Source organism: Streptomyces sp. PsTaAH-137, assembly GCF_003259365.1.
In the GTDB taxonomy this organism is placed as follows: domain Bacteria; phylum Actinomycetota; class Actinomycetes; order Streptomycetales; family Streptomycetaceae; genus Streptomyces.
On record NZ_QLLY01000016.1, the window covers coordinates 1 to 230,686 of the forward strand.

General features: G+C 70.4%; 184 protein-coding genes, 2 tRNA genes and 11 pseudogenes (1 of these 197 cut by a window edge). 79 read left to right on the forward strand and 118 right to left on the reverse strand.

All coding sequences use genetic code 11. The features are described from left to right. Window positions 1-153 precede the first annotated feature (153 nt). Window positions 154-228 (forward strand) — tRNA-Trp (locus tag K377_RS29930). Window positions 229-256: 28 nt separating this feature from the next. Here K377_RS29930 and K377_RS42440 read toward each other — a convergent pair. Further along, window positions 257-469, reverse strand: a complete 213-nt coding sequence (locus K377_RS42440) for a hypothetical protein (protein WP_111666710.1) — start codon at window positions 467-469, stop codon at window positions 257-259. Window positions 470-758: 289 nt separating this feature from the next. On the opposite strand from K377_RS42440, the gene K377_RS29940 reads away from it, so the two are divergent. Then, on the forward strand, window positions 759-1,088 hold the full coding sequence (locus K377_RS29940) for a CPCC family cysteine-rich protein (protein ID WP_111666711.1): 330 nt from the start codon (window positions 759-761) through the stop codon (window positions 1,086-1,088). A gap of 37 nt (window positions 1,089-1,125) precedes the next feature. Beyond that, window positions 1,126-1,970 (forward strand): annotated as a pseudogene (locus K377_RS29945) (IS5 family transposase). A 180-nt stretch (window positions 1,971-2,150) separates the two neighbouring features. Here the strand turns inward: K377_RS29945 and K377_RS29950 are convergent. Further along, window positions 2,151-3,056, reverse strand: coding sequence for an NADP-dependent oxidoreductase (locus tag K377_RS29950; protein ID WP_111666712.1), 906 nt, complete (start codon window positions 3,054-3,056; stop codon window positions 2,151-2,153). 114 nt (window positions 3,057-3,170) lie between these two features. Between K377_RS29950 and K377_RS29955 the strand changes: the two genes are divergently transcribed. The 3 genes and pseudogenes from K377_RS29955 (at window position 3,171) to K377_RS29965 (ending at window position 4,878) form a co-directional block, all read left to right on the forward strand. Beyond that, a complete protein-coding gene (locus tag K377_RS29955; protein WP_237551294.1) occupies window positions 3,171-3,617 on the forward strand; it encodes a MerR family transcriptional regulator in 447 nt (148 codons plus the stop codon). A gap of 241 nt (window positions 3,618-3,858) precedes the next feature. Next, a pseudogene (locus K377_RS29960) lies at window positions 3,859-3,960 on the forward strand (IS5/IS1182 family transposase); the annotation flags it as partial. A 222-nt stretch (window positions 3,961-4,182) separates the two neighbouring features. Beyond that, window positions 4,183-4,878 (forward strand): hypothetical protein, encoded by a 696-nt coding sequence (locus tag K377_RS29965; protein WP_111666713.1) that lies wholly within the window; start codon window positions 4,183-4,185, stop codon window positions 4,876-4,878. A gap of 77 nt (window positions 4,879-4,955) precedes the next feature. On the opposite strand, the gene K377_RS29970 is transcribed toward K377_RS29965, so the two are convergent. After that, window positions 4,956-5,174: a hypothetical protein gene (locus K377_RS29970; protein ID WP_111666714.1), complete on the reverse strand. Its 219-nt coding sequence runs from the start codon at window positions 5,172-5,174 to the stop codon at window positions 4,956-4,958. Between the two features lie 173 nt (window positions 5,175-5,347). Here K377_RS29970 and K377_RS29975 point away from each other — a divergent pair, with 173 nt between their 5' ends. The 4 genes from K377_RS29975 to K377_RS29990 all read left to right on the forward strand — a co-directional run bounded on the left by K377_RS29975 (window position 5,348) and on the right by K377_RS29990 (window position 6,968). Then, entirely contained in the window at window positions 5,348-5,545 is a 198-nt protein-coding gene (locus tag K377_RS29975) for a YlcI/YnfO family protein (protein ID WP_237551295.1), read from the forward strand. After that, complete coding sequence (locus K377_RS29980) at window positions 5,542-5,853, forward strand: hypothetical protein (RefSeq protein ID WP_258395164.1); 312 nt, start codon at window positions 5,542-5,544, stop codon at window positions 5,851-5,853. The genes K377_RS29975 and K377_RS29980 overlap by 4 nt, the downstream gene beginning before the upstream one ends. A gap of 71 nt (window positions 5,854-5,924) precedes the next feature. Next, window positions 5,925-6,461 (forward strand): transcriptional regulator, encoded by a 537-nt coding sequence (locus K377_RS29985; protein WP_111666715.1) that lies wholly within the window; start codon window positions 5,925-5,927, stop codon window positions 6,459-6,461. 102 nt (window positions 6,462-6,563) lie between these two features. Further along, window positions 6,564-6,968 carry a hypothetical protein gene (locus K377_RS29990; protein ID WP_237551306.1) on the forward strand — a complete coding sequence of 135 codons (405 nt, stop codon included), beginning with the start codon at window positions 6,564-6,566 and terminating at the stop codon, window positions 6,966-6,968. A 129-nt stretch (window positions 6,969-7,097) separates the two neighbouring features. On the opposite strand, the gene K377_RS29995 is transcribed toward K377_RS29990, so the two are convergent. The 3 genes from K377_RS29995 to K377_RS30005 all read right to left on the reverse strand — a co-directional run bounded on the left by K377_RS29995 (window position 7,098) and on the right by K377_RS30005 (window position 9,669). After that, entirely contained in the window at window positions 7,098-7,778 is a 681-nt protein-coding gene (locus tag K377_RS29995; RefSeq protein ID WP_258395180.1) for an ATP-dependent DNA ligase, read from the reverse strand. A gap of 324 nt (window positions 7,779-8,102) precedes the next feature. Beyond that, window positions 8,103-9,059, reverse strand: coding sequence for a hypothetical protein (locus K377_RS30000; RefSeq protein WP_111666716.1), 957 nt, complete (start codon window positions 9,057-9,059; stop codon window positions 8,103-8,105). A 1-nt stretch (window position 9,060) separates the two neighbouring features. Continuing rightward, the gene (locus K377_RS30005; protein WP_111666717.1) at window positions 9,061-9,669 is read right to left on the reverse strand and encodes a TetR family transcriptional regulator; all 609 of its coding nucleotides are present in this window, start codon (window positions 9,667-9,669) and stop codon (window positions 9,061-9,063) included. A gap of 143 nt (window positions 9,670-9,812) precedes the next feature. Here K377_RS30005 and K377_RS42755 point away from each other — a divergent pair. Beyond that, window positions 9,813-9,989 (forward strand): annotated as a pseudogene (locus K377_RS42755) (IS630 family transposase); the annotation flags it as partial. A 245-nt stretch (window positions 9,990-10,234) separates the two neighbouring features. On the opposite strand, the gene K377_RS30015 reads toward K377_RS42755, so the two are convergent. After that, the gene (locus tag K377_RS30015) at window positions 10,235-11,200 is read right to left on the reverse strand and encodes a LysR family transcriptional regulator (protein WP_111666718.1); all 966 of its coding nucleotides are present in this window, start codon (window positions 11,198-11,200) and stop codon (window positions 10,235-10,237) included. A 71-nt stretch (window positions 11,201-11,271) separates the two neighbouring features. Between K377_RS30015 and K377_RS30020 the strand changes: the two genes are divergently transcribed. The 3 genes and pseudogenes from K377_RS30020 to K377_RS30030 all read left to right on the forward strand — a co-directional run bounded on the left by K377_RS30020 (window position 11,272) and on the right by K377_RS30030 (window position 14,177). Continuing rightward, window positions 11,272-11,934 (forward strand): maleylpyruvate isomerase family mycothiol-dependent enzyme, encoded by a 663-nt coding sequence (locus K377_RS30020; RefSeq protein ID WP_111666719.1) that lies wholly within the window; start codon window positions 11,272-11,274, stop codon window positions 11,932-11,934. Beyond that, window positions 11,931-12,419: a DUF1772 domain-containing protein gene (locus K377_RS30025; RefSeq protein WP_237551296.1), complete on the forward strand. Its 489-nt coding sequence runs from the start codon at window positions 11,931-11,933 to the stop codon at window positions 12,417-12,419. Before K377_RS30020 ends, K377_RS30025 begins: the two co-directional genes overlap by 4 nt. A 643-nt stretch (window positions 12,420-13,062) precedes the next feature. Then, a pseudogene (locus tag K377_RS30030) lies at window positions 13,063-14,177 on the forward strand (IS701 family transposase). Here the strand turns inward: K377_RS30030 and K377_RS30035 are convergent. The 6 genes from K377_RS30035 to K377_RS30055 all read right to left on the reverse strand — a co-directional run bounded on the left by K377_RS30035 (window position 14,165) and on the right by K377_RS30055 (window position 17,984). Next, window positions 14,165-14,698, reverse strand: coding sequence for a hypothetical protein (locus K377_RS30035; RefSeq protein ID WP_111666868.1), 534 nt, complete (start codon window positions 14,696-14,698; stop codon window positions 14,165-14,167). The pseudogene K377_RS30030 and the gene K377_RS30035 sit on opposite strands and share 13 nt — an antisense overlap. Window positions 14,699-14,908: 210 nt before the next feature. After that, window positions 14,909-15,502: a hypothetical protein gene (locus K377_RS42445; RefSeq protein WP_237551297.1), complete on the reverse strand. Its 594-nt coding sequence runs from the start codon at window positions 15,500-15,502 to the stop codon at window positions 14,909-14,911. Between the two features lie 45 nt (window positions 15,503-15,547). After that, on the reverse strand, window positions 15,548-16,042 hold the full coding sequence (locus K377_RS42450) for a hypothetical protein (RefSeq protein ID WP_237551298.1): 495 nt from the start codon (window positions 16,040-16,042) through the stop codon (window positions 15,548-15,550). 12 nt (window positions 16,043-16,054) lie between these two features. Continuing rightward, window positions 16,055-16,912, reverse strand: coding sequence for a radical SAM/SPASM domain-containing protein (locus K377_RS30045; protein ID WP_111666721.1), 858 nt, complete (start codon window positions 16,910-16,912; stop codon window positions 16,055-16,057). Window positions 16,913-17,016: 104 nt separating this feature from the next. Continuing rightward, window positions 17,017-17,601 carry a phytanoyl-CoA dioxygenase family protein gene (locus K377_RS30050; RefSeq protein WP_111666722.1) on the reverse strand — a complete coding sequence of 195 codons (585 nt, stop codon included), beginning with the start codon at window positions 17,599-17,601 and terminating at the stop codon, window positions 17,017-17,019. Next, window positions 17,598-17,984 (reverse strand): ATP-binding protein, encoded by a 387-nt coding sequence (locus K377_RS30055; RefSeq protein WP_111666723.1) that lies wholly within the window; start codon window positions 17,982-17,984, stop codon window positions 17,598-17,600. The genes K377_RS30050 and K377_RS30055 overlap by 4 nt, the downstream gene beginning before the upstream one ends. A gap of 339 nt (window positions 17,985-18,323) precedes the next feature. Here K377_RS30055 and K377_RS30060 point away from each other — a divergent pair, with 339 nt between their 5' ends. The 6 genes from K377_RS30060 (at window position 18,324) to K377_RS30080 (ending at window position 23,738) form a co-directional block, all read left to right on the forward strand. Next, on the forward strand, window positions 18,324-19,661 hold the full coding sequence (locus K377_RS30060; protein ID WP_258395165.1) for a hypothetical protein: 1,338 nt from the start codon (window positions 18,324-18,326) through the stop codon (window positions 19,659-19,661). 10 nt (window positions 19,662-19,671) lie between these two features. Beyond that, entirely contained in the window at window positions 19,672-20,238 is a 567-nt protein-coding gene (locus tag K377_RS30065) for a GNAT family N-acetyltransferase (protein ID WP_111666724.1), read from the forward strand. Between the two features lie 759 nt (window positions 20,239-20,997). Next, entirely contained in the window at window positions 20,998-21,171 is a 174-nt protein-coding gene (locus K377_RS41790; RefSeq protein WP_181512677.1) for a hypothetical protein, read from the forward strand. A 538-nt stretch (window positions 21,172-21,709) separates the two neighbouring features. Then, the gene (locus K377_RS30070; protein WP_111666725.1) at window positions 21,710-22,003 is read left to right on the forward strand and encodes a hypothetical protein; all 294 of its coding nucleotides are present in this window, start codon (window positions 21,710-21,712) and stop codon (window positions 22,001-22,003) included. Window positions 22,004-22,138: 135 nt separating this feature from the next. Further along, entirely contained in the window at window positions 22,139-22,714 is a 576-nt protein-coding gene (locus tag K377_RS30075; RefSeq protein WP_111666726.1) for a transcriptional regulator, read from the forward strand. A gap of 73 nt (window positions 22,715-22,787) precedes the next feature. Continuing rightward, window positions 22,788-23,738 (forward strand): hypothetical protein, encoded by a 951-nt coding sequence (locus tag K377_RS30080; protein ID WP_146614773.1) that lies wholly within the window; start codon window positions 22,788-22,790, stop codon window positions 23,736-23,738. Window positions 23,739-23,760: 22 nt separating this feature from the next. Here the strand turns inward: K377_RS30080 and K377_RS30085 are convergent, their stop codons facing one another. Beyond that, a complete protein-coding gene (locus K377_RS30085) occupies window positions 23,761-24,132 on the reverse strand; it encodes a hypothetical protein (protein WP_111666728.1) in 372 nt (123 codons plus the stop codon). Here K377_RS30085 and K377_RS30090 point away from each other — a divergent pair. Beyond that, entirely contained in the window at window positions 24,040-25,065 is a 1,026-nt protein-coding gene (locus K377_RS30090; RefSeq protein ID WP_258395166.1) for an endonuclease/exonuclease/phosphatase family protein, read from the forward strand. The two genes, K377_RS30085 and K377_RS30090, sit on opposite strands and share 93 nt — an antisense overlap. 817 nt (window positions 25,066-25,882) lie before the next feature. Continuing rightward, a complete protein-coding gene (locus K377_RS30100; protein ID WP_111666730.1) occupies window positions 25,883-26,098 on the forward strand; it encodes a hypothetical protein in 216 nt (71 codons plus the stop codon). Between the two features lie 24 nt (window positions 26,099-26,122). On the opposite strand, the gene K377_RS30105 is transcribed toward K377_RS30100, so the two are convergent. Continuing rightward, entirely contained in the window at window positions 26,123-26,386 is a 264-nt protein-coding gene (locus K377_RS30105; protein ID WP_111666731.1) for a hypothetical protein, read from the reverse strand. Window positions 26,387-27,027: 641 nt separating this feature from the next. On the opposite strand from K377_RS30105, the gene K377_RS30110 reads away from it, so the two are divergent. Then, entirely contained in the window at window positions 27,028-28,086 is a 1,059-nt protein-coding gene (locus K377_RS30110) for a LuxR C-terminal-related transcriptional regulator (protein ID WP_111666732.1), read from the forward strand. A gap of 23 nt (window positions 28,087-28,109) precedes the next feature. Here K377_RS30110 and K377_RS30115 read toward each other — a convergent pair whose 3' ends face one another. The 4 genes from K377_RS30115 to K377_RS30130 all read right to left on the reverse strand — a co-directional run bounded on the left by K377_RS30115 (window position 28,110) and on the right by K377_RS30130 (window position 31,333). Further along, window positions 28,110-28,694 (reverse strand): hypothetical protein, encoded by a 585-nt coding sequence (locus K377_RS30115; protein ID WP_111666733.1) that lies wholly within the window; start codon window positions 28,692-28,694, stop codon window positions 28,110-28,112. A gap of 332 nt (window positions 28,695-29,026) precedes the next feature. Continuing rightward, window positions 29,027-29,275 carry a response regulator transcription factor gene (locus K377_RS30120; RefSeq protein ID WP_111666734.1) on the reverse strand — a complete coding sequence of 83 codons (249 nt, stop codon included), beginning with the start codon at window positions 29,273-29,275 and terminating at the stop codon, window positions 29,027-29,029. 25 nt (window positions 29,276-29,300) lie between these two features. Next, window positions 29,301-29,573, reverse strand: coding sequence for a hypothetical protein (locus tag K377_RS30125; RefSeq protein WP_111666735.1), 273 nt, complete (start codon window positions 29,571-29,573; stop codon window positions 29,301-29,303). 182 nt (window positions 29,574-29,755) lie between these two features. Next, on the reverse strand, window positions 29,756-31,333 hold the full coding sequence (locus K377_RS30130) for an amino acid adenylation domain-containing protein (RefSeq protein ID WP_258395168.1): 1,578 nt from the start codon (window positions 31,331-31,333) through the stop codon (window positions 29,756-29,758). A gap of 421 nt (window positions 31,334-31,754) precedes the next feature. Between K377_RS30130 and K377_RS30135 the strand changes: the two genes are divergently transcribed. Continuing rightward, complete coding sequence (locus K377_RS30135) at window positions 31,755-33,815, forward strand: AfsR/SARP family transcriptional regulator (RefSeq protein ID WP_111666737.1); 2,061 nt, start codon at window positions 31,755-31,757, stop codon at window positions 33,813-33,815. A 100-nt stretch (window positions 33,816-33,915) separates the two neighbouring features. Here the strand turns inward: K377_RS30135 and K377_RS30140 are convergent, their stop codons facing one another. From K377_RS30140 to K377_RS41805, 7 genes are read right to left on the reverse strand one after another with little or no spacing between them, the layout of a single operon-like run. Continuing rightward, a complete protein-coding gene (locus K377_RS30140; RefSeq protein ID WP_111666738.1) occupies window positions 33,916-35,181 on the reverse strand; it encodes an MFS transporter in 1,266 nt (421 codons plus the stop codon). After that, window positions 35,178-41,900, reverse strand: coding sequence for a non-ribosomal peptide synthetase (locus K377_RS30145; protein ID WP_146614774.1), 6,723 nt, complete (start codon window positions 41,898-41,900; stop codon window positions 35,178-35,180). Before K377_RS30145 ends, K377_RS30140 begins: the two co-directional genes overlap by 4 nt. 11 nt (window positions 41,901-41,911) lie before the next feature. Next, window positions 41,912-42,631 (reverse strand): hypothetical protein, encoded by a 720-nt coding sequence (locus tag K377_RS30150; RefSeq protein WP_146614775.1) that lies wholly within the window; start codon window positions 42,629-42,631, stop codon window positions 41,912-41,914. Next, entirely contained in the window at window positions 42,628-45,369 is a 2,742-nt protein-coding gene (locus tag K377_RS30155) for a type I polyketide synthase (protein ID WP_111666741.1), read from the reverse strand. The genes K377_RS30150 and K377_RS30155 overlap by 4 nt, the downstream gene beginning before the upstream one ends. Next, a complete protein-coding gene (locus K377_RS42460; protein WP_258395169.1) occupies window positions 45,366-49,925 on the reverse strand; it encodes a MupA/Atu3671 family FMN-dependent luciferase-like monooxygenase in 4,560 nt (1,519 codons plus the stop codon). The genes K377_RS30155 and K377_RS42460 overlap by 4 nt, the downstream gene beginning before the upstream one ends. Continuing rightward, window positions 49,922-50,695: a TylF/MycF family methyltransferase gene (locus K377_RS30165; RefSeq protein ID WP_111666743.1), complete on the reverse strand. Its 774-nt coding sequence runs from the start codon at window positions 50,693-50,695 to the stop codon at window positions 49,922-49,924. The genes K377_RS42460 and K377_RS30165 overlap by 4 nt, the downstream gene beginning before the upstream one ends. Beyond that, window positions 50,692-52,335 (reverse strand): non-ribosomal peptide synthetase, encoded by a 1,644-nt coding sequence (locus tag K377_RS41805; RefSeq protein ID WP_161194971.1) that lies wholly within the window; start codon window positions 52,333-52,335, stop codon window positions 50,692-50,694. The genes K377_RS30165 and K377_RS41805 overlap by 4 nt, the downstream gene beginning before the upstream one ends. A 488-nt stretch (window positions 52,336-52,823) precedes the next feature. Between K377_RS41805 and K377_RS30180 the strand changes: the two genes are divergently transcribed. From K377_RS30180 to K377_RS30225, 10 genes are all read left to right on the forward strand, one after another. Continuing rightward, the gene (locus tag K377_RS30180) at window positions 52,824-54,641 is read left to right on the forward strand and encodes an asparagine synthetase B (RefSeq protein WP_111666744.1); all 1,818 of its coding nucleotides are present in this window, start codon (window positions 52,824-52,826) and stop codon (window positions 54,639-54,641) included. A 70-nt stretch (window positions 54,642-54,711) separates the two neighbouring features. After that, a complete protein-coding gene (locus tag K377_RS30185; protein WP_111666745.1) occupies window positions 54,712-56,322 on the forward strand; it encodes a condensation domain-containing protein in 1,611 nt (536 codons plus the stop codon). Then, a complete protein-coding gene (locus tag K377_RS30190) occupies window positions 56,319-57,689 on the forward strand; it encodes an MFS transporter (RefSeq protein ID WP_111666746.1) in 1,371 nt (456 codons plus the stop codon). The genes K377_RS30185 and K377_RS30190 overlap by 4 nt, the downstream gene beginning before the upstream one ends. A 371-nt stretch (window positions 57,690-58,060) precedes the next feature. Then, window positions 58,061-59,299 (forward strand): condensation domain-containing protein, encoded by a 1,239-nt coding sequence (locus K377_RS30195; protein ID WP_111666747.1) that lies wholly within the window; start codon window positions 58,061-58,063, stop codon window positions 59,297-59,299. 216 nt (window positions 59,300-59,515) lie between these two features. Then, window positions 59,516-60,529, forward strand: a complete 1,014-nt coding sequence (locus K377_RS30200) for an amino acid--tRNA ligase-related protein (protein ID WP_111666748.1) — start codon at window positions 59,516-59,518, stop codon at window positions 60,527-60,529. A 54-nt stretch (window positions 60,530-60,583) separates the two neighbouring features. Beyond that, a complete protein-coding gene (locus K377_RS30205) occupies window positions 60,584-61,429 on the forward strand; it encodes a class I SAM-dependent methyltransferase (protein WP_111666749.1) in 846 nt (281 codons plus the stop codon). A gap of 70 nt (window positions 61,430-61,499) precedes the next feature. Beyond that, window positions 61,500-62,396, forward strand: a complete 897-nt coding sequence (locus K377_RS30210) for a xanthine dehydrogenase family protein subunit M (RefSeq protein ID WP_111666750.1) — start codon at window positions 61,500-61,502, stop codon at window positions 62,394-62,396. Beyond that, entirely contained in the window at window positions 62,393-65,218 is a 2,826-nt protein-coding gene (locus tag K377_RS30215) for a molybdopterin cofactor-binding domain-containing protein (RefSeq protein ID WP_111666751.1), read from the forward strand. The genes K377_RS30210 and K377_RS30215 overlap by 4 nt, the downstream gene beginning before the upstream one ends. Then, window positions 65,215-66,471 (forward strand): His/Gly/Thr/Pro-type tRNA ligase C-terminal domain-containing protein, encoded by a 1,257-nt coding sequence (locus K377_RS30220; protein WP_111666752.1) that lies wholly within the window; start codon window positions 65,215-65,217, stop codon window positions 66,469-66,471. Before K377_RS30215 ends, K377_RS30220 begins: the two co-directional genes overlap by 4 nt. Continuing rightward, window positions 66,468-67,544: an LD-carboxypeptidase gene (locus tag K377_RS30225; protein ID WP_111666753.1), complete on the forward strand. Its 1,077-nt coding sequence runs from the start codon at window positions 66,468-66,470 to the stop codon at window positions 67,542-67,544. The genes K377_RS30220 and K377_RS30225 overlap by 4 nt, the downstream gene beginning before the upstream one ends. Before the next feature lie 292 nt (window positions 67,545-67,836). Here the strand turns inward: K377_RS30225 and K377_RS30230 are convergent, their stop codons facing one another. The 5 genes from K377_RS30230 to K377_RS30250 are packed head-to-tail and all read right to left on the reverse strand — an operon-like array spanning window position 67,837 to window position 74,000. After that, window positions 67,837-69,132 (reverse strand): MFS transporter, encoded by a 1,296-nt coding sequence (locus tag K377_RS30230; RefSeq protein ID WP_258395170.1) that lies wholly within the window; start codon window positions 69,130-69,132, stop codon window positions 67,837-67,839. Beyond that, window positions 69,129-70,208 (reverse strand): GntG family PLP-dependent aldolase, encoded by a 1,080-nt coding sequence (locus tag K377_RS30235; RefSeq protein WP_111666754.1) that lies wholly within the window; start codon window positions 70,206-70,208, stop codon window positions 69,129-69,131. Before K377_RS30235 ends, K377_RS30230 begins: the two co-directional genes overlap by 4 nt. An 11-nt stretch (window positions 70,209-70,219) precedes the next feature. Next, window positions 70,220-71,695, reverse strand: a complete 1,476-nt coding sequence (locus tag K377_RS30240) for an argininosuccinate lyase (protein ID WP_111666755.1) — start codon at window positions 71,693-71,695, stop codon at window positions 70,220-70,222. Further along, window positions 71,692-72,936, reverse strand: a complete 1,245-nt coding sequence (locus K377_RS30245) for an ATP-grasp domain-containing protein (RefSeq protein WP_111666756.1) — start codon at window positions 72,934-72,936, stop codon at window positions 71,692-71,694. The genes K377_RS30240 and K377_RS30245 overlap by 4 nt, the downstream gene beginning before the upstream one ends. Continuing rightward, complete coding sequence (locus tag K377_RS30250; RefSeq protein WP_111666757.1) at window positions 72,933-74,000, reverse strand: pyridoxal-phosphate dependent enzyme; 1,068 nt, start codon at window positions 73,998-74,000, stop codon at window positions 72,933-72,935. Before K377_RS30250 ends, K377_RS30245 begins: the two co-directional genes overlap by 4 nt. Here K377_RS30250 and K377_RS41810 point away from each other — a divergent pair. Then, window positions 73,999-74,136: a hypothetical protein gene (locus tag K377_RS41810; RefSeq protein ID WP_161194972.1), complete on the forward strand. Its 138-nt coding sequence runs from the start codon at window positions 73,999-74,001 to the stop codon at window positions 74,134-74,136. The genes K377_RS30250 and K377_RS41810 overlap by 2 nt on opposite strands. On the opposite strand, the gene K377_RS30260 is transcribed toward K377_RS41810, so the two are convergent. From K377_RS30260 to K377_RS30295, 8 genes and pseudogenes are all read right to left on the reverse strand, one after another. Then, window positions 74,123-75,034, reverse strand: a complete 912-nt coding sequence (locus K377_RS30260; protein ID WP_111666872.1) for a kinase — start codon at window positions 75,032-75,034, stop codon at window positions 74,123-74,125. The two genes, K377_RS41810 and K377_RS30260, sit on opposite strands and share 14 nt — an antisense overlap. Window positions 75,035-75,081: 47 nt before the next feature. Continuing rightward, window positions 75,082-79,500, reverse strand: coding sequence for a non-ribosomal peptide synthetase (locus K377_RS30265; protein ID WP_111666759.1), 4,419 nt, complete (start codon window positions 79,498-79,500; stop codon window positions 75,082-75,084). Continuing rightward, window positions 79,497-82,748, reverse strand: a complete 3,252-nt coding sequence (locus tag K377_RS30270; RefSeq protein WP_111666760.1) for a non-ribosomal peptide synthetase — start codon at window positions 82,746-82,748, stop codon at window positions 79,497-79,499. The genes K377_RS30265 and K377_RS30270 overlap by 4 nt, the downstream gene beginning before the upstream one ends. Before the next feature lie 6 nt (window positions 82,749-82,754). Next, the gene (locus tag K377_RS30275) at window positions 82,755-84,350 is read right to left on the reverse strand and encodes an amino acid adenylation domain-containing protein (RefSeq protein ID WP_111666761.1); all 1,596 of its coding nucleotides are present in this window, start codon (window positions 84,348-84,350) and stop codon (window positions 82,755-82,757) included. Further along, window positions 84,344-96,397 carry a non-ribosomal peptide synthetase gene (locus K377_RS30280; protein ID WP_111666762.1) on the reverse strand — a complete coding sequence of 4,018 codons (12,054 nt, stop codon included), beginning with the start codon at window positions 96,395-96,397 and terminating at the stop codon, window positions 84,344-84,346. Before K377_RS30280 ends, K377_RS30275 begins: the two co-directional genes overlap by 7 nt. A 10-nt stretch (window positions 96,398-96,407) precedes the next feature. Beyond that, on the reverse strand, window positions 96,408-96,593 hold the full coding sequence (locus tag K377_RS30285; protein WP_111666763.1) for an MbtH family NRPS accessory protein: 186 nt from the start codon (window positions 96,591-96,593) through the stop codon (window positions 96,408-96,410). Window positions 96,594-96,661: 68 nt separating this feature from the next. Further along, on the reverse strand, window positions 96,662-96,928 hold the full coding sequence (locus tag K377_RS30290; RefSeq protein ID WP_111666764.1) for an acyl carrier protein: 267 nt from the start codon (window positions 96,926-96,928) through the stop codon (window positions 96,662-96,664). Window positions 96,929-97,311: 383 nt separating this feature from the next. Next, a pseudogene (locus tag K377_RS30295) lies at window positions 97,312-97,545 on the reverse strand (transposase); the annotation flags it as partial. Window positions 97,546-97,738: 193 nt separating this feature from the next. On the opposite strand from K377_RS30295, the gene K377_RS30300 reads away from it, so the two are divergent. From K377_RS30300 to K377_RS42880, 4 genes are all read left to right on the forward strand, one after another. After that, a complete protein-coding gene (locus K377_RS30300) occupies window positions 97,739-98,236 on the forward strand; it encodes a hypothetical protein (protein WP_111666765.1) in 498 nt (165 codons plus the stop codon). Then, the gene (locus tag K377_RS30305; protein WP_111666766.1) at window positions 98,233-98,565 is read left to right on the forward strand and encodes a hypothetical protein; all 333 of its coding nucleotides are present in this window, start codon (window positions 98,233-98,235) and stop codon (window positions 98,563-98,565) included. The genes K377_RS30300 and K377_RS30305 overlap by 4 nt, the downstream gene beginning before the upstream one ends. 365 nt (window positions 98,566-98,930) lie before the next feature. Then, window positions 98,931-99,221, forward strand: a complete 291-nt coding sequence (locus K377_RS30310) for a hypothetical protein (protein ID WP_111666767.1) — start codon at window positions 98,931-98,933, stop codon at window positions 99,219-99,221. Between the two features lie 35 nt (window positions 99,222-99,256). Next, window positions 99,257-99,538: a transposase gene (locus tag K377_RS42880; protein ID WP_375605973.1), complete on the forward strand. Its 282-nt coding sequence runs from the start codon at window positions 99,257-99,259 to the stop codon at window positions 99,536-99,538. A 248-nt stretch (window positions 99,539-99,786) separates the two neighbouring features. Here K377_RS42880 and K377_RS30320 read toward each other — a convergent pair whose 3' ends face one another. From K377_RS30320 to K377_RS30340, 4 genes and pseudogenes are all read right to left on the reverse strand, one after another. Next, on the reverse strand, window positions 99,787-100,056 hold the full coding sequence (locus K377_RS30320; RefSeq protein ID WP_111666769.1) for a hypothetical protein: 270 nt from the start codon (window positions 100,054-100,056) through the stop codon (window positions 99,787-99,789). A gap of 101 nt (window positions 100,057-100,157) precedes the next feature. Beyond that, a pseudogene (locus tag K377_RS30325) lies at window positions 100,158-100,457 on the reverse strand (ATP-binding protein); the annotation flags it as partial. A gap of 438 nt (window positions 100,458-100,895) precedes the next feature. Continuing rightward, complete coding sequence (gene pip / locus K377_RS30330) at window positions 100,896-101,858, reverse strand: prolyl aminopeptidase (protein ID WP_111666770.1); 963 nt, start codon at window positions 101,856-101,858, stop codon at window positions 100,896-100,898. Between the two features lie 402 nt (window positions 101,859-102,260). Next, window positions 102,261-102,521: a hypothetical protein gene (locus K377_RS30340; RefSeq protein WP_111666772.1), complete on the reverse strand. Its 261-nt coding sequence runs from the start codon at window positions 102,519-102,521 to the stop codon at window positions 102,261-102,263. Window positions 102,522-103,215: 694 nt separating this feature from the next. Between K377_RS30340 and K377_RS30345 the strand changes: the two genes are divergently transcribed. Next, entirely contained in the window at window positions 103,216-106,404 is a 3,189-nt protein-coding gene (locus tag K377_RS30345) for an RHS repeat-associated core domain-containing protein (protein ID WP_237551314.1), read from the forward strand. Window positions 106,405-106,966: 562 nt separating this feature from the next. On the opposite strand, the pseudogene K377_RS30355 reads toward K377_RS30345, so the two are convergent. Then, window positions 106,967-107,167: pseudogene (locus tag K377_RS30355) on the reverse strand (transposase); the annotation flags it as partial. A 241-nt stretch (window positions 107,168-107,408) separates the two neighbouring features. On the opposite strand from K377_RS30355, the gene K377_RS30360 reads away from it, so the two are divergent. Continuing rightward, window positions 107,409-107,837: a VOC family protein gene (locus K377_RS30360; protein WP_111666775.1), complete on the forward strand. Its 429-nt coding sequence runs from the start codon at window positions 107,409-107,411 to the stop codon at window positions 107,835-107,837. 122 nt (window positions 107,838-107,959) lie between these two features. Here K377_RS30360 and K377_RS30365 read toward each other — a convergent pair whose 3' ends face one another. After that, a complete protein-coding gene (locus K377_RS30365) occupies window positions 107,960-108,475 on the reverse strand; it encodes a DUF6924 domain-containing protein (RefSeq protein ID WP_237551299.1) in 516 nt (171 codons plus the stop codon). Between the two features lie 474 nt (window positions 108,476-108,949). Between K377_RS30365 and K377_RS30375 the strand changes: the two genes are divergently transcribed. Continuing rightward, window positions 108,950-109,393 (forward strand): hypothetical protein, encoded by a 444-nt coding sequence (locus tag K377_RS30375; RefSeq protein WP_237551300.1) that lies wholly within the window; start codon window positions 108,950-108,952, stop codon window positions 109,391-109,393. Window positions 109,394-109,605: 212 nt separating this feature from the next. Here the strand turns inward: K377_RS30375 and K377_RS30380 are convergent, their stop codons facing one another. Continuing rightward, a complete protein-coding gene (locus K377_RS30380) occupies window positions 109,606-110,319 on the reverse strand; it encodes a hypothetical protein (protein ID WP_181512678.1) in 714 nt (237 codons plus the stop codon). A gap of 270 nt (window positions 110,320-110,589) precedes the next feature. Between K377_RS30380 and K377_RS30385 the strand changes: the two genes are divergently transcribed. Further along, the gene (locus K377_RS30385) at window positions 110,590-110,949 is read left to right on the forward strand and encodes a hypothetical protein (RefSeq protein WP_111666777.1); all 360 of its coding nucleotides are present in this window, start codon (window positions 110,590-110,592) and stop codon (window positions 110,947-110,949) included. Between the two features lie 35 nt (window positions 110,950-110,984). Here K377_RS30385 and K377_RS30390 read toward each other — a convergent pair whose 3' ends face one another. Then, window positions 110,985-111,539 (reverse strand): MarR family winged helix-turn-helix transcriptional regulator, encoded by a 555-nt coding sequence (locus K377_RS30390; protein ID WP_258395171.1) that lies wholly within the window; start codon window positions 111,537-111,539, stop codon window positions 110,985-110,987. Window positions 111,540-111,607: 68 nt separating this feature from the next. On the opposite strand from K377_RS30390, the gene K377_RS30395 reads away from it, so the two are divergent. Beyond that, window positions 111,608-111,898, forward strand: coding sequence for an MFS transporter (locus K377_RS30395; protein ID WP_111666778.1), 291 nt, complete (start codon window positions 111,608-111,610; stop codon window positions 111,896-111,898). Beyond that, a complete protein-coding gene (locus K377_RS30400) occupies window positions 111,895-112,755 on the forward strand; it encodes an oxidoreductase (protein ID WP_111666779.1) in 861 nt (286 codons plus the stop codon). Before K377_RS30395 ends, K377_RS30400 begins: the two co-directional genes overlap by 4 nt. A 664-nt stretch (window positions 112,756-113,419) precedes the next feature. On the opposite strand, the gene K377_RS30405 is transcribed toward K377_RS30400, so the two are convergent. The 3 genes from K377_RS30405 to K377_RS30415 are packed head-to-tail and all read right to left on the reverse strand — an operon-like array spanning window position 113,420 to window position 115,409. Next, entirely contained in the window at window positions 113,420-114,316 is an 897-nt protein-coding gene (locus K377_RS30405) for a hypothetical protein (RefSeq protein ID WP_111666780.1), read from the reverse strand. A 14-nt stretch (window positions 114,317-114,330) separates the two neighbouring features. After that, window positions 114,331-115,203 carry a sigma-70 family RNA polymerase sigma factor gene (locus K377_RS30410; RefSeq protein ID WP_111666781.1) on the reverse strand — a complete coding sequence of 291 codons (873 nt, stop codon included), beginning with the start codon at window positions 115,201-115,203 and terminating at the stop codon, window positions 114,331-114,333. Then, the gene (locus K377_RS30415; RefSeq protein WP_181512679.1) at window positions 115,200-115,409 is read right to left on the reverse strand and encodes a hypothetical protein; all 210 of its coding nucleotides are present in this window, start codon (window positions 115,407-115,409) and stop codon (window positions 115,200-115,202) included. Before K377_RS30415 ends, K377_RS30410 begins: the two co-directional genes overlap by 4 nt. A 104-nt stretch (window positions 115,410-115,513) precedes the next feature. Between K377_RS30415 and K377_RS42465 the strand changes: the two genes are divergently transcribed. After that, complete coding sequence (locus K377_RS42465) at window positions 115,514-116,536, forward strand: hypothetical protein (RefSeq protein WP_237551301.1); 1,023 nt, start codon at window positions 115,514-115,516, stop codon at window positions 116,534-116,536. Here K377_RS42465 and K377_RS30430 read toward each other — a convergent pair. From K377_RS30430 to K377_RS30440, 3 genes are read right to left on the reverse strand one after another with little or no spacing between them, the layout of a single operon-like run. Beyond that, window positions 116,517-117,401: a helix-turn-helix transcriptional regulator gene (locus tag K377_RS30430; protein WP_111666783.1), complete on the reverse strand. Its 885-nt coding sequence runs from the start codon at window positions 117,399-117,401 to the stop codon at window positions 116,517-116,519. The genes K377_RS42465 and K377_RS30430 overlap by 20 nt on opposite strands. Window positions 117,402-117,434: 33 nt before the next feature. Next, window positions 117,435-117,893, reverse strand: a complete 459-nt coding sequence (locus tag K377_RS30435; RefSeq protein ID WP_237551317.1) for a DUF6879 family protein — start codon at window positions 117,891-117,893, stop codon at window positions 117,435-117,437. 40 nt (window positions 117,894-117,933) lie between these two features. After that, window positions 117,934-118,197 carry a hypothetical protein gene (locus K377_RS30440; protein ID WP_111666785.1) on the reverse strand — a complete coding sequence of 88 codons (264 nt, stop codon included), beginning with the start codon at window positions 118,195-118,197 and terminating at the stop codon, window positions 117,934-117,936. Between the two features lie 218 nt (window positions 118,198-118,415). Here K377_RS30440 and K377_RS30445 point away from each other — a divergent pair, with 218 nt between their 5' ends. Further along, window positions 118,416-118,766, forward strand: coding sequence for a DUF6415 family natural product biosynthesis protein (locus K377_RS30445; RefSeq protein ID WP_146614776.1), 351 nt, complete (start codon window positions 118,416-118,418; stop codon window positions 118,764-118,766). Window positions 118,767-119,118: 352 nt separating this feature from the next. Then, window positions 119,119-119,430: a hypothetical protein gene (locus K377_RS30450; protein ID WP_111666787.1), complete on the forward strand. Its 312-nt coding sequence runs from the start codon at window positions 119,119-119,121 to the stop codon at window positions 119,428-119,430. Between the two features lie 327 nt (window positions 119,431-119,757). On the opposite strand, the gene K377_RS30455 is transcribed toward K377_RS30450, so the two are convergent. From K377_RS30455 to K377_RS30465, 3 genes are all read right to left on the reverse strand, one after another. Beyond that, window positions 119,758-120,396 carry a hypothetical protein gene (locus tag K377_RS30455; RefSeq protein ID WP_111666788.1) on the reverse strand — a complete coding sequence of 213 codons (639 nt, stop codon included), beginning with the start codon at window positions 120,394-120,396 and terminating at the stop codon, window positions 119,758-119,760. 198 nt (window positions 120,397-120,594) lie between these two features. After that, window positions 120,595-120,798 carry a cold-shock protein gene (locus tag K377_RS30460; RefSeq protein ID WP_111666789.1) on the reverse strand — a complete coding sequence of 68 codons (204 nt, stop codon included), beginning with the start codon at window positions 120,796-120,798 and terminating at the stop codon, window positions 120,595-120,597. 178 nt (window positions 120,799-120,976) lie between these two features. After that, complete coding sequence (locus tag K377_RS30465) at window positions 120,977-121,216, reverse strand: hypothetical protein (protein ID WP_111666790.1); 240 nt, start codon at window positions 121,214-121,216, stop codon at window positions 120,977-120,979. A 584-nt stretch (window positions 121,217-121,800) separates the two neighbouring features. Between K377_RS30465 and K377_RS30470 the strand changes: the two genes are divergently transcribed. After that, entirely contained in the window at window positions 121,801-122,508 is a 708-nt protein-coding gene (locus K377_RS30470; RefSeq protein WP_237551302.1) for a hypothetical protein, read from the forward strand. 29 nt (window positions 122,509-122,537) lie between these two features. Here the strand turns inward: K377_RS30470 and K377_RS30475 are convergent, their stop codons facing one another. From K377_RS30475 to K377_RS30505, 7 genes are all read right to left on the reverse strand, one after another. Then, window positions 122,538-123,653, reverse strand: a complete 1,116-nt coding sequence (locus K377_RS30475; RefSeq protein WP_111666792.1) for a DNA glycosylase AlkZ-like family protein — start codon at window positions 123,651-123,653, stop codon at window positions 122,538-122,540. Continuing rightward, window positions 123,650-124,957 carry an MFS transporter gene (locus K377_RS30480; RefSeq protein ID WP_237551303.1) on the reverse strand — a complete coding sequence of 436 codons (1,308 nt, stop codon included), beginning with the start codon at window positions 124,955-124,957 and terminating at the stop codon, window positions 123,650-123,652. The genes K377_RS30475 and K377_RS30480 overlap by 4 nt, the downstream gene beginning before the upstream one ends. Continuing rightward, on the reverse strand, window positions 124,954-125,664 hold the full coding sequence (locus tag K377_RS30485; protein WP_202454593.1) for a hypothetical protein: 711 nt from the start codon (window positions 125,662-125,664) through the stop codon (window positions 124,954-124,956). The genes K377_RS30480 and K377_RS30485 overlap by 4 nt, the downstream gene beginning before the upstream one ends. Window positions 125,665-125,855: 191 nt before the next feature. After that, window positions 125,856-126,902, reverse strand: coding sequence for a YncE family protein (locus K377_RS30490; RefSeq protein ID WP_111666793.1), 1,047 nt, complete (start codon window positions 126,900-126,902; stop codon window positions 125,856-125,858). Between the two features lie 62 nt (window positions 126,903-126,964). Further along, window positions 126,965-127,588, reverse strand: coding sequence for a TIGR02466 family protein (locus K377_RS30495; RefSeq protein ID WP_111666794.1), 624 nt, complete (start codon window positions 127,586-127,588; stop codon window positions 126,965-126,967). A gap of 337 nt (window positions 127,589-127,925) precedes the next feature. Continuing rightward, a complete protein-coding gene (locus K377_RS42885) occupies window positions 127,926-128,219 on the reverse strand; it encodes a helix-turn-helix transcriptional regulator (RefSeq protein ID WP_111666795.1) in 294 nt (97 codons plus the stop codon). A 41-nt stretch (window positions 128,220-128,260) separates the two neighbouring features. Then, window positions 128,261-129,241, reverse strand: a complete 981-nt coding sequence (locus tag K377_RS30505; protein WP_161194975.1) for a YncE family protein — start codon at window positions 129,239-129,241, stop codon at window positions 128,261-128,263. Between the two features lie 217 nt (window positions 129,242-129,458). Here K377_RS30505 and K377_RS30510 point away from each other — a divergent pair, with 217 nt between their 5' ends. Together K377_RS30510 and K377_RS30515 are read left to right on the forward strand one after the other, a co-directional pair. Then, complete coding sequence (locus tag K377_RS30510; RefSeq protein WP_111666797.1) at window positions 129,459-129,881, forward strand: VOC family protein; 423 nt, start codon at window positions 129,459-129,461, stop codon at window positions 129,879-129,881. Window positions 129,882-130,725: 844 nt separating this feature from the next. Continuing rightward, a complete protein-coding gene (locus tag K377_RS30515; RefSeq protein ID WP_375605974.1) occupies window positions 130,726-131,778 on the forward strand; it encodes a serine hydrolase domain-containing protein in 1,053 nt (350 codons plus the stop codon). Between the two features lie 433 nt (window positions 131,779-132,211). On the opposite strand, the pseudogene K377_RS30520 reads toward K377_RS30515, so the two are convergent. Next, window positions 132,212-133,585 (reverse strand): annotated as a pseudogene (locus tag K377_RS30520) (ISAzo13 family transposase); the annotation flags it as partial. 314 nt (window positions 133,586-133,899) lie between these two features. On the opposite strand from K377_RS30520, the gene K377_RS30525 reads away from it, so the two are divergent. From K377_RS30525 to K377_RS30555, 7 genes are all read left to right on the forward strand, one after another. Beyond that, window positions 133,900-134,886, forward strand: a complete 987-nt coding sequence (locus K377_RS30525; protein WP_258395172.1) for a DUF3883 domain-containing protein — start codon at window positions 133,900-133,902, stop codon at window positions 134,884-134,886. A gap of 238 nt (window positions 134,887-135,124) precedes the next feature. Then, window positions 135,125-137,011, forward strand: coding sequence for a DUF2075 domain-containing protein (locus K377_RS30530; protein ID WP_111666799.1), 1,887 nt, complete (start codon window positions 135,125-135,127; stop codon window positions 137,009-137,011). A gap of 404 nt (window positions 137,012-137,415) precedes the next feature. Next, window positions 137,416-138,057: a hypothetical protein gene (locus tag K377_RS30535; RefSeq protein WP_146614777.1), complete on the forward strand. Its 642-nt coding sequence runs from the start codon at window positions 137,416-137,418 to the stop codon at window positions 138,055-138,057. A 677-nt stretch (window positions 138,058-138,734) separates the two neighbouring features. Further along, window positions 138,735-140,744 carry a caspase family protein gene (locus K377_RS30540; RefSeq protein WP_111666801.1) on the forward strand — a complete coding sequence of 670 codons (2,010 nt, stop codon included), beginning with the start codon at window positions 138,735-138,737 and terminating at the stop codon, window positions 140,742-140,744. A gap of 2 nt (window positions 140,745-140,746) precedes the next feature. After that, window positions 140,747-142,042, forward strand: a complete 1,296-nt coding sequence (locus tag K377_RS30545; protein WP_111666802.1) for a CHAT domain-containing protein — start codon at window positions 140,747-140,749, stop codon at window positions 142,040-142,042. After that, on the forward strand, window positions 142,039-143,043 hold the full coding sequence (locus K377_RS30550) for an alpha/beta hydrolase (protein ID WP_161194976.1): 1,005 nt from the start codon (window positions 142,039-142,041) through the stop codon (window positions 143,041-143,043). Before K377_RS30545 ends, K377_RS30550 begins: the two co-directional genes overlap by 4 nt. Before the next feature lie 110 nt (window positions 143,044-143,153). Continuing rightward, on the forward strand, window positions 143,154-144,008 hold the full coding sequence (locus tag K377_RS30555; protein WP_111666804.1) for a sugar nucleotide-binding protein: 855 nt from the start codon (window positions 143,154-143,156) through the stop codon (window positions 144,006-144,008). Window positions 144,009-144,051: 43 nt separating this feature from the next. Here K377_RS30555 and K377_RS30560 read toward each other — a convergent pair. Further along, window positions 144,052-144,126: transfer RNA gene (locus tag K377_RS30560), tRNA-Trp, on the reverse strand. A gap of 187 nt (window positions 144,127-144,313) precedes the next feature. Then, window positions 144,314-145,078 (reverse strand): hypothetical protein, encoded by a 765-nt coding sequence (locus tag K377_RS30565; RefSeq protein WP_146614779.1) that lies wholly within the window; start codon window positions 145,076-145,078, stop codon window positions 144,314-144,316. Window positions 145,079-145,632: 554 nt separating this feature from the next. Between K377_RS30565 and K377_RS30570 the strand changes: the two genes are divergently transcribed. After that, a complete protein-coding gene (locus K377_RS30570) occupies window positions 145,633-147,366 on the forward strand; it encodes a hypothetical protein (protein ID WP_111666806.1) in 1,734 nt (577 codons plus the stop codon). 594 nt (window positions 147,367-147,960) lie between these two features. Beyond that, complete coding sequence (locus K377_RS30580) at window positions 147,961-149,163, forward strand: helix-turn-helix domain-containing protein (RefSeq protein WP_202454595.1); 1,203 nt, start codon at window positions 147,961-147,963, stop codon at window positions 149,161-149,163. Window positions 149,164-149,393: 230 nt separating this feature from the next. Here the strand turns inward: K377_RS30580 and K377_RS30585 are convergent, their stop codons facing one another. Then, on the reverse strand, window positions 149,394-150,113 hold the full coding sequence (locus tag K377_RS30585) for a DUF3800 domain-containing protein (RefSeq protein WP_111666808.1): 720 nt from the start codon (window positions 150,111-150,113) through the stop codon (window positions 149,394-149,396). A 235-nt stretch (window positions 150,114-150,348) separates the two neighbouring features. Between K377_RS30585 and K377_RS30590 the strand changes: the two genes are divergently transcribed. From K377_RS30590 to K377_RS30605, 4 genes are all read left to right on the forward strand, one after another. Beyond that, the gene (locus K377_RS30590) at window positions 150,349-151,533 is read left to right on the forward strand and encodes a dsDNA nuclease domain-containing protein (protein WP_161194979.1); all 1,185 of its coding nucleotides are present in this window, start codon (window positions 150,349-150,351) and stop codon (window positions 151,531-151,533) included. Further along, on the forward strand, window positions 151,520-152,083 hold the full coding sequence (locus K377_RS30595) for a hypothetical protein (RefSeq protein WP_146614780.1): 564 nt from the start codon (window positions 151,520-151,522) through the stop codon (window positions 152,081-152,083). Before K377_RS30590 ends, K377_RS30595 begins: the two co-directional genes overlap by 14 nt. Beyond that, on the forward strand, window positions 152,080-153,972 hold the full coding sequence (locus K377_RS30600) for a hypothetical protein (RefSeq protein WP_111666811.1): 1,893 nt from the start codon (window positions 152,080-152,082) through the stop codon (window positions 153,970-153,972). Before K377_RS30595 ends, K377_RS30600 begins: the two co-directional genes overlap by 4 nt. A 304-nt stretch (window positions 153,973-154,276) precedes the next feature. Then, window positions 154,277-154,816: a hypothetical protein gene (locus K377_RS30605; protein WP_111666812.1), complete on the forward strand. Its 540-nt coding sequence runs from the start codon at window positions 154,277-154,279 to the stop codon at window positions 154,814-154,816. 59 nt (window positions 154,817-154,875) lie between these two features. On the opposite strand, the gene K377_RS30610 is transcribed toward K377_RS30605, so the two are convergent. The 10 genes from K377_RS30610 to K377_RS30650 all read right to left on the reverse strand — a co-directional run bounded on the left by K377_RS30610 (window position 154,876) and on the right by K377_RS30650 (window position 166,391). Then, complete coding sequence (locus K377_RS30610) at window positions 154,876-155,625, reverse strand: hypothetical protein (protein ID WP_111666813.1); 750 nt, start codon at window positions 155,623-155,625, stop codon at window positions 154,876-154,878. 382 nt (window positions 155,626-156,007) lie between these two features. After that, window positions 156,008-157,882 (reverse strand): hypothetical protein, encoded by a 1,875-nt coding sequence (locus K377_RS30615; RefSeq protein ID WP_111666814.1) that lies wholly within the window; start codon window positions 157,880-157,882, stop codon window positions 156,008-156,010. A gap of 262 nt (window positions 157,883-158,144) precedes the next feature. Beyond that, window positions 158,145-159,143: a thiopeptide-type bacteriocin biosynthesis protein gene (locus tag K377_RS30620; protein ID WP_111666815.1), complete on the reverse strand. Its 999-nt coding sequence runs from the start codon at window positions 159,141-159,143 to the stop codon at window positions 158,145-158,147. Next, window positions 159,125-160,330 (reverse strand): lanthionine synthetase C family protein, encoded by a 1,206-nt coding sequence (locus K377_RS30625; protein WP_111666816.1) that lies wholly within the window; start codon window positions 160,328-160,330, stop codon window positions 159,125-159,127. The genes K377_RS30620 and K377_RS30625 overlap by 19 nt, the downstream gene beginning before the upstream one ends. After that, window positions 160,327-163,347, reverse strand: coding sequence for a lantibiotic dehydratase (locus K377_RS30630; RefSeq protein WP_111666817.1), 3,021 nt, complete (start codon window positions 163,345-163,347; stop codon window positions 160,327-160,329). Before K377_RS30630 ends, K377_RS30625 begins: the two co-directional genes overlap by 4 nt. Before the next feature lie 92 nt (window positions 163,348-163,439). Then, window positions 163,440-163,637, reverse strand: a complete 198-nt coding sequence (gene fxlA / locus K377_RS30635) for an FxLD family lanthipeptide (RefSeq protein ID WP_111666818.1) — start codon at window positions 163,635-163,637, stop codon at window positions 163,440-163,442. Window positions 163,638-163,694: 57 nt separating this feature from the next. Then, window positions 163,695-164,918, reverse strand: a complete 1,224-nt coding sequence (fxlM, locus tag K377_RS30640; RefSeq protein WP_111666819.1) for a methyltransferase, FxLD system — start codon at window positions 164,916-164,918, stop codon at window positions 163,695-163,697. 368 nt (window positions 164,919-165,286) lie between these two features. Next, on the reverse strand, window positions 165,287-165,481 hold the full coding sequence (locus tag K377_RS41410) for a hypothetical protein (protein ID WP_146614781.1): 195 nt from the start codon (window positions 165,479-165,481) through the stop codon (window positions 165,287-165,289). Beyond that, window positions 165,478-165,876: a hypothetical protein gene (locus K377_RS30645; protein WP_111666820.1), complete on the reverse strand. Its 399-nt coding sequence runs from the start codon at window positions 165,874-165,876 to the stop codon at window positions 165,478-165,480. The genes K377_RS41410 and K377_RS30645 overlap by 4 nt, the downstream gene beginning before the upstream one ends. After that, the gene (locus tag K377_RS30650) at window positions 165,873-166,391 is read right to left on the reverse strand and encodes an ATP-binding protein (RefSeq protein ID WP_161194980.1); all 519 of its coding nucleotides are present in this window, start codon (window positions 166,389-166,391) and stop codon (window positions 165,873-165,875) included. The genes K377_RS30645 and K377_RS30650 overlap by 4 nt, the downstream gene beginning before the upstream one ends. Window positions 166,392-166,638: 247 nt before the next feature. On the opposite strand from K377_RS30650, the gene K377_RS30655 reads away from it, so the two are divergent. The 3 genes from K377_RS30655 (at window position 166,639) to K377_RS41815 (ending at window position 169,523) form a co-directional block, all read left to right on the forward strand. Next, window positions 166,639-168,069, forward strand: a complete 1,431-nt coding sequence (locus K377_RS30655; RefSeq protein ID WP_309252252.1) for a Tat pathway signal protein — start codon at window positions 166,639-166,641, stop codon at window positions 168,067-168,069. Between the two features lie 39 nt (window positions 168,070-168,108). Continuing rightward, a complete protein-coding gene (locus K377_RS30660) occupies window positions 168,109-168,576 on the forward strand; it encodes a TrmO family methyltransferase (RefSeq protein ID WP_111666879.1) in 468 nt (155 codons plus the stop codon). 503 nt (window positions 168,577-169,079) lie between these two features. Next, window positions 169,080-169,523: a hypothetical protein gene (locus K377_RS41815; RefSeq protein ID WP_181512680.1), complete on the forward strand. Its 444-nt coding sequence runs from the start codon at window positions 169,080-169,082 to the stop codon at window positions 169,521-169,523. Window positions 169,524-169,652: 129 nt separating this feature from the next. Here K377_RS41815 and K377_RS41820 read toward each other — a convergent pair whose 3' ends face one another. The 21 genes from K377_RS41820 to K377_RS30775 form a co-directional block, all read right to left on the reverse strand. Continuing rightward, entirely contained in the window at window positions 169,653-173,177 is a 3,525-nt protein-coding gene (locus K377_RS41820) for a BTAD domain-containing putative transcriptional regulator (RefSeq protein ID WP_161194981.1), read from the reverse strand. Beyond that, window positions 173,174-173,638 carry a hypothetical protein gene (locus tag K377_RS30680; RefSeq protein ID WP_111666824.1) on the reverse strand — a complete coding sequence of 155 codons (465 nt, stop codon included), beginning with the start codon at window positions 173,636-173,638 and terminating at the stop codon, window positions 173,174-173,176. Before K377_RS30680 ends, K377_RS41820 begins: the two co-directional genes overlap by 4 nt. After that, window positions 173,635-174,090 carry a TadE/TadG family type IV pilus assembly protein gene (locus K377_RS30685; RefSeq protein ID WP_111666825.1) on the reverse strand — a complete coding sequence of 152 codons (456 nt, stop codon included), beginning with the start codon at window positions 174,088-174,090 and terminating at the stop codon, window positions 173,635-173,637. The genes K377_RS30680 and K377_RS30685 overlap by 4 nt, the downstream gene beginning before the upstream one ends. After that, window positions 174,087-174,479 carry a TadE family protein gene (locus K377_RS30690; protein WP_111666826.1) on the reverse strand — a complete coding sequence of 131 codons (393 nt, stop codon included), beginning with the start codon at window positions 174,477-174,479 and terminating at the stop codon, window positions 174,087-174,089. Before K377_RS30690 ends, K377_RS30685 begins: the two co-directional genes overlap by 4 nt. A 3-nt stretch (window positions 174,480-174,482) precedes the next feature. Further along, the gene (locus K377_RS30695; RefSeq protein ID WP_111666827.1) at window positions 174,483-174,722 is read right to left on the reverse strand and encodes a hypothetical protein; all 240 of its coding nucleotides are present in this window, start codon (window positions 174,720-174,722) and stop codon (window positions 174,483-174,485) included. Between the two features lie 28 nt (window positions 174,723-174,750). Then, window positions 174,751-175,641 (reverse strand): hypothetical protein, encoded by an 891-nt coding sequence (locus K377_RS30700; RefSeq protein WP_258395173.1) that lies wholly within the window; start codon window positions 175,639-175,641, stop codon window positions 174,751-174,753. Then, complete coding sequence (locus tag K377_RS30705; protein ID WP_258395174.1) at window positions 175,638-176,555, reverse strand: type II secretion system F family protein; 918 nt, start codon at window positions 176,553-176,555, stop codon at window positions 175,638-175,640. Before K377_RS30705 ends, K377_RS30700 begins: the two co-directional genes overlap by 4 nt. Further along, window positions 176,552-178,045, reverse strand: a complete 1,494-nt coding sequence (locus K377_RS30710; protein WP_146614784.1) for a CpaF family protein — start codon at window positions 178,043-178,045, stop codon at window positions 176,552-176,554. Before K377_RS30710 ends, K377_RS30705 begins: the two co-directional genes overlap by 4 nt. After that, window positions 178,035-178,883, reverse strand: a complete 849-nt coding sequence (locus K377_RS30715) for a hypothetical protein (RefSeq protein ID WP_111666829.1) — start codon at window positions 178,881-178,883, stop codon at window positions 178,035-178,037. Before K377_RS30715 ends, K377_RS30710 begins: the two co-directional genes overlap by 11 nt. Then, a complete protein-coding gene (locus K377_RS30720; RefSeq protein WP_146614785.1) occupies window positions 178,883-179,569 on the reverse strand; it encodes an SAF domain-containing protein in 687 nt (228 codons plus the stop codon). Before K377_RS30720 ends, K377_RS30715 begins: the two co-directional genes overlap by 1 nt. A gap of 37 nt (window positions 179,570-179,606) precedes the next feature. Then, window positions 179,607-180,473, reverse strand: coding sequence for an ATP/GTP-binding protein (locus tag K377_RS42475; RefSeq protein ID WP_237551304.1), 867 nt, complete (start codon window positions 180,471-180,473; stop codon window positions 179,607-179,609). Further along, complete coding sequence (locus tag K377_RS30730; RefSeq protein ID WP_111666831.1) at window positions 180,431-180,985, reverse strand: hypothetical protein; 555 nt, start codon at window positions 180,983-180,985, stop codon at window positions 180,431-180,433. Before K377_RS30730 ends, K377_RS42475 begins: the two co-directional genes overlap by 43 nt. Window positions 180,986-181,574: 589 nt before the next feature. Continuing rightward, window positions 181,575-184,217, reverse strand: coding sequence for an ATP/GTP-binding protein (locus tag K377_RS30735; RefSeq protein ID WP_111666832.1), 2,643 nt, complete (start codon window positions 184,215-184,217; stop codon window positions 181,575-181,577). After that, entirely contained in the window at window positions 184,187-184,486 is a 300-nt protein-coding gene (locus tag K377_RS30740; protein WP_258395175.1) for a hypothetical protein, read from the reverse strand. Before K377_RS30740 ends, K377_RS30735 begins: the two co-directional genes overlap by 31 nt. Before the next feature lie 401 nt (window positions 184,487-184,887). After that, window positions 184,888-186,054: a bifunctional lysozyme/C40 family peptidase gene (locus K377_RS30745; RefSeq protein WP_220093187.1), complete on the reverse strand. Its 1,167-nt coding sequence runs from the start codon at window positions 186,052-186,054 to the stop codon at window positions 184,888-184,890. Next, window positions 186,051-188,798 carry a hypothetical protein gene (locus tag K377_RS30750; RefSeq protein ID WP_111666833.1) on the reverse strand — a complete coding sequence of 916 codons (2,748 nt, stop codon included), beginning with the start codon at window positions 188,796-188,798 and terminating at the stop codon, window positions 186,051-186,053. The genes K377_RS30745 and K377_RS30750 overlap by 4 nt, the downstream gene beginning before the upstream one ends. Then, window positions 188,798-189,163, reverse strand: a complete 366-nt coding sequence (locus K377_RS30755) for a hypothetical protein (protein WP_111666834.1) — start codon at window positions 189,161-189,163, stop codon at window positions 188,798-188,800. The genes K377_RS30750 and K377_RS30755 overlap by 1 nt, the downstream gene beginning before the upstream one ends. Next, window positions 189,160-191,886 carry an ATP-binding protein gene (locus tag K377_RS30760; RefSeq protein ID WP_111666835.1) on the reverse strand — a complete coding sequence of 909 codons (2,727 nt, stop codon included), beginning with the start codon at window positions 191,884-191,886 and terminating at the stop codon, window positions 189,160-189,162. The genes K377_RS30755 and K377_RS30760 overlap by 4 nt, the downstream gene beginning before the upstream one ends. Beyond that, window positions 191,886-192,473 carry a hypothetical protein gene (locus K377_RS30765; RefSeq protein ID WP_237551305.1) on the reverse strand — a complete coding sequence of 196 codons (588 nt, stop codon included), beginning with the start codon at window positions 192,471-192,473 and terminating at the stop codon, window positions 191,886-191,888. The genes K377_RS30760 and K377_RS30765 overlap by 1 nt, the downstream gene beginning before the upstream one ends. After that, window positions 192,470-192,814 (reverse strand): hypothetical protein, encoded by a 345-nt coding sequence (locus K377_RS30770; protein WP_181512681.1) that lies wholly within the window; start codon window positions 192,812-192,814, stop codon window positions 192,470-192,472. The genes K377_RS30765 and K377_RS30770 overlap by 4 nt, the downstream gene beginning before the upstream one ends. Further along, the gene (locus K377_RS30775; RefSeq protein WP_111666836.1) at window positions 192,811-193,713 is read right to left on the reverse strand and encodes a conjugal transfer protein; all 903 of its coding nucleotides are present in this window, start codon (window positions 193,711-193,713) and stop codon (window positions 192,811-192,813) included. Before K377_RS30775 ends, K377_RS30770 begins: the two co-directional genes overlap by 4 nt. 273 nt (window positions 193,714-193,986) lie before the next feature. Here K377_RS30775 and K377_RS30780 point away from each other — a divergent pair, with 273 nt between their 5' ends. Together K377_RS30780 and K377_RS30785 are read left to right on the forward strand one after the other, a co-directional pair. Next, complete coding sequence (locus tag K377_RS30780) at window positions 193,987-194,844, forward strand: serine protease (protein ID WP_258395176.1); 858 nt, start codon at window positions 193,987-193,989, stop codon at window positions 194,842-194,844. Window positions 194,845-195,120: 276 nt separating this feature from the next. Further along, window positions 195,121-195,810, forward strand: a complete 690-nt coding sequence (locus K377_RS30785; RefSeq protein WP_146614786.1) for a hypothetical protein — start codon at window positions 195,121-195,123, stop codon at window positions 195,808-195,810. A gap of 124 nt (window positions 195,811-195,934) precedes the next feature. Here the strand turns inward: K377_RS30785 and K377_RS30790 are convergent, their stop codons facing one another. Beyond that, a complete protein-coding gene (locus K377_RS30790) occupies window positions 195,935-196,540 on the reverse strand; it encodes a hypothetical protein (RefSeq protein WP_146614787.1) in 606 nt (201 codons plus the stop codon). An 87-nt stretch (window positions 196,541-196,627) separates the two neighbouring features. After that, window positions 196,628-198,511: a pentapeptide repeat-containing protein gene (locus K377_RS30795; RefSeq protein ID WP_258395177.1), complete on the reverse strand. Its 1,884-nt coding sequence runs from the start codon at window positions 198,509-198,511 to the stop codon at window positions 196,628-196,630. Between the two features lie 1,121 nt (window positions 198,512-199,632). Here K377_RS30795 and K377_RS30800 point away from each other — a divergent pair. Both K377_RS30800 and K377_RS30805 read left to right on the forward strand, forming a co-directional pair. Then, window positions 199,633-200,406, forward strand: coding sequence for a hypothetical protein (locus K377_RS30800; RefSeq protein ID WP_146614788.1), 774 nt, complete (start codon window positions 199,633-199,635; stop codon window positions 200,404-200,406). A gap of 58 nt (window positions 200,407-200,464) precedes the next feature. After that, window positions 200,465-200,992, forward strand: coding sequence for a hypothetical protein (locus K377_RS30805; RefSeq protein WP_146614789.1), 528 nt, complete (start codon window positions 200,465-200,467; stop codon window positions 200,990-200,992). 17 nt (window positions 200,993-201,009) lie between these two features. Here the strand turns inward: K377_RS30805 and K377_RS30810 are convergent. The 4 genes from K377_RS30810 to K377_RS30825 all read right to left on the reverse strand — a co-directional run bounded on the left by K377_RS30810 (window position 201,010) and on the right by K377_RS30825 (window position 204,469). After that, window positions 201,010-201,890 (reverse strand): IS5 family transposase gene (locus tag K377_RS30810; RefSeq protein WP_111666842.1). Its coding sequence is split into 2 segments (ribosomal slippage): window positions 201,010-201,233 and window positions 201,233-201,890, totalling 882 coding nucleotides; the frame shifts between segments, so codons are not numbered across the junction. Between the two features lie 62 nt (window positions 201,891-201,952). After that, window positions 201,953-202,243 carry a hypothetical protein gene (locus tag K377_RS30815; protein WP_111666843.1) on the reverse strand — a complete coding sequence of 97 codons (291 nt, stop codon included), beginning with the start codon at window positions 202,241-202,243 and terminating at the stop codon, window positions 201,953-201,955. A 250-nt stretch (window positions 202,244-202,493) separates the two neighbouring features. Beyond that, window positions 202,494-203,174 (reverse strand): maleylpyruvate isomerase N-terminal domain-containing protein, encoded by a 681-nt coding sequence (locus tag K377_RS30820; protein WP_111666844.1) that lies wholly within the window; start codon window positions 203,172-203,174, stop codon window positions 202,494-202,496. Window positions 203,175-203,212: 38 nt separating this feature from the next. After that, window positions 203,213-204,469 carry an IS256 family transposase gene (locus tag K377_RS30825; RefSeq protein ID WP_111666845.1) on the reverse strand — a complete coding sequence of 419 codons (1,257 nt, stop codon included), beginning with the start codon at window positions 204,467-204,469 and terminating at the stop codon, window positions 203,213-203,215. A gap of 249 nt (window positions 204,470-204,718) precedes the next feature. Between K377_RS30825 and K377_RS30830 the strand changes: the two genes are divergently transcribed. Further along, window positions 204,719-204,958: a hypothetical protein gene (locus tag K377_RS30830; protein ID WP_237551325.1), complete on the forward strand. Its 240-nt coding sequence runs from the start codon at window positions 204,719-204,721 to the stop codon at window positions 204,956-204,958. Window positions 204,959-205,039: 81 nt separating this feature from the next. Here K377_RS30830 and K377_RS30835 read toward each other — a convergent pair whose 3' ends face one another. Further along, a complete protein-coding gene (locus K377_RS30835) occupies window positions 205,040-205,624 on the reverse strand; it encodes a GNAT family N-acetyltransferase (protein WP_111666847.1) in 585 nt (194 codons plus the stop codon). 391 nt (window positions 205,625-206,015) lie between these two features. Here K377_RS30835 and K377_RS30840 point away from each other — a divergent pair, with 391 nt between their 5' ends. The 5 genes from K377_RS30840 (at window position 206,016) to K377_RS41425 (ending at window position 219,139) form a co-directional block, all read left to right on the forward strand. After that, a complete protein-coding gene (locus K377_RS30840; RefSeq protein WP_146614790.1) occupies window positions 206,016-207,092 on the forward strand; it encodes a hypothetical protein in 1,077 nt (358 codons plus the stop codon). 42 nt (window positions 207,093-207,134) lie between these two features. Continuing rightward, complete coding sequence (locus tag K377_RS30845; RefSeq protein ID WP_258395178.1) at window positions 207,135-207,869, forward strand: A24 family peptidase; 735 nt, start codon at window positions 207,135-207,137, stop codon at window positions 207,867-207,869. Window positions 207,870-208,397: 528 nt separating this feature from the next. Beyond that, entirely contained in the window at window positions 208,398-212,054 is a 3,657-nt protein-coding gene (locus K377_RS30850) for a LamG-like jellyroll fold domain-containing protein (RefSeq protein WP_111666850.1), read from the forward strand. Between the two features lie 143 nt (window positions 212,055-212,197). Continuing rightward, window positions 212,198-218,758 (forward strand): RHS repeat-associated core domain-containing protein, encoded by a 6,561-nt coding sequence (locus K377_RS30855; RefSeq protein ID WP_111666851.1) that lies wholly within the window; start codon window positions 212,198-212,200, stop codon window positions 218,756-218,758. Between the two features lie 6 nt (window positions 218,759-218,764). Continuing rightward, complete coding sequence (locus K377_RS41425; RefSeq protein WP_146614791.1) at window positions 218,765-219,139, forward strand: hypothetical protein; 375 nt, start codon at window positions 218,765-218,767, stop codon at window positions 219,137-219,139. Window positions 219,140-219,556: 417 nt separating this feature from the next. On the opposite strand, the pseudogene K377_RS30865 reads toward K377_RS41425, so the two are convergent. Together K377_RS30865 and K377_RS30870 are read right to left on the reverse strand one after the other, a co-directional pair. Further along, window positions 219,557-220,332: pseudogene (locus tag K377_RS30865) on the reverse strand (IS5 family transposase); the annotation flags it as partial. Window positions 220,333-220,503: 171 nt separating this feature from the next. Further along, the gene (locus tag K377_RS30870) at window positions 220,504-221,259 is read right to left on the reverse strand and encodes a transposase family protein (protein ID WP_111666853.1); all 756 of its coding nucleotides are present in this window, start codon (window positions 221,257-221,259) and stop codon (window positions 220,504-220,506) included. A gap of 229 nt (window positions 221,260-221,488) precedes the next feature. Here K377_RS30870 and K377_RS30875 point away from each other — a divergent pair, with 229 nt between their 5' ends. Then, window positions 221,489-222,088 carry an NUDIX hydrolase gene (locus K377_RS30875; protein ID WP_111666887.1) on the forward strand — a complete coding sequence of 200 codons (600 nt, stop codon included), beginning with the start codon at window positions 221,489-221,491 and terminating at the stop codon, window positions 222,086-222,088. Here K377_RS30875 and K377_RS30880 read toward each other — a convergent pair. From K377_RS30880 to K377_RS30900, 5 genes and pseudogenes are all read right to left on the reverse strand, one after another. Continuing rightward, window positions 222,067-222,453 (reverse strand): hypothetical protein, encoded by a 387-nt coding sequence (locus tag K377_RS30880; RefSeq protein ID WP_111666854.1) that lies wholly within the window; start codon window positions 222,451-222,453, stop codon window positions 222,067-222,069. The two genes, K377_RS30875 and K377_RS30880, sit on opposite strands and share 22 nt — an antisense overlap. A 398-nt stretch (window positions 222,454-222,851) precedes the next feature. After that, window positions 222,852-223,448, reverse strand: a complete 597-nt coding sequence (locus K377_RS30885) for a GNAT family N-acetyltransferase (RefSeq protein ID WP_111666855.1) — start codon at window positions 223,446-223,448, stop codon at window positions 222,852-222,854. Between the two features lie 74 nt (window positions 223,449-223,522). Further along, complete coding sequence (locus K377_RS30890) at window positions 223,523-224,461, reverse strand: MerR family transcriptional regulator (RefSeq protein WP_111666856.1); 939 nt, start codon at window positions 224,459-224,461, stop codon at window positions 223,523-223,525. Between the two features lie 161 nt (window positions 224,462-224,622). Beyond that, window positions 224,623-224,907: pseudogene (locus tag K377_RS30895) on the reverse strand (M15 family metallopeptidase); the annotation flags it as partial. 99 nt (window positions 224,908-225,006) lie between these two features. Next, a complete protein-coding gene (locus tag K377_RS30900; RefSeq protein WP_111666857.1) occupies window positions 225,007-225,555 on the reverse strand; it encodes a GNAT family N-acetyltransferase in 549 nt (182 codons plus the stop codon). Window positions 225,556-225,597: 42 nt separating this feature from the next. Between K377_RS30900 and K377_RS30905 the strand changes: the two are divergent. Further along, window positions 225,598-225,693, forward strand: a pseudogene (locus tag K377_RS30905) (IS5/IS1182 family transposase); the annotation flags it as partial. A 74-nt stretch (window positions 225,694-225,767) separates the two neighbouring features. On the opposite strand, the gene K377_RS30910 reads toward K377_RS30905, so the two are convergent. The 6 genes from K377_RS30910 to K377_RS30935 form a co-directional block, all read right to left on the reverse strand. Then, window positions 225,768-226,643 (reverse strand): hypothetical protein, encoded by an 876-nt coding sequence (locus K377_RS30910; RefSeq protein WP_111666858.1) that lies wholly within the window; start codon window positions 226,641-226,643, stop codon window positions 225,768-225,770. 228 nt (window positions 226,644-226,871) lie between these two features. Beyond that, window positions 226,872-227,516, reverse strand: a complete 645-nt coding sequence (locus K377_RS30915; RefSeq protein WP_111666859.1) for a hypothetical protein — start codon at window positions 227,514-227,516, stop codon at window positions 226,872-226,874. 137 nt (window positions 227,517-227,653) lie between these two features. After that, window positions 227,654-228,073 (reverse strand): hypothetical protein, encoded by a 420-nt coding sequence (locus tag K377_RS30920; protein WP_111666860.1) that lies wholly within the window; start codon window positions 228,071-228,073, stop codon window positions 227,654-227,656. Between the two features lie 76 nt (window positions 228,074-228,149). Beyond that, a complete protein-coding gene (locus tag K377_RS30925; protein ID WP_111666861.1) occupies window positions 228,150-228,902 on the reverse strand; it encodes a hypothetical protein in 753 nt (250 codons plus the stop codon). A gap of 90 nt (window positions 228,903-228,992) precedes the next feature. Continuing rightward, window positions 228,993-230,273: a DNA cytosine methyltransferase gene (locus tag K377_RS30930; RefSeq protein WP_111666888.1), complete on the reverse strand. Its 1,281-nt coding sequence runs from the start codon at window positions 230,271-230,273 to the stop codon at window positions 228,993-228,995. Window positions 230,274-230,436: 163 nt separating this feature from the next. After that, window positions 230,437-230,686: the 3' portion of a DUF3560 domain-containing protein gene (locus K377_RS30935; RefSeq protein WP_161194982.1), read on the reverse strand. It continues 329 nt past the right edge of the window; the window shows 250 of its 579 coding nt (coding positions 330-579); the start codon falls outside the window, past its right edge; the stop codon is at window positions 230,437-230,439.

The following is a 230,686-nucleotide window of genomic DNA, read 5'->3' on the forward strand; positions in this document are numbered from 1 at the left end:
GACGTTCACGAGCTGATGGGTCTGCTCGCCGACGTACGCGACGGACACGAGCCGGACGCCGAACTCGCCCGGTACCTGCTGGCGAACCTCACCGGTCGGGTGCCGTCAGCCAGCTGACACCTCTGGACGCAGCGCCTAGAGTTCGGGATGGGGCGGGGCGTAGCGCAGAGGTCGACGCGCGCGGTCTCCAGAACCGCGAGGACGCCGGTTCGAATCCGGTCGCCCCGCCCTCCCTCCGCTGCGGTCATCCCCGCAGTCAGGCCGCCTCGTAGTGGTGCGCGCGTCCACCCCGCCATAGCACCCACGCCGGATCGTCAAGCAGCGTTTCGGCATCCTCCAGCCCAGCCCGCCGCAGGAACTCGATTACGTCCGCATCGAAGTGGGCGAGGCCGAGGATCCACCCGCGTGCGGGGACCCGTCGGCCGCCGGTACCGAGCGGCGGGTAGACGACTAACGGTGCACGGCCCATGCTTCCAAGGTGAGTCGCATCCGGGGCGCTCGCATCCGGAACTACCCGCGTGGCGCAGGCGTCGAGTAGGGCATGACGAAGAGCGGCGGCGCGCGGTGAGGGATGCTCTGATGTTCGGTGAAGGACTGCTCGGCATGGCGCTGCTGGCGGTCGTTCCAACCATCGTCGGCGCGGCGATCATCTGTTCCCTTGTTGGACTGACCGTGTGGGCGACAGCTCCGATCCGTAGGCGCAGGCGTTCGGGCGACAGCTAGGCCGTTTATTGTGGATCACTCCGGGGAGCGGGACGATGGCGGCCATGGTCTCTGACGAAACGCCCGTCCATTCCGCGAACCACGCCGTGAACGACCTCATCGCGTGCCCATGCTGCTTCCAGCGAACGTTGGAGGAGCGGGCAAACTTCGAGATCTGTCCAGAGTGCGGCTGGGAGGACGACGGGCAGGATGATGCGGACGCTCACGTTGTCCGGGGTGGTCCCAACGGTCGGCTGAGCTTGGCGCAGGCCCGGTTGGACTACCTGGAAGAAGTCGCCGCGGGAACCGATGAGTCCATGACACGCGGTGGCGACGGGCTGTGGTTGTCAGAAGCACGGCGCCAGGTTCCGGACGTGGCTGATTAGGACAGCGTCCAGTGACCCTGGTTCTCGTTGTCAGATCATGCCGTTGACCGATGTGCAATGGGCGCGGATCGAACCGCTGCTTCCGGACCGGGCACCGAAACGGGGTGGCCGGTGGCGGGATCATCGTCAGGTGATCGACGCGATCGCCTTCAAGTTCCAGACCGGCATCCAGTGGGTCCACCTGCCACAGGAGTACGGCAACTGGCGAGGCGTTTATAACCGGCTACGGATGTGGGCCCTCGACGGGACCTGGGAGCGGGCGTTCACCGCGCTGGTGGCAAAGGCCGATGCCGAGGAGGACCTGAACTGGGTCGTGTCGGTGGACTCCACGATCGTACGAGCTCACCAGCATGCGGCCGGGGCCCGCAAAAAGGGGTCCCGGCCGATGAACCGGCAGATCACGCCATAGGCCGCTCCCGCGGCGGACTGACCACCAAGATTCATCTCGCGGCCGACGACCGCTGCCGGCCCCTCGTTTTCGTCCTCACCGCCGGCCAGGCCGGTGACGCACCCGCCTTCGCGGACGTCATGGCCTGTCTGCGCGTACCCCGACGGCGCGGACGACCGCGCACCCGACCGGACGTAGTCCTGGCCGACAAGGCCTACTCCTCACGCGCCATCCGCGAGCACCTACGCAGGCGCGATATCCGAGCGGTGATCCCCGTCCCAGCGGACCAGGAGGGCCATCGGCTCCGACGAGGCAGCCGGGGCGGCAGACCGCCCGCCTTCGACCGCGAGTCCTACAAACAGCGCAACACCGTCGAACGGTGTATCAACCGACTCAAGCAATGGCGTGGCGTTGCCACACGCTACGAGAAGACCGCAACCATCTACCTCGCCGAACTCCACGGCGCAGGAATCTTCCTCTGGTCGGCCCGGTGATCCAAACGAGACCGCCTAGGCGCTGCAGTCTGAGTGCTCCCATGCCGCGGCTCAGGGGCAGGGTCTCGCTGCTCTGGCGCGGCCCTGATGTCTGCGGCTGGTGTCGCACGACACAGCGGCCGGCGCCGTGTCGCGCGACACCCGAAGACGGCCACTTGATGTCAGCCCAATGCTCGTGGATCAGATGGTCACGACGATTTTCCCGCGTACGTGCCCGTACTCGGAGGCTGCGTGCGCCTTCGCGATCTCCTCCAGCGGATAGAGCTTCTCGATGCGCGGCGTATAGCGGCCTTCTGCGCCGAGGCGTGCAGCCTCGGCCAGGAGCCTGGGGTCGTTGACCGCATTGGCCACCCGGACGCCCAGACGCTGGGCGTTCATGTGGTCCGCGACTGTCACGACGCGGTCCAGACCGCCCGCGATCTCGACAAGGTCGGGCAGGGAGCCGGAGGCGGCGACGTCGAGAACCAGGTCGATCCCCTGCGGGGCCAGCTCGGCGAGGCGCTCGGACAGGCCCGCGCCGTAGGTGACGGGAATCGCTCCGAGGGAGGTGAGGTAGGCGTGGTTGCGTTCGCTGGCCGTCCCGATCACTGTGGCTCCGAGCGCGTGGGCGATCTCGACAGCCGCGCCTCCTACGCCGCCGGCCGCGCCTTCGATCAGTAGCGTGCGGCCTTCCAGGGACCCGAGCGTCTTCAGTCCGCCCAGTGCCGTCACGGATGCCAGGCCCGCGGCGGCGGCTTCGTTGTCGCTCCAGTTCGCGGGTGTGGGAGCCCATGCAGACAGCAGGGCCAGCTCGGCAGAAGCGCCCGTCACTCCGCCGAGGCCGAAGACGCGGTCCCCGATGCTGATCGAGTCGACGCCGGCACCGACCTGGTCCACCACGCCGGCAGCGTCGCGGCCAGGGATCGCGGGCAGATCGACCGGCAGGAAGTCACGCACCGACCCGTCGCGCACCTTCCAGTCGACGGGATTGACGCTGGCCGCCGTGACCCGGACGCGGATTTCTCCTGGACCGGGCGACGGGTCGGGGGCCTGCTCGATGACGAGGGTGTCCGTGCTGCCGTACTCGTGGTAGCGGGCTGCGCGCATGATGACCTGCCTTATCGGTGCGAATGGCTATGAATGCCCTGGAACCCGTTACGCTAAAACCTGACGCTGACGTGAGGTGCAAGTCCGGGCGACGACCGGGAGCAAGGGAGAGCCATGAGGATCGGCGAGGTGGCCCGGAGGTCCGGCGTGAGCGTGCGTGCGCTGCGTTACTACGAGGAGCGCGACCTGCTGCGGGCCGACCGCAGTTCAGGAGGTCAGCGTCAGTACCCGGACTCTGCGGTCGGGCAGGTTGATCTGATTCAGCAGCTGTTCGCTGCCGGGTTGCCGAGCAGGTCGGTACGGGAGGTGCTGCGCTGCGTCAATGCCGGCTCGGTGGCTCCGGGACTTCTGGATCAGTTGGAGAGCGAACGAGCACGGATCAGCGAGCGGATCGCCGGCCTCGTCACCGCGCGCGAGCGGCTCGACCAGGTGATCGCCACCACACGCAATCCTCCGCCCGAATGCCGTCACGAGCAGGCGTCGGGGCCCCGACCGACAACTATGCAGCCGATTGACGACCGAACGCCTCCCATTCCACCGCAGAGCGCCGTGGTCCGCTGATCTATGCACTTAATGGTCGGCTCCTCCCACGTCAGGACCCTTAAGAACGGCTAACACAATGAGGTGCATCGCCCCTGGTGGCCCTGCCTGACAGGGCAGTTGGACGTGGTCCGGGCCGTGGGGAATTCACCGTGGATCGTGCCGGACGACCTCTAGGCGCGGAACCGCCGCTTCTACCGAAGAAGCAGCGGCGGTTCCGCTACCCCGGACTGGCAGATCGCCCGCGCCCTTCGCAGATGCTGTGGCAGCGGTGCTGCCGGGCCGAACCCATGACCTGACGGCCGTCCGCACCCACAGGATCCTCCGAACCTGCGAGCGCAAGGGTGTCCCGGTCCTCGCCGACATGGATCAGTGTTATCTAGGTCGGAAGCTGACCTAGCTCGCGCCTACCGTCGCTGCTGGCAGACAACATCGGCATAAGGACCACGATGCCCGAGCAGACCAGCCCGCCACGTCCCGTGCCGGACAGCAATCGAATGATCCGAAAGAAACGCCCTAGTGCTGTGACCGAGAAGGTTCACCGGGTCTCTGAAGCTGTTTAGGCCTGGACCCGTAGCCTGGCCGGATGCCCGATGACATCCTTGCCGCGTGGCCCCTGGCTCCTGCCTCGGAGGCTGACTGGCTTGCCGACCTCGCCCAGGATGACGGCCTCACCGGCTACGAGGCGCCCGGACGCCCCGATGCCGCCTGGGTACTCGGCGGCATGTATGAGCGCGGGGAAGCCGCCGAGGATTCGCTCAACCACGAGCAGAGCCGGGACGAGCACCCCGGCCCGGGGTGGCAGCGGCTGCGCTGGGCGGAGCTGGCTGCTCGAATCGGTGATCCAGTCGTACCGCAGGGTCTATACCCCTGTTACCACTGCTTTCCCTCCGCGAAAGAGGCAGAAATTCGGCCCGGCTCCATCGAGTGGCCCGCCGAGGGCAGCCTCGACAGACCGACATGGGACCAGCTGATCCGCTTCCTTACGGAGCACAGCCCCCAGGGAACCGACACACCTTGTCTGGCGTACTACAACCCGATCATCGCGCGAGATTTTGAGATCGGGCGGGTTCGCTTCGGGCGCCTGGGCGACGCCCAGAGCCTCTTCGACAACCCGGAGATCTGGTACACCCCCTCCAACCTGTGGGCCGCTGACCACTCCTGGGTCGTCTGCACCGACTACGACCTCTGGGGCACCAAGGTCTGCGGCCCCCACTCGCTCGTCGAAGCGCTGCTCACGGACCCTGAGCTCGAAGCCGTCCGCCTCCCTTGGACCAGCTAGTGCATTGACCGCGAACGTTCCCGGTCACAGCACTAGCGAACATCACAGGGCTGCCCTGCGGCACCCGAGGAGGCGCTCTACTGGTTTCTCTTGCGGCGTTGTCCCACCCAGCTGCCGACGGCGAGAACGAGCACGGTGAACACCGCGAGGCCCACAACTTCGGCGACGATCAGCGGTGAGATCAACGCTCCGACGATGACGACGGCCAAGGTGATCAGGACACCGATGACCACGTGCCCATGGACGTGAATGCGACGCTGCGGCTCCTCCCACGGCCGCTGCTCGTGGAAAGTCATGACGCACCTCCTGAAATAAGGGGTCCTGCCTCCAGAGTCCGCGCGTCGGCCCGGGTTCGCGCGGTGGCTCGCGCACCGTCGACGAGAGCCATGGCGGTACCGCGCACGTCTCTGGCGATCCTGCGGTGCACCATCGCATTACGCCACCGGTTTCCGGTGTCTAAAATGGTGTCATGACGGTGACCTCGATGACACTCCGTGTTCCTGATGAGCTGGCCCCCTCGATCCGGCAGGCCGCTGCCGCGGCAGGGCTGAGCATGAACGCCTACATCGTCCGTGCCGCCCGCCGCGCAGCCACGCTGGATGCCGCTCAGCAGCTCGCGGCGCTCGGCCTGGGCCAAGACCTCGCGGGTGAGGGCGACGCCCTGTGAGTCAGGAGATCAAGCGCGGCGAGGTCTGGACCCTGACCGACGGCCGGGACGTCCTCGTCGTCACCCTCACCGGCCTCGACGAGGCCTACGGCGCGGTCCTGGCGATCGTCCTGCATCCGCCCGGCCGCTACCCCGACACCGCCATGTCGGTCGAGATCACTGCTCCGGTGCACTGCACCGCCGTCGCCGTGAACCTCCAGCAACTGGCGACCGGAACCCGCTTCAAGGGCGCCACCCACCGCGGCACCGTCGAACCGACCGTGATGGCCCGCGTGGACCAGGCGCTGCGCGCCGTCCTCGACCTCTGACCAACCACTGACCTTCTGGGGAGGGACGACAGGTACCGGATGGCAATCATGAGTTCGGGAAGTTCGGGGCGCTGAGCATCAAGGGCCATGAGGCCGTCGCGCGCCAGCTCGATGCGCTCGCCGGATTCATCGCGACGCCCATCACCGCGCGCGGTGGCCTGATGGCTCGCCTGGACTACCTCACGTTTTCCGACCGGGCCCGCCAGGCCGCGAGGGGAGCCGGCCTCACGGTCACCGACCGCACCCTGAGAGCGTGGCTGGACGGCAAGCGCACCCCCACCAGGCAGAACCTGAACCGCATCGACCGCGCCTACAAGGCGGTACGGCGGCAGAACGTCGCCCGGCATCTGTTGCAGCGCCTGAACAAGGCGGGTCGCGGCACCCGGGTCGAGTTCCACCCCCTGAATCAGTCGCAGGTGAACCGGCCGCACGTGCGCGCCATCTCCTTTCGCATGCTGAACGTCCGCAGGTGGGATGCCGTGGTGAACGCGTGGGCTGATGACGATGACGACGCGCTCGACCACGCCTGGTTCGACGACGTCGCCGCTGACCTCGGCTCCGACTACGGCTCCTACGAGTACGTGACGAACATCGGCTTCGCCGCCTGACCTCCGGGGGGTGCCTCTATGTCTTTGGCCAAGCGGGTGGGCGGCGTTGGCCCGGGGGTCGATCATCCGAGCGGGGCATGAGACTGTCTGGTCGTGGCGGAGATGATGAGTGGGTTGGAGTCGGCCTTGGCTGAGGCGTCGTCTCCGTCGTGGCCGCTGCGTGTTCGTGGCGGGCGTGACCTTGCTTCCTTCGCTGATTTTCCCGAGGCTGCGGACGCGTTGGTGGGACTGTTGCTGGACGTCGAGGACACAGCGGTGACCCGGCAGACTGCAGAGGCGCTGGCCCGAGTAGGGACGGTGGCCGCCGTAAGGCTCATTGCTCTCGCGGTTGCCGAGGCCGACGACCAGCAGGCTGACTGGCTGCAGACGGGACTGAATGACGCGCTCGTGAGGTCAGGCGGTGTGCTCGACATCGCAGCGATCTGCGGGCAGCTCGCTCAGGAGCAGGAAGAAGATGTCCGGCGGGGTGCCGCGGAGGTCTCGGTATGGATGGACGGGCCGCAGTGATCGTTCTGTCCGCCCGCCGCGCCTCCAGTTGAGACCCGGCCGGGGTGCCCTCTCGCCAGCGCAGGCGTGTCACTGTGACGGTGGGGTGCCTGGTCGTCCCGGCCTCGACTTCCGCAACCAGGCCCGCGCTCATCGTCGTGTATTCGTCTCCGTCGTCCACCCGCGAGCGCCCGCCGGTCCCGGACGTCGCGGTGTGTCGGGCCACCTCCAGGGCGACCTGCGCGGGCACGGCCCGGGACAGCACGGTGCGTCCGTCAGGCAGCCGGAGCGCGAGCCGCCGCGGCCGCGCAGCAGGGCCGACGTACCCGACCACTGCGGGTCAGTCGTCTCGCTGTGCCGCACCTTCTGAAAGACCCTGACACCGCCCCGGTACGGGCTGGCCGCGCGCTTGGCGACGATGCCCTCGATGCCCTGCGCCTGGAGCTGCTCGAACCACACGAGCGCCACGTCGCGGTCGTCCGTCGCGGGCACCGCCTGAAGCGGCGGCCCGCCGTCGAGCACGTCGAGCAGCGCCGCCCGCCTCTCCAGATACGGCAGGCCGCGAACATCCTGACCGGCCAGCATGAGGCAGTCGAACGCCGCGTAGCTGGCGGGGTGCCGGTGCACCAGGTCGGCCAGTCGCCTGCCGCGCGAGGAAGCGCGGGAGCGGACCGCTCCGAAGTCGATGCGTCCGTCCAACCAGATCACTGCCTCGCCGTCGAGGACTGTATTCGGCGGGAGGTTCATGGCGGCGGTGGCGAGGTCGAGCCACCGCTGGGTGGCGTCCCGCCCGGCCCGGGTCTGGACACGGACGGTGTCGCGCCGCCAGATGACCGCCCTATCGCCGTCGAATTTGGGTTATGCGCTGCTGAGCTGTCCGCAGAGAGTGTCCAGCTCTATGTCGAGCACAGGATGACGGGTGCACTTCACCCGCCGAGAGCCGCTGTGGCCTCGCGAAGCCACGCCCCTCATGCGCGAGTTCAGCCAGCTGTTCGCCTCACTCGAACGACGGTTGGACGACTGGTGTACGCCTGAGGGGCAGCCGCTCCTACTCACCCCTGAGGGCAACCGCGCCAAGAAACCTCTGCGTCGTTGTTGGTGTGACTGGGGGCCTTGGTGATTGAGAGCCTGTGTCGACGCTCGGGAGCGTCGCTGTCAGTCGGAGCGGCCGTCTGGTCGTTGATGTCTGGTACTCATGGCGTGGAAGATCTTCTTCGGTTCGCAGAGGGTCTCGTCGAGCATGCGCACGACGCCGTAGGAGGCGACGTCGCGATCGCCGGGCTTGTCGTAGTTGGCGAAGGAGAACCACAGTGCGGTATCCACGCCTTCTTCTTCGAAGATGTCGAGCAGTTCGTTAAAGTAGCGCACCTGCTCGTCCTCGTCCGGGATCGCTCCTTGTGGTGGCTGCCAGGCCATGCCACCGAGATCGCCCGCGCCTCGGTAGGCGCACGTGCCGTATTCGGTAATGGCGACCGGCTTGCCGTGGGAGAGGGACACGCGCAGGTCGGTGCGGAAGGTGTCGGCGTTCTGCGCGGTTCGATAGGCGTCGATGCCCACCAGGTCGAACGGAGCCCAGTCGACCGGCTCCCACGGGCCGGAGGCGTAGGTGATCCTCCCGCCGAAGTGGGCGCGAACGGTCGTGACGGCTTCGGCGAGGAAGGCGTTGAGGCGTTCGGGGACCGGCCCGAGGGAGGTCCACCATTGCATGTCGGCGGTGGCCATGGCACGGAGGCGGTCGCGGTAGGTGTTGCCAGGAAGGAAGCCGTGGGCGAAGGCGCTGAGTTCGCAGCCGGTGACGAAGACCACCTGCGCGCCGTCCTGCCGCAGGGCTTCGGCGCGCTGTGCGCAGTTGGCGAACAACGTCAGGATTGCCTCGGGGCGAAGGTCGACAGGAAACGGGGAAAACCACACTTCAAGACCGGTGTCCGCGGCATGCCGTGCGGCTGTGCCCAGTCGCTCGGGGTCGCGGCCGGAGATACGCACGGTGTCGCAGTGCAGGTCACCAGCGAGGATCGTCATTTCGCGCCCGACCTGTTCGGGGTCGAAGGTCCTTCGGGTGAGGAAGTGGCCGGGGAAACTGCCGGTGTCGTAGTTGATGCCTCGTGCGCGCACGTCAGTGGCCTTCTGTGTGGTTGATTCCGTGTTCCAGTAGGTCGAAGGCCAGCTCGACGTCCTTCGCTAGAGCACGGCTGGCGTCCTTGGGGGAAGTACCGCCCAGGAGGCTCTGGAAGTATGTCTCTTGGAGGGCGAGCATGGATGCGGCGATCTGGGCCGCCATAAGTGCGGCTGCCGTGGGGCCGTACTCGTCCGCCAGAACCTGTGTCAGTGCCTGGCGTTGCTGGTAGAGCAGACCGTTCGCCGCAGCCTGGAGTGCCGGACTGTCGTGGATCACACGAATGCGAGCGAGCAGCGCGTCCAGGTCCGCTGGCGGTAGCTGTACGTGGGCAAGCGCGCGATGGTGCGCTCGTAGCGCCTCGATGAACGTCTGCCCGGTCGTCCGCCGGGCCACAATCCCGGCCAGGTCGTCACCACTCGCACCGTGGAGGACGAGTGACTCTTTGGCCGGAAAGTATGCGAAGAGCGTCGCCTTGGCTACCTCGGCGGCCTCGGCGATCTCGTTGACCGTCACCACGTCGAAACCGCGCTCACTGAACAATCGCAACGCCACCGCGGCGATCCGCTGCCTGGTCTGTTCCTTCTTGCGTTCTCGAAGCCCTACCACGCAACCATAATAATCAGACTGAGTACAAAAACAAACTGGGTATGGTTTTGGGGTGCCCTGTCTCCGCAGATGATCAGTCGCGAGCGGTTTGACACCCGTACGCATGGTGGCCCCGGAGCAGCGGTGTCGCGAGGATGTTCGGGGTGGCAGATCGGGTGCGCGTCCGCGGGATCGATGACCGCGAGGGGCGGCGTCTGCTGCGGATCGTCCGCAGGGGCACCGGCACGGCGGTGAGCTGGCGGCGAGCCCAGACGACCCTGCTCTCCGCGCAGGGCATACCCGTGGCGCAGGCCTCGGCCTCCGCGACGAGGACGGACCGATCGGCGTGTACTCCTCGCCGTCGTCCGTCGACTTGCGCCTACCGGGCCCGAAGTCAGCGCTGTGCCGGGCCACCTCGGGGCCCGCAGAAGCTGCGACGTCCGGGCGACAGGCGGCTCAGCACTTCGCAGATCAGCGGTCCGCGTCGAGAGCGCGCAAGGCGGACGCAACACAAAGTGGGCCAGGGCCTCTGAGCGGAAGTCGTTTCGCGGTGTATTGGGGATTCGTCAGTCGCGTATCGGCATGATCAATCGCGAGGACAGTTGATGTCGCTCGCTGTTGTTCCTGCCGGCCCTTGGTGCTTGAGCGGCTTCGGGAATGCTTCACGCAAGCGGGCGAGGAGAGCCTGGGCCGCGGGGCCGGAAGGACCTCCGGTCTGCCACGCGAGAGCGATGCGGGCACGCATCTCGGGCCGGACGATCTGGAGGGTGCGAAGCTGCGCGTCGACGGGGGAGCCGTCCTCACTGGCAGGCAGCACGGCAATCCCCAGGCCTCGTGCGGCAAGCTGTGAGAGCACATGTGGGGCTGCTGCATCGAAAGCAACTCGAGGCCGGAATCCGGCCTGCGCGCAGCCCTGTTCGAGCGCCGCCCGGACCCCGCTGCCGCGGGGCAGGCAGATCAACTTGTGATCGCGTAGCTCGGCAAGCTCGATGCTCGGACCGCGGACCCGGTTGAGAAGCGGATCGCCGGGGGCGACAGCAGCAACCAGTGGCACGTCGATCACCATTTGGAAGTCCACTCCCGGAGGGGGTACGTCCTGTGCCGTTCCCAGAACGGCGATATCGAGCTCGCCGGCCAGGAGCGCGGCCTGCATCCGCTCCGTGGTGTCTTCGGTGAGGGCCACTTCCACCGAGGGATGGGAGTCGTGGAAGTCCGCGAGCAGGGCGGCTATGTCGAAGGCGTGTCCGGTGGCACCCGAGACCATCTTGATCGTCACCCGGCCGCGCAGCAGCCCCGTGTACGCGTCGACCGTCTGCGCCACCGACTCCGCTGCGGCCAGTGCGGTACGCGCGTAGGGCAGGACTGCCCGGCCCACCTCTGTCGGCGTGACCGACCGGCCGGAGCGGTCAAGCAGGGGCTGGCCCAGCTCCTTCTCCAGCTGGCGGATCTGGGCGCTGAGTCCGGGCTGCGCCAGATGCAGCCGGGCGGCGGCGCGAGTGAAACCGCCCTCCTCGACGACACAGACGAAGTACCGCAGCTGACGCAGTTCCATAACCAACGATTCTAGATCGCAGCAGAACTATCTATTGGCTTTATCGGTCCGCCGAAAGCAGGCTTGATCACATGGAGGACGCGACAGCCAACAGAGGGAACAGCGGAGATGTCAGAGGAGCCATCGCGGCGGAGCGCCGGGAACTGGCAGACTTGTTCGACACTTTGCGAACCGCTCAATGGAACGCGCCCAGCCTCTGCACCGGCTGGCGCGTCCGTGACGTGGCGGCGCACATGTCGATGGGGTTCCGGCTCTCCTGGCCCACGATGTGCGGTGAGTTGGTCAAGGCGCGCGGCAGCCTTCACCGTATGACCGACCAGGTCGCGCGCAGGGATTCCGCGGCCCATTCCACCACCGAGCTCGCGGCTTTCCTTCGGGACCATGCCCACCATCCTTGGACACCACCGGTCGGCGGGCTGACCGCGGCGCTCGGCCACGACGTAGTGCACGGGCTGGACGTCACCGTGGCCCTCGGCCTCGACCGGAGCGTCCCCGAAGCCCGGCTGCGCATCCTGCTGGACGACATCCGGCCCCGCAGCCTGAAGTTCTTCGGCGCAGAACTCGACGATGTGCGACTGTGCGCCGAGGACCTCGACTGGTCGTACGGTTCCGGCTCGCCGGTGTTCGGCGCCGCTCAGGACCTCCTGCTGCTGGCCTACGGCCGCAGACTTCCCGCGGGACGGCTCCGAGGAGAAGCAAGCAGCCGTTTCGCCCAGACCACCGCGGAGGCATGAACGCGATGCGCACTCGGCTTCTCCTCGGCCTGGCTTTGCTCTCCACCGGTCTGCTCGCCGGCGCCTTCGGCTACGGCGCCGCCAATCTCGTTCCGACCTTCAACTCGGTGCCGATCGACATGAGACTCGACTTTCACACCCAGCTGATGAAGATGAACGGGATCACCATGCAGGGGGCTATGGCTGTATCGGCTCTCAGTGCTCTCGCCCTGGCCGTCCTGACACGCGGGCGGCCCCGACTCCTCGCAGCCACAGCCGGGTTCCTGACTGTCGCCTCCTTTCTGATCACCCGTTTCGGGAACGTCCCGATCAACGGCCAGATCAAGCAGTGGGCCGCCAAGGTGCCGCCGGCCGACCACGCGAGGATCCTGCGCCGTTGGGAGCTGTTCAACGATGTCCGCACCTGCACGGCCCTCGCCGCGTTCGCCATCCTCATCTGCGTTGCCCTGCGGCGGGCGGACTTGCGAGGAGCTGAGCACCGCTGAACACACCCTGGGAAGCTCACAGTGGCTCGTCCCCGGCCAGCCGATGAACCCGGCCAGCCTCCAGGCCCACCTGCGGAAGATCGGCGTCCCGCCAAAGCGCGGCAGGACCTCCGCGATCCGCCAACTCGCCCTCCAGGCCCCAGCTCCCGTCATCACGACTGCACTCGGTTACCACGACAAGACGGCTACCCGGTTGGTCACCGGGGCCGGAGGCAGCTGGATCCGATACGTCCCTGGTGACCACTCACGATGACGCCCAGATCGCACCACCGCGGCATACGCCACTCCTCAACATGCGAGCCCGCCAGTCCCGAGGCCGATTCCCGGTCAATACGGCTGTTCACCCATGCTCGCCCGGCATCCCGGGTGGACCATGGACACCTTCAAACCCTGTCTATAACTTCGGCTCGTACCACCAGCCTTCGCCCTCGGGCAGGCGGGCGACGTTCTCGGCGAGGGCGAGGGCGACGGGATACTCCACGTCTTAGTACTCCAGCCGTAGATCGTGATCTTGCTGGCTGGGGCCGCTGCGGGAACGCGAACGGCCACCGCTGATCATCGGTGTGTGAAGACAGAAGATCATGCGGTGGCCGCAGGTCACAGCGTAGACCCTGCCCGTTGGCAGGAGGCGTTCGAGGTCCTGATGGGCCGGATCGCGGGACGGTTCGGGCGGGTCGAGCCCCGGCGTCGGGTGCGGAAGTTGGTGCTCGGGCTGCTGTCCGACCTGCCGCGCAAGAACTGCTGGACGATCGCGGAGTGGGCCGGGGAGGCGACTCCGGACGGGATGCAGCACCTGCTGGGCCGGGCCAAGTGGGATGCCGATCTGGTGCGCGATGAGGTGTGCGGCTACGTGGTGGAGCATCTGTACGACGACCAGGCGGTGCTGGTGGTCGATGAGACGGGGGACGTGAAGAAGGGCACCGGCACGGTCGGCGTCCAGCGCCAGTACACCGGCACCGCGGGCAGGATCGAGAACTCGCAGGTCGCCGTCTTCCTGGTCTACGCGGGCCGCCGCGGTCACGCGGCGGTGAACCGGGAGTTGTACGTCCCTCGCTCGTGGGCCGACCAGCCCGACCGCTGCCGGGCCGCCGGGCTCGGCGATCAGAGCGCCTTCGCCACCCAGCCGGAGCTGGCTGCCCGCATGATCGGCCGGTTCCTGGACGCCGGGCATCGGGCCCCGTGGGTCGCGGGCGACGAGATCTACGGCGGCAACCCGAAGCTGCGGGCCACGCTGGAGGAACGCAGCTGCGGCTACGTTCTCGCGATCGCACGCAACCACGAAGTCCCCACTCACGCTGGGAAGTTCCGAGCCGACGCCCTGACCAGGAAGCTGCCGAAGCGGGCCTGGCAGAAGCTGTCCGCCGGGGCCGGCGCGAAGGGGCACCGCTTCTACGACTGGGCCATCATCGACCTTGCCCACCTCGGCCCCGGCAGCCACCGGCTGCTGATCCGCCGCAACCGCAGCACGGGCGAACTCGCCTTCTACCGTTGTTACTCGCCCCGCCCGGTGCTGCTGACCGAGCTGGTGAGAGTCGCGGGGTCAAGGTGGCGGGTGGAGGAGTTCTTCCAGTCCGGCAAGGGCCTGGCTGGACTGGACGAGCACCAGGTCCGCCGCTACCCGTCATGGTCCCGATGGGTCACCCTCGCCTGCTCGCCCACGCGTTCCTCGCGGTAGTGCGCGCACGGGAGCATGCCGAGCCCGAGAGCGACGGATTGATCCCGTTGACCTGTAACGAGATCAGGGTTCACGTCCCGTAGCTAAGATCCGTGCCGCCGCTCGCCTCGATGAGCCAGGACAGGGATCCGGTCTCGAACGGCCAGCCCGTGGTGGCGACCTCGACCCATCCACTGCCCGGTTCGCTCACTCCCGCATCCCACCACCACCAACTGCGATCGTCGCCCCGTCCCTCCTCGGTCGGATCGAAGTAATAGAGCCAGTCCGAGAGCATCCATGGCCCCTGACACTCCGCCGCTTTCTGCTCGGAAGTCAGCGCGCACCACCGCCGCTCCCACGCCTCGACGTCGAAGGACGGGTCGGGAACACTCTCCGGATCGCACCGCTGGACGAACCACGCCGGCAACAACTCGGGCCAACGCTCGAACGCAGGCCAGGTGCCTACCCGTTCGATCACGGGCGCCAGAACATCACGCGCACCGCTGATGACTCGTGCCGCGTCATCAGCGGTGAACCGGACCCGCACGAGAAACGCCCGCTCCCGACGATCGCCAACTCCCAGCCCGGCCCGAAGGCGCCGCAGCTCACCCTCCACGATCTCCACAACAACGAAGTGTGCAGCACTACCGAACAGCACCTCAAAAGCGCCCCTGCCGCAGACCATAAGATCACGATCTACCGCTGGAGTACTAGCCCGAATCCACCGACGGCTGAGACGACAGGGCCTCGGCTCGGAACGTGGGGCGCACGAGCCCGATGGGAGGGTCCGCCGGTCGTACCGGCGAACCCTCCCGCCCACCAGGCGGCTTTCAGCTCACAGGGTGTGCTTCCAGTTCCCGCGCGACAGCGTCGTCTCACCGTCCGGGGAGATCTGGGCCGTGGCCCCGTACAACGGCAGTGCCCCCTCACGGTTCAACCGGTCCCGGATCCGCTCCAGCCGGGACCACAGGTGCTGCGGGCCGGCCTCGTGCACGGTCGGTGAGTCGAGGAACCCTGCCGCGCTCGCCCGTGCCCACGATCCGTCAGGGTGCAGCAGCCACACGGTGCGCAGGCCGTCGGCCTCGCCCCTGCGGTACTCGATGCCGGGGCACTGGAGCTCCATCATCGACATGACGTCCCATGCGTCCGGCGGGTACAGCAGCGGGTACCTGCTGGCGACCTGCCTGTCCCCGAGGCCGCTCTCGGCGTCCTTCCAGATGCCGTCCGGGAGCGGGGCGTAGCCGGTCCCGTGCCGGGCCCGCATGAATCCGGCGCGGTTCCACTCGATGCGGCCCCGCGCTCCGCCGTCGGCCGTCTTGTCCGCCGTGAGGATCAGCCCTGTTCCTGCGATCGTCGTCACCAGGCGGCCCTGCGGCGTCAGCGCCTCCAGCCACGAGAGGGGAATCGACGGGACGGACACTGTGGACACGATTCGGTCGAACTCGCCCGGCAGATGGGGGCCGGTGATGTCGCACTACAGCATCCGCGGCTTCATGCCGAGGGTGGCGAGGCGCTCGGCCGCGACGTCGACGAGGCGCGCGTCGATGTCGATGCTCGTGACCTGGGCGCTGCCGAGTCGGGAGCAGGCGAGCGCGGTGCCGTATCCGGTGCCCGTGGTCAGCAGGACCCGGCTGTCGTCGTCGATGGCGGCGTGCCGGTACATGTCCAGGATCAGGCTCGGCAGCGTCGACGACGAGGTCGGCGTTCCCGTGGTGAGGGCGTCGTCGTCGTGCGCATCGTCGGCGTGGTGGTCGTCGATCTGCGTCACCAGCGTGGTGTCCCGGTAGACGTCCGCCGGCTGCGCCTCCGGGCTTGCCGCGTAGGTCCGCAGCCGCCAGCCGTCGCCGTCCTGTTCCCACCACCGGGGTACGAAGACGTGCCGGGGCGTGCGGCTGACGGCGAACCGCCAGGCGGGGTGATGCCGTGCGACCCGGTTGGCCAGCGTCCGTGCTCGTGGCTCCCACAACATGCTGTTGCTCTCCTAATCGTAGGCCGGATCGCAGGCCGGGGTGTTCGCCGGGCTGCAGTCGTTGGAGTCGGCGGGCGGGCACCCGACCGCGGCGCGGGGGATGCTCGCCGCGACGTCTTTCCACGCCTGTCCGTCGAACACCGCGGCGAGACCATCGTCGCGCGCATTGCCCGTGGGCAGGAACCGGCCGAGCACGCACGGCACCACGGTGCCGTCGCCCATGACCGCAGCCCGGGCGTCCGCGCACCGGCCGCACAGGTCCGCCTGGCTCGGCGGGTGGACCTCCGCCCGCCCGACGCTGCGCACGTGGTCCAGGTTCACCCTCGCCACTCCGAGCTCCACCAGCTCCTCGCGTGCCTGCGTGATCCGCTGCCCGTCGAACACGCCGACAACGCCGACCTGCACCCGGATGTTCTTCTCCAGCGCGAGCTGGATGTTCGCCCTCGTTGCCGCGTGCGAGCCCGGCCGGCCGGTCACCCGGTCGTGCTCCTCGGCGACGTCGCTGTAGTACGACGTGCCCAGCGAGACACGCGGGTGAGCGAACCACCGCCAGTGCATGCTCGTGACGCTGTACAGGTTGGTGTACACCTGCACATCCAGGCCGACGTGGAGCGCGTGATGGATCAGCTCCTCGAAGTGGGGGTGGAGCGTCGGCTCGCCGCCGATGAACTGGACCCGCTGCACGCCGAGTTCGGCGGCCTCGCTCATCACCGACTTCCAGTCGGCGGTCGACAGAGACCCGTGGCCCTTCTTCGGGCCGGCCTTCGCGTAACACAGCTTTGGGCAGGTCAGCTGGCACTGTTCGGTGATCTCCAGCTCCAAGAACGCCGGGACCCTCTGGCCGGGCGGTGCCTGCGGGGCGATCGCCATCGTCATCTCCCTTCGACTGCAGCTGTTGATGCTGGACCCGGCGCGGGCATCCGCCCCCGCGGGGGATCGGTGTCAGACGGATTGCCCGCGCCGGGGGTATGGGTTCACCAGGACGTCCCGCTGACCGGCCGCAGGTCGGGCTGCGCGTGCTCGCGCCTCGCGACGGCGCCGGGCGCCACGTACCGCACGCTCACGGCCACGCGGGGAGCGCTTCCCTGGTGGGGCAGACAGCGGTGAACGAGCCGGGTGTCCATCAGGAGCCCGCTGCCCGCGGGCCGTTCGATGGACAAGCCCTGCGCGAGGTCCTGGCGCTGTACTGCGCCGCCGTACGGCGGGTAGTCGGCGCGCTGCGAGCCGGGGATCACGTGCAGGCCCGCCGTCGTGTCCGTGAGCGCGAGCCACAGGGACACCGACCTGCCGGCGTCCAGGACGTGGCGGTCGATGACGCCGTCCAGCTGCCACGGCACCGCGACGTCCGGGCCGAGCAGGTTCCGCACGACGTACAGCAGCCGCGGCGTGCGCACCACGCTCTGCGCCCACTCCTGTCTCACGTGCTGGTCGCGGATCACCGTCGTGCGTGCGACCTCGTGCTCGCGTATCCGCTCGGCCGCGCAGGCGCGCGCCGTCTCCGGGCGGCACCAGCCGTTGAGCAGCCGGTAGCCGCGCGCGCAGAACAGGCCGGCCGTCATCGCGCGCCCGGCAGTTGGGCGCGGACGGTCTTGCCGCCCTCGGCGCGCAGGAACCACGACAGCGTCCCGCCCAGCCCCCGGATCAGGAGCAGACCGCGCCCGCGCTCCTCGTCGTCGGCCACGGGGGCCCGTACGACGCTGAAGCCGGGGAAGGCCGGCAGCGGGTCGGACACGTCGATGAGGAGTGCCCCGTCGCCGAGCAGCGCCAGGCGCAGGACCATCGTTGCGTTCATGAGGCGGCCGTGGTGGAGCGCGTTGGTGACCAGCTCGTTGGCGACGAGCGTCGCCTCCTCGTGGTCACCCGACCAGCGCCACAGATGCAGCCGCCGCCGGACGTGGTCCCGTATCGCGGGCAGACAGCTGTAGATCATCGTGCTCTCCATGGACCACTCCCGAAGTATGGGGGCGGGGGCGGGGGCGGTCGACGACGTGGCCGTCTCGCCCGCTGACTGATGCGCTGCTCTGGTGTGTGGTGAGTCCACGCCCACGGCTCACACCCTTCTGACGGGTTTCCTTGGGCATTTCAGGCTGGCAACTGAGCACCGACGGAGCTACCCACCGACCAACGCCGGAACGGGCCGCTCACGTTGACGTTCCCCGCCGGACCGACGCCGGAATCGCGCCACAATGGTCAACTGACCCACGATTAGGGCAAGTTGGTATGTGAGGGATCTACCGTCGGCACTGCGATGTGACGGTGGTCGGCGAGAGGGGAGGCACACGTGCTGTTCTTCCGGCTGGCGCTGGAACGGCGTGGCATCAAGAGCCACGACGAGTTCATGCCGTCCTTCAGGCAAGCAGCGGCTCGCCTGCACCTGACAGGCGTGGACCCCGCCCCGAGAACCTTCGAGGGCTGGCTCTACGACGGGCGCCGCCCCCAGCGGGCCTACCGCCCCGTGCTCGTCGAAATGCTCGGCTACTCCATCGACGACCTCTGGACGGACGTGCCGGCCGGGACCGATCCCGACATCGTTCCCCTCGTCGGCACCCCGCGCATCGCACACCGCGTCGAGACCGGCGCGGAGCTCAGCGACATGAGGAGGAGCGGCACCATGGCCGTCCGACGCGCACGACAGTTCGTCTTCGACACCGACCGCGACCGGCTGGGCGAGAACACCATCCCCCTGCTGCACGCCGAGGTCGCCAGACTCGTCACCGACTACCCGCGCGTTCCGCTCTCGCAGATCTGGGACGACCTCCTCGACGCCCAGGACCAGGTCATCAGCAATCTGGAGACCGGCCGCCACAAGCCCTCGCAGCTGCGTGACCTGAACGTCGCCGCGGCGATCCTCGGGTTCCTCGTCGCCAAGGGCCTGAACGACGTGGAGGACCGCGATCAGGCCCGCACCATGAGCCTCCTCGCGGTGGCTTTCGCCCGCGACGCCGAGCACCCCGGGCTCGTCGGCCTCATCCACGGCCTGCAGTCCCTCATCGAGTACTGGGCCGACCGGCCCGGCGACGCCCTGTTCTACGCGAAGAAGGGCAGCGCGCTCACCGCCGACCTCCACGGGACCGTCGGCCTGTGGCTCCTGGGCCTCCAGGCCCGCGCGGCCGCCGTCCTCGGCGACGCCGACACCGCCCACGCCACGAACCAGGAAGCCCTGGAGCGCCGCGAGCACGTCGTCCCCGACGACCTCGACGAACTCGGCGGCCTGCTCACCTACTCCCAGGCCAAACAGAACTACTACACCGTCGAGACCGGCGCCCTCCTCGGCCAGGGCACCCCCACCCTGGCCCACCAGGCCGAGACCGCGGTCCGCGCCTTTTCCGACCCATCGGCCCCCGACTGGGCGTTCGGCGACCTCGCGGGCGCCCAGTGCAACCAGGCCCTCATCCTCCTCAACAGCGACGAACTCGACGGCGCCGCCGCGGCGATCCGCCCCGTCCTCGACCTCCCACCAGCGTTCCGCAACAACGGCGTCATCGTCTCCGCACTGCGCGTACGGCAGGCACTCCTGGCCGGACCGGCCCGCACCGCCATCACCTCCCGCGGCCTCACCGAGGAGCTCGCCGCCTACGCACCCCGACGCGCCGCCCTGCCCAGCGGAGCCCGGGGATAAGGTCACAGACATGTACCCGGTCGACCGAGCTGGCCAGCGGCTGCGCCTGCGTGAACTCCACCCCGACGACGTGGACGCGGTGTTCGCCGTCTACGGCAGCGCGGAAGCGACGCAGCACATGTCGTTCGAACCCCGATCGCGCGAGCAGGTCGGCCAGATCATCGACCGGGCCACCCAGTCGGCCACCACCGACCCCCGCACCGAGTACGCGCTCGCCGTCACCACACAGGACGACGGCGACGTGATCGGCTTCGCCCGGCTCGCCCTCGACCCCCACCAACCCCAGGGCGCCACCATCGGATTCGCGCTGCGCCCCGACACGTGGGGAGCCGGGCGCGGCCTCGAAACCGTGCACCTCCTCCTGGACCTGGGCTTCGACGGTCTCGGCCTGCACCGCATCTGGGGTGCCCGCTCGCCCCTCAACACCGCGAGCGCCCGCACCCTCACCGCGGCGGGCCTCATCGAGGAAGGTGTCATCCGCGAGCACGTCCGCAAAAACGGCCAGTGGCGGGACTCCGTCGTCCACGCCATCCTCGACCGCGAGTGGCCCAAGACGCCCCGTACGCGCACCGTGTGACCGTACGGGGCGCAAAGCACACGCCGCCGGGCGGGCCGGCCGTGAACCTCCCGCAGCCGATCACCCGTGCCGGTGGTCGCGGGCGCGGCGGCCGCGGCTGCCGCGCCCGCGAACGGGAAGCTGGCGGGATGCGCCGTCTACTCCTCGTCCTGTCCGTTGTGCTCACTGTGGGGGCCACAGGGTGTGCCACCGTGGACGGGCGGGCTGGTGACGAGCGTTCTCCCGCCGTGCACCGCCAGCTGGTGCCGGACGGCAGCAGCGAACCGGTATCTCCCATCACGACCGACCCTGTCGTCCAGGGCGCGACGAGGCAGGCCCTCGTGGACACGGCCGGAGCCACGCCGCACGCCGTGAAAAAGCGCGCCCGGAACCCAGTACCGGTGCGGTCGACGCCGGTGCCGCACCGGCCGCGCCGCCCGGCCGGTCAGGTCCACCGCCCGGCGCCGGTCATGCGTACGCCCGCCGAGCGGCACACGGACGTCCGGCCGGCCGCTCCGCACCGACGGGCGAGGGCACCCCGTCACCGCCCGGCCGTACCACGGCCCAAGCCGTTCGGCACCTACGCCGACTTGGGTGTGGTGTGCGGCTGGTCGAAGCAGGCCAGTCTGGATCCGGCGCTCACCGCAGCCTGCCGCCGGACGGCGCGCTGACTAGTGCCGTAGCAGGCAACGTTTGCCGTGCATCAGTGTTCAACCGGTGCGTCTCAGCCACGAGCCTTTGAACCTTTACCCAAAGGTTCCCGGTCACGCTAGTGTTCGAATGGTGTCGCCACAGGAGCCCGCGTTACGCCAGAGGTCAGCTGCCGAGCTGAACGCGCTGATCCGAGATCTGATCCTGCGAACAGGCGGAACCCTCAACGCCGAGGAGCAGCGCGAGTACGAGGAGCTGGTCGTGCAGTGGGCGGCGGCCGACCGACGCCAAGCGTGGCAGTGAAGCAGGAACTGCGTCGGGAACGCCAAGGCGAGGGCGGGTGAGTTCCGGCCAGTTGGACTGTTTCGGCCGTAGCGCGAGGAGGTCTTGTTGAATCCTTGTCAGGGAGTGGCAGCAGATGCTGAGGGGTGAACCGGGGATGCAGCATGGCTGAGCACAGCGAACCGCAGCAGGACGCGCTGGTCCCGTACCGCAACTACCTGCATCACGTGATGGGGTGTGCTGCCTGCGCGCATCCGCCGGTCCTGTGTCCGATCGGCAGAGGGCTGAAGTCCTTTTACCGCGAGGCGAGACGAGCGAATGCGGACGGCCTGGAGGGGGATGGGCCGGGCTCCGCCGTTCACGGGGATACGGGATCGGCGGAGCCGGCCGCCGCTGCGAGCAGCGACACTTCTTCTATGCCCCTCCCCGTGGCGCTGCAACACCGCTCTCCCTGCCCGGTAGCGCGCCAGGAGCCGCGGCCGCGATAGCTTCTCGGGGCTGACGTCCGGGCGGCCACTGCCGGATTGCTGTCGGGGGCTCCTGGCCGTAGTGATGAGTCATGACACCTCTGATCGCCGTGCCGTCCCGCATCCTCGCCGAGGTCACCGAGCTGCTGCAGTACGGCCTCACCAAGAACTGCGACCAGTCGGCCGCCGCGCTCGCCAACCTGCAAAAGCAGAGCGCGGGCTACCAGGACCTGGCTGCGGTCCCGCTCTCCGCCGACCTGCTCCAGCAGATGCACAGAACGCTCCTCGTGCTGTGCATCACAGCCGGCTCCGACTTCCCGCCGGGGGAGAAGGTCGTCCGCTTCGCCCGCAACGCCGACCACCTCCTGGACTTCGTCTCCGACTGACCGGCGGCAAGCCCCACCGCCGTCACCGTCTGAAGGTGCGCCTGATGTGCTGCCTTGCCCGACCGAGCCCAGGGGTAGGGTCGCGGGCATGCACCTGGTCCGACCAACCACTGACCTTCTGGGGAGGGGTGACGGATGCCGGACCGCAATCATGAGTTCGGGAAGTTCGGGGCGCAGGGCATCAAGGGGCATGAGGCCGTGGCGCGTCAGCTCGATGCGCTCGCCGGATTCATCGCGACGCCCATCACTGTGCGCCGTGGTCTGATGGCCCGCCTGCACTACCTCACGCGTTCCGACCGGGCCCGCGAGGCCGCGAGGGGAGCCGGCCTCACGGTCACCGACCGGACCCTGAAAGCGTGGCTGGACGGCAAGCGCACCCCCACCAGGCAGAACCTGGACCGTATCGACCGCGCCTACAGGTCGGTACGGCGGCAGAACGTCGCCCGGCATCTGCTGCAGCGCCTGAACAAGGCTGGTCGCGGCACCCGGGTTGAGTTCCACCCCCTCAATCAGTCGCAGGTGAACCGGCCGCACGTGCGCGCCATCTCCTTTCGCACGCTGAACGTCCGCAGGTGGGATGCCGTGGTGAACGCGTGGGCAGATGACGATGACACTGCGCTCGGCCACGCCTGGTTCGACGACATCGCCGCTGACCTCGGATCCGACTACGGCTCCTACGAGTACGTGACGAACATCGGCTTCGCCGCCTGACCCCCGGGGGAGAGGGGGGATCCTGGAGCGCGCGGAAGGACCGGATGCGAGCAGTGCGAGCGAGGGACACACGATGACTGACACGGCGGGGCCTGCGCCCCTGCCCGGCCCCGTCATGGACCCGGCTCTCTCACCAGACGAGCGCGAGCGGCTCCGTGAGCTGGACCAGCCGCAGGCTGCCACCAGCGCCGGCCGGGGCGTCCTCAAAGGTGCAGCGGCCGGAACAGTCGTCTTCGGACTGGGGTGGCTGATCACTCCCACAGACGACCGGGCCACGGACGACGACGCCGGCGGCGGCGAGATGATGCACGCCCTGCACCATCTCCTCACCACCGCCCACACCTACCTCGGGCTGGCCGCTGCCCTCAGCCTGGTCTTCCTCATCGTCGCCCTCACCGCGGTCATCGCGACGTCCCGGAGCAGCACCCGCAGCCACGAGAAGGGCGAACGCCAACTCACCGCACTGCGCCAGCACGTCATCGGGCACACCGATCTGTGCCCGCAGGCACAAGCTCTCCTGGTACGCACGCAGCAGGCCAAGCACGCCATCCTGAGCTCACGCGTGCACCGTCACGGACTCCTCGACCGGCAGCGCAACCTCACAGAGCTTCCCGTTCAGGAGTGGGAGATCGCTACAGACCTGTGCACCTACTCCCGCCTGCTCGACCAGACGCCCGACGCCGCCACCCGCGCCGTGGGGCAGCTCGTGAAGCAGCGCAACGAGGCGCTGGACCGGTCGTTCGAGCACCTCACCAAGCGCGTTGAGGCACTGGAGAACTACGCCCAGCACGCCGCGGAGGCCGATGCCCGCTACCAGGAGGCACAGCAGGTACAGCAGCTCACCGACGGCACCGACGAAGTCCTTGATCTGCTGGCCGGCTCGGCGCGCAGCGATCTCGCTGTCACCGAGCTGGACGCCATGGCCCAGCAGGCGGCCGCCATTACCGCAACGTTCACCACCGTTCTCGACGCGACCAAAGACGCCGCAGTGATCGCCCTGCCCGCCCGCCGCACCTCCAGTTGAGATCCGGCCGGGGTGCCCTTCGTCAGCGCAGGCGTGTCACCGTGACGGTGGCGTGCCTGGTCGTCCCGGCCTCGACTTCCGCGACCAGGCCCGCGCTCATCGTCGTGTATTCGTCTCCGTCGTCCACCCGCGCGCGCCCGCCGGTCCCGGACGTCGCCGTGTGTCGGGCCACTTCGAGCGCGACGTGCGCGGGTACCGCCCGGGACAGCACGGTGCGTCCGTCCGGCAGTCGGAGAGCGAGCCGCCGCGGCCGCGCGGCAGGGCCGACGTACCCGACCACTGCGGCGTCCGTCGTCTTGCTGTGCCGCACCTTCTGAAAGACCCTGACGCCGCCCCGGTACGGGCTGGCCGCGCGCTTGGCGCCGATGAACCGGACTCCCAGAACTGGCCCCATCCCAGATTCCTGAGCTACAACGTCTGCGGCGGAGTCTGCGCGATGTACCAGGGATCGAAGACTGCCTGGCGCGACAACATGATCCACATGATGGATTACTGGGACGCCGATCTCCTGATGACACAGGAGATGTGTTACGGCCAGTGGACCTTGCTGCGCGACGAGTTGGGCGATCGCTCATCGGGCGGCCCCGCGTACGACTCGGTGTGGGGCGCGGCGTTGGCTGAGAACCCGGGCTGCGCGAAATGGGGTGCCGACACCCGATACGGCCTGGCCACCTTCAGCAAGGGCAGAGCGGGCACCATCGATCAGAGCACACGCAGTGTCACCATCCTCCCCAATCCCGCCGGTGGGGAGCAGCGGATCCTGCTGTGCGCGAAGACCACGGTCGCAGGGCGCGGTGTCCGCGCATGCAACACCCACATTGACTACCGGGGTGACAACCCGAGGGCCCAGGTCGCGCAGGTCGCCGCTATCGGCCGCCAGTACGCGGCGCAGGGCGATCCGGTAGTGCTGGCAGGGGACTTCAACATGTTCCCCAAGGACGTGCGCATGGACCCGCTCTACGACCACGGTGGCGGCACGGGGATCTTCCAGGAGGTTGACGAGAACGACAAGTCACATTTCTCGGGCACCGACTGCCCCCAGTCGGCAGACCGGTGTCGTAGCGGCGAAGAGACGGCCGAGCCGGTGTGCTCCCCTCGCGCCGACGGGCGCGGGAAGATCGACTACATCTTCCTGAGCTACTACTGGTTCACCACGGTGCGCGGGGCGACGCTGCGGCTTGCACACCGGGCATGTCCGACCACCATCTGCTGCGGGGGGCTGCGGCATGGGAGCGGTAAAGGACACCGCCAAGAATTCCAGCCTCAAGCCCGAACTGACAGACTGAACCGATGGCCTTCTGAACGAGGAATGCGCCTCGGTGAGTGAGATGCCGGGAGGTATGTCCGGCAGCAGTACGCCGTGCGGTTCGTCGGCGCCGAGGGCGCGGTAGTGGCGTTGCCAGTTGAGCGGCCAGGGGCAGTCCCAGTCCTGGTCGATCTCAGCCAGCTGTTTCGCGCGTTCTGCGGCTCGTGTCAAGTTCTTCCCGAAGCCGCCCTTGCGTCGGAGGTTGGCGAGGTGCTGGCCGATGGCCATCATCAGCCTCGCCCTCGCCCCACATCGCGTCCTGTCGGGGTGCGAGGTGCCCGGTGGCCCTGCGGTAGGACCGTAGGGCGGCGAGCTTGCTCCCCCCATGCCTCTCACCCGACTGCCACACCATCCCAGCCTCCGGGGCATATCCGTGGCGCTGGGAGTTCAGAAACTGATCGACCCACACCCTGATCCGCAGACATACGAGGCAGCCCTCGCCGCCATCCAACTGTGGTCACGAATGGCTACCCGAGCCAGACGATGTTCAGGACCGTCAGGCTGCACAGGGGCCGGTGGATCCACTAGGTGGCAGAGACCTGGCTGACGGCCGCGTAGCGGACGTCCTCACCCTCGGCGTCGGTGTCGGTGTCGGTGTCGAACTAGTGAGTCTCCGCTCGATGGTGAGCTGGCGTCCCAACTGGTCGGCTCTGTTGGCGCCATGACTGCCAGTGTTCTCCCGCGCGCACCCGGGGCAGTGTAGTGAGACGACTACTGCTCATTGAGACTTACCCAGTGGACCTCGTGGGACCGCCGAGCCCGAGCCGTCATCACCGCCGCCAGCAGAGAGTTCCCGCTCGAGGTCACCCTGGCGCGACTCCGGGAGAATTGCACCGCCGTGGGGGAGGCGCTCAACATCCGGTTCGTGCCCGAGCTGGCCCACCGCATGATCGACCAGGGACCGTGGCTCACCGGCGGGGGCTACATCAGCCGCAAACTGCTCGCCGAGGCTGCCGAGCGCATCGATCGGTGCAACGCCCGCCCGGAGGGCGCTGCGATCGGCCGCACAGTGCGCCTGCACCGCGTCCCGACCGCCTGCACCGGGGCAGACTGATGACAGCTGCCGGACGCCGTGCACCTACGCCTCGACCGGCGTCTGGGCGAGAACGGCCCGTCGATGCCGCCGGTACACCGACACGTTGACAAGACACAGCCCCGCGCACAGCATCGCATCCAGGCCCGTCAGCCATGCCGACTTCACGCCCGACGCCTGCACCTGAGCCACGAAGTCGCTCAGTGAGAGCACTGTCAGCATGAGGAAGACCCACCGCATAGTCGCCGTCAGTTTCGCTATGCGCGGCGACAACGGGTAGGAGGAGCGCGGGCGTTGCTCATCAGTCATGCAGACCGCCTTCCCCACGGTGCTTCGGCTACAGCCGTGATGCGGTCAGTCCCTCTGCTCGCCGCCCCCGGGCGGGCCCTCACCAATGGCCCCGAAGACCCGCCAGGGGCTCACCTGCGAACCCAGACTCCGGGTATTCCTGCCGCCGCAGCATAAACAGGCAAGTCGGCCGAACCGCCGCGCGCGGCAAGTCCAGCTGTCCCCGGTGCCACTGCTCGACCCGCTCGTTGCAAGAAGGGGCGCCCGCGTCCGGTCTGTCCGTGCCGTACACCGCGTGATGCCCGCGATGCGCCCACGCATGCCCGTTCGGGGGTGCTGGCGTGCCCGTCGGGCCTCCGCATCGATTCGGCGCTGTGGTATTTCTCGCCCTGCCACGCGCGGGCCATGTCTTGGGGCATCATCGGTAGAAATCGGCGCCATGCGGCGGATTCGACGGAGCTACCCACGGCTCCGTCCAACGGGTGGGAGAGGCGAAGGAGCGAGAAATCCTCGTGGGCTCAGTGCGGTGGACCCCCTCGTCACCCCACCCCCGACCGGTGCGTATTCACAGGAGAGAGGACCCTCAGGTCTGTGAAGAATCGATTCCCCATTCCGGAGACGAGAGTCTCCCGCCTCCCCAGGTCGTTCGGCTTAGGCGGGGGATGGCTGTGAGGCAGCAGGCTGAAGGCCCCACGCTCGGCGCCGGCCACACGTTGGGCACCGAGGAAGTGGCTGTCTACCGATGGCTCGCCCTGCACCGGCGGTTCGATCCGGCCCGGATGGCGGCGGAACTGGAGCTGAGGGAGGCGCAGGTGACCGACGCCGTCGACCGACTCTGCGAACTGGGCCTTCTACAACGAGGCACGGGCGGCGACGGGTCTCTGAGGGCAGTCGACCCGCATCTGGCCGCAGCGGTCGCATCGGCGCCGGTGGAGCGGGCCATCCGGGAGCAGGAAATATCCTTAAGGGCGCTGCGCGACCAGTTCGCGCAGCTCTCCTCGCACTACGAAGAGGGGCTACGCGGCGCCCCGGCCACCCTGGAGACCATTCCCGCCCTGAGCGAGGTTCGCGCCGCCCTCGACCGTGCCGCCGAGATGTGCCGCGAGGAGATGATCACCGTCCAGCCTGGTGGCACGCGCGCCCCCGAGGTACTCAAGGACGCCCTTGCCAGGGATAGTGACATCCTCGGTCGCGGGGTGCGAATACGCACCCTTTACCACCATACGGCGCGCTTCAACAGCCCCAGTCAGGCGTACGTGGCCCTGGCCAGCGCCCTCGGTGCCGAGTACCGCACCGCCCACCAACTCTGCGGCCGAATGATCGTCTTCGACCGCTCCCTGGCCTTCCTGCCCGACCACCGGGGGACGTGGGGGGCCGTCGCCATCCGTGAGCCGTCGGTCGTGCACTTCCTGTGCGAGCTGTTCGAGCAGGCATGGACGGAGGCGCAACCGTTCTCCGACGCCGCCACCGATGGGCTGGAAGCCGTGGCCAAGGACCTGGACCGGACCATCCTGCGGCTGTTGGCCACCGGGCGTAAGGACGAGACGATCGCCCGCCGCCTCGGTATGTCGCTGCGGACCACGCGCAAGCACATCGCGGACATCATGCAGATGCTGGGAGCGGAGAGCCGATTCCAGGCTGGGTTCGCCGTGGCCGCCCGGGGTTTGCTCCGTGACGACGAGCCGGAGGGTGACGACGTCGACACTCGGGAATCGACGTGATCGGGTGTCAGTAGGGGCACAGGTCAGCCTGGGTCGCCCAGCACCAGCTCCATGAGGACGGTCGGGGTGTGCACATCGAGGAGGTCGTAGGCGTGGTTGCGGGGCACGAAAAGTGTTCCGCCTCCCCGCAGGCGTAGATCCACGGCACCCCTGCCCGGCCCGGCCGAGGCGTTGCCGTCGCGCGTGACGCGGCACCGACACGCGCCGTTCAGCACTGTCACGACGTACTCGGCCGCGCCTGACGCCTGCCGCGCGCCGATCGCTGCCGACGGCAGAAACCGGTAGGACGCCCGCACCGGAAGCCCCAGGACGTCGCCGATCGTGGCCGCGAGCAGCTCGGCCTTCGGGCCGATCGTCGCGGACTGAGGGAGCAGCCCTTTCACGCGGGCGGGTCCGGTCCCGGCCGCCCGGAAGCCGGGGTTTCCCACAGCGGCGGGCCAGCCGTCGGGCGGGCAGACGGAACGGGCGAGGCGTTGCAGTTCGGGCAGGGTGTCGGAGTTCTCGGGCCAGAACAGAGCCGGTCCCTTGTCCCCGTTGGTCGCGACGCACAGCGCGATCTCCCGGACGAACGAATCGAGCGGCTCCTCCAGCCGTTGCGGCTCCGGCACAGCTCTCCGATCTCTCGTCTGCCCGCCCCGGCCGGGGCACGTGGGCTTTGTCGAGTCGACTGCCGCTTCGGTCGCTCCCCACCAGAGTTCCCCCCGTCCCGGCACCGTCCGACGGCGGCCTGAAAGGCATTGTGGCGCCCGGAAGTCCGCCTTAGAAGTCCCGAGATCCCGGGACACGGCGCGGGCGCGTCCGGACAGCACAACCGCCCGGCGCGGCCGATGGGCGGCCTCGCCGGACTTGATCATGCGTATGGGGCTTGAGGGCGCCCTGCCTCGACTGAGGCCGCCGAGAGACCGCCCCGTGTGTGTGGGGGCGACGCGTCCCAGGGCCCCTACGACGTGGTTTCCCCCAGGGAACGGGGCGACTCCTCGTGCGTCTCGGAGAGGGCGAGGGCGAGGCGCAGCAGATGGATGCGGTTCCTGGCTCCTGTCTTCTCGCGGATTCTGCGCAGATAGGTGTCGACGGTGTGCGGACTCAGGTTCATCCGGCGCGCGATCGACGCGTGAGTGAGACCCTCGGCCAGGTGCCCGAGTGTCTCGCGTTCACGGTTGCTCAGCGCAACCGGGGCGGAGGAAGCCATCGGTCCGTGGCGGCGGACGGTGTCCTCAGCCCCAGCCGCTGTCGTCACCCGGAGCGGCGGTCAGCCCCGGGGCGATGGACTTCGGGGGTTCCACGCTGCCCCAGCCACTGTCGGCCGGTGAGACGACGGTGCGCGTCTCGCCCGAGGCCACGGGCGGCTCCACGCTGCCCCAGCCGCTGTCGTCCGTGTTCGCCGCGATGACAGCGGAGTGCAGAGGCGTTCCCTCTACGGCGGACGCGGCGCCGAGGGCGAGCAGGGCGGCGGCGATCAGTGTGGCGAGGGGGCGTCTGGCGTTCACGGGGACTCCTGTCGTGAAGTGATGGGAAGGAGGCGGGCGGGGCTTCCGGACCGGAACCCCGCTGACTCAAGGTTCTCCGGTGCGTGACCCCGCCGCCATGGAATCCGGGGCTCACCAACCTGTCCGGCAGCAAAGACGAACGGGCCGCAAAAGGCGCGGAGTTGAACAAAACGGTCCGCTTCTCACCTTGCTCGACCGCTGGATGTCGCCACGGCGGCCGGGCCCGAGCCGGGGCGGCGACGCCGGACCAGCTCCTCCAGGCGGCCGCGGTCCAGCTTGCCGCTGAGAGTCAGGGGCAGCGAGGGCAGCGCCACGAAGCGGGCGGGCACCATGTGTGACGGCAAGAACTCCCTCATCCGCAAGGGGAGTTCTCGCGCGAGCGCGTCGTCCGCAGCGCTCTCGGGGACGAAGCACCCGACGAGCATCGCTTCCCCGCGCGGGCCGGTCACCGCCACGACGGCACCGGAGGCCACGCCGGCGCATGCGAGCAACCTGCTTTCGACCTCGCCCAGTTCCACGCGCATCCCGCGCACCTTCACCTGACGGTCCGCGCGGCCCAGGCAGCGCAGGGCGCCGTCGGCATCCCGCACGGCGAGGTCACCGGTGCGGTACCAGACCCTGCCGTCCGGGTCACGGACGAACGCCCGCGCGGTCAGCTCGGGCCGGTCCAGGTAGCAGTCCGCGATGCCCCCGGACAGCAGGATCTCACCAACCTCCCCGTCCTCCACCACCCCTCCCTCTGACCGTAGTTGGACCTCGACATGGGGAAGCGCCCGGCCGATGGGCGTACCCGGCGCGTCCCACCGGGCCAGCTCACCGGGTGTGAGCTGCTGCCACGTCGCGTAGACCGTGCCCTCGGTCGGACCGTACAGATTGTGGTACGTCGCACCGGGCGAGATGCCGAGGTCCGCCCAGCGGGCCACGACAGCCGGTTCCACCGCCTCGCCGGCGAGCAGCACCCGGCGCAGCTCCGGGAAGGCCGCGCCGGTCCGCTCGGCGGCGTCGAGCAGATAACGGAAGACGGTCGGCACCTGACTCAGGACCGTCGCCCGCTCCTCGATCAGCAGGTCGACGAGGCTGCGTGGGTGCCGCAGCGTCTGGTCGGAGACGGCGATCAGCCGGGCGCCGGTCACCAGCGGGACCCACGCCTCGGCGAGGCTCACGTCGAAGCAGGGGGAGGTGGACTGCGCCCAGACCTCCCCGGCGCCGAACCCGAGGGACGTCACGAACCCGCGGACGAACGCGGCGAGGCTCCGGTGGGAAACCACCACCCCTTTCGGGCGGCCGGTGGAGCCCGACGTGTGCAGCACGTACGCGGTGCCCTCCGGCGTGCGCCGCCCAGAGGTCTCCGCGACCGGCGCGTCACTGAGGACGAAGCCGCCGTCGGGGCCGGGCTCCACGACCGTGTGGACCCCGGCGTCGGCGAGCACGAAGTCCTGGCGCGGGCGGGGATAGGACGGGTCCACCGGTACGTATCCGCAGCCGTGCCGCCAGATGCCGAGTACGGCGGCGTACACCCGCCACCCGCGTGGCATCCGCATCCCCACGAGGTCGCCGTGACTCACGCCCGCTCCGGCCAGCAGTTCGCGTACGGTCTCGGCCGCCGCGCCCAGTTGGCCGTACGTGACTTCGCGGGAGGCGTCGGAGACGGCGATCCTCTCCGGATGGCTGGTGATGCTCTTCTGGACCCACTCATCGACCCGGTCGTCCATGGTGCCGAACCGCCCCTCGCTGTGCGCTGTCGGTGGTGCGCGAAGCACCGTCCGCGGGACGCTAGGCAGCACCTGGGGGCGGGTCAAGGCGTTCCCGGCCGGTTCTGGGCCGGTGGCCGGCGCGCCCGCGGTCGGGCGTTCCGGCCGAGGACCAGGGGTTTTGGGCGGTCGGGTGTGCGGGGCCGCCCGCCGGCGAGGGGGAGCGCGGCGCGCTGTCGGAACCGGGGCGGAACCGGCGGCGCACCCGTACATGACCCGGCGGCGGCCGCGTCGAGGCCCAACACCACGCCGATAGGCGACACTTGCGGCTTTCGTGCGGTTCGCAACCCCCTGGCTTTGCTGTCGTGCAGGTCGGTGAGGTGGCCGGGGCGTGTCCCGCAGGGGGTGTCATGGCGATCGTAGAGGACGAGGACAGCCATCCCGCCCACGGCGAGGACCGCCGCGGACGCAGCAGAAGCCGGAGATGTGAATGGCCCAGCGCGAACTCCCGAAACCGGACCCCGAGATCGCGCGCGGCGCGGTGTTCAAGGTGCTGGGCCCCTTGGAGGTGTGGGAGGGGGGTCGCCGGATCAACCCCGGCGGGGCCAGGCAGCGCCATGTCCTGGCCACGCTCCTGATCTACGCCGACAAGGTGGTCCCCGTGACCCGCCTGATCCGCGCGGTCTGGGACGAGGACGCGCCGAGCACGGCGGGCAACCAAGTCCGCAAGATGATCTGGAACCTGCGGCGCAGGCTGCCCGACACCGTGCGCATCCTGACCGAACCCCCCGGCTACCGCCTTGTCCTGAGTGACGGTCAGCTCGACTCCCGCACCTTCGAGACTCTGCTGGCCCGGGCCGGATCAGCGGCCGCCGAGGAGCGCACCGAGGCCGCGGTGGAGCACCTCTCGGCGGCGCTGAGGCTGTGGCGGGGACGGGCCCTCAGCGGTCTGAGCGGCTCCGTCGTCGCCGCCGGGGGCCGGGACCTCGACGAGCGGCGCCTGGTCGCCACCGAACGGCTGATCGATCTGCGGCTGCTGCGGGGGGAGGCCCGCGCCGTGGTCCCCGACCTGTACTCCCTGGTCGCCGCCCACCCCTTGCACGAGGCGCTGCGGGAGCGGCTCATGCTCGCCCTGTACCGGATGGGCCGGCGCGCCGACGCCTTGCAGGTGATGGCGCAGGGGCGCACGGAGCTGGTCGAACTGGGCATCGAGCCGGGGACCGGCCTCCGGCGGCTCCAAGAGCGCATCCTGAACGACGATCCCGGACTCACCCTGCCCGAACCGGAGCCCGAACCGGAGCCCGAACCGGAGCCCGAACCGGAGCCCGAACCGGAGCACGCACCTGAGCCTGAGCCGGAACCCGCACGGGAACCCGCCCCCGAGCCCTTCGAGACGCCGGAGCGGGAAGGCGGACCCGGGCGCGCGCCCGGCGCGACGTCCCCCGGCAGCGGCGGGGAGCGCGGAAGCCTGCCGTACGACCTGCCCGACTTCACCGGACGCCGGACCGAACTCGACCTCCTCCTCGGTTTGGGCGCCGCCGTCGACGACCGGGCGCCCACCATCGTGACCCTCACGGGCATGCCCGGCGTCGGCAAGACCGCGCTCGCCGTGCACGCCGCGCACCAGCTGACCGCCGCATTCCCCGACGGTTGCCTCCACCTCGGCCTCCAGGGCCTCGCCCCGCACAGCGGACCGCCCACCCTGGCCGAGGCCCTGCGGCACCTGCTGCTGACCCTCGGCACGGCTGCGCCGGACGTTCCCGACGACCTCGACGGGCGGCTCGTGGCGTGGCGGCGAGCCGTCGCCGGACGCCGCATCCTGATGATCCTGGACGGTGTCGCGGACGCCTCGGCCGTCCGGCCTCTGCTGCCCAGCACCGGCGGTTGCCTGGTCCTGGTGACCAGCCGGACCGTCATCGGCACCCTCGACGGGGCCGTGCCCCTCCAGCTCGGCCCGCTGACGGAGGACGAGAGCGTAGACCTCCTCGGCCGTGTGATCGGCGCCGGCCGGGTCGACGGCGACACCGCGTCGGCCCGCGACCTGGCCGCCGCGTGCGGTCGGCTCCCGCTGGCGCTGCGCATCATCGGCACCCGGCTCAACAACCGCCCCGCTCGCACTCTCGCCGACGCCGCCCGGCGGATGCGCCGCCACGATCTGCGGCTGCGCGAACTGGCCTTCGCCGACCGCAGCGTGGCCGCCGGCATCGGGCAGTGCTACCGGCGGCTCAGCCCAGCCCAGCAGCGCATGCTCCTCGCCCTCGGCCACGCGCCGGCCGGGCGGCTCGACGAGCCCACCGCCGCGCGCCTTGCGGGAGTCGGCGAGGCCGAGGCCGAGGACGCGCTCGAAGGACTCGCCGACGCCTGTCTGGTGCAGCTCCTTCCGGAACCCGGCGGCTACACCCTGCCCGAACTGGTCCGCAGCTTCGCCGTCCAAGAGGCCGCCGAGCCCCGCCCGGCATCCGTCCACCTTCCGATCCTGCTCCCCGCCCGCCCTCGCCCGACGGAACCCACCGTGCTCGCGCCCCGGGACCGTGCCCTCATCACCGGGTGAGCCGCCCTTCCGCGACGCCGGCCGGCGCGAGCGGTGACGCCCCGGGCACGCGCCCGGCTCCGCGCGCCCGCGCCACCCGCACGACCGCGCCCTGACGACGTCACCGCCCCGCCTTCGCCGACACCCGCACTATCCCGCCCTCCGGCAGCCCCCTCCTCAGCGGGAGCAGGAACGCGCACGCGCACGTCATCCCCACCGCCCCGACCAGCAGCACCGCCTGCGCGCTCGTCCGGTGGGTCAGCCAGCCGCCCAGCAGGCCGCCCGACGACGCGACGCCCAGGACGAGGGTGCGGATCGAGGCGTTGACCCGGCCGTACAGCTCCGGCGGAGTCAGCGTGGCCCGCACCGCGCGCTGGGTGACGTTGAAGACGATGACGAGGGCGCTCGTGACGAAGTGGGACCCGGCGATCACGGCCGCCGCCCCGGCGCCCGGCACCTGGACCGCCGCCGGGACCGCGAGACCCGCCGCGCCCGCCGCGCCCAGCGAACCCCACAAGGTGGCTCGCGCCCCGAACCGGCGGGCCACCCCGCTCGCCACCAGTGCCCCCGCGCCCGCCCCGGCGCCGGAGGCGGCGAACACCGCCCCGATCCACGACCCGGGCAGGGCGAGGGTGCGGGTGAGGAAGAGCAGCAGGGCGGGCTCGCACACGAACAGGAACAGGTTGAAGACCGTGGTGGCGCCGGTCACCGCGCGCAGCGGAGGGCTGCCGACGACGTACGCCGCCCCGGCCCGCATCTCCCGCCACACGTCCGTCCCCGCCGACCCCGCCGCCCGCGGCGCGCGCGGTCGGTCCTCCCGGGGCAGCCGCCAGGTGAACGCGGCGGAGACCAGATACGCGACCGCGTTGCCCAGCAGCGCCCACGGCCCGGTGAGCAGCTGGACGGCCGCGCCGCCCGCCGAACTGCCCAGGACCGTCGCGCCCGACGCCGACAGCTCGAACCGCGCGTTGGCGCGGACCAGGTCCTCGCGCGCCACCAGCGTCGGCAGCAGCGCGCTGTACCCGACGTCCGACACCGCGCCCTGGGCCCCGATCAGCAGCGCGAGCACCACCAGCAGGGGCAGCGACAGCACCTGGCACACCGCGGCGACGGGAACCGCCAACAGCAGGGCCGCGCGCGCGAGATCGGCGCCCACCAGCAGCGCGCGCCGGGAGTGCCGGTCCACCCACACGCCGGCGAATGGGCTGACCAGCAGGTGCGGCAGGGTGCCCGCCGCCGTCAGCAGCCCCAGCCGCAGCCCGTCCGCGTGCAGCGTCACCGCGGCGACCAGCGGCAGCGCCACCACGGTGACGTTCGCCCCGAACTGGGAGACGCCCTGCGCCGCCCACAGGTCCCGGAAGGCCGGACCCAGCGTCCGACCCCTCATGAGCGGCCCGCCCCCTGGGCGAGAGCGGCGAGATCCGCGAGCACTCGCGGATGGCGCACCAGTCCCTCATGGTCGGTGTCGACCTCCCGCAGATCGAAGCCGTCCGGCACCCGGTCCCGCCAGCGGAGCACGTCCGCGTCCGGCACGTCCCGGCTGCGGTGGAACACGACACCGCCCGCGTAGCGCGGCGGCCGGTACCGGCTCAGGGCCCGCAGGTGGGCCCGGAAGACGGCGGGGTCGGCGTCCGGGGCCTCCCGCCGGTGCCGGTATCGCACCTCGTCGTCCGACGGCGGGCGCCCGCCCGGGTAGGCGCTGTCGAGGACGGCCAGCAGCGCCACCTCCTCGCCCCGAGCCCGCAGCCGCGCCGCCAGTTCGAAGGCGACCACCCCGCCGAAGGACCAGCCGCCCAGCCGGTACGGTCCGTGCGGCCGGACCCGCAGGATCTCCGCCAGATGGAGGCGGGCCACCTCCTCCACGGAGTCCAGCGGGCGCGAGACGCCGAGCGCGTGGACCGGGACCCCCGACACCGCCAGGTCGCGATAGCACAGGACGGTCCCGGCGACCGGGTGCACCATGAACAGCGGATCGGGGCAGCTCGTCCCGCCGTCCAGGAGGGCCGCCTGGCGGGCCGGGGTGGCATGGTTCAGGACCGCGCCGACCGGCAGCCGCTCGCCGAACTCCGCGTGCAGCATCCCGATCAGCCGCAGCGCCGCCAGCGAGTGCCCGCCCACCGTCAGGAAGTCGTCGTGCACCCCGATCGGCGCGCGGCCCAGCGCCCGCTCCCACACGGCGGCGACCCGCGCCTCGGTGAGCGTCCGGGGCGCCGTCCACGCGGTGTCCGCGCCGGGCCGGGGCAGCGCCGCGAGGTCGGTCTTGCCGTGCCGGGTCAGCGGCAGCCGGTCCAGGGGGACGACCACCGACGGGACCTGGTGCGCGGGCAGCAGCGTCCGGGCGAACCGGATCAGCTCGTCGCCGGCGGGCGGCCCGCCGGCCACGCCCGCGTGCCCCGACACATGGGCGACCAGCCGGTCTCCGTCGGCGGTCACCGCGCACTGGCGGACGCCGGGGTGGCGGGCCAGCGCGGCCTCCGTCTCGGCGGGCTCAACCCGGAAACCGCGGATCTTGACCTGGCGATCGGCGCGGCCGGTGAACTCCAGCTCACCACCCGGCAGCCGACGGACCAGGTCCCCGGTGCGGTAGACCCTGCGGGTGGTGCCGTCGGGCAGCGGGATCGTCGGGAAACCGCGGGCGGTCGCGGCGGCGTCGCCGTGGTACCCGAGCGCCAGCGCGACGCCCGAGATGTGCAGCTCGCCCGGGACGCCGACCGGCACCTCCCGGCCGTGCCGGTCCAGTACGTGCAGCTCGACGCCGTCGACGGGCCTCCCGATGGGCACGGAGTCGCCGTCGGCGCCGGGAACACAGCGCCACCAGGCGACCTCCACCGCGGCCTCCGTCGGCCCGTACAGGTTGAACAGCGCCGCGTCCGGCAGCGTGGCCGCGCACCGGTCCTGGAGGGCGAGCGGCAGCGCCTCGCCGGTGCACAGCACACGGGTGAGGCCGGTGCGGGGCGCCTCCGGGTCGTCGAGGAACGCCTCCAGCGCGGACGGCACGAAGACCGCGGTGGTGACCCGCTCGGTGCGCAGCAGCCGCGCCAGTGCGCCCGGTGTACGAGGCGCGTCCGGTCCGGCGACCACCACCGTGCCGCCCGAGGCCAGCGGCCAGAACAGCTCCATGACCGCGACGTCGAAGGTGCAGGCGGCCTGGTGCAGCACCCGTTCGCCGGGAGCCGTCGCGAAGGCGTTCCGCATCCAGCGCAGCAGGTTGCACACCGCGCGGTGCGGTACGACGACGCCCTTGGGCTCACCGGTCGAGCCGGAGGTGTGGATCAGGTAGGCCGCGTCCTCGGCGGCCACTTGCGGCAGCGCCACCGGCTCGCTGCGCCCGGCCTCTACCGTCTCGGACGCCTCCAGCGCCCGTACGTCCGCCTCTGTCAGCGTCAGGTGCGCGCCCGCCCGCGCGACGAGCGCGTCCCGCCGGCCCGGCGGGTCGTCCGGGTCGAGCGGCAGCTGCGCGGCACCGGCCTTGAGCACCGCGAGGAAGGTGACGGCCTGGAGCGCCGAGCGCCGCAGCACCAGGGCGACGAACCGGCCCGGACCGCAGCCCCGGCGCACCAGCGCGGCGGCCAGCCGGTCCGAACGGGCGTCGAGCTGCCGGTAGGTGAGCGTGCGCCCCGCCTCTCGCACGGCGGCCAGGTCCGGGGTGCGCCGGGCCTGCTCGGTGACGAGCCGGTGCAGCAGGGCGGTCGCGGGCGCGGCGGGAGGCACGGCACCGTGGGGGCGGGCGGCGGCACGCTCCGCCGCCGACAGCAGGACGTCCGCGCCGTACGGGGCGTCCGGGCGTGCGGTCATCGCCTCCAGCGCCGCCCGGTAGTACCCGTGGACCAGCTCCACCCGGTCCTCGGTGAACCGGTCCGCGTCCCAGCGCAGCCCCAGGCGCAGCGAGCCGTCGGCGCCGTCCAGCGAGAACTCCGCGCCGAACGGGATGGACGCGTCGGCCACCCCCTCCTCGGCCACGATCCGCGGCCCGGCCTCGGGGAGGGCGCGTTCGACGTGGAAGTGGGTGAAGTTGAAGAACGTCGTGAAGAGGACGGACCGTCCGGTCGCGCGCATGATCTCCGCCAGCGGGAACCGGACGTGCCGCTGCACCTCCACGTCGGCCTCGGCGGTGGCCCGGACGAGCCGCGCCCAGCTGCCGTCGGGCAGTCGCAGGCGCAGCGGCAGCGTGTTCACGAACAGACCCGCCACCCGGTCCCCGTCGGGCTCCGGCACCCGGCCGGGACAGACCGCGCCGCTGACCACGTCGTCGGTCCCCGACAGCAGCGCGACGACGCGCAGATGCGCCGCGAGGAGCACCGTGCGCACCGGCACCCCGAGCGAGCGGGCCAGCCGGGTGGTCCGCTCGGCCAGGTCGTCCGCCAGCGGCCGTTCCAGGTAGCGCATGGTGGTTCCGCCGCCGGCGGAGCGCCGCCCGGGCAGTTCCGTCAGCGTCGCGCCCGCCAGCTTCCGGCGCCAGAACGCGCGCGGCGCCGGGTCCGCGAGCGCCGCCCGCTCCAGGGCCACGTAGGACCGGAACCGCGCGACGGGCGGCGGCCCGACGTCCGTACGGGCGTACCGGGCGAGGAGTTCCACCAGCAGGGAGCGTTCGCTCCAGCCGTCCAGGACGGCGTGGTGCTCGGTGACCAGGAGCCGGGTCAGGTCGTCGGTGAGCCGCTGGAGGTGGTAGCGGACCAGCGGCGCTCGCGCGGGATCGAACGGGGTGGCGCGTTCGGCCGCGAATCGCGCCGCCACCCGCGCCTCCCGGTCGGGCAGACCCCGCAGGTCCTCCACGGTCAGCGGCACCGGCACCCGGGCGTGCACGCGCTGCACCGGCTCGCTGAACCCGGTCAGCGCGAACGAGGTGCGCAGCACCTCATGACGTTCCGTCAGACCCGCGACGGCCTCGTGCCAGCGGCGCGTGTCGAACGGGCCGCGCAGGGTGTAGGCCTTGACGTTGTGGTAGAGCCCCGACCGCTCGCTGTGGAAGAACATGCCCGCCTGGAGCCGGGTCAGCGGGTACGCGTCGGTGACGCCGGGCCCGAAACCGGCCCGGTCCCCGGGCGGCAGCAGCGCGAACGGCTTGTGCGCGTCCGGCCCCGACGGCGGCGCCGGTACGGCCGCCGCCGCCAGCTCCCGCACCGTCTGGTGCCGCAGCAGGTCGGACACGTCGAGGTGCAGTCCCGCCGCGCGGGCCAGGGACACGATCCGGATGCTGCGCAGGGAGTCCCCGCCGAGCGCGAAGTAGTTGTCGACCACGTCCACCGCGGGCTGCTCCAGCACCTCCTGCCAGATCGCCGCGAGCGCCGCTTCCGCCCCTCTCGCCGGCCGCGCGCCGGGGGCCGAGGTCCGGCGGACCGGGTCCGGCAGCGCCGCGCGGTCGACCTTGCCGTTCGCCGTCAGCGGCAGCCGGTCCAGGACCACGAGATGCGCCGGGACCAGGTGCGCGGGCAGCCGCGCCCGCAGCGCGCTCCGCAGGTCGTCGGGGCGCACCCCGGGGTCGGCGGCCGCGTATCCGGCGAGCACGCCGTCGCGGTGCACCACGCACGCCTCCCGGACCCCGTCCAGCGCCGCGAGGGCGGCCCGCACCTCGCCCGGCTCGACCCGGAACCCCCGTATCTTGACCTGGTCGTCGATCCGCCCGTGGTACTCCAGGCCGCCGTCGGGCAGCGTCCGCACCAAGTCGCCGGTGCGGTAGCGGCGGCTGCCGGCCCGCTCCTTGAACCGCTCGGCGGTGGGGCCCGGCAGACCGAGGTAGCCGTCGGCGAGACCGGCGCCCTCCAGCCACAGTTCCCCCACCACGCCCGGCGGCACCGGCCGTTCGTGCCGGTCGAGGACATGGGCGCGCAGGTCCGGCAGAGGGACCCCGACGGGGCTGCCGGGGCGGGTGGTGTCGGCGGGGGTCATCCGGCGGCACGTGGCGTGCACGGTGGCCTCCGTGATGCCGTACATGTTGAGGACCTGCGGGCCGTCCGCACCGTGCCGGGCGAACCAGTCGCCCAGGACGGCGGGGTCCAGCGCCTCCCCGCCGAGGACCACCCGGCGCAGCGCGAGCCCCGGGGGCGCCTGGGCGTCGTGGTGGACGAACTGCGCGAACACCGATGGCGTGAGGCTGAGCACGGTGACCCGCTCGCGCCGCACCAGGGCGTGCAGCAGCGTGGGGGAGCGGGTGGTCTCCGCATCCACGACGACGAGCCGGCCGCCGTGCAGCAGGGCGCCCCACAGCTCCCACACCGAATAGTCGAAGGCGTGGCTGTGGAACAGCGACCAGACGTCGTCGGCGCCGAAGCCGAACCACCGCTCGGTCGCGGAGAACAGCCGCACGACGTTGCGGTGCGGCACCAGGACGCCCTTGGGGGTTCCGGTCGAGCCGGACGTGTGGATGACGTAGGCGAGGTCGTCAGGGGTCACCCCGGTCTCCGGCGCCGTGTCCGGGTGCCGCGCGAGCGTCGGGTCGGCGACGTCGACGCACCGTCCCGCGAACCCGGCGAACACGCCGTCGGTGACGACGACGCCGAGCCGGGCGTCGGCCGCCAACCGCCGCAGCCGCGCCGGGGGATGGGCCGGATCGAGGGGGAGGTAGGCGCCGCCCGCCTTGAGTACGCCCAGCAGCGCGACGACCAAGGCGGACGACCGGGACACGTGCACACCGACCGGGGTGCCCCGGCCCACTCCGTGCTCCCGCAAGCGGTGCGCGAGCCGGTTGGCCCGCCGCTCCAGTTCGCCGTAGGTCAGCGTCCGGTCCGGGGAGACGACGGCGACCGCGTCGGGGCGGCGGGCCGCCCGTTCGGCGAACACCTCGTGGGCACACCGCGTCACCTCCGGCGCGGGCAGAGCGGGCGCCGGCGGTGCGGGCAGCACGTCGACCCGGGACAGCAGCGCGTCGGGGCGCGCGGCGACCTCGCGCAGCAGATGGCCGTAGTGCTCGGCGAACTGCCGTGCCGTTGCCGCGTCCAGGGCGTCCCCGCGGTACTCCAGCGTGCAGCGCGCCCCCTCCCCGTCGTCCAGGACGTCCAGGAGCAGCGGGAACTTCACACCCGTGACCGGCACGTCCGCCTCCTCGACGCGCAGCCCGGGGCGCGGGCTGCCGTCGGGCTCGGCGTGGCGCAGGGTGAACGCGGCCCGCACCAGCGGCGCGCCGTCCGCGCCGCGCCGCGCCCGTACGGCGGTCACGACCTCGTCGAACGGCAGCCGCTGGTGGTCGAGGGCGGTGAACAGCTCGTCGCGCACCACACCGCACAGCGCGCGGAAGGAACGGTCCGGGCGCAGGTCGGCGCGGAGCGCGACCGTGTTGGCCAGCAGGCCCACGGTCCGGTCGAAGCGCGCGTCGGTGCGGCCCGCGACCACCGTGCCCATCACCACGTCGTCGGTTCCCGCGTACCGGCCGAGGAGGAGCAGATACGCGGACAGCAGCACCCCGAAGAGAGTGGTGTCCCCGTCGGCGGCGAGGGCGCGCAGGCGCCGGACCACGTCGGTGGGCAGCGGCAGGACGACGGTGCCGTCCCCGCCGCCGGGGGTCAGCGGCGGCGGCAGGACGAGCGGTGCCGGATCGTCGCCCAACCGGGCCCGCCAGTGGGCGCGTTCGGCCGCGGCGTCCGCACTCGCCAGGAACTCCTCCTGCGCGGCGGTGAACTCCCGGTAGGGCGGCGCGGGCGGCACCTCGTGCGCGAACAGGTCGTCCAGGAGCACGCCCACCGACCAGCCGTCGCTCACGATGTGGTGCATGCACAGCAGCAGCCGCCACCGCTCCGGTCCCAGGCGCAGCAGCCGCACCCGGAACAGGGGGCCGTTCTCCAGGTCGAAGGGCTGGTCGCACTCCACCGCCGTCCACCGGTCCACCGCCTCCTGCGCGAGCGCCTCCCGCGCGGCGCCGGGAGGTTCGTAGTAGCGCCAGTCGACGGTCGCGCGATCGTCGACGACCTGCGTCAGCCGACCCTCCCGCAGCGCGAACCGGGTGCGCAGTGCCTCGTGCCGGTCCACCAACCGCTGCGCCGCGCGGGCGAGTTCGGCGGGCCGCACGGCGCCGTGGAGGGTGCGGGCCACCGGGAGGTGGTGGGCGGCCGGCGTGCCGGAGGCGGCATCGACGTAGTACATCCGTTGCTGGGCGCTGGACGCAGGGAATTCCACGGTGGTCTCCGCTAGTGGTCGGTGTCGGTGCGAACACCGTGGGCGGCCAGGAAGGACACGACGGCGTCGGCGGTGCGGGGGTCGCGCAGCAGGTCCGCGCGGTCGCACCCGACGCGCAGGCCGTCGCCTGGGGTGTTCGCCGACAGGATCCGCAGGGTGGGCCCCACCGAGGCGGGCGGCGGGGCGTGGTGGGCGGCCAGCAGGTGGGCGAGCCAGCGCAGGGCCGCGTCGACCAGCGGCGCGGCGAGGTCCTCGACCTCCTCGGTGGCCGCGCCGTCGACGCCCAGGGCCCCGCCGACGTGCGCCGCGAGCCGTTGCCGCGCGACGGCGAGGAAGACCCCCGGCTCGGCCACGCAGCCGGCCAGGTGCCGTGCCTCCCGGTGGTCCGGGAGGACACCGAGCTGGGCCACGGTGTCGCGGTACGCGGTCAGGACGGTCGCCGCGGTCACCGGTTCGGCGTCGAACAGGACCAGCGGCACCGCCCGGCCCGCCCGCGCGGCGACCACGGCGGCCAGCGGCGCCGACGCGCACGATGCCAGCACCGCGCCGGGCGCGCCCGACGGCAGCGCCGCGCGCAGTCCGTCCAGGTACGGGCCGGGCGGCTCGGGCGGCGGCGGCTCGGGCAGGAGCGGGTGGAGGGCGGGCAGCGGGAGGGCGGACAGCGGGGCCTCGGCGCGCTGCGCGGGATGGTCCACGGCCAGCAGGACGGGGGGAGTGGGAGCGGGAGTCACCAGGGGAACCTCTGCCGGGCGAAGGGATATCCGGGAAGGGCGGCGCGCGGGCCGGGACCGTTGAGCGCGGTGAGGTCGAGGGCGGCGCCGCGCCGGTACAGCGCGGCGAGTCCCGCCGTGCCCCACCGGTACCAGGAGCTGTCCGGCAGCACCCGGTGGCCGAAGTCCCGCAGCACGACGGTCGGCCCGATCTCCACGAAGTCCCGGGCGCCGGTGGCCCCCAGGGCCCTGAGGGCGGGATCGAACAGCACCGGGTAGCGGACCTGCCGGACCAGGCACTCCGGGTCGGGGACGGTGCCGGCCGGGAGCAGTTCGCCGTCCGCCGCGGACGCCCACGGCACCCGCAGCGGGCGCCAGTCGAGCTCCCGGGCGCGGTCCGCGAGCCGGTCGAGCACCGGCTCCATCAGGTGCGAGTGGTACGCGGTCCGCATCGGCAGGACGCGGAACGGCACCCCCCGCGCGTCGAGCCAGGACGCCGCGCGGTCCATCACCGTGTCGGGGCCGGACAGGGTGTGCGCGGTGGGCGCGTTGTGGGCGGCGAGGTCGGCCCCGGTCCCGGCGGCCGCGTCGAGCGCCGTCTCCAGCGGCGCGCTGATCGCCAGCATGCGCCCCGGCCGGGTGGACCGGGTCAACTCCTCGCGGAGCAGTACGAAATGGACCGCGTCGGCCAGCGTCAGGGCACCGGCCGCGCACAGCGCCGCCGGCTCGCCCAGACTGTGGCCGACGACGGACGCGGGCTCCACCCCGGCGCGGGCCCAGCGCCGGGTGTGCGCCACCTGCCGCACGACGTGGGCGACCTGGGGCCGGTCCAGCACCTCGGCGAACGGTTCGACCACGGCACGCACGACCGGGTCGTCCCGCTCCGTGTCCGTGTTCCACGCGCCGGCGCCCTGACCTCGGAACGCGAAGACCGGCGCGGTGAGCGGCCTTTCGTCCGGCCAGGGCCGGGCGAGCGCGGCGTCCAGCGCGTCGGCGAGCTCCGCCGCTGTGCGCCCCGCGACGGCGAGCCGGGCGGCCGACCGGGGCGGGCGCCCGTGCAGCCGACGGGCGACGTCGCCCGGCGCGAGCCCGTTGTGCGCGCGCAGCCAGTCGCGGAGCTGCCCGGCCCGGCGCCGCAGCGACGCCTCGTCGGGCGCGGCGAGCGGCACCAACGCCTCGCGGCTGTCGCCGGGCGTCGGAGTCGCCGCGGGGGGCGCCAGTGGAGCCCGGTCGTCGTCGGGTGCCGTGGGCGGTTCCTCCAGGACGACGTGGGCATTGGTGCCGCCGAAGCCCAGCGCGCTGACACCCGCCCGGCGCGGGCCACTCCCCGACGGCCAGGCGGTGCGCTCGGTGACCGGGAAGAACGGGCTGTCCGCCCAGGCCAGTCGTGGGTCCGGCGCCGTCGCGTTCACCGTGGGCACCAGCTCGCCGTGGCGCAGCATCAGCACCGTCTTGATCAGCCCGGCCATCCCCGCGCAGGTGTCGAGGTGGCCGACCGACGGCTTCACCGAACCGAGCCCGGTCCGCCCCGCTCCTCCTTCCGGCCCGGTCGCGCCGGGTGCGGCCCGGGGTGCCAACGCCTCGGTGAGCGCACGGAATTCGATCGGGTCGCCCACCGCGGTGCCGGTGCCGTGCGCCTCCAGGTAGCCGATGGTGTGCGGCGCGACCCCGGCGCGCTCCAGCGCGTGCCGGACCGCGGCCGCGTGCCCGCGTACCGAAGGAGCGGTGAAACCCGCCTTGGCGCGCCCGTCGTTGGTGACCGCCGACCCGAGGATCACGGCGTGCACGGTGTCCTCGTCGGCGAGCGCCCGGGCCAGCGGCTTCAGCAGCACCACGCCGACCCCGTCACCGCCCACCGTGCCGTCGGCGGCCGCGTCGAAGGCGCGGACGACCCCGCTCGGCGACAGGATGTACTCCGGGTCCGCCGGGCCGTCCGGGACGGGGGTGCGGCGGACGGCCGCGGCGCCCGCGAGCGCGAGGTCCGCGTCCCCCGTCAGCAGCGCCTGGACCGCCAGGTGCACCGCGACGAGCGAGGTGGAGCAGGCGCTCTGCACGGTCACCGCCGGCCCGGTCAGACCGAGGTGCCAGGCGACCCGGGTGGCCAGGAAGTCGCCCTGCCCGCCGATGAGTTCGGCGACGGCTTCGAGCGGTTCCGTGGTGCCGCCGGAGCGCAGGAAGTGCGGCGGCTGCGGACCGTAGAGGTTCATGCCGGTGCCTGCGAAGACCCCGACCCGCGTCCCCTCGCCGGGCTCCGGCACGCCGCCGTCCTCCAGGGCGTGGTAGCAGCTCTCCAGCAGCAGCCGGTGCGCGGGATCGGTCCGCTCCGCCTCCCGCGGGCTCATCCCGAAGAACCCCGCGTCGAAGGCGTCCGCGTCGGCCAGCGGCTCGCCGACCGAGCAGACCCCGGCCCGCAGGTTCCGCCAGAACGCGTCGATGTCCGGGGCGCCGGGGAACCGGGCCGCCATGCCGATGACGGCCACCCGCCGGTCCACCGCCACCGGCGGGTCCGGCCGGGCGGCGGACTCCACGGCCCGGGGCTCCTCACCGTCGAGGTACCGGGCCAGGGCACGGACCGTGTAGTGCTCGGTCAGGGCCGCGACCGGCACCGCCCTGCCGAATTCGCGTTCGAGGCGCAGCCGCAACCGCGCGGCGAGCAGGGAGGTCAGCCCCAGGGCGCGGAACGGGGTCTCGGCGTCGACCGGGCCATCGCCCAGCAGGGCGGCCACGGTCCGGGCGACCCGCTCCCGGGTGCCGGTCACCGGGCACCCGCCCGGCGCCGCGCGAGGGCATGGATCGTCGGCGCCCGGAGGAAGTCCGCCATGGGCACCCGTTCGCCCGTCTCGCCGCGTATCCGCTCCAGCATCCGCACGGCGTGCAGGGAGTTGCCGCCCACCTGGAAGAACGACACGTCCACGGGCAGGCTCTCCACGCCCAGCTCCAGACACCACAGCCGGTGCACCCGCTCCTCGTCGGCGGTGGCCGGCGGGCGGCCCTCGGGCAGCGCCCCGCCGCCCGTCGACCCGCGCAGCGCGGCCCGGTCCAGCTTGCCGTTGGCGCCCACGGGGAGCCGGTCCACGGCGAACCACGCGGCCGGGACGAGGTGGTCGGGCAGCGTCCGCGCCAGGCCCGCCCGCAGGACGGACACCCAGTCCGCCAATTCCCCGCGCAGCACGACATGGGCGACGAGCCGCGGCTGCGGCTCGTGCTCGGCAAGGACCGCCGCCTCCACCACCTCCGGCAGCGCGTTCAGCGCCGCCTCCGCCTCGCCCGGTTCGACCCGGAAGCCGCGGATCTTGACCTGGTCGTCCAGGCGGCCCAGGTGCTCCAGCGCGCCGTCGTGCCGGAAGCGGACCAGGTCGCCGGTGCGGAACCAGCGCCGGGTGCCGTCGTCGTGGAACCGGCGGGCCGTCAGTTCCGGATCGTTCCGGTAGCCGTCGGCCACCTGCGCCCCGCCGATCAGGAGTTCGCCGGGCACGCCCGGCGGCACCGGGCGGCCCCGCCGGTCCTCGACCCGCAGCAGCACTCCGGTGACGGGCCGCCCGATCGGCGGTGCCGCGTCGTCGGCGGGGGTGACGTGGTGCTCGGTGACGATGACCGACGCCTCGGTCGGCCCGTACTGGTTGAACAGCCGGGTGTGCGGCTGCTCCGCCAGGAACCGGGCGATCGGCGGCACCGTGCGCAGGGGCTCACCGGCGCAGAAGACCTCCCGCAGGGACGGCATCGGCCCGGCGCCGCGCACCAGGGCCGCCAGCGGGGTGGCGGGCACGCACAGCCGCTCGACCTCGTGGCGGCGCACGATCTCCCCGACGACGGCCGGGTCGAGGCGGTCGGCCTCGTCCAGCAGGACCAGTTCGGCGCCCGAGCCGAGCGTGCCGAAGATCTCCTGCACGCTCACGTCGAAGCTGGGGGAGGTCCACTGGAGCGTGCGCAGCGGCGGGTGCGCCCGCGCCTGCCAGCGCAGCAGGGCCACCGGCCCCCGGTGCGGCACCGCGACCGCCCGCGCGCCGCCCGTGGTCCCCGAGGTGAAGATCAGGTACGCCGTCGCGTCCGGTTCCACGGCCGCACCGGGCGGGACGGCCGGGAGATCGGGGTCGGCGTGCGGATCGTCCAGGACGAGCACGGCGCCGCTGTCGCGCACCAGCGCGTCGCGTCGTGCGGCGGGCAGCGCCGGGTCCACGGGGACGTACGCGGCCCCGCACTTGAGGACCGCCAGCAGCGCGGTGACCAGGCCGGGACCCCGGGGCAGCAGTACCGCCACGGTGCTGCCGGGGGTGACCCCCTCGCCGGTCAGCCGGTGCGCGAGCCGGTTGGCGGCCGCGTCCAGTGCGCGGTACGTGGTGGTGCCGTGCGCCCCGGAGAGGGCGACCGCGTCGGGCTCGGCGCGCGCCGACCGCTCGAACAGGCCGTGCAGGGTCGTCGGTTCCAGGTCCGCCTCGGCCACGTCGGGGACGGCACCCGCGTCCGCCGCGCCGGTCGCACCGTCCCGCGGGGCGGGGGGAATCGCGGCCGCCGAGCCGTCGTGCAGGGCGAGGAAGTGCTCGTCCGCCGCGGTCGGACCGGCGAGGGCGGAGAGCGGTCCGGCCGAGTCGTCCAGGCCCCGGCGGAGCAACTCCTCGACATGCCCGAGCAGCCGGGTGAGCGTCGCCGCCTCGAACAGGCCCGCGTCGTACTCCACGGTGCAGCCGAGCCCGTCCCGCCGGCCCGTGAAGTAGAGGGTCAGGGCGAACGGCGCCTGGGCACGCGGAACGTGCAGCGGGCGTGCGGCGGGCCCCGCGCCGTCGGCGGCCCCGTCCGGCGCCTCCTCGTACTCCACCAGGATGTCGAACAGCGGGTTCGCGCCGGGCGACCGTTGCGGATTGACCGCGTCGACCACCTCGTCCAGCGGTACGTCCCGGTGTTCGAGCGCGTCCATCACCGCACCGCGCACCCGCCGCACCAGAGCGGCGAACGACGGGTCGCCCGACAGATCCAGTCGCAGCGCCAGCGTCTCCACGTACATGCCGATCCGGTCCTCGGTGCCCGGCGGCCGGTGCGAGACGGCGGTGCCGAGGACGACGTCGTCGGTGTCGCCGAACCGGCCGAGCACGGAGGCGACCGCGCTCAGCAGAGTGGTGAACGCGGTCGCCCCGACCGAGCGGCCGAAGGCGCGCACGCGCCGGGCGAGCGCCGCGTCGAACTCGTGCGCAAGGGTCGCGCCCCGTACCGGCCGGGTGGCGTCGCGCGGCCGGTCGGCGGGCAGTCGCAGCACTGGCGCGTCCCGGAGTAGCCGCGTCCAGAACGCGAGGCCCGCCTCCCGTTCGGGCCGCGGGTCCGGCGCGGGCGGTGCGGGGAGCGGGGGCAGCGCGGCGGCCCCACCGCCCAGGCAGGTGGCGAGGTCGCGCAGGAACACCGCGGTGGACCCGGCGTCGAAGACACTGTGGTGCGCGACCAGGTACAGCACGTGGTGCTCCGGCCCGAGCACGCCCAGGGCCACCCGCCACAGCGGGCCCATGGCCAGGTCGAAGGGCGCCGTGCCGTGCGTGGCGTGCAGCACGGCGACCGCCTCCTGCGGGGTGCGGCCGGTGAGATCGGTGACCGGGAACACCGGGGCGAACGGCGGGGCGATCACCTGCCGCAGCACGCCCTCCTCCTCCCGGAACGACGTGCGCAGCGCGTCGTGGCGTGCCACCACCTGGGTCAGCGCCCCGGCCAGCGCGTCCGGGTCGAGGGGGCCCGTCAGCTCCACCGCCTTCGGCTCGTTGTGGACCGAGCGTCCCGGGTCCATCCGGTCCATCAGCCACATCCGGCGCTGTTGCGGGGAGGCGGGGGCGGTGACGAGGGGCGCGGCGACGGTGGACGCGGTGATGTCGGGGGTGGCCATGACGGGTGTGGTGACGGCGGGCGCCGCCTCCGCGACCGCCGTTCCGGCCGCGAGCCGTCCCGCCTGGTCACCGTCCGCGAAGTCGGGACCGGCGCACTCCGTTTCCACGGAACCCGCGTTCAAGAGCCCCGGCCTCGCGGGCGTCGCGTCCTTGAGCGCCGCCAGATGCGGCAGACCGGCCAGCATGTCCGCGGCCGGCAGGCCGAAGTCCACGAAGGCGCCGATCTCGTCCGCGCCCGCCGCCACCAGCGAGTCGAGCACCGGCCGCACCTCGGCCGGGGTGCCGATCAGCGCCCGGGTCGCGCAGTAGCGCTCGTAGGCCCGCCCGAGCAGGAACGCGACATCGTCCGGCGGGGTGTGCGCCAGGTCCACCTCGACGCCCAGACTGCGTACGGCGGTGTCGAACAGCGACAGCGAGGACCGCAGGTAGGCGGTGAAGGGCGCGTACGCCTCCCGCCGCGCCCGCGCGCTGTCGCCGCGCAGATACGTGTGGACGAGGACGGTGACCCGTCCCGCGCGCGGGTCCAGTCCGCACGCGGCGCGGGTGCGCCGGTACAGCGCGATGTTGCGCGCCAGGTCGTCGACGTCCTGCTGCATCAGGTTGGTCACGACGCCCACGTCCTCCCGCGCCGCCCGCTCCCAGCTCCCGGGGGCCGACAGGACGGCTACCGCGAGCGGCGGCCGGGCCTGCACCGGCGCCGGGTGGAGCGTCACGTCGACCCGCTCGCCGTCGCCCCCGACCGCCGTGTGCGGTGCGCCCGCCCACAGCCGGCGTACGGTGGCGAGGCGCTCGTACATCACCTCGCGCCGGTCGTCGTAGGTCCCGGGAGCGAGGACGAAGTCGCCCGAGTGCCAGCCGGAGGCCACGCAGAGCCCGGCCCGCCCGCCGGAGAGGTTGTCGACCATCGACCATTCCTCGGCCACCCGCACCGGATGGTGCAGCGGCAGCACGACCGACCCGGCGTGCAGGCGCACCGACCGGGTGCGCGCGGCGAGCGCCGCGGCCAGGACCGCCGGGTTGGGGAACAGCCCGCCGAAGGAGTGGAAGTGCCGCTCGGGCACCCACAGCGCGTGGAAGCCGTGCGTGTCGGCGAACTCCGCGGCGGACAGCAGCGCTTCGTAGCGGGCGGGACCGTCGCCGTGCGGGTAGTCGCCGAAGAAGTAGAGGCTGAAGTCGACGGCCGCGCCCGGCATCCGGCCCGCGCCGTCCGGCGGCCCGGGGTCCGGTTCCGGAGCGAGCCGTGCGGTCACCGCCCGCACCGACAGCTCGTCCTCGAACAGCGTCCGCACCGGCAGCCGCACCCCGAACCGGTCGTGCAGCCGGCGCGTCAGGGCGAGCAGCGCCAGGGACTCGCCGCCCAGCGCGACCAGCGGGGCGTCCGGGTCGACGGCGTCCGCCGGAAGCCCGAACACCTCGGCCACCAGGGCCCGTACGGCGGGCAGCGTCGCGTTCACCGGGTGGCTCCTTCCGCGGGCGCCAGACGCCAGAACGCGCCCAGGCCGTCGATGTCCTCGATCTCCTCGGTCACGCCGTTGCGTTCGCGCCAGTCGTGGACGGCGTCCCGGCAGGCCGGGATGTGGTAGTCGTCGACGATGACGAAGCCGCCCGGGGACACCTTCGGGTGCAGCAGGTCCAGGGTCTGCACCGTGGAGGTGTACAGGTCGCTGTCGAGCCGCAGCACCGCGAGCCGTCCCAGCGGCGCGGACGGCAGCGTCTCGTGGAACCAGCCCGGCAGGAACTCGACCTGCTCGTCCAGCAGTCCGTACCGCGCGAAGTTGCCCCGTACGGTGTCCAGGTCGACGGCGATGACATCGTTGTGGATGTGCGCGGCCAGGGCCCGGTCGGCCGGATGGGTGTCCGCGTCCGGCAGCGGCATGCCCTGGAAGGAGTCCGCCACCCACACCCGCCGGTCCGTCACCCCGTGCGCCCGCAGGACCGCCCGCATGAGGATGCAGGCGCCGCCCCGCCAGACGCCCGTCTCGATCAGGTCGCCCGGTACGCCGTCCGCCAACACCCGCTCCACGCAGTCCTGGAGGTTGTCGAGCCGCCGCCGGCCGATCATCGTGTGGGCCTGGCTCGGCCAGTCCACGCCGAGCCTGCGGTTGAGCGGTTCGTAGACGGCCGAGGGCGCCCAGTCGGCGGGGATCGGCGGGTCCTCGTAGATCGTGTTGGACAGCACCTCCTTCATCAGGTCCAGGTACATCTCGCGCGTCGGCGTACTCATGCGTCCCCCACCGGTCGGGTCTCGGTCAGTCGTCGGGCCAGCTCGCGCACGGTCGGCGCGGCCAGGAAGGCGCGGAGGTCGACGCGGGCCGGATGGCGGGCCCGCAGCCGGGCCAGCACGAGCGCCGCCGACAGCGAGGTGCCGCCCAGTGCCAGGAAGGAGTGGTCGCGGCCGATGTCCTCGCGGCCCAGGACCGCCGTCCACACCTCGGCCACGTCGCGTTCGACGCCCTCCGCCGGCGGTTCGTCGGCCGGTCCGGGCGGGGGAGGGGCCGGCAGCCGGGCGCGGTCGACCTTGCCGTGCGCGGTGAGCGGCAGCCGGTCCACGGGTTGGATCCGGGCGGGCAGCAGATGCGCCGGGAGCCGCGCGGCCAGCCGGGCCCGCAGTCCCGTCAGGGTGCCTGCCACGTACGCCGCCAACTGCGTTTCCCCGGCGACCTGTTCGGCCACCACCGCGCACTCGCGCACCCCGGGCAGGGAGCCGAGGACCGACTCCACCTCCGCCGGGTCGGCGAGATGGCCGCGGATCTTGACCTGGTCGTCGGCGCGGCCGACGAACCGCAGCAGGCCGTCCGGGTCGCGTGCGACGAGGTCTCCCGTGCGGTACGCGGGCCGGGCGGAGCCGTGATCGTGGCGGAAGCGGCGCGCCGTCTCCGCCGGGTCGTTGAGGTAGCCGAGTCCGACGCCCGGCCCCGTCAACCACAGTTCGCCGTCGGCCACACGGGCGGTGAAGCCGGCCACGGGGGCGCCGATCGGCGGCAGGTCCGGCCAGTCGGAGGGCGGTCCGGTCAGCGTGTGCGCGACGGCCACGTGCGTTTCCGAGGGGCCGTAGTGGTGGTGCAGCCGGCAGCCGGGCACCTCCGCGAAGAGGCCCCGGATCGCCGGCGTCACCCGCAGCGCCTCGCCCGCCACGGCGACCTCCCGCAGGGTGGTGGGGAACGCGCCCGTGTACGGCACCAGCGCGGCGAGCCGGTCGAGCACGACCGGCGGCACGAACAGCCGCTCCACGCGCCGGAGCCGGAGCAGCTCCGCGAGCCGTACCAGGTCCCGGCGCTCGTCCTCGCCGGGCAGGATCAGCACCCCGCCGCTGCACAGCGCCGTGAACACCTCCTGCACGAACACGTCGAAGCCGAGCGGGGCGAACTGGAGGGTGCGCAGCGGGGCCCGGGAGGTGGCGGCCAGCGTCCACTCGATCAGCGCGTCGACGGTCCGGTGCGGTATCGCGACCGCCTTGGGCCGCCCGGTGGAGCCCGAGGTGAACACCACGTACGCCAGTCCCTCGCGGGCCGGACCGGGCCGTCGGGAACGCAGCCGGAGACCGGGGCCGACCACGAGGCGCGCCCCGCTCTCGCGCAGCACGTGCCGGGTCCGCGCCGGCGGCTGGCCGGGGTCCACGACACAGAACCCGCCGCCCGCCCGCAGCACGGCCAGGACCGCCACGAGCAGCTCCGGGGTGCGTCCCGTGGTGACAGCCGCGGCCTCGCCCGGCTGCAGCCCGGCGGCGGTCATCCGGTCGGCCAGCCGTCCCGAGCGCTCCCACAGCGTGCCGAGGTCCAGCACGCCGTCCGCGGTTTCGACGGCGGGGGCGCCGGGACGGGCCAGCGCCCGCTCCTCGACCAGCTCCAGCACGCGTGAACTCACCTGCGTCTCCTCGGCGTCGGTGGCCCGCTCTCCCGGGAAGGGGGAGCGGGCGAGGGATGAAGGGGTCCCGGCGACAGGTCGGGATTCCGTCCGCACCGGCCCCCTGGCAGCGTTGCGTCCCGTCGGTCCCCGGTGTGCCAGCAGTCCAGCAGAGCGGTGTTCCGCGTTCCGCGCCGAGCGGGTTCCCGGGCGGAGTCCGGGACCGTTCCGCCCGTCCCCGGCCGGGTCGGCGCCGTGCGGCCGTGCATACGGAACGGGTCCGCGCGTGGACGGCCCGGGGTTCCCCCGGGGTGCCGTCCCCGTTCCCGTACGGGGCCGGTCCGGGGCCCGCGGCGGAATCCCGACGGGGGGTCGCAGGGCGGGTCGCACGGTACCGGCCGCCCCTAGCGTGACGGCGTCAAGGCGACGCGGGCCAGCAGGTCCGGGCCAGCAGGGCCCGGGGCGCCCGCGTGGCGCGCAGCAGGCGGCCGAGGACGAGGTGGGACCGGGTGGCGGGCATCGCGGGATGGACCGACGGGCAGCGTGACCTGACGGGCGAGCGGGCCGAGGTCGACAGGATGGCGGCCGGGCTGCGGGCCCGCGCCCCGCACGGCGGCGCGACCTGGACTGCTCGGCGGGCCGCGCTCGTCCAGCGCGGGGATCCCGCCTGGCCCCGGCCGACCGGACCGGCCGTGGTCCGCGACGACGGCCGCACCGTCGCCGTCGCCGTCGCCGACGGCCACCTGCGCAACGCCAGGGACCTGTGGGACGCCTTCGGTGCCGACCGGGGGACCGGACCGCACCCGCCCTCCGTGCCGGAGATCGTCGCCCGCGCCTATCTGCGCTGGGGCACAGCCGCCGCCGAACGCCTCGACGGACTCTGCTCGTTCGCCGTCTGGGACACCCGCACCGGCGACCTCGTCCTCGGCCGCGACCGCTTCGGCGTCCGGCCGCTGAGCTGGACCCGCACCCCGGACGGCGTCGTCTTCGCCTCCGACGTCGCCGTCCTTGCCGCACACTCCTTCATCACCCCCGAGGCCGACCCCGACGCCCTGTGCGCGCTGCTCACCCTCATGCGCGAGGACGGCCGCGGCGCGCTCAGCGGCGTCCACGAGGTGCCCCCGGCCACCGTGCTGCGCATCCGCCCCGACGGCACGGTCGACTCCCGTGCCTACTGGGCGCTGGAGGCCCACGAACACGTCCTCGACGCCGACGCCACGACCAAGGAGGCCGACCGGCTGCTGCGCGCCTCCGTGGCCGCCGACCTCGCTGGCCAGGACACGGCGGTCCTCCTTTCCGGCGGACTGGACTCCAGCGTGCTCACCGGCCTCCTCGCGTCCGAGACCGGCCGCCGGCCCGTCACCGCCACCGTGTCCTTCGCCCGCACCACCTCCCGCATCCCCGACCGCCCGTTCATCGAGGACGTCGTCCGCTTCTGGGACTGCGACCACGAGGACGTCATTGTCGGCATCGACGAGGTCACGGACCCCGCCACCCTCGCCGAGGTACTGGCCGCGAAGGACTACCCCACCCCCTGGGGCGACAAGAACGTCACCCCGTACCTGCTGAACCGCTCCCTGTCCGCGCGGGCGCCCGCCGCCCTGTCCGGCGAGGCGGCCGACACCCTCTTCGGCGGCCTCTACGGCGATCTCGACGGCGTCCCGGCACCGACGACCTTCCCCTGGCTGGAACAGGCCCGGCGGTTCGGCGTCACGCACGGCATCGGCACCGGGCTCTTCCGCCCCGAACTGCTGCGCGCCCTCGACGTCGACGGCTACCTGGAACGGGTCTTCCGCACCGCGCTCGACCGCGTCCCCGTCCTGCCCGGCGACTCACCGGGCCGCCGCGCGGTACGGCAGATCGACCACCTGACCGTGACCCGGCTGCTCGAACAGACGATGCTGCACACCGAGCGCCTCGGCGCCGCCGCAGGCGTTCAACTGCGGTTCCCCTTCGCGGACCACACGCTCTACACCTTCATGTACAACGTTCCGACCGCCATGAAATCCACGGGCGGACGCACCAAGAGCATGCTCCGCGACCTCGCCCGCGACCTGGTGCCGCCCTCCGTCCTGGAGCGCCGCAAGTCGACGTTCCCCGCGCTCTATGACGACCGCTACAAGACCTCGGTCACCGCCCGGCTGCGCGACCTCCTCGACGACTCCTCGGCGCCCGTGCACGCGGTCACCGACCTGCGGGCCGCCGCCCGGGTCGCCGACGACCCCCGACTGCTCGACCGGGGCGGCTGGTTCGGCAGGGCGGACGTCGAGATGCTCCTCCAGCTCGACGCCTGGCTCCGCCGCCACCGGGTGCGGCTGCGGATCTGAACCGCCGCACACCCATCCCGCCCGCACCCCCACCCCCCTCGCGGAACCCGGAACCTGGAGACGACGTCCCATGAACACCACCGCACACAGCGTGCCCCTCTCCGTGGGGCAGGAGGCCATGAAGGTGGCCTGGCAGATCGATCCGCGTCAGTGGACGAACATCATCCCGGTGCCGCTCGCCGTCACCGGCGACCTCGACCTCGACCGGCTGCGCGCCGCGGTCGACGCCCTCGGCACGGCCTTCCCGCACCTGCGCGGCCGGGTCACCGGAGAGCCCGGCCACCACCGCCTCGACTGGGACGGCGCCCCCGCCATCCCGGTCACCGAGGTCACCTCGTCGCTCGCCCGGGACGAGGGCGTGCGCGAGGCGTGGCAGACCCCGTTCGACCTGCTGGCCGGCCCACTGGCCCGGGTCCAGGTCGTCACCGGCCCCGGCTGGCGGGTCCTGCTGCTGACGCTCCACCACATCGTGGCCGACGGCGCCTCCGTACTCCTCCTGCTGGATGCGCTGCGCCAGGCCTACGCCGGTGAGCCGGTGACCGTGCCCGACGACCCCCGCGCCCTGGAGGCCCACGCCCTGCGCTCGGCCCGGCTGGCCGAGGGCGCCGAGGGCGAACGCCTCCGTGCCTACTGGGCCGCCGAACTCGGCACCGGCACCGCCCCGCTGACCCTCCCCGCCGAACCCGCCGACCCGCCCCGCCCCACCCTGCTCAGCGACCTCCTGCCCGACGACCTCGTCGCCGGACTGCGCCACCGCGCCGCCGCCACCCGGGTCTCGTACGTCACCGCGCTGATGGCCGGCTACTACGCCCTGCTCCGCCGCCACACCGGCTCCTCCGACGTACTGTCCTTCCTGCCCTTCCACGGGCGGACCCTCGACGCGACCCGGCAGCAGGTCGGCTACTTCGTCAACCTGCTGCCGGTACGGGCCCGGCTGGGCGCCGCCGACACCTACACCGACGTGATGCGGCAGCTGCGCGGCCGGGTCAAGAACGCCCTCACCCACGGCGACCTCCCGCAACCGGTGATCATGCGCAGCGCCGGGCTCGTGGGCCCGCGCGCCCGCGACCTGACCCACCGCAGTCTCTTCCAGTACTGGCACGCGGGCCTGCGCGACGGCCTCGACGTCATGGACCTGCGGCTGACGACACCCGGCTCGACCGCGACGCTCGGCCTGCTCGACATCGAGAGCACCGCCGGATTCACCCTGGCCGTCATGGTCCGCCAGGACAGCGGCGGCACCCGCGTGCTGTGGAAGGACCCCGCCGGCGCCCTGGGCGAGCCGCTGCTCAAGACGCTCGCCGCCGAATACCACGAGGTGCTCTGGACCATCGCCGACGACCCCGACACCCCCCTCCTCGGCATCGTCGCGACCGCCGGGGCGGCCGGGACCACCACGGCCCCCGGCGCGGCCGCCCCGGACGACGCGGACGGCCCGGCGGGCAGCGGCGGCGACGCCCGCCTCCTCGCCGCCATGACCGAGCTGTGGCAGGACGTCCTGGGCATCGACGACATTCTGCCCGAGGACAGCTTCTTCGAGCTGGGCGGCCACTCGCTGCTCGCCGAGAGCCTCGTCCTGGAGGTGTCCCGCCGGTTCGGCCGCGAGGTCGACCTGGGCGTCCTGTTCAGCCGGCCGCGACTCGCGGAGTTCACCGAACACGCGGTCGGACCGCGCGCATGAGCGGTACCGGCCCCGGCCCGTGGCGCCACCCGGTGCTGCGGGCCGTGCTCGCCGCGGAGTGCGTATCGATGCTCGGCAGCGCGCTGACCGTCGTCGCCGTGCCGTGGCTGATGCTGAGCGCCACTGGGTCGGCCCGCGCCATGGGCCTGGTGATGGCCGCCCAGATGGCCGGGACCACCCTCGTCGGCACGCTCGGCGCGTCCTGGGCCGGCCGAGCGGGGCCCCGGCGCGTGATGCTGCTCGGGGACGCGTGCCGCGGCGCGCTCATCGCCCTCGTCCCCCTGCTCACCGCCACGGGCGGCCTCGCCGTGCCGCTCACCGCCGCCGCGATGTTCCTCTTCGGCGCGTTCATGGCGCCCTACGCCGCCGCCCAGCAGGCCCTGCTCCCGGACGTCGTGGGCGAGGACGAGAAGCTGCTCGCCCGCGCGACCGCCTCTCTCCAGGGCGCCCTGCGGTTCAGCATGATGCTCGGCCCGCCCGTGGCCGGCGTCCTCGTCGGGCTGCTCGGCACCGTCCCGGTGATCCTCCTCGACGCCGCGAGTTTCGTCCTGTCGCTGCTGGTGCTGCGCCGCTTCCTGCCGACCACCGCACCTGCCCCGGCCGCGCCCTCGCGATGCGGGGCCGCCGGGGCACGCGCCCTGCTTGCCCGGCCGCTGGCCGCCACCTGGTCACTGGCCCTCGTCTGCTCCGAGTTCGCCTGGCAGGGCCTGTTCGCGGCCGTCCCGGTCGTCGCGCTGGAGTTCGGCGACCGCGGGCCCTCCGTCGCCGGAGCGCTGTCGGGGGCCTTCGGCGCGGCAGCCCTGACCGGCACCCTGCTCGTCGGACCGCTGCTGCGGCGCACGACCGCGCCGGTCCTCGCGGTCGGCGGACGGGTGCTGCTGGCCCTGTGCTTCGCGGTGCTGCTGCTCCCGCTCGGCCTCACCGCGGTGTTCGGCTGCCTCGTGCTCGCGGGGCTCCTCAACGGTGTGTCGAGTGCGCCGGTCGCCGCCGTGCGTGCGCTGAGCCTCCCGGCCGCCGTCCGTGCCGAGGCCCTCACCGTCGCCACGGCCGTCGCCCTCGCGGGCGGGACCTGCGGTCTGCTCGTCACGGGTACGACGATCCAGTCGGCGGGCACGCACACGGTGTTCCTGATCCTGTCCGCCGCCCAGGCCGCGTCGGCGGTCCTGCACGTGACGGGTCTGCTGCGCGACCGGCCCGCGCCGGGGGACGGCCACGGCGGCGCCGGTGTTCCGGACCGCCGTGGGCCCGTGGCCGAGGCGCCGTCATCGCGCGGTGCGGCTCTCGCGCGCACCGAGGCCCGGCGGGCGCCTGCCGACGGCCCAGACCGCCGCCCCGGCTACCCGCCCCCGCCGGCCCCCGGTTCCTGACGTGTTCCCTTCCAGCGGCGGAACGGGCGCCGGGACCGCACGGGGACCAGCGCGGAGCCCCCACGCGGATCGTGCGTTGGGAACGGCAACCGTTCCGCCGGGTCGCACCACGCGCCCGTACCCCGACCCCGCCGGCCTCTGCGCTCCCCACCGCGTGCCCCGCGTCTGACGCTTCGCGCGGGGGCGTCCCGCGCCCGCGGTCCGGAGCCGAGTGGCGCCTGTACCCCGCACCCCGCACCCCACACCCGCACCCCGCGCCCCCCATTCCGCCGGTCCACTCACCCCCCGCCCCTGGAGTTCCGTTGTCCGTTCACCCCGTTGAAGATTCCCCCGCCGTTCCCGCAGAGCTCTGGCGCGGTGTGCCGCACCGGATGAGCATCGGGTTGCGGCACCAGGCGCGGGACGACGGATCGTTGCCGTCGGAGAATCTGACCTGCTTCCTCTTCGCGTTCCCCGGTCTCGTCGTCGACGTGCCCCGGCTCGAACGCGCGCTCGCGCGGGCCGTCGTCCTCAACCCCGCCCTTGGCCACCGCTACCGCGTCGACCCCGAACACGGCCCCCAGTACCGGGAATCCGGCTGGTGCCCGAAGGCCGGCGTCGTCGAGGCCGCCGGCCCCGGATGGGAGGACGCCCGTCGTACGGCGCGTGGGATCGCGGACGCCGAGATGGGCAGGCCGTTCGACCTCCGGGACGGGCGCCTGCTGCGGGTGACCTGCGTGCGGCCCCCCGACGGCAGCGGCACCGTCCTCGTCGTCACCGTCGACCACACGGTCTGCGACGGCATCTCCTACGCCCGGCTCCTGGCCGACATCTCCGCCGCCTACGGGGACGAGGACCCCGCCGGGGCCCGGGCCCCGCGCCGGGCCTCTCTCGCCCGGGTCGCCGCTGCCGAGCGCCGGGTCCTGGCCGGCGCCGGCCGCGACGAGCTGTGCGACGCGTGGCGCGGCAGGCTGCCCGACGGCATCCCCGAACTGGTCCTCGCCGACCCGCTGCCCTGGACCGAGTGCACCGCCGAGGGCGACCAGGCAGCGACGGTCCTCACCGGCCCGGCGTACCGGCGCCACGTGCGGCGGGCCGCCGAACTGTCCGTGTCCAGCTTCATGCTCGCCACCGCCGGTCTCCTGCACGCGATGCGGCCCAGCGTGCTCGGCGACGGCCTCTCCTTCTTCTCCCCGCTGCCCGGACGCTTCGTCCCCGCCGCCCGGGACGTCCTCGGCAACTTCGTCAGCGTCCTGCCCGTCACCGTCCACGCGCCCCCCGACGCGACGTTGACGGCCACCGCGGAGGCGGTCCGCGAGGGCGTCCTGTGGACTCTGCGCCATCAAGGGGTGCCCTTCGACACGATCCGGGACGCCGTCGGCAACGGCGCCGGAACCAACGGGCGGTTCGCCTACGAACGCCGGTCGGTGTTCATCTCCGGCAACCCCGTGATGCGGCTCGAACTCGACGGCGTACGCGGCGAGATGGGCGTCCCGTCGATCACCGACGCCATGTTCGACCTCAGCCTGTGGATCTCGGACACCGGGGACGCCCTGCGGTGCAGCGCGGTCTTCCGCAAGCAGCTCCTCGACCGCGCCCTGGTGCAGGGCTGGCTCGACTCCCTGCACTGATCCGGGCGCCGTGCCCGCTCCCGTACCGGACGCCTTCCCTCCGCCTTCCGCACGCCGGCCGTCGGCGCGGAACGAACGGCAACGGAACGGGAATCGCCGGGTGCGAGTCTCGACCAGTCGAACAGCCGGCCGCGCCACGACGAACGAGCGGCAGGGCCGGCCGCCATCCCCCACCCCGTCCCCGACAGGCGTGCGCACACCACGGAGGTCCACCGAATGCCGAATGTCGACTCACTCCCGCACCGGCCACTCGCGGACAGCCGGCCGCGCTTCCTGCGCATCCTGGACGACCCGCTGTACTCCTCGCTGGTCGACCTCCAGGACCTGGTGAACTACGAGACCGCCGCGTTCTGGCGCGAGCGGCGGGTCAAGGGGCTGCACCTGCCCGTCACCACCTCCTCCATCTCCTCCCCGATGGGTCTGGGCAGCGACTCCCTGCCGGTCCAGGTGGACCTCTTCGGCGTCCCCACCTACCTCGCCGACTCCATGCAGTTCCTCCTGGAGTACGGCTGCCGCATCGCCGACCGGGGCTGCTACTACCTGATGCCGAGCTTCCGCGGCGAGGAGACCGACACCACCCACCTCAGCCAGTTCTTCCACAGCGAGGCCGAGATCCCCGGCGGTCTCGACGACGTGATCGAGGTCGCCGACGCCTACCTGCGCCACCTCACCGAAGCCGTCCTGCGGGAGCTGGCGGAGCCCGTCGCCCGGATCGCCGGCGGCATCGGGCACCTCACCGACTTCCTGGCCAAACCCACCGCCCGCATCACCTTCGACGACGCCGTCACCGCCCTCGACGACGACCCGCGCCACATCGAGACCCACGACCAGTGGCGCACCATCACCCGCGCGGGAGAGCACCGGCTGATGGAGCTGCACGGCTCCGCCGTCTGGCTCACCCACTTCGACCACCTGTCCGTCCCCTTCTACCAGGCCACCGACGCCACCGGCACCAAGGCCCTCAACGCCGACCTGCTCATCGGACCCGGCGAGGTCATCGGCTGCGGCGAGCGACACACCGACGCCGCGCACGCCCGGTCCGCGCTCGCCGCGCACGCCGTCCCGGCCGAGGACTACGACTGGTACCTGCGGATGAAGCAGGACAAGCCCCTGCACACCAGCGGCTTCGGCATGGGCGTCGAGCGGTTCTTCATGTGGGTCCTCGACCACCACGACGTGCGCGACCTGCAACTCCTGGAGCGCGCCAACGGCCTCCCCGCCACCCCCTGACCGACCACCGTCCCCCGTCCACCGCACATCCCTCGTCCCGTACCAGGAGCACCCATGAACCTCGGCGACCTGACCGCCCAGCAGATCCGCTCGATGAACTACAACGAGCTGATCTCCGTCGTCCGCGAGACCAACCGCCCGCCCGGCGGCGTGAAGACCGTCTCCCACCTCGCCACCGCCGCCCACCTCGACAAGGACAGCCACGTCCTGGAGATCGGCACCAGCACCGGCATCACGGCCATCGAACTGGCCCGCCTGGTGGGCTGCCGGATCACCGCCATCGACATCAACGAGCGCAGTATCGCCGAGGCCCGCCGCCGCGCCGAAAGCCTCGGCGTGGACCACCTCATCACCTTCGAGGTCAACGACGCCACCGCGACCGGCTACCCGGACGACACCTTCGACCTGGTCTTCTGCGGCAACGTCACCTCCCTCATCCCGGACCGCGCGCGGGCCCTCGCCGAGTACTCCCGGGTCGTCAAGCCGGGCGGCTTCATCGCCGCCATCCCGATGTACTACGTCAAACAGCCCTCCGAGCAGCTGCTCGCCGACGTCAGCGCCGCCATCCAGGTCCCGGTGGAGCCGCTGGAGGAGTCGTACTGGCTGGACTTCTTCCTCGGTGACGGGCGGATCCCCTTCACGCGCGAGCAGTACACCTTCGACTGGATCTCCGACGAGGTCGTCGACGCGTTCGTCCGGGACATCCTCGCCCGCCCCCACCTCGACGAACTCAGCGCCGACGCGCGCGAGGTCCTCACCGAGCAGTACGCCGTCCACATGCGGCTCTTCCGCGACAACCTCGCGCAGATGGGCTACACGGAGCTGCTGGTGCGCTGCGAGACCGACGAGCTCGGCGAGCCGGAGCTGTTCGACTCCAGCCCGGTCCTGCCGAGGTCCTGACGCCGGCCGGCACCGGGGCCGCGCCGGCCCCGGTGCCGGGCCCCACGCCCCGCCCGAAAGGCAGCCGTCCGTGAAGCTCCCCCCTCTCGCCCACGTGGCGCCCCGGCGCCTCCCGGAAGCGGTGGCCCGGCTCGCCGAGGCCCCGCCGGGCCAGGCCCTGCCCCTGGCGGGCGGCCAGAGCCTCATCCCGCAACTGGCGGCCCGGTCCCGCACGGCCCGCCTCCTGGTCGACCTGCGCGACATCGGCGAGCTGACCGGGGTGAGCGAGCGCGCGGGCCTGCTGCGGATCGGCGCGATGACCCGGCAGCACACCCTCGCCACCGACCCCCTCGTCCGTGCCGCGAGCCCCCTCCTCGCCGAGGCCGCGGCCACGACCGGACACGCCTCCGTCCGGCACCGGGGAACCCTCGGCGGCACCCTCGCCCACGCGGCGGGCCAGGCCCAGCTCGTCGTCGCCGCCTACGCCCTGCACGCCCAACTCCTCGTCACCGGGCCCGATGGCACCCGTACCGGCGACCTGCGTTCCTGGTTCGGCGGCCCGCACGCGCCCGGCGTCGCCCCCGACGAAATCCTCACCGCCGTCCACGTGCCGCCGCACCGGTCCGGCCGCGGCTGCGCGCTCGCCCAGTACGCCCATCCCGTCGGCGGCCGCCCGGCCGCCACCGTCGCCGCCATCGTCGACACCGCTCCGGACGGCACCCTCCTGCGGGCCGAACTCACCGTCGGCACCCGGGTGTCACCGCCCGCCGCCCTCGACGTCACCCACCGGTGGGCCGAGGCGGGGGAGGCCGCCGCGTGGACCGTGCGCGCCGCACCGACCGAGCCCCTGGACCGGCAGGAACCACCGGCCACTCACATCAGGCACGTCGTCCGCGTCCTCGCGGACCGCGCCCTGACCGAGGCACTGACCCGGGCCCGCCACCGCGCCCCCGGCACGCCGCCCCCGCCGCCCGAGGAGACCCCATGACCACCCCGGCCCACGCGTCCCACGGGTGCGGGACCCTCGCCGACCACCTCCGCGACTGCGAGGGCCGCACCTCCGTCCGGCTCGGCTGCGAAGAAGGCGTCTGCGGCTCCTGCACGGTCCTCCTCGACGGCCGTACCGCACGCGCCTGCACCGTCCTCGCCGCGCAGGCCCAGGGCCTTCCGGTGCGCACCGCCGAGGACACCGGGGACGCGCTCATGCGCCACCTGCGCCAGGTGCTCTGGGCGGAACACGCCTTCCAGTGCGGCTTCTGCGCCAGCGGCTTCCTCCTGGAGATCCACGCCCTGCTCACCGAGAACCCCGACCCCACCGAGGCCGAGGTCCGGCACCACCTCGCAGGCAACCTCTGCCGGTGCACCGGCTACGAGAGCATCGTCCGCGCGGTCCTGACCGCGGCCCGCACCCGCCCGCGCGAGCACGACCCGGCCGGGCCGCCCGACCCCGCCGGCGTCACCGACCCGACCGTCGGCACCCGGGCGCTGCGCGCCGAGGACCGGACCGTCCTCGACGGGCGGGCACGCTACATCGCCGACCTCGTCGTGCCGGGGACCCTGCACGCCCGCTTCGTCAGGGGCGACCGGCCGCACGCCCGCATCACCGGCATCGACGCGTCGGCCGCCCGCGCCGCCCCCGGCGTCGTCGCCGTCCTCACCGCCGCCGACCTGCGCGACAGCCTGAACCCCATCGGCATCGCCTGCCCCCTGGAGGGCTACACCGCGCCCGCGTTCACACCGCTCGCCGAGGACCGCGTCCGCTTCGAGGGCGACCCGGTGGCCCTCGTCGTCGCCACCGGCCAGGCCGCGGCCGAGGACGCCGCCGCGCTCGTCGCCGTCGGCTACGAGGACCTGCCGCCCGTACTGGACGCGCGGGCCGGCGACGACGGCACGCAACCTCCGCTCTTCCCCGACCTCCCCGGCAACGTGCTGTACACCGAGCACCGCGGCCACGGCGACGTGAGCGGCGCCTTCGCCCGCGCCGCGCGCGTCGTGCGCCACCGGCTCCGGCAGGACCGGGTGCAGAACGCGCCCCTCGAACCCCGCGGCGGACTCGCCTCGTGGGACTCCGCCGAGGGGCGTCTCACGTACGACGTGGCGTCGCAGTCGCCGACCTCCCACCGTCAGTACCTCGCCGACGTCCTCGGGCTCGGCCTCGACGCCGTCCGCGTCCGGGTCCCCGCCAACATGGGCGGCTCCTTCGGCATCAAGGGCGGTGTGTTCCGCGAGGACATCGCCGTGTGCTGGGCGAGCCGGCACCTGGCACGGCCCGTGCGCTGGATCGAGGACCGCCGCGAGCACCTGATCGCCGCCGGACAGGCGCGCGGCGAAGAGGTCGACATCGAGGCGGCGCTCGGCCCCGACGGCGAACTGCTGGCCCTGCGCGCCGACCTCGTCGTCGACCAGGGCGCCTACCCCGTCCCGCCGATCGCCAGCGCCGTCTTCGTCGCACTCGTCGGCTGCCTGATCCCCAACGCCTACCACGTGCCCGCCTACGAGTTCACCGGCCGCCTGGCGCTCACCAACCGCACCCCGTACGTCGCGTACCGCGGTCCCTGGGAGATGGCGACCTTCGCCGCCGAACGCACCATGGACCTCCTCGCCCGCGAACTCGGCGAGGAGCCCGCCGACTACCGGCTGCGCCACCTCGCCCCGGTCGGCGGCCCCGACCCGCGCACGGCGACCGGCGCCCGCCTCACCGACGTACCCGCCCTCGGATCGACCCTGCGCCGGGCCCGCGCCGAGGCCGACGTCGGCGAGTTCCGCGCCCGGCAGGCACGCGACCGCGCGGCCGGCCGGCTCACCGGCCTCGGCATCGCGACACTGCTGGAGCCCGCCCCCGGACCCTGGAGCCTGCACGAGGCGATGGGCGCCCACATGGGCCCCGAACCCGTCCGCGTGCTGTTCACCCCGGAAGGCCGCCCGCAGATCAGGACCGGCCAGATCCCGCACGGCCAGGGCCACGTCACCACCCTCGCCCAGATCGCCGCGTCCACCCTCGGCCTGCCCCTGCACACGGTGGAGGTCGTGCACGGCGACACCGACACCGTGCCGTACAGCCTCGCCGGAACCGGCGCGAGCCGGGCCGCCGCCCTCGCCGGCGGGGGAGTGCTGCGCGCCTCCCGCACCCTGCGCGCCCGGCTCCTCGCGGACACCGCGCGGCGCACCGGACGGCCCGCCGCCCGGCTCGACATCGCGGCCGGGGAAGTGGTGGACACCCGCGACGGCCGCGCCCTCGGCACGGTCACCGCACTCGCCGCGGCCTGCGTCGCCACCTCGGGGGAACCCTCGCCGCTCGACGTGAGCGAGGTCTTCGACAGCGAGGAAACCGGATGGGCGGAGGCCACCCACTGCTGCTGGGTGGAGATCGACCCCGACCTGGGCACGGTGGCCGTCGAGCGCTACCTGATCGTCGCCGACAGCGGACGCATCATCAACCCGGCCGTCGCCGACGGGCAGTTGCGCGGCGGCGCCGTGCAGGGCATCGGCACGGTCCTCCAGGAAAGGTCCGGCTACGGTCCCGACGGCGCCCAGCTCGCCCGCGATCTGACGGAGTACCTGCTGCCCACCACCCGCACCGCCCCCGCCATCGAGGTCGTCCACCTGGAGTCGCCGCGCGCGGGCGACGTGCCCTACCGCGGCCTCGGCGAGGGCGGCGCGGTGCTCGCGCCCGCCGCCGTGGTCGGCGCCGTCGAGGACGCCCTCGCCCACCGCGGCGTCCGGCTCACCGAGCGCCACCTGCCGCCCTGGCGCGTCCTCGGCCTGCTGGCCGCCGACCGGACCCCTACGCCCGTACCGGAGTACCGATGAGACTGAGCAGGATTCCGCATGCCGAACTGCTGGGTGCCCCCCTGCCCGACCCGCACACCACCGACACCGACTTGGCACAGCACCTGGGTCTCACCCGGTTCACCGACGCGGGCTTCCCCTGGTTCACCCCCGTCGGCCAGCGCCTGGTCACCCACATCCGGCAGGTCGTCCGCCGGGAGATGGAACGCGCCGGGTACGCGGAGCTGCGCGGACCCGCCGTGCACCGCGTCGAGACCCTCGCGCCGGCCGGCTGGCTGGAGCGGTTCGGCGGCGAACTGATCAATTTCGGCCCGCCGTTCGAGCAGTACACGCTCGCCGCCACCAGCGAGGAACCGCTGCTGAGCTACCTCGGCCCCGGCGGTCTCGTCTCGCACCGCCAACTGCCCATGCGGCTCTTCGAGTTCCGGGAGATCTTCCGCTTCCGCGACCGGGCCGAGGGGATCTACAACTCCCGCCAGTTCCAGTGCTGCCTGTTCGCCAGCCTCGACACCGACCACGACGCCTACCTGCGCAGCGCCGAGCACGCCCAGCGCACCGTCCGCGCGGTCCTCGACCGGCTGGGACTGCGCGCCGAACTCGTCCGCGACGAGGCGACGGGCGGCTTCGAGTTCATCTTCCCCTACGCCCGCGGCGATCGGCCCCGCAGCCGCACCATCCCCTACCACCGCGACGCCACCCGCCCCACGACGGCCACCGACGACATCCCGCAGGGCGGTGTCGCCATGGGATACGGGTACACCCACACCCCCGCCTTCGACGTCCGCTTCCGCGACGCGGACAACCAGGTGCGCGTGCCCGTGATGGGCACCTACGGCATCGGCGTCCAGCGATGCGTGGTGGCCCTGCTGGAGCAGCACCGCGTCCCCGGCGGCATCGCCCTGCCCGCCTCCGTCCGGCCGTTCGACGTCGTGGTGACCCCCCAGGGGCGCGGCCCCGGCCAGGCGCGGGCGGCCGAGCGGATCTACGACACCCTCGTCGACGCCGGTGCCGGCGCCGTCCTCGACGACCGGCACGGCGCCTCCATGGGCTGCCGGATGCGCTTCGCCGACGCGATGGGCGTGCCCTGGCGCGTCGTCGTCGGCCGCGACGAGGCCCAGAGCGGCACCGTCCGGCTGCGCGGGGCGCGCGGCGCGGACGAACCCGAACGCACCCTGACCGCGGACGGCCTCCTCGACCACCTGGCCCGGCGCGGCCACGAGGAGTGGACCGGCGCCGCCGCCCTCCACGACGAAGAATTCGGAGCGATCGCATGACCCGCACGGCGTCCGCCGACAGCACCCCGCGAACCCGCCCGGAGCCCTGGACGGCCCGCTGGCCCGCCCCCCTCGCGCCCGGCGCCACCCTCGGTGTCTGGGCCCCCAGCTCCCCGGCCCCGGTCGTCTTCCCGCGCCGGTTCGCCCGCGGCGTCACCGCGCTGCGCCGCCGCGGCTACACCGTCGTCACCGGCGAGTCCTGCCGCTCCGCGCACGGCGCGGCCACCCTGCCGCCCGCCGACCTCGCGGCGGAACTGCACACGCTCCTGGAGGAGACCGACGGCGTGATCGCGGCCGTCGGCGGCTGGACGCTCACCCCCGTCCTGCCGCACCTCGACTTCGAGCGGATCGGCCGCGCCGGCCGGCCCCTGGTCGGCTACAGCGACCTGACCTCCCTCGTCAACCTCGTGCCCCGCCGGTCCGGCCTCGTCGCCTTCCACGGGCCCATGGTCGTCTCCGAGTGGGGCGAGGCGGACGGCCCGTGGCAGGCCACCGAGCGGGAGTTCGACGCGGTGCTGGGCGCCGACCCGCACCCCGGCGGGCGGACCGTGGTGACGAGCGGCGACTGGTCGGACGAGAACCTGTTCTGGGACCGGGAGGACGACCGCCGCCGCCGGGGCAACAGCGGCGAACAGCCGGCGCGCGTACTGCGCCCCGGTGAGGCCACCGGCCCGCTGTGGGGCGGCTCTCTCCTCGTCCTCGGCCTGCTGCTGGGCACCCCGCTGTGGCCCGAACCCGCCCCGGGATCGCTCCTCTTCCTGGAGGCGGACGGCATGGCCCCGGACGAACTGTGGGCCCGTCTGGAGCAGTTCCGCCTCGCCGGGGTCCTTGACCGGGCGGCCGGCGTGGTCCTGGGCAGGATCAGCGGACCGCGGCCGACCGCGTCCGGGTACGCCGGGTACGACGAAATCCTGCTCCGCTGCCTCCCGGCCGGGCTGCCCGTCGCCGCGGGCTTCCCGCTCGGCCACGCCGACCCCATGGCCACCCTCCCCGTCGGCGCCCCGGCCACGCTGCACTGCCCCGACCCGGCCGGCACCCCCACACTCCGCCTGCTGCCCCCGAACCGCTCCTAGGGCGTGTCTTCACCCTCCCCTCTGCCCCGCGACGCCTGGCACGCTCCCCCACCCTCGAACCGGCTTCGCACGGCTCGGGCGGGAGGTACTCCCTTCGCCGCACCGGGCACAAGGCCGAGTACGTCGAGTACGAGGCCGTGCACCCGGCGCGCCGAGACCTCGCTCACCCGTCCACAACCTCCCCGGACAGAACACCCAGGCAGCCGTTCCCCGTCCGCCGACGACCGAGCACCCGGGCACGCCACGACGACCGTGGCGTGCCCGGGTGTTCCGCGAGGGAGCCGCACGCCGCTCACCGGGGCCCGGAATCCACCGCCGCCTCCTTCTGCGCGTCCGCGAACTCGCGCATCCCGCGCAGCGGCGAGCACACCACCCACGCGGCGGCCAGGCAACTGCCGCACGCCGCCGTCCACAAGGTGGCGCGCACACCCACGGACGAGCCGAGGACGCCCCCGGCCAGGGCGCCCAGCGTCATCGCGCCGAAGCCGAGGAAACGCACCGTGGCGTTCACCCGGGCCAGCATCGCCTCCGGGCAGATCGCCTGGCGGTAGCTGACCTGGGCGACGTTGTAGACGACGACGCCGTACCCCATGACGAACAGACCGGCCAGCGCCGGCGCGAGCAGCGGGCCGCGCCCCGCGAGCGGAACCAGCAGCAGCGCGGGAAAGGTCACCGACGGCACCAGCCACACCGCCCGCGCCTGACCGACCCGGCGGACCACCCGGTACGCCGACAGCGCGCCCAGCACACCGCCGAGCCCCAGCACGGCCAGCACCGCCCCGACGAGGGAACCGCCGAGACCGAGCACCTGGGTCAGGAAGAGGACCTGGACGGCGCTGAGCACACCGGCGAAGAAGTTCGCCGTCGCGGTGCACCCGGTGATGGCCAGCAGCGTCCGGCTGCGTCCGAGGAACCGCAGTCCTGCGCCGATCTCCGCGAACAGCGCCCGCTCCGGTCCCGCCGCGCGCCCCGCCGGGTCCGGCTCCCGCACGCGCCGCAGCAGCGCGGCGGCGCCCAGATGACCCAGCGCCGTCGCCAGCACCGGAGCGGCGGGCCCCACGAGCTGGGCCAGCGCGCCGCCCACGCCGGGCCCGGCGATCTGGGCGAGGGACTGACTCGACTGGAGCCGCGCGTTGCCCCGCACCAGCTCCTCGCGGTCCACCAGGAGCGGCAGATGGGACTGGTATGCGACGTCGAACAGGACAGCGAGGACCCCGCACAGCAGTGCCACCACGATCAGCTGGGTGACCGTCAGCAGTCCGCCCCACCAGGCCGCGGGAACCGTGCACAGCAACAGCGCCCGCCCGGTGGAGGCGCGCCGCATCATCAGCCGCTGCCGGGCCCGGGCCACCCACACCCCAGCCGGCAGGCCGATCAGCAGGTAACCCGTGGTCTCCGCCGCGCTGAGCAGCCCCATCTCCAGCGGGGTCGCCGCCAGCGCGGTCGCCGCGAGCAGCGGAAGCAGCGTGTTGCCGATGTACGTACCGAACTGGCTGACCGACTCCGCCGCCCAGAACAGGTGGAAGGCGTGCCGGTCGCGGCGGGCGCCCGGCGGGGCCGCGGGCACGGTGGCCGGGCCGCCGCTCACCCCCGGGCCCCGGGCGCGCCGCTCTTGTCGGCCATGACGTCGCCGAGCACCGAGACGGCCCGGTCGACATCGGCCGCCGTGACCCCGCGGTGGGTGACCGCGCGGACACGTCCCCGGCCCAGCTCCGCGAGACGCACCCCGCGCACGCGCGCCGCCTCGATCAGGGACTCCGTGGTGTGCGGGGTGTGCTCGGGGTCCACGGTGAAGAACACCATGTTGGTGCGCGGCGGTTCGGGGTCGAGCAGCAGCCCGGGCACGGTCGCGAGGCCGTCGGCCAGCCGGCGGGCGTGCGCGTGGTCGTCGACGAGGCGGTCGGTCATCTCGGTCAGGGCGAGGATGCCGCACGCGGCGATGAGACCGGCCTGCCGCATGCCCCCGCCGAGCATCTTGCGGTAGCGGCGGGCGGTGGCGATGGACCGCTCGTCGCCGACGAGCACCGAGCCGACCGGCGCGGACAGTCCCTTCGACAGACAGAACTGGACGGTGTCCGCGGGCGCGGCGAGATCGGCTGCCGGCACCCCGAGGGCGAGCGCCGCGTTGAAGACGCGCGCGCCGTCCAGGTGCAGGGCGACCCCGTGCTCGTGGGCGAGGGCGCCGGCCGCCGTCAGGTAGCCGGGGTCGAGGGGGATTCCCCCGAGACGGTTGTGCGGGGTCTCCAGGCAGAGCACGGCGGGCAGCGCGAACTGGGGGTCGTCGCGGTCCACGTCGAACGCCTCGGCGATCGCGGCGAGCGGGAGGGTGCCGTCCGGGTCGGCCGTGAGCGGTTCGTAGACGATGCCGCCGAACACCGAGGCGCCGCCCGCCTCGTAGACGTAGAGATCGGTCTCGGAGCCGACGACGGCCTTGCCGCCGCGCGGGCTGTGGGTCAGCAGCGCGGCGAGGTTGGCCATGGTGCCGCTGGGCATCAGGCAGCCGGCCTGCTTGCCGAGCGCCTTGGCGGAGAGTTCCTCCAGTTCGGCGACGGTCGGGTCCTCGCCGTAGACGTCGTCGCCCAGCGGCGCGGCCGCCGCGGCCTCCAGCATCCGAGGGGTGGGCAGGGTGAAGGTGTCGCTGCGGAGTTCCACGACATGGCTCACGGGGTGTTTCCTCACGGTTGGCGGATCAGGTCGGACACGGCGGTGTCGAGTGCGCGTGCGGCACGGGACCAGCGGTTCCTTCGGGTCTCGGCGGCGACGGCGAGCCGGTCGAGCCGGTCGGTGGCGTCGTCGAGGGCGGCGCTCACGGACGCGGGGGCGGGGCCGCCGCCCGCGCGGGCGGCGGCGGCCACCGACGCCGGGTCGAGGGCGTCGAGCAGGTCCCGGGACCGCTCGCCGAGGTGTTCGGCGGCCACGGCCTCGAAGGGGCGGCCGGTGGCCAGCGCCGTACCGCTGATCGCGCCCACCGTGTGGTGTGCGGTGCGGAACGGTACGCCCGCCACGACCAGCCGCTCGGCGAGCGCCGTCGCCGCGGTGTGCCCGTCCGTGGCGCGCCCCAGCATGACGTCCGGGTCGGGTTCGGCGCCCTCGGCCATCAGGCGCAGCAGGACCACGGCGTCGGTGGTCGCCTCCAGGGCGGGCCACACGTGGTCGACCGCCTCGGTGCCGACGGCGATGGCGTTGGTGAAGCGGGCCGTCGACATGGCCGCGGTCGCCGCGGTCAGCGACCCCAGCGCGTGGGCCGCCTTGCCCTGGATGTTCTCCAGCAGGAACGCGTTGCGCTTCTGCGGCATCATCGAGCTGCTGCCGACCAGGTCGTCGGGGAGGACGAGCAGCGGGTTCTCGGCACTGGTCCACGACTGGAAGTCGTGGGCGACGCGCGTCAGCAGCACCCCGAGCACGGAGCACGCGGCCAGCAGGCGCAGCACCAGGTCCCGGGACGCCACCGCGTGCAGCGAGTTGGCGAGCGGCGCGGTGAACCCCAGCAGCTCGGTGGTGCGCGCCGGGTCGACGGGCAGTGTGGTCCCGCCGGTGGCGCCCGCGCCGAGCGGATTCTCGCCGAGCTCCCGGCCCGCCTCGACCAGGTGCTCCAGATCGCGTACGAGGGCGGCGGCGACCCCGGCGAGATAGTGGCCGTAGGTGCTCGGCACGGCCGGCTGGTGGTGGGTGTACGCGGGCATGACGGTGTCGTGCCAGCGGCGGCCGCGTTCCGTCAGGACCCGGCCGAGCGTGTCGGTCTCGGTGAGCAGACGGTCGTAGGGGTGGCGCAGCCGGAGCCGCAGGACGGTGGCGTTGAGGTCGTTGCGGGAACGGCCGCTGTGCAGGACGCCGCCCGTCTCCTCGCCCAGCACGTCCACGAGGTACCCCTCGTACGCGAGGTAGCGGCCGCGCGGTGCGGGCAGGCGCCGCAGCGGCGCGAAGTCCGCGGCGCGCAGCTCCTCGATGCCGGCCAGCAGCCGGGCGGCGGTCTCCCGCCGGACGACGCCCTGGTCGGCGAGCATCACCACGTGGGCGCGGTCCACCTCGCTGGTGGGCCGCAGTTCGGCGGCGACCGGGTCCGGCGGGAGCCGTAGGTGCCGGTCGAAGAGGATGTCCGCCGCCGCCGGGGTCACGGCGGAGGTCAGACGTCCGGTGGCGGAGACGGTCATATGGTGCTCCTCGGGACGGATCCGGTGCGCAGGCCGGCGCGGAGCAGGTCCAGCGCCTGTGCCGCGGCCCGCGCGGCCGTCGGGCCGTCGGGAGCGGTGGCGACGGCGTGGCCGACCCGGTCGCGGTGGTCGTGGTGCGGGACGAGCGGCACGCCCCGGCGGCCGGTCAACACGCGTGCGGTGACGTACGGGGACGCCGGGTCGGTGCTCGGCTCGGCGGGCGGGTCCGCCAGCACCGAGGGCTCCTCGACGACGAGGAACCGCAGCGAGGAGTGCAGCGCGTGGCGGTGCTCCAGGTCGGGCCGGTCACCGAGGGCGGCGCCGACCTGCGCGTCCACCAGGTCGATCCCGTGGGCGGCGCGCACCAGTTCGGGGATCATGCCGCCCGCGAGACGCGGGTTGACCTCGATCACCACCGGGCCCCGGCCGGCCAGCCGCAGTTCGACGTGGGCCGCGCCGTGCCCCAGGCCGAGTGCGTCGACCGCGGCCACGGCCGTCCGGGCGAGGAGCCGCGCGGTCCCGGCGGGCACGGCGGCGGGCACGTCGTGCCCGGTCTCCACGAAGTACGGGGCGGCGCCCAGGTGTTTGCCCACGACGGCCACCGGGGTGCGGCCGAACACCTCGACGGAGAACTCCGGCCCGTCCACGTACTCCTCGACGAGCAGGCCCGGCTCGGTCGGGATGCCCCGCTCGTTGTGGGTGCGGGCCAGCAGGAGAGCGGCGTGCGCCGCGGCCTCCTCGGCGTCGGCGCACAGCCGCACGCCCGTACTGCCCGAGCCGTCGGCCGGCTTGAGGATCACCGGCGGGCCGAACCGTTGTACGGCCCGCGCGGCCGCGTCCGCGTCGGTCGCCAGGACGTGGCCGGCCACCGGCACACCGGCCGCGGCCAGCGTGTCGTGCTGGTGTCCCTTGTGGCGGCAGCGGACCGCGGCGGCGGGGTCGGGACCCGGCAGGCCGAGGGCGTGCGCGACCTCGGCGGCCACCGGCACGAAGTAGTCGGAGCTGGTCGTCACCCCGGCCGGCGGACCGGCGCCGAGCGCGTCGACGGCCGCCAGCACCGGCCCGGCGGCCGAGGTGTCGGCCTCGACCACCGTGATGCCGTCGGCGCGCGCGTAGGCGTAGCGGCCCGGGTCGTCGGCCAGCAGCACCGGCCGTACCCCTCGCTCCCGGGCGCGCTGCGCGAACAGCGGTCCGGTGCCGGAGGTGTTGGACTCCACGAGGAGCAGGTACGGCTCGCTCATCGCTCCTCCCGGCCGGCGGAGGCGGCGGCTTCCCGCAGCGCCTCGTCCAGCGAGCGGCGCCGCCAGGCCATGCGGGCCCAGCCGCCGACGGCGTCCCGGGGGTCGACGACCGTGCGCGGCACGGCGTCCCGCGGCCCGCTCAGCAGGCCGCGCTCCGCCAGCCACTCGTCCTGGTAGACCGTCTCCTGGTAGCGGTGCCCCTCGTCCGGCAGGAACGCGACCACCTGCGCGTCGGGGTGGCGCTCGGCGTACCAGCGGGCGACGAGGAACGACGCGCCGCTGGTCGGGCCCATGTACAGCGCGTGCCGGGCGTGCAGTTCGCGGGTGGCCGCGAAGACCTCGGCGGCCCCCGCCCAGTGCACCTCGTCGTAGGCGTCGTGAGTGACGTTGGGCGGTACGAGGCTGTTGCCGAGCCCGCGCACCGCCCGCGGCCCGTCCTCCTGGCCGAAGATGGTGCTGGGCGAGGTGTCCACCCCGATCAGGCGCATGCCCGGCTGGAGCAGCCGCAGGAAGGCGGCGGTGCCGCCGGTCGAGCCGCCGGAGCCGACCGGACCGACCAGGCAGTCCACCGCCCCCACGGTCTCCGCGATCTGCTCGGCGACGGAGGCGTACGCGTGGGGGTTGTCGGGGTTGTGGTACTGGCCGGGCACGTAGTGGTCGGGGTAGACCGACCGCAGCTCTTCGAGACGGTCCAGGCGGGCCCGCTGGAAGCCGCCGTCGGGGCTCGGCTCGGTGCAGATCTCGACCCGGGCGCCCAGCGCGTGGAGCCGGCGGCGCAGCGCCGGGTCGATGGCCGGGTCGCCGACGATGACCAGCGGATAGCCCCGCAGCCGGCAGACCATGGCCAGCCCCAGCGCGAAGGTGCCGGACGAGGTCTCCAGGACGGTGGTGCCGGGGGTGAGGTCGCCGCGCTGCTCGGCGCGGTCGATCATGAAGCGGGCGGGGAGCAGTTTCATCAGGGTGAACGCGGCCACGCACAGGTTGGGGCCGACGCGTATGAGCCGCGGCAGGACGGTGGCGTCGACGACCGAGGCGCTGGCCGTGGGCAGGGTGAGGGCTCGCATGCTCTCCGTTCCGGTGATGTCGCGGGGCGGGGCGGGGGCCGCCGCGCGGGTGCGCGGCGGGCCCGGCGGGGGAGTCGGGGTGGTCCGGGTGGTGGTGGCGCACGGCGCGGACCGGGTGTGGTTCACGGCGTGGTGAAGGCCCAGGTGTCGTCGATGCCGAGGTCGGCCAGGCGCTTGCGGGCGTGGTCGGTGCGGGAGCCGAGGTCCGGCGCGCCGGGGTCGAAGAGCAGCCCGGCCACGTCCCCGCTGTGCGCGACCTGGAGCCCGGCCGCGCCCACCGCCCGCGCGATCTCCAGCAGCTTTGGGAAGTGCGGCACCGGCAGATGGCGCTGGTTGATCCGGGCGCTGGCGGTCGCCACCCGGCCGAGCAGGGCGACGTCGCCGGTGCGCACCGCGCGGCGCAGGGACCCGAGGAGCGGCCGGAACGCCTGGATCTCCCACACCGAGTAGCGGGCGGGTGGCAGGACGAGGGTGTCGGTGCCCAGACCGTGCGCGCTGGTGCCGAACCCGACCACCGCCAGCGGCATCAGCGGGCCGCCCATGTCCTCGACGACCTCGCCCTCCCGGTGCGCGAACAGCACGGTCCGGTGGGCGTACATCAGGGCGTCGGACGCGGTCTCGGCGGCGACGGCGAGCGCGGCGTACCGCGCCGGGCTCGGCCGCCGCCCCGCGGCCTCGTGGACGGCGCCGATGGTGGCGACGACGTCCGCGGTGGACGAGCCGAAACCGCGGCTGGGCGGGATGTTGCTGGTCAGCGTCAGGGTTCCGCCGGCGGGCACGCCGCCGAGGGAGCGCAGCGTCAGCTCGGCGGCCCGCCGGGCCTTGGTGCGCCAGGGGTCGGCCAGGGTGACACCGGCGGAGTCGGCGGGTTCGAAGACGGCATGGGACTCGTAGAGGGGGCAGGGCAGCGTGACCAGGGCGCGGCGCAGGCGTCCGCCGTGCTCGAAGACGCCCTGGAGGATCTCTCCATGGTGGCCGCCGCTGCGGTGGGCTCCCCGGCCGAGGACCGCTGTCCCGGCCGGGCCTGTGGACATCTCGTGCAGCATGGCTTCCCTCGGGGTTGGGTGGTGCGCCGGAGCGGTCACGCGCGGCCCGCCGCCGTCGCGGGGAGCGCGGAGACCGCCACGAAGCGGGCGGGGATCTGGTAGTCGGGCAGCGACTCGGAGAGGAAGTCGACGAGTTCGTCGCCGTCCGGGACGCTGCGGCCGGAGGGCGGCACGAGGTAGGCGTGGAGCTCTCCGTCGGCGTCGACGACCGCCGCCTCGGCGATCGCGTCGTGCGCGGTGAGCCGGGCGCGGGTCTCCCAGGGCGCCACCCGGAACCCCGACACGGTCGGCCAGCCGCCGGTGCGGCCGAGGATCTCGAAGCCGTCGGCGGTGTGCCGGGCCCGGTGGCCGGTGGGCACGAGGTCCGCCGAACCGCCCTGGGCGAGGTGCAGTTCGCCCAGGACGCCTCGGGGCAGCGGTTCGCCGTTGCCGTCGAGGACGGCGGCGGTGACACCGGGCGCGGGGTGGCCGACCGGCACGACGGTCACCGACGGCGCCGGGGCCGTACCGTGCGGCCGGTAGAGCGCCAGCGGCAGGCCCGGGGCGGCGAAACCACAGGCCAGGCGGATACCCGGCGGCTCGCGCAGCGCGCTCGGGTCCAGGTCCGCGCCGACGGCGAGGACCGCCGCGGTGCTCCCCGCGAGGGCCGCACGGTGGTGCGCGAGCAGCGCGTTGACCGCGATGTCCGGCAACAGCAGCACGGCGTACGGTTCCTGACGTGCCGTCAGTAGGGCAGCCAGCTCCGCGGCCGAGTGCGGCGGCGCCGGTGGGACGACGAGGGTGCCGCCGCGGGCCAGTGTCGTCCACACCTGGAGCAGGAACAGCGAGCTGTCCGGCTCGGCGGTCAGCGGCACCGGTCCGGCCGGGAACTCCAGCGCGTCGAGCGCGGCGACCGAGCCGCCGAGCGCGGCCCGGGTGACCTCCGCGCCGTCTGCCAGGGCCAGTACGGCGTCGGCCTCGCCGTCCCCACCGTTCCCGCTGCCTTCGCGGGCCTCGCCGGGCGTGGCGGCCGGTGCCGCGCCGCCGTCGGTGAGCAGGATCTCCGTCGGCCGGGGCGCGTCCCCGGCGGTGAGGACCCGCGCCGGGGCGCCGGTCCGGGCGGCGGCCAGGAGCCCGGCCACGAGCGGCGCGCCGGCCGGCAGCCGCAGGGCGACGGGCCGCCCGGGTCCGGCCCCGGCGCGGGCCAGCTCCGCCGCCGAATCCCCGGCGAGCGCGGCCAGTTCGGCCCGGGTGAAGGTGGCGGTGGCGGTGCTCAGGGCCGGTGCGTCCGGGGCCGCGGCGAGCCGCCGCTCCACCAGGTCGAGGACGTCGGCCGCGGCCGGGGCGGCCGACGCGGTGCTCGCCGGGGCGGCGCCCGTCAGGGGGAACCGGGCCACGGGCAGGTCCGGCGCGTCCAGCGCGGCGCGCAGCAGATCCCGGTAGGCGCGCACCATGCTCTCCATGGTGTCGGCGTCGAACAGGTCGGTGGCGTACTCCCAGATGATCGTCAGCGCGTCGTCCTCGCTGCTGGGCCGCTTGCCGACCCGCTGCTCGGCCCGCGGGATGGCGACGATGTTCAGGTCGGCCTTGGCGGAGCCGTTGTGCTCCATGCGCACCTCGCCGCGCAGCCCCGCGAAGTCGAGGTCCGGCACCGCGGAGTCGTGGAAGCTGAACATCGCCGAGAACAGCGGGTTGCGGGACAGGTCGCGGGCCGGCGCCACTGCCTTGACCAGCCGCTGCAACGGCACGTCCTGCCAGGCGTACCCCTCGACGGCGGTGGAGTGGACCTGGGCCAGCAGCTGACGGAACGTCGGGTCGCCGTCGAGGCGCACCCGCAGCGGCACGGTGTTGACCATCATGCCGATCAGCCGCTCCGCCTCGGCGAGCCGCCGGTTGGCCACACCCACCCCCAGCACGAAGTCCCGCTGGTCGGCGTAGCGTGCCATCAGGGCCGCGAAGGCGGTGAGCATCGTCGAATAGAGGGTGACGCCGAGCGCCCGGGCTCCCTCGCGCAGCCGCCGGTACTCGTCGGGGTCGAGGGTCACCCGCACGACATCGCCCCGGAAGGTGAACTCGGGCGGGCGGGGCCGGTCGGTGGGCAGTTCGAGCGCCGGGGGAGCGCCGTCCAGGGCCTTGGCCCAGTGGGCGAGATAGCGGTCCATCACGGGACCCTCCAGCCACGACCGCTGCCACGCCGCGAGGTCGGCGAACTGGAAGCGGGGCTCCGGGGGAGCCTCGGCTCCCTCCGCGAACACCTCGTAGAGACGCGTGAGTTCGTCCACGAACACCGCGAACGACCAGCCGTCGTGCACCAGGTGGTGCTCCATGTGGATCAGCCGGTGGACGTCCGGCGCGTCCCGGGCCACCACCCAGCGGGCCAGCGGCGGCTTCTCCAGGTCGAACGGCTCGGCCTGCTCGCGTGCCGACAGCTCCTGCCACGCCCGCTCCCGGTCCGCGTCCGAGAGCGCGGACAGGTCCACCAGCGGCACCTCGATGTCGATGGCGTCCATCTCCACCGGGCACTGCACCGGTCGGCCGTCGACCTCGCGGAACGCGGTCCGCAAGATCTCGTGGCGGCGGACCAGCTCCGTCAGCGCGGCCTTGAGCGCGGTCATGTCCAGCGGTCCGCGCAGACTGAGCGTGGCCTGCATCCGGTACGCCTCGTTGCGCGGCGAGAGCCGCTCCAGGAACCACACCCGCTCCTGCGGGAAGGACAGCGGGATCGGCAGGGAGCGGTCCGCGTGCCGCATCGGCGGCGGTGCGGGCACCGAGGCGTCCTCGTCGAGCGGGACGCCCGCGTCCACGAGCGCCCCGATCGCGCGCGGTGTCGCCAGCCGGAACAGCCGCGAGAGCGGGATGTCCGCGCCGAGGTCCGCGCGGATCCGCGCGGCGAGCCGCCCCACCAGCAGCGAATGGCCGCCGAGTTGGAAGAAGTCGTCGGTGGCGCCCACCGGGGTGCCGCCGAGCAGCTCCGCCATCAGCGCCGAGACGGCCGCCTCGGTCGGGGTGGCCGGCTCCTCGCCGGGGCTGGTCCGCGACGGGTACGGCGCCGGCAGGGCCTGCCGGTCCACCTTGCCGCTCGGCGTGAGCGGCAGCGCGGGCAGCGCCACCACGGTCGAGGGGACCATGTGGGCCGGGAGGCTGCGCGCGCACCACGCCCGCAGCTCGTCGGAGGGCACGGCGTCGCCGTCCGGCGCGGCCACATAGCCGACGAGGGAGGAGTCCCGGGCGACGACGACGGCATCCGAGACGGACGGATGCGCGCGCAGCACCTCCGCGATCTCCCCCGGCTCCACCCGGAACCCGCGGATCTTGACCTGATGGTCGGCGCGACCGGCGTAGACGTAGCGCCCGTCGGACAGCCCGCGGGCCAGGTCGCCGGTGCGGTACGCCCGGCCGCCCGCGACGGGGACGAAACGCTCCGCGGTCAGCGCGGGGCGGCCGAGGTAGCCGCGCGTCACCCCGGCGCCCGAGACGACCAGTTCGCCGACCTCGCCAGGCGCCACCGGCAGCCCGTCCGCGTCCAGCAGGTCGATCCGCACCCCCGGCAGCGGGCGGCCGATGTCGGGCGTCGCGGACCCGGTGACCTCCCCGGTGGTGGCGACGATGGAGATCTCCGTCGGACCGTACGCGTTGAACACCCGGCGGCCCGGCCCGAAGCGGGCCACGACCTCGGCGGGCAGCGCCTCCCCGCCGCACACCAGCGTGCGCAGCCACGGCAGTTCGGCCTCCGGGAGCGCCGCCGCGACCGACGGCGGCAGCAGCGTGAACGTCACCCGCAGGCGGTCCATCAGTTCCACCAGGCCGGGCCCCGGCAGGACGGTCTCGGCATCGGCCAGGACCAGCGTCGCGCCGCTCGTCAGGGCCACCCCGGTCTCCAGCACGGAGGCGTCGAAGCTGGCGGGCGCGAACTGCAGGACGCGGTCGCCGGGGCCCACCTCCCACGCGGCGCGCATCCCGGCGAGGGTGGCGGCGACACTGCCGTGCTCGACCAGGACGCCCTTGGGCCGGCCGGTGGAGCCGGAGGTGTAGATGACGTACGCGAGGTCGTCCGGGCCCGCGCCGTCCAGGGCGCAGTCCGGGACCGGCCCGCCGTCCGAGTCCGGGTCGAGGACGGCCACGTGGGCCGGCAGCCGGGGCGCCGACGCCGCGTCCGCGATCACCAGGGACACCCCCGAGTCGCGCGCCATGTAGTCGAGCCGGTCCTGCGGGTAGGCCGGGTCGAGCGGCACCCAGGCGGCGCCAGCCCGCGCGACGGCGAGCAGCGCGGTGGGCAGCGCCGGGCCCCGGCCGACGCACACCCCGACCAGGGTCCCGGGGCCGGCGCCTGCCGCCGCCAGCCGGTGGGCCAGCGCCGCCGAGCGGTGCGCGAGTTCGTCGTAGGACAGGGTGCCCTCCTGCCACAGCAGGGCGGGGGCGTCGGGGGAGCGCCGGGCGTGCTCAAGGAACGCCTCGTACAACAGAGCGGTCTTCATCGCGTCGTACCTCGTTCGTCGTCCGCGGGTCGGGTGGCCGGGGCGGAGGCGTCCTCGAGGTGCCGGTGCGCCTCGTCCTCCGACATCGCCTCGATCTCGGCCAGGATCAGGTCGTGGATGTACTCGGCCGTGCCGGCGACGGTCGGCCGTTCGAAGATCACGCTCAGCGGGAGCGGGACGTCGAACACCTGCCGCATCCGGTTGACGGCCCGGGTGGCGATCAGCGAGTGGCCGCCGAAGGAGAAGAAGTCGTCGAACGCGCCGATGCGGGGCACCGACAGCACGTCGGCCCAGATACCGGCGATGAGTTCCTCGGTGTCGTCGCGGGGTGCGACGTGCTCCCCGCTCTCGTGGTCGGCGGGATCGGGTTCGGGCAGCAGTGCGGGGCTGAGCTTGCCGCTGGCGGAGCGCGGCAGGGCGGGCAGCACGGTGAGCGTCGTCGGCAGCGCGTAGCCGGGCAGCCGGGCCGCCAAGTGCTCGCGCAGCTCGCCGACCGGGACGCCGGGCCCGTCCAGGACGGCGTACGCGGCGAGCCGCAGGTCGCCCGAGTCCGCGCGGCGCGTCACCACGGCGGCGTCCGTCACCGCGGCGTGCTCGCGCAGCGCGGCCTCCACCTCGCCCAGCTCGACCCGCACCCCGCGCACCTTGACCTGGCGGTCCATCCGCTCCAGGTAGGCGAAGGTGCCGTCCGGGGCCATCCGGCCCCGGTCGCCGGTCCGGTACAGGCGCTCACCGGGCCGGTATGGGTGGGGGACGAAGGCACCGGCGGTCTTGGCCGGGTCGCCCAGGTAACCGCGGGCCAGGCCCGTCCCCGCGATGCACAGTTCGCCGGGGACCCCGGGCGGCAGCGGGGCGAGCCGGTGGTCGAGGACCATCACCTCGTTGTTGTCCATCGGCCGCCCGAGACTGACCGCGCCGGTGCCCCGGGTGTCCCGGTCCGTGCAGACGTGGAAGGTGGAGTCGATGGACACCTCGGTGGCGCCCCAGGTGTTGTCCAGGGTGACCGTGTCGCCGAACGCGGCGCGGAACCGCGCCACGAGGGCCGGCCGCAGGGCCTCCCCGCTGGACAGCACGCTGCGCAGGGTCGCGCGCAGCGCGGCCGTGTCGGCGGGCGTCAGCTCCTCCAGGAAGAGGTCGAGGACGCTCGGCACGAACTGCACGTGGACGGCGCGGTGCCGGACGACGGCGTCGACCAGGGCGCGCGGGTCGCGGTGCAGGCCGGGCGCGAGCAGCGCCACCGTACCGCCGGTGATCAGCGGCCAGAGGATCTCCACCGCCGCGTCGTCGAACGGCAGGGTCGTCTTGTGCAGGACCGTCTCGCCGGGCCGCAGCCCGTGCCGCCGCTGCATCCAGGCCATGCGGTTGACCCAGCCGCGGTGCGTGCAGGCCACCCCCTTGGGTCGGCCGGTCGAGCCGGAGGTGTAGTACACCGCGCACAGGTGGTCCGGACGGACCGGCACGGCCGGCGGCTCGGCCCGCTCCAGCGGGTCCACCGCCAGCGGCACCACGCCCGCCGCCGTGACCGTCGCCGCGTGCTCGGCGTCCCCGGACGTCAGGCAGACCGGGGCGCCGGCGTCCTGGAGCAGGGTGGCGACCCGGGCGGGGGGTGTCGCGGGCTCGATGGGCAGGTAGGCGCCGCCCGCCTTGAGGATGCCCAGCAGGCCGGTGACCATCGCCGGGGAGCGGTCGATCAGCAGGCCCACCGGGACGTCGGGTGCCACGCCGTGCCCGGCCAGCCGGCGGGCGACGGCGTTGGCCGCCGCCTCCAGCTCGGCGTAGCTCGTCGGGGAGCCGTCGGCGTCGACGAGGGCGACCGCGTCGGGCAGGGCGGCAGCCTGCCGTGAGACCAGACCGTGCAGGGTGTCCGCGGGCACCTCCACCGCCGGCCGGGTGACCAGGGCGCGCAGCGCGTCCCGTTCCGGCGCGGACAGCAGCGGAATGTCGTCGAGGAGGGTGTCGGGTGCGTCGGCGACGTGCCGCAGCAGCCGCTCCAGCCAGTTCCCCAGCCGCTCCACCGTGGCGTCGTCGTACAGGTCGACGTCCCAGTTGACACCGCACCACAGTCCGGCGTCCCCCTGCTCGAAGCTCACGCACAGGTCGTACTTCGCCCCGTGGTACGGCATCGGCAGCTCGGTCACGGTCAGCCCCGGCAGCCGCGGCGTACGGCGGCGCCCGGTACGGAAGTTGACCAGGATCTGGAACAACGGCGTGCGGGACGGGTCCCGTTCGGGCGCCACCTCCTCCACCAGCCGGTCGAACGGCACCTCGGCGTGCTCGAACGCGTCGAGCGACACGTCCCGGAACTCCTCGACGAACCTGCGGAACGTCAGGCCGGGACCCGGCCGGCCGCGCAGCGGCAGCATGTTGATGAGCAGCCCCATCAGCCGCTCGGTCGCCGGGTCGTCGCGCCGCGCGTACGTGGTGCCGGTGGTGACGTCCTGCCGCCCGGTGGAGCGGTACAGCACGGCCTGCACGGCGGCGGTCAGCAGCATCGCGGGCGTGGCCCCCGCCGAACGGGCCAGGGCGGTGAGCGGCCCGGCCACCTTCGGTGGCAGCACGAACGCGGTACGGGTCGCCCCGCGCCCCGCACGGACGGGAGGCCGGGGCCGGTCCACGGGCAGTTCGAAGGCGGTGAAGTCGGCCAGCGTCCGGCGCCAGTGGTCCATTCCCTCGGCCGCCGCCTCCTGTGCGGCGTCGTCCAGGCGCGCGGCCACCGCCCGGTAGGACTCCGCCGGTACGGGCACGGGGGAGGGCGCGCCCTCGGTGAACGCGGTGTAGTCCGCCGCCAGTTCGTCGAAGAGGAGGGCGCACGACCAGTCGTCCGCGGCGACGTGGTGCACGGTGAGGACGAGGGTGTGCTCCCGCTCCCCGTGCCGCACCAGCAGGGCACGCAGGGGCAGTCCGGTGGCCAGGTCCATCGGCGTCGCCGCCTCGGCGGCGAGCGCGGCCTCCAGCGCGCCGGCGTTCGCGACCGCGCTCTCCCGCAGCCGCAGCAGCTCCGGCGGACGGACCACGCCCACCGGACCCGCCTCCCGGGCCACCACCCCGGTGCGCAGCACCTCGTGCCGGGTCACCAGGGCGAGCAGCGCGCGGCGCAGCGCGTCCCGGTCGAGGGGGCCCGCGAAGTGCAGCCGCAGCGGGATCAGGTAGTCGGAGGAGGAACTGCTCAACTGGTCGACGAACCAGGTCCGTTCCTGGTCGCGGCTGAGGGGAACCTCGACCTCGGTACGGCCGGGGATGACAGACATCGGTGATCAGATCCTCTCGGGCTGGGCCGCCGGACGGGCGGGGGAGGGGCGGACGTCCAGCACGGCGAGGCTGCCGCGCCCCCAGACCGGCTCGGGCAGCCGCCGCCGGTCCTCCTTCCCGTTGGCGTCCAGGGGCAGGGCGTCCAGCGCCACGTACTCGGCGGGCAGCATGTGGCGCGGCAGCCGCGCGGCGAGATGGCGGTGCACGTCCGCTGCGGGCAGCGGCCCCGCCGCCCGGGGGACGACGTAGGCGACGACCCGGCGGTCGCCGGGCGGCGCGGTGCGGGCGGTGACCAGACAGGTGCGCACCCCGGGCGCCTCGCAGAGCGCCGCCTCGATCTCGCCGGGCTCGATGCGGAAGCCGCGGATCTTCACCTGGTGGTCGGCCCGCCCCATGAACTCGACAGTGCCGTCCGGGCGCAGCTGGGCCAGGTCACCGCTGCGGTAGCACCGCCCGCCGGTCTCCGGGTCGGTGACGTAGCGCTCCGCGGTCAGTCCCGGACGGTCGTGGTAGCCGCGGGAGACGGTGTCCCCAGCGATCCACAGCTCCCCGGTCTCACCCGGCGGCAGAGGCCGGCCGTGCCCGTCCCTGACGTACGTGCGCACCCCCGGGATCGCGGTGCCCAGCGGCAGCGGCGACTCGACCTGGTCGGGGCCGGTCAGCAACCGGCGGCAGACCGCGACCGTGGTCTCGGTCGGCCCGTAGATATGCGCCACGGTCAGCCCGGGGTGGGCGGCGAGCACCCGCCGCACCCGGGGCGGGGACACCACGTCGCCGCCGGTGATGACGGTCCGCAGCGGGGCCAGCGCCTCCGGCAGGTCGTCGGCGACCCGGTGGAACAGCCCCGACGACAGCCACAGGTCGGTGATCCCCTCGCGGGCCAGCACCTCGCCCAACTCGGCGGGCGCCAGCAGCGGGTCGGGCGGAAAGACCAGGCAGGCCCCCCGCAGCAGCACCCCCCAGATCTCCAGAACCGAGGCGTCGAACGAGAAGGAACTGCTCTGGAGCATCGTCCGGCCGGGCCCGAGCGCCACGAAGTCCTGGCGCAGCGCGAACGCGGTGACGTTGCGCTGCTCCACCAGCACCGCCTTGGGCAGCCCGGTGGAGCCCGAGGTGTACATGGCGTACGCGAGATCGGTGTCCGCGGTCCCCTGGGACGGCACCTCGGCGACCGGGCCGCCGGTGTGCCCCGCCCCCTCGGCGTCCGGACCGCCGCTGTCCGCCGCGCCCGGGTCCAGGACCACGCAGTCCGCGAGCGCCGCGGGCAGCGGCTCGCCGTCACCGGCGCCGACCAGGACCCGGACGCCGCTGTCGCGCCGCATGTGCGCCAGCCGCTCCTCCGGGTAGCCCAGGTCCATCGGCACGTAGGCGCAGCCCGCGCGGAGCACCGCGAGCGCGGCCGTCACGAACCCGGGGGAGGGGGTGGCCGCTACCCCGACCAGCTCCCGGGGCCGTACGCCCAGCCGCAGCAGCCGCCCGGCCAACCGGGTCGCGGCCCGGTCCAGTTCGCCATAGGTCAGCCGGGTGCCGGGCGCACGCAGCGCCACGGCATCGGGGGTCCGCGCCGCCCAGCGGCGGAACGCGGCGTCGATCGTCACCATCGTGCGTCCTCCAGTCCGACTCCGAGGTCGTGGAGCAGTTCGCGCAGGAAGTCCTCACCGGCGTCGGAGTTCGCGGTGACGACCAGTCCCAGACCCCGGTCGGGGTCCGCCCAGGTCAGGGCCCGGAAGCCGGGAACGCCGCCGGTGTGCCCGAACCACCTGCGCCCGCCGTACGCCTTGCCGGCCGTGCCGAGACCGCCCGGGGTGCCGGGGTGGGTGCGCAGCAGCTCGGCCGCGCTGTCCGCGTTGAGGACCACCGCGTCACCGCCGTGCGCCGCCCGCTGCACCTCCAGGGCGACCCGGGCGAGGTCCCGGGGCGTGGACCACAGCCCGCCCGCGGCCGACTCCGGGTACAGGTGCCAGCCCTCCGGGTACGGCACGCCCTTCGCGTCGTGGTTGCGGGCGAGGGTGGTGCCGGGCAGGGCCGGCACGCGCGGCGCGAAGTCGCTGTCCCGCATGCCCAGCGGGTCGAGCACCAGCTCCCGCATCAGCGGCGCGAACTCCCGCCCCGTGACGTCCTGGAGCACCTGCTGCACCACCGTGTAGTTGCTGGAGGAGTACAGGTAGGGCGAGCCGGGCGGGCCCACGGGCCGGACCGGCGGGGTGAGCGCCGGGGGAGCGCCGGCGAGGATCTGCGCCGCCGTCGGCATCGGCAGCCCCGCGCGGTAGCCGTCGTAGGACTGCGCGCCCAGTCCCGCGGTGTGGGTCAGCAGATGGCGCAGGGTGACCCCGTCGCCGGGCAGCCGCCAGCCGGTCAGCAGCCGGTTGACGTCCGTGTCGAGGTCGAGCCGCCCCTCCTGGACCAGCGCCAGCACCCCGAGAGCGGTGACGTGCTTGCTGATCGAGCCGACCTGGAAGACGGTCCGCTCGTCGACCCGGGCCGGATCGTCCGCGGCGAGGGTGCCGAAGCCCCAGGCGCCGCGCAGTTCGCCGTCGGCGATCACCGCGATCCCCACCCCCGGCACCCGGTGCCGCAGCATGGGCAGCCGTGGCGCGGGCGAACCGGCGAACAGCCGCCGCACGAAGGGCTCGGCGGGCTCGCGCACCGCCTCCGGCGGGATGTCCCCCAGCCCGGCGAGGTGGCGCAGGTGCCGGTCGGCCAGGTTCTGGACCGTGGCGTGGTCGAAGGCGTCCCGTGCGTACCGCCACTCCAGGTGCAGCGCGCCGTCCAGGACGGCGGCCTCGACCTCCACCGGGTGCGAGCGGCGCTGCGTGGGATCCACGGGCGTGCCGAGCGTGCGCGCGAGGGGCCGCAGCGGGGCGTCCCCGGGCACGGCCGTACCCCCGCTGCCGTGGTAGTTGAACGACAGCTGCGCCGGTGCGGCCGCCCGTTCGTCACCGCGCAGGGACCGTACGAGACCGTGGCCGATGCCGCGGCCCGCCGGGGTGCGGGTGTGTTCGGCGACCAGGTCGACCCAGGCGTCCGGGTCGTCCGTGCCGGGCCGGGTGAGCAGCAGCGGCTGCACACTGGTGAACCATCCGACGGTCCGGGTCAGGTCGACGTCGTCGAACAGCGGCTCGCGGCCGTGCCGTTCCACGTCGATCGCCACGGTGTCGCCGCCGGTGGCCTCGGCCAGGGTGCGGGCCAGCGCCGCCAGCATCAGGTGTTCCGGCTCGGCGCCGCGCCGCGCGGCGGCCTGCCGCAGCAGTGCCGCCGTCGGCCCGGCCGGCAGGACCGCCTTCGCCACCCCGACCCGGCCCTCGGTCCCGGCGCCGCCCGGCCGGTCGGCCGGCAGAGCCGCGGGGACGGGACGGGGCAGCGTCCAGTACGCGGCCTCGGCGGCGAACTCGGCGCTGTGCGCGTACGCGTGGAGCCGCTGCGCCCAGTGCCGTACGGAGGTGGTCTTCGCGGGCAGGCGGCCCCCGCCGCACAAGGCGGTGAGATCCTCCACGAGGATGTGCCAGGACACGGTGTCGACGGCGACGTGGTGCACGACCAGCAGCAGTTCGCCGGTGTGCCGGAACAGCACGGCGCGCAGCAGCGGTCCGTCGGCCAGGTGGAGGCCGGCGTGCGCCGCCTCCACCGCGGCCTCGGCCTCCTCCGGGGTGTCCACGACCGTGAGCGGGTCGCCGTCGTCGTCCGCCGGGGCCAGGTACTGCCGAACCCCCTCGCCGTCGTCGTCCCAGCGCAGCCGCAGGGCGTCGTGATGGTGCGTCAGGTCCCGCAGTGCCGTGCGCAGGGTGTCGGCGCCGACCGCGGGGTCCACCGCCAGGAGGCGGCTCTGGTTGAAGCGGTCGCGGGGGCCGAGCGCCGCGTACTGGTGCTGGATCGGACCCAGCGGCACCTCACCGGTGACCGGGCCCTGCTCGGCGTGGACGGCCGTGGCGCCGCCCGCTGCCGCCGCCGCGTCGCAGGCCGCGGCGAGCGCGGCGACCGTCGGATGCTCGAAGACCATCCGGGGCGTAAGGGACAGTCCCGCCTCCCGCGCCTTGGCGACGGTGTGGATCAGCAGGATCGAATCCCCGCCCAGCGCGCGGAAGTTGTCGTGCACGCCGACCCGGGGCAGCCCCAGGACCCGGCACCACACCTCCGCGAGGATCTCCTCGGTCGGGGTGCCGGGGGCGACCTGCGACTCCGCCGCGACCTCCCGCAGGGCCGGGTCGGGGTCGGGCAGCGCGGCCCGCTCCACCTTGCCGTTGGCGTTCAGCGGTACGGAGTCCACGGTGACGAGGAACCGCGGCACCATGACGTCGGGCAGCTCGGCGCGGAGCGCGGCCAGGGTCCGGTCCGGATCACCTGAGCCGGTCGTGTACCCCACGAGCGCCCGGGCCCCGGCGACCGTCCGTACGTCGGCGACCGCGTCCCGGACCCCGGGGGCACGGCGCAGCGCGTCCTCGACCTCGCCCAGTTCGACCCGTACCCCGCCCAGCTTGACCTGGTGGTCGACGCGTCCCGCGAACTCCAGGACGCCGTCCGCCCGCCGGCGCCCCAGGTCACCGGTGCGGTACAGCCGGGCGCCGGGCGGGCCGAAGGGATCGGGCACGAACCGCTCGGCCGTCAGGGCCGGCCGCCCGTGGTAGCCGCGGGCGAGCCCGGGGCCGCCGATGAACAGCTCCCCGGTGGCCCCGGTCGGCAGCGGATTCATCGCCCCGTCGAGCACGTGCACGGTGTTGTTGTCCAGCGGCAGCCCCAGGGCGACCGCGCCGGTGTCGGCGACCGCGTCCTCGGCGGTGCACACCCGGCAGGTCGAGTCGATGGACACCTCGGTCGCGCCCCACGTGTTGTCGAGGCTGACCCGCTCCCCGAAGCAGTCGCGGAACCGGCGCACCAGCGCGGGGCGCAACGCCTCACCGCTGGTGAGGACGGAACGCAGCCCGGACATCGATCGGACCCGCTCGGGGGTGAGGATGTCCAGGAACACCTCCAGCACGCTGGGCACGAACTGCACGTGCACCACCGCGTGCGCCGCGACCGCTTCGATCATCGCGTGCGCGTCGCGGTGCGCGCCCGGCGGCAGCAGGACGACCTCGCCCCCGTTGATCAGCGGCCAGAGGATCTCCACCGCCGCGTCGTCGAAACTCAGCGTCGTCTTGTGCAGCACGCCCTCGCCGGGCCGCAGCCCGTGCCTGCGCTGCATCCACGCCATCCGGTTGACCCAGCCCGCGTGGTGCGACGCCACCGCCTTCGGCGCGCCGGTGGAACCCGAGGTGTAGTACAGCGAGCACAGGTCGGCGGGGAGCGCGTCCGCCCGTGCCGCCGGACCGGTCGCCTCCGGGAACGCGTCGGGGTCGTCCAGTGCGAGGACGCGCACGCCCGCCGCTTCCGGCAGCGCGGTCCGCAGCCGGGACTGGGTGAGGACTGTCCGCGCGCCGGAGTCGGCCAGCATGTACGCCTGGCGGCGCGCGGGATGGTCGGGATCGACGGGGACGAACGCCGCTCCCGCCCGCAGGATGCCCAGCAGCCCCACGACGTGCTCGAAGGAGCGCTCGGTGCACAGCGCCACCAGGTCGCCGGGCCGGACGCCCTCGCGGTGCAGCCGCCCGGCCACCCGCTCGGCGCGCGCGTCGAGTTCGGCGTAGGTCCAGGAGTGGTCGCCGAGCCGGACCGCGACGGCGTCCGGGGTGGCGGCGCACCGGTCCCCGACGAGGGAGTGCAGGGTGCGGTCGGCAGGGAAGGCGACCGTGGTGTCGTTCCAGCCGCGGACCACCAGCTCCCGTTCCTCGGCCGACAGCATGGGCACCTCGCCGGCCGAGGCGTGGTCCTCGGCCAGGCCCTCCAGCAGCCGCACCACCTGGGCGAGCAGCCGGTCGGCGGTCGCCCGGTCGTAGTGGGACTTTTCGCAGCTGAGGGCGAGCGTCAGACGGTCGCCGCCGGTGGCTTCGAGGACCAGCGGGTAGCCGGTGTCGCGGGCCTCGCCCTCGGCGACCGGCACGACGCCCTCGGGGAGCCCGTCGGCGCCGGTGTCGGTGTAGACGAGCAGGCTGTCGAACAGCCGCCGCCCGGGCGCCACCCGACTCGCCCGCCGCACGGTGGGCAGCGCGACATGGGCGCGTCCGGCCACCTCGGTGACCCGCTGCTGGACGTCGCGCAGCAGGCCGGTGAGCGGGGCGCCGGGATCGATCTCGACCCGCAGCGGCAGCGTGTTCATCAGCAGCCCGACCATGCGCTCGATGCCCTCGACGTCGCCGAAGCGGCCCGAGACGGTCGTACCGAAGACGACGTCCCGCTCGCCGCTGGTGCGGCTCAGGAGCAGCGACCACGCGGTGTGCACCAGGGTGCCCACGGTGACGCGGTGGCGGCGGCCCGCCCGCACCAGCGCGTCGTGCAGGGCGGCCGGCAGGGTCTGCCGGGAGAGCCACACGCCGTCTCCGGCACCGGTCCGGCGTGTGCCGGGCAGCGCGGTCGGCCGGGTGAAGCCCGCCAGGCGGGAGCGCCAGTGCTCCTCCTCGCGCCGGACCTCGTCGGGTGTGCCGAGCGCGGCGAGCGTCCGCAGGAACTCCCGGTAGGGCGGCGGGTCGGCGAGGACGGGCAGGACGCCGGTCGCCCGCCGCTCCCGGTACAGGGCGAACGCCTCGCGCAGCAGCGCGTGCAGGCTCCAGCCGTCGAACACCACGTGATGGGTGGTCCACACGAAGCGGACCCGGTCCGCGGCGGTCCGGATCAGCAGGAACCGGGCGGGCGGCGCCGCCGAGAGGTCGAAGACGGTCTCCTCCTCCTTCGCGACGAGCGCCGCGATCCGCGCAGCGCGCGGCCCGTCGGCCAGTCCTGTCACGTCGGCGTGCCGGAAGCGCGGTGGCGCCGCGCGCCGGACGACCTGCACGGGGTGCGGCAGATGCGCCCAGTGGAACGTGGACCGCAGGATCGCGTGGCGCTCGACCAGACGCGCCCACGCCTCCTCGAAGGCCGCCGCGTCGAAGTCGCCCTCGACATCGACCGCGAAGGCCCGCACGTAGTCGCCGGTCTCCGCCAGCGTGTCCAGGAACAGGCCGGTCTGGAGCGGCGAAAGCGGCAGGACGTCCTCGACCGTGTCGCGGCCCAGGGTGTCCAGCAGCCCGTCCAGGACGTCGTCGTCGAGCTCGGTGAACCCCGCGGGACCGCTCGGGGCGGGCGCCGGCTCCCGTGCCGCGGCGCCGAGGCGGGCGAGCGCCGCCACCGTGGGGTGCGCGAAGATCTGCCGGGTGGCGACGGCGAGACCCGCCTCCCGGGCGAGCGCCGAGACGGTCACCGCCTTCAGCGAGTTGCCGCCCAGCGCGAAGAAGTCGTCCTCCACGCCGATGTCGGCGGTGCCCAGGACCCGCGCCCAGATGCCCACCAGGGCCCGTTCGGCCGGGGTGCGCGGCGCGGTCCGGGCGGCCGGGTCGGCGGCGGGCGCCTCCGGGACGGACAGCGCCGTGCGGTCCACCTTGCCCGCCGGGTTCAGGGGCATCCGCTCCAGCACGACGAGCCGGTCCGGCACCATCGCCCGGGACACCTCGCCGCGCAGGAAGGCCCGTACGGCGGCCGGGTCCGGTGCGTCGCCGACGACATGTCCGACCAGGAAGGCCTCGCCCGCCGCGTCCCGGTGGACGGTGACGGCGGCGAGCCGCACCTGCGGATGGCGGGTCAGCGCCTCCTCGATCTCGCCGAGTTCGATGCGGTGGCCGCGGACCTTGACCTGGTGGTCGTCGCGGCCGAGGAAACGGATCCGCCCGTCGGCGCCGCGCGCGGCCAGGTCGCCGGTGCGGTACAGCCGGTCCCCGGGCCCGCCGAACGGGTCCGGCAGGAACTGCCGCGCCGTCAGCGCGGGCCGCCCCAGATAGCCGCGCGCCACCCCGGCGCCGCCGAGGTACAGCTCCCCGGGCACACCGGCCGGCACCGGCCGCAGGGCCTCGTCCAGGACATGAGCGGTGGTGTTCGGCAGCGGCAGCCCGATGGTCACCTCCGCCGGCTCCGGACCGATCTCGTCCCAGGTCGACCAGACGGTCGCCTCGGTCGGGCCGTAGACGTTGACGAGGCGCGGCAGCGCGGCCCGCAGTTCGCCCGCGAGGGCCGGGGGCAGCGCCTCCCCGCCCGCGAGCCCGACGGCGACCCCGTCCGCGGCGCCGAAGCCCGCGGCCAGCAGCAGCCGCCACCCGGACGGTGTGGCCTGTACGTGGGTGACCCGGTGGGCGCGGATCAGGTCGCGCTGGGCCGCGGCGTCCCAGCGACCCTCCTCCGGCACGACCACGATCCGGCCGCCGGTGGTCAGCGGCACGAACATCTCCACCGTGGAGATGTCGAAGGACAGCGCGGTCAGCCCCAGCCACGTCCGCGGCCCGTCGACCCGCAGGACGTGCGTCATGGCGGCGGTCAGATGGGCCAGCGACCCGTGGGTGACCTCCACGCCCTTGGGGCGGCCGGTGGAGCCGGAGGTGTACAGCACGTACGCCACGTCGTGCGGCGCGCACGGCGCCACCGAGGGCGCCCCGGCCGTCTCCGGGAGTTCCGCGGGCCGGTCACCGACGCGCACCACGTCCACACCGGGCGGCACGCACGCCGGGACCGGCTCGGCGGACGCGAGCAGCACACGGGCCCCCGAGTCCTCCAGCACGTAGGCGGTACGCGCGTTCGGGTACTCCGGGTCCAGCGGCACATAGGCGCCCCCGACCCGCCACACCGCGAGCACCGCGGCGATCATGACCGCCGAGCGGTCCAGGCGCAGCGCCACCCGGTCCCCGGGCCGCACCCCCGCCGCGCGCAGCCGCAGCGCCAGCCCGGCCGCCTCGGCGTCGAGTCGGGTGTACGTCCACTCCTCGCCGCCGTACACCACGGCCGGAGCGTGCGGGGTGCGGGACCGCTGGGCCTCGATCATCGCGGGCACGGTCGTGGCGGCCGGAAAGACCCGCGCGGTGTCGTTCCAGCGCCGTACGACGGTCTCCCGCTCGGCGTCCGGGAGGATGTCGAGGTCCCCGACCCGCGCGTCCGGCCGCTCCAGGAACGCGCCGAGGAGCCGGCCGAACGAGGCGAGCAGCCGCTGCGCGTCACCGGCCTCGACCCGCGAGTCGTCGTGGAGGAGCTGGAGGACGGCGTCCGTGGCGGAGAACCGGATGTTCAGCATCAGCGGATATCCGCTGCTCTGGTGGACCGGGCCCATGCGCACGGCCAGGCCGCCGAGGTCCGCCCGCTCGGCCACCGCCAGGTTCTGCAGCACCAGGATGCTGTCGAACAGCCGTCGGTCGCCCGCCACCTCCGACCAGTCGTGGATGTCGACCAGCGACGTGTGCTCGACGTCCCGCAGCCCCGCGAACTGCCCGGCGAGCCGGTCCAGCCACGCGTCGAGCCGGGCCCCGTCCTCCCAGCGCACCCGCACCGGCAGGGTGTTGGAGAGCAGCCCGACGATCTGCTCGACCCGCGGCAGATCCACCGAGCGGCCCGACACGGTCAGCCCGAACACCACGTCACGGCTGCGGCTCCAGCGGCCCAGCAGCAGTGCCCAGGCGGCCTGGAACACCGTGCCGACCGTGCATCCCCGCTCCCGGGCGAGCCGGGCGAGGCCGCCTGCCACGGCCGGGTCCAGGGCCAGTTCGACGCTACGGGCCGCCCCGGCGGGCGCGCCCTGCGGTACCTGCCGCACCACCGGCAGGGAGGTGGGCTCGGTGAAACCGGCGAACGCGTCCCGCCAGTACCGCTCGGCCGCCCGCGGATCCTGCCCCGCCAGCCACTCCACGTAGGCCCGGTGCGAGACCGGCGCGGCCAGCGCGGGCGCGGAACGGGACGGGCCGCGCCGCGCCGTGAGCGTGGCGAAGACCTCGTTCAGCAGCGGGCCCACGCTCCAGCCGTCGGCGAGGATGTGATGGCTGTGCCAGATCAGCAGATGCCGTCCGGGGGCGGTGCGCACGAGGTGGAAGCGGTGCGGCGGGACCCGGAACAGGTCGAATCCGGCCGCCCGTTCCGCGGCGAGCAGTTCCTCCACGCGGCCGGGAAGGTCGTCGGCCGGGGTGTCCGTCCAGTCCAGGACGGTGAAATCGGGCCGCGCGGTGCGGTGCACGACCTGGAGCGGCCGCTCCAGACCGTCCCAGCGGAACGAGCAGCGCAGCCCGTCGTGCCGGTCCAGTACGTGCCGCCAGGCCGCGATCAGCCCCTCCTGGTCCAGGTCGCCGTCGATCTCCCAGCGGTACTGGTTGAAGTAGGAGGCGGCGCCGTCGTCGTGGAGGCTGTGGAAGAGCATGCCCGTCTGCAACGGCGTGCACGGATAGATGTCCTGGACGTCGGCGACCTCCTCGGCGGACAGCCCGGCCAGGACCCGGTCCAGGCCCTCCCGGTCGAGACCGGCGAGCGGGAAGTCCGCGGGGTCCGCGCCGCCGCGCGCCGGGCCCTCGCCCGACGGCTCGGCCACGGCGGCCAGTTCGGCCAGCGTCTGGTGCGCGAAGACCTGGCGCGCGGTGAACGCGTACCCCGCCTCGCGGGCCCGGGACACCAGGAAGACGGCGGTGACGGAGTCGCCGCCCAGCGTGAAGAAGTTGTCCTGCGCGGCGACCTCGGCCACGCCCAGCAGTTCGCTCCACACGCCGGCGAGCACCTTCTCGGCGCCCTCGGCGGGCGGGGTGCGCTCGGCGGAAGCGGCGCCGCGCGGCTCGGGCAGCCGGCGGCGGTCCACCTTGCCGTTCGCGGTCAGGGGCAGGTTCTCCATCCGGACGAACACCGCCGGGACCATCGCCGCGGGCAGCGCCGCCACCAGGTGGCGGCGCAGCGCCTCCTCCGGGGCGTCGCCGACGACGTACGCCACGAGCCGGGCGCCCTCGCGCGGGCGGTCCACCACGACCACGGCGTGCGCCACCGCCGGGTGGGCCGCCAGCCGGGCCTCGATCTCGCCGAGTTCGATGCGGTGGCCGCGGATCTTCACCTGGTGGTCGTTGCGGCCGAGGAAGCGGATCCGGCCGTCCGGCCGCCGGGCGGCGAGATCACCGGTGCGGTACAGCCGCGCTCCCGGCGCCCCGAACGGGTCGGGCACGAACGTCGTCGCCGTCAGCTCCGGCCGCCCGTGGTAACCGCGGCCGACCCCGGGACCCCCGATGTACAACTCGCCCGGCACCCCGACCGGCACCGGTCGCAGCGCCGCGTCCAGCACATGGACGGCGACCCGGTCCAGACCCGTGCCGACGGTGATGTCCCCGGCCGGGTCCGTGACGTCGTCGTACGTCGCCCACACCGTGCACTCGGTCGGCCCGTAGCAGTTCACCACCCGCGCGGACACCTGCCGCAGTTCCGCTGCGAGCGCGGGCGGCAGCGTCTCGCCGCCGGTCAGGGCCAGCGCCAGGCGGGGCAACCGCGCCCCGGCGGCGAGCAGTACCCGCCAGCCCGACGGCGTCGCCTGTACGTGGGTGACGCCGTGCTCCCGCGCCGTGGCGACGGCGGCGGCACCGTCCTGCGCGGCACCCTCCGGGGCGAGCACCACCCGGCCGCCGGTGACCAGCGGCAGGAACATCTCCACCAGCGAGATGTCGAACCCGATGCCGGTGAGACCCAGCCACACGTCGGCAGGGCCCGCGTCGAGCCGCTGGGCGGTGCCGCCGAGGAAGTTGACCAGGCCCCGGTGCTCGATCGCCACCGCCTTGGGGCGGCCGGTGGAGCCCGAGGTGAACATCAGATAGGCGAGGTCACCGGCGCCCGGCGCGGACCACGCGGCCTCGGCGCTCCCGCCGTCCCCGCGATCTTCGCCGTCTCCGATCCCGATGTGCAGCACCGGTATCCCGGTGAACGGCGCGTCCCGCCCCGGCTCGGCCACGACCAGCGCCACCCCCGCGTCCTCGGCCATCGCCCGCAGCCGCTCCCGGGGATGGTCCAGCGGCAGCGGGAGGTACGCGCAGGATGCCTTCCACACCCCGAGCAGCGTCGCCACCAGCCGTTCCGACCGGGGGAGATGGATGCCGACCAGCGCGCCGGGCCCCGGCACCGCCGCCCGGATCCGCGCGGCGGCACGGTCCGACAGCTCGTCCAGCTCCCGGTACGTGAGCCGGGCACCCTCCGCCACGACGGCGGGGGCATCCGGCATGGCGGCGACCGCGGCGGCGAACAGGTCGAGGACGGTGCCGTCCGGGACCGACGTCCCCGACCCCAGAGCGGCGTCCACGACGCGGGCGCTGTCGGCGGCCGACAGCAGCCCGACCCCGCCCACAGTGGTGCCCGGGTCGGCGACCGCACGGGTCACCACCTCGACCAGCGCGTCCAGCATCCGCTCGACCGTCTCCGGCTCGAACAGCGTGCTCTCGCCCACCAGATCGAGCCGGACGCCCTCCTCCAGATTCGCCCCGATCAGCGACAGGTCCACCTTCGCGGATGCGGTGCTGACGGGCTCCCGCTCGACGCGCACGCCGGGCAGCACCCACACGTGCTCCCGCGCCTCGATGCACTGGTACATGACCTGGGAGAGGGGGTTGCGGGAGGCGTCCCGCGGCTGACCGGAGTCCGCCACCAGCTGCTCGAAGGTGACGTCCTGGTGCTCCAGCGCGCCGAGCACGACGGTGTTCAACCGCCGCACCAGCGCCCCGAACGCGGGATCGTCGCTGACGTCGACGGGCAGCGGCAGCGTGTTGGCGAACATGCCGATCAGCGGTTCCGTCTCGGCGGCCACCCGCCCCGAGACGGGGGTGAGCACCGAGAACCGGTCCTGGCCGCCGCTCCAGCGGTGCAGGTACCCCGCGAACAGCGCGAGCAGGGCCGTGTACAGGGTCACGTGATGCCGGCGCGCGAAGTCCCGCAGCGCCGCGCTCAGTTCGGGCGACAGCAGCCGCCGGGCCTGGTGCCCCCAGAAGGACGGCGCGGGCGGACGCACATGGTCGGCCGGCAGCTCCAGGACGGGGGGCACACCGTCGAGCGCCGAGCGCCAGTAGGCGAGTTGACGGTCCAGCAGCTCGCCGCCCAGCCGCCGCGACTGCCAGTCCGCGTAGTCGGCGTACGACACGGCCAGCGGCGGCAGCTCCGCCGCCAGGTCGTCCGCCCCCCGGGCCGCCGCCGCGTACAGGGCACCGAACTCGCGGGCCAGGACGCCGCACGACCACTCGTCGGCGACGCAGTGGTGCAGGTTCAGCACCAGGACGTGGGTGGAGTCGTCGCAGACGGCCAGCACGGCCCGGAACACGGGACCGCGCTCCAGGTCGAACGGCCGCTTGATCTCCTCCTCCGCGACCCGGACCGCCGCCGCCGGCCGCGCCACCGGCGGCAGGTGCGACAGATCCACGGTGCGCAGCGGGGCGGGCCCGGCGGCCGTCGGCTCCTGCCGGGGCGGGCTGTCGTCCCGGAACACCATGCGCAGCGTCTCGTGCCGCGCCACCAGCGCGTCCAGGGCACGGCGCACCGCGTCCCGGTCCAGCGGACCGGTCAGCCGCAGCACCCGGTGGACGCTGAACGTGGAGTTGTCGGACAGCAGCCGGTCCGCGACCCACAGGTTGTGCTGGACGGGCGCTAGCGCGGCGCTCCCGGTACCACCACGACGCGGCACCGCGGGCGCGGCGTTCGCGGCCGGCGTCGCGGACCGTGCCCCACCGAGCAACCGCCGCCTCAGCAACTCGCCCTTTTCCGCGCTCAGTTCCTTATTCATCGCCGCCACCGGCTCCACCGCTCCGGCCGCCTCTCCGCTGTGCGTCGCCATGGTGGTCCGGTCACCGCGCCTGGCGAAGACTGAGCGGACGCATGTCGGTCCAGACCTGCTCGACGTGGCTGAGGCAGTCCTCCTTACTGCCCGAGGTGCCCTCGTCGAACCAGCCCTCGGGCAGCTCGCGCCCCTCCGGCCAAATGGAGTACTGCTCCTCGCCGTTCACCACCACGCGATATGTCTGCGCCACCATGTCTTCACCTCTCGGAAATTCGCTGCCTACAGCCACTACGGACGTGCGATCGGGCGAAACGTGGACCGTCAGGCGGCCGCCAGCCGGCGTACGGCCACGAGCGCGAGCGCGTCGGCGCTCTGCGCCCGAAACAGGTCCCGGACCGTGATCCGGACCCCCAGCCGGGATCCGAGCAGAGTCACCGCACGCTGGGCCGTCAGCGAGTCGCCGCCCATGTCGAGAAAGCCTGCGTCGCTGTCGGGCAACTCCGCTGCGCCGAGGACCTCCTGGAAGACCTCGGCAATCTGCGCGGCGATGGCGCGGGTGTTTTGTGCACCGTTCTGGACCGTCATCATGTGTTCCCTTCGAAGCCGATGCCCCGGGGACTTCTCAGCGCCCTCGGCACGCCCTCACTCTCGCCCTGCGGCCCCACGACCTCCAGTCCCGTCCCCGCTCATGAACCTGCACGGCACGAAAGTGAGCGGGTGACATAGGGACGGGGTGACCCGGCTCCGCGCTATCGGCGCGCTTCCTTGGGCGTCCGCGAGCCAAGGCGGACCCACCCGTGAACCGAAGGGGCCTGAAATGCAGCGATCTCATTCAAGATGCGTTGAAGAACGGTTCCTGTGCTGTGTCTTGAGAGGCTGCGCTGACCATTGACGGCCAGTAGGTGACGGTGCTGACCGCTGGAGGACATCTGACCGCTCCGGTGCTGTGTCGTTGCGGCTGTTCGGGGCACCAGGTAGTTTCGGGGGTTTGGTTCGTAGCGTTGGTTGAGCCGACGGTAGCCCGTGAGCCAGGACATGGTGCGCTCGATGACCCACCTTCGGCGGCCGAGTCGTTCGCTGGACTCGATGCCCTTGCGTGCGATGCGGACGCCAATGAGCTTGCCGCGAAGCCATTTATGCAGGTGAGGAACGTCGTACGCGTTGTCGGAGTGAAGACGCTGAGGCTTGAAGTACCGGCCCTGATGGCAGCGGAGCCCCTTTTTCAGGGTGGGGGTCCTGGCGCGGCGCCACGGTGCCACACGGCGTGCTGGGGCCGCCTGCGGCGCCGGACCGCTCCGCGGCCCGGTAAGGGCCGCCTCCTCCGGCGTCCCTGAGCCCCACCGCACCGCGCGGCCTCGCGTGCCTTACCAGGACCCCCACCCTGAAGGCGCCACCGGCATGCCCGCGACGCTCTGCACTCACGCACGCCCCGACCACAACCAGCCCGTCGAGACTTGCCGCTGCCTGGCAGACCTCAAGCCTGGCGACTCCGTCGCCGTCCTCCCCGGATTCTTCATGGCCGTCTACGACGCCCGGCCCGCCGACGACCCCACAGTCATGGACATCGTTTACAACCACATGGACGCCGACGACCCCGCCCCCACCACCCAGCTCCCCGCGCGCGCCCTCGCGCCCGTCATCCCCGCCCACGGCCCCACCACCGAGGAGAAGCAGCACCAGGACCAGGCGCCCGCCAACAGAAAGCCGCTTAACCTCCCCGACTGTGCCTACTCCTGGACCTACACCGTCGAGCCCTGTTACGACCGCCCGGCGTTCGTGATCACGGGGTTCGACAAGGCCGAGCGTCTGGCGTGCCTGAAGCACGCCGGGGCCGTCCTGGCCGAGATCACCGGCCCCGACCAGGCCGCCAGCGTCATCGAGTACGAGGGCGAGTGACCCTGAACGTCATCACCTGCGCGCCCTGCGACAGCGCCGCAACCTACCGCGTCCGCGCCGATGGCTGGTTCGACTGCCCAGCAGGCCACGAACTCGCCCCCGCAGACGTCGACTTCGACGGCATGACCACGTGGGCCGTCGACGACTCCGGCACCCTCGGCACCGTCGTCTGCCCCTCACAGTCCCTCCACGCGATCGCCGACGCCCTCACCGACCTCGATGAGTCCGACTACACCGCCGACCCGGCGCACGCGGCACGCGCCGCCCTCGACACGGCCTACAGCGCATGCGTGAACTCCATCGCCGCATACCGCTGCGGCATCGCCTGACAGGAGCCCATACTGGGCCCGGGCTTGGAGCCGTCGGCGGCTCGTCTCTCCTGCGGACCCTGGAGAGCGCCCACAGGAGCCGCCTGCCAACCCCCGCAACGGCAGGCGGCTCCGCCGCGCCGCGGCGCCAGCCCGGACAGGCACCAGCAAACCTTCAGACGGCTGTGGAATGCTTACCCACCGACGTCAGATGAAGGATCACGGGGACCCTCATGAGCGCATTAGCAAAGCGGGACAGGACGAATAGCGCGCCTACCTCGATCACGTAGTCACCTGCTTGAAATGCGACCGCCAACTAGGCGGTTTCGTTTGGATCAAGGTGGGGGTGAACGATGACGGCGGTTCCGGGGTGGCACCCTGGAGCGATGCGACCTGGAACCGACGTCACCGAGAACGGCCTGCGGCATCTGCTCAATGAGTGGGACCCGATCGGCGTCGCTGACGAGGTGCAAGACGAGTACGACTGCATGCTCGTTCCTCTCCTGCAGCGGCTCCGGCGTGGCGCCGACCAAGCGGAGATCGGCGAGTTCCTGCGGCATGAGCTGGTAGATCACTTCGGTCTCACCCCTCTTCCGTCAGAGCCGGAAGCGATGGCTGCCAAAGTGACCTCCTGGTGGACAGTAGCCGTCGAGACCGATGGCACCGGCTACGCGTAGTCGCTCCCTCCGGATCGTCTGCTCGTTGTCCGGGTGTGTCGTTGACTGACGCGCAGTGGGCGCGGATCGAGCCGTTACTGCCGGACCGGACACCGAAGCGGGGCGGCCGATGGCGGGACCACCGAGAGGTGATCGACGCCATCGCCTGGAAGTTTCAGACCGGGGCACAGTGGGCGCAGCTGCCGGAGAAGTACGGCAACTGGCGGGGCGTCTACAACCGGCTGCGGATGTGGTCCGCCGACGGCATGTTTTCGCCGAGCAGTTTTGGCCCCACCCCGCCGAGTTGTTTTGGCCCCACTCTTGGGCCATGTGAGTGAACGGCCGTGGAGGGGCACGGGAGGAACGGGAAGTTCTGGCCCCACCCTCGATCGGGTGAGGTTTCCTGGCGTCCCGGGGGCGGGGCGAAGTGTGCGTCTGTCAGAGCTGGTTGGGGGCGGTAGCGTGTGAATCACGACGCCCGCTCTGAGTGGTTCCCTGACAGGACCGCAAAGGGCGGGCGCCGTGCTTGGCGCCCGCCGGTGGGCGAGGTCTCGCAGGGATTCCCAGCCGAAGGACTGGCTGATGGTCAGTTCGTCCCAGCGTCCCGGGACGAGGGTTCGTCGCTTCGCTCCGAGGCGGGACGGTAGCGGCCCATGCTTCCCATGATCAGAGCGGCTCCCAGAGGGCCCATGCCATAGAGCAGCGGGAAATCCTTGCCGAATCTAGTGATGAGGAAGGCCAGCGCTGCGAGGGCGAGGATCAGGAAGGGACGCCTGATGACGTGACGACCAACGATGGCCAGTCGGCGCCGTACTCCCTGCGCTTCGGTGAGGCGTATCCAGCCTGACGATGACATGACCTCAGCGTAGTCCGCCCGGCAGACGTCAGACAGATTGTGCGTTCTCGAGAGGCCCGGAGGGACAAGGGAACGGCCTCCTTGCCCCGGCCGATGCGTTCTCAGGCTGCTGCTGCCTTGCGTTTCGCGGTGGTGCTGGCGAGGCGGAAGGACTGAGTGCCGGTCTCGATGATGTGGGCCTCGAAGGTGAGGCGGTCGACGATGGCCTGGCAGAGCCGCTTGTCGGTGAAGGTCTGGTCCCACTCGGTGAACGGCCGGTTCGACGCGACGGCGATCGCACGTCGTTCCTCGCGCTCGGTGAAGATCTGGAACAGCAACTCGGCGCCGTGCCGGTCGAGTTTGACGTAGCCGAGCTCGTCCAGGCAGAGCAGATCGACCCGCCCGTACTTCTTGATCGTGCGGCGGCGGCTGCGGCGATGAGGTGCATGAGGTCCGTTCTGAAGATCCCGACTGGTCATGATCTGCGTAGTGGGACCCGGCTCTCCAAGTCGCCCTCGCACGAGGTGGGTTCACCCGCGCGGGCGGAAAGACGGCTCGTGATGAGGTCTGGTCCGGCCGCCGGTTGACTCTTTTCTGCCGCGGCCATCACAGCCGCCGAACATGCATCGAGACCGGGAGGTCGCCGATTCGTTCTCCCTGGGAGAGCGGAAGGTGCTGATGACGGCGAGGCGCGGTAGGGCACTTGTGCTCGCAGGTCCGTACTTGCCCTGTGACCGAGCACCGTAGTTGGCGGATCGCCTTCGCATCACGCACAGCTCACAGGTATGCGGACGAAGCTAGTTGGCGGATCTTGAGAGCGATAGTTGGCGGATCACGCCGAGGCGAGAATAAATCTGGGCTCATCTCCGGTGAGCGAATCTGTCGAGGGCCTTGAGTACGTGGGCGCGGGTCGTGTCGCTGCCCAGGTGGCCCGCGTTGTCGACGACGGTCAGCTCGGCATCGGGCCAGGCGCGGGCGAGTTCCCATGCGGTATCGAGTGGGCCGGCCAGGTCGAGCCTGCCGTGGACCAGCACGCCCGGGATGCCGGCCAGGCGGTGCGCATCGCGCAGGAGTGCGCCTTCCTCCAGCCACGCTCCGTGGGCGAAGTAGTGTGAGCAGATGCGGACCAGGGCCAGTTGCGCGACCGGCGGGCGGTCACCGTACGGGTTGGAGGCGCCGTTTGTTTCACCGGACAGGACCGCGTCCTCCCATGCGCACCAGTCGACTGTGGCCTTCTCCCGTACCGCGGGGTCCGGATGCTCCATCAGGTGTGCGTAGGCCGCGACGACGTCACCGTCTCGTGGTGTGCTGCCGGCTCCTTCGAGGAAGCGTTCCCGCTGCTCGGGGAAGAACCGCCCCGCACCTCGGTAGAGCCAGTCGATCTCGGAGCGCCGGGTGGTCGTGACGGCGGCGATGACGATCTCCGACACCCGCTCCGGGTACGTCTCGGCATAGGCCAGGATCAGCGTGGAGCCCCACGAGCCCCCGTAGAGCAGCCAGCGGTCGATACCCAGGTGATCGCGGAGCCGCTCCATGTCGGCGATCAGGTGCTGGGTGGTGTTGTGGCGCATGTCGGTCGTGGGTTTGCTTGCGTGGGGGGTGCTACGGCCGCAGCCGCGCTGGTCGAACAGGACGACGCGGTAGCGGTCCGGGTCGAAGTACTGGCGTGCCCCGGTCCCGCATCCGGACCCCGGCCCGCCGTGGACGACGACTGCCGGCTTGCCGTCCGGGTTGCCGCAGGCCTCCCAATACACAAGGTTGCCGTCGCCGACGTCGAGCATCCCCTTCTCGTACGGTTCGACCGGCGGGTACAGCTCGCCCATCTTCCAGATCTCCTGACAACCAAATGCAACATGAACAAGGCTTGTAGTAGACAACATGGATGAGGCGACGCCGTCGGCGACTCTGACACCTGCCAGATCGGCGGGCTGGGTTCGCGGTTGGTCACTAGACGGTTCCCGGGCGGTAATCACGTGTGTGACTGATGGTGGCGATCACCTGTCTGGCGTATTGCTCTAGGGCCGTGCAGAGCCAGGAGGCGGGGATGGGCGGTTCCGCCTCGCCGGGCGCGGACGTTTTCGTCTCGGAGATGTCCGGCCGGTTCCATCTGGACCGGACCAGGGGACAGGAGCACGCCCTGTTCGGCGCGGTGGAGGACGCCCCCGCGAGGGGTCGCACAATGCAACCGGGGCCAGGCGGGTGGCCAGGGCGAGGTGCCGTGGGTGTCAGGCGGCGGGTGTCCAGTCGCTGGTGTGTGTGGTGTCGGCTGCGCGGTCGCGGTTCAGGTGGTGTTTTTCGAGGGCGCGGGTTGTTGCCCAGAGCAGTGCGGTGAGGGGCAAGGCGGCCCAGGTGAGGTAGAGGACGGTGCGGTGGGTGTGGATTGCGCTGAGGGTGTATCCGGCGGTGCAGAGCATGGCGAGAGCGAGGTGCCAGCACAGCAGGCGTCCGAGGTGGCGGGCGAGGGCGGTGGCGGTGTGCGTGTTCACCGGGGACTCCTGGCTGTGGTGCCGGCCTTGCGCCGGCAGAAGGGGTGCGACTGGGCAGGAGTGGGGGAGGGACTGCGGGTGCTGCGCGTGGGGTCTGATCACTGTGCCCGCTGGCAGACCGGTGATACCTGCCCATTGCAGCCTTTCACGTGACTATCCCAATTCGGGACGAAGTGTGCCCTGAAAGGTATGGACCTAGACGAATGAGGCGTCTCTCGGCGTCACTGCATGGCGCAAAATCGTCTCTCCGCTGAACCGGCGGGACCGAAGGCGGTCCACGCAGTCGATTTCGCGTCAGCATCTTGGCGGCCATGTGCGAAAAAATCGCCGACCACCGACTCGTATTGTCCACTTCCTGGAGCTTTGGTGTCTCTTGGGGTGTGTGATGGGAGGGGCTGATTCCGGGCCGTGTGGCATATGCATTGACGGGAACCGCGCCGGGACTTGTGTGGTTTCTGTGTCAGGTTGTGTGCTCCTCATGACCGCTGGGGTCGGCGAGGCTCGTGTGTGGGGGGAAGCCTTGATACAACGCACCACAGGTGCGCGCCTTTCGCGCGCCCGCAACCGTTCCAGACTCGCTGCGCTCGCTGTTCTCGCGTCGGGTGCCATCACGGTGGCGCTGCTGCCCGCGACGGGCGCGGCAGCAGCCGACGATCCTGCGTCGGACTGGGGCAAGGACGCACCGTCGTTCTCCATGCCGGAGGTGAAGGTCGGAGCCAACGAGCCGGCTGCGTCGAGGGCCGAGCGCACCCCGTCCGCCGACGTCGCCGAGTGGCGTGCCGGGCAGAAGAAGCGAGCTCAGGGCGGGGACGCGCAGGCGGCGCGTTCGGCGGCGGCCGCGACGACGGCGTATGTGCCCGAGGGGCAGGGCAAGGTGCCCTGGCACCGGTTCAGCGACTTCGCGATCACTGACGCGCTGTCGGCGCACATCGACTATTCGACCGGCAACCTGATGCTGACCGCGACGGACTTCTCGATCGCGGGCGTCGGGCAGAACCTCACCCTGGCGCGCACCTACAACTCCCTTGATGCGCCCTGGGGGAAGGTTTCCCAGCGCTGGTGGCAGCAGTACGAGCGCTACCTGCAGGTACTCGATGACGAGGTCGTCCTCTACGACGCCTCCGGCGACAGTGTCCGGTTCGCCAAGAACAGTGACGGCACGTTCAAGACGCCCTCGGGCTATTCGAAGGACCTGAAGAAGAACGCGGACGGCACCTACACGGTCACCGACTGGAAGTCCGGGTCGAAGGACACCTACGACACCAACGGCTGCCTGACCAAGGTCACCGACCGCAACAAGGGCACCATCACGGTCACTCAGCACGACGAGGGCGGCGAGCAGAAGGGCTTCAAACTCACCGAGACCCGCTCGGGCCGGTGGATCGACCTGCTCAAGACGGATGCCTCGCAGTGGCAGGCCAAGGACAACTCCGGCCGCACCGCCGTCTTCGACCTGGACGCCGCCGGCAACCTGGCCCGCACCACGGACGCCGAGGGCAAGACCACCACCTTCGGCTACGACTCCTCCCGCCGCCTCACCAAGATCACAACAGCGGAAGGCCGCGTCACGGTCTTCACCTACGACGACGCCAACCGGGTCACCTCCATGCTCCGCGAGACAGGCGTCAGCGGCTCCCATGACGGTCCGACGTGGACCTACAGCTACGACACCGCCTCGCCGAACTCGGCGGGCACGACGACGGTCACCGACCCGGAGATCCACGCGACGAAGTACAAGCACAACGCCGAGGGTGAGGTCAGCGACGTCACCGACGCGCTCGGCCGCAGCCGGTCGACGAAGTTCGATGCGAACCACAACATCGACACCTCCACCGACGCCATGGGCACCGGGACCGGCGGCACCGGCGGCAACGTCATGGACTACGGGTTCAACACCCGCAACAACCTGGAGACCATCAAGTCCCCGACGGGCGGCCAGTCCGTGTCCAACTGGCAGACCATCGCCGGCGGCGACGTCCCCAAGGACACCACCAACGCCGACGGCGAGAAGACCACCTACGGCTACGACACGGCCGGCAACACCAAGTCGGTTGCGCAGACCGGCACCGGCGGCGGCAACGTCTCCTACACCTACAACCCCTCCACGCCCACCTGCGACGGCTTCGAGGGCCAGCGCTGCACCCAGAAGACGACGATGTCGTCGTCGAAGACCGTCACCACCTCGTTCACCTACGACGACAAGGGCAACCTGAAGACGGTGAAGGCGCCCGCCCCGCTGGGCGAGACGAACTACACCTACGACAGCCTGGGCCGCACCGAGACCCTGACCGACGGCCGAGGCATCAAGAAGGTCTTCGCCTACGACAACCTCGACCGCATCAAGACCGTCTCCACCACCAACGACACGGTCCGCTACTACTACGACGGCGACGGCAACCTGCGCCAGCGCGACGACTCCACCGGCACCGTCAAGTACCAGTTCGACCCGCTGCAGCGCGAGACGATCCGCACCCTGCAGGACGGCTCCCAGACCCTCCTCGCGTACACGCCGGCCGGCAACGTCGACTACTACCAGGACCCGGCCGGGAAGATCGACTACACCTGGAACGAGGTCAACACCCTCACCAGCCTGAAGGACCCCCAGGGCCGCACCACGACGTTCGAATACAACCGCAACGACAAGCGGACCGTCACCAAGTACCCCGGCGGCACCGTCCAGACCTTCGGCCTGGACAACTCCATGCGCCCCAAGTCCGTCAAGACCACCAGCCCCAAGGGCACCCTGGCCGACCTCGCCTACACCTACGGCTACGGCACGAACGCCGGCACCGACGGCGACAAGATCCGCACCAAGACCGACAACGTCGCAGGCACGAAGACGACCTACACCTACGACGGCGCGGGCCGCTTCTCCTACGCGGCGGAGAACAAGGGCTCCACGCTGAACGAGGCCTGGCAGTACTGCTACGACCTCGCCGGCAACCTCACCAGCCAGGGCATCACCCCCGGCTGCCCCCGCGGCACCACCTACACGGTCAACGACGCCCAGCAGATCACCGCGAAGAACGGCTCCACCACAAACTGGTCCTACGACAAGGCAGGCAACGAGACCGCCGCCGCCTCCACCCCGGAAGGCACCCGCACGGGGGAGAAGTGGTCGGATCACAGCCAGCTCACCTCACTGACCGTGGGCGGCAAGACCTACACGGGCCAGTACGGCTCCACCGACCAGAGCGAACGCATCCGCCTCGGCGACACGTACTTCCACAACGGGCCCATCGGCCTGTCCGCGACGTCAACTTCCGGTGTCGACACGGGCTTCAACCGCGAGCCCGGGGGCACAGTCAACTCCATGACCCGCAGCGGGAAGGCGTACTACTACCTCACCGACGCCATCGGCTCCGTCATCGGCATGGCCGACCAGTCCGGCACGAAGGTCAACACGTACTCCTACAGCCCCCGCGGCGTCACCCGCAGCGCCAGCAGCGAGCAGATCCCCCAGCCCTACGGCTTCGCCGGCGGCTACCAGGACACCACCGGCCTGATCCACTACCAAGCCCGCTACTACGACCCCAACATCGGCCGCTTCACCCAGCCCGACCCCTCCGGCCAGGAACAGAACCCCTACCTCTACGCCGCAGGCGACCCCGTCAATAAGATCGACCCGAGTGGGCTTGCGCTGGTGGATGCGCTGGGTCCGGTTGGTGATCTTGTTCAAGCAGGAGTCCATCTGGCAGAAGGTGACACCAAGGCCTTGTGGGGTGACGTAGCGGGCGCAGTAGTGGGCGGCGGTATAGCAGCGGCGTGCGGAAGCATGGTGCTGGCCGCGCCTCTAACGCTTGGCGCCTCGGTGGGATTTGCCCTCGGCTGCTATGGGGCAAGCTGGGCGGGTAGTCAGATTGCCGCGATGCCCTTCAGCTGACCAGCCACCGGGAAGCTTCGAATATGCCCCGGAACTCGGAAAGGAACACGCAGAGTGCGCCAAGTGGGAGTGTCCATGCAACGACAAGCTCTGTCCAAGAGGCTGCTGACGGCGACTTATGTCTTCGGCGTACTCGGAATCACGCTGTCAATTGTCCTGCTGGTCCTGGGGATGATCGCTGGAGGCCTGACACTCCTCGCGTTGACGCTTCTTTTCCTGGCATGGGGAGGGGTCGCGGCGCGAATGAACAAAAGGAACCAGATGTAGTGCCCTGACGCGAGGGCCAACGGGTGGGGGAGCGAGCACATGCTCCCCCACCCACCGCCAACAGTCCGCGGCTGCTTTCCCGTCGACATCATGCGGGAAGAGCTGCAGTCTTGGGCCAGGGGCCAGATCGGGGCGTGCACGCGGTCGTCTTCCTGATCCTGCTCGCCTTGTGGACCGGAGCGACCTAGTAGTGCTTCGTTAGGTTCTGGTTCGGGTGAGTGGTTGGCCGCAGGTGTGCAGGTGCCGGTCTAGCACCGCAGCATGTCCTGGAGGGTGTCGAGGACTTGGTAGAGGGTCAGGCTGGACTCGGGGCTTTTGGGTTCAGGCGCCGGAGGGTGAGGAAGGCCTGGGCGGCGGTGACGAGGGTGACGTGGTGGTGCCAGCCGCGCCAGGTGCGGCCCTCGAAGTGGTCCAGGCCCAGGCCGTGTTTGAGTTCGCGGTAGTCGTGCTCGATGCGCCAGCGCATCTTGGCCCACCGCACCAGATCGGCGATACTCGGGCTTCATCGCCTGGGCCACGCCCTCGGGGTGTCCTGGGAACGGTCAACGGAACGCACCTGGGGAGATGAGGCCGTGACCATGGTCTAAGGGCTGTCCCGCAACTGATCTTTGACATGATGGTCGTTGGTCAGGATTCGGCCGTGGCGGCTACTGGTGGGCTCCACCACGGGACGCGGCGGGTGGCGGGCGGAACCACTTGGGAGACGTGAGGCAGGGCCCGCCTGCTACGGTGCGCCGATGTCAGCGATCAAGAAATTCCAAGTCACCTTTGACTGCGCAGAACCTGAGCGTCTCGCTCGTTTCTGGTGCGAGGTGTTGGGGTACGTCGTACCGCCGCCGCCGGGAGAGTTTGCCACTTGGGACGATTTCAAGCGTTCGCAGCCATCTGAGCAACGGGATTCGTGGTTCGCCTGCATAGATCCCTCAGGTGTGGGTCCGCGGCTGTTCTTCCAGCGCGTTCCCGAGAGTAAAGCAGTCAAGAACCGTGTGCACCTCGATGTGCGGGTCGGCACCGGTCTCGTGGGTAAGGAGCGTCTCGCCGCACTCGAGGCCGAATGCGCGCGGCTGGTCCCTCTCGGTGCGGTCCATGTGCAAACGCTGTATGACGGCAATGATGCGTGCATCCCGATGCTAGATATCGAGGGCAACGAGTTCTGTATCGACTGAGCATTCTCCGAGCCGGGGAGGTGGGAAGGCTCTGCTGCGGCACCAACCGCATCACCGACGTGGTGCAGGCCGTCCTCGTCCTTCACCACTCATCAGCGTGAGGTTGGAAAAGGCTCAATGGTTCAGCAGGGCCGGTAGATGTGGTCGGGATCGGCGAGGGCCGCCTCGGCAAACTCCGCGAAGTCCATGTTGGCGATCGACAGATTTCCGTGCACGTCGTGGACGCCGGCTGGGATGGTTCGGAACTCTCGGGGCGGAGGGGAGTCGATGAGCTCCTGGTAGTACATCGGGTCGAGGTCTTCCTCTTCGTCCTCCGTGATGTCGAGAGCGAGCAGCGCGCGCTGGGCAGACTGCATCGTGATCCGGTCGGCGAGGAACACAACGCTCAGGTTCTCGTCCCGCCTCACCGCGTTGAGGACCTCATCGGGCATGCGATCGGCCCAGGCAGGATCGTCGACAAGGTGAACAGAGGGGTCAAACTCGCCGTCGTCTCCCCACGGCTGAGTCAGGTCCCCGACCACCGCCTGCCACGCAGCCTCGTCCCCATAGTCGGTCCGGATGATCAGGGCATCGAATTCGTCACGCACAGCAATCTCAGGCAGCTCTTTCACGCGACCCATCCCCTCAGTGCCCGGCATGGGTCTGACTGTCTCACGAACCGCCGACAGCACCTTTGCGCGCCGCCTTGACCTTCCTCGTTGACGCCACTGGCCCTACGTCCCTTCCTACTGAGTGGTGGTTCGTGTCTGCTCCCATCGGTCAGGTCCCGCGCCAGTTGGACGGTTTCCCGCGTGATCTCCAACCGCGAGAGATCCTTCCGAGCTTCCTCCAGACGGATGGCCAACTCGGCTGCCTCGGCCTGGAGTTCCTCCACGCGCCGCCGAGCTGTGGCCTCCTCGCGGGCCTGAAGCTCTTCCGGCAAAGACACCATGGCGCCCACCTCCATCTCGCCACGGTAGAAGTCCAGCGCCACCACCACACACCAATCAGCGTTTACCCAGCTGGCCCGGCCCGGGAGCAACCACACCCAATCGATCGTTCGAAGGGGAAGAGCAGGACAATCGGCAGGTCCAAGCAGTGATTCCATGAGGCCGGAGCAGAGTGCTGAGCCGATGACCACAACACCGCCCACGATGCAGATGGTCTCCTTCGCGGCCTGGCGGGACGCTGCCCCGCATACGGGCCACCACGCCGCTCGGCACTACGTCACCCTGGCCGAGCTCCTGATCCGCCTGGGAAGTTACGGCCTCACGCTCACCTGGCGAGCCCGCAGCTTCGACGATCACCCACACCCCAGCTTCGCCGAGCTGGTCAGAGTTTCAGGCAACGACAGAATCCCCACCCTCGAGCTGTTGGCCATGGACGCACCTCACCTGCAGGCCGTCGACGGAGACTTCGAAGGCTATGCCGGCAGCGATCTCGTGGTGACCCTGCGGGAGTTCGATAGTTCAAGCTGGGATGTCCGCACGGCAGACGAGTGGGTGCTCAACGAGATCCGACGACACTATCCGGACGCCAAGCCCATGACCTCGGACGAATGGGATGCCACGAACTGATCCCCGAGGACGGAACCGTCACTCCAAAAAATCCGCACCCATTTCGGTTGGCGTGATCTTGCGGCAGTCTGGGGTGATGGCTGCTTGTGACTGAGCGAGATAGTTGGCCCTTGAGCACGCTAGTTGGCCTCTGTGCGCGATCTATGGCTCACGAGTAGTGAGCCGAAGCAAGAGAGCTGTCACGTAGGCAGGCTTCTTGTCACCGGAGGGGCCTACTGCTGATGGGTGGCCGGTCGCGCGTGGGTGTGTGTGCTCCATCGCTCCAGTTCGTCCAAGTGGCTGCCGACTGCTGTTGCCCGGGCGACCTCTCCGGCTTCCTTCGGTGTCGGCTCACCCTGGCGGGCGATCAACTTCAGCGGCCAGGCCGGGGTGCCCGACTGTTCGCCGTCGAAGGGATGCCAGTTCCAGGCAGCCGCATCGAACCGCCAGGCGCGCCCGTCCCGGTCGGCAACCTCATCACCCAGTTCGAGGAAGGCGTACGGACGGAAGACCAGCTCGATGTATATGGGTTCGCCACCGGCCGGATCGATGGTGCAGCCCTGGTCCCCGAGGGAAGGGTCGTGGGTCTCACCCTGCTGCAGGACCTCAAGGTAGGACGCGGGCCGGGGCAGCATGCCGGTGACCAGGGGCGGATCGAAGCGGTGGACTGCCTGGACGTGCACCACGGTCGCTGGGATTCCCACCAGGCAGGTATCGCCCGGCTTCAGTGCGGTCTCCGCCGGTTCCGTTCGGAAGATCTCCCACTCGCGGGCCGCAGGCGTTGGAAGCGCCCTCTGCCCGTTCCACCTGAAGTTCTCGGCCTGTGAGTCCACTTCCAGCCACGGCCACCGCACGGACACGTAGTAACGGGTACCCCCGGTGACGGCGGTCCCAGTGAACTGGCACTCCAGCAACAGCACGTCACCGGGCCTGTAGTCGTGGCTCATGAACGCATTGTGCATGCCGTCACTGACAGTGGTCGATCGCCTTGGCCAGACGCTCGGCGTGGTCTTCGAGCAGTGGCTTGAGGGCTCCGTAGTAGGGCTGGTGGTCAGTTGTACGGAGCCAGTGGAAGACGTTGTGTCGCTCCCGATCCAGACGACACGTAGTGCGGGGTCGGAAGCGATGTGTGGCGGGCAGGACGCGAAGTGTTCACGCCGGAAGCGTGCCAGAACAAAGCAGTTGAGGAGGGTGAATCGGCCCGGCACACTCGTCCGATGAGCCACGGCACACCATCGGGCAGCTGGGATGAACCCTGGTACCGCGTCCACACTGAGCATTTCGAGGCCGCGTTCCTGCCGGACGCCGACGAGGACCCTGATGCGGTGAACGACGTTGACGTCGAGGTGCGCCTGCGGGACGGATCTCGGTGGAGCGCAACCATTTGCACGGTTGGTCACGTTGAGACGCTGATGGAGCGGTGGGCGGCGAGTGGGGAAGCTCTGGGAGGACGCTACTTCTGGGCCTCGGACGGGCTCATCGTCCGCGATGCCGGCATCGGCAGCATGACCCAGGTCCTCACCGGCCTGATCGAGAACGGCGAGTTCGCGCAGATCCTTCAACGCCTCGAGGACTGACGTCCAGCCAGACTGACTCATCCTGAAACGATTAGTTAGGCGTCCTTGGGCACGTCGTGGCGTCCTGCGGGGCCGTATTCATCTTCCAGCCGGGCCAGCAGATGGCCCAGCAGCACATTGAGATCGCTGAGCCCGTCACGTGACAGTGCCTCTGCGAACAGCACATGTTCGCGCGCGGTGCGCTCTTTGGTAGCAGCCCGCCAGCGATTCTGGCCATGCGTGGTGAGCTGGACAGGCTTGCTGCGCCCGTCCGCAGCTGCCACCGACTCCACCAGCCCCGCCTGCACCAGGCGGGCCAGGCGCACGCTCATCGTGCCGGATGTGATTCCCAGCTGCTGTGCCAGAGCGGTGGGGGAGGCCTGGAAGGGCGGTCCGGAACGCTGAAGTGCTGATAGCGCGGCCCAGTCCCCGGCCGTGAGCGCATTGTCGACCGCGACCTTGGACAGCAGCCGGTCGAACAATCGGGTCAGGCGGCCGATGCGCTGACGGGCAGCCTCGGTGAGCGGATCCACCTCAGGCATATCGGCCACCCAATGCTCGAGCTCGGCCTGCACCGAGTCCTGCGGGAACGGCTGCTCGTCACCGGACACCTTTGACACTCCCTTGAGTCTCAAGATAATTTACCTTGGCACTCAAGATAACCACATCAGGAGGGCTCGTGACAGACACCTCCATCACCACGAAGACAGGCCGCCTGCCATGGGCGGGCCTGTTCGCCCTCGCGGTTGCCGGCTTCGTCACGGTCCTCACGCAGACCATCCCGGCCCGGCTCCTGCCCCAGATCAGCAGCGGCCTCGATGTACCCCAGGCCACAGGACAGCTCGTGATCGTCTACGCAGCCGGACCGATGCTCGCAGCGATCCCCCTGACCGCCCTCGCCCAGCGCTGGCCCCGGCGACCGGCCGCTGATGTAACCACTGCCAGCTACGAGAAAGGGAGAGCCTCGTGACCTCGCCCCCCACTGCACACGAGACCACCGCCGACAAGGTGTGGTTCATCACCGGCACCAGCACCGGACTCGGCCGCGCCCTGGCCCAAGGGGTAATCGCCGACGGCAACCGCCTCGTCGCCACCGCCCGCGACCCACGCACCCTCGACGATCTCGTCGCTCTCGCTCCAGACCGCGTGCGTGCCCTGCCCCTCGACGTCACCGACCCGGCAGCGGTCCGGCACGCCGTCCAGGACGCCCTCAAGAACTTCGGCCGCATCGACGTACTGGTCAACAACGCCGGCTACGCGCTGCGCGGCGCACTGGAAGAACTCTCCGAAGAAGAACTGCGCCGCCAGTTCGACACCAACGTCTTCGGTGCCCTCGACGTGACGCGTGCGGTCCTGCCCACACTCCGCAGCCAACGCTCGGGCTGCATCGTCCAGATGTCCTCGGTCGGCGGTGTCATGGCCACTCTCGGCGGCACCGCCTACGCCGGCACCAAGTTCGCCCTCGAGGGACTCTCCGAAGGCCTCGCCACGGAGGTTGCCCACCTCAACATCCACGTCATGATCGTCGAGCCCGGCCCCTTCCGAACCGACTTCACCGGCCGCTCCGTTCACTACGCCGACCCGATCGATGACTACCGCGAGGTCCTGGACCCGGCCAAGAAGCAGTTCCTGGCCATGCACGGCACCCAGCCCGGCGACCCCGCCCGGGCAGCCCGCGCCATCATCACCGCCACCGCCATGGAACACCCGCCCCTGCGGCTGCCCCTCGGCGCCAACGCCATCGATCGCATCCGCGAACGCCTGCACCAGCGCCTCAGGGACGTTGACGCCATCGAATCGCTTGGCCGCCCCACCGACTTCGACTAGACCGCACCCTGGGCATCAATAGCCGCCAAGACGGCGCCCCACTGACGCAACCCCCGTAGCCGGGAGGGGGCGCCCTACTTCCAGAACGGGAGCCGGCCGTCCGTCGCAATGATGGTTTGCACGGAGACGGCGGGCGCGCAGGCGGGTGACGGCGCCCCGGCACCGCACGGTCGCTCCAAGGCCCCAAGCCGCGGTGTCGTGTACGGCTGATCGCAGCAGGCCGGGGTGGATCCGGCGCTCACCGCGGCCGTCCGCCATCACTTAGGTTCCGCCGTGCGTCTCCATCGGTACCAACGCCGACGGCGACGGCGCGACCATCATCACTGCGGACACCGCTTCCATCGCCGGCCTCCTCGTCAGCACCGATCAAGCAGCACGCAAGCACCTCACCCTCGCCCAGCGCGTGAACCTGATCTCCGACCCGGGGATCAGGCCCGGCTGCTGATGCGCAGGGCGCAAACCGCACCGAACTTAAAGCCGCAGCACGGAGCGTGCACCTGTGGACGCTTGCAGGCACTTGAGGGCGTGGCTGAGGCCCCGCCGACACGGCCGCCTACGGCAGGGGCAGCCGCCGGGCCGGGGCCGGGAGCAGCAGGGGAGTGCAAGACCACGACAGGCCGTACGTCCCGGGCGGGCAGACAGGCGGATAGGTCTGTTTCTGCAGTCAGGCGTGGAGCAGGTCTGGGCAGTAGCCAGCGCCGGTTGCCGGCTGGTGGGGTGCTTCGGTGTTGTGGGGGGTGGGCCGGGCGGCGCGTTTGGCTGCTGTGCGCAGGGCGAGTTGTGAGGTGCCGGGTTGACGGCGTGGGAGTTGTGCCCGGGTGGTGTGCTGGGGGTGCGGTGCTTCGGGTTGCGGGGGAGTGGCGGCGTTGTGGTGGAGGGCGCGGATCTTTGCGGTGAAGGTGCGGTCGGGCAGGGGGAGTTCGAGGTCGTCGTCGACGAAGGACACGGCGCGGGTGATGGAGTCGATGATGTCCTGCTGGAGCGGGGGCGGGGGCGGGGTGCGCAGGGATTGGTGGAGTTTAAGTTGGCGCAGTACGCGGAGGGTGGTGGGCACGCTGGTGTCTTCGCCGTCGGGCGGGGCCTGGTTCGGGGAGGGGCTGGTGGGGGCGGTTTGGGTCTGCCACCAGGCGGCCGGGTCTGTTTCTTCCAGGGACAGGTGGTGCAGGTGGAGGCAGTAGGCCGCGGTGTGGTCTCCGGCTCCGGCGGCGAACTGCCACCAGAAGCGGGCACCGTCGTGAGCGCCGCCGAGGTGGAGGTAGCAGCCCAGGGTGCGGGCGCTTTCGGGTTCGGGCAGGAGGGTGTCGTCCAAGAATTCGGTGAGGTGGTCGGTGCCGGCCAGTGAGATCGCGGTGTGGCACAGGGTGGTCAGGTCGCTGCGGGCCCGGTCCGCGGCGGCGCGGCGTGTGCGGCGCTGAAACGCTCCGTCCCCGGAGGAGGGTCGGGGTGGGTTGGGGGCGGGTGTGTCGTTGCCGGCCGGGAGGGGGGAGGGAAGGTAGTGGTAGGCGAAGTCGTCGTCGCGCAGGCGTGCGCGCGAGAGGACCTCGTCAATCGGTGAGGTCATCACAGGGTCCTTCCTCATGGCTGGGCAGGCGGGAAGCGGTCGGACAGGGTGCGGCGGGCGTGCCGCACGCACGAGCGGACATCGGGCAGGGACAGCCCCATCACGTCATGGACGCTTTCCTCGGGCAGGCCGAGGATGAACCGGAGCACCATGACGTCGAGCTGCTTGGGCGGGAGCCGGCGGATCCCGTCGTACAGGCGCAGGGTCTCCCGCAACTGGCGCACACGGTCGGTGTGGGCGGCCTGCTGGCGCAGGGCCTGGCTGGCGTAGGCGGTCTCGTCCAGAGCGGGATGGCCCTCGCGCTGCGGAGCACGTTCCAGGACGGTGTCCCGCAGCATCCGCCAGGCGAACTGCGCCGTGCTGTTGCTGGCCAGCGCCTCGTCCCAGACGATGCGCAGCAGGGTGAAGACGTCCTCGACCGCACGCCGGGCCTGCGCCGGGCGTCGCAGGAACGTCGCCGCGTAGGCGTGATAGTGGCCCTGCCGGGACTCCCTAAAGGCGGTGAACTCCACCGGCGGCACACCGGTCTGCGCCTGGACGCAGCCGCTGATCCAGCCCGGACGCTTGCGGGCCTCCTGCGCGGCACGGATCCACAGGTTGCGCAGGCTCAGGATGGCGCTGTTCGGCCAGCCCAGAGCGGTGAGCAGGGTGTGTATGGGCTCCCAGCGGGGATACCGGCCCGCCGCCCGCAGCAGCTCACTGATCTTCGAGCGCGACCAGTTGGTGTCACGCTCCAGGTCGAGCAGGGTCTTGCCGCTGGCCTCGAAGGCGTCGCGGACCTGCTGCAGCCAGGCGCGGTGGGTGGGTCCGGCCGACGAAGCGATCGGTCCGAGCCGGCGTCCGGGTCTGGAGCCGCTCCCGGACGTCGAGGTGGGGGGAGGGGTCACCGCTCGGGCTCGTGCTCGGCCTGTCCGGACTGGGACGGCCGGGAGCTGCTGTGGCCGCAGGCCGCCAGGATCTGCTGCACACACAAACCGACGGAAGAGATCACCGCGATCACAGCCGCGGTCGTCTGCCCGAGCGCGGTCAACGCGACACACAGGCCTGCCAGCGCTGTCAGCGCGGCGACGGCCACCACACTCCTACTGATCATGAACACCTTGATCCTTACCTGACGCAACATCAAAGTAGTTTGAAAATGCACGAGTTGATGCACCTGGGGCGTGGGGCAGCCCCGGGTCTGGTGCTCGCATCAGAATGGATACAGTCATCGCCGCGCACTCGGGAAATCACCGATCGGGGAACAACCCGCTCGGCTTCCAGACCGAGATCGGCCACCAGCTCGGCAGCAGCTCTGTGCAGCGGGCCGACCTGCTGGCGCGGGCGCCCGAGGCCGGCGTGCCTGTGCTCCTGGTGGAAGTCGACCGCCGCACCGAGGACGCGCACGACCTGATAGCCAAGCTGCGCCGGTACTGGGAGTGGGGCCGGCTACTACCGAAGGACGCGGCCAAGCGCACCGTCGATCTGGTGCGCTCGCAGACGGACGCGATCGAGCGCATTGACCACGACAAACGGCTATGGCGCAGGGTCTACCCGCCGACCGGCCGCGAGGGCCTGGTGCCCCTCGCGTTCGTTTTCGCGGACACCACCGCCGCGAAGATCGCCAACACGGTCGCCGTGCTGACAGAGGCCGGCCGCCGCTCCTGGGCGCCGCGCCGCTACGACTCCCTTTACGCGAAGGCGGTCACCGCGCTCGACTACCGCCAGGCCGTGCCCGTCGTCACCACCCTGGAGCAGCTGACGGAGCACGGCGCCGGGGCGGCGGTGTGGCGGCGACTGGGACGGGACGGTGCGCAGACGCTGACGGCCGAGCTCGACAACCCCGAGGGCCACGCCCTCTACCGCGCCCAGGAGGCCCGCGCCGAAGCGGAGGACAAGCGGCGCCGTGCCGCGGAGCGGGAGGCGCAGCGCCCGGTGTGCTCGCGGTGCGGACGGAAGTTCAGCGACGAACGCTGGGAGGAGATCACCGTGCACCGCACCGCCGTACGGGCCGGGGACAAGTCGGTGGGCGGTGCCTGCCGGGCCGACGACATTGCCCGCCAGGAGGCCGACGCCGAAGCCGACCGCCTCGCGGCCGCCGCGCCGGAGCCCGAGGACGAGCCGGACGGGGCCGTAGCTGCTTCCGCCGGCGGACCTGACCCGGGCGGGTCCAAGGGAAGCCTGGGCGAGCCGCCGCGTGGGAGCGGGATGTTCTCTTTCGTCACCTGGTGTCGGGCGTGAGGGTCTCCGGTCGGTCGAGGGTGTCGATGGCGCGGGTGATGAGTGCGCGGGCGTCGGCGCCGTAGACGGCCATGCTGCGTAGTTCGGCGAACACCTTCACGTACTGGTCGATCTCGGACTGCTGCTTGATTCGCACGCGTGCCGTCACGAGCTCGACGGACACGAGCCGGTCGTCGTATACGTGGAATGTTTCACGCGGCCATTGCCGGCGCTCTGCCGTGGCGGAGGGAATGATGCCGAGCGCTACGCCGGGCAGGGCGCCTGCGGAGAGCAGGTGGCCGAGCTGGGCGGCCATCGCGGCGGGATCACCCAGCTGATAGTAGAGGGCTGCTTCCTCGATGACGAAGAGGAAGCGGCGGCCCTGCTCGTACAGAATCCGGGACCGGTCGACGCGGGCGTGGGCGGCGCTCGGGCTGTCGTCGACCTCAAGGCCCTGGGTACGTGCGGAGATGTGCAGGACTCCTGCGGCGTAGCCCATGGTCTGGAGCAGGCCCGGGACGAGCGTCGATGAGTAGACGCGGAACAGGCGGGACTCGGTGAACAGGCGTCCGGTGACCTGCTGCAGTTCCTTCAGCCCGTTACGGACGTGCTGGCGCCATTCGGTGTACATGGCTTCGGCGTTGACGGACTGGGTGATCAGTCCGTCCGCCTGGTCGGTGGCGGTGGATGCCTCGCACCACCGGCGTATGTCTCTGGCGGAGGGAGCGGTGAGCGCGTTCTCGATGCGGCTGGTCTTGGCCCCGCTCCAGCCGCACCGGGAACTGTGTTCGGCAACCGTCAGTCCCGCTGTCTTGCGCAGGTTGCGCAGGCGTGAGGCGACGGCCTCGCGCGCGGCTTGCGCGGACGAGGACGGAGACTGTGGCATGCCGTGTTCCTGTTCCTGTTTGTGCTCGGTGGGTCAGCGGATCTCGTACTGCTCGTGCGGGATACCGCGCTCCCACACGGCTTCGAACGCTTCGCCGCACAGCTTCGCAGCTGCCGGATCGGTGCTGACCTCCCCGCCCGCCGAGGCGCCTTCCCCGGTGAAGTGATTCCAGCGGATCAGATGTCCGTCGATCAACCAGAAGTCATTGCCCGGCAGCGCGAGGCCAGACGCTTGGCGGCGCGGCAGCCACCGGATGAGCTCGCCCGCGGCCACGTTGGTGAAGGTGCCTGAGTGCTCGTAGCGGATGTACTCGCTGACGGGCTCTGACACGATGCGCGCCCTGCGGACAACCACCCCGCGTCCGACGGTCTCCTCGATGAGGTCGAGCCACGGCCGCCACCACGACGCACGGTCTGCCGGATCGTGCCTGAACCCTTCCCGCCAGCGCGCGAAGGGACCGGTCTCGCTGTCGACGGCGTAGACGTCCCGCATCTCCAGATGGACGGCGGACTCGACGGCGCTGCCGAGCAGTTCAGGGAACGTCGGGACGCTGCTCGAGGACACTGCATGCCTCCTTCAGCATTGCTGCCATGCGGGCCGGTACACGGACGACCTGCTCGTGTTCGGGGATGCCGACCGCGTGGCCCGGCACCTGGAAGCCGGCGCACTCGGCGTTGAGGCCAGGGGAGGGCTTCCACCCCTGGATGACGATCTCGTTCCGTTGCTCGTCGACCCAGACGGTCGGGCTCTCGCCGTCTCCCGTGTCAGGGTCGATCCCGATGAACCGTAGCGACATGTCGAACTCCCAGCGTTGTGGTTGCAGTTCGTTGCATCAACGTCAGCCCCACGAGGGACGAGGTCAAGACAGAGAACTCGCCATCGACCACGTGAGTGGTGCCATCTGTAACGTTCTGCAACACGCTGGAGAACGAGAAATGCGTGGCTCTACGGTCGCTCTCGCGAGGCAACAACCTCCGCCCGGACGGGGCGGGATGAGCCCTTGTGGAGGCGCGCATGCCCACGATCGAGAACCCGCCGCCGGCACCGGCCGAGAGAATGTCGATCCCGGACCTGTTGCAAGCGGCGCTCGGCGCCGTCCGCGACAGGCCCGACGACGCACTACGGGCGCGTATCGACCTCGAGCTACGGGTCGAGGTCCGGCGGCTGCTGCCGCTGGTGCAGGCGCAGATGGACGCGACCACCCCGCGCACCCGGGCCTGGCACGCACGGGACAAGGCCATAGACACCGCGCGTCAGGAGCTGGCCCGGCCGATCGGTCCGAGCCCGCTGGCCGCGGGGATCGCCCTGGCCGATCTGGGACGCAGCATGCGCACGCTCGATGAGTTCGCCGGGGGTGAGTCGTGACCGATCAGCCGCGGCCGTTGCGGATGCCGCACGTCTGCTTCGACCTGAAGCCGAACGACACCCTGCACTGCACCCGGCCACTCGAGCACGATGGGGACCATCGCAACGTGTACGCCGGCGACACGAGCCCAGATGGTCTTCGGTACGGCGTTGAGTGGCCACGCCGCTCCAGCAGGCCGCAGGCCAGCTGACTCCCGTTCGCCTGCCGAACGAAATGTGTGCGCGAGAACATAAAGCCACAGGCTAAAAGGGACACATTCGAACGTTGAAGGGCAAACCGGTTCCTGTCCTCCGGCCGACTGTGGTTGCTTCGCCCCGGGCAGTGAAGGGAGGAGCGAAGGAGGACGGCACCGTGACGATGATCGAGGATCACGCCGACTATCTGAAGGCTTTCGGCGACGCCGCGGCGGCGCACATCGCGAGCTTGGTCGGCCAGCACGGCGAGCTGACGTCCTGTGCCTTCGCGGAGGATGCCCAGAGCATCTGGGTACGGGCCGCCCTCTCACTGAGCGGCATCACCGCGGAGCGCCGTGGCACGCTGGTCTACACCCGCCGGAACCTGATCGTGCGACGAGCCGGCGGCCCGGTCGACGACGTGCTGTCCGGAGCTGGCCTGTTCGCCAGCGCGGTGATTGAGGACCTCGACAACAGCTGGCGCGCCTAGAAACGCATCGGCCTGTCACCGGCCGCGGCGCGCCGGGCAGCGCGTGAGCTGACCGGCGGCGAATTCTGGACCGCGTGGGGTGCAGTTCACAGCCGAGGGATTTTGTCCCCGCGCCAGGCGTACCGACCCTTGACCCTAAACCAGCTGAGCCCACCGATCCCAACAGGCTTCAGGAGGGATGGCGATCCGGCTGCGTCCTGCACGAGGCGTACAGAGCGGCGCGCCCCAAGCCCTGAAGCAGCCCAGCTCCACCGAGTCCCACGCGAAAACGAGCAAGAGTGAATTGTTGTGGATCGGTTGGTTGTTTCATCGAAGGGTGGCGGTTGGTCACTCTCGCTCGGGGCGGAGCACTACCTCGCTGCCGATGGGGGTGAATCCGCAGGCGAGAAAGGCGCGCAGGGAGCGGGCGTTTCCTGGTGAGACGGCGGCGAAGACCGGTTCGCCTTCGGGGACCAGCGAGAGGGCGTCGGTGAGCAGGGACCGTCCGTGGCCGTGGTTGTCGTTGTGGGAGTGGTGAAGTTCGATGCTCAACTCCCTTCGTCCTGCGAGGCCGTCGGCCAGGGTGATGAGGCCGCGTTCGTCACCGTGGACCGTGACGTTGCTCCGCAGTTCTCGGGCGTGGCGTACGCGTGGGTGTCCGTCTGCGTCGGCGAGTGGCTGCAGGCGCGGTGAGCCGCCGGTGCCGCGGGCGGTGAGCGTGGCGTCGGTGACTCCGATCCAACCCCTGCTGCCGGCGAGGTGACGCAAGAAGTCCGGGGAGAGTGACGCGCCGAAGCCGTCCGGCTTCTGATCGTGGACGGCCCGGTCTGTCAGGGCGGTGGCGACGACGGCGTGGCCGGTGAAGGCGACCGAGCACTCGAGCCCTGCGGGCAGGGGCGGCAGGACGGTCACCCGGCCGTCGACCGGTGGGAACCGGCCGTTGGCCGCGTCGAGGAAGAACGTCAGGAGCGGGTGCGGTTCACCCATGATCGGTCATCCGTCCATCGAGGAGAGATCGGCAGGGAGCGCGTCCGGCAGATTCTATGAACCGGTCGTGGTGGATCACGCCGCGTTGGCCTCGGAGCGTTCGGCGAGGTGGCCGTTTTCGAAGTCGGTGTGCCTGAAGCGCGGAAGAGGGTGCCCGCCGGTCGCGGCGGGCACCCTCTTTCTGCGCTGTGCTCGGTGTCAGCTGCGCACGATGTTCTCGGCCTGGGGGCCCTTCTGGCCCTGGGTGATGTCGAAGGTGACCTTGTCGCCCTCGGTGAGTTCGCGGTAGCCGTTGCCGGAGATGTTGGAGTAGTGGGCGAAGACGTCGGCGCCGCCGCCGTCCTGCTCGATGAAGCCGAAGCCCTTTTCGCTGTTGAACCACTTCACGGTGCCGCTGGCCATACTGCAGTCCTTCACATCACCCGAGGTCCTCAGCAGAGGCCCGGAATCCACACGCACCCCGTTCGGGGTGCTTCGGATCCCATCCTGCCCCACGAGCGACGCGGACAGCCGTCGATCAGGAGGGGCAGGCGGTCCACAGATGGGGCGGTCCACCTTCCGACGGGGAAGTTGGGGCTGTTCAGTAGCGGACCCACAGGACGTAGACGTCGGGGCGGGACGGGCCGAACGGCTCGCAGAAGTAGAGCGCACCCCAGATGTTGCGGCCGGCCTGGCCTGCGGCGTTGCAGTCGGCGAGTGAGGCGTGGTGACTTCGGGCGTAGAAGCCGGGCGGTGCGGCCTCCGCGGTGGCCGCGCCGCCGAGGGCGAGTGCGGATGCAGCAACGGCGGTGGCGACGGCAGCGGCGATACGACGGTACATGGCAGGCCCTCCTGAAGGCGCCGGGCGTCCGGCGCGGAGCATGTCGTGAGGTGGCGTACGAGGTCGTGCTGGCCTGGTGCGTTGACATCGGCTGCGCAGCCGGGATGAACCTAGCGGGCGCTCCACCGGTTGCACAACAGGTCTAGGCCAATACGTCGGTTCGGCTCTCCGCTTTGTCCGAGCTGCCATCGCAGTCAGGTCCACGAGAAGGCTGTGGCCCCTGGCCAGGTTGAGTGCGGCGGCCGGATAGTGAAGCGATGCCCGTTGTACACACGAAGTGTTGAAGCCACCCGTCCCATCAACCGGTCACGGCTGTTAGCTGCGACGTGGATCTCTCAATCCAGGTCGCGCTCCGCGCTGTCCCGCCCCGCTGTTCTGCTGTCCTCCGTGGGCCCAACGTCCCAGGCCGAAGGCAGCCTCAGGAATCCGCTGGGATCTCTGTCAGGCCGGCATTGTGACGTTGGAACAGGGCTCATCGGATTCGGTTCCCGGGACTTGGCAGCGTTGTTCGGCCGGACGTCTGGGACGAGTTGTGAGCGTGGGTCATGTACACGAGCGGCAGGTCGACGCGGGATGATGCTGCGATGCTGAGTGCGATTGACGCGGTGGACTGGGAGGCCGTACCTGGTCATCCCGACTGGTACGACCCGGCTCGCGCCGCACAGGGGCTGCGCATGTTGGCAGGCGCGTCGAACCTCGTGCAGGCGGCGCAGGCCGGGTCGCTGCTTGGCGGTGGTGGAATCGTCCATGGCCATAGTGCTGCGGTGTTTCCGGCGGCTGTGGCCGCGGCCCCTCTGCTTCTCGACATCGTCCAGCAAGGTCACCCGGCCGCGCGGGAAACTGCCTTGGGGCTGGTCGATGAGGCCTTGTCGTCGTATCCCCATGCCCACTACACGCGGGTGACGACGTCTTATGGCACAGGGATTCCGATTTGCTGTGCCGTCGCCCACCATGTGCGGGCCCGGAGGGAACTGTTGGCTTCACTGGGCAAACGCGGCAGGGCTCTGCTGGACGATGCGGCCGAGCACTGGCGTTTCGAGATCCGGGAGTGCGTCGCCGACGGCAGGGACACGGCGGCCTTCGGGATCCTGGAGAGCTGCTTCCCGGACGGCGTGCAGGCGGTGGAACGGAATGTGGACGGTGAACTCGTCGTGCTGGATGAGGTAGCCCTTGAGTACCCGCCCACGGACGGCGTTCTGGATGCGTGCCTGCGGGTAAGGGGACGGCCTCCACGCGACGTGCCGTCGGGAGCGGTTCTCTACTCGGCGGAATGTGGCGAGCGCGTGCACTGAGCGGGCTTCTCCCGGTGTGCGATTACGGTTCAGGCCCCGTCGAAGGTGGCGGCGGTGCCGGGCTGCAGTGAGCGGGTCAGCCGGTCGAGTGCTTCGGATGTCAGCTGGCGCGCGTGGGGTGGAGCGTCGGGTTCGATGGTGGTGCGCAGTGCGGTGATGGTGTGGTCGGTGCGGGTGAGGTCGGCGCGGGCGATGAGCCGGTCGTTGTGGAGGAGGGGGCATACGTAGTAGCCGTGGGGGCGTTGCGCGGCGGGTTTGTAGGTGTCGAGTGTGTGGGTGAAGCCGAACAGGCGCTGGGTGCGGGGCCGGTTGAAGATGAGGTTGTCGAAGGGGCCGAGGAACCTGCTCGTGGCGTCGGGCGGGTTGTCGGCGTCTTCGAGGGCGTCGGGGTGGATCCAGGTGGGGGCTTTCCAGCCGGGGACAGCCGCGTGCAGGAGCGGGGTCCGGGCCAGGTGCGCGGTTGCGGTCCGCACGGGGATGCGGAGGTAGTCGGCGAGGTCGCTGGTGGTGGCGATGCCGAGGGCGCGTCCGGCGTGGGTCAGCAGGGCGGTGAGGCATTCCTCGTCGCTGAGCGCGTCCCCGGCCTGCACCGGGTGTTGTTCGGGCAGGTCGTAGAGGCGTTCCCAGCGGTGGTTGCGGGCTGTGCAGATGAGGTCGCCGGCCCAGAGCATGAACTCGGTGGCTCGTTTGACCGGGCCCCAGGACCAGCCGGTGCTGGCCGCGGCCGCCGGTGGACGCAGATCGCGTGAGGCTAGCGGTCCGTGCTCGCGGATCAGGTTCAGGATGCGGTCGCGTTCTGCGGGCGGCGGGTACTCGGGGCGCCGTCGGGAGGCGCGGCGGCGGAACGCCCACAGCGGCCAGTCGGCGAGCGGGACCAGGGCGTGGGCGTGCGCCGGGTACTCGAAGGCGGCCGGCTGCGCCTGCAGGGCCGCGTCGATCTCGGTGGCGGTGAGGTCGGGCAGGCGGGCGGCGAGGGTGAGTTGGTGGGCGCGGGCCAGCACGTTGGTGGAGTCGATCTGGATCAGGCGCAGCCGCTTCAGGACGGTGGCCGGTGTCGCTGCGGGCGGGCTGGGGTGCAGTCCGCTGGCGGCGATGGCGATCCGGCGGGCCTGCACGGGCGACACCGGCGCCCGCTCGCCGTTCATGTGCGGGCCGCCGTGGTGCTGCCGGACGGAGGCGAAGCCGGCGCGGTCTGTGGAGTCTTCGCTGGTGCGGGGTTCTTCGGGGTGGGCAGGAGCACGGCGGCCAGTATGCCGCCGGCGGCGCATGCGGCGAGGAGGGTGAGCGCGGACGTGAAGTGGGCGCGGGCGGCCATCGCGCCGATGATCGCGGCGACGATCCCGTTGGCGACGTCCGTGCTGGCCGGGATCCAGCTGTTGGCCTCGGTGCGCACGTCGTCGGTGGCGTGCGCGTCGACGAGGAGGAAGGCGGTGATGAACAGCGGGGTGACGAACAGGCCGGACGCGGCCAGCAGCACGGCGAGCAGCCACGGCGTGTGGGCCAGCGGCAGCAGGCAGGCGGGCGCGGCGAATCCGGCGGTCAGCAACCGGTACAGCCGCCACAGGGGGATGCGGCCGGTGGGGAGGGCGGCGTAGAGGAGTCCGCCGACGACGCCGCCGGCCGAGAGGGAGGCGAGCAGCGGTCCGATCAGGGCCGGGGTGTGCTGGTGCTGGAGGTAGGCGGGCACGTAGATGCCGGTCCCGCCGAAGAGGCAGCCCATGACGAGCATCGGGATCAGGATCATCAGCAGGGTGGGCTGGGCGAGCGGGCCGAGCCAGCGGTACGCGCGCTGGCCGGTGCCGGTGCGTGGAGGCCCGGCCGGTGGCGCGGTGGGGATGAGTTCCCAGGTGCGGGCGGCCACCAGATAGCAGGTGATGACGGTCAGGAAGGCGGCGACGGCTGCTTCGTAGGCGGGGATCGGTCCGAGGAGGGCGAGCAGGGCTCCCGCGGTCAGGGGTGCGACGACGAATCCGGCTTCCTCCAGGATGCTGTCGGCGGTGTGCACGGTCTTCAGGTGGGTGGGGTCGGGGATCAGGCGGCGCCAGGAGGAGCGCAGTGCGGCGTTCAGCGGCGGGCTGGACAGGGCGGCGCCCAGGACGAGGGCGAGGGTGGACGGCCACGGCCAGTGGGCGTGGACGCTGAATGCCGAGGCAGTGGTCAGGGCCATGGCGGTGCTGCCCATGAGGACGAGGGCGTGGCGGTGGCCAGCTCGGTCCAGCAGGCGGGCGCGCAGCGGGGCGAGGACGGCCAGGATCAGGGTGGTGCTGCCGCCGACGAGGGCGGCGCGGCCGTAGCCGTAGGTGTCGGCGAGCGCCAGGAGCAGGGTGACGGGCAGGACGGCGGCGGTGGTGCGGGCGGCGAACGCCAGGGCCAGCAGCGGGCCGACGGGCGCCCGCACGACCAACGTCAACCGGCGTGTGGGGGAGGAGTTTTCGGCGCGCGCGGTCATTCGGCCTCCTGTCCCGGCCTCGACTCCGGGTGCGGATCGTCGGCTGCGGTCGTGGCGGTGGCGCGCAGGGTGTCGGCGTGCAGTAGGACGAGGCGGGCCACCGGCTGCCCGCGGGTGACGGTGAGGGGGCGCCGCGGAGCGACGGCGATACTCATCCCGCCGCGCGTGCGCATGGCGTTGACGCTCTTCGCCGAGATGACCCCGAGCGGGATGTCGAGGCCGTCGACGTCCAGCGGCATCACCATCAGGAAGGTGTGCTCGGGGAGGTGCGCGCTCCAGCCCAGCCGCCATTCGACGGTGCCCTGGCCGTTGGGCACGAACATGCCCTCCCAGCCGGCCGGGGTGCGGTAGTCGCCCAGGTGCAGCCACTCGGCCTGCTTGGTCGCGATCCAGTCCGGGCCGCGCTGCCACAGCCCTTCGCGGCCCAGCAGCCGGCCGGTGCGCGGCGCGTCCTCGGCGGAGGCGAGGGCGACGCCGAGGTCGTTGAGCGGGCTCATCGGCACGGTGACAGGCGAGCGCACCTGCCAGCCCAGTTCCTGTCCCAGCACCCACGGCGGACAGTCGGCGGGCAGCCGGGGGATGCGCAGATAACGGAAGTTCTCGGCGTAGGCGTCGCGTTCGGCGCGCGCCGCCGCCCGCTCGACGCGGTGCTTGTCCGGCACCAGCGCCCAGGGCTGGAGGGCAGTGAACTGAACCGCAGGAGCCATGCGTTCTGCTTTCTGGCAAAGAGCGGGCGGCCGCCGGACAGGCTCGGCGGCCGCAACCGGATCGGAGAACACCAACAGGATCGAGCGACCGCGGGGCCCGGAGCTCCTGCAGGGCCCCGGGCCCCGCGGTCGAAGACAGGGGCCGGGACAGAGGTGATGTCGGCGCGGGCTGTCCCGCCCCCTGGCACGGATCAGGCGGGGCTGTCGGCGCGGTCCAGGCGCCGCTCGCGTTCCTCGGGCGTGAGCGTGTCGAGGTCGAACATGGTCACCGAGCACGGCCCGTACCCGACCACGACCTCCTCGTAGGTGAACGCGCCTTCCTCACGGTCCAGCGGCGCCGAGTTCAGGTCGACCATGGTCAGGGAGTTCGGGCCGAAGTGCGGGTGGCCCTCCATCGTCAGGTTGGCGCGGGAGAAGTTGGTGACATAGACGGTCTGGTCGCTGTCGACGACGAGGCCGCGCGGGCCCGAGCCGACCGGGATCGTGCGCGCGACCTGCAGGGTGTTCACGTCGACGACGATGATGCTGGACAGGTTCTCCACCGTCACCAGCGCGAACCGCCCGTCGTCGGTGAAGGCCACCGCCCGCCCGCCGCTGGAACCGACGGAAACGTGACTGCACACCTCGCTCGCCACGTCGATGACGGTCAGGTAGTCGGCCTGGGTGTTGGCGACGAACACCTTTCGTCCGTCGGGGTGGACAGCCAGGCTGTAGGGGTGGGCCTCGCGGTCGACGACGATCTGGGATACCTCGGCGACCTGTTCGGGCGCGCCGGCGATGAGCGGGCTGATGTCGAGCTTGCTGATGTAGCCCTCGCCCCACACGCACACGTACGCCAGCCGGCCGTCGGCGCTGATGCCCATATGCCGCGGATCGCGCCCCGTCTCGATCTGACGGACCTCGACGTTGAGCTCGAGGTCGACCACGGAGACGGTGTTGGAGCCCGAGTTCGACACCAGCAGGTAGCGCTCGCCGGGCACGATGGCCATGCCGCGCGGCCCGTGACCGACCTCGATGCGCCGCACTTCGCGCAGCGAGACCGCGTCGATCTCGGAGAGCGTGTTCTGGCTGGTGTTGCAGACGAAACCGCGACCGCCGCGGGTGAACTTCACACCGCCGCGCGGCGCGTTGCCCACCGGGATCTGCGCGACCCGCCGGTGCTCGCCGGGACCGGTCTTCGACACGACGGAGACCACGCCGTCGTCGGTGTCGGTCGAGAAGAACTGCACATTACGCATGATGGCTTCTTTCTCTTGGCGTCAGCCCGCCGGCCGGATGCCGGACAGGCCACTCTGGGGAATCAGGCAAGAACGTAGGAGAGGTTCCAGGCGATGGAGATCCGCACCGATTCGTCTTGGAACTCGGGAACCGAATGCCGAAGCCAGCCAGGGAAAAGCAACAGCTCGCCCGGCGTGCAGGAAAGCCGCATCCGATGGCTGTCGCCGGCCAGGGAAATCCCTGAGTCGAAATAGTCGACACCCGGGCGTGGATCAAGGAACTCGATGTCGCAAGCCCCGGGCGCTGCCAGGTAATACACAGCCGACCAGGCGGTGTTGGGGTGGAAGTGCGCCTCGTGCCGGTCACCGGCCCGGTAGAGCGATGCCCAGCTGCGGCTCGCCGCCACCCGCACCTGCCGGCCCGCCGCACCGTGCTCCTCCCCCTCGAGCGCGGAGGAGCGGGCGAACGCTTCGGTCAGCGACAGGCCGGTCAGGGATTCGACGAAGCGCCCGGCGGCCGAGCACACCCATCGAGTCAGCCGCACCGCAGGCGGCCCGCCCCACTGCGTGAACTCGCCCGCTGTCTCGCTCTTGTAGCCGAAGTCCTTCGCCTGCGCCCCCGAACGCGCCAGAACCGTTTGCGTCAGATCACCGGACACGTCGGCGGCATCAGGAAACGTCATACGGGCAACGGGCGTGGAGAACATCTGCGAGATCCTGGCCCTCGAAGCGGTCTGTCCTGTTTCCCCCGCCGATTCCTGAACCGTCACGAACAACCCCCAAAAGAAGGCACGCTGATTCGCTCCGAAAAGACAATGGCCCGAGTCGGGCGCGAAAACAGTCTGTGTCGTACATGCGTAACCTGGCAAGCTATTCGAGCACGCTCAAAACCGGCGCACGCCCGCCTACCGAACCACCGAATACGCGCCCACGGTTAACGGGAAAGAGGCCCCGCTTGGGGGCCCCAAAAGCCACTGAACGCGGCAGAGTTCACGCCGGCAACACGAGCCACCGTTCGCCGCTACCGGGCGACCGGCCGATGTCCTAGTCCGGTGCGCCGCCGAGGAGAACGGCGCCGCGCTTCACCAGCGAGTGGTGCACGCTCCCACCGCTACGGCGGGTCGCAATGAGCCCGGAGCACCGCAGGACCGCCGTGTGGTGGGAGATCGTGGCCGCGGACACCCCAACCCCCTCCGCCAGAGCCGAGGTGGTGCAACCCGGATGATCGGCCACTATCAGCAACACCGCAGCTCTCGTCGGCCCCAACAGAGCAGGCAGACCACGCCTTTCGGCGCTCCCGCCGAAAGGGCGCCGTCCCGATGCGCCGCAATCACACATGACACTCCTCGGACCGCAGCCGCCACCCGCAGCGGCGCGATTCAGGTCTCGTCGAAGTCCGAATCCGCCAGAACGGCGACACTGCACGGTGCGCGGCCGGCGGCGATGCTCTCGAACTGCGGACGGCCGTCCTCGGTGGACAGATCCACTCCGTCGAGATGGACGACCGCAACCCGGCCCGACCACGGCAGCGCGCAGTACACCGTCTGATCCGCAGGATCGATCGTGATATCCCTCGGCCGTGCGCCCAAGGTGATCGTGCGGCTCACCGTGCACTCCAGCAAGTCGACCACAGCGATCAGTCCCGGCCGCTCCACGGCGACGAGGAGAAACCCCTCACCGACGCTGACCGCGCCGACTGCGCCGCCCGCGGACACGGCAGCCGCCGCGGGAAGCGCGACGCTGGCAAGCATCAGGCCCGACGTGAGATCGAGTAGCGGCAGCCGGGGGCCTCGACGGGTCAGCACCACGGCCGTCCCTCCACCCGTCGGCACCACCAGGCAGGGCTGCACGTGCCGGCCCAGCATGCTGCGCCAGACCAACTCCACTGCCCCTGAGCCATTCTCATGGAGAGCAGTCAGATCCAGGCGGCAGACCGTCCCTGCACCCTGTTCACTCACGTAGGCACTCAAGCCGTCCTCGGCGGTGACGACGTGGCGGGGCTCGCGGCCGACCGCGATGCGCTGTGTCTCGCGCGCAGTGCGGGTGTCGATGACGGAGACCGCGTCGGAGCCGGCGTTGCAGACGAGCACGTACGCAGTACCAGGGACCGCGGCCAGGCTGCAGGGCGCCCACCCCACCACGATCTCGCCGATCCGGCGGCCCAGCCGCAGATCGACGATGCCCACCCTGTTGGACAGCCGGGCCGCGACCAGAGCACGGCCGGGCTCTGTCGGCAGGACGGAAGTGCTGCCGTTGCCGCAGTCGATCTGACCCGCAAAGCCGTACGAGGACGGCCCTGTCTTGCCCAGCAGGATCAGACGGCCGCCCGCTGGATCCACGGCACACAGGACGACTCCCACCCGCACCCTCCCGCACCTTCCGCAGGCCGCCACACGGCCGCCCGCGTCCTCAGGTCTTCCCGGACGAACTACCGCCACGAATATGCCGCTAGACGAAGGAAGAGTGAACTGTCCACAAGTAGGCGCTAACTGACTGATCGCGGCATCTTGAAGGGAATCAGCACCTCCGGTATAGCCTGCACAGGCCTACACCGCCGACCCGCAGGAGAACCCGCTCGTGCCGGACCCCGCCACGTCCCCAACCCCGCCACCGGCAGGAGCCCTCCACCACGTCGAGATCTGGGTCCCCGACCTCACCCGGGCCATCACGCAATGGGGCTGGCTCCTGGAAAGCCTCGGCTACACCCTCCACCAGAACTGGGAGAACGGACGCAGCTGGCGCCACAGCCACACCTACCTCGTCTTCGAGCAGTCACCCGCACTCACCGCACACCGCCACGACCGCTGCGCACCCGGCCTCAACCACCTCGCCTTCCACGTGCCGAACGCCGACGAGGTCGATGCCCTCACCAAGAAGGCCCTGGAGCACGGCTGGACGCTCCTCTTTCCCGACCGCCACCCCCACGCGGGCGGCCCGCAACAGCACGCCGCATACCTGGAGAACAGCGACGGCTTCGAGATCGAGCTGGTCGCATACTGAAGAACCTTCGGCTCGGCGGCGGCCCTGACGGGAGTCCGCGCTGACGTAACTCATGCAGGGCGAGGAACAGGAGCCGCCAGCGTGGGCACACACTCCCGTGGACGGTGCATCTGTGGATGCGATCGTCCTCACCCACCTCACTCACCCCAAGCCATATGAATACCCCAGTCCTGGCAGCGCCCTCACCAGAAGGCTCAGTCGTGGGGGGAAGAGACCAGACCACACGGACCTACCAGGACCGTAGATCTGTGAGCAGCGCGGGGTGACGTAGTGCCCTGCGCGCCATCGCCTCACGGGTGCGGTCGGCGCTTCGTTCGTGATGTCACTTGGGTCCGGCATCTGCGTTGTCGCCGGGCCCACTCCTGTATTTGCGTCAACTCCCCGACTGGCGGGACGTGTCGCCCCTCTCGGCCGGTCGTTGCAGTGTTCGGAAACGGCGAGGTGCACTGCCGGTCACCGGCCGGTCCCAGTCCTCGAACCCTGGGACCGGCCGATCACGCAGGATTGAGCTAATCCCTCACCAGGGGCAAGAGGCTCGCCGCAGACTCACCGTGCCACCACGCACGGATCTGGGAACCGCTCGACACCGCGCGGCTGCGTCTGCCACTGGTCGCACAGTTTGGCCAGAATCGTCTGAGGGGCGGGCGGCGACACCCCGTCGGTCTGGCCCTGGTGGCAGCCCCCGGACTGTACGGGTGCCTGCCGGGGGGAGGAGAGGGAGGACGGTCGGGTGGGCGAGGGCCCTGGGCTTTGCTGGGATGGGCGAAACGAAAGGGGAAGCATCATGCCCACACCTCGTCTGTCACGCCGAACGGTCCTGACCATCGGTACGGCCTCGGCTCTGATGGGTCTGTCCGGCGGGACGGTGACAGCGTTTGCGAATCCTCCACAGGGCCCGGCCACCCCCGAGTCCGCATTACCGGGGAGTGATCTACAGCGACAGGTGGACGCGATTACGGCGACCGGCGTCGCGGGGGCAGCCGCGGAGGTGATGTCGCCGAGCGGCGTGCGCCGGGCGTTTGCCAGGACTCCGGCCGAGGGCCGGTTCCGGATCGGGAGCCTCACCAAGACCTTCACGGCGACGGTCGCCCTCCAGCTCGAAGGTCTGAAGCTGGACGCACCCGTACGTCATTGGCTGCCGGAGGTGACGCGCGACATCACCGTACGCGACCTGCTGCAGCACACCAGCGGTCTGCTCGACCCCGAGATCCCGGCACTGACCAGTGCGGAGGGCTACCGGGCGCAGCGGTTGCGGAGCTACAGGCCCAAAGAGCTTGCACGCGCAGCGTTTCGGTTGGGTACGGCGCCGGGGAGATGGTCGTATGCCAACACCAATTACCTGCTCACGGCGATGCTCATCGAGCGCATCACCGGCCGGAGTTGGGCTGCGGAGATCACCGAACGGATCATCCGACCGCTGGGCCTCGATGCCACCAGCGCCCCCGGCACATCACCGTTCATTGCGGGCCCGCACGCGCGGGGCTGGGCATCGTTCGGCAGCGATACGCCGCTCGACGTCACACTCCTCAATCCCAGCATGGCTGTCGGCTCCGGTGCCCTCATCAGCAGCGTTCATGACCTCGGCCGCTTCTACGCCGCCCTGCTCGGCGGCGAACTGCTCCCACCGGCTCGGCTGGCCGAAATGACCACCACCGTTTTGGCACCCGGACTCGGTATCGAGGGCGCCCGGTACGGACTCGGCATCGCCGAACTGCCGCTTCCTGGAGGTGGCAGTTTCTACTCCCACTTCGGCGAACTGCTCGGCTACCAGGCCTGGGCCGGCGTCACGACGGACGGCTCGCGAACGGCAGTCGTGTACGTCACCGGGGACGGCACTGAAGCAACGATGGGCGCGATGGCTGCACTGATCGAAGGCGGCATCGGGGGCTCACGCTGACATCAGAAACCCCCACGCGTTGCCCGTGCACGACGTGACCGGAGCGGGACTGGGCCGTAACCGCAGCGTCGTCGGCGGACGAAGCCGGGAAGCCGATTGCGTACGGGTGGTGAGTGCCGGGTGCGGCGATTACGAGACGGTCCCAAGAGGGTGTTGCACAACGCCCGAACGATCTCCAGATCCGGCCTGCGAGCACCGGCAGGTGCGGTGGAAAACGGTGCACAAGCGGGCAGTTGATCATGTCCGTGGGGGCTGAATCGGAGCGTGATCGGCGTTGTGCAACCCCCTTTACTCATCGGCTGGATCCGCAACGGGAAAGACCCCGAGTCGTCGGGGGCAAGTCGCATGACCATACCAAAGGGAGAAATTTTGGTGATCGGACACGAGGGCGAGCGTGGCCGGTTCAGCCGCCCCGACTCCAAGTCTATTGACCTTCCTCACGTAACTCGTCCAGTTTCTGGTCGAGTTGGTCGACGAGTTCGGCCAGCTCCGGTTCGGGCATCCCGGTCAGCTCCGGGTTGCGCAGACACCCGGTGCAGGGCTGTGAGGGCAGGCTGTCAGCTGATCGCGGGGTCTTGGTTGTGGTGGTGTCTCGCGGTGAGGGGGGGAGGGTGTAGTTCCAGTCACCGTGGAAGCGGTGCCGGTGCATGGGCAGGGCGTCGATGTCGCTGTCGGTGACCTTGACGCCGGTGTCGTAGGTCCCCGGGTCGAGTTCGGCGTGGACTGTGAGCCCGGTGCGGGTAGTGGTCGCCGCGATGCTCTTCACGATGACGTCATGACTGGTCAGAGGACGGCCTCGCCAGTTCATGGAGATGTGGGAGAACAGCCGGTGCTCGATTTTGTTCCACTTCGAGGTGCCCGGCGGCATGTGGCAGACCGTGATGCTCAGGCCCGTCTCGGCGGCCAGGGCGGCGAGTTCGGCCTTCCAGGCGCGGGTGCGATAGCCGTTGGACCCACCTGCGTCCGCGGTGATCAGTAGCCGGTTGGCCGCCGGATAGTCGTGCCGGCCTCGGCCCTGCCACCAGCGGCGGATGGAGGCGACAGCGAAGGCAGCAGTGTCGTGATCGGTGCCGACGCTGACCCAGCCGGTGTTCGCAGCGATGTCGTAGATCCCGTACGGGATCGCCTTCCCCGGCCCCTGGCGGTCCAGGAAGTCGTGCGTCTTGACCAGTGACGGCTCACTCTGGGGCCGCCACTGACGGCCGGCGTTCTTGTAGTCGCCGACGAGTTCCTTCTTCTTCGTGTCCACGCTGATCACCGGCTGGCCTGCATTCATGTGTTCCCGGGCTCGCTCGCTGATGTAGCGGAACTGGCCGTCGCGGTCCGGATGCTGTCTGCCCTCGAGCGTCTTGGCGCCAGCCTGAAGGCTGAAGCCCTCCTCCCGCAGCAGGTCTCCGACGGTGTCCGCGCTCACCTTGTGTCCCTGTCGGGTGAGCTCGGCGGCCAGGCTTCTGGTCGACTTCACCGTCCACCGCAACGGCGACATCGGATCACCCCGCTCGTCCGGTTCCACAAGCTCCAGTAGCGCGGATCGCAGCTCCGGATCAAGATCCACGGCCCGTTTACGGCCACCACCGGGCCTGCGGACCCGTCCCAACGGAGCCTCACTGGCCCCCGACTCGGCGACCCCTTTGCGGACCGTCGTCTCGCTGACCTGGGCTGCCCTCGCGACCGCCCGGATGCCGCCGTGCCCCAAGGCCCGCGCCTCCGCACCCATCAGCAAACGGCGCTGCCGCTCGTCCAGGTGCGGGAACAACACCCCGAACTTGGTGTGGAGTTGACCTCGAGTCTCGTCAGATATGCCCATGCCAGGTAAACGAGCCCACCGAGATCAAAGCAACACGTTGATTCTCTGCGAGCCCTTAGGCACGCTTTCGGTGTGGCGCTCGGTTTTGAGTGCGTTACTGATGGACAGTGCGCGGCCGGCGAGCTCAGTGTGCTTGCGTCGAACCGGCGCGGATGTCCTGTCGAAGGGATGGTCACTCTCTGGTGAACAGGTTGCTGGCAGAGTCGACTTCGCCGCTCTCGTTGACGTCGCGTGGCGGGCCTTCACCGAGCTGTCAGGGAGCGGTAGATGCAATCTTGTTGACCTGTCGTTAGTGACTGCCTTACGGTCTCCTCGTGACTTCTGAGGCGTTGTTCGTGATGATTCATGTCGGGCAGAAGGTCGGACACCAGCGGAACCTGGAGCACGGGATGGTGACGCGGTCCTGGGGGTTTCCGAGGAAGCCGGACTGGTACGGGCGGCGGGAGCCGGACTTCGCGGTGCTGGTGACCGGAGCAGCGCCGCGGGTGCAGCCGGGGGAGTGGGCAGCGGAGTCTGCGCGGATGGTGCTGTGCAAGGTGCAGGTCGGATTGTACGAGGCAACGGCGCCGCACTGGCCGGACGAGACGGCCGAGGAGCGGGTCATCTACCCCTACCGGCTGGGACTGGAGCCGCTGGCGGTGCTCGACGATGTGCCGCTGGGCCCGGACGGTCCGCTGAGCGTGGAGGCTTCGCAGGCGGCGCGCCGGTCGGGGACCCAGCAGGGAGTGGGATACCTGGTGGCGATGGACCCGCAGCCGTTGTTCGACGCGGCCGGCATCGAGACCGACTGGGCCGCCGGCCATGATGTCGCGCTTGCCGCGACGCCGGGGGTCACACTTGAGCAGTTGGAGGGCCCCAACAGCCCCCGGCGCGGACGGCGGGGCGCGGGCCGGCAGATGGACCCGGAAAAGCGCAAGGCGGTCGAGCTGTACGCAGAGGAGAAGGCCGTCACCCACTATCAGGATGCCGAGCGGGGCTGGACGGCGTACAAGGTCGGCAAGCCCTACGACCTGCGTCTGGAGCGGGAAGGGGTGGAGCGGCGTGTGGAGGTCAAGGGCACTACCGGCGCCCCCACCAGCGTGGAGCTGACGGTGAACGAGGTGTTCCACGCCCGCGATCCCCGCCACAGGGTCGACCTTTTCATCGTCAGCGACATCAAGCTCACCAGGACGGACGGCGCATACCACTGCAGCGGCGGCGACGTCTTGCTGCTCGAGGACTGGCAGCCGGCCGAGGAAGACCTGCGCCCCACCCGCTACCAGTACCTGGTCCCGCAGCCCCCTGCCGCACCCCAGCCGTAGCCGCGGCCCGGGCCGCCCCATCTGGCCCCTCCACCCAGGCGGCGGCTCTACGAACATTCACGCGCGGCATCCGCGGGCGCGCACGGACCCCTTGCCCTGAGACGCCGATCAGGGGCCAGCCGTTTGCGGGCCGGGTCCGCGTGCCCGGGCGGAGCCGCCAGGCCACCGCTGGGCCGCACCCACCCCGCGCGGGGCCACCCGCGCTCCCTCATGAGACGCATCCGACCGAGGAGCCACGATGCCGTTACTGCGCATGTCCGGGCACGAGTTCGTCAACCGCTGCCAACAGGGCACGGTGGCCGATGACCTGATCGACAGTCACCGGCGGGCGCGACTGGGCCGGCTGAAGGAAGGCGAGATACGGTCCTGGCGCAACAGCCTGCCCGCCCTGGCCCGCGTGCTGGACGACGCCGGACTGCAGCATGTTGAGGTATTGATCGAGTACCAGCTCGCCCTGTCCAGCCTGCGCGCCGACGTGGTACTGGCCGGCTGGCACCCGCACACGTCCCAGCCGTCCTACGTCATCGTCGAACTCAAGCAGTGGACCCACGCCCGGGCCCTGCCCGACACCGAGGACCTCTGCCTGCCAGGGGCCGGTAACAACAACCGTGCCTTCTTGCACCCGGTCGCCCAAGTACGGCGCTACTGCCAGTACCTGCAGGAGTTCACCACTGTGCTGGACGCGGAACCCGACGCAGTGGCCGGAGTGGCCTACCTCCACAACGCCGACGTCAACGGCGTGGCCGACCTGCTCGCCCTTGAACCCGACCGGTACGGGCGCCTGTTCACGCGCAGCACCCGCGATCAGCTGGTCACCTATCTGCAGTCGCGCCTCTCACCCGCTCACGGCACCGCGGCTGCCGACGACCTCATCCACAGTCCTCTGGCACCCAGCCGTCCCCTGCTGCGCGCGACCGCGGAGGAGATCCTGCACGCCGACCGGTTCGTCCTGCTCGACCAACAACAGGTCGCCGTATCCTTGGTCCGCCGCGCGGTGAAGAAGGCCCGAGAAGCGGATGGCAAAGAAGTCCTCATCGTCACCGGCGGCCCCGGCTCCGGCAAAAGCGTCATCGCCCTGCACCTGATGCGCCATCTCGCTCACGACCGCCACACCGTGGTCCACGCCACCGGATCCAAGTCCTTCACCCGCACCCTCCACCATGCCGTCGGCACCGACAACCCCCGCGTGCGAAAGCTCTTCGGCTACTTCATGAACTTCGCCGATTCCCCCAAGAACGGACTGGACGCGCTGATTTGCGACGAGGCCCACCGCATCCGCGCCCACTCCGTGCGCCACCGGGGAGTACGCCAGATCGACGAACTCCTCGACGCCGCCCGCGTCCCTGTCTTTCTCCTGGACGATCACCAAGTCGTACGCCCCGGCGAGATGGGCAGCCGCGAAGCGATCGACCAGGCCGCAGCTGGCCGAGGCCTGCGCCCACGCCACATCGACCTCAACGGCCAGTTCCGCAACGGCGGCAGCCGCGCCTACGAACAGTGGGTCCTGCGCCTGCTCCAGCTCACCGATGAGCCCGCCACCGAGTGGGCCGACGAGCGGGCCTTCCACGTCCGCGTGGTTGACTCTCCCCAGCAGATGGAAGACCTCCTGCGAGCCAAGGAGACGCAGCACCTCACGGCGCGTATAACGGCCGGCTTCTGCTGGCAATGGAGCGACCCGCACCGCGGCCATCTGGTCGACGACATCACGATCGGCTCCTGGCGCAAGCCGTGGAATCTGCGTGGCGAGTCCCGCCTCGACGGCGTCCCCCCGTCCTGGCTGTGGGCCACCGACCCCGACGGTTTCGGCCAAGTCGGCTGCATCTACACCGCCCAGGGCTTCGAGTACGACTGGAACGGCGTCATCCTCGGAGACGACCTTGTCTGGCGTCAGGACCGCTGGCTCCCCAACCCACGGGCCAACAGGGATCCCGCGCTCGGTGGCACCGACCCTGCCACCTTCCTCCGCCTCGTCCGCAACACCTACAAAGTCCTCCTCACCCGTGGCATGTCCGGGACCATCCTGTACTCCACCGACCCCGAAACTCAGGCGCGCCTGCGCCAACTGGTCCCCGCATCGACTGCTGCGGAGCCCGACACGCTTGCTCCGGCCCAGCGGCCCACCTGAACCACAGCACCAGGCCCCGGCGCGTGCCGATCGCCGTTAGACAGTTCCTGACTGTTCCGGCGATAGCCTGGCGGCCGCGGAGGGCGGGGCGGTTGCTGATGATGGGGTGAAGTGTCTGCCACCTCGCCGATGCTGCACGCGAGGTGGCCGACTGGAGCCTCGCATAGGCAGGAGCGGTCTGCGACGGCGTTGTTGGAGAAATTGCAGGCCAGGGCGTCCGAAACGTCGACGCAGGTGGACAAGCTGCCGAGCAGGAGTCAGAGCTTGCCCGCTCAGGGCCCGACAAGACGGTCCTGCCGCTCTGATGGAGGAAGAGGAGCCGCCTGGCGGCCGTCCATGCTCCGGGTCCCGTTCCGGGGCTGCAGCCTCAAGCAATGGAAGGGGGAGGGTCGATAATGCCGGACATGGCAGATCGCAGTCCGGTTCTCCGGATCATCACCCAAGTGGCGCGGGAGTCCCTGAAGCCGCTCGGCCTGGCCCAGCGCGGGCGGTCGCGGCTGTGGATGGATGATCACGGGTGGTGGCTCGGGGTCGTGGAGTTCACTCCGTCGCGGATTGCCGGCAGTGGTCTGTACGTCGGTGCGATGTGGCTTTGGCACGACGTGGACCACCTGGCCTTTCACGTGGACGCAGTCAGGGTGGGCTCCGAGCTGTTTCGCAGCGAGGACCAGTTCACGCCTCTGGCACTTGAGCTCGGTCGGGAGGCGGCAGCGAACGTAACCGTGCTGAGGGAGAAGTTCCCAGATCTGTCGGAGGTCGTCCGCTACCTGATGTCCAGGCCGGTGCGGCGCGGATCTTTCTGGGACAACTTCGACCCGGGGATCGCAGCCGCCCTGGCTGGGGACACGGTCACGGCCCGCGATCACTTCGAACGAGTCCTTCGAGAGGACGCGCTGGCCACGTGGATGGTCGAAGCCCAGGTGAAGGCTCGTGAGCTTCACGCGGTCGCGGCAGATCGCGATGCTGTGACCGCATGGGTCACGCGGGCTGTCGACTCATGCCGGAGCAAGCTGGGCCTGGGTCCCCTGCCGTCCGCGATCAGCTGAGCGGACCTGCTTGATGAGCGACAGAGCTGCGCGGTACGGGCTAGCAAGATCAGGGTCATAAGCAGTAGGCACACCACGGAAGTTGGACCAAACCCGAATTCGTGAACAAAGCCAGAGAGAGGGATGACCACCTCATGATGCGAGGCGCGTTCGATGGCTGCCCTTTGACCGCGCTCTTCCCTCTTTTGACGCCTGGGGACGTGGACTCCTTGAATCAGGCGGCCCGCACGGTTGTGAAAGATCGCTCCCAGGCGCAAAGGGTGCTGCTGATTCCTCGGCTGACCGCGGGGTGACATCGGGTGGATGGTTTGCCGATCAACGGCCACGCCCACCGACAGGGTCACGTATTGGAGCGCGCCACCGTCACAGTGAACCCAGGCATCGCCTTCGGCTACGGCGTCACCCGCCCGCTTCCGCGCTTTGCCCTCACTGCGGCGGACGCCACGCGGGCCGATACGCCCCGGCGGACCTCAGTGATGAAGCAAGGCGCTGCCCCCGGTTGGCGGCGGGACGGCATGGCGAGCACATGGCGTCAATCTTGGAGCTGGGTTCACCTATCTGGGTGACTGGCTCGTGCCTCTGTCGGGTTCCACCTGTGATGAGGCGTCAACTGTGTATCTGTGGACGATGGTTGCCTCTACTATCGGTGTAGTAGGCGATGAGAGCAGGGGGGTCTCATGGCGCCGTACACGACGCACAACTATGTGGTCCAGGGCGGCCCATTAGCCGGCCCGATGTCGTTGCCGGAGGGCACGCGGGAGAACGCGTCGGTCCTGGCGGCGGCTTTGACCGATCCGGATGTGGTGGGTCTGGCGCCGGAGATGTGCCACGTCGTGTCCCCGGAGTCTGACGACGATTTCCTCAACCGTTTCTCGCGGGAGGTACCGGCGGGGGACGGCCTGATCGTCTACTGGACGGGCGGCCGCTGCCGCGCCAGTCTCTCGGGCAAGCCCCAGCTGGCCCTGCCGCTGCAGGAGGACGGCCGCGACGTGTGGCTGGACGTGCAGGATCTGGTCGAGGCGATGAAAGCGGCCGACAGCCCCGACCGGCTCCTGGTCCTGGACACTTGCCTGACAGTCGATGCGACGGTGTCGGACCGGCAGTGGATCAGGGATATCGGCCGGCTGAGCAAGCAGGGCGTCGCGCTGCTGACGTCGGTCGGCAGTTCACCGTACGCATTCGCCGCCAACAACACGACACCGTCGGTATTCACTCAGCATCTGATCAGGCTGCTCGGCGAGGTCGCTGAACAGCCCGAGCCGCTCGATCTGAGAGCGGTGGCCAAGTGGCTCCAGCGGACCTCACGCAACGAGGGCTACCGGCCGCCTATCCTGCGCAACTCGGGCAGTTTCAGCCGCCCCATCATCCCCGGGCGTGATACCCGCGACACCTCAGCACGCGGACGGCTGCTGCCCGCGTTACGGGCCATGTCGTCCGGGGCGCTGGAATCCTGCGCCCGCTACGCGCTCGCGATCGCCGGCGCTCCGATGGGCGGCTCCCTGTTCGCCCCGGCAGCCGACGCGGAGACTCTCAGTCGGGCCTTGATCCAGACGCGATGCGGATTCACCCATGACACCACGTCTGTGCTGGCCCAGCCGCCGACCCGGCAGCGCCTGTTCGACGCGGTGCGCGAGGTGTCGGGCCGGGCCGAGAACATGGCGCTGATCTACCTGGTCGGCCACGGCACCGTGCGCCAGGCGGGCCGGGACATCGACCTCGACCTGCACCTGCAGGACAACGAGACCGTGCGCGCCAGTGAACTGGTGACCTGGCTGCGCAGCAGCAGCGCCCAGAGCGCGGTCTTGATGCTCGACGTGTGCGGGGTACGCCCGGTTCAGCGGGTGATGCCGATGACAGGGCAGGTCCTTGCCGAAGGCAGGGCGGGCATCAGCCGCCTCCTGGTGGAGTGGACCAACATCTCCTCCCAGCCCCTCGAGGCCCCCGTCGCCCGCAGGCGGCGGCGCCTTCCCCCGGTGAGCGCCAGCCAGTTCATGCCCACGGAGCTGCCCGGCTCCGCTGAGCAGGAGGTGCGCTGGACGTTCGACTTCGCCGACGCGCGCATCACCCTGATCGACGAGGCCGGGCCGCTGGAGGGCTGGGCCCACCGGCTGCTCAGCAGGTCGACGGCAGTGGACCCGCTCGTGCACGCCGACGAACTGCTATCCATCGCCGCCGAGTCCGCCGCCGGCCAGCCCGTACCACCCTTGAACTGGCAGCCGGACGACGAACCTGCCACCACTTCCCCTGCACCCGCCTCTGCAGAGCCCGTCCCCTCACCGGGCCTCCACGGCGGGCAGCCGCCGGCTGGACTCCACCGCCGCCACCGGCCGCGCCTGCGGGTTCCTACCGGCGCCCTGCCGATGCGGGTGGGCCAGCGCCTGGATCTCACCTTCGACTACCAGCCGCAGGACCCCTCCCGCGTGCCGCAGCCCGGCGATGCCACCGACGACCAGCCCCTTGATCTCACTCTGTCCATCGCCGCCGGCACCGCCGAGGTGACACCGTCGGTCATCTACACCCACTTAGTCGACGACCGGGGCAGTCCGCCGGAGCAGTTCCGGATCACCCCCAGCTCGCCCGCCCCCGTGACCCTACGCATTGACGTCCTGCGTCGCGCAGACGGTGCCGTCATCCAGAGCATCGAGCGTGTTCTTGCCGTCGCAGGCAGAGACGGCAGCACCACCTGACCATGGACCAGCTTGTAGACCTCGACGTCACCATTTCCTTCGACGGCTTCGACGAGTTACAGACCATCCCGCGCACAACCCCGCGCGCCCTGCAGGACCGCACAATCCACCTCTGCTTCGACAAGGTGCACGACGGCTTCCAGGTGCGCGCCTACGGCCCTGCCCTGCCCTACGACGGCAACGCACCCCTCAGCGGCCACCTCACTGTGGACACCGAGCAGATATCCCAGTCTGTCGAGGACATCCACGAAGCGTGGCTGAAGGCCACCGTCCTGTGCCGTTTCGAGGGCCGCTACCCCTTCGAAGGATTCCCGGCCCAGAGTCTCGGCGAGCGCAACGCCCGCGACCTGCTGGATGAGGCCTGCGAGACACTCGCCCGCGCCGGACAGAATCTCTACGGCGACATCTTCAAAAGCGGAGACGACGACCTGGACCACCTCGAGGCAGAGCTGGCACGCGCCCTGCGCAGCGGACCGCAGACCATCACGGTCACCTCACCCGACCTGTTCATCCCCTGGGGCCTGCTTTACCTCCACCCCGACCCCGACCAGGGCCTCCACGCCGGCGACCCGGCCACCTGGGACGGCTTCTTCGGCTACACCCACCTCGTCGAACACAACCTGGGCCGGGTCCCCCATTACAGCCCGTTCATCGAACATGACGGAGCCCGCCCCATAGCCGGCCTCTTCCTCGACACCCGCCTGGAGAAGAAGAACGACCCCGACTGCCCGCTGTGTCCCGTCCGCAACGTCTTCGGCACCCACTCCACCGCCACCGAGTGGACCACCAAAGCCGAGACCGCCCAGCGCCTGACCTCACCCAACTGCACCGACCACGTCGTCTTCTTCGGCGCGCACGCCACCGCCAACCGCACCGACAACCACGGCCAGAAGTCCGCCCGCATCACCCTCAGCGACAAAAAGCCCATCATCGCGGCCGACATCAAGGACTGGGCCCGCCACCGCGACCAACCTCTGCCCAATCCGCTGTGTTTCATGATGGCCTGCGAAGGCGGCCGCGCCGGACAGTACGACCAACAGGGCCTCGCCCGCCCTCTGTTCAAACTCGGCGTGGGATGCCTCGTCGGCCCCCAGATCGAAGTACCAGAAACCGTCGCGAGCACCCTGGCCACCCGGTTCTTCGAAGAGTTCTTCAAAGGCGAACGCGCCGCCTGCATCCTGCGCGACCTCACCCGCGACTTCATCAGCCAGCACGCGACGCCCCTCGCCCTGGCCTTCACCCTCATCAGAGGCATCGACACCTGCCTCATCCACAGCCCGGAAGGCGAGCAGCCGTGACACGACCCCTCCTGCCCGTCACCACCCTCGACCTCGACAAGAACGGGCACCTGCTCCACACCGACGGCCGCACCGCCATCGCCGACACCGACATCGCCCAGCACCTCGAAGACCACTTGCGGCTGCGCGAAGACACCACCGACATCTTCGTCTTCGTCCACGGCTGGCGCACCAAACCCGCCGCCGCCCTCACTGCAGCCCGCAACCTCTTCACCCATGTCGAAACCCTCGCCGCCACCCAGCCCGAGGCCTACCGACGCATCCCCGACTTCCGCCCGCACTACATCGCCGTGCGCTGGCCCTCCCGCGACAACAGACTCCTGCCCACCGACTACGAACCCGTCAAACAACGCACCCAGACCATGTCCGACCGCGGCCACGTCCCCCGCGTCCTGGGCGCCATCCTCGGCTACCTCAACACCCACCGCGAAACCCCCGAACCAGGCCCCGAAACCCTGGTCACCGGCTACGGGCAGTACTTGCACTGCGCCGGCCACTCCTTCGGCAGCCGCGTCCTGCTCCACGGCATCCTCGAAGCCAGCAAACGCCTCGCCGACGGCGGACCCGACACCCTCGCAAACGAATGGGACGATCCCGCTTACCCCTGGACCCTGGACAGCCTCACCCTCTTCCAGCCGGCACTCCCCGCCGACGCCTTCACCACCACCCCCTACACCAACATCCTCAACCCCAACCTGCTCAACGCCCCCGTGGCCATGACGTACTCACCTGCCGACACTGCCCTGGGCAACCTCCACGAGAAGAAGGAGGACCAGGTCGCCATCGGCCACCTGGGCGCCACCGCCCCCCAGGACCACCTCGCCCAGATCACCCTCCAGGACGTCACCACCCCCTACGCCTTCCCCCGCGGCAAACGCCTCATCAACGTCGACGCCAGCAACCTCTACAACGCCAACAAACCCTTCGTCGGCGCCCACTCCGACTACTTCCACCCCGAATCCGCGCACCTGATGCTCTCCCTCGCCAACAGCGCCCGCTGAAACCTCGCTGTCGGGGAACGTTCGCAGGCCCGGGCGCCCACTTTCTGGCCACACGGCGACCGGGAGCCCAGCGACTGGTATCCCTTTGGGCTCCCCACTACGGTGCGCCCATGACGACCCTGATCATCGGTGGGAGCGGGTTCCTGGGCAGCGAACTTGTCCGGCAGGCTACCGAGACAGGCCACAACACCGCGGCCACGTGCACGACTGCGTTCGAAGGCCGCTCCCAGACAGCCGTCTGGCATCAGCTCGACCTGCGGCAGCCGGAAGACCTTGAGCGGGTTCTGGACGCCGTAGACCCGGACCTGGTGGTGAACGTGGCCAGCAGCAAGGCATCTTGGACGGTGACGGCCCAAGCACCCATCCGGATCGCGCTGGCTGCGGCCCAGCGCGGCTTCCGTCTCGTCCACGTGTCCTCCGACGCCATCTTCTCCGGCGCGCGCGTGCACTACTGCGAGTCAGACCAGCCCGACCCGGCCTCTCCCTACGGCGCGATGAAGGCGGCCGCCGAGACCGGCGTGCTGGCCGTCGCTCCGGAGGCGGTCGTCGCCCGGACCTCTTTGATCATCGGCCGTGGTCAGTCCATCCACGAGCGGGTCGTCCACGAGATGGCCGCCGGAACACGCGAGGGGGCACTGTTCACCGACGACATCCGCTGCCCCGTCTTCGTCGAAGACCTGGCCGCCGCCCTGCTGGAACTCGCCGCGGGAGAAACGACCGGCATCCGGCACCTGGCCGGAACTGACGCCATCAGCCGCCACGAGCTGGGCACCCTCATCGCCGGCCGCGACGGACTTGACGCCTCACGGCTGCGTCCGGCGCTGCGTCCACACACCCCCCTGTCCGGTGCGCTCGACGTACGACTGGACAGCCGGGCCACCCAGCAAATGCTGCACACGAAGCTGCGCGGCGCACGAGAGTTCTGCACCGCCACGGTCTCGGGCGCGGTGACCGACTGCTCCTGAGCGAAGCGGCCGGGCCCGCGGATCCGGGCCCGGCCTTCGAGGGCAGGGGCGGCAGGATTCGAACCTGCGGCGTGCGGGTTTGGAGTCCGCTGCTCTGGCCGGTCTGAGCTACGCCCCTTAGCTGCAGGGAGCCTGGCACGACCGAGCTCGTGCGAGCCACCGAATATCGGCGGCGCCGGGGCGGTGAGGGTGAAGGCCACTGGTCAGTGAGCTGGGGGCGGGCGGGAAGGCCGAGCGCGAGGAGCCCCTGGGCATCGGCGGCCGGGCAGTAAAGGGCGACCGCGTCGTCGGGCACTCGCCCCGGCTCAGCGCGCGGGCAAGGAAGCAGGAGTGCCCGGTGGCAGCGGGATCTCGTCCAGCCGCAGCCACTGTTCCTGGCCGCTCTCATCCGGCAGGTGGAACCGTACGTCCTGCGCCTCGTCCGACTCGTATGGGGCGCCTCCGACCGCCTGCAGCAGGGCACGCAGCCTCTGGTGAGGTGCCTGCATCGCCCGCTCGCGCACTCCCTCGGCGCGCAGAGCAGCCAGCGTGAGGGAGGCTGTGTTCACCCCGGTACGCCGATGGCCATCGGCGTGGGCGATCGCCTCGGGGTGTTCCACGATGGAGGCCAGGGCCTCAGGGCCGGCGACGGTGTACGTGAGCACCAAGTCGCCGCGCTGCATCACTATCTGCGCCCCCGGCTGCACCAGCGAGCCGCCCTCCTGGGTCGACATGGTCACCTTGCCGACCATCGGGCCCATGCCGAGTTTCCGGACCTCACTGAACTGCTCGATCGTCGGGTCCACGAACCGCTCGGAGTCGGGGAGCACCAGGGCGCAGTGTCCGTTCCACTCGGTTCCCGACCAGGTCGGGGTGAGCGAGCCGTAGAGGGTGCCGGTACCGTTCTCCTTCCGGATGGCGACGGTGACGGGCAGCAGCTCGGCCCGCACTCCCAGCTGGCCGTACGCATTCCGCAGCGTCAGGCATGCGTCGACGCAGATGTTCGCCGGTGCGCGACCGTCCGAGAGAGCCGCCCACAAGAAGGGCAGCACCAGCTCCACGATCTGGTCAGGCTTTGCGTGCTCCAGCATCCGCGCCATGAGGTCCAGGCTTCCCGGTAATGCCGGGGCCGGCGGTCTCTGCTTCGGTAAATAGGGTCGGGCGACCCGCTTTTGCGGTGTTCGGTGCTTCCTACCCCGCTGCTGCTTCGACATGGGCAGAGCCTAGGGAACTCAACCGGCCTTTCGACAGACCGCGTTCGCCTGTGGAAACCAACCCAAGGATCGAGGACCGCGCTCGACTACGCCACCGTCGGACAAGCAGTCCGCCCAACAGCCACAACAGGTGCTGCTGGTCGACCTGAACGCCGTCGCCCGTCTGCCGCTGCCTCGCTCACGTGCACCCTTTCGAGGGGGAACGGCCGTTAGGGCGCTGTGAAAGTTGCGCGGGCGTGCGCGGACGCGGTTTCCTGTCTGCACCTGGCAGGTGGCAGCCAGCTCCGGACGCCGATAACCGACCCTTTGGTGTCGACGGACAACACCACCACTTCACGCCTTGATCGATGTGAGTACTGTCCACGTGAGCCGTTTCCTTGTGAACTTCACGCACCTTCTGCCGGGTCGGGGCAGCGAGAAGGGAGAGCGTGATGCTCATCGAGGAGTACGTCGTCGACATCCGGCGCCAGATGACCAGGGAGAGCCTGAGGACGGCGCGGATCCACCTGGCCGGCCTTCCGGACTGGTCCGCCCTGGTACCGGCCGCCAAGAACGCGGACCAGGAGCGGCTCGAGTCACTTCTGCTGCACGTGTTCGGCCTGGCGCTGGGACGCCACCCGCTGGGCGTCAGCGAGATCGTCCCTCAGGCCGATCGACTGCTGCTGCGCATGGAGAGGACTGAGCTAGTGGTCTTGCTGTTGTCCCTGCTGCCTTACCGGGACCGGCGGCGGTCCCGGCACGGGGTCCTCGACCTGCGGGCTGTCGCCATCCGCCGAGGCATCGAGCTGACTTTGGGCCGGTTCAGTGCTGGCCGCGCGGTGATCGAGGGTCCCGCAGGCTGCGACCCTGCAGGCGTGCTGGACGCGCACCGGGTCGCGATCGAGGAGCGCGGCTACGAGCCGCTGTGGGATGAAGTCACCCCGCGTGATCCGGTGCCGAATCTCCTGCGCCGCCCCACGCGGGCACGCAAACGGACGACGCCCGCGGACCCGCACACCGTGCGACCGGGCCTGGCCAGTGCGCTGTTGCGCCGTCTGCATCTGTGGCCGTCGCTGACCGCCGGCAGTACGGTCACGTTCACCAGTCGGCCGGACGGCGGTGGGCTGGCCTGGGAGGTGCAGCGTCGCGTGCCGCCACACCTGCCGCTGCACGAGGACTCCGTCGCCACCGCCCTGTCCGAATCCGTGGCAGGCCCGGGACTGAGCAGCGACGAGACGGGCCACCACTGCGACCAACAGCAGTGCATCCAGACCTTCGCGGACGGCCGGCTCACCGTCCGCACCACTCACGGTGAACAGCACGGTCCCGCCCGGCGGCCCGGTCGCGACCGGGCGCACATCTGGTCAACGTTCCTGAGCGAAGCGCAACCGTCAGCACAAGCCACCGGACAGGCTCGCCCAGGACACGTTCTGCAACTGATCGACCCCTGGGGTGACGCCCCGGGAGAGGCTGCGGAGCATCTTGCAGCCGCGTGGGCCCAACAAGGTCTGCGCACGCTGGTCTTGAATGCGTGTAGCGATCACACACGGCGCGGCGAGACCGCTTCCTGGCAGCGTGCCCGTCTGACGGGCGGATCGGGTGCCATGTTCACAGGGGTCGCCGACTACGTCTACGGCGACCTCAAGGCCGACCTTGAGCGCGCTCGATCCGAGTTCGACGAGATCATTCTGTTGAAGCAGCCATGGACCACCACGTCGTTTCTGGGCCTGTCCTCTCGGGCTGACGACCACGTCGTCGTCGCCAGCGGGGGCTTCGAGAGGAACTCGAAGAGGACCACGGTGCACGCCGGGCAGCTACGACGACGCACCACCCCCTTCACCCCCAACGAATCCGCAGTGGCGTGGCTGAACAGCAGCCTCATCAGGGTCCCGTACGCCGAGTTGCCCCTGACCGGGCTCGTTCTGTGGTGCACACCCGAGGTCCGCGAACTGGACACCTTTGAGACTGAGGTGGTCCAGGAGCTGGCCCGTCACGGGATGCCTGTGCTGGGCCGTCTGCCGAAGGCGCCTCGTCTTGGGTCTTGCCGGACCGTGCTGGACCGCCTCCCCGGCCAGCAGGAGGGGTTCGTTCTGCAGCAAGCCGCCCAGATCCGTACGAGCTTTGGCACTGCGCACGGGAAGGAGACACTGTTCGAAACCGCACTGCGCGAGTACGCCCGAGGGTGAAGCGGAGTCGAGGCGGAGGGTGCAGGCATGGTCTGCACCCCTGTTCTGACCGGCCTGCCTGGAAGACTCGGTCTCGAGGCCGTGAGCCTCGCGTGCGGCCTTGAACCACCACAGGCCGTCCGCGACACACAGAGTGTCCACCACGTTGACGAGGCCTCCTTCCGCACCCTGAACGTGCGCAACTGGGACCGGATGGTCGCCGCCTGGGCGGCCGCTGACGACGACGTTGTGGACACCGTCTGATTCGACGACATCACCGCCGACCTCGGCTCCTACGAATACGTCATGAACATGGGCTTCGCCGCCTGAGACACGGCGTACGCCGCAGCCCACTGGCGGACCAGGCGCTCCGGGCGTCCCGGGCGGCCGGGCCACCCTCCGATCTCCCGGTCGGTGCCCGCGCTCCATGACGCGGGGACATCGACGTGGGGCGTCACCAACGTCATGGCCAGCAACAACTAGGGCTGAGGCCGCTGCCACAGCAGAGACACTGTCGGTGTCGCATCGTAGGGTTCGCGCATGGCTCGTTCCTGGACGCGACTGCATGGACATCTCGGTGTGCCGCCCGGCCCGCTCACCTTCGACATGGTCAAGATGGCAGCCGAGACCCGCCTGGCCGAGTCCGACGACTTGGACTGGAAGGAACACCTGCCCAAGCCGCCGTATGACGGACGGTGGAACGAGTTGGCCAAGGACGTCGCGGCGATGGCCAACACCCGCGGCGGACTGCTCATCTTTGGCGTCACCGACGAGGACACGAAGCCGGTGGGTATCGACCCCGCCCAGGCCAACGTCGCGCAGTACGCTCAATGGCTGCGCAACCACGTCCAGCCCTACCTGGCCGACGTCTACTTCGCCATCCTCACCTCACCCGACGCCACCACCAGCTTCCTGGTCATCGACATCCCGGCCAGCCCGATGGCCCCCCACCATGTGTACGGCACCGCTGCCAAGGACAAGGACCAGCAGGCCGCCGTAGTCCCTTACCGCGACCGTGACCACACCGCCTGGATGGCCGAGTACCAGATCGAACGCGCCTACCGGGACCGCTTCACCCGCGCCGACGACGCTCAGCACGCGATCGACCAGCTTTACACCCACACCCGCGACGACGTCCTGGCCGAACAGGAAGAACCCTCGGCATGGTTCATCGCCGTAACCCGGCCCCAACGCCCCCTGCCCCACACCACACCACCTCTGACCCGCGAAGCGGCCAGCATGCTGTGCGGCAACGCCAGAGCCATCTCCGAGCGCTTAACCCGCGACCGCTACACCATCAGCCCCCTGCACACGCTGGAATCCGTCTTGAGCACGCCCCGCCCGGGGCTGCGCCGCTGGGTCTTTTCCACGCTCTCTCCGCGTATGGGCCGGGAGATCCACAGCGAACTGCACCACGACGGCAGCACCGTCCTCGCCGCCAACCTCACCTGGAGAGCATGGCCCCGCCAGCCGGCGGGAGTGCGAACGGACGGTCTCCCGGTCGACACCGACATCACGGCGGCCGCCTGCCGCGACGCCCTCGCCCAGGCCCGCGAACTTGCCCGCCATCTCGGCCAGGACAGCTCCTGCCACGTCCAGGCGGCCATCACCACATTCGAGTCACAGCCCCTAATCCCCATCGTCACCCACGGTGGTGGTGACTTCCGCGACATCGCCGACCGCGCACGCCATCCGCGCCGCATCCAGACCGTGACCACCCAGGTCAACCCCGCCGACGACGATGAACAACTGCGCGCCGGCGCACAGGAACTCCTCACCGACCTGTCGAACCAGTTCGGCATCAACAGCCACCTGTAGCCGCGACGCCCCCCGAAGCAGCCACCGCCCGCCTGCCGCACACCGCAGCACAGCGCGCGGCGCCGCGCATCTTTTCCCGGGCGGGGGCCTGGGACGGTGACATGCTGCCGCACGGCGCGTTGGGGCCGCCTCCTCCTACCGGACCGATCCGCGGCCCGGTAGGAGAAGCAGCCTCTGACTGCCGAAGTTCAGTTCGTCGATCTAATCGGCCTTCCCTGGTCGGTGCAGATTCAGTCTGCTGGCCAGGGTTCGCGCCACGTGCGCATGTGCAGGTGGATCACGTCGGTGATTCTGCCGATTGCTTCCTTGGCCTTCGGATGGCTGTCCCACCTGTTCCAGTGACGCTGCAGCGCATAGGCAACGAGGTCAGCAAGCTGCACCCCTGGGCTCGCGTGAGAGCTCACGAAGTGCATGGAATCGATGACGGACTTGAGCTTGGTCCCCGAAACCTGACCTCCGCCCCAGTCCTGCAGATCAGCGACCATTTTGATCGCTCGCAGCTGATGCTCCTTCTGCTCGTCAGCGATCAGGATCTTGTTGCCTCTGTACCCACTGTCGATCTTCTCCAGAAGGAACTGCAGGGCCAAGAGGTAGGCGTTTTCGTCTGCATCCCCGCCGTACCGCGAGTGCAGTCGCTCCTTGTGGATGCTGGAGCAAGACACGCCGACGTCGAGATCATCGAGTACCGCGATCGCGTCCTCGTAGACGGCGATCAGCTCAGTGGGATCCAAGGAACTCCAGGGGCCGCTGCCGTTCCAGATCTCGTTTCCGTGGAGCTCGAATTCGGCCGGTACTTCCCCCAGGTGCTTCCTTGCCACCTCGCGGAACTTTTCCGCGAGGGGCTGCACTTGGTCTTCGTGCACGAGCACGGCGGCCAGCGTCAGCAGCTTCTGCTTGTGGGCGCCCTTCCCAACGGAGCCCGTCTCGTCGATGTAAACCAGGTGTGCCATGCGCCGAGTAAAGCGGACCGCGGCTCGTGACGGAAGGGAAATGATCAACGCAGAGCGGAGGCGTGGCCCGATGAGTGGCAGCCCTGCCCTCCGAGTCCGGGCGGCCTCCAAGCTCACCCTGGCTCACCGTGCGGCGTGGACAGAAGCACAAGAGGAGAGGCGCATCATTGAGCCCTGGACGACTGATCATTGTCCTTTTACGCTTCGTGCTTGGGGAGTTACGAGGCGGGGGCATATGGACGATCCGATTGAGGTTGAAGCGCCGGATGATTCCGGTTCCACGACCTTGCGCCGGTACGAGTACCAGGTCCATGTCGCGGCGCAGGGCGTTCTGGAGATGCTCGCGGCGGACGGCAGCGTGGAGCACGTCACCTGCGAGCACATCGAGGACATCGTGATTGCCCGCAAGGGCGATATTCGGTGCGCTCCGGGTGATCTGCTGTGGGACTTTCAGCAGGTCAAGACACGCGATGCGGTGGAGCCGTGGACATTGACCGACGTGCTCGCCAAGGGCGCGTTGAAGAGTCTGTGGCGCACCTACCAGAGCCTTCAGGCAGTGCACCTGACCTATCAGCTGACCGTGGCGGTAGAAGGACCGCTCGATCTCGCCGACGAGCCCCTGGCCGCGCTCGCCCGAGGAGCCGGCCACGACAACGCCACGTGCCTCTCGCGCGTCACCACCCACTTGAAAAAGCCCGAGCAGGACCAGGTGCGTGACTTCCTCAGTCGCGTTCGGGTACGCCGGCTGCCACGGCGAGAGGACATCGAGGCCCGCAATCTGCGTGTCATGAGTGGCCTGGGTGGGCCCACCGCGACAGTTGGGCTCATCGAAGCGCTCTACACAGAGATCCTGCGCCTCACACGGAACGCCACACAGGGCCGGCTGGGACCGCAGTGGCAACGATTGCTGGCCCTGGACGTGCAGGCGACGCTGCTGATGGACAAGCGGATCACGCAGGCAACGGTGAGCGACGTCCGCCAACGACTGCTTCGACCCGATCACATTCTCCTGGGCGAGGTCGCCGACCTGCTCGTGGCGGAAGAGACCCAACTGGTGCGCAAGCTGCGCCGCGGCGGCGCCTCCAGTGAAGTGATCGAGGATGCCCAGATGATGCGCGCCCACGCCGACTACCACCGTCTGACGGAGGTGGCCCGGGGGGCCTGGCCCGAGGACGCGGTCGAAACCGACCTCGATCAGCGGCTGGTTTTCCTGGCCAGGCGGATGAAGCGCGCGCAGAACGAAAACCCTCGCCCGGCGGACGCCATCTTCGACTCTCTGCAGGAGTCGTTGCAGACCAGACCCGAGGAAGTGGACCGGCACCCGCTCTTCGCACGCGACGGCGTGCTCCTGATGGGCCGGGCCTGCGCCGTGTCCGACCAGTGCAAGTTCGACTGGGGGAGAGCCCGTGACGCCTCCTGATGTGATCGTGCGGGAGTTACCCCTTCCCGCTACCGGCGGCGGACCGCCGTCACCGGACGCGCAGGCCAGACTGCTGACCCTGATCGACGTCTTCTCCGCCACCCGTACGGCCAAGGGCATCGAAGGCCGTATGAAGCTTGCGAAGCTCGATTTCCTCCTGCGCTATCCGGACCGGTTCAAGGTCCTGATGCAGCGCCGGCGCCCCAACGTCGAGGTCGGCGATGATCCGTGGCTGACCGGCGTCATCGAACAGAAGATGATCCGATACCGCTACGGCCCGTGGGATCCCGCCTACTACGCACTCCTGGGAGCCCTCACCGGCAAGGGCCTCGTCACCCCGCGGCACGAGGACGCCATCGCCACCTACCGCAGCACAGAGAAGGGACACGAGGTAGCACTGGCCCTGGCCGACAGCCAGAGCTGGAAACCCGTGCGTGACCGTGCCGTCCTGCTGCGCCGGCACTTCGATGTCACCGGCACCACGCTCAAGAACATGATCTACGAAGAGTTCCCCGACATCGTCGAGGCGGACTGGGGGACCCCGTTGTGAGACTGCGCATCGAAGAGTTGCAGCTCCTGGGCACCACACGCACCGTTCGCTTCGCACCAGGGATGAACGCGATCGTCGGCGCGATGAGCGGAGGCAAGACCGCCACCGTCAACTGCCTGCGCGCGCTGCTGGGAGCGGACGTCAAGGTGATCCCGGAGCTGCGGGGCAGAACCATTGCAGGCCTAGTCGTCGTCGGCGACCGCCGGTTCCGTATCGTCCGCCACCTCGTCACCACCGCTACCGCCAAGGTGGACATCGCCGAAGTCGGCGGCCAGCAGGAGGTATGGCGACTGCCCGCCAGCGAGCTCCAGGAAGGCTACGACCAGACCTTCCGCGACTGGTGGCTGGACATGCTGAACCTGCGCGCCGTGCGCGTCCCCCGCGCCCCCACAGACGACGCCAGCCCTCTGGTGCCCGTCACCATCAGCGACTACCTCATGTACTGCATCCTGCGGCAGAAAGAGATCGACAGTTCGGTCTTCGGCACCCCCGACAACAACTACAAGAACATCAAGCGCAAGTACGTCTTCGAGATCCTCTACGGCCTCTACGAGCCCGAAGCCGCTGGGCTGCGCGAGCGCCTGCGCGAGGTCAGCACCGAACTGCGGAGCCTGACCGCGGACGCGGCCACCCTCGAGCGCATCCTGGAGACCTCGAACTACTCCTCCCGCGCCCAACTTGAAGTCCAACGGGACCAGACTGAAGCAGAGCTCGCCAGCGCCCGACGGCAAGACGTCCACCTGGCCGAGCGCACAACGGCCCCCACCACCGTCGTGTTGCGGGAGCAGATCTCCGAGGTGGAAGCCGACCTGGGTCAGATGAGCGATGCGGAGGCTGCGGAGCGGGCAACCATCGGACGATTGCAGGAATTGCGCGGGCAGCTTGTTGCTCAAAGCAGACGCCTTACCCGAGCCCTGGTCGCAGAACGCCTGCTCAACGACTTCGAGTTCCACACCTGCCCACGCTGCGGCTCAGACGTCCCAGAGCGCGGGGACGAAGACACCTGCCGCCTGTGCCTGCAGACCCCACCCGACACCCCGGCCCCCGCAGCACTCGCCGCTGAACAGGACCGCGTCATCGACCAGGTCGCCGAGACCGACCAGCTGGTAGAGCGCAGCACACGCCGCCTCGACACCCTCCAGGCACGGCGCGCCGCGCTCCAGCAGCTGCGCTCAGACCTGGGCAGCCAACTTGAACGGGCCGCGGCGATCTACCTCACGGACGAGACCGACCGCGTGCGCGAACTCGCAGCCCGCCAGGGCCGCCTCGAGGAACATCTCGCCCGACTGCGCGACGCCCTGGACCTGCACGACCGGTTGCGCGGCCAGGGAGAGAGGGTGGCGCAACTCCAGCAGGAACAGGACGAACTCAACGAACGCATCGCTGCCGCACGCCACAGCAATCCGTCCGTCCACGAACGACTCTCCAACCTCGACCAAGCACTCGAAGCCTCGCTGCGAGAATTCGACGCACCCCGATTCGACAACCGTCCCGGATCGCGGATCAGCCGCGAGACATATCTGCCGGTCGTCGACGGCCGCTCTTTCGCGGACCTCGAATCACAGGGCGTCGAGGTCCTCGTCAACGTGGCCCACGTACTGGCCCACCAACGGGTAGCGATGGCGGACGAAAGTATCCCCCTGCCCAACCTGCTGATCATCGACGGCATCAGCAGCAACGTCGGCCACGAAGGTCACGACCTCCGCCGCCTGCGCAACATGTATGCAGCCCTGCTCGGCGCAGCCACAGACAACATCGACCAACTGCAGATCATCGTCACCGACAACGACTCCCCGCCCATCAGCGGCATCCACCGGGCGCTCGACCTCTCAGACAGCGACCGGCTCGTCCCCATGCCAGATGCCGACGAAGAGAGCACCGAGCCCTGATCTCAGAGCGATCAACACTGTGCCGTTGCACGTGCTGCGGTGTTCGAGGATGCGGCGGGGTTCCAGAGTCGGCGAGGGCGGCCGCGAGCGGGATTACAAGGGCGGCGTAACGGATGAGTGCGTGGGAGCGTTGCTGGGGTGGCGCCGCCTTTTCGCACTGCGACGGTGCCCGGCTGAGAGCCGTCGCGCAGCCCACACGCCGGCGGACAGGTAGGCCCGAGCCCTGGTGTGGCATCGCAGTGACCGTAAGGGCCTTGAGGGCCCGGTTACGGCCGTTCGTGGGCAGCGGCTCGAGGGGACACCCATGTCCAGTTACTCACGCAAACAGCCCGTACGCCGGTCGGTTGAGCCACGCGTCGCCGTGCACCACCCGAATCTGCAGTCCGTGCGGGACGGGATCCCGCCGGCCCCCGACGCCTGTGCTGCTGCCCCTTCAGGCGCGGTGCTGCCCGCACAGGTTCCGGCGGAGCTCCTGGCTGTGGTGGAGGAGTTCGCGCGGCACATGAACCGGCATCTGGCCGAGGCCGTCCGGGTCGGAGGCCAGTACGCCAACTGCCGGGGCGAGTGGCAGCGCCTGGTCCTGTACGCGCTCACCGACTCCCTCGCCTACAACAGCCTCGTCGTCGGTACCATCGCCGCCTACCTGCAGCAGCACGAGATCGACGACGACCTGCTGCGACGTCACCTGCAAAGCCCCTCCCCGGACCGGTACGTCACCCAAGAAGCCCTCGACCTGCTCGCCGGCCTCCTCGGGTCCCTTCCGGCCAACGCTCCTGAGCGCGAAGCCGTAGAACCGACGTGGACAAGCATCGGACGCCAGATCGCTCAACGAGCGGCTCCTTAGTCGTCTGCCGGATGTCCGGGCCCGCTGCTGACCGGCAGCGGGCCCGGGCGAGGGACCGCCTATTCGAGGGAGCGCAGGGTGAGGACGGCTCCGTTGTGGTGGATGTCCCAGCCGGTGCGGGTGCGTTGGCGATGTGTATCGCTCAGGCCGACGGTGGGGTGGGAGAGCGCGATGGCCAGGTCATCGGGGAAGGGGTAGCCCGTCCATGCCAGTTCCCAGCGGTCGCCCGCCCCGTCGAGCCGACGCAGAGCTTGGGTGACCGAGCGCTGCTGGGGACGGTCGAGCGGATCGCCCCACCAGCCGCCGATCGCCCATTCGCCCCGCGGATCCCTCAAGGCCATGCGGACGGGAAGGGCGGCCAGGAGCTCGGAAGCGGCCGACGTCATGGCAGGCACGGCGCCCAGTTGATCGGCTTCAACGTCGGTGAGGGCTGCGGTGGTCGGGCGGATCCACTGCGGATCCACCCACTGTGCCGGGCGGCGTCTGCCCCGCCCGCTCCCCTCGACGACGGTGAGGACGGCTTGGGTGGGCAGATGCCGCAAGCGCCAGATCCGGCCGTCGGTGGCCTCCAGTCGCAACCCGGGAATCCGGAACGGCCACTCGTCACCGCCAGGCACCAGCCAGCGCACCGCGCCCTCGGCCCAGTTCGTCCAGATCCTCAACTCACCGTCTGTAGGGGAGGGGAGCAGGGTGTACGAGGTCAGCCCGTAGGCGCACCACCGACCGCGCACGGTGTCCAGATCGGAATTGAACCAGCCCAGCGCCAGCAGCGCCCGCAGGTGCCGCTGCTGCGGCGTACAACGGTCCATCCCCAGACCGACACCATGGCCGCGAACCGCGCTACCCGCGACGGACTGCCCTTCCTGCGTATACGTACGGCGCAGAGCAGCTGCGCGCCGACGAACCGAATGTGGCATGGCGTGACCCTTCCAGGGCCGCCCCGGGCCGACCCAGCCACGCGCCAGCGTCACCAGCTGAACAGCACGAAGAGAGTTGCGCAGTGGGCGCCCCACACCCTCTGGCGACTCCGGACCCGGGGAGGCAACCGGCCCGCTCGAAACCGGAGCTGCGCGCGCCGGTTACGGGCAGCGTAGGGCATTGTCGTCAATCGCGGCGTACCTCACATCCCGTGTCGGTGCGCGCTACGGGCAGCACGCACCTTCCTCGCCAGCAACCTCCTGCAATCGCTGCTCACGAGGTGTCGGCGTCGCGGTCTGCTGAGACCGTGGCGGCTGGCCACAGGCGTTGGGCGAGACCAGTGGCGGCCTCCTCCATGGAGCCGTGCGGCGCGTGGACCAAGTTGTTGCCGTCAACTACCGGGGGATCGAGCACGGTGAGCGGGTGGGGGCTGTGGTCGGTGCCGTGGATCATGATCCCGCGCCCTGGGAACCTGCCCATCACCTGCGCCCCCATCAGTGCCAGGTGATCTTCGACCTCGCGAGCGAATGCGTCGTCTGCGGGGTGTTCGGGGTGTGGCGCCAGGCCGGGCAGCAGGAGCAATCCGGTGGGTGCTTGATCGAGTGCGCTGCCGTTGCCCAGGTGGTCCAGACGCCACTGCAAGGCGGACTCCCGCGGGGACAAGGTCATCTGGGCCGAACGCGTGGGGGCGTACGGGGCGGGCGGCAACGTGATGCTGCGCGGATAGGGGGCTGCTTCCAGGACCAGCAGCCGGAGGTCGACGCCCGCGCCGAGCTGGGCGATTTTGGTCTGCCAGGCGGTGTCCTCGACCAGCAGAACGCGGTCGAAGTCGCGACGCGCTTGTGCGAGGACATCGGAGAGCTGGGGATCGGAGGTGTCGGTGCGCAAGTGCCACAGGCTCCCCGGGGGCGGCGCCAAGCGCAGCCGGCTCCACCGGGCCGCCGTGGTGGGGATCCTTTCGGTGGGCCACTCGCCGCGCCTCCGGCGCCGCGTGAGAGCCCAGTCGAACATCGGGTCCTGCTTGCCGATCACGATGAGGCCGGTGGCGAAGCCCTGGGCCGCCCACACGGCAGCAATCTGTGTGGCCGTCCCGGGCAGATCGATGCTCGGCGACTCGGGCGTTGAGGCTTTGATGAGTCCGACGATGCTCCCTGCCTGATCCGTGCGCCTGCTCGGTGCCTGGCGCAGCGGCCGGCTGCGCCCTCGAGCGTCACCGAGGGCGGTCAGCGGCCGGGCGGCATGCGAAGCACCGTCTTCCGTGGGGGCATCCGTGTGGCTGGTGATGGTGAGCGTCCCGCCGGAGCGGGCCCGCATGTGCGGCGGGGCCAGGGTGATGACGCATCGCGTGGGCCCGCAATCGTGGTGGACGACGCCGAGCTGGCCGCCGACGACGTCGTCGGTCCATGCATCCAGCAGCCTCTGGTCGTGCGGTTGCCCGTCGACGGGGCGGTCCACTCTCCAGTCGACGCCGTAGTCGACACGTTCGCGGCTCACCGCTACGTGGGTGTAGCCGGCCAAGCTGTCCCACAGCCGGGGGCGGCGCACGATCAGGCTGGCCAGGCCGGTGGCAGGGGCAAGTTGTCGCAGTACGTCGCGCTCGAGCGGTTCGCGCCGCGTGAGCAAGCGCTCCGCTACGGCCGGATCCCAGTGGGGAGTGCCGCCGTCTTGCATGACTTGCGCGGTGTGCGCGGCGAGAACGGCGTGCAGGTCCTCGTCGTGCGCTCCCGCGATCCTCACATGCGCGCTGCCCGGACGCTCGTGGGGGTATCGCTTGCGGCGGGTGCGCAGTTCGAAGCACAGGTACTGACCGTCCGGCCGCACGGTCAGCTGCCGGACCCCTCGCCAGGGGCCCCTCCGGCTGCGGTGCGGCAGCAGGTCCAGCAGAACGCGTACAGCGTGCACGGACTCCAGACGCAGGACCAACGCGTCGGTGGCGGGGATGGCTTCATGAATGCCGAGCGGGCGGACCGAGTCCGACAACCGGCCGAGGCCGTCCAAGAGGACAGCCTCGAGTTGGGCCTGGTCTTGTGAGGCGGCCGGAATCAGGCAGGCATACCGGTCGAGATCTTCGAGGCGCAGGCGTGCCCCGCGCAAAGTCTCGCCCGTGAACTGAACTCGGCTTGCGACGAGTTGACGGCGATCGTGCATGGCGTTCTCCCTGCCTCCGACCTAGGCAATGAAGACGCGGATGCGTGCAAGGAACCACAACAGGTGAACAGCCGACTTACAGCGCACGTAGGTTGTCTGCCAATGCCCACGGTCGGATAAGGGCACCCAGAACTGGCCGCGTACGAGGCCAGGCACAGCGGAGCCTACCGGACCCGAAGGGGAACACGGCAGACACGTTGCACGATTCACCCGCGTAGAGGAGGGCTCCCGGCGGGTCGCACCAGAACCTAACGAAGAACTACTAGTTCGGTGGGTGCAAGATCGCGGTTCGTGCTGCGAGTGCCAGGCCGCTCTGTACGCCAGTGGATAGGCCGAGTCGGTTCCAGTGGAAGATGATCTGGTAGGCGAGAGTGCGGCGCAGTCCGCGTTCCAGGGTGCCTGTTGCGACTCCGGCCTTGAGGGAGTCGCCGGCGAGCCGGAAGGAGGCCGCCCATTCCGCGATGGGCTGCAACGGCGCGTCGGGCCCGAAGAGGGGGCCGTCGTCGCTGAGGTCTGCCAGGAGCAGTGGGCGGATGGCTTCGGCCATCGCGTGCATCTGCTGGTCGCGGCCTTTGATGTTGCGGTGCTCTTCGTTGATGACGCGGTCCCATACGTCTCCTTGTTCGCCGAGTTCCAGGCCGGCGGCCCGCATCATGACGGTGCACAGCAGTACGGAGATTTCGCGGCGGCCGAGGGGGAGTTGCGGCGCCCCTTGCAGGTTGAGGATGTGCTGGCTGTCGGAGGCGAACAGCAGGTGGGCGTTGAGCATGCCGGTGGGGCCGCCGAAGGCTGCGATTTCGGGCTCGTAGTGTCCGCGTAGCCAGGAGCGAAGGTGTCCGGCCTGGACCAGGTTGTCGAGGTGGGCGTCGAGCTGGTCGCTCACGTGGTTCTGGTGTTCGGTGTGCACCCGCATCCGCCAGTAGGGGTGTTTGCGGATGAACCACCACATGGACGCGGAGCCATCGGCTTCCAGGGGTCGCAGCAAGGGCACGAGGTGCTCGTAGGCGATCTGGTCGGCGTCGTGCCAGTTGGGGAACTCGACGTAGACCTGCACCCAGTGGGGCTGGTGCTGGTGGCGGAAGAGGGCATCGGTTCCGGCTGCGACGAACGCGTCGACGGCATCGGTGAGGCTGGAGGGTGTGATGCCGGCGCGGAGCGCTGTCGCGTCGATCGGCTGGCCGGCGAGCACGTCCAGGACGGCTTTGCTTACCTCGCCGGTGATGCGGGGGTAGGCAGTGGGGGTCAGTTGATGAGCAGGCATGAGTCCCATCCGGTGATTGGCGCTGTGGTGGCGGTGAGGGTGGTGAGGGCGAGCGCGCATCCGGCGTCGCCCTCCAGGAAGCCGGGGCCCTGCTCCGTGTCGGGTGTGGCCGTGGTCAGGAGGCGGTCGCCCAGCGAGGGCAGGAGTGTGCGCAGGTGCGGGGCGTCCTGGGCTGCGCGGAACGCGGTTTGGTAGATGCCCGCCCATCCGTGGCACAGGCTCGCGTCGACGACCGTGCTGAGCTGGCTCGGGTCGCTCAGGCAGTGGCGGAGGGCGTCCTCGTACGCGGCTTTCAGGGCTGTGTCGTTCAGTGCGATCCCCGCGAGTTGTCCGGCTCGGGCGATGCCGGTGGTGCCGTAGCACCAGCTGGGGCGTCCCGGGCCGGGGTGATGAGGTCGGCCGGCCGCGAGGTCGCCGCGGGTGATGTGCTCGGGCCACCACGGGCCCGCGCCGGAGTCCTGACGCCAGGCGTCAAGGTGGCCGCAGATCGTGCGGATGGCCTCGCCCTGTCCGGTGACGTCGTGGCCTCGGCGCAACGACTGGGCCAGGAGAAGCAGCGGGCCGGTGATGCCGTGCGCCGCGCCGAGGTTGCCATGGCCCCCGGGCAGTGAATGCCCTCGCTGCGGGTCGTGGTCCACCCACCAGCCCGGCACACGCACGTCCGTGCCGACAGGCTGTGTCAGCGCGACGAGGTAGTCCAGTACTCGTTCCATGGCGTTGCTCTCGGGGGCTGTGCGCAGCAGGTAGGCGCCGATCCCGGTGAGTCCGTGGAAGGTGTCGTACTCGCCGAAGGAGGCGGCTCGTTTCTCCTTGATCCGTACGGTGGCCGTGTCCACGCGGCGGTGGGCCAGGGCGAGTACTTCACCGTGCAATGCCTGAGCGGCATCCTCGTAGAGGAGGGCGCGTTTTGGCGGGGCGGTGTGCAGGACGAAGGCGACCGCGGGCGCTCCGAGGTAGAGCCCGGTGGTGTCGGAGGCACTGATGTCGCCTGCTGCGGCCTGGCTGATCCATCGGTGCGCCGGGACCCATCGGGCCAAGCCGCGGGCCGCGTACTCGGAGTGGAAGAGTGCGATCCCGGCGGCGCCCGATGCGAGGGACTGTCCCGCCCATGGGGAGTTGGGATCATTGTCCCCGGGTTGTGCCAGGTGGGCCGCGAAGTCGTCGAGACGGCGGGCGGCGGCGTTCATCGGGCCGCCTTGCGGGGCAGGTGGCGCAGGGCGACGGTGCGGGCGAGGTGGAGTACGGCTGTCTCCTTCGTCGTGTCGACGCCGAGCGCGCGCACGTGGTGCTGGTGCAGCAGGGTTCGCAGGAGCGAGCTGGGGGAGCGCGCCTCTGCGAGCAGGGCCTGGCGGTAGACGGCCACCGCCTTGGCGCGCGCTTCCCCGGCTTCGATGAGGGCGTCGGTGCCGGGAAGGTGGTGCCGGTCGTAGAGCTGGATGGCCTGGCGGCGCAGCTCGCGGTCGGGGCGACCCTTGGCGGGAGCGTGTTCGAGAAGCCAGGCCAGGCCTGCCTTCGTGGCGCCGAGCAGGCCGGTGGAGAGGTCGATCAGGCTGACCGCGGTGAGCACCGTGAGGTCGATGCCGTGCCGGTCGGCGTAGCGGATCTGCTCGATGGCCAGCCGGGAGTCGGCGCTGAAGACCGCGCGCACGGCCTCGGCAGCGGCCGGTGAGGCGCCGTAGCGGCCGGGCTGGGGCTGGTACGACTCGAAAGTCAGGCGGGAGAGGAGCCCGGCGTCGTGCAGGTCGCGGGCCCACCGGTTCACTTCGAGCGATATCAGGCTCCAGTCGTCGGTGGGGGTGGACAGGGACAGGTCGAGGTACTGGCCGGTGTCGGGTCGGGACAGGTCGCGGTACCGGGTGAACCAGCTTTCCCGCCCGTCGTCGCCGAGCGGGTCGAGCAGCGCAGGGAGCCAGTCGGTGAGGATTTCGTCGAAGCGGTGGGGGTGGCCGTGGAGGTGGGCGCGCACCATGTTGCCTGTGCCGGGCAGTTGGATCGGTGGCGGCGGCGCGGTGCGGGCGGGCGGGCGCGGATCCTTGGCCGGTGCGGGTGTTGTGCGGTGGAAGGCCAGGGCGATGTGGTGGGCGCGGCCGATCCAGCCGTATGCGTCGGCGTCCGGAGTCTCCCGCAGTTCGACTTCCCCGAGCCGGTTGAGTGCGGCGCGCAGCAGGCAGCGGTGGGCGGTCTGGTCCAGGCGCAGGGTGAGGCGCTGGTCGTACTCGCTCATCGATACCCGGTCGGGGACATGCAGGCTGTGGCGCCACAGGGTGAACTGCTCGTCCCACTGCTCTTGCGTGGCGCTTGGGCCGGGCAGGTCGCTGGTGGCGAGGAGCCAGCGGGCGGCGCTGAGGATGGTGCGGCCGTAGCGCACCCGCGGCAAATAGGGGAGCCGGGACGCGGCCCCGAAGTCGAACTCGCCGTAGGCGGCGCGTCGCCCGCCGCTGATCTCGGCCAGGAGCCGGGCCAGGGGCGGGGTCTGGATGCCGGCCTCCAGCGCGTGCGGTATCCGGGCGTCGATGGGGCGGCCGGTGGAGCGCTGCACGAGGAACAGGTGTGTCGCGCTCGCGGTGACCGCGAGGTCGTCCAGCGGGATCGTGGGGCCGCTGTCGGGCGGGTGCTCGCCGAGAGGTATCACGTAGGTCAGGAGCCGCCCGGTGCGGGCGACGTTCTCGTTGCGGCGGCGACGGGGGCCGAAGGACAGTTGCGCCGTGATGGCGCGCGGCCGCGTCCGCAGCGACTGGCTGATCTGCCGTCGCATGGCGGCAGGCAGCACGTGGGCCGAGCGGCCGAGCATGCTCGTGCCGGGACGGGGAACACCGACGACTTCGAGGCGGAAGTCGCCGTCGGCCAGGGCGCGCGTGGAGGGTGCGTGGATCTCGACGGCGAGCTCGCTGCGGTCGCTGTAGGTCTTGTCGTCTCCCGCGGCCTGTGCCAGTTCGGTGACTGCGGCGTCGTCCAGGATGAGCTCGGTGCGGCCGTCACTCGCGGCGCGCTGAACCATGCGCAGCAGCAGCCGGTCCCGGTCGGTGACGGGCGTCGGTGGTTTGCGGCGCTCTGATCCGATGTACTGCGCGGGCCAGCCAAGTCCGCTGTCCTTGACCAGGTCGAGGACGGGCACCATGGCGCCGGGCCCGTAGCGCTCGCGGAATCTCCAGTGCCAGTCCCGCCACTGATCGTGCCCGTGGGGCAGCGGGCTGACCTGGTGCAGTACGGCCACGGCCCGTTCTGCCTCTGCGATGACGGCACCGGGTATCTGCACGTCGCAGTCCAGGGCGGTGTCAACGACGAGGGGCATCGGGGCGATGGCGGACTGCTGGTGCATGCGCCGGGTCAGCGTGCGCAGGTCCGTCGCGGCAGCGGTGTCCGAGTGCCCGACGAGTGCGGCGTGCAGGTCTCCCAGCTCCTCGCCCAGGGGGTGCTCGATCCGGTCGAGTTCACCGCACACGTGCTTCAGCGGGTCGAGGACGGTCATCGGCGGGCGCAGGCTGGTGATGAGCAGGTTGTGCGCGACGAGCTCGCGAAGAACACCATCGATCTTCCCGCCCGCCCCGGACGGGAACAGCCCGGTCAGGTGGTCGCGCAGGGCCCGGTAGGTGATCGGCGTCGCGGCCGCACTCAGGGCGGCCTCCACTGGCCGGGTCCTGCGCAGAGACATCTCGTCGGGCGCCATCAGCAGGTCGTGGCCATCGGCCGGCACACCGGGCGCGGCGATCCGCTTCCCGCGTGTGTGCGCGCCGTTGTTGGCGACCAGGGACAGCTCGGCCAGTACGGCAGGGTCATCTTCCAGCGCGCGGACGATGTCGCTGATCCATTCGCCGTCGGCGCGCAGGGAGACCGGGTGCGCGTCGCCGAAGCGCACGGTCGGCCTCGCTCCGGCCGTGACGGTGGCCACCCCGGAGAACAGGGCGAACGGGGTCGGGCGGTGGCGCCACCGCAGGAGATAGGAGGTGACGGACAGAGCGGCCCGGCGGATCTGCCGCGGCTGGGTCTGCGTGCCGGCCACGATGGACTCCACGGCCTGGGTGAGGACGGGGCTCGCGGCGAAGAACGCGTTGCGGACATCTGGGCGGGCGAAGAGCTGAGCGAGCCACATGCGGGTGGTGGCCGGGCTGTTCAGATCGGACGTCTCAAGACGGTCGGCGGGGTTGGGGGCGGTGGTGGCGCGGAGCACTGCGGCTCTGGTCCACCGGTAGGTGACGTCTCCCATGGCTTCTTCCGGTTGCTCGCAGGGGCACCAACGGGCGCGGGGGCGCCGAGACATTTCGGCGCCCCCGCTGGCGGTGACGGCTCAGCAGCCGGTCACTCGGGGTCGCGGACCAGGGAGCTGCACGAGCTGGCTCCGCCCGAGCAGGTCTGGCCGCAGCCGTCGTTGGTGGAGCACATCAGCCGGCCCAGCGGATGGGCGGCCAGAACGACCTTCACGCTAAGGGGCGCGAAGTCGTCGTCCTCGTCGACCGGAGTGGCGGTCGTCTGGTCGAGCACGGCAGCGGCGCTCATGTGAATCACTCTCCTCAAGGTGTGGAGTGGTGCATGACGGCCTGGCGTCGCGGAGTCTTAGACCGCGGGCCAGGAGAGCGAGATCCGGCTGTGCACCTTGTCGATGACCCGGTCTCCGACGATCTGGTCATCGGGGGTGCTGGCCGGATAGGCCCGGATGACCGGCACCGGGCCGCCGCGGCGGTGGGCGGCCCAGTCACGCAGGCTCTCGGTGAGGTTGTCGGCGAGCTGCTGTGCGTGGCGTCCCAGGGCGTGGACGCCGTACTCGACGTCCGTGTCCCCGGATGGGCGGTGCACGAGGTAGGCGAAGGAGTCGTCCGAGACGGCGGCGAGCGAGAACCCGAGTTTGGTGGGAGCGACGATGCCGCTGTCCTTCTCCGCATCGACGCTCATGATGCAGAAGCCGGGCACCGTGATCGCGAGGTGCATCTGGAGCGTGGCCAGCGGCTCGCGGCGGCCGATCGTCACACCCGTCCAGGTCTCGATCCGTGGTGTGGTGACGGCGTCGTCGAGCTGGCTCGGCTTGATCGGCACGCCGTCGTCAAAGCGCAGGCCGATCTCTTCGGTGCCCGCCACGAGCAGGAGTTGCTCGTGGTGCTCGGTGGCGCCCTGCATGGGGACGAACCCGCAGACCTTTGCCGACTCGGACTCTAGGTGATCGCCGTCCAGGACGAAGGCCACGGAGCGGGTCAGGCCGCGCGTGCGCAGCGGCACTACCAGGCGGCCCTGCGGGTTGAGCTGGTGCGTCCAGGCCGGCGGGATGTCCCAGGCGCCGACGGTCACGAGGATGACGTCCGCGACGCCCAGACCGGGGACGGGCTCGGCGGCGTCGGCAGTCACCACGCGGACCCGGTCGTAGCCGTTCTCCAACAGGAGGCGTTCTGCCCGCTCGGTGACCTCGGGGTCGATGTCGACCGTGGTCACCGAGCCCTCCGGGCCCACGAGTTCGGCGAGATAGGCGGCGTTCAGGCCGCCCGAGCCGATCTCCAGCACGTTCATCCCCGGCTTGATCTTCGCCTGCTCCAGCATGAAGCCCTGTACCTGCGGGGCGGACACGCTGCTGGTCTGCACGCCGTGCGCGGACGTCTTGGTGATCACGGCGCTCCACGGGTCGTAGACCTCTGCCAGCGCAAGTCCCGGCGGGGTGAAGCGGTCCCGCGGCACCTTCCGCATCACCGCCTCGACCTCGGGGGAGGTGATGTCACCCTGGTTCCGCAGCTCGTCGATCATTTCGTTGCGCAGGCGGGTGGCCTCGTCGGCGTTGGTTGTCATGTCTGTCATGGGGAAACTTGTCCTTCGTCAGTCGGTCTAGCGAATGGAGCGGCGGCGCACCCGGTACCGGGCGCAGTGCGTATTCGCGACGCCACACCGGCCAGGCGGCTGCGGAGTTCAGCGAAGGTCTCCATGGGCGTCCTTTCTCGTCGATGGCGGCGTGTGGGGGAGACGGGGGAGGGGACACCTCCCCCACACGCCTCATCCGGCTGGGCCCTTGTCACAGGGCCGTCCCCGGGCACTGCACCGCCCCACTGACAGCGGGCGGGTGGAAAGGCCGGCCGCGACCTCCCCACAAAGACGCGGCCGGGGCGCAGACCGGCAAAGCTGCGCCGACTCCCCCGCCCAGACCCTTGAACCGCCGGGGGAGCCCCAGTTCAGGGCGAGTCCGGCTTCAGCACCAACACCATGACGGCGACACCGCCGACGAGCGTCGGAAGGAGGATGAGCTGTACCGGACCAAAGCCGAGCGCGGCCAGATACTGCAACGGATGGCGCACCACCCAACGCAGCCGCGGCAACCGCAGACACTGACGGCCGCGAGCCCGCCGGTGACGCACTGCCGCGCTCACCGACCCACACCCGTGAGCCTGGCGGTGACCTCCACCGAGTTCCACGGACTCGACACCCACGCCCCGGTACGCTCCTGCCAGTCAGTGATCTCGGCACGCTCCTCCGCGCCGTGCCTGAGCATCGAGTAGCTGGGCGCCACCACACCCTTCGCCTCACCACAAGCCGCCAGGGCCAGGGCCCTGGCGCGCTCAGGGCGCTCGTCGGCCGGCGACGCGAACTCCGAGATGTCGACGAACGTCTCGACCGGCACCCACCCATGCCTGGGCACGAAGTCCTCGACCCCGCGCAGAACCGAATCCCGGAACTCGCGGTTGGCGAGGCAGGCGTAGACGGCCACGGGCGTGCCCGGCGGCGCCTCGGCCGCAGGGGCCTCCACCACGGATGCGGTGCTCACAGAGCCCTCCGCCAGCTCACGGGCTGATCGTCGTCGATGGGCAGGCAGCACCAAGCCGTGGCGCCGTGGTTGCTGTAGCCCCACTCGCCGCCCATCTCCTTGACGAACATCGAGACCAGGAGCAGCCCTCGGCCGGACTCGGCCATCGGAGCGGGGTCTTGGGGTTGAGGATCCGAGGCCTCGGTTTCGTCACTGATCTCGAAGCGGATCCAGCCGGGCCGGGGAGACCAACTCAGGTAGCTCACCGAGTGTCCCTTGCCGTGCAGGACAGCGTTCGTGAGGAGCTCAGAGAGAACGATGAGCACGTCCTCGACGCGTTCCTCCGGCATACGGCACATATGACGGAGCCACGCGGCTCCGATCCTGCGCAGACGCGGCACCACATGTGCTTCACGCGCACCGGCCGCAGCAATCTTCGACGGTTCGGCGGGCGGCAGAGAAGCAGGCGTGGTGCTGACCTGCTGGGGCCCGTTCCGCCGCTGCTGCCCGACGGCTGCCAGGTTGCCGACGCTCATGGTGGTCGGGCCAGTTAAGGAGTTCATGTGGGGTGCTCCTGCTCATTGTGGGCTGGCACAACAAGCGAACCGCTCGGGCACCGATGGGGGTACCGGTGCAAGGGGCTCAGGGTGAACAAGGTGAACAAAGATCATCTGATGAAGGTCTCCTCGAACGGCTGACGTTCTGCCAACTCCGGCAACTGAGAGTGAAGTTGAGCGGTAGCGTGATGGAGGGCCGGCCTGCGGCCATGCCAGGTTGAATAAAATGACCAAAGATCGTTTTCCACTGCGGGGGCGCACGATGGCGCGCGAGAGAAACGAGCGGCTTCAGGAGCTACTGGTGGAAGCGCGCTGGTCACGAGCGCAGACCGCTGCCGCGTATAACCGAGTCGCCGGGGAGACTTTGGCCGGGGAGTCGGTAGAGAACTCAAGAATTGGACGCACTCACGTCACCGCATGGGTCGAGGGCTCGAAACCGACGGGTGTGGCACCAGCTATGTTGTGCGAGGCGCTGTCCCGCCGCTTGAAGCGTGCCATCACGCCGCAAGAGGCCGGGTTCGCAGTTCCCACCTCGCCAGCGCAGGAGGCGCTGGACTGGCGCGTTGATCCGTTGATCGCGCTTAGCGAACTGGGGAGTGGAGTGGACGCGAACCGGCGCCGTCTTCTGGCGGGTGGGGTGTACTCCGCCGCAGCCCTTGCGTTGCCTGACTCGGCATGGTGGGAAGCCATGTCGAAGCCACCCACGAGTGCCACGCCGGCATCCGGGCAACGGGTGGGCAGCGGCGACGTGTGTACCGTCCGGGAGCTCACCGTGGCGTTCTCCGCAATGGACCAGCGCCGCGGCGGTGGTCACGGACGGCGAGCGCTGGACGAGTACCTGACGTGGGAAGCTGCGCCATTCCTCAAAGGACGCTTCACCGACGACCGGGTTCGGCGAAACATGTTCGGCGCGGTCGCGGAGCTCACCTACGTGTCCGGCTGGATGGCGTTCGACAACAGTGAGCACGATGTGGCGCTCCGACGCTTCAACGCCGCGGTCAAACTTGCGGCTAGAGCAGGTGACCAGCCGCTGAGCGCGCACATCCTGCGAGCGATGGCTCACCAGGCGTTGGACCTCGGGTTCCGGAAGGAGGCGCTGGAAATCGCCCAAGCATCGGTGCACGGCAAGCGCTATTCCGCGGCCACGCCGCGCGAGCGGGCTCTACTCGGCGTCGTGCACGCGCGGGCCCTGGCGGCGAACAAGCAGAACCAGGGGGCGGCACGTGCGTTGCTGCGAGCCGAGGACGATCTCAGGCAGGCTCATGACGGCGTTCCGGAACCGGATCGAACCTTCTTCTTCGGCGAGGCCTCCCTCGCCCATGAGACAGCTTGCACTCTGCGGGACTTGGGGGATCCGAACCGCGCCATCACACAGTTCCGCCGCTCCGTACGTACACGGGGAGCTGCATTCCGGCGCACGCACGCGGTGACTCTCGGATATATGGGTGCGACTCAGATCGGCCAAGGGCGAGTGGAAGAGGCCTGCGCAACGTGGACGAGGGTCTTGGACGCCATGGAGGGGGGCATGTACTCCGGCCGGGCACGCCAGGCGGTCGAGAACATGCGTACGTTGCTCACTCCATACCACCGACGCGGCATTCCGGCGGTCGGCGTTCTCGACGGCCGAGCAGCCTCGTATCTGTCCGAAGTAGATTGATCAGCAACGGTGTTGGCTGCGGAGCTGAAGGGCGAGGACATGACGCTGGGGATCGAGTCGATCGGGATGGTCATTGAGGGCCGTGCGGAGATCGCCGACGACTACTGGGGCGGCATTGAGTCGGTAATCCAGCTTGACGAAAAGTTCCCCATCGACGCTGTTCAGGGCCTTGAGGAGTTCTCACACCTAGTCGTGCTGTGGCACTTCGATCAGGCCTCGCCGGACGATGTCGAGTATCACGCCCGCAGCCCACGCGGGAACATTGCATGGCCAGCCACTGGCACCTTCGCCCACCGCAACCACCGCAGGCCTAACCAGCTCGCGCAGTCGTTCCCACGGCTGCTCCAGGTCGACGGCCTCCGGCTTCGGGTCGCCGATCTGGACGCGGTGATCGGGACGAAGGTCTATGACCTCTCCCCGTACTTCACCGAAATGGGTCCTCGCGGGCCAGTTCGTGAGCCGAGCTGGCCGGGAGAGATGCTGGCTGACTACTGGACCGAGAAGTAGCCTGTGACCCGTCTCGCGGGAGCGTCTACCGAGTCTGCGGGTACCTGCCTACCGGCACCTTGACCGCCGGTCTTGGCTGCCCGGTGCCCTCGGGCCGGTCGCGCTCCACGAGCGGCACACCGGCCCTGCCAGCTCGGGCTCGTGCTCGCGCGCGCCGGTGCGCCGCCTTTCATCCGCTTGCTGCGCTTGTTGAACAGGCGCGCACTTGCTTGCTCAGCTGGAAGCCGTCTGTTAGGCCCGAGAGAGGGAGGCGGGGTGCAGCGTGCTCAGTCCATCAACGGAACACACTGCACATTCTGCGAACCCTATGAGACCTGTAGCTTTCGCCTACGAGAAAAAGGCGCGGGCAGCGTGCAGTGGGCGCTGTACGCATCGTGAGAAATCGCTGGGCGCCTGAGGGATGGCGGTCCCGGAAACGTGGTTCGGGTCGGTTGGCTGCGCATTACGACGGGCCCAGCACTGCGCGGCCGCCCCGGCCGCTGTGCGACTCGGGGGAGAAGTCCATGTACGCGGTGCGCATCGATGGCAGCTTGACGCTGATCCAGGTTGAGCTGGTCGACGACGTCGTTCCTGCACCGGCGGAGATCCGGGCCGTTGTCGGCGGAGCGGTGAATGCCAGAGTATTTCACCTACGGGCGCTTGCTTGCGCATCCCAGTCCTTCCGCTCTCGCCGCGGAACGGCAGGATGGACGAATGGACGGATGGCGATGAGCGTGACGGAACTGCTGGCTCTCATGTGCAGGCTCGACGATCCCGAACGGCTGAAGCAACCGCCCCCCTATGACCGCGCCGCCACCAATCTCGCGTTCGCAGGGCCGGTCCGCCGGGTCGAAGCGGATTTCGGAACTCCGTGCGATTACGAGCGGGACACCCAGGACTCCAGTGAGTACGGGCGCGTCCAGGTGCCCGCCGACGCGACGATCTGCGGGACGCGGATTGTGGTCTGAGTGAGCAAGTCCGGTTCCCTCGCCGAGGTCTGCGCTGACAATCACTGCCAGGCCGCCTCCGCTGGGGCGGCCACCCGTGACCTGCTTGCCTGCGCCGCCCGTGAGCTTGCTGCCGCCTGACCGAACGGATCAGGAGGCGTCCAGGAGTTCGTCGACGAGTGCCATCGTGGCGCGGTCGATCTGTCCGGGCGGCAGGCTGCTGGTCATCTCCCGCCAGGTGGCGATGGCCGCGCGTAGCCCGGTGTGGTTTCCGGCGGCTGCTTCGGCGCGCATGAGGTCTCGGTGCAGCCACTCGCAGTAGGAGTCGACCGTCAGGCCTGTCCTGCAGGCGGTGCGGGCGCTGGGCAGGTCTTGGTGCGGGCCGTCCTGGGTGCGGTAGCTGGCCACGGTGTGGGCGACGTTGGTGATGTCGGCCTGCATGCGGGTGCGCACGCCGGTCATCCATTTCGCGGGATGGCCGTTCAGCGGCACCCCGTCGACCAGGGCCAGAGCCCGCTCGAGATACGGCAGGCCGTCCGCGCCGCGGCTGAGACCGAGTTCGGACAGGCGTTGGAAGTCGTGCCAGTCGCACTGCACTTTGTCCGATACCGCGTAGGGGGAGGTCTTGCCGGTGCGCTGGGGAACGTACGGGGTGCCGTCGGGGTCCGATCCCAGAGCGGTGCGCAGATCCCGCAGCCGGGCGCTGAGGGTGCGAGGCGACCAGGGTTCGTCGTCGCCCAGGTCCTCGCACAGCCGGTCGGCGCTGCTGCCGGGCTTGAGGAGCAGGTGTGCGGTGAGTTCGACCAGCCGCGGGCCTGCCGGTCCCTTGAGCAGGTTGTCCATCGCCAAATTGCCCAGGACGCGCAGGCGGGGTGCCTCATGGTGCTGTCCGGCCTCGGTGACAGCCCGGTCCTCATCGGTCTCCGGGATGGGGGCGACGCGCTCGGGCGCGGTCAGAGCGTGTACGACCGGGATACGGAACCGCGGGCCGATCGCCGGACTCGCTTTCGTCTGTTCCTCTGCGGGCGGGACAGGCCGCAAGTCGGTCTGGCCCGGGTCGCTCGATGCGAGCAGTGCCTGGAACACCAGCGGCTGTCCGGCTGTCACGGCAGTCGGCTCCGGCTGGCCTTCGCCGTCAGGCGACGGGGCAGCGCTCTGGGTGTCGCCATGCTCGGTGTCGGCGAGGGAGGGGGCAGCGGGCACAGGACGGACGGGCGGGCCGGGAACGGCGACCGGCTCGGGCGGCACGTGCTCCCACACACCCTGCGGATCGTCGGGCGGCTGCTCAGCCTGTGCGCAGGCGCGGGCCAGTTCGGTGATGGAGACGGCGTCCAGGCGCTGGAGCGTGATGTCGTCGCCGACCGCGTCGATGCGTTGCGGGCCGTCGGTGGAGGCGTCCAGCATTTCGGCGTCGGGGAAGACACTGGCTGCCTCGGCGGGCAGGACCAGGGCGCAGGGCGTCAGGCCTTCGGCGCGGCTGAGGGACTCGGCGAGCTGCCACAGGATGTCGTCCTCGGCCTCGGCCGCACACAGCACGATGTAGGGGAAGCCGCGGGCCTCTGGATCCTGGTGGGCTTCCAGGACGCGATGGGCGAACTCACCGGCCGCGAGGCGGGGGTCGGCCAGGTACTGCACGCCCATGGTGCGCAGGTCGGAGGCCAGGGAGCCCATGCCGCACGTGTACACCTCGACGAAATCGGCGCAGGGGCCGATGGCCAGCTCGGTGGCCATCGCCGCCATCACTTCGGCCCTCTCCTGGCGGCTGCCGTCGACCAGGAGGACCTGCCAGGCAGTGAGATCGGCCAGCAGCAACTCCCCGCTCGGGGTGGCGCCCAGGGTCACCATGGCCGCATAGGGCGGTTCGTCGGTCTTGGTCTCGGCCGGTGCGGGCAGGTCCACGGTGTGGGGAAGCACCCACCAGCCGGCCCGGGTACCGGTGAATGGAGCCTGCGCCTCGGCGGTTACGTCGTCGGGAAGAACGTGCACACTGTCCGCGGTGATCCGAGCAGCCCGAAGTGCCGGCGGGGCCTCGCCGTCGGGTAGTTGGGTCAGGAGTCGCAGTGCCGTCTGCAGGCGCTCGACTCCGTGTGCACCGTCGTGTGCCGCCGTCTCCAGCACATCCTCGACCGGCACCGGCTCGGTGGCCGGGGCCTGTTGGCCGGGGCGGCGGGTGCGCCACTGCCAGAGCCGACGTGCCAGCAACGCCGTGGTGATCACCCCGGCCAGCAGCGCGAAAGCCTGCAGTCCGGTGCGCGTCCTGATGGGGGAGCCGTGCGCGTTCTCCTGCTGCTGCCCGGACTGGGGCGCTGTCGTGGCGGGTGCGGCGGGTTCTGCGGCAGCGGAGTTACGCGGTTGCTCGGCTGCCGGGGAGGTCGGTGTGGCGCTCGCAGAGGGTCGTTCGGCGGGCGTGGAGCTGCGGTGGCCCGGAGCTGAGGGCGTCGCCGGTACCGTCGGTGGATTCGAGGGCCGCCCATGGGTGCCCGCACCCGCAGGGTCGCCCTGCTCTCCTTCCGCGTCCGGGCTCTGCGGTGCAGCTGTGTCCGACGGCCGCTCGGTCTCCTGGGCTGGGGGAGAGGCCTCCTCGTTCGCCTCGTCCGGCGCAGCATCCTGCTGGTCTTTGTCGCGCTCCTGCTCGGGGCTCCGGTCGTGTCGCTCTTCGTGCTCATTGGAGGTGTGCGGGGCCGACTGGAGCTCGGCGGGGATGGTGACCCGTTGCTCGGGGACGATCAGGTCGGGGTCGGTGATGCGGGGCAACCCGTCGGGCTGAGCGCCGCGGCTCGCCTCGTACACGGCACGCCAGTTGGCGGCGTCCCCGGTCTCGTCCTGCGCGATGCCGGTGATGGTGTCGCCCGGCTTGACGACGTGCGCCTGATCCTGGGCGGTCTCGCCCTGCGGCTGCAGGCCTTCGCCGTTGTGGCCGTCGGCACCCGCGGGGCTCGCCACCGTGTCGAGGCGGGGAACGTCGGCGGGCAGCTGCAGCACCCACCCGGGATAGATCGGCGCGTCCGCGTGGAAGGTCCGCCCGTCGACCATCGTGCGGCCCTCGTTAGCGTCGACGAGGTGCGTGAACGCGTCGCCGTGCCCGTATAGCCGCTCTGCGATCGACCACAGGCTCTCGGCAGGGCGGGTGTCGCGCACCGTGTACGTGTCATGGTGCCCGTTCTGTGGCGCCTGCTCGCTGTGCGACTGAGTGCTCTGCTGCACCGCGACGGCGGAGCCCGGTTCGGTTTCGGCACTGGCCGATGCCACGGTGCGGGGCGCGGCCTGGGCGGGGGAGGCGGCCAGGGCGGTGCCGGTCGGCAGCAGCACCAGCAGCGAGCCGACCAGCACGGCCGCCGCCCGCTGGCTGATCTGAAGTCCCGGTAGTTGTGGGGCGCGTACTCCGCGGAGCTGGGCGGGGATCTCCAGCAGCACCGACAGCACGAAGCTGCCGAGAGCGAGCCAGCCGATCACGCAGACGGCCAGCAGTGCGAGCGCGCCGGTGTCCTGACGGTCGAACAGGTGCCGGGCCGCGTCCAGGCCGCCGGAGGCGATCGCGGCGGTGGCGTGCCACAGCAGCCATGGCAGCGCGCCCAGCGTCACGGCGAACGCGCACAGCGCGCCGAGGGCCTTCACCAGGGCGGCGCTGGTCCGGCGCGGACGGGTGCGGGCAGCGGGTGCGGGGGAGCGGTTCATCGGGTTTCGCCGTCCTCGGGCCGGGTGGTGCCGTACAGCAGGGTGGCGGTGCTGGAGACACGGTGGTGGTAGGTGTGCGGCCAGAACTTCCCGCGGTAGGAGCTGGTGACCGTCACGGTGATCCGGCGGCCGCCGTCGCTGACTTGTACCGATCCGCTGGCGTGCGCACGCGACAGGTAGGTGCGGGCGGCCGCGGTGGCGGCCGCTGGGTCGACGCGCACTCCCTTGGCGGGGATCAGGCTGTCGAGATCGACGGCTTGCTGGGCGGCGCGGGCGGCTTCCACGGCCAGGGCGTCGGCGTGTTCGCGGGCCCGCAGCGCGCCGAAGGCGTCGACGGTGAGGAGACCGGCCAGCAGGATCAGCGGGCCGGTGATGACCGCGACGAAGATGCTGATGCCGCCCCGGTCGTCGAAAGCCGCGCGCCGCCGGCGCGCCCATGCCCAAATTTGCGGCGAGTTCATCCACGACCTCGGTAGGCGTCGACAACGGAGGTGAAGCTGCTGGTCACGGTGCGCACGCCGGGCCCGCCGCCGATCAGGACCAGATCGCCGACGGGAACGCGGCAGGTGACGGTCACCGTGACTGCGGAGACCTGACCGACCGGCACGGCCAGCCCGGAGGTGTCGGCCTGCACGCCCACGTGCGAACAGGCCTGCTGCTCACCGGAGAGCGCCTGACGGGCGGCCCGCTCTGCCGCTGCCCGTCCCTTGCCCGGAGTGCGCTCAAGGGACGCCGCGCGCGCCGCCGCCTGGGCAGCCGCGTCGGTCTTCTGACCGGCCAGCTGCAGACGGGCCGCGGCGATGAACAGCAGCACCAGCACGATCAGCACCGGCACCGTGAGAGCGGCCTCGACGGCGGCGTTGCCCCGATCGTTGCGCAGCACCGCCCACCGGCCTGCCCGGCGACGGGTCATCGCGGGCCTCCGGTCGTCCAGTGCTCGATGGGCCCGGTCACGGTCGCCGCGACGCTCAGGTGGAAGCCGGGCAGCATCGTCAAAGCCTGCCCGCTGACGTGGACGCGCATGGTGTCCTGGCTGCTGCCCGCGGTGCTCACGCTCGTGTTCGTGAGCATGTTGCCCCCCAGATCATCGAGCGCCTGGCGGGCGCGGGCGGAGCCGTCGGCGGGGGAGGCCTCATACAGCCGACCGGCCGCCACCCCTGAACGGGCGGCGGTGTAGGCGAGGTTGCGGGCATAGGCCCACAGCACGCCCTGGATCAGGATGAACGTGATGACGAGGACCACGGGGAACGCGATCGCGTACTGGATGGGGGACGACCCCCGGTCGTCCCACGTTCTGCGCACGGCTCAGCCGCCGAGATCCACGTTGTCGACCTTGCTGCTGGCCCGCATCCCGAGGGCGACGAGAGCGGCCACGATCGTCACGGCGATGCCGATGCCGGCCACCCACAGGATGACGGTGACGACAGGGTTGTCACCGCGGTCGCCGCGCTCGTCGATCTCGGTACGCGCCTCCTCGAGGCGGCGACTGACCGCGGCGGGAATCTGCGCGAGCTTCGCGCTCGTCTTCAAAAGCAGGTCGGACATGGGGCGTTCCTTTCGGGCAACAGAGGGATCAGGAGGTCTGGTTGAAGGCGTTGAGGACGGCGGGAAACGCCATGGCCGCCATGACCAGGACACACAGCACGGCCTGAGGGGCCTGCATCTTCTCGGTGTCCGCGTTGGCGGAGGCGGCTTCGGCGTTGAGCTGTTCGGTGCGCAGGCTGGCCGCGCGGTGGCGGACCGTGTCGTAGACGGAGGCGCCTTCCTGGGTGGACATCTGCACGAAGTCGGCGACGTCGGCCAGGACCGGCACGTCCAGCCGCTCACCGAGTCCCTTGAGTGCCGCCCACTGCTGGCCGCGCTCTATCCGCGAGCGCATCAGCGTCTCCTGGATCCGGACGAACACCCAGCCCTTGCCGACGAACGCGGCCTGCTCCAGCGCCGACTCGATCGCGATTCCGGCGGCCAGCCGCAGCGCGACCAGCTCGAGATAGACGGCGATGCCGTGGGCGGCCTCGGCGCGCGCCTTGGCAGCGTCACGGCGGATCATCAGATCCGGCACGAACCAGCACAGCGCGGCGAGCAGCACCCCGATGATGCCCGGCACGTACAGGGCGATGTTGAGGCCCAGCAGCGTCCAGGAACCGATGAACAGGCTCGGCGCGAGCAGCCCGAACAGGGCCAGCACCACCTTGTTCAGCACGTGCTCTTCGGCCGCCTTGCCCAGCAGATCCAGATCGCGGCGGGGCAGAGTGACGGGCACCTTGCGCACCAGCCACGCACCGAGCTGGGCCTGGGCGGAGGTGGGCCGGGGGGCGGCCTGCAATTGGGCGGTGGGTGCCTGGTGCAGGCGCGCCATCGCAGGGCCGAGTTTGGGCGCCGATGGCAGCAGCTCGGCCACCAGCAGAGCCAGCCCGGCGCCGCCGATCGCTCCCGACACGATCACTGCAGTCAGTGAGTTCACCGCAGGACTCCCATCGCGTCGACCTCTTGCGGGCGCTCCGGCGTCTTCACGGGACTGCGCGGATCGGGGACCAGCACCCTGGGGGTGTGACCGCGGGTGGCCAGGCGGCGCACCCACACCAGCGTGGCGACGAAGAACCCGACCAGGACCGCCAGCACCAGCTGGCCCATGAGCGTGGCGTAGACGCCGGTGTACTGCGGCACCGTGAAGCCCAGGGCGACGATCCCCAGCGTGATCAGCGTCAGCGTCCGCACAGTGGTCCGGGTCTTCTGCCGGTCGGCCTCGATGCCCTGGCGCATCTTGACCTCCTCACGCACCGAGGCCGCCAGGTCCTCCATGGCCTGCGCCAGACCCGGACCCGGGTCCTGCGAAGCCAGAATCAGCGCCGAGCACACCTTGTCTCCCGTCACGTCGTCGAAGCCGCGCGCGAAGTCCGCCAGCGCCTCATGGGTGGGCCACTGCGCCTGAATCTTGTCCGCGAGCTCGCCCACCTCCTCGGCCAGCGCCGCCGGCGCATGCTTACGGGAAGCGATCAGCGACTTCTCCAGCGCGTTTCCCAGCCGCACCATCTCCGACAGGCGTTGCGCCCATTCGCCCAGCGCATCGCGGCGGGCGATCTGCGCCTTCGTCATAGCCGGACCGGACAGCAGCCATGGACCACCCGCGACCGCTCCGCCGACGATCAGACCGGCCATCAGCACGCCCGTGACCAGCCACACCAGCACGAACGCCACCGCGGCCGCGCCGAGCAGGATCCGGCGCTGGGCGGCGAACTGCCGCGCCAGCACGCCGCGCTCGCCCTGCCAGGGCAGCGGTGACTTGGGACGGCTGGTGCCGACGATCCCGGCGACGGCCAGGACCAGGCCGAGGCCGAGGAGTGTTCCGTTGGCCATCCACCACAGGGAAGTGATCACGTCGTCCCTCCCGTGCCGAGATAGGCCATGGCCTGCGCGGACAGTAGATCGGCGGTCATTCCGGCTTTCTCCAGGCGGCGCCGCTTTCGGGCGCTGAGCGCGCCCTTGGGCACGGCCGGTCCGTCGATGTCGTCTGCCGGACCGAAGACTTCGTTGTAGGTGGGCCGCCCGTCGTGCCCGATACCCGTGATCTCCCAGATGTGGGAGAGGTAGCGGCGCGGGGCCGGACCGCTGTCGTCGACCGACAAAAACGCGATCAGGTGCAGGCCGTTGGCGATCTGCCGGTAGGCGATCTCCGGAGTGAAGTTGGCCTGCGCCAGCAGATACAGCTCCGCGATCCGGTCGAACACCGCGGCCGGCTCCGAGGCGTGGATGGTGCACATGTTGCCCGGCCGGTCCGACGTCATCGCCTGCATCATCGCGGTGATCTCCGACCCGCGGACCTCACCGACGATGGTCCGCGTCAGCGACATGCGCTTGGCCTTGACCATCAAGTCCATCAGCGTGATCTCACCGGCGGCCGCCTGGTTCGGGCCGATCCGCTCCCCGTTGGAGAAACGGGCCTCCATCGGCACCACATGCTCGTGGTAGCCGGGATCGGCCAGCCCCTCGAACGTCGTCTCGAGCGTTCCGAACCGCTCGGTGGGCTTGATCTCGCGCAGCAGCACCCGCAGCAGCGTGGTCTTCCCCGACGACTGCTCCCCGGCGACCATGATATTCAGCCGGGCCCGCACCGCCGCGGTCAGCAGGTCCGCGGCCTGAGTGCTGAGGGTGCCCAGATCGATGAGTTCACGCATACCGATGGTGCGGTAGCGGTGGCGGCGGATCGTCACGTGCGTGGACCCGCCGGTGATCTCCGGGCCCAGGGCCTGCAGGCGGGAGCCGTCGGGAAGCCGCAGCTCGACGTCGGGGGAGTGGGTGGAAAACGTGCGCCCGTTCTGCCCGGAAGCACGGATCAAGTCCCGCACCAGTTCCTGCAGTTCGTCCTCCGAGTCAGCGACCTGCGCCACCCGGACCGGCTCGCGCTGCCCGGCGTACTTCAGAAAGACTCGCTGCGAGCCCTCCAGCCAGATGTCCTCGACCTGCTCGTCATCGAGGTAGCGCTGCAGGCGCCCGGCCCGAAAGCACATGTCGAACGCGAGCGCGGCCAGCTCCTGCTCCAGGCTCTGGCTGACCGCCCCACCGGTCGACCAGCCCTGCGCATCGGCCCAGATCGCCACCCGCTCATTGATCAGCTGACGGCCCCGCTGCTCCTTGGCCTGCACCGACGCCCAGGCGCGCTGCTTGCCCTCCTCGCTGAGCGTGTTCAGCACGACGCGCTTGATCTCCTGAGCGGCGCGGTAGTCCACCGGCTGAGCAACCACTGCAGAGGGCAGCGACGCGACAGCATGTGCCTGCTGGCCGATGTAGGGACCGGTCACCGAGGGCGTCATCGGGTCGTGGGCAACGCGGCGCGGGGGCGGGCCGTTGTAGACGGGTTCAGCGCGCACGGCGCACCTCTTCCAGCCGCTGCTGCACCGGCGAATACAGCACCTTGCGGCGGGTGGCCACGTGCTGACGGATCGGGGTGATGGCGCCCGCGGCCGCCTTCATCAGCGGCGTCTTCGCGAACTTCCCTTCCGGAGCGCCGTCGGACAACACTGCGGCCTCAGCCGGGCGGTAGGGCAGCACGGCCACCACGGGCGTCTCCAGCTGCTGCTCCACCTCACGCCGCCCGTAGGGGCCCTCGTCGATCAGCAGCAGTCCCAGGGCGGGCGCGGGACGGTTCTGGTCGCCCTCCAGCGCCTGGCGGAGCATGGGCAGACGGCCGGTGGCCGCGCTGACACTGCGCACGGTGCCCCGCACCACCAGCAACACCAGGTCCGCACGCTGTGCCAGGACCCGTGAGGGGCCGTAGGCGCCGTTACGGCCGAGATCGATGATGACCTCGTGGGCGTTGCGCGGCATCCGGTCGATGGCCACCAGGAGCTCGGCCAGTTGCGGCCACTCGGGCGCCAGCGCGGCCGCCTCGGACATGGCGGTCAGGCCGGGCAGCAGCATCTGGCGGCGCTCGCCCGGCGAGCTGTCGTCCGACAGGCGCACCAGCTGTTTCCAGAACGCATCCTGAAGACTCTGATCGCCGCGCAGGGACACGGCCAGATGCCGCAGCCCCACATCCACCTGGAGACGGCCCTCCAGAGCGCCGGCCAGGATCGCGCCGCCGTCGGGATCGCACTCGGCGAGCAGCACCCACCGGTCGCCGTCCACGGGCCAGTTGCGGTGCAGGGCGAGCGCTGAGGTGGTGGCTCCGGGGGCGCCGGGCAGACCGACCATGGCGATGACCGCCATCAGTTGCCCGCCCCGTTCACGGCCAGCGCGACGTCACCGGCGGCGGCCTGGGCGGCGAGCATCGGGCCCTGCTTGGAGTCCACCGCGACGTCGACGACGCGCTCGCCCGTCGACTCCCGTGCCGCGCCGACCCGGACGACGCGGGCCTGCACGGATCCCGGACCGGTCTTGGCATCGTCGGCGGCGGGGTCGTCGCTGGTGAACACGACCTGCACCCGGTCGCCGGGCCGCAGGCTGCTGTCGGGCAACTGGCCTGGCTTCAGCGCGATACCGACCAGCTGCTCGTTGCCCTTCACGAGTGTCTTGTTGGTGACCTCTTTGGGGTGCAGCAGCGATCCGGCCTGCAGGGTGGAGATGGCCCGCATCCCCACGACCTGGTCACGCTGCTGGATCCCGACGACTTGCATCGACGGGTCGACCGCCACGGAGGCCTCGCGCAGGTCGGAGTCCTTGATGACGCTGCCGGCCGGAATCTCGTGCGCGATCTCGATGATGGGCTGACGCTGGCCGTTCTCGGTCCAGTACCACCAGTTGCCCGCCGCGCACGCGGCGATGCAGGCCACCGCGACGGCGAGCATGCCCGGCCTGCGCCTGCGGGCCTGCCACTTCGCCTGAACCGGCGCGGCCGCAGGCGCGGTCGGCATCTGCACGGGGGAGGCCTGCGGCGGCACATCCGTCCTGCTCACGTTCTACCTCTCATCGTTCCAAGTTCCTCGACACGGTTCAGCTGCCGACCGACTGCAGCTCGCCCACCGTGAACGACACATCTGTCTGCCGGGTGGTGGGGATCTGCCCGGCCTCGCCCGTGGTGGCCTGCCAGGTCACGTCCCAGTACGCGGTCGCCGTCAGCCGGTACTTCGCACCCGCCTTGCGGGTGGAGGGCTGCTGGTAGATATGGCCGCAGTCCGGCGATTCGACGCCGTGACGGGTGTTCTTGAACGGCGTGCCCGGCCCGGTGCAGGTCACCTTCTCGCCGTCGCCCATGTCCCACACGATCTTGGAGACCTCGGCCTTGGCGGTGACCGTCACACCGCCCGCGGACGCCGACGCCGAGTTCGGCCCGAACGTCGACGCGGACGGCGTCACCCACATCCACACCGGAACCCCGACGGTGTACCTCGCACCCGCGCGGGGGCTGGCGACCTGCGGGCCGAGCAGCTCCATCTTGTCGACGGCCTGCGCAGCCACGACGGCAGGATCCACGGCAGGGGCGCCGGCATCCACGCCGACCGGCCCGGTCAGTGCCGAGTTGGGCCCGTCGGGACAAACCTGCTGGTAGACGATCTTTCCCTCGCCTTTCCACAGCGCGCTGCCGGGCGGCGGCTGCGGAACCATCTTCTTCATGGTGCACTTCGGCCCCTTGCCACCGCCCTTGTTGCTGCCAGCAGCCTGCGAGGTTCCCTTGTGGCCGGAAGATCCGCTGGTGCGGTTGTTACCGCTGGCGTTGCAGGTGACGAAGCGCGTCTGTTTGCTGCACCCGACATTCATGGGCACGTCGGCGACGGAGGCCTGTGCCGGGGAAAGCACGGCCGGGCCGAGGAGACCGGTCAGCAGGAGGTAGCGGACGGATCTACGACGATGATTTTCCACGTTCCCCCCCACCGCTCGGCCTGGACCTTCGTCACGTACTTCAGGACCTGGTTCTTCGGCATCTCGGCCGGCTTGCCGGTCTTCTTGTCCAGGTACTTCCAGCCGGTGGTGTCCATGCAGTCGGTCAGGCTGGCCCAGGGCACCTTCTTGTTCGGCTTCAGCCCCGTCACGGTGACGTCGTGGGTGGGCGCGCCCTTCGTCACCAGGCCTTCCTTCTGGAAGGTGTCCATCGTGACCTCGGTATCGGCCAGGGCAGCACCGGCGGCGTAGCGGCGCAGTTGGGTGCCTTCGATGCTGGCCTTGGAGTAGGCCTTGGCCTGCTCCTCCCACATGCGTGCGTACGTGTCGAGCACGACCTTCTTCAATGCCGCGTCGGGGTCCGTCTCGGTGGGGCTGGGGGCGGTGCTGGTCGCGGTCTTGCTCGGTTCGGCTGGGTCGAGCGTGGCCTCTGGGCCCTTGCTGTCGCCCCCGGAGCAGGACGTGAGGGCGAGCGCTGCGAGGGCGGTGGCCACTGCACCGAAAGAGCGTCCGCTTTTTCGCTTGTGAACCCCGGCATATGCGGCAGGACGTGCTGCTCGGGTCATGATGTCTCCCCGTAAGGCCTGGGCGGCCCGGCGGTCTCCATTCGCACAGCGGGTGCGTGCGGAGCGGGGCCAGCCCCTGCGAGCTGCGCTGATACGTTGCGTAACGGTTGACACCCTAAGCGTCAACACCCGCATAGGTACAAGCCTTTCTGATCGATAAGCCGCCTCCGTGACAGATTTGCTGCGTGCGTTGACGTAACTCGGCTGCAATGTCGACTTGTTGCTGTCGGCAAGATCCGAAAGTGACCTTTATGTACGGTCGTTCGTGACTCGTCGCCGTTGCTGGCTGTGTTCGTGCGCGGGCTGGGGGTACAGGCACGGAATGCCGTTACTTCACGAGTGGTCTCTTGTGCTGGCCCAGGACCCGCGACCGGACGGGTCGGCCTGGTTCAACTGGACGTTTACGATTCTGGTGATTTTCGTCGTGATGCCTTGGATCATCTACCAGCTGTACAAAGACGGTCACTTCAGGCGCCGTCGCTGATGTAGCCGCTCCCCGACGAGCTGTCCGCGTCGCTCACGTGACTTCATTCCAGTTCCCGGTACTCGATCCGGGGCTCGTGCTCCCGGCCGCCGCGGCGCCGCTGGGGCGAGGGTCCTTCGTCAGCGAGACGGCTGCGCAGTGCTCCTTCACGCGGGTGAGCTGACCGGCGGCGCGCTCGGCCTGCCGGGCCAGCGGGGCACTGCCCGCAGCACCATGGGCGGCGTCCACCAGCTTGCTGACCTGCTTGGCCCCGCGGGCGAGGGACTTGAGGTCGTCATCGAGGTGGATGCCTTGGACCTTCACGGGGCCGATGCGCTGGCCGCCCACGGTGAACAGCGCGTAGTGCTGGAAGCGCGGCAGCGCCATGACCTGATCGGCGCCGGGCCGCTCGCCCCACTCCTGTGTCATGTCGGAGACGACCTTGCGGGAACCGGTCGTCGTGGCCAGCGTGGATGCGTTCTGCAGGAGCGCGTCACGCACGGACTGCGGCAGCCGGGACAGGGACTGGGACATGCCGTGCACGCGGACACCGAACTTGCGCAGATCCTCGAACATCGCGGCGGTCGACTCGGGAGCGTTGCCCGCGATGGTGATCAGCTCGTCCAGGTAGGCGCGGAACGGTGCCCGGCCCTCCGGCGGGGTGTCGCGGCGCGAGCGGCCGGCGCGCAGCAGCTCGTGCGCGATCAGTGAGGACACGAGCCGGTCGACGGGGCTGTTCCCGGCCGTGCACACCCACACGATGCGGCGCGTGTCCATCGCGGTGCGCAGGTCGAACCGGCTGACGGGCTGGCCGAGGAAGGCGAAGTAGGTGGGGTTGTCGGCCAGGCGGGTCAGGGGGTTGAGGATGATGCCGAACGCGTCCGGGCTCAGGGTGGGGAACACGGTGCGCCACCAGGCCACGGCGTCGTCGCTGATGCGGCCGCGCACCGCGGCGAGGACGCTGTCGCGGAAAGCGGTGTCGGTCAGGAGCGGCCGGATGTGGAACACGGTGGCCTGGGCGCGCGGTGCGCCCTCGTGGCAGATGCGGTCGTTGAGGGCGCACAGGGCCTGGACGCATGAGGTGAGGATGGTCAGGCCGCGCGGGGTGCTGGTGTCGTCCCACTTCATTCCGGCGGCCAGGCCGTCGACGACGGCGGAGACGACGTCGCTTCGGGACCGGCCGGTGCTCATGTCGAGCAGATTCCACGCCCCCACCGGTTGGGTGTCGGTGCCGGGGTTGAGGTCGATCACCTGGATGCGGTCGATGATGCCGGGGTGGGCGAGATAGCGGGTGGCGCGGTTCCAGGAATCGCGGTGCGGGTCGACATAGAGCAGGCCGCCGCCCGCGTGCGCGACCATGATGGCCTGGGCGAGTGCGCGTTCGGTCTTCCCGCCGCCGGCCTTGCCCAGCCCGATCTCGAACAGCGTCTCGGCCTCGTTGGTGGCGATGAGGCGGCGGGTGCCGTCGGCCTCCATCACCGCTCCCTGCAGAAGCAGTTGGCTCGCGTCGTCTGCGGTGAAGGTGGGCAGCTGAGCGGCCAGCAGCGGCAGACGGCAGTGCTTGGTGGGTGGCTTGAGCAGGCCGGCCAGCTCGCTGAGGGTGGCCACATTCGAGCGCGCGGGGCGCAGCTGTCCGCTGTCCCACCGCTGCTGCCAGCCCTTGACCAGCGGCCACTGATCGCATCCCCACGTCCACCCGAGGATCCGCAGCCCGCGCGGCGACCACCGCACCTCCTTGCCGAACACCTTGAAGCTCGCGCAGACCTGCGCCCTCAGTGCGCGGGCCCGCTCCTCACTGTTGGAGGCGCAGCGGATCAGGATCTGCACGCGCGCCATGTCGGTGTCCCGCGCCAGTCTGCCCAGCGCCTTGTCCCGGTCGAACCGTCCGGCGGGCACGACCATCGGCGCACGCTCCTGATGGTGGGCGCCGCTCACCAGCGAGCGCACTGAGCTGTGTGCCAGGGCAGCACTGCGGGAGGCGGCGAACGTCTCACGCTGCTCGATGGCCTTCTTGCGCTGCACGATCTTCAGCTGCTGCATGCGCAGGGTCCAGCGAGAGACGCTCTGCAGGTCGATGGAGACCTCGACCAGGTCGCCCAGCCCGGCCTTGAGTGCGGAGACGGCATCCACGAGGGGCTGCAGCGGGTCCGGATCCAGCGGCACCTTGCGCATCCAGGTCGCCGGGTTGCCGTGCAGCAGCAGCTCGCCGCGCATCACGAACTCCCGCGCGTCGTCGCCCGCGCCCCTGCGGTCCGCAGGAGTGATGGACACGTCCTGACCGAACGGGCTGGTCTGCAGGTACTTGGCAGCTCCGGGCGGTCCTTCGAGCTGGTAGGCCAGGGGATGGTGTTCGTCGGAGCGCAGGCGGATACGCACACTGCGGCTGCGCTTGGGCGCCCACCACGGCATCGCGTTTCCGGCATGGAGCACGCTGACGCCTTGACGCCAGATGCGTTCCTCGTCCGGGTCGAAGTAGCCGGCCGGCGTCACGGTCAGCGCGCAGCGCTCCGCTGACGCCTTCGCGGCCAGCTTGCGCAGGATTGCCTCCCACACGGTCCAGCCCAGCAGCACCAGGGGAACGGCGACGTACCAGTGCACGGCCAGCCACCACATGGCGTGCAGGAACGAGAAAGCGACGTCGGCGAGATCGGGCAGGGCGATCGTGGTCAGGTGGTGGCCGGGGGCTGCGGCAGCCATGCGGTGTCTCCTTGCGCGTGGTGGAAGGTGATGTCGGTGATCCGGCCGTCGGTGTAGGTGCCGCCGCGGTCGGCGGCGGCCCACACCAGGTGCACGACCGCCTGGCCGGGCGACGGCCCCTGGCGGGCGATGACTGCCTGGATCCGGATGCGGGTGAAGGCTGGGGCGACGGCGGCCGCCGTCGGCTGGGCGTCCTCAAACGCGGTGGGGTAGGCGCTGCGGCCCTGGCCTGTCAGGTCGGCCAGAAGCACCTTGCGTCCCTCACTCACGAGCAGACGCTCCTGCGCGGGCGGCAGATCGGCAGGCCAAGAACTCTCCAGCAGCTGCTGGATGGCCTTGTCACCGGATCGTCCTTCGCCTCGCGGCGGCAGCTCCCCTGTCCCGGGCCGCGGCGCCGTCACCGACGCCGGGGGCGGGGCGGGGGAGCTCGCCGGAGACCGTGTCGGGCGCCGAGCGGTGAGTCGAGCCGGTGCCGAGGTCGCTTGGGCCTTCGGGAGCGTCTGCCTGTTCGGCACCACGTGGCCGGAGGGGGGTGCATCCGCGCTCGGGTGCGGCGGGTCCATCAGGGAGGACACCAGTGGCCAGGCGACCACAGCGCAGACCACGCTGAGAACGAGCAAGAGCCAGGGAAACCGAGGGCGTTGTCCGGTAGGCCTGACGTAGGAGGTGGTCACAGCAGTCGAGCCCCTCCCGCGTAGCCGGGCATGGCGTCCACGGGGTCCTGGCGCACGTTCGTGCCTGGCCGGGGAGCGTTGATCATTTGTCCGCCGCCGAGGTAGATGCCGACGTGGTAGATCGTGGAGTCGCGGCCGCCCGCGTAGCCGAAGAACACCAAGTCCCCGGGCTGCAGGGCACTTTGGCCGGACGATGCGGGGATCCGCTTGCCGCGTCCGGCCTGGGCGGCCGCCGTGCGCGGCAGCCGGATCCCGACGCGGGCGAAGGCGAAGGTGGTCAGCCCCGAGCAGTCGAAGCCGGTGATCGGGGCGCCGGACTTGCCGCTGGGGGAGCAGCAGACGCCGGGGCTCTTGCCATTCGCGTTGCCGCCGCCCCAGGAGTAGGGGACACCGCGCTGGGCGAGCGCCGACTCAAGCACGATGCGCGCCTTGCCGGTGACGTTCTTCAGGCTGACGTTGCTGTCGGCCGCGGCACTGTACTGGCTGATCCAGCCGGTGACGTTGGCGACGTACTCGCTGCTGTGGTTGTACTGGAAGATTGCGGCGCGCAGCTGGTCGGTGCGGGCGAGGTTGCGGCCGCGCCCGCACAGGTAGGCGGCGGCGCCGAGCGCGGCGTCGTCGGCGTTGTGCGGGTCGCGGACGCCGTCCGCGTTGCCGTCCTGGCCGTTCGACTCCCAGGTGGCGGGCGTGAACTGGAACGGGCCCACCGCTCGTTCACCGAACGGCGTGCCGTCCCACTTACCGCTGTCGGTGTCGTTGAACACCGACGTGTTGCCTCCGGCGCCGGAGCCGTTGAGCAGCAGCCCGTAGATCCGGGGCCGGATGTCGCCGTTTCCTGCGATGTCACGTTCGGCGGCGTGGTTGGACTCGACTTTCGCGATGCCGGCCAGGATCGGCCAGCGCATGCCCCGGCACTTGGGGACGACGTCGCCGATGTGCTGTACGGCGTTGTTGTAGGCCTGCAGCATGCGCGGGGGGATGTCCGCGCTGGTGCCCGCCCCGGCCAGGCCGGTATCGGCTTCTGCCTGCTGGGTCAGCAGCGTCAGCCGGGCGGCCGCGCCGGACAGCGGCGCCATGCAGCACGCCGTCATGGCCAGCAGCGCGCCGGTGACCAGGGCCCACTTGAGCCAGCGTCTGGCGGGCCCCACACGGTGCACGGTCATGCCGGGCCCCCCTCGCCGTCGGTGCTGCCGCTGTCCGGACGGGCAGGCGGGTTGACGTTGTTGCTGTCCTCAATGCGGCGGAACATCGCCTCGGCCTGCCGACGGGACGCCTCCGTGGATCCCAAGCCAGTCCGGGACCGGGGCCGGGGTGCTCGCACCCGTCCAGTGCTCGGCTTGGGAGCGGGCGGCGTAGCACGCTCACTCGACGCCGGCGGGGCGGGCCGCCGGGGGCCGGGAGCAGCCGGCCCGGACGGTGCGGTCATATCGGCCCACGTGGGGGCGGCCACGCCACCACGGCCCGGCCGGACAGACGCGGTTCGCGCCGCGGTGCCCCCGGGAGCCGGGGCCGGAGCCGGAGCTGGTGCAGTCGTTGTACGCCGTACCGGGGTGGGTGGGGTGAGGCGGCGGCCGGTGGCCTGGGGCCCTTCGGCGGGCTGCTGCAGCATGTTGGCCCACGCCTGGCCGTCGCGGCGCACCGTGTTGCCCCACACCCGCAACTGCTGCCGGGCGTCCGTCGTGGCCTGCGAGGCATCGGCCTTGGTGGTGCGTGCGGTCGCGGGCAGACCCAGCGTCGCCCCGTACAGCATCCGGCCGCCCTGGTGGGCGATGCGGTAGCCGCGCAGCCGCACCAGCCGGTTGTGGGCGCGCGTGGACAACAGGGTGCGGTCGGTGTTCTGGTCGAGCAGCACCTCCCCGGTCTCGGCGTTGACGATGCGGCCGTTCTCGTCGCGGTAGCGGTCCTGGGGGCCGTCGGCCGCCGAGCGTGCGCTGCGGAGCCGGGCCTCATTGCCCGCCGCTACCGTGTCGCCTTCGTCTCCGTCCGCGGTGGGTTTGCGCAGGGTCGCCAGCTTGTCCTCGCCGGGGTTCTTGCCGACGAGACCGGCCCATGCGGCACCGGCGGCGATCCGGGTTCCGGCGACGGCCAGACCGATCGGGGCCAGACCTCGCGAGGCCTCGGCGTTCGCGTCGGCCAGCAGCCGCCGCGAGTCACCGGGCATGCCCGTGCCGTCGGCCAGCCCGGCCAAGGATCCGCGCAGCAGTGCGCTCGTGCCGTAGCTCAGGCCTGTGGCGCCGCGTCCGCGCAGCGGGGAACCGGTGAGCACGCCTCCTTGCGCGCCGCTGCCGATGGACATCGCCAGGGCGGCGCCGAGCTGGGAGTCGCCTGCCATGTGGCTGCCGCCGACCTTGGCGTAGCGCATGCGCAGGGTGAGCCGCTGACTGAACGACACGACCATGGCGAGGAGGCGGCGGTGGAAGGCGAGACCGACCAGCGCCAGGACGTCGATGAGCAGCAGCCGTTCGGCCATGAGATCGGGACCGTCGGTCAAGACGACATCGATCGTGATGCCCACGGCCGGGATGAACGCGGAAACGCCCATGATGACGCCCATCGCGATGCCGAACAGCGCTAGCCACTTCCACACCACCGTGCGGCTCGGGCCGGGCAGCATCCCCCACACGAACGTCACACCGCCCGCCGCAGCCGCCCCCGCACACACCGCGGACGTGCCCAGCAGCACCACCGCGGCGGAGAGCAGCAGTGCGCAGATCAGCAGCGCGGCGATGAACACCATCACGACGGAGGCCACTCGCCACCAGGACGGCTGCTCCGCGTAGTCGGCGCACTCTTTGCCGACCGGTCCGGCCGCCTTCAGGTCTTTCAGGAACGCGGCGAACTGCTGGTCGTCCTTGGACAGGATGGGCGCGACCTCATCGAGGAGCTTCCCGCCCGGGGTGAGGTCTTCGAGGGTGTCGAGGACCTTCTTGCCCGATGGCAGGGTGCCCGGGCCCGTTTCACGCTCGCAGTAGGCCTTGCCGGGGCCGGCGATCCCGTCGCACGGGTCGTCTTCCTTCTCGCCGTCCTTGTCCGCCTGCTTCTTGTAGCCGCCGGACACCCATTTGAGGTGCACCTGGTAGGCCTTGCGGTCCGCGGCCTTGCCCGGGTCGAGGATGCGCCCGTACTCCAGCAGCATGAACGGCTTGACGACGGTGGCGTTGGTGACCGCGTCCTGGATCGGCTTTGCGATCTTCTGGCCGGTCGGTGTCTGCGCGTCCTGGATGCCGTAGCACTTCTGAAGTGCCGGGCCCGACATCCCGGCACACGGGTCGTCGGAGCCGATCTTGCCGCCCCAAGAGTGGGCGTCGACGGTCTTCTGGGCGACTTCGGCGGCGGCAGACTGCGCCTGCAGGATCGGGCCGTCCTTGCCGAGCAGGAACGTCGGGGTGACGAACACGGAGGCGGCGAATGCGCCGATCACGAGCGTGAGGCCGATCTCTCCGAAGCCCTTGGCGTGCTTGCCGCGTACGACCATGACCAGGCCGAACACGAACGCCCACGCAAGCAACAGGCCTTTGAGGCCGAGGGAGTCGACGACGACGTCCTCGTAGACCTCGGACAGCCGCTGGGCGGGGCGGGCCAGCAGCTTGAGCAGCGGGAAGCGGTAGGCGACCTCAACAGCCCAGCACGCGAGACCCACCAGGACCCGGACCACGGTGAACAGCCCGCTCATGATCATGGAGGTGACCTGAGAGGTGAAGTCGAGCACGCTGCCGCCCTGCGAGCCGAGTTCGTAGCCCTTGAGGGAGACGCCTTCGGAGGTGTCCAGCTCCAGTGGGGAGAGCAGCCCCCCGCCCGTCGTGCCGTCGGCGGCCTGGGCCACCGAGGTGTTCACCGTGAGGAACACGGTCACCAGCAGGGCGGTGAAGGCGGCGGCGCGCAGCGTGCCGCGGTCCGGGCGCCTCATCACAGCCCCCTGGTACGGCGGGTGACGAGGACCAGGGTGACGATGCCGACGGCGAGCACGCCGAACGGCCACGCATGGGCGAACGACAGCAGATCGCCAGGGACAGCGTCCGGGGCCGGGGCGCCGAGGCAGTAGCCGTGGGCCGGTCCCACCACCGCGTCGCACGCGTCGGATCCGTGAACGGAGCTGTGGGCGCTTGTCTCCTGGGCGGCGGCGAAGGCACTTCCGGTCTTCGGCCACCACATCGCCGGCAGGCCCGGCAGGGCGCCGACGAAGCTGATTGCAGTGATCAGCAGCGCGACCACGGACGCCACGAGCGCGAAGCCGGCGGCGCGGCGGCGGCGCTCCCACATGCGGATCGTCATGAGGAGACCTCCTGGGTGTCGGCTGCAGCGGTGGCCGGAGCGTTGGGCGTGGGCCGCTGCTTGTCGCCGGGCGTGGTGCGGATGTGGTCGTCGATCCGGGGGACGGCGGGGATGCGGACCTTGATGCGGCCGGTGTTGTTGCGGGGGCCGGTCAGGAACATCTCGCCGGCTCGCTCGGGCACCCCGACGGGGGAGAGGTCGGTGACGGTGCGCACGAGGGCGTCGTCGCTACTGTCCAGGCCGATGAAGTCCAGGCCGCGTCGGACCGATGCGCGGTCGGTGGTGCGGGAGAGCGCCTTGTAGGCGAACAGGTTGCGGTCGGGGCCGAGTTCCTTGGCGTCGTGGGCGCCCGCGGCGAGACCAGCGTTGTGCTTGCGGCCGTCGTGCAGGATCTCGTGGACCAGCGCGGTGCCCTCGGCGGAACTGGTCAGCCAGTACAGCTCGTCGGTGACCACGGCGCAGAACCGTTCGGGGTCGGAGAAAGCGGCCTGGCGGGCCATCGCGGCGATCAGATACAGCACCGCCCGTCCGATCAGGGCCTCCAACGGCTGATGGGCGAGGATCTCGGGCTTCTCGAACGCTTCCTTCGGCGGCAGGGTCAGCCCGGTCGTGGTGATGACGATGAGGTCGGCGGTGGCGTCGCCGTCCAGGCAGGCGACGGGCAGCGTGGGGTCGAACACCATCGCGGCCAGCGGGTTGGTCGTGACCAGCCGCAGCATCCCCGCTGTCGACGTCGCCGCGTCCGCACGCTCGCCCTCCCCGGATGCGGCGATCCGGCCCAGGCAGTCGATGACCTTCGCCATCGACGGCTCCGGCCCCCCGGCCGCCTGCTCGACCGCGTGGTAGAGCACCTCGCCCTGCAGGCTCATCGCCCCGATCCCGAGCTGCAGGGTGAGGTAGTTGAGCGCGTACTGGCGGCCCTCGGGCCCGGGGAAGACGCGCAGCGGGTCGATGGACAGCTCGGCGCGGGCCGCGTCGATGATCTGGCAGCGTCCCTTGGCGGAGCCGCGGGCGAAGCGCGCCCACTCCCGGCCCGGGGTGCGGTCGATACAGATCGCGCGGCCGCCCCGGTCGATCGTCGCGGACTCGACCAGCTTCTCCAGCACGCTCTTGCCGCCGCCGAGATCCCCGACCACAGCCAGGGAGGCGGAGGCATCGTGCTTCGGCGCATCGGACACGTTGATCATCACCGGGCGAGTGGTGCCGCAGTCCAGGTCCTGGCCGAGCAGCATCCCGGCCGGGTCGCCGGCCTCGCAGCGGGTGAACGCCCCGCAGGTGGCCCAGTCCTCGGCGAGCTGGTGCTGGGTGAACTCACCCACGCTGAGCGGCTGGACACTGCCGGGCAGGCCGAGCCAGAACAGGTCCTGCTGACGTCCCACCGGGCGCACCAGCCGGTAATTCGCCCCCGACAAAAGTTTCTCCAGCGCCCGGGCCCGTGCGTCGCACAGCTCCGCAGTCGGCGCCCACACCGTCAGGACGGTTACCGACTGCACCTCGATCTCCGAAGAGTTGTGGGCCAAGCGGCCGTCCATCTCCTTGAGATCGCGGGCTGCCTCGGGCAGATCGGAGGGCAGACCGGTGGGGCGGGCGTCGTACTGATCGACCTGGTCGACCAGCTCGTTGCGCTTGCGCTGGATCTTGCGCCGAGCCTCCTCCGCCTCGACCAGAGAGAGGCTGACGGTGAAGTCGACGGGGAAGTCGAGCGCCTCCAGCTGCGCGAACAGATCCGCGGCCTGCACCGACACGGCGGGCGGCGCCTCGGCCAGCGCCAACTGCGCCTGGTAGCCGGTCCCGTCCTCGGTTTCGACCTGCAGCCAGCGCCGCTGCAGCGGAGAGACACTCTCCTTCCACCACTGCCGGGCGGTCAGCTTCCCGCCACGACCTCGGCTACTGCCGCGGCCGCCGCGCAGGCTGCGCAGCGCCTGCTGCCAACCACCCTGCTCCCCGGGCTGGTCGGTGGCGGGGTAGGGGCGGCCGCCCTCCTCAAGACGTACCTGACCGAGATCGGCATAGCTGGGGCAGACCAGCCGCCCATCGCGGACCCGTCCCGCGTACAGGGTGCTGCGGGACGCGTCGGTCAGGAGCGGTTCACGGATTCCGCGGTGGAGCGCGTGCTGGACCAGCCACACGATCTCCGCCGGTGTCGCGCGGCGGAAGGGGAGCGCACCGGCGATCTGCGCCTCGACCTGCCGCGCCGACTCCTGAGTGCGCGCCAGATCGGTCTCGCTGACCGGGGCGGGCGTCAGCCCCAGGGAGTCGGACAGCTCACCGAACGCACCCGCGCCCAGCCCGGATCCCATCAGGCCCCGGCGGCCCGTGGACTCCTGCGACAGCGGGACGGCCAGCCACAAGGTGCGCCGGTGCATCTCCGCGCCGTCCAGTACGTCAAGGGCGGCCTCGACGTGCTCCAGCCACGGCCGTGCCGCGGCCTGCAGTTCGCCGGACTCCTCGTGCAGACCATCCAGCATCCGCCACGCGACCTCGGAGGGGTCGACCTGCGCGCACAGCCCGAACAGGCGCGGCTGGCCGGACAGCGAGCGCACCAGCTGCGTGATGCGCTGCAGCTGCTCCTCGCGTACCGCGGCGGCCTGGTAGGCGCCGGTGACGGCATCGGTGCTGTGTCCCACCTGTCCCGGCTCGGGGTGCAGGCGGTAGATCGCCCATGTGTGGCCCTCGGTGGACCACAGCAGGTGACCGGCGATGTGCCGGATCGGAATGCGCATCAGCTCTGCTCCTTGGCGGCGAGAAGGGCGGCCTGGACGGGGGAGAGGGACCGACGGACGGTCGCGGGAGCGATCGCTGGTGCGGCGGCGGTCCGCTTGGTGACCGGTCGCTCCGCGGAGGGCCGGGGTTGGCGTTCGGTGCGACTTGCTCGGTGCGGCGCGGCTGCGGCTGGCACCGGCACCTTTCCGGCGGGCGGCGTGAGGTCCTGCAGCGTGAAGACTCCGGTGAGCGGCTGCGGGCGCCGGTCGCGGGCGGCCCGGCCTCCCGTACGGCCTCCGGCGGGCTGCATGGCCCGGGCCACGACGCCGAGCGCCGAGCCGACCGGCGTGCGGCCGGCAACCTTGTGGCGGCGGCACACGAAGATCACGGCCAGCCACGCCACCACCGGCACCGGGCCGGTGAACGACCACCAGACAGAAGCGGACTTGACCAGCAGCAGTCCGCCGAGCGACATGACGGCGATCTGCACCGCGTTGAACGGCCCGAACGGGATCTTCCAGTCGGCGAACTTGCCGATCACCCACGGCAGACGGCGTGCGCTCGTGTAGTAGCGGGTCGCCCGTGCCGGTCCGGCGGCCGCGCTCATGCCGCGCCTCCGCCCAGGCCGGGCACGCGCACCCCGGGCGCCAGCTCATTCGCCGGGTAGGGCACGTGCTGCTGGGCGGCGCCGTGGGCGGGGTTCTTGACCTCGTCCTCGACCTTGTCGGCCAGGTCCTCACGCGCGTTGTAGATGCCCAGCGCCAGCACCATCAGCAGCATCGCGCCGACACCGGCCTTCAGGCTGAAGCGGGTGACCAGCACGTACAGGACGATGACGACCAGGGCGACCTTGAGACCGTTGTTGGCCCACCCCTTGAACATGCCGATCCACCCGTTGCCGAGGTCATCGAGCGCGCCCGCCAGGACCACATGGTTCAGCGTGTTCACTTCGCCGCACCCCCGCCCGACGTCAGCGCGGTGATCTCCCAGCGCCCGCCCCGCGCGGTGAGGGTGAGCTCGTAGGACAGCGGCCACACCCCGGCGTTGGTGAGGGTCCGTGTTCCGGCCTGGACGTGCACACGGACCCTGTCCGCGGGGACGGACTCCGCGGCCGCCGCCTCCTCGCGCGCGCTCACCACATCGACATCCACCTCCTCGGCCACGGCCGGGCTGACGGCCGACAGCGCGGTCCTGGGGGAGAGGTAGCGGTCGACGTCGCCGCTACCGGTGAGGTACGCGGTCAGGAAGTCGCCGACCGTGTCCGCCAGCGGGCCGTCCGGCACATCCACCCGGTACGCGGACGGGGCTGCCTTCGCGGCACCGGGCGCGGCCACCAGCGCCGGAGCGCCGGCCACCGTGACCGCGTCGCCCGACGCCGACGACGTCACGGGGACGGCGAAGTAGCGGACGCCGTCGGCGTACTGCGCGGCGACGGTGACCGACCACCGGCCACCGGTGCGCGGCACGCTGCGCACGGCGCTGACCGTCCGCGGTGCTTTGGCGGATTCGGCCGGCTCGGGCAGCGCCACGTCCGGTCCCATCCGCAGGGCACGCACGGCGTCGTGGCTGTCGGGGTGGTCGGCGTCGGCGCGCAGCCACGCGTCGACGAACTCGGCGGCATAACCGGACGGGTCCGCCAGCGGTGCAGCTGCCGCAGTGCGGGCGGGCGCGGGGGCGGCCTGAGCGACCACCGTGGTGGCGGGCTGGGTGAGGGCGAGAGCGAGCGCAGCGGGCCCGGCCATCAGGCAGGCCCACACTCCGGCGCGACCGAGCCGGACGGTGCGGCGGGTGCGAGCGAGCTCGACACCGGCAGCCGTCGGCGGCGCCTTCTCCGTGGTTGATGGCATCAGATCTCCTGAGGGGAGGAACGAGTTGATGCCATGACCAAACCCACCGGGGTGCACCACTGGGCGCACCAGTTGTGGGGGTGAAGGTCTCGGGTGGATCACGATCAAAGTGGTGCGCAAACCGGTGCGCACAGTGGTGCGCGTTCCGCTGACATCTGCGTCTGCACACCGGCGGAGCGTCACACCGATCAGTCACCGACGGCCCCTGAACTCGGCGCCGTCGGCCGGGCCTCGGCGCTGCATAGGGTGAGTCGCATGCGAGGAGTCCGTGGAGTGAACAACCTGTCGTTCGGCGCCCTGTATATCGAGGCATGGTCTCGCGCTCGGGGCGGCGGTGACGACGTGCTGCTCGGGCCAGCCACCGGTTTCCTCATGGGCATTCCCGGTGACTACTGGCTGATCACCGCCCGCCACGTCGTCACCGGCAAGCGCTCGGACAACAGTGCCTCCTTGCGCACCGATGGTCTCCACCCCGACTACCTGCGCGTCCGGTTCGCCAGCGAAGGTGACAACAAGTTCGAGGCGCTCGAGGTGGTCTACGAGCTCTACGACGACGACTTGGGCCTCGACGCGCGCTGGCGCGGCCACCAGGATTCCCGTGTCGACATCGCCGCACTGCGCATCGGCGCGGTGCCGCACGGCGCGGTCGACGCCTTCCTGCCGAACATGTGGCCCACGCTGCGCAATCTCGTCCGAGCGGAGCACTCGACGGCCCTGGACGGCGACGCCCAAGCGGACGCCGACCTACCGCTGCGTATCACCGACCGCCTGTACGTCCTGGGCTTCCCGTTCGGTAACACCGGCAGCTGGCCGTTCGCGGTGTGGACCGCGGCGCCCGTTGCCAGCGAACCCCTCGCCGGCTGGGACGGTCTGCCCGGGTTCCTGCTCGACTCCCGCACCCGCGAGGGGCAGTCCGGCTCGCCGGTCGTCCTGCACATCAAGCCCAACGAATCCGTGGTCATCGGCGACGACGTCTACGTGCACGACTCCTCCGTGACCGCCTTGGTCGGCGTGTACTGCGGACGCATCGACCCGCGCGCTGACCTGGGCATGGTGTGGACCGCCCAGGCGTTGTTCACCGTGGTGCCCGAGATCGCACCGCCTGGCTGGCCGACGGAGACGTCGCCTTGAGCAAGTTCGGGCTCTGGCCCCTGGAGCAGCAGGCCGTTGCGCCGATGAGGGAGCGGGCAGGATTCCGTGCGACGCCCCGCTACGTCCCACCAGGAGATGAGAGGGAGTTGCCTTGCTCTGTTTCCGTCTCAGCCGGGCTCGCCTCGTGATAGACCCGCTTCGTTGGGACGGAAGCGACGGCCCCTGCGAGGTCATATGCCGCAACGAAGGCCCCGGTTACGAGTCCGCCAGGTCGCGGCGCGCCCACCGCTCCCGCCGCCTAGAAGCGGCGCAGCAGTGCAGACTGCGGATTCGCCCCCTGCGCAGGCCGGATCACCTGACGACCCGAGGTCTCCCGAGCGTCCGGGCGAGCCGCTCGGTGCGCTGGCCCGGTTTCGTCGCTGGTACCGGCGCGCGGACTGGACCCGCCACACGGCTGTTCTCGCTGCTGTTGTGGCCGCCGCGAGTCTCGCCATCACCGCGTGGGGAACCTACAAGGCCGCGCTGGTCGCGGACGACCAGCTCACGCAGTCCAAGGAGGCCAGCATCAAGGAGACGCGGGCTGCGGCCTCTCTGGTGAACTGGTGGCGGGACGGCGACGACAACGCGACCATCGCCAACCGCTGGCTGGATCCGATCTGGGTGAGCATGTACTTCCACCAAGGCAAGCAGCCGACGACGAAACGTGGCCCTGACACCTACGTCTTCATCGGTGTCTTGCCACCCTGCACGGCGGTCCAGGTGCCGTACGACCGCCTCGTCGCTGAGGCTTCCCGTCGCACTTCCGGCACCGCTCGTGGCGCCTGGCATCCCGAAGGAATCCAGTACTTCCTGTCGGACGGAACCTGGTGGGTGCGCAACGGCAACAGCCTGCTGCTGGAGCCCGCTCAGGCAGTGCCCACCGGGCTGGCCAACCCGCGGCAACGGGGCGGGTTGATCACCGGTCCGCGGGCGTCGTCCACTGCACTGCAGGAATGCACGAGCTGACCCTACGTCGTCGGCCGCAGAACCGCTCGCGCATGGTGGACCTCTTTGGCCGCACCACGCAGTGAGCGGCGCGAAGGCTCGCGCACCCGCTGTCCAGCCGGCAGGGCGGGCGTTCACACGTTCCTTAGAGGCCGGGCGCCTGCCCGGGCGGAACTGCGAGGCGTTCGACCATCTCCTCCACCTCGCCGCAGATGGCACGCAGTTCCAGCCGCGCCAGGACGTCGGGCTGGGCCAGGGGCCCGGTGCCTTCGACGGTGAGCCGGCCGGTGGAGCGGTCGACGTTTACCCGCGCGGTCGCGCTGTCGCCGGAATAGCCCGGCAGCTTCACCGTCAGGACCGCTCGGGTCACGTGCGGCGCTGGCGCGCCCCAGTTGTCCTCCGTCACCTCCAGGTGCCTCTCCTCGGCTGCCTGCTCGTCGTCGTAGCAGTCACTGACGAGCCGGCTGCGGGCAGTGCGCGCGGCCGCCGCCGCCCGCAGAGCGCACGCCTCCGCAGTGTGGAGAGCCTCGACGATCAGCTCGCTGTCGTGCGCCTTGCCGGTCTTGTCGAGCGCCCACAGAGCGTCCACCAGCGATTTCAGCGCCGTGAGCTCGCCAGGGTGATCCACGTCCGTCGGGTGCGTCCTGCCGTGAAGACCGAGGACCGTCAGGTCCTGGAAGGCCGCGAGATGCACCTCCGCCGCTTCGGACCACCACCGAGGCCGTGCGCGCGCCGCGGGATCAGGACTCATGGATGCCTCCGCTCGCCGAACCGTTTTGGACACCAACGCGCGGACCGGGGGAGAGGGTGCGCTCTGCCTCACCGAACAAGGGGCGGGTCAGCGTTTGACGCGGCTGCGGATCGCGAGGAGCCCGAGCCCCAGGAAGACCGGTTCGACGATTCGCGAGGTCATCTCCGTGTAGGTTCCGGCGGTCGTCAGGGACTGCCCGGAGGAGCGGAAGACGACCGAGTTGATGACCACCCGGAGCGATTTGTCGAAGCGGTCGCCCGTCAGCCGCTTGCGCAGGGGTCCGGACGGGTTCACAGGGTCCGGCGCCGTCTGGGTCAGGGTGACGTGACGGCCGTGCACCACGCCGCGACTGACCGGGTCGACGTCGTGCCGGGGCAGTCCCCACGCCATCATCACCAGCACGGTTACGACCATCGCGGCCAGGAGCCAGGCGAACGCGCGTGCCGCGCGCATGCCGTAGCCGGACACCGCCCAGTACGCGGTGAGCAGCACGCTCTCGCCGAGCGGAATGTCGACCGCCTGCCGGCGCATCTCCATCTCGCCGTAGTAGAAGTCGGCGGCACCGGGTTCGTGCTTTCCGTCCTCCAGGGCCTTGCGCAACTGCCGGTAGATCGGTGCGATCGATGTGGGGAAGTGGGCGTCGACGTCGTCGGAGGCCTCGATCCATCCGCCGCCGTAGTACTGCGCCCGCCAGTGGTGCTCCTCGATCAGCGTGCGCCGGCGGGTGTAGCGCACCGGGATGAGGCCGCGCCAGTGGACTCCGTACGGCGCCTCGGCCAGAGAGAAGTGCCCGTCGATGCTGAGCTGGTCCAGGTGCACGGTGCCGGCGAACCGGCAAAACCGCAGATCGATGTAGGAGAGCTGCAGGTGCGCGGCATCCACCCCTTGCAGGGACAAGATGTGCACCCAGCGGTCGGCGAGCGGGTCCAAGGCGAGCTCGCCGTCCGGGGCAACATCGAAGGGACGGTGCCACTGGCCGCTCACGCTCACCGGGAACTCCAGGACGGCGTCGGTCAGGTCGACTGCGGCGTAGCGCAGGCGCAGAGCCGCGGTCGAGGCGAACCGGGTGCGACGGCAGCTCACCCGGCGGGCGGCCGCTTCGATGGTGACGGCCTCGGCGAAGGTGGTCCCGGACAGGTCCAGGGTGGAGTTCGTCATCAGCGGTCCCAGACGGGATACGCGGGGGAGGGTCAGCTGGCGTAGCGCGATGTTCCCGGCCACGCGCGTGCCGTCGAGTGCCAGGTCCCCGGCGAGGCTGGCCTCGTCGAGGAGAAGATCCACGCCGACCTGGATGTTGCTCAGCTTCAGGTCACCGCGGACGTCTGTGTCCGCGAGGCCGAGGGTGCCGCCGACGCAGGCGTGCTCGAGTACGAGAGCACTGTGGAAGGTGGAGTGCTCCATGCCGAGGTCACCGGTGATCGTCGCGTGGGAGAAGTCCGCACGCCCTTGAAGAACGGTGCTCGTGAAGTCGGCAGAGCGGGAGGCCAGGTGGCCGAACAGGGCATATCTGCCGAAGACCGCGCCGTCGAACAGTGCCTCCTCCCGGATCTGGGCGTGCACGAAGACGGTGTGCCCGTTGAAGCGGGCTCCTCGGAAGACAGCTCTTCTGCAGCGGATCTTCGAGAACGTCGCCGTGACGTCGAAGTCCGTGTCGGCGAACGCGGCGTCCTCGGTGAAGGCAGCGAGGGTGAAATCCGCGTGCGCGAAGCGAGCCCGGCCCGTGCGCGAGTCGGTCACGGCTTCCCGCAGCTCGTTGAGGAGTTGAGGTGAGAAGTCGGTGGCCTGATGCTCGACGTTCGCGCCAGGTGACAGTCCGTCGAAGTAGGACCGCCGGTCGACGGCGGACAGGTGGACCAGACAGTGCTGGTGCGGTTCCACGCTGCGGCCGAGGCACTCCCGGGCTGGGCCGATGTCCTGTCCGCAGGTCGGCCAGGAGGGTGCGGTGGCGGGTTCTGGATGCGGGTCGGTCACGACTCTCGTGACGCGTCGTGGGCCGCACCGGTTGCGCGTACCGCCGGCTGGTGATCACGGAGTGCCTGGGCGCGTCACCGCTACCACCACTTCCGCTCGTTCGGGCGGCTTCTCGGTGCCTCTGCCTCAACTCTGCACTCGCCGAGGCCGATCAGTCACCACCCACTCCGGTCGAGCCACCGGCCGCGCCGGACCAAGCTACCGAACCCAGAGGTGGATCTGGTTTCAGGGGCGAGTGAACTCAGCGCCCATCATCCAAACAGAGGTGATGAAGAAGGGGGCGGCCTCGTGGCGGCCCCGCTGTGTCGAGTGCGGTCCGGGCGGTAGTAGAGCACCTCCTGACTAACCGTGAGAACTGCCGGGCGCCGAGCACAGGCGTGTGCCACGACCAACGACGCTGCGCACGGCAGCGCGTGCCCACCTGAGAGGTGCGCAGTGACCGTCCGGGCGGGTACTGCGTACCCCGCACCAGAAGGTTGCGTACCGCCCCAGGATGGTGCGACTGACAACTGCGCAGCACTCATCCTTGGGGGTGCGCACCACCGCGCTGCGCACCCCCGAGGACGAGACGGAGGCACCGGTGCGGCTTTTCAAAACGCGCACCAGTGCCTGGGACGACGACCGGAAAACCCGCACCAGTGCACGACACAACTAGTCGCGCACCAGCCACCAACAGAGGCTGTGCGCACGCCTGTGACCTGCACTGGTGCGCCTTTCAACGCGCACTGCGCAGCTGCATCAAAAGGCGCACCAGTGACCCGGCCGGCAACATTCACCCGGTCTGCGCGCAGCGCTGGGAGGCCGAGCCTCGGCCGGTGATCGCATCGGCCGGTAGCGCCCTCCCGCGCCGTGAGTGCGCAGTACTCGCCGGTGCGCAGTTGCCCCGGCGCGACACCCGCACCGGTGCGCACCTCACACTGCGCACCCTCTGGTCCGCCCACTGCGCAGCGTTCGCGACTTGGATGATCTGGGAAGTGCGCAGTGGCTGGGTGCGCAGGACCTGACCTTCTCTGCACCAAGCCCGAGGCGTGCGCTGTCGCATGAGGCTGCTAGGCCGCTTCTTTCGGATCAGCGGCCTCGACCCATCGGCATCGCACGACAGCTCACGCACAATGACCGCCATGAGTCATGTCATCGAGGCGATCAAGGACAACCCCGAAGTCTTCGCAGCAGCGGTGGCATTCATCGGGATCGGTGGCGGGATACTCGGCAACTTCATCGGTGCGCGGATTCAATTGCGAGGTGGCCGTGCTCAAGCCGACGCCGCTCGGGATGCCGCGCGTATCACGGCGGAAGCACAACGGCTCGCGGCTCTGCGTGACGACCGCAGGCGCGAGATAGCCCAGTTCATACAGAAGACGCGGGAGACGGTGTCTCACGCGGAAGCGCTGTACCAACGTGACCACGAAGGGGGTCAACAGGCGGCTGTGAGGATCACTTACCTGGAGCTGTCACAGAAGCAGGCCGAACTTGAACTGATCGCCCCGGTAGGTCTGGTGGAGCTCGCTCGACGAGTCGTCGAGATAGTGGAGAGCTGCATGGACCTTGCGGACGACCGCTCGCTGGCAGAGCGAGGCCGCCGCAGGTTGGAGGATGTACCCGCGATGTCGCCGCATCACGCCTGCGCACAGCGAGCGCTACGCGCGCTGCACGAGGCACGTGCAGCCAACCTCGCCCGAGACGAGAACGAATACGCCGCATCCAGATCGAGGGCCCGTGCGGCGCTGGAGGAGCTACCCCACCTCACTGATGTCGAGAGGTTCCTCCTGCTCGACGACACGTACCGGTTCCCGCTCCGCGAACGGCGACGGGACCAGGAAGACAGCCTCGACGTCGCTCTTGGCGAACTCGTGACGGCGGCCCGCCGACTGCTCAAGTCCGAGGACTTTGACTAGGGCCTGTCCGACGGGTCGGTGATCCGCGGCCGTCGAGGGCTCGATAGATTCGCATCCCATGGAACTTTGGGGAGCACGTCTCTATGGGAACCCTTGTCGCGACTGCGGATTCGACTGGTCGTTGACCCCGCGCGAAGCCATCGGGCAGGTCAAGGATGTGCCTGCCCGGTATGCAGCCCTTGTGACGGGGCGCCGGGGCGATGAACGGCTTCCGGAGCTGGCCTGGAACGTCGCGGCCTACACCAGCCACGTCACCGACAACCTGCGTACCTGGGCCGAGCGACTGGCCGGGGCGAGGCTCGCTGGCGTGCGGCACGTCCCCGGTTACGACCAAGACCTTCTGGCACAGGCCCGCTACTACAACGACGTCCCCCTGGCGGGGGCTTTGTGGTCGCTTCAGAGGGCGGCCGATGCCTGGACGGAGTCGGTGTCAGCCGCACTGGAGGCAGACGTAGTGCTTGAGCACGCCGATCGCGGCGTACAGCGGGCCGAGGATGTGGCGCGCAACAACGCCCACGACGCGGCCCATCATGCCTGGGACATTGAGCGGATCTTGGCGTGCGCCGGTCAGCCAACCAGAAGCTGAGCCGCGTAAGTTGTTCTTCAAAGGCGAATCCAGAGCCGGATGGCGGCCACGGTGACGGTGCCGTGGAAGACGTAGGAACGCTTGTCGTACCTCGTGGCGAGGGCCCGAAACCCCTTGAGCGCATTCATGGTTCGCTCCGCCTCGTTCCTGCGTCGGTAGATCTCTTTGTCGAAACCGGCGGGCCGACCGCTCGCGCTGCCGCGGCGTAGGCGGTTCGCCTGCTGATTGGCCGGCTCCGGATGGTGCGCTTCATCTGACGCCGCCGCAAGTAGCGGCGGTTGCGACGGGAACTGTAAGCCCTGTCGCCACACAGGTGATCCGGCCGGGTGCGCGGACGTCCACCGCCCGGCCGGGGCACTCGAACACGCTCCAGCACCGGGATTAGCTGCGGTGTATCGCCCCACTGCCCCGGCGTGATGACGAACGCGAGCGGGCGGCACCCACCATCGCTGGCCACATGGATCTTGCAGGTGAACCCGCCGTGTGATCGGCCCAGGCCCTCATCGATTCGATGGTGAACTGGCCGACTACGCCGATGCGGCTTCCTCGGCACACGCCTTCGGGCTCCGGCCGCGTGCTGGTGAGCCCTGCAACAGGTGGAGTCGACACTGACCATGCTCCAGTCGATCCGGCCCTCGGCGTCAGCATCGGCCTGGACGAGCCGAAGGATCCGATCCCAGGTGCCATCGGCGGACCAACGTCGATGCCGGTCATGCACTGTTTTCCACCTCCCGAACCGTGGCGGCAGATCGCGCCAAGGGATGCCGGTCCGCAGCCTGAACAAGATCCCGTTGATCACTCTGCGGTGGCAATTCCAGCGACCACCCCGGCCCACATTGGTGGGCAGGTGGGGTACAAGCCGAGCCCACTCCCCATCTGAAAGATCGCCCCTCCCCATGTTGTCCGGAACGATGCTGCAGGCGCGAGGTCGCCGACCCGTCGGACAGGCCCTAGCCATTTTCAATCTCCGCCTCGGTCGCCTGCCCCCCAGCCGACATCCACCGCCCACAGCACCGGGAACCAACGCAGCAGGTCGTCCTCGTAGCAGCGGCCCGTCAGCGCGCTCGTATCGCCGAGTGCCAGATCCCGCAGGTACCGGCTCACCGGCTCGATCTCCCGACCGGCCGCATCGACCACGAACCACGGGAGCGAAAGTCTCGACCCCTTCACCACCTCACCGACCGACGGCAACCGATCGCAGCCATCCATCAGATCCCGATGCACGGAGGACATTCCCTGAAACGAGGACATGCCGCGATCCTCGGCACCCACCAGCCGTAACACCAGCGGATCACCGGCTTGGTGCAGTCAACAGACCGAGTGGGACAGCGACCGGAGCGACCAACACCACGCCTTCCTGCTACTCGGCGCAACTGGGGCGGGACCGGTATGCCGCCCTCCCGGTAGGGGCGAACCCCGGTCGAGCCGGAGTAATTGTCAAAACCTGTGGACGGGGAGGACCGGCCGCTGGGGGGCTGTGATTACGGAAGTCAGGGGCTTGTCACCCCAGCGCGAGCCAGGTGATGTCCAGCCGGGCGATCCGGGAGGACTCCTCCGGCTCCAGCGGCTCACGTCCGGTGATCTTGCGAAGAAATCGGGCGTGACTCCACCCCAGTTCGGTCCTCGCGCCTACATCAGGTCCGACGAGAAACTCCAGCAGTAGATCTGCCGCCGGCGGCGTCAGCGATGCCTCGATCCCGAATGCATCGGCCAAGTCGATCCCGTGCACGGCGACTTCGAAGACCCGTGTCAGCATAAAGTCGGCCAGCAGCATCGCGTCGCCGTGCCGCGTCCGCACCACCCGGCGCTCCGGCTCCTTGCGGCACAGCTCCTGTGCCGTCTGCCAGGTCCGGGTGAAGTCGGCGACGAGGCCGGCTCCCGAGCCGTGACGGGCGGCGCGGTCTCGTCCCAGCTCGATCCGGGCCGCGTTGGTCGCGGTGCTGAAGCGGCGGTCCGGCCTGTAGTAATCGGCCGCGGAGACCTCCGGGATCTCGGGTGCCGGGCCGTCGATCATGCCGGGCACCCAGTCCAGGACGACGCAGACATGTCCCAGCAGTTCCCGGGCGGACCACGGTGCACACCGTGTCGGGCGGTCCCATGCGGCTTCGGGCAGCCGTGCAAGTTCCCGGCCGAGCGCCTCGGCCTCGGTCTCGAACGCGTCCAGCACCCGGGCGAGGTCCATGATCGTGAGGTTACCAGCGGGCCCGCGCCGGCCGGTGGTCAGGCTGCGGCCGCAGGTTCCGGGCGTTCGACCAGGATGCCGCTCTCGAAGCGGGCACCGGCGCGGACCAGGGCGACCAAGCGGGCACCGGTGATCGCCCGCCAGCGGGTCTGGGCGGACTCGACGAGCTTGAACACCATCGCGAGGGCCGCGGCCGGGCTTCCGGCGCCGCCGGTGACCTTGGTGCGGAGCTTGACGGTGGAGAACGTGGACTCGATGGGATTGGTGGTCCGCAGGTGAATCCAGTGCTCGGCCGGGAAGCCGTAGAACGCGAGCAGCTTCTCGTGATCCTCGGTGATCTTCGCGACCGCCTTGGGCCACTTGGCGCCGTAGGTCCTGGCGAACGCCTCGATCGCCTTCTCGGCGTGCGCGCGGTCCTCCGCGTTGCAGATCTCCTGCATCGCCCTGGTCGCGCCCGGCTGCGCGGACTTCGGCAGGCAGTTCGTGACATTGCGGGCCTTGTGGACCCAGCACCGCTGGTGGCGGGCGGCCGGGAACACCTCCCGCAGCGCTTTCCACACGCCCATCGCGCCGTCGCCGATCACCAGTTCGGGGTCGCGCATGCCGCGTCGGCGGCAGTCGCGCAGCAGGTCGGCCCAGGACTCGGTCGACTCCCGCAGTCCCTCGGCGAGCGCGATCAGCTCCTTGCGGCCATCCGCACGGACACCCATGAGGACCAGGACGCAGGAGTGGGCCTGGCCGAGCCTGACCTTGGGATGGACGCCGTCGGCCCACACGTACACATAGTCGGACCCCGACAGGTCGCGAGCCTGGAAGGCAGCGTGGTCGTCGGTCCACTGCTTGGTGAGCCGGTTCACGGCCGGCCCGGACAGCCCAGCCGCCGAGCCGAGGAACTGCTCCAGCGCGGGCACGAAGTCCCCGCCCGACAGGCCGTGCAGGTAGAGCAGCGGCAGCACCTCGGTGACCTTCGGGGACTTGCGGCACCACGGGGCCAGGATCTTGGAGGAGAACCGCATGCGATCCCCGGTGCGCTCGTCGACACGCTTGTCGTTCACGCGCGGCGCGCTGACCTCAACCGCTCCGGCAGCTGTGGTGACCTGCCGTACACGGTGGCGGCCGTTGCGGACCACCAGCCGGCGCCCCTGCTCGTCCCGCTCGCCGGCGAGCTCGGCTATGTACTGGTCGACTTCCGCTTCCAGGGCAGCTGCAAGCATCCGGCGGGCGCCCTCGCGAACGATGTCGTCCAGCAGGGATCCGGTTTCGGTGGTGCCGTCTTCGGTGACAAGGCTGAGCACGGGCGTGCCTTCCCAACCCGCGCAGCAACGCGGGCCTACTCGGTGACCGTCACGGGATCGGTCGGGAAGGTACGCCCTTGGCATCCCAACCCGAGGCCGATCCACAGGTCTTGAGCATTGCTCGTCGAGCCGCGCGGGAGCAGCTACGGTTTCGCCCCATCGCAGAACACACCCCGAGTGGAGGATTCCCCCATGCGCGACCGACCTGAGATCGTCTGTCTCTGCGGCTCTACTCGGTTCGTGGACGACATGCGCGCGCTGAGCTTTGGTCTGGCTCTCACCGGAGTCATCGTCCTCACGCCAGCCGAGACGGACGAGGAACTCACCGCTGACCAGAAGACAACGCTGGGCGCTCTCCATCTGCGCAAGATCGACTTGGCTGACCGGGTGCTGGTCGTCAATCCCGGCGGGTACATCGGCAAGTCCACGAGACGTGAGATCGACTACGCCCGCACTGCCGGGAAGCCGGTGTCATTCACCGATCCGTAGACCGATGGCTGCGTTCGCGGGAACGGGCTCTGTCCCTCCTGAGGAAACGGGTCAGCCTGGCATCGTGCAGGCAGCACAGGATCAGACAGTGTCTTTGGCGCTGACCCGGGTGAGCAGCTTGTCGCGCAAAGAGGGCCACTCGTCAACGAGCACGCTGTAGTACAGCGAATCACGGCGTGTGCCGTCCCGGCGCAGCATGTGACTGCGTAGCGTCCCTTCGTAGACAAGTCCCAGCCGTGTCAGGGCCTGCTGGGACCGCACGTTGAGGTTGTCGGTGCGCAAGGCAATGCGGGAAAGGCCCAGGTCGTCGAAGGCGTAGGCGAAGAGCAGCAGCTTCGACTCGGAGTTGTAGGGGCCGCCCCAACAAGATCGATCGAACCAAGTTGCACCTATCTCGGCGCGGCCCTCGGCCAAATCAAGCTCATACAGACTGGTTGAGCCGACGACCGTGTCGTCGCTCAGACGCTGGACCGCGAAGCACCGCCGAGCTCGGTCCGTCAGCATCTGACTGATCATGGCCCGCGTCTCTTCCACGGAGTCCGGTCGGGGTCGGGGCATCCACTGCCACACCTCGGGATCTGACGCGGAGGGAAAGAGCGCTTCGGCATGGTCGTCGGACAGCGGAATAAGACGGACGGTGCGGCCTAGGAGGGAGTCATTGCGCATCGCTGCACCGTAGCTTTGGGCTCACCGCCTCATGGTCAAAATGAAGATCGCATTACCGTCGGCATGCGGTGCGACCGCACCACGCGAAGTCGACCAGAGGTCTCGCGAACGAAGCCAGATCGTCTCGGTGTGTGCGAGCCGCGGGCAGCGGCTGTCGGCGGCACAGTTCTCCGCGAAGCCGGCGAGCGCAGGGTGCTGTCGCTGTCACGACAGGAGTGCGGAGCCGCACCACTTTGCGCACCATGTGCCGGCGGATGGAACGTGACGGGAACGTGATCTTCGGGCCGTGAATTGGTGCGCCTTTCGGTGCGGCCTGGCGGGTCAACTCCGACATGCACCCAAGATCCGCAGCGGCAGCCCCGCCTGCGGGTCCGGACGGACGGAGTGAGCAGTGAGCGGAGCACGGCACGCATCCGGAGGACTGATCGCGCGCGGCCCGATGGCGATCGATGTGCTCGGCGCGCACTACACGACCGTGTTCAACTACGCGGCCCGCGACCGGCGCATGTCGCGGCGGGCCCGTGGCCTCCTGGTCGAGCTGCTCAGCCACCGCGACGGATACGGGGTCTCCCTGAAGATGCTGCTGAGCGCGGGTCCGGAAGGGCGCGATGCGCTGCGCACGGCGCTGCGAGAGCTGGAGAGGTACGGCTACCTGCTGCGTGAACGCGCACGCGATGCCAGCGGCCAGCTCGCCGAGACCCGCTACTTCGTCACCGACATGCCGGACGGGGTGAACCTGCCCGGTGTGCCCGTCCAGCAGCACGCGGAAGCCCCCGAAGACAGGGTGGGACGTTCTCGCAGGTCAGAACCTGAGTCGGAAAATCCGTCCCTGGACGGCGACTCGCAAACGCCCAGGTCAGAACCTAAGTCGGATTTGCCTACGCTGGCTGAGCCTACGTTGGCTAATCCACCCCTTAAGAAGAACAAGCTCAAGAAGACCAGTCAGCAGAACACCAATCCCCTCCCTCCCTCCGCGCCCGATGCTGGCACCAGCACGGAGGGGACGGACGCAACCGCGGCTGCTCGGGGCGAAAGGGCACTGCTGTCGATCGCCCGTCACCACCCCGAACTGCATGCCGCGTTGGCCACCGGCAGCACGCTCGCCGACCAGGCTCCCATCGTCGGTCGTCTCCTGGACGGCGGTGTCCCGCGTGAGCACATCCGCGAAGCCCTCGTGGGCCGCCCGTATCCGCCGCCGCACGAGCTCACCCACTCCCTGTCCGCGCTCGTCGCCGCCAGGCTCCGGCAGCTCACGCTCTTCGCGGCCGCAGCCGAACACGCCCGCAATTCCTGGCAGGCCCCGCCTGCACCTGCGGCGGCCGCGGGTGCGGCTCCGGGACTGGCGGCGATCGACGTCGTGGTACGCAAGCACGAGTGCGACGGGCGCGACGGAATGTGCGGCCTGCCCGTCGACGCCCCGGACGAACTGTGCCCGGCATGCACCCGACTCGCCCTCAACGCGCGGTGATCCACAATGGGCCGGTACGGACAACAGAGGCGGGAGGGGCCCGTGCTGGCAATCACCGTGGCGGCCGCCACTTGGGGAGCGGTGTCCGGCTGGTGCACGCTGGCTGCCCTTCACCGCCTGGCGGTGCCCGCCGGCACTGAGTGGCGGACCACCTGCCCCGAGGGGCATCAGCTGCCTGCGGGCGCGCGCGGCTGGGTGGCGGCGTACTGCACAGCAGGCGCACACCAGTACCCCGCCGGAGCTCGCGCCGTCGCGACCCCGGCTGCGGTCATGCTCGGCAGCGTCGCGATGGCGATTGCCACGGGCCCGCGACCCGAACTCCTCGTATGGCTGCTGCTGATACCGATCGGAGTGCTGCTGGCGCTGGTGGACTACCGCGTGCACCGGCTGCCCGACGTCCTGACCCTGCCGCTGGCCGGATCCGCCCTGGTTTTGCTCGGCCTCGCGAGCCTGCTGCCCGGCGCGGCCGGATCCTGGACGGGCTCGCTGCTCGGCGCCTCGGCGCTCGGGGTCTTGTTCCTGATCATGTTCCTGGCCAGCCCCCGCGCCATGGGCTTCGGAGACGTCAAGCTCGCCCTCGCGCTCGGGGCTGTGCTGGGCTGGCACGGCTGGCGGGTGCTCCTGCTCGGGGTGCTCGCCGGCTACCTCATCGCCGCCGCCCAGGGCGTGCTGCTCATCGCGCGTCGCAAGGGGACCGTTCGTACCGCGATTCCCTTCGGGCCGCCCCTGTTGATGGGCGCCTTGATCGGCGTCGCGGCGAGCGGCCTTCTGGGGTGACAGACGACGACGGCTGATGCCGGTCAACTCTAAAGTGACCTCACTGACCTGCGGTTGAGATCGATGGTCCCCCAAGCGAGAGTAAAATCTTGCTAGCAGCGCGACCATGCATCCAACGGACTTATCCGGACGGTCAATTCATGTCTTCCGCAGCTGCTGCACTGTTGTCAGCGCTACCTTCTGTTGCCATCCCGCGGGTCGTGATGCGCGATGACACGTTGTCGCACCCTGAACCTACTGGCCGCCAGCGTTGCCGAACACTGTCCCGCTCAGGGGCGGACTCTAACTGTGCGTCACGTGCTGTCCCTCGACGCTGGAACGCGAACCCTCATTTCCGCGCCGACAGGCCCTCGGTGTGTGGTGCAGGTCACTATTGACCATTGGATTAGACCACCACATCATCCTCACAGTTTCTCTGGTTTCTTACCAAGTTCTTGAAGATGGGGTGGGGGCGTGTCCGCACGCAGACGGTTGGGCCGGCGCCAAACGGTGTGGAGAGGTGCCATGACGGTGGCCCTATTGGGCGGCATGGTGCCTGTCATTGGCGCGGGTGCGGCATGGGCCACTCCCAGCGGCGACACGGCTGGGGGTTCTTCTGCTGCAAAGAGCGCGGAGACGCAGTCGACGGCGAGTGTTCTCGCAGCACAGAGCGGCGAACGCGTCGCGGTGGAGAGCGCGACGACGGAGTCCTCGCAGACGTTCGCCAACCCTGATGGCACGTTCACCCAGGAGATGAACGCGGCCCCCGTGCGTGCGCGCAACGGCGATGGTGCATGGGCACCTCTTGACACAACTCTGGCGCGCGGCGGCGACGGCACGGTCCGGGCCAAGAACACCACGGCCGACGTCGAGTTCTCCGGAGGAGGCAGCGGTGCGGGCCTGGTAACGCTGAACGACGGTGGCCGGGAGTTGAAGCTCGGCTGGCCAACGGCTCTGCCCGAGCCCGTTCTGGACGGCTCCACCGCCACCTATCCGTCCGTTCTCCCGGACGTGGACCTGAAGCTGACGGCGTTGAGCACCGGCTACACCTCGGTGCTGGTGGTCAAGACGGCCGAGGCGGCGCAGAACCCGGCACTGGAATCGATCCGGCTGACCGTCGCTGGCAAGGGCCTGGACGTGGCCGCGACCGCAGACGGTGGCTTCGTTGCACGGGATGGAGACGGTTCGCCGGTCTTCGAGAGCCCGGCGGGCCGTATGTGGGACTCGGCCGGCGACACTCCTACCCCCGCTGCCAAGAAGGCAGCGCGCACGGCCTCCTTCGCGGACGCGGCCGATGAGCCGTCGGACGAGACGCCGGTTCCCGCAGCCAAGGGCGAGCCGGCTCCTGCCGAGGGACCGAGCACCGGTGACGCCGCGGCCGAAGTCCCGCTCAAGGTCACGGACACCACGCTTCAGATACAACCCGACCTGGACCTGCTGCACGGCAAAAACACCGTCTTCCCCTTGTACATCGATCCGCCGACCAAGGGCATCGCCTTGGGCGACTGGACGGCTCTGTCCTCGGACGGTGACAAGTTCTGGGAGTTCGACGGCGACAAGGGCGTCGGGCGGTGTTCGAACTACGCCGGCTATCTCTGCTCGAACAGCCCGTACACCCAGCGCCTGTACTTCGAGTACCCGCTCTCGTCGATCCACGGCAAGAAGGTCCTGGACGCCACGATGGAGGTGTACCAAGAGTGGACGTTCACCTGTGATCCGCAGTGGTACGACCTGAGCCGGGTGGACAAGGGCATCTCCTCCTCCACCACATGGTCCTCGCGTCCCACAGCGGTGGACCTGATGGGAGACCGCAAGGTCGCCTACGGCCGGGGCGGCCTGTGCAGCCCCTCCCAGCCGGCGGACTGGGTGCGTTTCAGCGACAACGTGGACGAGGAAACCAACGAGAACCTGACCACGACCCTCGCCTCGTACGCGGCGAACAAGACCTCGCAGATCACCTTCTCGCTGACCGCGCACGACGAGTCGAACGCCGCAGCGTGGGCCCGCTTCCGCGACGACGCCAAGCTGTCGGTCACCTACGTTTCCTACCCCGACAAGCCGACCTCGTACGGCATCCAGGACGGCACCACGGGCCGGGCCTGTAATGCCTCCACGCTCCCGTACACGACCAGCGCAACCAAACCGAAGTCCCTCGCCACAGTGCAGTCCGTCGACGGCTCCAACGCCCAACTGCGTGCCGCATTCGAGGTGTGGAAGGCCGACGGATCGAGCCGTGCGTGGTCCGGGTACTCACCCGACGGCACCTGGGTCGCCGACAACGCGCCCCGCACCGGGACTTCCACGGCGCTCACTCCGCAGACGGACTACCGGATGCGTGTCAAGACGCAGGCGTACTACAAGACCGACCGCGGAGCTACCGGAGTCCTGGACTCGGCCTGGTCGTCGTGGTGCTACTTCCGTGTCGACACCGACTCACCGCCCAAGCCCGTGGTGACGAGCGCGGACGGCGTCTACAAGCCGTCCGAAACCGACCCGGCGGCCGGCGGTGTGGGAACGCCCGGCAAGTTCACCTTCACGCCCGGCGACACCAACCCGACCACGGCCGGCATCCAGTCGGACGTCACCAGCTTCAAGTGGAAGCTCAACAGCGGAGCGGTCTCCAGCCCGATCACCGTCGCCAAGGGCACCGCCACCACGCAGACCATCACCCCCAACCAGGCCGGTGAGAACACCATCCAGGTCTGGGGCTACGACGCGGCGCAGCACAGTTCGCTCACGGCCACCTACAGCTTCCTGGTCAAGGGCGCCGAACAGCCGTCGGGGATCTGGCACCTCGACAACACGCTCACCGACTCCACCCCTGCCACGCAGCACCCCCTGACCTCCTCCAGCGCGACCTGGGACACACTGGCCCGCAGCGGCGTCGGGGCGGCGAAGCTGAACGGCACAACCTCCTACCTGTCCACGTCCGGCGCGGTGCTCGACACCACCAAGTCGTTCACCGTGTCGGCCTGGGCCCGGCTGACGAAGAAGGACGTCAACTACACCGTCCTGTCTCAGGCGGGTACGAACGCATCTGGATTCCAGCTTTACTACTCCACCAGTTACAACGCCTGGGTCTTCAACCGTCATCAGAGCGACGTGACGGATCCGGTCATCATCCGCTCTCTGAGCGCCAGGCCGCCTGTGCTGAACGTCTGGACCCACCTGGCCGGCGTGTACGACGCCGCGTCCCAGACCGTGCAGCTCTACGTCAACGGCGTTCCCCAGGGCAGCCCGGTCGCCTTCACCACCCCGTGGAAAGCCTCTGGGGGTCTGCAGGTCGGACGGCTCTGGTACACCGGCGCAGGCAAGGAGAACTTCTCCGGAACCATCGACGAGGTGAAGGTCTGGTCCCGCGCCCTGGCCGACACCGAAGTCGCACACGATGCCTGGCTGGAGGACGAGGACATCAGCGACGGCACCGCAGGAGACCCCGTACCCGCTCTCGTGTCCAAGTGGGATGCCACGGACACGACCAACGCGACCGGCACCACGGTCAAGGACACCAGCGGATTCGCCCGCAACCTGACCCTCAACGGCGCGGCACTCACCACCATCAGTCACGGTGACCCGGACATCGGCGAAGAAGTCACCACCAGCCAGACCATGACCCTCAACGGCACCAGCGCCTACGCCACCGCCGCCGGCCCGGTCATCGACGACACCGGCTCATTCACCGCCACCGCCTGGGTGACCCTGGACCCGGCGAAGCTCGCCGACACCAGCAAGTCGTACGCGGTCCAGGTCATGGGACAGTCCGGTACCAGCCAGTCCGCATGGGGCGTCTGGTACGAACAGCCCGCGGGAAGCACCCAGGGACGCTGGACGTACGGCCGCCCCGACAAGGACGGCTCGGGCGCCACCTGGACCACCAGCATCGCCACCGCGGCGACCACAGCACAGCTGGGCGTTCCCACGATGCTCACAATCGTCTACGACGCGCAGGCGGCGGCCGACCCCGACGACACCTCCAAGCTCGGCGCACTGAAGCTCTACGTCGACAACGCCCTGATGGGTGACGAGGACGGAGTCCCCTACACCGCTCCCTGGCAGGGCAGCGGGGCCTTCGAGGTAGGCCGAGCGAAGATCAACGGCGCCGCAGCGCGCTACTTCCCCGGATCCCTCGACAGCGTCCGAGTGTGGGCCGGAGCTACCTCCACCGACACCGTCGCCAACCGCTTCAACACCGAACAGCAGCAGTAACTCCTCCTGCCGTGCGGGGGCGTCCACAACTCGCCTCCGCACGGGCTCTGGCTGGTCCCTGCGCGCGCCCCTTCTTCACCAACCCGGCGCGCGGCATCCGATGCCGCGCGCTTCCCACCCATTTCCAGAACCAGGACACCTTTATGTCTAGAGCACCCGTTCCCAGAGTTGCGCCAAGGGCGGTCCTTCGCCGTTGGCTCACTCGCGGAGCACTTGTCGCCACCCTCGCCCTCCTCCCACAAGTCGCGATCCCTTCGGGCTACGACTCCACTGCGCAGGCACAGACGGCGACAGCACGCAAGAAGCTGGAAGACCCGGCCGCCGCGAAGATCGACAAGGTGGGCCGGTTCGGCGCGGGAACGTCCAAATCGCCGAAGGACAAGGCCGCTCCGGCCGCACGAAAGACCCGTGAGCGCCTGAAGAAGGCCACGTGGCCCAATCCGGGAAAGACCACCGCCGAGGTGGCGACAACCGGCGAGTCCAAGACCACCGTCGGCGGGCTCGCGGTGAAGCTCGCCCAGCAGCCAGCCGAGGTGTCCCGCTCCGCGAAGAGCAAGGCGCCCAAGATCAGGGCCAAAGCCACCGGCACCGCCGACAAGCTCACGCTCGATCTGCGCTCCCAAGCGACCGCGAAGAAGGCAGGAGTCAACGGCGTCCTGCTCACGGTCGCTCCGACCGACAAGAGCAAGCACACCACGGACACCGACGGGCTACGCGTCTCCCTGGACTACTCCTCGTTCAGTGACGCCTACGGCGGCAACTTCGGTCCCCGGCTCCGCCTCGTCACACTGCCTGCATGTTCGCTGACCACACCGGACAAGAAGACCTGCCGGACGCAGACCCCGGTGAAGGACTCGGACAACGACAACAAAAACCAGACATTGACCGGGGCGCTTTCCGCGCGCACCCTCTCCACCGGCACAGCGGTCGTCCTCGCCGCCGCGGCCGACAGCTCAGGTGGAGGCGGCGACTACGGCGCCACCTCACTGTCGCCGAGCGCAACCTGGGAAGCCGGAGACAGCACCGGCGACTTCAACTGGAACTACCCTCTGCGCGTTCCCCCCGCCACAGCGGGTCCCGCACCGAAGCTGTCAATCTCGTACAACTCCGGCTCCGTGGACGGCCGCACAGCCGGCGAGAACAACCAGACCTCAGTCGTCGGTGAGGGCTTCTCCATGACGGAGTCCTACATCGAGCGCAAATACGCCTCCTGCAAGGACGACGGACAGAGCACCAAGGGCGACCTGTGCTGGAAGTACGCCAACGCCACCCTCGTGCTCAACGGCAAAGCCGTCGAGCTCGTCAACGCCTGTGACGACAAGACGGCCTGCGACACCGCCGCAAAGTCAGAAGCGTCCGGCGGCAACTGGAAACTGAAGAACGAGGACGGCACCCGCGTCGAGCACCTCACCGGTGCCACTGGCAACGGCGACAACAACGCCGAGTACTGGAAGGTCACGGACGCCTCCGGCGTCCAATACTTCTTCGGCAAGAACAAGCTGCCCGGCTGGAGCGACAAGGGCACAACCGACACCGCTGACGACGACCCCGTCACCAACTCCGTGTGGACCGTCCCCGTCGCCGGCAACGACTCGGGCGAACCCTGCTACAAGTCCACCGGCTTCGCGGACACCCTGTGCACCCAGGCATGGCGCTGGAACCTCGACTACGTCGTCGACCCGCACAACAACGCCTCCACCTACTGGTACAGCAAGGAGTCGAACTACTACTCCAAGAACGCCGACACCAGCGTCAACGGCACCGCCTACACCCGCGGCGGCTACCTCAACCACATCGACTACGGCCTGCGCAGCGACCTGATCTACACCAAGCCAGCCGCCCAGCAGGTGTCCTTCGCCTACGCTGAACGCTGCATCACCTCCGGCGGCTGCACCAGTCTGACCAAGGACAGCAAGGCCAACTGGCCCGACGTGCCCTTCGACATGATCTGCGCCTCCGGAACAAAGTGCACCACCCAGATCGGCCCGGCCTTCTTCACCCGCAAACGCCTCACCGACGTCACCACCTCGGTATGGACCGGCACAGGCAGCACCCGCCGCAATGTCGACACCTGGCACCTTGACCAGAGCTTCCCCGACACCGGTGACGCCTCCTCGCCGAGCCTGTGGCTGAAGTCCATCCAGAACACCGGCAAGGCGAACACGAGCACGGCAGCCATGCCGCCCGTCACCTTCGGCGGCATGCAGATGTCCAACCACGTCGAAGGCAGCGGCCCCGACACCCTGCGCTACATCAAGTGGCGCCTACGCACGATCAAATCGGAAACCGGCTCGACCCTCACCGTCAACTACTCGGACCCCGACTGCATTTGGAATTCCAGCATGCCCTCGGCGGTCGACAAGAACACCCGTCGCTGCTTCCCCACCAAGTGGTCCCAGTCTGGAGCCGCGCCGGTCACAGACTGGTTCCACAAGTACGTCGTCACCTCCGTCCTCCAGGACGACCCCTACGGGCACAACGACGCCCTGGAGACGTACTACACGTACGACAACGCCGGGTGGGGTTACGCCGACGACGATGGGCTGACCAAGCCCGCCAACCGCACCTGGTCCCAGTGGCGCGGCTATGCCAAGGTCACCCAGACTGCGGGCAACTCCGAGGGCACGCGCAGCAAGAAAACAACGCTCTACATGCGCGGCCTCGACGGGGAGAAGGAACTCGACGGCACCCCACGCGTGGAGAAGGTCACCGACTCCACCGGCACCGCCATCGACGACTCTCGCCAGTACGCCGGTTTCGTCCGCGAGACCATCGCGTACAACGGTGCCGAAGAGGTCAGCGGCACGATCAACACCCCCTGGTCCCACAAGACCGGAAGCCACACCTACAGCTGGGGCACCACCGACTCCTGGATCGTCCAGCCGGGCGAGGTCTCCAACCGGACCAAGACGTCCACCGGCACACGCGCGGACAGACAGAAGAGCACCTACGACACCTCCTACGGGCTCCCCACGGTTGTGGAGGACAGCGGTGACGCCGGCAAGACGGGCGACGAGACCTGCACGCGCACCTCATACGCCCGTAGCGCCTCGTCCTCGATCGTGAACGCGGTCTCCCGGGTGGAGACCTACGCGGTCGGCTGCGACGCAACCCCGAAGGTCCCCGACGACACCATCTCCGACATCACAACGGCTTACGACAACCAGCCGGTCGGAACCGCACCCACCAAGGGCGACATCACCGCCTCCTCCCGTGTCGCCAGCTACGGAGCGGACAGCAAGCCCGTCTACCAGCAGGTCTCCGGTGCCTCGTACGACGATCTGGGCCGCGTGGAGACTGAGACCGACGCGCTCAGCCGGACGACGAAGACCTCCTACGTCCCCGACGACAGCAGCTACGGCCCCCTGACCTCTCGGACCAGCACCGACCCCAAGCTCTACACCTCAACGACCACAGTTGACCCGGCCTGGGGCTCCGCCACGAAGGTCACCGACGCGAACGGCAACGTCACCGAGGAGTCGTTCGACGCACTCGGCCGTCTGCTGTCTGTCTGGAAGCCCGACCGCTCCCACTCCCTCGACGACGCAGCCAGCATCGTCTACGCCTACAGCATCAACAACGACAAGGAGACCTGGGTCCGTACCGACGCCCTCAAGGCCGACGGCAAGACCTACAACAGCTCCTACGAAATTTTCGACAGCCTGCTGCGCTCCCGGCAGAAACAGGTCCCGGCAGCGGGCGGCGGCCGTGTGATCTCCGAAACTCTCTACGACAGCCGCGGCTTGGCCTACCTCACCAACAATCAGGTCCACGACAGTACGGCGCCCTCAGGAAACCTGGCCAACACCTATCCCGGATCCGTCCCGTCCGCCACCGAGACGGTCTTCGACGCCGCGGGCCGCGCCACGGATTCGATCTTCCGGGTCTACGGACAGGAGAAGTGGCGCACCAAGACGGACGACCAGGGAGACCGGACCACCGTCACTGCTGCTGCCGGAGGATCCGGAACCCTCACGATCACCGACGCCCGCGGCCGCGTTACCGAACGCCGCGAATACGCGAGCCCGTCGCCGACCGGGAACGACTACACCCGCACCCTGTACGAGTACACACCCGGCGGACAGGTCAAGAAGTTGACCGGTCCGGACGGATCGGTCTGGACGTACGGTTATGACCTTCGTGGCCGCCAGATCCACTCCACCGACCCTGACAAGGGCAGCATCGACGCCACATACGACGATGTCGACCAGCGGCTGACGGCTACCACCGCACTCAATGGCGCCTCCCGCACGTTGATCACCGCCTATGACGAACTTGGCCGGAAGTCCGGGACCTGGGACGGAGTCAAGGACGACGCGCACCAGCTGACCAAATTCACCTACGACACCTTGGCCAAGGGACAGCCGACCGCGGCGGTCCGCTACGTCGGCGGAACCAACGGCAAGATCTACTCCCAGGTCGTCACCGGCTACGACGCCCTCGGCCGCGCCAAGGGCACCAAGACCGTCATTGCCGCCACCGACCCCCTGGTCACCGCTGGCGCCCCGCAGACATACACCACTTCCACTACCTACAACATTGACGGCACTGTCCAGTCCACCTCCATGCCCGCATTGGCAGGACTGGCGGCCGAGACCGTCCACGACACCTACAACGACCTCGGCCTGCTCACCGGCGCGGACGGCGCGACCGACTACGTCCAGAACATTGGCTACTCGCCCTACGGAGAGGTCGAGGAGACCCGCCTGGGCACCTCCACCGGTGCCAAGCAGTTCCAGGTCCTCAACCAGTACGAGGACGGCACTCGCCGCCTGACCAACACACATACCGTCGACCAGACCAACACCGGACGCACCAGCGATGTCGACTACGTCTACGACGCCACCGGCAACGTCAAGTCGGTCACGGACAAGGCCAACGGCAACGACACACAGTGCTTTGCCTACGACGGCTACCGCCGCCTGACCGAAGCCTGGACCCCTTCGTCCAACGACTGCGCCACCACTCGATCGGCGAGCGCCCTCGGCGGCCCGGCCCCGTACTGGACCAGTTGGACCTACAAGCCGGGCGGGTTGCGCGACACGCAGACCGAGCACAAGTCCTCCGGCGACACCAAGACGGCCTACGGCTACCCGCCGGTCAGTTCTTCCGGCGCTGGGCAGCCCCACACGATGACCTCGGTCACGGTCAACGGCGGCACGGCCAAGTCCTACTCCTACGACGATCAGGGAAACACCACCAAGCGCTACGGCCCCACTGGCTCAGCGCAGAATCTCACCTGGGACATCGAGGGGAAACTCACCCAACTAACCGAGGGCGGCAAGACCACCGACTACCTGAACGACGCCAACGGTGATCTCCTGATCCGCCGCGGCCCCGTCGAGTCTGTCCTCTACCTTGCGGGCCAAGAACTCCACTACGACAAAAACACCAAGAAGTTCACGGCCCAGCGCTACTACTTGGCCGGCGACGCCACGGCATTGCGCACCGAGCAGGGCCTGTACTGGATGGTCGACGACCGTCACGGCACCGCCTCCATGACGGTGGACGCCACCACTCAGGCCATCACCCGCCGCTACACCAAGCCCTTTGGCGAATCGCGCGGCACTGCGCCGTCTGTTTGGCCAGACGACAAGGGTTTCCTTGGCAAAACTGCTGACGACGAAACCGGCCTCACTCACGTGGGCGCCCGCGAGTACGACCCAGCCACGGGACGCTTCCTCTCGGTCGACCCGGTCCTCGCCCCGGACGACCATGAATCCCTCAACGGGTACGCCTACGCCAACAACACACCCGTCACCATGTCGGACCCGAGCGGACTGCGTCCGATCACCGACTGCGAGCGGGGCTGCACCGACAAGAAGGGCAACACCTACCACGACTGGATGACACCAGGACGCAACGGCTGGGTCTACCACTCCACCAAGACGTACACCATCAACTACACCTATAAGGCCAAGGGCGGAGGTACCGGCTCTGGCGTCATGACCGTCACGACACGCACGGACGGCGGACACCAGGCCACGCAGATCACCTTCAAGAAGGGGCCCAAGCCCAAACCTGACAAGGACGACGGCGAGTGCAACGCCTGTTGGGCCATGGGCACGAACCCGCACTACGACGCCAACGCCAATGACATACCTGACCACGGGAAGCTGGCGACTTGGCAGAAAGTCCTCGTTGGCGCAGCTGCGGCTGTTGCTGCTGTCGTAGCAGTTGCGCCCGTTGCCTCTCTCGCAGTTACCGGCTGCCTCGCCACAGCGCCTGCCTGCGCGGAAGGCATCGCCGAGGTCATGACCGGCGGAGCCTCGGGCGGATCTGCGATAAGCCATATGCCAGGCGGGGGGGCAATTCGGCGCGGTGCAAATTCCACAATCATCGGATCGGATGAAGCAACCATGACTGTTTCGCGGCTCGCAAAGAACGTGGGGCCGCACGATGTGATTGTTCACGGATCAGAAGATGGCTTCATCGTTGTGGATGGCGCCAAAACTAATCCAGGTCAGATAGTGGAGGCCGTGCGGAGCAATCCTGAATATGACGGCGGTGCAGTCAGGTTGCTAGTGTGCCACTCGGGGTGTTCTGGTGTTGCGCAAGACGTGGCAAACGGCCTTGGTGTACCAGTGACAGCTCCGACAACTAGGGTCGGAGTTATGCGGCTCGGTGGGCCGGATCAGACGCCGCACCTTGATCCTGGTGGGTACTGGCGAACGTTCCTGCCAATGCCGGAGGAGTCTCGATAGGAGTCGATGATGCTGACGCTTCGCTTTTCTCGCTCGAATAGTCTGGAGGGTGGTGATTCTTACGTAAATCTGGAGTCGCTTGCGCGCTATCTGGACTCTTGCCCGTTGGCGGTTGCGTTCACCGAGTCAGGTGACTGTGTTCTGGGGTGCGGGATGGTTCTGGTCGGAAATTCTTCGATCAGGACCGATGGTCAATGGGCGTGGCGTGCAGATCTGGCGCACTACGTCTCTGTTCATCGCGTGCCACTTGATGAACGTTTCCTCCTTCGAGGAGAGGAAAGAGGTTGGGTGCCAATTTCTCTGGAAGAACTTCCGGGCGAAACCTCAAATCAGATAGAGGAGGTGCTGTCGTCCGGGGTTCTCAACAGCCCTTGCGAATGATCAAGGAATTGGGCTGTTGATGCTGCAGATCAAGGCCGGTTTTTAGAACTCGGTGACTAGCTGGTTGGTCGCCCGGCGTAATCGCGGGCGGCCAACCGGATAGTGAGCGCTGTGCGGTTGGTGCTGCGGACGGTCGCTCACTCAGCCGCGGTCGGGGCGGTGGTGTGTCTTTCCGGCGACGCGGCCCAGGACCAGTTCCGGAGCCCGATGGGAGGACTGCTGACAGAGCGGTTCGTCCCAGAGTTCACGGTCGTCTCACTCGACAGCCGCGTGCTGCTGAACACCACAGACTGGGGAAACGGCACCGTGAGCACGATTGCCATCCGACCGTGAGGTCGGGCCGCGGCCTCATCGAGTCGACCAGATGAAGATGCCAGCCACGAGGAGCCCGGCCCTGAAGACAGTGGCGGTCTTCTAATAACGGGTGGCCAGGCCACGCCAGTTCTTCAGGCGGTTGATGCAACGCTCGACGGTGTTGCGCTGTTTGTAGGCATCGCGGTCGAAGGCGGGTGGCCGTCCCCCGTTTCGGCCCTTGCGTTTGAGGTGGGCGATCTGGTCGGCGGGTTGTGGGATCACTCCCCGGATGCCGCGTCTACGCAGGTGTTGGCGGATTGCGCGGGACGAATAGGCTCGGTCGGCCAAGACCGCGACGGGTCGGATGCGTGGTCGGCCAACCAGCCTTGGGACACGCAGGGCAGCCATGACGTGCTCGAAGGCGGGCGCGTCGTTTGCCTGGCCAGGCGTGAGATGGAAGCACAACGGGCGGCAGCGGCTCTCCGCGGCCAGGTGGATCTTCGTCGTCAGCCCGCCACGTGAGCGTCCGATCGCGTGGTGGTCTGGTTCCTTGGCCGGAGCCCCTTTTTGCGGGCCCCGGCCGCGTTCTGGTGCGCGCGCACGATCGTGGAGTCGATCGCTACGACCCAGTCGAGGTCGCCTTCGGCGTCGGCCTGGGCGAGCAGAGCGGTGAAGACCCGCTCCCACGTGCCGTCGATCGCCCAGTTCCGCAGCCGGGTGTACACGCCCTTCCAAGAGCCATACTCAGCAGGCAGATGCACCCACTGCGAGCCGGTCTGGAACTTCCATGCGATCGCGTCGATGACCTGGCGGTGATCCCGCCACCGGCCGCCCCGCCTCGGCGTCCGATCGGGTAACAACGGCTCTATTCGCACCCACTGCGCGTCAGTCAACGGCACGACCGGACCAACGATCCGATGATCCGTAAGAAACGGCCTAGTTCGGCACCGCTATGACGCTTGGTTCAAGGGGCCCGGTTGCCCACGCGTCGTTTTCCCTGACTCAATCCCCCTAGCCTCGGCACGTCCGCTGTCGCGCACACATGTTGTTGCAGTGAGCTCTTTCCAACCTCACGCTGACGCGTGGTGAAGGACAAGGACGGCCTTCACGATGTTGGTGATGCGGTTGGTGCTGCAGCGGAGTTTCCGCAGGAGGCGCCAGCCCTTGAGGGTGGCCATGGCCCGTTCACCGACACAGCGGATCTTGGTGTGGGTGGTGTTGTGGCGGCGCTTCCACTGCTTGAGGTGGCGCCCTCGAAACTGGACACGGACGGGCCTGCCGGCTCCTTGGTATGCATTGTCCGCCCAGCACTTGAGGCCCGCTGCGGCGAGCGCGTCGATGATCCCGTGCTGCCGGGCGGCGGTCAGGTCGTGGGTCGAGCCGGGCAGAGCCGGTGAGGCCCAGAGCAGACGGCCGAACGGATCAGTGAGGACCTGGACGTTCATGGCGTGGCGTTTGTGTTTCCCGGAGTAGTAGGGGGTGTCGGCGGCGATGCGGTCGATAGGCAGCAGGGTTCCGTCGAGGATGACGAACGCCTTCGTCCGGATGGTCCTCATCGCCTCGGCCAGGGTCGGGGCGAGGGCGGCCAAGACCTCGATGGCTTCACGTATGTAGCGGTAGACGGTGGCGAGCCCGATGCCGAACCCGGCCGCAAGCCGGGCGTAGGTGTCGCCGCACCGCAGGTGGGCCAGGGCGAGCAGGGCCTGACGTGCCACGGGAAGCCGTCGCCACCGCGTCCCGATGTCCCGACGCCTGGCCGTCAGCTGTCCGGCCAGGAACCGCAGGGTGCGGGTGGACAAGTCGATCGAGGACGGGTAGACAAGCACGTGAAGCTCCTGGCGGACGCGGGTGATCTTGGTCGAGAACCCGTCTACCAGGAGCTTCGTCGTTGTGCGGAACTGTCCAACTCGCGATCAACACCGCCAGCTTGGAAGAGGCTCAGTCCGTTCGGGGCGGTGACGGTGGGTCCTTTGGATCAGCCTTGCGGACCACATGGCGCTGGACTGTTCGACGCAGTTTCACCATGTCCTCGTGCTATCTGACATCTTATGGCTCATGAGTGAACTTGTTGAACGGGTTGACGACCGTGATGAGGTTCTGGCTGTCGTGAGCAGGAGTGACGCGATTCGGGAGGGATGGTTGCACCGCGTTGCCACGATCGTGTGCCGTGACCCCGAAGGGCGCACGCTTGTGCATCGCCGTACTGAGGGCACATCGCGATTTCCGGGCCACTTCAATTGGATGCTTGGCGGTGCAGTGGAGGTTGCCGAGACCTATGAACAGGCCGCTGCGAGGGAGTTGGAGGAGGAGATAGGGGTCCGGACCTGTCCAAGGTTCGTGTTCAAGTTCCGGTGCACCGGCGCCATCAGCTCGTACTGGCTTGGGCTGCACGAAGTCGTTGTGGACGAACCGATCAAGCCGGATCCCGAAGAGATTGCCTGGTACGACTGGCTGACGGAACACGAGCTCAACGAGTTGGTTCGGCATGATGCGTTCGTCCCCGACGCCCGCGAGGCATTCGAACGCTACCTCGCTGTCCGCCCCCGAACCCAGTCACGAGTGGGTTCGGGGCAGACTCCGACGGACCGGCCACGAGAGGACGCTCGAGGACATGGCGGCCAGTGTGGGGGCGGTCACGATCGAGAGCGTTGGTGACGCCAAAGGAAGGCTGCGCCAATCATCACTGCCAAGGTGGTGTTGGCGGCGCTCCAGAACATGAGCTTGGAGTTCGCCCCGTTGACCGTGCGCAAGTCCCCGTCGGCATGGCGACAGAAGGAGTCGGGCGGGAAGTACTGCGAGACAGGAGTGCCACTCGTGCCGTAGCAGGGCGAGGTCTCAGGAAACAGGAACGGCTGAGCGCGCTGTGAAAGAGCCCACCCAGCCAACACGGTCAGCCAACCAGCCAGCAAGAAGACGGTCAGCATCCAACTGGGCACCCTCGCGCGCCGTCCCAGCAGCCACACCGTGGCGGTTGGTATGCCGAAGATGGCAGTCGCGGCGAACAGCAAGATCAGAGACATGATCCCGTCACGATACTGATCAAATATCCGATGGACAGGGCCTGTGCGCTGGTACAGCGGGAATACCAAGAAAGGTCGGCCCTCGTGGGCTGGCCGCTGCGTCGCCACCAAGCCAGGGACGACGTGGGCATAGAACTGTGGTGTCCCCCGAGAGTCTCCCTTCTCGAACCGGCGGACCAGCCCGCCCGAGCGCAGCCGTACGCCAGCTACAAGGGAGAGGACGCAGGCGATCTCATCGTCGAGGGTGAGATTTACTGCTCGCCTCAAAATGGAAGGAGTTGCGTCCGTGTACGGCACCGAGCTCCAACAGATCCCGGCCTGCAGCCACACAGAACACGTTGGCCGCCCACGCAGCCGGTGCGGAGGGACGCCCCGAGCCCCTCTCGGCGTGAGCAGCCTCAGCCGGTCCGCAGAAGCCGGGAGGACTTCAGACGCTCTCGCGCCCGAATATGCAGGTGGCCATCGCGGGGGAAGGAGGGCGGTGCCGCGGGCAGGAGGGTGTCGAAGACGTAGCGGCTCTTCTGTGCAACCCGGCACGATGCCAGGTTGTCCACCTGGTGCAGGAGGTCGAGACGCTCCAGCCCGTCGGCTTCGAAGGCGTCGAAGGCCCAGTTGGTGAGTGCCTCCAGAGCGCGGGCGGCCACTCCCCGCCCGCGGGCGTGCGCCGCGGTCCAGTAGCCCACTTCGGCTGCCGGTTCTTCGGAGGTGACCTTCTTGAGGACCACGTTGCCCACCAACTGCGCGCGAACTGAACCGGGTTGTGTCTCAAGGACAGCGAAGCCGAACCGGTCCCCCGCTGCCCAGCCCTGCTGCTGAGCCTGCACCCAGCGTGTCCCGTCGGAATCGTTGTCCACGCCAGAGCTCGCCCACCGGCGCAGTGCCCGATCCCGGCTCACCTCGACCAATGCGGCGACGTCTTCCATGCGCCAGGGGCGAAGAACGAGAGCGGGAGAGACCGGCGACGCGGCCACCTGAAGTACGACCGGGGCACTCATCAGCCGATGATGTGTGGCGGCGTTTTCACCCGACGCCGGCCGCATCCGCCCCATGACGCCTTGTGACCGCCCCGTCATCGCCGTGTCCGGGCGCGCAGAGCCTGGACGGACCAGTCGAACACCGGAGCCAGGCTTTCCGGGGCCGGCCAGCCGTTGACCACTGCGAGCAGCTGGAGGTACCGCCGCCAGCGCGGTTCGTTCACTCTCTCCAGCCGAGTTGCCAGCCGGCGACGAAGCTCGACGTCGTCGGGGCGGCCGAGGAGGTGCGCGTAGTGCGCCGTGAACTGCGCGACGATCGGATCAGCCTGGGGCGAGGCCGGGTCGATGCCGGCGGTCACGGCCGGGCCGGCCTGGTCACGGACGGCTGCGGTGATGTCGCGGCGCGGGACCGTCACGCCGCTTCGGGCCTGCTCGGCCGCCTGGTCCTCGGCCATCCGCCGCACGACGGCGCGGAAACCCGGGTCCAGGGACATTTCGGCCAGCTCCACCCACGCCTGGACCTGCTCTGTCTTCGGGTTACGGGGCAACTCGGGGGTCATCGAGCGCATGACCCCCGCAAAGGTGGGGGCGGCGTCAAGACCGCCGAAGACGGCGTCGAGGAAATCGCCGGTCAGACGGCTGCGTTCGTCCTTGGAAAGCCGGGCCAGCTGGTGCATGCGTTCCGTCTCCTCCGGTGTGGACCCGCGCTCGGCCACCGCCGTCAGCACCGCGCGCCGCAGGCGCAGGACGCGGATCTGCACCGTCAGTGCTTCGGCATGAGCTGCGGCGACCTCCGGAAGCGAGAGCTCACGGTCCACGACCTTTCGGATCGTGGGAAGGTCCAGTCCCAGCTCGCGCAGGGTGCGCACGAGGTCCAGGCGTGCGACGGCGTCGATGCTGTAGAGGCGGTAGCCAGCCGGGCTGCGGTCGGTCGGCGCCACGATTCCGCGATCGGAGTAGAACCGAATGGTCTTGACCGTGAAACCGGTCCGTCGAGCAAGTTCACCGATCGAGTAGAGCGTGTCGCCGTTCATGTCCCCACCTTCGTGTCTCCCCCCACGGGAGACTCAAGTCCCTTCGCCTGCCGGCAGGCAACCACTCCTCATCCACACGTCGTGACAATTCCTATTGCCGGACCAGGGCGGACGACTCGCCGTCGGTACGCTGCCCGGGCCGGAACAGGACGTCTGGTCGGTCAGTTGCGCGAGTCGAGCTCCTTGCGGCCGTAAAGGGCCGCGGGCTTTCCCGTGAGCAAGGCCCAGTAGCGGTCCCCGAAGGACCAGTGCCACCACTCCGTGGGGTAGTTCACCAGCCCTGCGGCCGTGAGCACGGTGCCCAGCAGCTTCCGGTTGGCGCGGGCTTCCTCGCTGATGTCCGGGGCGTGGGTGTAGCAGGCGCCGGCACTCTCCTCGGGGTCCGCGTTCATGCGCGTGCCGAGGTCCAGTTCGCGTCCGTCGGCGTCGGCGAGAGTGTCGGCCGCCGGGGCGGACGTCCACGAGGCGTTCGCCGGACTCGATCAGGGGCACGGCGGCGACCTTCGGATCCGACATCAGGACGATCGCGTTCATGGGGCCGCCCTTCATCCGGCCGGGACGGCCGGCGCGCGCACGCCGAACCACTGCTCGGCGCCGTACTCCTCGAACCGTTCGACCTCGGTGAAGCCCAGTCTCGCCGCGAGGCGCATCGCCCGGCGGTTGGTGCTCTGAGTGGAGAGCACCACGGGTTCGCCGGGCCGTGCGCCGGTGAACCAGTTGAGTGCCGCCGCGCACGCCTCGAAGGCGTACCCGTGTCCCCACGCCTCGGGCAGGAACAGGTAACCGAGTTCGGTCTCTCCGGCTTCGGGGCGGACGTGTCCCCGGCGTTCGGCGCCGCGGGGGTCGAGCGTGATCATGCCGATCATCGTTCCGTCGAGTTCGACCACGAAACAACCGGGGCGTCGGCCGGGCACTTCGGGCATCGCGCGTTCAAGTCTGTCGCGAGTCCGGGCGCCGCCGATGTAGGTGCCCACCTCGGGCGAGGCGAACAGTTCGACGAAGGCCGTACGGTCGCGGGCCTCGGACGCGCGGAGCACGAGCCGTTCGGTCGGTATCGGAGTCGTCGGCCAGGTGAAGGTTCCAGGTTCGATCATGGCGGGGAACCTATCGCACGCCCCACGAGGAGGATCGGCGGAGAAGCCTGGCGCCTCCTGCGGAAACTCCGCTGCAGCACCAACCGCATCACCGCGATCGTCCAGGCCGTTCTCGTCCTTCACCACGCGTCAGCGTGAGGTTGGAAAAGGCTCAGTGGCTTCGCGGCCGGTGAAAATCGCAGTGCTGGCGCCCCGTGGGTGGCAAGGGCGAATCACTGAGGGGCGAGCTGCTGCCGGGCTGTGGTGACGGCGGTCTGCCAGGTGCGGGCGGGTTCGTCGTGCTCGGTGGCGAGTTCGCTGGCGAGTCCGCGGTGATAGCCGCTCTCCTGCAGGCGGGCGAGCGCGGTGGCGACGCGTCGGTCCCGCGCGGAGGCGAGTTCCTCGGGGCTGAGCGCGGTGGTGCCCTGCCGGGCTTGGCGGACGGCGCGCTGCCAGGCGGCTTCGGATCCGCCGTGGAGTTGGGCGAGTTCGGCGGCGACGCCGTGGCGGTAGCCGCCGGTGGACTGCAGGTGCTCGGTGGCGGTGGCGATGCGCTGGGCTACTTCGGGGGTGACGGTGCCTGCGGGTACGCCGCCGGGTCCGCCGCTGATCCGGCCGCTGACTCCGGTGTTGTCGCCGGTTCGGCGGCGGTCGAAGTCCTGGAGATCGCCGCGGCGGAACGCGGGGATGGGGCGGCCGGAAGGGCCCTCGACGGTGCCGCACGGCTCGGGAAAGTAGCCGGGGTTGTCCTTGAGGTACTTCCGGATCGCGGAGGCGCTGGCGTAGTTCAGTGCGTGTGCGGCCTCGTTGATGGACAGCACGTCGTCGGGGTCGCCCTGGTGCAGCTCGGGGCGGGCCGTCTTCACCCGGTCCTGCTTGGACTGCTTGAGCCAGGCGTGGAAGCGGTCGAACTGCTCCAGGTCGTAGTAGTCGGTCCGGTCGACGGTGGCGGCCTTGTCCGGGTGACGGAACTCCTCGGGCTGCTCGAGACGCTTGGCGAACCAGTTCTTCGCGGTGGGCATGCTGGCGCCGCTGCGCTCGGCGATGCCGGCGCGGCTGATGAGCGTTCGGCCGTCGACGACGAGGGTGAGCGGGCGCTGCGGGCTCATGGTCGTGTCTCCCGTTCGGGTCGTGGCCGTATCGGCCGCGGGCGTCGGTATGCTGGTCGGACTCCTTCCTTGGTGGGTTGGAGTCCAGATGGCCGGTGGGGCGTTCGGCCGGGTTTGCCGACCCGGGTCGACACCGTGAGGTGTTCCCCAGCCGGCCATCGCTTGTTGACCGACCAGCAAAGCCGCTTAATCCTTACGGGCTAACTATGCGCTTTGTTGTGTCTGGTGTCAACGCAGCACGGAGGAACCGGCCGCGGCTGATGCGCGCAGCCGGCCGCGGGCCTGCTCCGCCCGCAGCTCCTGCCACTTGCCGCGCGCCTGCCTGCGAACGTCCCGCGCCCAGGCGGCTACCTGGTCGGACAGGGCGGTCAGCGCGTCGACGGCCGGGTCGGTGCTGGTGCGCCTGCGGTCACGCAGGCGGGCCCGCTCGGCCTCGGCCTCGGTGACGGTGTGGGCGAGCAGCCCGTTCAGCCCGGTGACGCGCTCGGTGCGCATCCATCGGCAGGCGCCGGTGCCCTCCTGCTCCATGACGACCAGGGAGACGCCGAGGTGCAGGCCGGTCCCGGCGGTGATCGACAGATCGAGGAGGCAGGTGACGCGGGGGTCGTGCCACGGGGTGTGCGGGTAGAGCGCGCAGGGTGAGGGGATCGGGGCTGTGGCGCGCTGGCGCAGGGCGGCGCTGAGTCCGTCGAGGGTGGGCGGCTGCATCTGCATGAACCGGCCGTGCAGGTAGCCGGTGATGACCGGCAGCTGCCAGGCGGGCGTACCGAAGGGGGAACTCGGCATCGACAGTGCGGTTTGCTCGGTGCGGCGGTCGGGGTGGGTTACGGAGGCCTGGATGACGCACAGCGGGCCGTCGGTGGGGTTCAGCACGAAAGACTCCTGGTGGGTTGAGTGGCAGGGGGGGGCGGTCCGCAGTTGCCGCTGCGGACCGCCTGGTCAGGTGGCGTGAATTGCGTGGCTGCCGCCGCTGCGACGCTGGCTGTCGGCGATGGTGCGCGCCGGTGGCGTCACCACATCCGTCCGGCGGTCTCGTGCCACTCGGGTTCCTCGCCGTCCTCGAAGGGCTCGATCACGCCTTTGGTGCCGACGTCGCCGTCCTGGTAGCGCAGTGCGCCGTCGAACTCGTGGTCCGGGCCCAGCCAGGCGGACAGGGCCATGAGGCGGTGGTTGATCGTGAAGGAGTAGGCCTCAGGGTCGCGGACGCGCAGGTGCTTGATGGCCGCCGGGCGGCCTTCGCTGTCGGTGCCGCTGGCCGGGTCGGGCACGAGCACCCAGGCCTCGCGCGTGAGCAGTGCCGTCAGCTCGGTCTCCCCGATGCCGTGCGGGGCGACGTGGAAGTCTCCGCCGTCGATCAGCTCCCACAACTGCGCCAGCGGGACGGGCGGGTACAGCTCGATGGTTCCTTCGACGCTGAAGTCGACTGCCATGGGTGGTCTCCTCATGTGCTGGTGGGTCGGAGCCGGACGCGGTTGCCGCCGCGTCCGGCGTGGTCGGGTCGGTTGGTCAGGGACGGTCGCGCAGTTCGGTGAGGGGCAGCGGGCGCACGGTGCCGCCGCGGCGGTCGCGCAGGATCGCGACGTCGCCCAGCAGCGCGCGCAGCTTGAACTCCTCGATCGCGGCCCGGTCGAAGCGGTCGGGCAGGACATCGCGCAGGAGCTTCCACTGGCGCTGTCCCGCGCGCACGCAGGTGCCGCCGCAGTTGTTGTGGCTGAAGCCGAGGTCATACAGGCGGGGCGGGCGCACCCCGGTGGCGCGTACCTCGTCGAGCAGCTGCTGCTTGGTGCGGTCGGGCCCGGCGGTGAGCGGGAACTCGACCGGCCAGGGTGCCCAGTTGCGCACGATCGCCGGTGTGCGGGCCCGGTCCCGTGCGGTGGGCTCGATGCCGACGTAGACGATCGCGCGGTCCGCCGGGGCGTGGCGCTCCATCCATGCGCGGCAGGGCAGTTGCTTGAGCACGGTGGTGCAGGGGGCCAGCCGGTCGTTGCCGAGGAAACGGCGGTCGTGGAAGACCTCCCAGGGGGTGCGGCCGTCGCGGACGATGGTCAGCGGAACGTTGAGCAGGGCGGCGGTGTCGTCGCTGAACCGCCACAGGTCCTCGTCCTCGATGCCGGTGTCTGCGATGAGCAGGGTCATGCGGTCGGTGCCGTGGGTGCGGGCGACGTGCAGAGCGGTGAGGAACGAGCCGACGCCGCCGCTGAACTGGACGACGTGGCGTGGCTGCGGTGCGGTGTTGCGGCGTGACGGTGTGGTCGGCATGTGCGCGTCCTTCGACAGCAGGGGCGGGGCGGGCGCGGGCCATCGCCCCGGGCGCCGCGCGGTGCGGGGCGCCCGGGGCGATGGGGGGTGTCAGGCGAGGCAGGGGAGCAGGCGTCCGCCGAGCCAGCGGGCGGCGTTCACACTGACGGCGTTGCCGGTCTGCAGGATCATCTCGGTCACGTTGCCGTGCAGGATGTAGCCGTCCGGGAGGCGCTGGGCACGCATGAGCTCGCGCGGGGTGAACATGCGCAGCGTGCAGTCGTCGACGCTGGCGGCCGGTGTGACCAGGGAGTGGTGGGGCTTGGTCGCAAGGGTGGTCATCGGCTCGCCGGTGGTGCGGGGCAGGCCCTTGCGCCCGATGGGGACGACCAGGGCGTGATGGCGTCCCTGCGCGTTGAGGGTGGGCACCGGACCGTTGACGGAGACGGCGGTGCCGTTGTTGCGCAGCATGGCGACGTGCGGGGCGGGGCCGAACATCTGCAGGCCCTGGGCGACGCGGGCGCGAGTGGTGGCGGCGTAGGGCGTGAAGACCTTGCGGTTGGGGCGGCCGTCACCAATGCGGGTTCCCGGTACGTCCCATTCGATGATGTCGGACACCGGGCGGGTGTGCGGAACGAGGATCTCGCCGCAACCGGTGTTCGGGCAGCGGTAGTCGTACTGCTCACCCCACTTGCCGACGCGTCGGCGGCGGGGGTTGCGCCAGACCTGCACGGCGCGGACCGGACCGCACTCGGGGCAGGTCGCGGCGGGGCGCACCGCAAGATCGGGCAGCGCAATGCCCTCGCGGGTGAACACGACATACAGGCGGTCGCGCAGCTGCGGGGCGAGAAGGTTGTCCTCGTCGAGACCGCCCAGGTGCGCGGACGACGCGCACACGATCTGGTGGTTGTAGCCGAGGATCCTCATTCCGCTCAGCCACCAGTCGAACAGCTCCCAGTCGGTGGCGAACTCGATGACGTTCTCGCACAGCACGGCGTCGTAGCGGTGAATGTCGGTAGCGGCGAGGATGTCGAGCGCGGTTGCCCGGGTCCGCTCGAACGTCTCGGGGGCGGCGTCTCCCTCAAGCTCCAGCGCGAGCTGGCCACGGGTGCGCTTGCGGCCTCCGCACGGTGCGATCTCGGTGCAGATCGGCGACCCCCACAGGATGCGGGTGCGCGGCAGGCGGCGCTTGTCGTAGTTGTTCAGGTCGGCGCAGATGTGCTCGGCCATCGGGTGGTTGGCCACATGGGTGCGGATGGAGACGGGGTCGTGGTTGGCGGCCAGGCGCAGGATGTACCCGGCCTCCACCAGGCCGGTTGCGCTGCCGCCGGCACCGCAGAACATGTCGGTGAAATCGAGGTCGTGCAGGGGGCGCCGCGGGATCAGGAGCATGGTCGGGATGTCCTTCATAGCTGGTGGGCTGGACGCGCCCGTCCGGTTGCCGCCGGAGAGGCGCGGTGGTCCGGTGCCCGGGAAGGGCTCGGCACCAGGGGCGTAGGCACGGACTGCCGGGCTGGGCGGGCGCGGCTCGGTATGCCGCGCCCGCCTGCTGGGGTTACGGCTGTTCCTGCTCCGGGCTGCTCGGCGTCCCGCCCTGGTTGCTGTCGTTCTGGGCGGGGTCGGTGACGGTGACACCGTCGCGGGTGCGGGAAAGGACCCGGTCGTACGTGCGCTTGGGGTCGTCCATGCCTCCGCCTCCGCCGTCCAGCGTGAGGGTCTTGAGGTTGGCGCGCTTGACCCGGTAGACGCTGGTGAGGGCCATGTCCCGGCGGAAGTCGCGGACCTTGACGATGTCGCCGGGCTCG

Coding starts and splice junctions, on each gene's coding strand:
- K377_RS42440 (WP_111666710.1), bottom strand. CDS start 469: ATGGGCCGTGCACCGTTAGTCGTCTACCCGCCGCTCGGTACCGGCGGC.
- K377_RS29940 (WP_111666711.1), top strand. CDS start 759: ATGGCGGCCATGGTCTCTGACGAAACGCCCGTCCATTCCGCGAACCAC.
- K377_RS29950 (WP_111666712.1), bottom strand. CDS start 3,056: ATGCGCGCAGCCCGCTACCACGAGTACGGCAGCACGGACACCCTCGTC.
- K377_RS29955 (WP_237551294.1), top strand. CDS start 3,171: ATGAGGATCGGCGAGGTGGCCCGGAGGTCCGGCGTGAGCGTGCGTGCG.
- K377_RS29965 (WP_111666713.1), top strand. CDS start 4,183: ATGCCCGATGACATCCTTGCCGCGTGGCCCCTGGCTCCTGCCTCGGAG.
- K377_RS29970 (WP_111666714.1), bottom strand. CDS start 5,174: ATGACTTTCCACGAGCAGCGGCCGTGGGAGGAGCCGCAGCGTCGCATT.
- K377_RS29975 (WP_237551295.1), top strand. CDS start 5,348: ATGACGGTGACCTCGATGACACTCCGTGTTCCTGATGAGCTGGCCCCC.
- K377_RS29990 (WP_237551306.1), top strand. CDS start 6,564: ATGATGAGTGGGTTGGAGTCGGCCTTGGCTGAGGCGTCGTCTCCGTCG.
- K377_RS30015 (WP_111666718.1), bottom strand. CDS start 11,200: ATGGAACTGCGTCAGCTGCGGTACTTCGTCTGTGTCGTCGAGGAGGGC.
- K377_RS30020 (WP_111666719.1), top strand. CDS start 11,272: ATGGAGGACGCGACAGCCAACAGAGGGAACAGCGGAGATGTCAGAGGA.
- K377_RS30025 (WP_237551296.1), top strand. CDS start 11,931: ATGAACGCGATGCGCACTCGGCTTCTCCTCGGCCTGGCTTTGCTCTCC.
- K377_RS42450 (WP_237551298.1), bottom strand. CDS start 16,042: ATGTTGTGGGAGCCACGAGCACGGACGCTGGCCAACCGGGTCGCACGG.
- K377_RS30045 (WP_111666721.1), bottom strand. CDS start 16,912: ATGGCGATCGCCCCGCAGGCACCGCCCGGCCAGAGGGTCCCGGCGTTC.
- K377_RS30050 (WP_111666722.1), bottom strand. CDS start 17,601: ATGACGGCCGGCCTGTTCTGCGCGCGCGGCTACCGGCTGCTCAACGGC.
- K377_RS30055 (WP_111666723.1), bottom strand. CDS start 17,984: ATGGAGAGCACGATGATCTACAGCTGTCTGCCCGCGATACGGGACCAC.
- K377_RS30065 (WP_111666724.1), top strand. CDS start 19,672: ATGTACCCGGTCGACCGAGCTGGCCAGCGGCTGCGCCTGCGTGAACTC.
- K377_RS41790 (WP_181512677.1), top strand. CDS start 20,998: ATGGTGTCGCCACAGGAGCCCGCGTTACGCCAGAGGTCAGCTGCCGAG.
- K377_RS30070 (WP_111666725.1), top strand. CDS start 21,710: ATGACACCTCTGATCGCCGTGCCGTCCCGCATCCTCGCCGAGGTCACC.
- K377_RS30075 (WP_111666726.1), top strand. CDS start 22,139: ATGCCGGACCGCAATCATGAGTTCGGGAAGTTCGGGGCGCAGGGCATC.
- K377_RS30080 (WP_146614773.1), top strand. CDS start 22,788: ATGACTGACACGGCGGGGCCTGCGCCCCTGCCCGGCCCCGTCATGGAC.
- K377_RS30085 (WP_111666728.1), bottom strand. CDS start 24,132: ATGGGGCCAGTTCTGGGAGTCCGGTTCATCGGCGCCAAGCGCGCGGCC.
- K377_RS30105 (WP_111666731.1), bottom strand. CDS start 26,386: ATGACTGATGAGCAACGCCCGCGCTCCTCCTACCCGTTGTCGCCGCGC.
- K377_RS30110 (WP_111666732.1), top strand. CDS start 27,028: ATGGCTGTGAGGCAGCAGGCTGAAGGCCCCACGCTCGGCGCCGGCCAC.
- K377_RS30120 (WP_111666734.1), bottom strand. CDS start 29,275: ATGGCTTCCTCCGCCCCGGTTGCGCTGAGCAACCGTGAACGCGAGACA.
- K377_RS30135 (WP_111666737.1), top strand. CDS start 31,755: ATGGCCCAGCGCGAACTCCCGAAACCGGACCCCGAGATCGCGCGCGGC.
- K377_RS30140 (WP_111666738.1), bottom strand. CDS start 35,181: ATGAGGGGTCGGACGCTGGGTCCGGCCTTCCGGGACCTGTGGGCGGCG.
- K377_RS30165 (WP_111666743.1), bottom strand. CDS start 50,695: ATGAGTACGCCGACGCGCGAGATGTACCTGGACCTGATGAAGGAGGTG.
- K377_RS30185 (WP_111666745.1), top strand. CDS start 54,712: ATGAACACCACCGCACACAGCGTGCCCCTCTCCGTGGGGCAGGAGGCC.
- K377_RS30190 (WP_111666746.1), top strand. CDS start 56,319: ATGAGCGGTACCGGCCCCGGCCCGTGGCGCCACCCGGTGCTGCGGGCC.
- K377_RS30195 (WP_111666747.1), top strand. CDS start 58,061: ATGAGCATCGGGTTGCGGCACCAGGCGCGGGACGACGGATCGTTGCCG.
- K377_RS30200 (WP_111666748.1), top strand. CDS start 59,516: ATGCCGAATGTCGACTCACTCCCGCACCGGCCACTCGCGGACAGCCGG.
- K377_RS30205 (WP_111666749.1), top strand. CDS start 60,584: ATGAACCTCGGCGACCTGACCGCCCAGCAGATCCGCTCGATGAACTAC.
- K377_RS30215 (WP_111666751.1), top strand. CDS start 62,393: ATGACCACCCCGGCCCACGCGTCCCACGGGTGCGGGACCCTCGCCGAC.
- K377_RS30220 (WP_111666752.1), top strand. CDS start 65,215: ATGAGACTGAGCAGGATTCCGCATGCCGAACTGCTGGGTGCCCCCCTG.
- K377_RS30225 (WP_111666753.1), top strand. CDS start 66,468: ATGACCCGCACGGCGTCCGCCGACAGCACCCCGCGAACCCGCCCGGAG.
- K377_RS30240 (WP_111666755.1), bottom strand. CDS start 71,695: ATGACCGTCTCCGCCACCGGACGTCTGACCTCCGCCGTGACCCCGGCG.
- K377_RS30245 (WP_111666756.1), bottom strand. CDS start 72,936: ATGAGCGAGCCGTACCTGCTCCTCGTGGAGTCCAACACCTCCGGCACC.
- K377_RS41810 (WP_161194972.1), top strand. CDS start 73,999: ATGCTCTCCGTTCCGGTGATGTCGCGGGGCGGGGCGGGGGCCGCCGCG.
- K377_RS30250 (WP_111666757.1), bottom strand. CDS start 74,000: ATGCGAGCCCTCACCCTGCCCACGGCCAGCGCCTCGGTCGTCGACGCC.
- K377_RS30260 (WP_111666872.1), bottom strand. CDS start 75,034: ATGTCCACAGGCCCGGCCGGGACAGCGGTCCTCGGCCGGGGAGCCCAC.
- K377_RS30265 (WP_111666759.1), bottom strand. CDS start 79,500: ATGAAGACCGCTCTGTTGTACGAGGCGTTCCTTGAGCACGCCCGGCGC.
- K377_RS30270 (WP_111666760.1), bottom strand. CDS start 82,748: ATGTCTGTCATCCCCGGCCGTACCGAGGTCGAGGTTCCCCTCAGCCGC.
- K377_RS30275 (WP_111666761.1), bottom strand. CDS start 84,350: ATGGTGACGATCGACGCCGCGTTCCGCCGCTGGGCGGCGCGGACCCCC.
- K377_RS30280 (WP_111666762.1), bottom strand. CDS start 96,397: ATGGCGACGCACAGCGGAGAGGCGGCCGGAGCGGTGGAGCCGGTGGCG.
- K377_RS30285 (WP_111666763.1), bottom strand. CDS start 96,593: ATGGTGGCGCAGACATATCGCGTGGTGGTGAACGGCGAGGAGCAGTAC.
- K377_RS30290 (WP_111666764.1), bottom strand. CDS start 96,928: ATGATGACGGTCCAGAACGGTGCACAAAACACCCGCGCCATCGCCGCG.
- K377_RS30300 (WP_111666765.1), top strand. CDS start 97,739: ATGCCCGCGACGCTCTGCACTCACGCACGCCCCGACCACAACCAGCCC.
- K377_RS30310 (WP_111666767.1), top strand. CDS start 98,931: ATGCGACCTGGAACCGACGTCACCGAGAACGGCCTGCGGCATCTGCTC.
- K377_RS30320 (WP_111666769.1), bottom strand. CDS start 100,056: ATGTCATCGTCAGGCTGGATACGCCTCACCGAAGCGCAGGGAGTACGG.
- pip (WP_111666770.1), bottom strand. CDS start 101,858: ATGGGCGAGCTGTACCCGCCGGTCGAACCGTACGAGAAGGGGATGCTC.
- K377_RS30345 (WP_237551314.1), top strand. CDS start 103,216: ATGCCGGAGGTGAAGGTCGGAGCCAACGAGCCGGCTGCGTCGAGGGCC.
- K377_RS30360 (WP_111666775.1), top strand. CDS start 107,409: ATGTCAGCGATCAAGAAATTCCAAGTCACCTTTGACTGCGCAGAACCT.
- K377_RS30365 (WP_237551299.1), bottom strand. CDS start 108,475: ATGCCGGGCACTGAGGGGATGGGTCGCGTGAAAGAGCTGCCTGAGATT.
- K377_RS30375 (WP_237551300.1), top strand. CDS start 108,950: ATGACCACAACACCGCCCACGATGCAGATGGTCTCCTTCGCGGCCTGG.
- K377_RS30380 (WP_181512678.1), bottom strand. CDS start 110,319: ATGAGCCACGACTACAGGCCCGGTGACGTGCTGTTGCTGGAGTGCCAG.
- K377_RS30385 (WP_111666777.1), top strand. CDS start 110,590: ATGAGCCACGGCACACCATCGGGCAGCTGGGATGAACCCTGGTACCGC.
- K377_RS30405 (WP_111666780.1), bottom strand. CDS start 114,316: ATGACCTCACCGATTGACGAGGTCCTCTCGCGCGCACGCCTGCGCGAC.
- K377_RS30415 (WP_181512679.1), bottom strand. CDS start 115,409: ATGATCAGTAGGAGTGTGGTGGCCGTCGCCGCGCTGACAGCGCTGGCA.
- K377_RS42465 (WP_237551301.1), top strand. CDS start 115,514: ATGGATACAGTCATCGCCGCGCACTCGGGAAATCACCGATCGGGGAAC.
- K377_RS30430 (WP_111666783.1), bottom strand. CDS start 117,401: ATGCCACAGTCTCCGTCCTCGTCCGCGCAAGCCGCGCGCGAGGCCGTC.
- K377_RS30435 (WP_237551317.1), bottom strand. CDS start 117,893: ATGCGGGACGTCTACGCCGTCGACAGCGAGACCGGTCCCTTCGCGCGC.
- K377_RS30440 (WP_111666785.1), bottom strand. CDS start 118,197: ATGTCGCTACGGTTCATCGGGATCGACCCTGACACGGGAGACGGCGAG.
- K377_RS30445 (WP_146614776.1), top strand. CDS start 118,416: ATGCCCACGATCGAGAACCCGCCGCCGGCACCGGCCGAGAGAATGTCG.
- K377_RS30455 (WP_111666788.1), bottom strand. CDS start 120,396: ATGGGTGAACCGCACCCGCTCCTGACGTTCTTCCTCGACGCGGCCAAC.
- K377_RS30460 (WP_111666789.1), bottom strand. CDS start 120,798: ATGGCCAGCGGCACCGTGAAGTGGTTCAACAGCGAAAAGGGCTTCGGC.
- K377_RS30465 (WP_111666790.1), bottom strand. CDS start 121,216: ATGTACCGTCGTATCGCCGCTGCCGTCGCCACCGCCGTTGCTGCATCC.
- K377_RS30470 (WP_237551302.1), top strand. CDS start 121,801: ATGCTGAGTGCGATTGACGCGGTGGACTGGGAGGCCGTACCTGGTCAT.
- K377_RS30475 (WP_111666792.1), bottom strand. CDS start 123,653: ATGAACGGCGAGCGGGCGCCGGTGTCGCCCGTGCAGGCCCGCCGGATC.
- K377_RS30480 (WP_237551303.1), bottom strand. CDS start 124,957: ATGACCGCGCGCGCCGAAAACTCCTCCCCCACACGCCGGTTGACGTTG.
- K377_RS30485 (WP_202454593.1), bottom strand. CDS start 125,664: ATGGCTCCTGCGGTTCAGTTCACTGCCCTCCAGCCCTGGGCGCTGGTG.
- K377_RS30490 (WP_111666793.1), bottom strand. CDS start 126,902: ATGCGTAATGTGCAGTTCTTCTCGACCGACACCGACGACGGCGTGGTC.
- K377_RS30495 (WP_111666794.1), bottom strand. CDS start 127,588: ATGTTCTCCACGCCCGTTGCCCGTATGACGTTTCCTGATGCCGCCGAC.
- K377_RS42885 (WP_111666795.1), bottom strand. CDS start 128,219: ATGTGTGATTGCGGCGCATCGGGACGGCGCCCTTTCGGCGGGAGCGCC.
- K377_RS30515 (WP_375605974.1), top strand. CDS start 130,726: ATGGGTCTGTCCGGCGGGACGGTGACAGCGTTTGCGAATCCTCCACAG.
- K377_RS30530 (WP_111666799.1), top strand. CDS start 135,125: ATGCCGTTACTGCGCATGTCCGGGCACGAGTTCGTCAACCGCTGCCAA.
- K377_RS30535 (WP_146614777.1), top strand. CDS start 137,416: ATGGCAGATCGCAGTCCGGTTCTCCGGATCATCACCCAAGTGGCGCGG.
- K377_RS30540 (WP_111666801.1), top strand. CDS start 138,735: ATGGCGCCGTACACGACGCACAACTATGTGGTCCAGGGCGGCCCATTA.
- K377_RS30545 (WP_111666802.1), top strand. CDS start 140,747: ATGGACCAGCTTGTAGACCTCGACGTCACCATTTCCTTCGACGGCTTC.
- K377_RS30555 (WP_111666804.1), top strand. CDS start 143,154: ATGACGACCCTGATCATCGGTGGGAGCGGGTTCCTGGGCAGCGAACTT.
- K377_RS30565 (WP_146614779.1), bottom strand. CDS start 145,078: ATGCTGGAGCACGCAAAGCCTGACCAGATCGTGGAGCTGGTGCTGCCC.
- K377_RS30570 (WP_111666806.1), top strand. CDS start 145,633: ATGCTCATCGAGGAGTACGTCGTCGACATCCGGCGCCAGATGACCAGG.
- K377_RS30580 (WP_202454595.1), top strand. CDS start 147,961: ATGGCAGCCGAGACCCGCCTGGCCGAGTCCGACGACTTGGACTGGAAG.
- K377_RS30585 (WP_111666808.1), bottom strand. CDS start 150,113: ATGGCACACCTGGTTTACATCGACGAGACGGGCTCCGTTGGGAAGGGC.
- K377_RS30590 (WP_161194979.1), top strand. CDS start 150,349: ATGGACGATCCGATTGAGGTTGAAGCGCCGGATGATTCCGGTTCCACG.
- K377_RS30605 (WP_111666812.1), top strand. CDS start 154,277: ATGTCCAGTTACTCACGCAAACAGCCCGTACGCCGGTCGGTTGAGCCA.
- K377_RS30610 (WP_111666813.1), bottom strand. CDS start 155,625: ATGGACCGTTGTACGCCGCAGCAGCGGCACCTGCGGGCGCTGCTGGCG.
- K377_RS30615 (WP_111666814.1), bottom strand. CDS start 157,882: ATGCACGATCGCCGTCAACTCGTCGCAAGCCGAGTTCAGTTCACGGGC.
- K377_RS30620 (WP_111666815.1), bottom strand. CDS start 159,143: ATGCCTGCTCATCAACTGACCCCCACTGCCTACCCCCGCATCACCGGC.
- K377_RS30625 (WP_111666816.1), bottom strand. CDS start 160,330: ATGAACGCCGCCGCCCGCCGTCTCGACGACTTCGCGGCCCACCTGGCA.
- K377_RS30630 (WP_111666817.1), bottom strand. CDS start 163,347: ATGGGAGACGTCACCTACCGGTGGACCAGAGCCGCAGTGCTCCGCGCC.
- fxlA (WP_111666818.1), bottom strand. CDS start 163,637: ATGAGCGCCGCTGCCGTGCTCGACCAGACGACCGCCACTCCGGTCGAC.
- fxlM (WP_111666819.1), bottom strand. CDS start 164,918: ATGACAGACATGACAACCAACGCCGACGAGGCCACCCGCCTGCGCAAC.
- K377_RS30650 (WP_161194980.1), bottom strand. CDS start 166,391: ATGAGCGTCGGCAACCTGGCAGCCGTCGGGCAGCAGCGGCGGAACGGG.
- K377_RS30655 (WP_309252252.1), top strand. CDS start 166,639: ATGACCAAAGATCGTTTTCCACTGCGGGGGCGCACGATGGCGCGCGAG.
- K377_RS30660 (WP_111666879.1), top strand. CDS start 168,109: ATGACGCTGGGGATCGAGTCGATCGGGATGGTCATTGAGGGCCGTGCG.
- K377_RS41815 (WP_181512680.1), top strand. CDS start 169,080: ATGTACGCGGTGCGCATCGATGGCAGCTTGACGCTGATCCAGGTTGAG.
- K377_RS41820 (WP_161194981.1), bottom strand. CDS start 173,177: ATGAACCGCTCCCCCGCACCCGCTGCCCGCACCCGTCCGCGCCGGACC.
- K377_RS30680 (WP_111666824.1), bottom strand. CDS start 173,638: ATGAACTCGCCGCAAATTTGGGCATGGGCGCGCCGGCGGCGCGCGGCT.
- K377_RS30685 (WP_111666825.1), bottom strand. CDS start 174,090: ATGACCCGTCGCCGGGCAGGCCGGTGGGCGGTGCTGCGCAACGATCGG.
- K377_RS30695 (WP_111666827.1), bottom strand. CDS start 174,722: ATGTCCGACCTGCTTTTGAAGACGAGCGCGAAGCTCGCGCAGATTCCC.
- K377_RS30715 (WP_111666829.1), bottom strand. CDS start 178,883: ATGGCGGTCATCGCCATGGTCGGTCTGCCCGGCGCCCCCGGAGCCACC.
- K377_RS30735 (WP_111666832.1), bottom strand. CDS start 184,217: ATGGCTGCCGCAGCCCCCGGCCACCACCTGACCACGATCGCCCTGCCC.
- K377_RS30745 (WP_220093187.1), bottom strand. CDS start 186,054: ATGACCGTGCACCGTGTGGGGCCCGCCAGACGCTGGCTCAAGTGGGCC.
- K377_RS30750 (WP_111666833.1), bottom strand. CDS start 188,798: ATGAGGCGCCCGGACCGCGGCACGCTGCGCGCCGCCGCCTTCACCGCC.
- K377_RS30755 (WP_111666834.1), bottom strand. CDS start 189,163: ATGACGATCCGCATGTGGGAGCGCCGCCGCCGCGCCGCCGGCTTCGCG.
- K377_RS30760 (WP_111666835.1), bottom strand. CDS start 191,886: ATGCGCATTCCGATCCGGCACATCGCCGGTCACCTGCTGTGGTCCACC.
- K377_RS30765 (WP_237551305.1), bottom strand. CDS start 192,473: ATGAGCGCGGCCGCCGGACCGGCACGGGCGACCCGCTACTACACGAGC.
- K377_RS30775 (WP_111666836.1), bottom strand. CDS start 193,713: ATGCCATCAACCACGGAGAAGGCGCCGCCGACGGCTGCCGGTGTCGAG.
- K377_RS30790 (WP_146614787.1), bottom strand. CDS start 196,540: ATGAGTCCTGATCCCGCGGCGCGCGCACGGCCTCGGTGGTGGTCCGAA.
- K377_RS30800 (WP_146614788.1), top strand. CDS start 199,633: ATGAGTCATGTCATCGAGGCGATCAAGGACAACCCCGAAGTCTTCGCA.
- K377_RS30805 (WP_146614789.1), top strand. CDS start 200,465: ATGGAACTTTGGGGAGCACGTCTCTATGGGAACCCTTGTCGCGACTGC.
- K377_RS30815 (WP_111666843.1), bottom strand. CDS start 202,243: ATGTCCTCGTTTCAGGGAATGTCCTCCGTGCATCGGGATCTGATGGAT.
- K377_RS30820 (WP_111666844.1), bottom strand. CDS start 203,174: ATGGACCTCGCCCGGGTGCTGGACGCGTTCGAGACCGAGGCCGAGGCG.
- K377_RS30830 (WP_237551325.1), top strand. CDS start 204,719: ATGCGCGCGCTGAGCTTTGGTCTGGCTCTCACCGGAGTCATCGTCCTC.
- K377_RS30835 (WP_111666847.1), bottom strand. CDS start 205,624: ATGCGCAATGACTCCCTCCTAGGCCGCACCGTCCGTCTTATTCCGCTG.
- K377_RS30850 (WP_111666850.1), top strand. CDS start 208,398: ATGGTGCCTGTCATTGGCGCGGGTGCGGCATGGGCCACTCCCAGCGGC.
- K377_RS30855 (WP_111666851.1), top strand. CDS start 212,198: ATGTCTAGAGCACCCGTTCCCAGAGTTGCGCCAAGGGCGGTCCTTCGC.
- K377_RS41425 (WP_146614791.1), top strand. CDS start 218,765: ATGATGCTGACGCTTCGCTTTTCTCGCTCGAATAGTCTGGAGGGTGGT.
- K377_RS30875 (WP_111666887.1), top strand. CDS start 221,489: ATGAGTGAACTTGTTGAACGGGTTGACGACCGTGATGAGGTTCTGGCT.
- K377_RS30880 (WP_111666854.1), bottom strand. CDS start 222,453: ATGTCTCTGATCTTGCTGTTCGCCGCGACTGCCATCTTCGGCATACCA.
- K377_RS30885 (WP_111666855.1), bottom strand. CDS start 223,448: ATGAGTGCCCCGGTCGTACTTCAGGTGGCCGCGTCGCCGGTCTCTCCC.
- K377_RS30890 (WP_111666856.1), bottom strand. CDS start 224,461: ATGAACGGCGACACGCTCTACTCGATCGGTGAACTTGCTCGACGGACC.
- K377_RS30900 (WP_111666857.1), bottom strand. CDS start 225,555: ATGATCGAACCTGGAACCTTCACCTGGCCGACGACTCCGATACCGACC.
- K377_RS30910 (WP_111666858.1), bottom strand. CDS start 226,643: ATGAGCCCGCAGCGCCCGCTCACCCTCGTCGTCGACGGCCGAACGCTC.
- K377_RS30920 (WP_111666860.1), bottom strand. CDS start 228,073: ATGGCAGTCGACTTCAGCGTCGAAGGAACCATCGAGCTGTACCCGCCC.
- K377_RS30925 (WP_111666861.1), bottom strand. CDS start 228,902: ATGCCGACCACACCGTCACGCCGCAACACCGCACCGCAGCCACGCCAC.
- K377_RS30930 (WP_111666888.1), bottom strand. CDS start 230,273: ATGCTCCTGATCCCGCGGCGCCCCCTGCACGACCTCGATTTCACCGAC.